This window comes from Buttiauxella sp. JUb87, from assembly GCF_004361975.1.
Taxonomy (GTDB): domain Bacteria; phylum Pseudomonadota; class Gammaproteobacteria; order Enterobacterales; family Enterobacteriaceae; genus Buttiauxella; species Buttiauxella ferragutiae.
The window spans coordinates 1-195,470 of the sequence record NZ_SNVY01000006.1; the positions used below are offsets into that span (position 1 = coordinate 1).

Sequence of the window (195,470 nt, forward strand, 5' to 3'; positions counted from 1 at the left end):
GCGAACGACACAACCGTTAACAGCGGTGGGCTTCTGGATATTGCCGCAGGCGCAACAGCTGCCGGTGTCATTCAAAGCAGTGGTGCTGCACTTGTCACGAATACCGATGCGACCGTCAGTGGCACGAATGCACTGGGCGCGTTCTCCATCGATGCGACAATGGGCACCGCCAGTAATGTCCTGCTTGATAACGGTGGTATTTTCACCGTCAACACCGGTGACACAGCGAACAGCACAACAGTGAACACAGGGGGAACAGTAAACGTTAATGGCACAACCAGTGGTACTAATGTTAACGGTGGCCGGGAACAGGTACTTGCCGGCGGCATAACCAATGGCACCATCGTGAATAATACTGGTCTGCAGTCTGTTGAAAGTGGTGGTGTGGCTAATGACACTATCGTTAACAGTGGAGGAAAAGTTGACGTTAATACTGGTGGTATAACCAGCGGTACTGATGTTAGCGGTGGCTGGGAGCAGGTGTTTGCCGGCGGCATAACCAATGGCACTATAGTTAATAACACAGGCCTGCAAACTATTGAAAGCGGCGGTGTGGCTAATGGCACAACAGTTAACAATACTGGCCTGCAAACTATTGAAAGTGACGGTGTGGCTAATGGCACCATAGCTAACAGCGGGGGCAGGGTTGACGTTAACACCGGCGGCACAGCCACAGACCTGACGGTGAATGGTGGAGCTGGCTACATTTATACTGGTGCCACCCTGGGTGGCGATGTGTCCGTCACGTCTGGTGGTCAGTTAACGGTGACTGCGGGCGCAGTGACTGACAGTGCAAATATGACCCTGTCGGATTCCGGTGCACTGTATCTGGACAACACCTCAGCAGTCAGTGGCAGCAATACGCAGTACAGCATGGGTGCCATGACCATGGATGGCGGCAGTGTTTACTATGAACAAAGTGGCTATGCCGACCTGACCATGACGAGTCTGGAGGGGACGGGAACATTTTATATGAACACCGAAGTCGCGACGCTGCAGAGCGACACCCTGACAGTGACCGGTGAAGCAAACGGCGACTTTGATGTGTTTATCGCCGATACCGGGGTGAGTCCGACGTCAGGTGACGGTATGGAGGTGATACAGACCGGTGGTGGGAATGCAGAGTTTACGCTGGCGAATAATGGTGGGGTCGTGGATGTGGGAACCTACCAGTATTATCTGGTTGACCAGGGCAATAATACCTGGTCACTCAATTCGACACCGGATGCACCAGTCCACCCCATTGAACCCAATGTCCCTACGCACCCGATTGTCCCATTAGAGCCTACGCACCCAATTGAGATCGTGCCGCCGACAGAGCCTGTGGACCCGACGACACCGATAGACCCGACGACACCGATAGATCCGACGACACCGATAGATCCGACGACACCGATAGATCCGACGACACCGATAGATCCGACGACACCGATAGATCCGACGACACCGGTAGATCCGACAGAGCCTGTAGCACCGGTAGAACCTGCGCCGCCGTCAGAAATGACGATATCGCCAAGTACGGCAGCGGTGCTTTCCATGGCCACAGCTGACCCTCTGATATTCAAGGCTGAACTGGACACAGTACGTGGACGTCTGGACCAGGTGCGCTCCTTTGAGCACGAAACCAGTGTCTGGGCACAGTACAACTTCAATAACTTTGGCGTGAGCTCTTCAGCCGGTGCCGGTTATGACATGGGTATCAACGGTCTCACCCTCGGGGTGGACAAGTCCGTTGAAGCCGGTGATGGTGTGTTCACCTTCGGTGGTTTTACCTCCTACAGTAATTCTGACATGGAATTTGACCGTGGCGGGGATGGTGAGGTGGATTCTTACTCTGTCGGGGGTTACGGCAGCTACATGCATAACTCCGGTTTCTATGTGGACGGTGTGCTGAAAGCCAACCGCTTTGCTCATGATGTGAATGCGCAGATGAACAGCGGCAGCCGGGCTTATGGTAACTATGATGCCAACGGTATTGGTGCACACCTGCAGACCGGGAAGTATTTCTGGTTTGATGAGACCTATGTGGCACCTTATGTGGGCATGAGTGCCTTTGTCAGTGACAGCAGCAATTACACGCTGTCGAACGGCATGAAAGCGCAGGTGGATAATCAGCGTTCCATGGTGGGCGAAGTGGGTGTGCAGGTGGGGCATAACTTCGAGGTGAATGGTTCGAAAATCCAGCCTTACTTCCGTGCGGCGCTGGCCCAGGAATTCATTGACAGCAATGATGTGAAAGTCAATGAAGACCACTTCACCAACGACCTGAGTGGCTCACGCGGTATTTATCAGGTGGGTGTGAATGCGAAGGTGACAGACACCATCAATGTGAATGTGAACGCCAGTTACTCACATGGTAAGCAGGTTGACGAGCCACTGACGGCGCACCTGGGGGTCTCCTGGTCATTCTGATGTCCTGAATGCTGACAGGCTGAAGGAAAACACAGGGCTGGATGCCCTGTGTTTTCCACTCCCTATGTAACTGAAGTCAAGATCAGAAAACAGGTCATATCTCTCTGTTTAATATAAATATCGTGTTGACAAAAATACACAGTATTTTAGACAACAAAACGTTTTAGAAATATTTAGAACAGCAGTTAAATTAAAAAAAAGGAAGATTAATTACATGATCAGCATTGAAATTTTTCATATGAACAATTTCTGGAAGCAGGGGATGGATTTTTTACTTCGTGATATAAATGATATCTATATCAAAAAAGTAAGCGGGATAAATAAATTGCCATCTGTAAATGTTATTCTTGCCGATCAACATATACCTACAGATTTTAGCCGTGATGACAGGCTTGTTATTCCTGTATACAGTTCATTGCAAAAATCAATGGAAGTTTCAACGTCAAGATACCCTGTAATTTATTCCAGTGATACCCCTGATGATTTCATAAAAAAATTTATCTTAATCATAAGATGCAGTGTTCGTAGCTGTGGTAGTTATCATTACCCCCAGGTTAAGAGAAGTGTGATGTTAAATGAAATTGAATTGTTAGTTCTCAACAATCTGCTGGATGGTTTAAGTCATGAAACTGTTGCACTGAATAATGATATCAATATTAAAAGTGTCAGTTATTATAAGCGAAGCGCGATGAGGAAATTAAATGTCAGTACGACAAAGTCACTTCTGGATATGCTTTACCAGACAGGACATCGCACGCGGAGCATTTAAAATGATATTGAATCATTAAGTATAGCGTGATGTTATTCATAATAGCTATCACGAAACTATTTCTGTGAATTTAAATATTCATATCGCTGCCTGAGTTGACTTGCTGTAATTATCACCTCAGCACAGGCCGCAGATATGAGTGGTAGAATTGCTATGATATGATTCCAATTCTGGCATTTCCCTGGTTATATACACCTCAAATGCAATTAAATATGCAGGGTGCGGAAAAATTCTTTTTCTGTTAAAACCACACCGTCAATAGATCTCTCACCTTCACTGCATATAATCCATCCTTCATGCTCCCGCTGTGGAACCTCCATAAAAATCGTGAAACATTTCGGATGTGCCCCCCCACATAGAAAACTGATAGCGCCTTTCGCCCCGCCGGCTAGAAAAATATATTTTGGTAATAGCGTTATCTCTCTCCCGGCATATTCAAAATTAATAGTGGATAAGGGATATTTATGTACAAATGGCAGGTTAATTTTGATGTAAACATCAGAAGCAGTAATACAGACGCCAGTATCGTGTAACCAACACTCCACCAACCGGGTCAACTCATGCATTTTTTGCTGAAATTCTGCCAGTGTGGACTCCATCATGACTTCAAACTCCCTTCGTCTTGCTTTGCTCTGGTCAATTGTGCTCAACGTACTGGATGCTTCTGACATAGTGAATTTCTCCATAACTTCAGTCAGGGTGATAACGGATAAATAGCTTTTAACCCTATCAATAGATTAAAGGATATTGTTGCTCCAAAGTTATTCGTCATACTCTTTTTATATTTATAAATGAATTTTATATTTATTGACTGGTACGTGTCGCATGCAGCTTACAGCATCCCGACAGATCCTAAAAAAAGGGGAGCAGATTAAATGCGGAAAAACCATGTTTACCCGATACCGGGACAGCAATAAAATGACATTGCGTCAATACAGAGTGTACTTCGCTCCACTTTCCGGTAATGCACAGTTCCGGAGGTTTAATCCGTTCTCCCTTAATGTTGAAGGCGGTGTGTAATTCATCCCAGGGTGTATATATGGCTCTTTTTTCGCCACTCGGCCTTATCCACTCATACCAGTCCTTCGCGACAATAAGATAATCCTGCCAGCTTATCATTCTGAGTGACTCAATGAAGTAAGTAAAACCGGAAAAGCATCTTCTGTTTTTCCAGTTCCGCCATGTTTGAGCGATAGATATATTTCACATTTTTGTAAAATCCAGTTCTGACACACAACCGGATTCCCTCGTCTGTCAGCCGTAAACGGCCTGAGCGACTGATTTGGGGAATACATGAAAATGGTCAAAAAAAAGAAACTAATGACTAAGAAAAACAACGTTTATTTTTAAACAAATAAACTGACCTTAAATGCGTCCTCTAAGATTTTATCTGTTTAAATCAATCGTTAATCGATGCTAATTTATCTGAAATTTATTCCCTGCTTTAACGTTTGGGTCACTGAGCGCAATTTTTTTTGCCTGAGATCCGTCACGCACGTCATAAAAGGAGTTAGTTGTGTCCAGTTCTTTTCAGAATGAAATACCCAAAGCCCGTGTCAATATTAAATTAGCCCTGCATACCGGTGGCACACAGAAGAAAATGGAATTGCCGCTGAAGTTAGTGGTCATGGGTGACTACAGTAATGGGAAGGAAGCGAGCCCGTTATCCGAACGTGAAAAAGTGAATATCAATAAAAATAACTTCGACAGTGTACTGGCGGGCTTTAATCCCACTCTCAGCCTGACGGTGGAAAATACCCTTGCCAGTGATGGCTCGGAAGAAAATGTCAGCCTCGCGTTCAGTGAAATGAAAGATTTCGAACCTGAGCAGGTTGCTCGTCAAATTCCACAACTGCGCGCGATGTTGTCGATGCGCAATCTGCTGCGTGACCTCAAATCTAACCTGCTGGATAACGTCACCTTCCGTAAAGAGCTCGAAAGCATTCTCAGGGATCCGGCGCTCAGTGATGAGTTGCGTGACGAACTGAATGCCCTGGCGCCTAAGGCGTAGACCCTCCACTTAACGGATTAATGCGAGATAATGCTCATGTCAGTACAAAATACCCCGTTGTCCACCGGCGAAACGCTTGTCCGGGAACGTGACAGTGAGGGAAGCGTATACGCTTCCCTGTTTGAAAAAATTAACCTGAGCCCGGTTTCCGGTCTGTCTGATATTAACGTCTGGCAGGACAGCCAGGCACTGGCCGATGCCACCGCCGATGAGCGCGTCACGGCTGCCGTTCAGGTACTGTTGCAGCGTCTGAAAAACTCCGGTCAGCGTGTTGAGAAGCTGGATAAAACCCTGCTGGACCATCACATTGCCGAACTCGACTATCAAATTAGCCGCCAGCTGGACGTCGTGATGCACCACGCGGAATTCCAGAAAGTGGAATCCGCATGGCGGGGCCTGAAATCCCTGGTGGATGGCACCGATTTTCGCCAGAACGTGAAAATTGAAGTGCTCGACGTGTCCAAAGATGATCTGCGTCAGGACTTTGAAGATGCACCGGAAGTCATCCAGTGCGGCTTATACGCACACACCTACATTGCTGAGTATGATACTCCGGGTGGCGAGCCTATTGGCTCCGTGATTTCCAACTACGAATTCGATGCCAGCCCGCAGGACGTGGCGTTGCTGCGTAATATCTCCAAAGTGTCTGCAGCGGCGCATATGCCATTTATCGGCTCGGTCGGCCCGGCATTCTTCCTTAAAAATTCAATGGAAGAAGTGGCGGCGATCAAAGACATCGGCAACTATTTTGACCGCGCGGAATACATTAAGTGGAAGTCTTTCCGGGATTCCGACGATTCCCGCTATATCGGTCTGACGATGCCACGCGTGTTGGGTCGTCTGCCCTATGGACCGGACACCGTGCCGGTACGCAGCTTCAACTATGTCGAAGAAGTGAAAGGACCCGACCACGAAAAATATCTGTGGACCAACGCTTCTTTCGCGTTTGCGACCAACATGGTGAAAAGCTTCATCAAAAACGGCTGGTGTGTGCAAATTCGTGGGCCACAAGCGGGTGGTGCCGTCACTGATTTGCCAATCCACCTGTATGATCTCGGTACCGGCAACCAGGTGAAAATCCCGAGTGAGGTGATGATCCCGGAAACCCGTGAATTTGAATTCGCAAACCTCGGCTTTATCCCGCTGTCGTACTACAAAAACCGCGATTACTCCTGCTTCTTCTCCGCAAACTCAGCGCAGAAACCGGCATTGTATGACACGGCTGATGCGACGGCTAACAGCCGAATCAACTCCCGCCTGCCGTATATCTTCCTGCTGTCGCGTATCGCGCACTATCTGAAGCTGATTCAGCGCGAAAACATCGGTACCACCAAAGACCGTCGTCTGCTGGAGCTGGAGCTGAATACCTGGATCCGCGGTCTGGTGACGGAAATGACCGATCCGGGCGACGATCTGCAGGCTTCCCACCCGCTGCGTGATGCCAAAGTCGTGGTTGAGGATATTGAGGATAACCCGGGCTTCTTCCGCGTGAAGCTGTTCGCGGTACCGCATTTCCAGGTGGAAGGCATGGACGTCAATTTGTCTCTTGTCTCGCAGATGCCAAAAGCCAAAGCCTAAGGTGGTTGCAGGGATGAAAATCTATCGTCCACTGTGGAATGAGGGGGCATTGCTGTCCCCTCAGCAATTCCAGCAGCAGGCAGCATGGGGATCTTTTCGCAGTGCCGGTGTTTCGGCACTGGCTTCTCCCTTTCCGTGGGGGGTGGAAAAGGTTGAATTTGATGACAACTTGCTCTCATCCGGGCTGGTCCAGATCTCACAACTGCGTCTGTGGCTGGAAGAGGGTTCACTTATTGACACCCAAAACAGTGACCTTCCACCGCTGCCTCGTGAGCTTGCATCTTCGCAGCTTGCTGGCCTCGATGTGGTCACGGTAGTCATCGCACTGCCGCTGATGCAGCCTGGGATGAGCAATGTTCAGCAGGAAAACGTCGTTTCTGACAGACCGCTGCGCTATCGCGAAGAATGGGTGACCGTGCAGGATGCCTTCGGTGCTGGAGAAGAGTCGATGGCCGTTGCCCGTTTCAATTTTACTGTGCGGTTTGCGCATGAAAGTAACGAGTCATGGAAAACCTGCCCGGTGGCACGTCTTATCCGGGACGGGCAGGGCGGATGGCGTCAGGACGCGACTTTTATTCCTCCACTGGCGTTATTTTCCGCCAGCCCGTCGCTGCATGAGCGCCTGGTCTTGCTGAATCGCCAGCTTCGCTCACGTCGCCAGCGCCTGATGTCGATGCGCCGTGAGAGTAACGAACGCCTGGCTGATTTTGCGGTTGCTGATGTTTCGCTGTTCTGGCTGCTGAATGCCCTCAATTCCCATGCGCGAGTACTGACGGAATATGAGCGCTTCCCGGCTCGTCACCCTGAACAGGTATGGGCTGAACTGGCTCGCCTGGCGGGCAGTATGCTGACTTTCTCCCTGGATCATGATCTGGATGCCATTCCCGGTTATGACCATGCGGAGCCAGCCAGTGCCTTCCCGCCTTTGTTTGAGCTGCTCACCGGTTTGCTGGAAGCCAGTCTGCCATCCAGGGTCATCGTGCTTGAAATGTCCCGTCCGGATGAGCAAACCTGGAAAGCCAGCCTGCACGATATCCGTCTGCGCGAAGAAGCCGACCTGTATCTCTCTGTGCGTTCTGACATTCCGGCGTGGCAGATAGCCGACCGCTTCCCGGCACTGTGCCAGGCCGGTTCACCGGATGATGTGAATGAAATCTACAGCGCGGCACTGAAAGGCATTCCACTTATTCCTGTCAGCCGCGTACCGGCGGCGTTACCGGTGCGGATGGAAAACCAGTATTTTGCGCTCGACATGGAAAGCGCGGCTGCCCGTGAGATGCAGGAACAGGGTGTGTGCATGTTCTATGTGCCTGCCTTACTGGGCCAGCTTGAGCTTGAACTCTTTGCGGTGCTGCGCTCATGAAAAATGACATGGATATCGATGCGTTGATGGCCGAAACCTGGCTGATTGTCACCATGCTGAAGAAAGGGGCGACGACACCCGATGGCTCAGCACTTTACGACAAATGCGTTAAGCAGGTCGAAAGCGTGCGAGAAGCGCTCGAACGCGCCGGATATGACGCCGCCAGCATCGACCATATTTCCTATGCCCAGTGCGCTCTGCTGGATGAAGCGGTGATGAGTCGTAAGCCGGAGAAACCAGAAGAGGGTGACGCGCCACGGATTGATGAAGGCCAACTCGCCTGGCGTAAAGCCCCCCTTCAGGCACGTTTTTTCGGCTCCCTGCATGCCGGTGAAGCGTTGTGGGACCGCATTGCTGAAGTGCTGCGCCAGTCGGCACCCGATAAGGCGGTTTTGACCTGCTATCACCGCGTGATTGCCCTTGGCTTCCAGGGACTGTACAGCAAAGCGGTGAGTCAGACACAGCGAGAGGACGTAATTAAAGCGCTGTCAGAACGCGTTTCCCAACCCGATGCCGGTCTGTCTCTGGTTGTTCACCGGACGGGTAAACATCGCTGGAGCCTGATGCGTTCGGTCTGGTTCTGGGTCGTGCTGGCGGTGGTGCTGACGGGCGTGGTCTGGTGGGGAGGGCATCTGTGGCTCCAGGCGCTGCTATCGGCGCAAATACCGGAGTTGCCACGTTAATGCGTAAATCAGTCATCCTCTCGGTTGTTTTACATACCCTGGCCGGGTTTGCGGCGTTGCTGTGGCTGCTGTGGTATTTCATGCCGGTCAGTAATGCATTCAAAAGCCTGGCCACGTTGATGCTCGCCATGCTTGCCGGCTGGCTGGTGTGGAAAAACTGCCGCTACCGCACACAGCAAGCCAAAGGTTCGGATGCTTTTATCGACCTGCCGTTACTGGATACCCAGGGGCCGGTTGTGCTGGTCTGTGGCGACGGCCTTGATGCAATCTTTCAGGGGCAACCGCTGCGCAAAACCGCTCAGGGTTGGTGGTTGCACGCCGGAGATGTGGACCAGTTAACGGGCATGGTACGCAGTATTCAGGAACAACAACCCCGCCAGGTGGGGCAGCTTTCCGTGATGTACGTGTGTCTGCCCGACCAGCATCAGGATGAGGCCGTACTGCGCTCAGCACTGAAAACACTCCGCCAGCAAATCAAACAGTTGAGTGCCTTGACCGGTTTTACGCCACCGGTGGTGGTGAGTTGTGAATTTTCTGGTCCGCAAACGCCCTGGATGATGGTACGTGGCAATAAACCCGTGGTGTGCCCGGCCAATGAATCGCCGCAGGCGCTGATTGACTGGCAGCAGTCGGAAGACAATCTTGCCATGCTTGCGGTACTCAGCCAGGCATTTGGCTTTATTCGCGAAACGCTGCTCGATGAACTGGATAAAGCGGACAGATTAACCCCGCCGGTGCGTACTTTTGCCGTGGTGTTGCGGCTCGGAGCCACAAATGCCGACCCTGCGGCCCAGTCTGTCTGGTCAGACTGGCTGTTTCGACGTACCTGTTTACAACTCCCTTGTGTGACGGCGGTCAGTGACCCCGGCAACCGTTTTCCTGACGCCGTTCTACCATTACTGGCGCCGTTCGCCGCCCCGGTCCAGGGTGGGCAACGTACCCGTTACGTCGTGTTTCTGATGTGGTTGTGTGCACTGGTGGCTCTGGGGTTTTCTGCGCTCAACAACCGGGATCTGATCCGCGAGATCGGTGCTGACCTCCAGCGCTGGTCCGCTATTCCAATGGATCATTACACGCCTAAAGCGCAGTCACTTGAGGCGCTGAAGCGGCATGTACTCAAGGTTGAACGCTGGCATCGCCAGGGAGAGCCGATGCGTTACAGCCTGGGTTATTACCCGGGGTATAGGCTGTGGCTGACGCTGCAACAGGCCATTGATACCTATATTCCTCCCCCAGCTCTGCCACAGGCCATCAATACCTATGTCCCACCTTCACCTCCGGAGCATAAGCCAGTATCGCAAATCGTGCGTCTGGACAGCCTCTCACTGTTTGACACCGGTCGCTGGCAGCTCAAAGCGAGCTCCATCGGTGTGCTGGTGAAGGCGCTGGCCGGGATTAACGCGAAGCCGGGCTGGCTGATTGTGGTGGCCGGGCATACCGATGATGTGGGGGATGACAAATCCAATCAGAGACTTTCCCGGCAACGAGCGGAGTCGGTACGCGACTGGATGCGCGACACCGGCGAGGTGCAGGAAAGCTGCTTTGCGGTTCAGGGGTATGGTGAAAGCAGGCCACTGAAACTGAATGATTCAGATGCACATCGCGCGGCAAACCGCCGCGTTGAAATCAGTCTTGTGCCTCAGGCCGACGCCTGCCAGGTACCGGGCAAAACAACATCACCGGCAAAGGGTGATGTCATAACAAGTGAAATGGAGAAGTAAACATGGCAATTCCAGTCTATCTGTGGCTCAAAGACGACGGCGGTGCGGACATCAAAGGTTCCGTTGACGTAAAGGATCGTGAAGGCAGCATCGAAATCGTGTCACAGGACCACAAGCTGTATATCCCGACCGACAACAACACCGGCAAACTGACGGGGACCCGTATTCACACCCCGTTCCTGTTTACCAAGGAAATCGACTCTTCAAGCCCTTATCTGTACAAAGCCGTCACCACCGGTCAGACCCTGAAGTCTGCCGAATTCAAATGGTACAAAATCAACGACGCAGGCCAGGAAGTTGAATATTTCAACACCAAACTGGAAAACGTCAAACTGGTGAAAGTTGCGCCAAAAATGCACGACATCAAAGATCCGGGCTACGAGAAGCACAACCACCTGGAAATGATTGAACTGCGCTACGAAAAAATCACCTGGACTTACAAAGACGGCAACATCATTCATTCCGATTCCTGGAACGAACGTACCACCGCGTAAGACAGACTTCACAGCAGACGGGAAACCGTCTGCTGTTTTTGTTTCCTGAGCCGCCATCCGGCGGTTGAGTAAACAAAAACAGCATAAAGCAACCGACCTGATGGGCCTGGGTTTCCTGCAAAGGAGAAGGCTAAGGGCGGTAGCGTACTTCAAAAAGGAACACATCATGGAACCGCAGTCAGCCGTATTACTTCGTCGTTTAAACCCGTACTGTGCACGGGCTCTGGAAGCGGCCGCCACGCTGTGTCAGACCCGGGCGCATGCCGAAATCACCATTGAGCACTGGCTGCTTAAACTGCTGGAACTGGGGGAAGGGGACATCACCGTGCTGGCGCGCCGCTACGAGTGGGATATGGATGGCCTGTGGCAGAGCCTGCTGGCGTGCCTGGATGCACAGCCTCGTTCCGTGCAGACGCGCCCGCAACTCTCGGCAGACCTGCAGGCGCTGATGAAGTTCGCCTGGCTCAGTGCTTCCCTGCAGGACGACAATCCGGTCATCCGCAGTGTCCATCTGCTTGAGGCCCTGATTTCAAAGCCGACGCTTCTGCGCTGTGAAGGTCTGTGGCCATTGTTCAGCCTGAGCGAAACGCAGATTAATCGCCTGAGGCCACTGCTGGATGTGCAGTCCGATGAACGTCCGGATGTGCAGCAGCAGGAGAGACTCGCGCAGTCGCCATCCACGCTGGGTGACGTGCCGCGCGAGGCCAGTGCCACCGGCAAGACCTTATGTGAAGCGCTGCAGGCTGCACTGGATAAATTCACTCTCGATGTCACCGCGAAAGCCAGAGAAGGGAAAATCGACCCGGTGTTTGGCCGCGACAATGAAATCCGTCAGATGGTGGATATTCTCTCGCGCCGCCGCAAGAACAACCCGATTCTGGTGGGTGAACCGGGCGTGGGGAAAACCGCGCTGGTCGAGGGACTGGCTTTACGCATTGCCGAAGGTAATGTGCCGGAAAGTCTGAAGACCGTCAGCTTGCGAACCCTGGATTTAGGACTACTGCAGGCAGGGGCGGGTGTGAAAGGCGAGTTTGAACAGCGCCTGAAAAACGTCATCGATGCGGTACAGAACTCCCCGACGCCGGTTCTGCTGTTTATCGACGAAGCGCACACCATTATTGGTGCCGGTAACCAGGCGGGTGGCGCGGATGCGGCTAACCTGCTGAAACCGGCGCTGGCGCGTGGCGAACTGCGCACCATCGCCGCCACCACCTGGAGCGAATACAAACAATATTTTGAACGCGATGCTGCCCTTGAACGCCGCTTCCAGATGGTCAAAGTAGACGAGCCGGATGACGAGATGGCCTGCCTGATGCTCAGGGGGCTGAAGTCCCGCTACGCCCAGCACCACGGTGTGCATATCACTGATGATGCGGTCAAAGCCGCGGTCAGCCTGTCGCGCCGTTACATTACCGGCCGCCAGTTACCGGACAAGGCGGTCGACCTGCTGGACACTGCATCGGCCCGTGTGCGCATGAGTCTCGATACCCTGCCGGAGGCACTGACCCGCCTGAATGCGCAAATCAGCGCACTGGATATGGAAGCACAGGCTCTGCTGGAAGATATCGCGCTGGGGAATACCACCCACGGCGAGCGTCTGGCGCAGATTGAAATCCGCACCTCAGAGCTGACTGTACAACTGGCCCGGCTTGATAAACAGTACGACCTTGAAAAAACGCTGACTCAGGAATTGCTCAACTGTCGCGCTGACATCAGCCGTCAGGCCGAAGCCACTGACCTGCAGGCGCGGCTGGCACTTGTTCAGCAGGATACCCCGCTGCTGAACCTGGACGTGGATGTGCGCACGGTCGCCACCGTGATTGCTGACTGGACCGGCGTGCCGCTTTCCAGCCTGCTGAAAGATGAGCAGACTGACCTGTTGATGCTGGAGCACTATCTGGCTAACCGCGTGGTCGGCCAGGACGCCGCCCTGGTGGATATGGCGCAGCGACTGCGGGCCGCAAAAACCGGGCTGACACCGGAAAACGGTCCGCTGGGCGTGTTCCTGCTGGTTGGCCCGAGTGGCACAGGAAAAACTGAAACCGCGATGGCGCTGGCCGACAGCCTGTTCGGCGGTGAAAAATCGCTGATTACCATCAATCTCAGCGAATATCAGGAAGCACACACCGTTTCCCAGCTCAAAGGTTCCCCTCCGGGCTACGTCGGTTACGGCCAGGGCGGCATTCTGACCGAAGCGGTGCGCAAGCGCCCGTACAGCGTGGTGTTGCTCGATGAGGTGGAAAAAGCGCACCGTGATGTCATTAACCTGTTCTATCAGGTGTTTGACCGCGGTGTGATGCGTGACGGCGAAGGGCGGGAAATTGACTTCCGTAATACCGTTATTCTGATGACCGCCAACCTCGGCAGTGACCACATAATGCAGTTGCTGGAGGAGCAACCGCAAGCCTCCGACCGCGACTTACAGGAGCTGTTGCGCCCGATATTACGTGACCACTTCCAGCCTGCGCTGCTGGCGCGCTTCCAGACGCTGATTTACCGCCCGCTAAATGCAACCGCTTTGCGCACCATCGTGGAAATGAAACTCGCCCAGGTGGCTAAACGCCTGAAAAACCATTACGGCCTGCAAACCACTATCGACGACAGCCTGTACGACACGCTGGTTGCCGCCTGCCTGCTGCCGGACACCGGTGCGCGCAACATCGACAGCCTGCTGAATCAGCAAATTCTGCCGGTACTCAGCCAACAATTACTGCAACGTAAAGCCGCGCAGCAACGTACCATCTCACTGGTTTTAGGCTGGGATGAGGAAGAGGGGATTGTGCTGGAGTTTGACGGGCAAGAGTAATAAGCATTTTTTACTAAATAAAAATAGGGAGTAGTAAATATGTATAAGAGTTTAGTGGCGGTTTCAATTATTTCGATGTTTTCTTTTAGCGCCAATGCGGGCTTGTTTGATTCGAATGATTTTAAATGTGGCAGGGATGATGCAAATAATGCCATCAAAAAATATATAAAGGATGAAGCATCTGGTGTTTTGCAGAGTAACTATCTGGCAGCTGGGCAGGATAAATTTAGCAAACCATTAAGTGCTTATCAGAAGGAGTTGGATTTAATCAGCGTCAGTACTTCGAATGTTTCCACCATGCGTAACGATGATGACGGCCTGGGATGCAGTGCCACTATTTCAGTTAAGGTTTCACCAGAAACACTGGCGGTCATTGGTGATGATCCATCAAGGCTTTACCGTATTACCCAAGGAAGCGGGAAGTTTAATAGTGGAAGCGTGATCTGGAAGAGTGTGGGCTACAATCTGAAATTAGCGGATAATGGCAAGGATATTCAGGTAGATAACTTTAGTAATTATAATGATATTACTGTTTCCCTTTACCAGTCATCCTTGATGGGCGTTGATAAAGAAACCATTATTCAGGGGAATGGTGAAAGCAGGCTGCAAAGCGCTAAAAGAAGTTATGATGAAACCGATGCCACATTAAACCAGGTGTGGAAATACCTTCCTGAATCCGCCAAAAATTCAATGCGTAAAGCTCAGAATACATGGGTGAATGATAAAGTGGTTAAATGTGGGAAATTATCTGATGCAGAGCTTTCAACCACGGCGATTGAAAAGAGAATTAAAATATATCAGTGTCAAACTAAACTGACGCAAGAACGCATTGCTTATTTGGGGGGGGGTGATCAGGGCTAATTATCACGTTATACAATATTGACTCTGATCTTGTGTGCTGTCGGTTATTTATGACTTTCTGATTGAACGTGAGTTAATAAATAACCGATCTCATTACTAATAAATGCTGGAGTGGTTCATCCGCTCCAATGGATATGAATATCTAAAGGAGTTTCAGGGTGAACAGCTCTCTGACAAGTAATGGAGCCAGCCTGGTCCAGCAACTGCTGGGCCAGTCACGTTACCGGATGGATGTCCATGGCAGTACTGATTTTCTGGATGTGCTGAGTTTCAGCTCGGTGGAATCATTCAGCCAGCCCTGGCGTTACGATGTGTCTCTCACCTGCATCACTCCGGATATTGCCTGCGATACCTTACTGCTGAAGCCCGCGTGTTTTACCTGGCAGACGCCGATGTTTACAGGGGTGCCTGCGGTGCCGGTGCGTAGCGTTTTTGGTGTGGTTGAATCATTCCGTCGTGTATCGACCTCGAAAGATGAAACACGCTATGCACTGACGCTGGTGCCGCGTATTGCGTTGTTAGCCCACACCAAAGGTAGCGAGGTTTTCCTCAATCAGTCGGTTATCGAAGTCGTCGAGCAAGTGCTGCGTAAGCACGGCATGGAAGGGCCGGACTTTGAGTTTCGCCTGTCGCGCGAATATCCTGCTCGTGAACTTATTACCCAGTGGCGCGAAACGGATTTGCAGTTCGTGCAGCGTCTTCTGGCCGAAGTGGGGGTTTTCTGGCGCTTTGAGATGGACAGCCGTCTGGAACAGGATGTGGTTATTTTCCAGGACACTCAGCAACAATATCAGTTTGACGTCAACCTGCCGCTGCGTAACCCGGCGGGAATGAGCGACAACGGCCAGGAAAGTATCTGGGATATTCACACCGCATACCACGTTGTCAGCGGCAGTGTGGCGACCCGTGATTACAACTACCGGGATGCACTGACACCGCAGGACAGCTCTGAAAGCATCAGTGGCAAAGAAGGGATTACTTCCGGGGAAACGTACCACTACGCGGAGCCATTCCTGTCAGAAGGCGATACCGAAAGCACTGAAACCGGCGCGTATTTTGCCCGCCTGCGCCATGAACGCATGATGAACGCGCAGTACACCGTCAGTGGGCATTCCTCCAGCCCGTTGCTGGCACCAGGCCAGGTACTGGAAACAGACGGAACGCTGCCCGAAACCGTGAAAGACGGGATTGTTATCACCACGGTGCGCAGCAGTGGTTCGCGTAAAAGCAGCTTCACGCTTGAATTCGACGGTATCCCCTACAGTGAATCTGTCTGCTACCGTCCGGCACTGCTTAATCGCCCGGTCATATCCGGCTCCCTGCCAGCTCGCGTGGAAAGCACCCAGAAGGGCGACACCTATGCCTGGCTGGATGAGCAGGGGCGCTATCGCGTGAAGCTGGACTTCGACCGCAACAGCAGCGAACCGGGTTATGCCTACTTGTGGTTGCGTATGGCGAAACCGTATGCCGGTGACACCTATGGCTGGCACGCGCCGTTACTCGATGGCACGGAAGTCTCGGTGGTGTTTGACAGTGGTGACCCCGACAGACCGTACATCGCTTATGCCCAGCATGACTCTGAACACCCGGACCACGTCACCAGTGACAACCATACGCGCAACATCTGGCGAACGCCGGCGAACAACAAGCTGCGGATGGAAGACCAGCGCGGCGAGGAGCACATCAAACTCGCCACGGAATACGGCAAAACGCAGCTGAATATGGGGCACCTGGTCGATGTCCAGCGCAAACAGCGCGGCAGCGGATTCGAGCTGCGCACTGATGAATTTGGCGCGGTCCGTGCGGCGAAAGGTATTTTCCTGACGGCGAATGAACAGTCCAAAGCGCAGGGCCCGGTGCTGGAAATGACGCCTGCGGTTAACCAGATTAACCAGGCCAACAGCCAGATGCAGTCGCTGAACAGTGCCGCTGAAGCGGCTGGCGCATTAGTCTGCGATATCAGTACCCAGATAAACCTGGTGAACGACCGACTCAAAAACCTTCAGTCTGCCGTCCTGCTGGCGAGTGCCCCGCAAGGTGTTGCCCTGACTTCCGGTGAACACTTTCAGCTCACCAGCACCCGCAACACCATGATTAACGCAGGCCAGCACCTCGATATGGGCGCAATGAAAAACCTGTCAGTGACGGTCGAAAAGGCGCTGGGGCTGTTTGTGCATAAGGCCGGTGCGAAGCTTGTCGCCAACCAGGGGGATATCGAAATCCATGCCCAGCACAACACCATGGCGCTGTTCTCGCAAAAGCAGCTCACGGTGACCTGTAGCGACGACGAAATCATTATCACCACCCCGAAAACGCTGACGCTTAACGGCGGTGGCTCGTACCTGAAACTGAGTGCGAACGGGATAGAGCATGGGTCGGATGGTGATTTTATTATGAAGACGGCGAACTATCTGGTACCGGGTACGGGGGCGAATATGCCTATGGATACACCCGATTTTAAAAAGACGGATATCACTCTCACCACCAAAAACTCTGCCAAATGGGCCTGTGATTAACAGGGAGGACAATCTATGCCAGCAAAACTATTAAAGATCAGCTACCCCGTACCGTCGAACAAAAAGGGTGATACGTTTACTTCCGTTGAAAGTCTTCTTTCCTTACTGGGGGATGAAACATCCGGGCAATTCCTGGTGGGAAGCCAGGGAATGTGGCACGGGGGCATTCATATCAGTGACGCAAAAGTACCTTGGTGTGCCCTGAGCGCTAACACAGCTGCAGAGACGCAATATCGTCCCGAGGCCTATAAAGGTGAACAGTTTATTCGCTGCATGGCTGATGGCGAGATAGTGGCTTACAGGGTATGCAAGGACTACGAAAGTACAGCTATCGATTGGCGGGATGACAAAGTCAACTTTTCCACCTCGTTTGTGCTTGTGAAGCACTATACCCAGCCTGGTGATAACCCTGATAGTGGTCTGACTTTCCACACCCTCTATATGAACATGGCCCCGTTTAGTGCCTATGGACAGCAGGGGGACGCACGTGAAAGAACAACTACGGATGGTTTGTCGTATTACACCAGCGCTGAAGAAGTCCGGGCAGGTCATCGAAGTGGTTCATTACCTGTGGGTACTCGAGTGAAGCTGGGCGATAAAACGATAAGTCATAAAGTCAACAGCGTTAACCGACAGTTTAGTGAGGTCAATGTCATTGATGCAACGGCGGGGCTGAGTGCCGGGACTGTTATCTGGATATTGTCGGACAAGGGTAATCTTAAGTCTGGGCCATCAGTATTAACTCCGTCGTGGTGGGGGAGATGTGCTCCGGCTTACGGTACCCAGCATGCTGGCATGGTGAGCTGCACGGCCACTAAGAACTGGGGATATTACCTGAGCAGTGAAGATGTATTGCTGTGGAAAAGAGCGGGTGCATTGACCCCTGGATTCCCGTTGTCTTATGAACAGGGGAATACTGCTCAACAGGTTATTCGCCCAGGAAAAGAGCCGACTGATTCGCCAAACACCTTTAGCCTTGTGACGCTGGGGCAGGATCTTGGAGGTAACAGCAAGCTGAATAAAGGTGACCGTGTCTGGGTGGTGTCAGACGGAGACAGCCTGACAGCAGTAACCACTACGGGTGGTGAGCCGAAATTTGGCGAGGTGGTTCAGGCTTCGATACAGATTAATGCCGGAGACGGTATTGGGCACATGGGTTTTTATGAACTGCCGAATGAAAACGGAAAACGCTCTCGCTATCAGGTGCATATCGAGTGCCTAGCTATGGGTAACGTAGAAAAGTTCATCACTAATCCAGGCAGGGTGGACATAGAGGACAAAGCGGCGTTCCTGATGTATCCGGGAGGTGTACCTCTGTTCACCAAAAATGCGCAGGGACAACTGGCTGAAAGCAGTCTTAAAACGAAGAACCAGGGGATAGCCACACGGTCAAAAGTGGCGATGCTGGGTGCTGAAGGGCAGGCAGTGGCTGCGGGTGCAGAGCCTGCGTATTACCAGATAAATCAGGAGCAGGGGTGGCTGGCAGCCGCAAATGTCGAGAAAGTGTCGCGATATGACTTAGGGAAACTGGGATTTGTGACGCTGAATAAGGTCCCGGAAAGTTTTGATTTGCTGGACGGCGTAAAGCATCCGGATAATGTGGTGAAAGGTATTCTTGAGCAGATGTATAAAGCTGCGCAGGTTGAAACGCGGACCAGTCATGCCTTGAATGAATATAATTACAAGCGATTACTGGAGCAGATAGACAGCAACCACGATGGGTATTACTCGGAACAGGAATATTTGCAGGCCGTCCATAACGGCTCCTATCGTGATCACCTGTATCGAATTATCGCGAAACATGGCAGTGAATGGTATTACGGCATAGATGACCCTTTATGGAAGACATATCTGGATAAGCTGGCCACGGATGCTCCGTCGTGGAAGACCTACACAGAAGAGTTTATTAAGAAGATAGCGTGGATGAAACAGGTCCCCGGTATGGGGCCAGATCCGTGGCATTTACATCCTGTGGTATTTATGGATGCCTTGAGCAACAATAATGCAGTGATTATTTTCCCACTTCAGGTCAAACCAGAAAATGATCCGGGAAAAAAATGGGGAAATACTCATAGCTGGCGTGCGGAGAGAATGGTAAATGCAGCAACTATGGATTATCCCCGTGAACGAGGGCGCAAACATGCTGCAAGGGATCTTTATACTAACCCTTATACACCTGTTGTTGCTATTTGCCCTGGAACCGTTTTAGAAGTCAGGAATTTTTATAATCGCACACACCAGATAACGGTACATCATAAAGCTACTGATGGACGAGAGTTTATTGCGCGTTATGGAGAAGTTAATCCCACAACCATAAAAGTTAATAGTGGCGATGAGGTTGTTCAGGGACAACAATTGGGTGAAACAGGTGCGTTAATTAGCACAGATGATAATGGTTTAACACGTCCAACATTCAAGTTGAATGGCACTATTGTTTTTATGCTGCATTTTGAACTCTTTTCGGGTGCGGAAGGCTTTACTCTGGCTAAATCCTTAACAGATGTAAATGAATCACACTATAAACGTAGAGGGGATCTTCTGGATCCGGTTCAATTATTAGTTGAGGGATATAATAATACATTTAGTAATCAAACGAGCCAGAACCAAGAACCTAGACAGGATGTTAATACTTTAGTTACTTCCGAAAAAGGTCGGTTGTTTATTAAAGATTGGGAACAACTGGAATTGACTGCTTATAATGATGCGCATAATTATTGCACAATTGGTTATGGTCATTTAATTGATAAATTGAAATGTGAAGACATTATATTACCTGATGAATTTAAAAGCAGCATAACGATTGAGAAAGCCAATGAAGTTTTTAATATTGATATTTTGAAATTCGAAAATGCTGTAAAGAATGCGGTTGCAGTAAAATTGTATCAGTATGAGTTTGATGCGTTGGTTAGTTTGCTTTTTAATTGTGGTGAGAATTTCTTTTTTCTTAGAAAAGCACCAAATCTAATTGATAATGTTAATCGTGAAAAATATGATATGGCTGCTAATGAGCTTCTAGATATTACTAACAATGGAGATAATGGTTTGGTTAAGAGAAGAAGTGCAGAAAACAATATGTTTTTGAACAATGTTTATAACTCAGTTCACTAATGATAAGGAAATGAATATGTATAGGAGTCGATTTTTCATTGCAGTAATTTTATTTTTTAGTCCATTCTTTAATCATGGTTGGGCTGCTAACGATCAATCTTGGAAATTTGCGATGGTTTCTGAGGATATTACAAAAAAATCAGCTGACAAGGATTCTATAGATAATGTAAAGAAATATTTCGCTGAGAAGGAGATCATTTTAAAAGAGAATATGCTGTATGTTAAAGGACTTTTTTCCTGCAGGGTTGTGGACGAAAAAGAGACACCAGTAAGTTATTGGCAAAGTGTCAAAACAGTTTCCTTTTATCGTGATTTTTTGAAGCAATATGGCATTCAACTAGATGAAAATATTGATGTGATTACACCTGTAGATCCTAATTCTCAATGCCAGTTACCTTTTTCAGAGTTTATTATAACTGATAATACGTTAATGCTGATCTATAAAAATCGAGCAGTATGGTATTACCCTGATGGGGATGTGCGATTAAAGCAGGTAAAAAATCAGGAAAAGGTTCAAGAATCAATAAGTACTACTGATAGTGTCTCCTGTATAGAAGGTAGTAATGAAATGGATGTAGTTTATACCGAAGGAAACATTGTAACTTGTGTTTATCCTAATACTGATTTGCTCTCTGCTTATCTTAAGTTTAGGGAGAAACATAAAACTGATGAAGTACTTAATCAATTAAAAAAATCAATAACACCAGGGAAGAATGAGATAATTACAATATTATCTGATTTGATTTTCAAATATAACTGGAAATCAAACAATGAGTTGGATGTAGACATATTGCAATCAGGTGGTGAAACTAGATTGAACTTCCGACAGACAAACGAAGGTACTACAGTGAAAAACATCTCATTACCAGATTAAAAATAATATTGAAAAATTATGTTAAGTAATTAAACTATATTTATGGCTTGCGACCATATACTGATACTAAAAATGCTGAAATCTATAATGAAGAAGTTAATAGTCGTAAGTTTATTTGTGTGGGTATTGCATTTGACTGTAATGTAGTATGTGTGCATAAGCAGGTCGGTTATTTAAATATTAAAAATAAATATCGGTAATTCGATTTAAAATTAAAGACTATTGGATTTGAACTGCGCATTAGTCTGCGATATCAGTACCCAGATAAACCTGGTGACCGACCGACCGACTCAAAAACCTTCAGTCTGCCGTCCTGCTGGCGAGTGCCCCGCAAGGTGTTGCCCTGACTTCCGGTGAACACTTTCAGCTCACCAGCACCCGCAACACCATGATTAACGCAGGCCAGCACCTAGATACACCTATTTGAAAATGATCGAATTGATATTGAGAATGGGGTGAAACGAGCTATTGAAGTAGATTTGTATCAGTATGAGTTTGATGCTCTTGTGAGTTTGCTATTCAACTGTGGAGCATTTTTCCTTTCTTCAGGTCAAGCTCCGAATCTACTGGCATTACTTAATTCTAACGAATATGAGAATGCTGCTCATGAGTTTCTGGATATAACGAATGGTGGGGACTCAGGCCTTATATTAAGACGCAGAGCAGAATACAATATGTTTTTAAATAATGTTTATGATTCCACTCATTAAAAGAGGTCTTTATATGTATGTTCTCGTTGTATTTTATTTATTACTGATTTCATCTTTTATGGCTAATGCCGGAGTTGAAAAGACGATTGGAACATCAGTTGAAGAAAAGTCACTGACGTGGAATCATTATGTGGTTTCTGATTTGATAACTCCTAAAGGAGAATTTGTAGCAAAAGAAAATGTCAGTAATGTATTTAATGGGAAGGTGATAAACATTGATAATAAAAATATAAGTATACCTGGGTTATGTAAGTTTGAATACAAAATGAAAGCCACAACTCCATTAAATTACTGGCATAGCCAGAAAACAGTTGATTTATATTCTCAGCTGCTATCAGAATATAACATAATGCTGGAAGATAATGTCAGTTTGTTTACGCCAGTAAAACAATCTAATAACTGTGATTATCCTTTTAATTATTTTATTAAAGTAAATGGATCTTTAATTTTTGTTTTAAATAATCGTATGATTATTTATTCTCAAGATGGGAATGAGGAACGTATTGACAACGCGTCTTCTTATACTAACGTTACTTCCACTCTGAACAATGAGTATGGGAGTGTTGATGAGGTGTTTTATCGTGGGGGCAGCCTTTTAGATGCTTATCATAAGTATAGAGACGGTTTGACTGAAAATAATAAAAAACATCTCATGAAAAATATATCACCCACAAAAGATTTTACTATGAAGTGCAATGAAGGATGTATTGAGGTTAATTATAAGTGGAATGGTCCGGATAATCTGAAAGTTAAACAAGGGTTTAATGGTGGTGAAACAGAAATCTTCTTCAGCAAAGAGACTCAAGGTACGAAGGTTATTACTAAATCATCACCAGATTGATAAGCAAAGCAAGATCAGATTTCCCACTCACGTCGCTTTATCTGAATCTACCTAGTGAAGTAAAGCAAACGACTGCATTTTGTTCAAATAAGAACGATAATACAATTAAATTCTTATTTCAGAAGGCCGATAGCACTGAGCTTGAAGTTGATTTTAATCCAATGAATAGATTGAAAAGATGGTTGAATTCAGGAACCAATACAACCTATTTAGGGTTTAATAAAGGTGCCTACTCTTATGTACTCCTTATTCCAGAAGAAAAGCAAGGCGCTGTAGCACTTCTTGATATAAAGAAGAATGGAGAGGTTATCAGTTCAAAAAGATGTAATTCTAATTCATTTGGTGAGAAAGGTATTCAAAGTAGAAGTATTGAAGATATAGTCGATGACACAGTCAGAAATAATGAATTTAAATTTCCTTGAATAATGGTGCATTTCTCTCTTCATCGTGAAGCATGGGGGTGAATAGTATTACGGGAAGACGACCTGTTGTGGGAGTCGTATCTTGGTGCACTAACTAACGATGCGTCAATCTGAGAGGTTTATTTGAAAAATTATATCTCCATTAAACTCTTCAGTTTTTTATGGATACTTCACCGGAATGAATGTTGTAAATTTAATATCCTGAAGGAGAGAGGTTAATGCTTATGAAATGATCTCCCGTAAAGTCTATGTGTATATATCAATATGGAAGGGGAATATCACAGGCTGACTATGTAAGTAATGATGGAAATTTATCATGGTGTGGTGGAAGTGGTAAAGGTTCAGCTATACAAATACGGCAGTGATAAAATCACATCTCAATAAAACGTATGGTATCAACCATTAATGTTGAAATGAAAATCGCGGAATTCCTACGGCAGGTTCAACTATTCCGATATGAGGCCAAATTTGGTCGGGAAAAATCGTAATAAATGATCGATTTGGCTACGAATGAGAATCGTGTTTTATTTTCCACAAAAAATTCTTGGAGGCACAAATGTTGCAGATTATTCGCAAAGGCGATAAAACAACCCACGGTGGTTCTGTATTAACCGGATCAGAAAAAATGAAATTCGGTGGTATTGGTGTTGCCCGTAAAGGCGATAAAGTATCTTGCCCAATTCAGGGGCATGGACCCACTTCCATTATTGAAGGTAATCCTGATTACCTGGATAACGGTATCCCTGTGGCATTTCATGGCCATAAATGTGCCTGCGGTTGTACGTTAATTAGCTCCTTTACAAAGGCGAAGGTAGCGTAGCGATGGCGGTTTACCTGGATGCTATCCCTGAATCTGCTCCCAGAATACCCCGGCCGAATACACGTCGCTGGTTATATTTTCTGGGTATTATCTTAGCCTCTGGAATTGCCCTGACATTCTGGTTGTGGACAGAAGAACGGACGGGGTATGTATTCTGGTGCATGGCACTGGGTTTGCCCGTTTGTTTGTGGGGGTTGTTTTTTAGTCTTCGCCGGTTTGGTTACAAATGCGATCAGGTATGGGCGTCCTCGTGGAATAGAGAGCGAGAACAATTGCTTGAGCGGGAAATCACTCGGGGGCAACGGGCTGTCAGTGTACTGAAGGTTGGCGTGGTCATCCAGCTCGGTAGTGGCCCGGAAAAATTACTCAACGCCGTTCTGGCTTCAACTTCTCAGTTAACTATGCAGCCACCTCGAGTCGGAGGCGCACCTGTTCGTCATACCCGTTTAGCAGATTTTCAGAATAAGCAGCAGGTGGATGATCTGGATATCGCGGTGAAAACTCTTGCCAGTCAAATTAGACCGGTGCTGGATAAAATCCCTGCCGATGTTCTCTGCTGGTTAATGGTCGATTGCGAGATAGCTGGAGTTCCGGATGCGGAGGCGAAAATCTCACATCTGCTGGCTTTGCAGACTGGCCGTAAGTTTCAGTTATTTCATGTTAAGGGGTTAGCCGCTCTAGACAACTGGCTGGATGAAATGTGGAAGACACCTGCTGCTCTTATTACCGTCAGCGCGGCCATTCGGGAAACCCCGCTTGAAGGTCAAGGGGAAGCGATAGCCTGGCTTGTGTTACTGAACCGCAGGCATGCTGATTTTCCGAATGCCGTCAGGCTACATCGCCCTGAAAAAGGTTGTTCTCGTTCACTTTCAAAAACACTCAGCAGAGCATTGTTATGGTGCCAGTTGCCACCGGAAGGGGTGAGGAGGGCATGGATGACAGGGAGTTCGGTGTCACAGGGTGGGGACTGGAATACGGCCTGTGAAAATAATGAACTGACTTTAAGTATGACTGAGGACAATAAGGATATTGATCAGACCACAGGCTATACCGGCAAGGCCGCACCTTGGCTTGCTGTCGCGATTGCTACGACTGCCGCCCAACAGGGTGACCCACAGATTGTGGTCGCAGAAACAGATGTAAATGATATCTGGATTGTCGGTATTACACCCGGCGATATCACAGGGATAAATCAGGACTTATCGTGAAAATAAAAACACTCATTGGGGCCATTGTCGCTGTTGCCATTTTTTGTACAGTAATTTTCGCTTTTTTATTTTTATCCCTGCCAGAAAAAATGGCTGACTTGACGGGGATTGGCCCCCTTGATAATGCCAGGCTGATGACATCCTGCTTGTCCTTTATCGTGGTGATTGTCCTTCTGGGATGGCTTATCGAAAAAGGATTTGAGAGGGCGGGTAAGTCTGGTGTGCAGCTGTCGTTCAAAAAAAACCAGCAGGATCTCACCCGTGACGATTCTTCTCTGACGATTCATTCAGAAGGAGCGGTTGAAAAATTTACTGCAACTTCAGTTATTGAGCATCTTAGCCTGCGCTATGGCCGCCACTGGAAAACCAAAGTTCGGATTTTACTGCTTCAGGGTGAAGATGCAGACATCGAAAAAGCCGTTCCTGGCCTTAGCCGCGATATGTGGCAGGAAGGTGACGGGAGCGTACTTATTCACGCAGGTAGTGCCTCGTTGCAACCCGATGAAGCGTTTCTGTCAGAGCTGAAGCAAGTTCGCCTACGCCACCCCATCGATGGCATCGTGCAGGTAATAAATACCTCCGCGTTACCGACAGACATCGAACGTGACGCCTTTTTACGCAGCCGACAGAAAGCCGATAAACTGCTGGGCTGGCAGGCACCTGTCTGGGTGTGGCTGACCGATAAAGAGATAGGCTCTCAGGGTGAGAGCCAGCCAGCGGCTGTCGGCGCGATGTTTGGCCCGGTCGCCATACCGGATGACGCCAGTTCAACGCTGGATACGCTGATACCCCGCCTGCGCCAGGTGGGGATGTCTCAGATCCTGCACAACCCGCAACATGACGGGCTGCTGCAACTCTCTTCCCGTTTGCAGGGCGAACTGAAAGCGAGCCTGAATGTTTTGTTTACCGGCATGATGCAGGGTTCCGTGGCTTATCGCCTGCGGGGTGCGATGTTTAACCCTGAGCTGGCGGTTGCCGGTTCGCTACCCAATACTCGTCTCGACACCCCGGCATGGAAAGCCATCATTGACGACAGCGATGCTGTCCGTCCAAAGAAAATCACCTTCGACTGGCTGCAAGGGCTGCGTTTGCTCATTCTTGCGCTGGTGGTTCTGTGGGGCGCGGGTACGCTGCTGTCTCTCACCGTAAACCGTGCGCAAATTTACCAGGCACAAAACACCGCCCGTATCGCAGCTGACAGCAAACTGCCACTGGCTGAACGCTTGCGGAATCAGCTCGTTCTACAACAGGCCATTGCCCGTCTGCAAAACCGTGAAGCGAAGGGCGCGCCATGGTACACCCGCTTTGGGCTGAATCAGGACCGCGACACGCTGGCTGCACTCTGGCCGTTGTATGCGCGCAACAATACCTTGCTGATGCGTGATGCCACAGCAGCCCACCTGAAGCAGCAACAGAACGCATTTGTGCAACTGCCCCCTGCCAGCGATGCCCGTACCCAGAGCACTCAGCGGGCATACGATGTGCTCAAAGGCTATCTGATGCTGGCCCGTCCGGATAAAGCAGACGCGCAGTGGCTGGCGAAAAATGTACTGGCTTCCTGGCCGAAACGTCAGGGGGTACCAGACGGCACCTGGCAGGAGCTGGCCCCAAAACTGCTGGGCTTTTATGCACAAAACCTCCCGGCACATCCGGAATGGGCAATTAAGCCCGACGCTGAACTCATCAGCACGGTGCGCCAGATTTTGCTCAAGCAGATCGGGCAGCGTAATGCTGAATCAGGGTTGTATCAGGACATGCTTAAACGCATTGCCAGCAACTGGCCTGATCTTACGCTGGCAGACATGACCGGTGACACTGACTCCTCAACGGTATTCAACACCGAAGAAGTGGTGCCGGGGATGTTCACCCGCCAGGCGTGGGAAGAGCAGGTGCAGGAGGCGATTGACGAAGTGGTCAAAACTCGCCGCGATGAAATTGACTGGGTGCTGACGGATAAAACCCGTCAGCCGGGCGGTGATATTGCCCCCGAAGCCCTGAAAGAGCGTCTGACAGAACGCTACTTCACCGATTTTGGTAACGCCTGGCTCAATATGGTCAACAGCATTCACTGGGAGGAAGCGGCTTCGCTTTCTGAGGCCATTGCCCAGCTCAACTTGATTGGCGATGTCCGCCAGTCTCCGCTGGTGGCGCTGATGAACACGCTCGCCTGGCAGGGGAAAACCGGGCAGAAGGGTGAAGCATTGGCGGATTCGATTGTGGACTCTGCGAAACAGCTGATCGGCAAGAAGAAAAATGCCAAGCAGTTTATCGAGCAGGCGCAGGGGCCGAAAGGCCCGCTTGATGGGGTATTTGGTCCGCTGATGGGGCTGATGGATGGCAAAGAGGGCACCGGCAATGACGGTAATCTCAGCTTCCAGTCCTGGCTTGCCCGTGTCACGCAGGTGCGACTCAAACTCCAGCAGGTCACCAGTGCACCCGATCCCCAGGCGATGTCCCAGATGCTGGCGCAAACCGTGTTCCAGGGGAAAGCCATTGATCTGACCGACACTCGTGATTACGGCAGCCTGGTCGCTGCCAGCCTGGGGCAGGAGTGGAGTGGCTTCGGCCAGTCTGTGTTTGTGCTCCCGCTGGATTTGGCCTGGCGACAGGTGCTGGCCCCGGCGGCGGGAAGCCTTAACACCCGCTGGCAGACCACCATTGTTGACCAATGGAACAAAGCCTTTGCCGGTCGCTATCCGTTTAATGCGACCGGTAGCGATGCCTCATTACCGCTGCTGGCCCAGTTCCTGCGCAGTGACTCGGGGCGAATCACCACATTCCTCAAAACTAACCTCGGTGGCATCCTCCATCAGGAAGGTAACCGATGGGTGGTTGATCCTGCGGCAAGCCAGGGGATGGTGGTGAGTGCCGATTTCCTCAGAGCGATTAACCAACTGGCCGAGCTGTCGGACATTGTTTTTGCCCAGGGTGACGCTGGCGTGAATTTTGAACTGATGGCGCGCCCAACGCGGGATGTTGCCCGTATCCAGCTGACAATAGATGAGCAGAACCTTGACTACTTCAACCAGATGGAAAGCTGGCAAAGCTTTACCTGGCCGGGGAAAACGTACTATCCCGGCGTCAGTCTCAGCTGGCGTAGCGTGAATAGCGGTATGCAGCTGTATACCCACAACCAGGGCAACTGGGGATTCATCCGCTTACTGGATAAAGCGCAGGTCACCCCCCTTGATGGAAGCCGCACTCAACTGGTATGGAAAGCTGCGGACGGCAATCCGCTGACGTTCGTGATGCGCAGTGAACTGGGTGACGGCCCGCTGGCGCTGCTGAAACTCCAGGGGTTCAGGTTGCCGGAGTCTATCTTCAGCGTTGATGCGGGTAGGGAGGAATAAAAATGAGTTCACCAGAAGCGCTGTTATCCGTATGCAGCACTAATAATGAGGAGCAGCAACGCCTGCTCTCGCGGGCGACGGACGCCCTGCCACTCTGGGATAACTGGCTACGCCCAATCACTCCCGCACAGGAAACCGGCGACGATCCGGCGTATGACGATAATTTTCTGCTGATGCGTGAGGAGATCAATAAGCTCTCCGGGACCGATGCAGAATTATTGTGTGGGCTGGCGGAAAAGTGTCTTTGCGAGAGTGCCAAAGATATTCGGGTCGCGACCTGGTACAGCCAGGCCCGTCTAAGCCGCGACGGCGAAAAAGGGCTGGCGGAAGGCTTATTGCTGTTATCGGCGATGCTCTCCCGCTACGGTCAGCTTTGCCATCCACAGCGCCCCAATGCCCGCAAGGCCGCGCTGGAATGGCTGAACAGCGCCAAAGTGCTCGACACACTCTCGCAGTGGCCGGAGGTCGACCGCGATGACGCGAGTCTGACCGTTGGGGCTGTGAACTTGCTGGCGGCAACGGTTGCTGACTGGCCTGACAATGAAAAACCCTCTTTTGCCGGCCTTTGTACGGCGCTTGAAAATCGCCTGGCACGCTCTGGCGGGATGGATGCGTTAGTCCCCCAGAACAGCAGTATGCAGGATGCCGGGCGCGAATCCGTTCTTACTGATTCCCCGAAGCTGTCAGTGGTGAAATCTGGACGCGATTTACTCGACCAGACAAAGTTACTTTCCCGCTGGCTGGGTGAACAGCCGCAGGGCTGGCTGGCCTCTCACCGCATGATGAAAACCGTGCGCTGGGATACAGTCGAGCAGATCCCGCCGCTGGACAGCAGCGGACGTTCGCGCCTGGTCCCGCCGAAACCGGAATACCGGGCGCAATTAAAGCGCCTGTATCTGCAAAAAAACTGGGCTGAGCTGGTCGAACAGGCCAGCCAGATGTACTGCGAAGGGGTGAACCATTTCTGGCTCGATCTCCAGTGGTACCTCTGGCAGGGGCTTAGCCATGCCGGTCAGCCGTGGGAAGCCTGGTCCGACTCCATTCTTTTTGATCTGCGCTTTTTCCTCAAACGTTTACCCGGTCTGGAAGGGCTGGCCTGGAACGACGGCACCCCGTTTGCTGATGAAGTCACCACCGCGTGGATTGCCGAAAAGGTCAACGAGGAAGCGCTTATCTTCCGCGACGAACCGGCAACGGTGACCAACGGCCAGCCGGACGATGTGTTGTTACTGGAATCGGAAGCGATGGCAAAGGGCGATATTGAAGGTCCGGAAGCTGCGCTTGCCTGGCTCCAGTCCCGCCCTGGAATGGACTCTCCGCGTCATCGCTGGCTGGTGCGTCTGCTGATGGCACGCGTTGCCGAGCAGTACGGGCGTAACGATATGGCGCTGCATCTGCTGGGAGAACTGACGTCCAGCGCCCCGCAACTCACCCTTGGCGACTGGGAACCCGCCCTGTTATTTGAAGTGCAGGCCCGCCGCCTGAAACTGCTGCGCATGAAAGCCGGTCGCAATGAGAGCGATAAAGCCCGACTGATGCCCGAAATGGATGCTCTGCTGGCCGGATTGATTGCCATCGATCCTGCTCGTGCCATGGTGCTCTGTGGCTAAATTTTTGTTTGATAACCTTCAGGAATTCCGTGCATGGATGACTTAACCCTGCGCTATTACGAAGCCGAAATGCGCTATCTGCGCGAAGCCGGTAAAGAATTTGCCCGCGCCCATCCGGACAGAGCTGCGATGCTCAACCTGGATAAACCCGGTGCGCGCGACCCCTACGTAGAACGCCTGTTTGAAGGCTTTGCTTTCCTGATGGGGCGCCTGCGTGAAAAACTCGATGACGACCTGCCGGAACTGACCGAAGGGCTGGTGAGCCTGCTGTGGCCGCACTACATGCGCACTATCCCGTCACTGGCGATCGTGGAATTTTCGCCGGACTGGCGTAGTCTGCGTCAGTCTGAACGGCTGCAGGAAGGTTTCTCTGTATTATCGCGACCGGTCGGGCCGAACAGAACACCCTGCCAGTACCGCACCACGCGTGATGTACCGCTCCAGCCGCTGAGCCTTACCGATGCCCGGATGCACACCGAAACGGACGGGCGCTCTGCTATTCGCCTGCGTTTTGAATGCCCGGAAAAAATCGACTGGAGCAAGGCTGGCATCGACAAAGTCGCCATCTTTCTCAACGCCGAAAGCCCGGTCAGCTCGGCACTGCATCTGGCGATGACCCGCCGGGTACACGCGATGTATGCGCGTCATGCCGGTACCCGCACCGAGCGCCATAAGTTTGCTGGCTGGTGCAAACCGATGGGCTTTGATGACAATGACGGTCTGTGGAAGAAGGCCGATTCCGCTTTCAGTGGTTATCAGCTGCTGCTGGAATATTTCAGCTTCCGTCCGAAGTTCATGTTTATCGAACTGCGTGGACTTGAAACTATTGGTCTTAACCCTGCCAGCAACTGGTTTGAAATTGACATTGTGCTCAGCGAAGCCTGGTCGTCTGACTTACCGTTTGAGACTGAAAACTTCCGCCTGCACTGTGCGCCGGTCATCAACCTCTTCACCCTCGAAGCTGACCCACTAACGCTTGACCCGCTGGACAATGAATACCTGCTGCGCCCGCTGCGTCTTCAGGACGGCCACACTGAGATCTACAGTGTTGACAACATCCATGGCGCGGTGAAACACGGCAAGCACCCGTATGTGCCGTTCACCAGCTTCCGCCATCGCGGTGGCATGATGCGCCACGATGCACCGGAGCGTTATTTCCACACTCGGGTGAAACGCGGGGCCTCTGGCCTGTATGACACCTGGCTGATCCTCGGTGGACGTTCTTTCGAGCTGGATCAACTGTCTGAGAAACCCGAATCGCTCTCGATGCGCATCACCGGCACCAACGGCCAGCTCCCGCGCAAAGCACTGGAAAGCACCCTGCTGGACCGGGTGGTCAAGGCGGGCAAAGTCCCGGTCAGGGTACTGAATGTCTCCGCGCCGACCATGCCGCTATATCCGCCCGCCAGCGACCGTTTCCACTGGCGAGTGATGAGCCATCTGGGTTCGAACTTCCTCAGCATGATGGACAATCCTGAAGTGTTGCGCGGAACGCTGGCGCTGTATGACTGGACGGACGATGAGATGAATCGCCGTCGCCTTGAGGCGATTGTTGCAGTGAAACACACGCTGATCCGCCGTTTTGAGAAAGGATTTATGCTGCGCGGCGTGGACATCGAGGTCACGCTGAATATGGACAATTTTGCCGGCGAAGGCGATGTAAATCTCTTCGGCGAGATGCTGCACCGCTTCTTCGCACTGTATGCGGATATTCACCTCTTTAACCAGCTCACACTGGTACTGCAACCGACAGGGAAAAGACTGAGATGGCAAGAGAGTCACAGCCAGCACGTACCGGGCTGACGCTAGCCCTCAACAAGGACATCTGGCGGGCCAACTTTTATCGCTTCTGCCAGTTGCTGGAGCAGGAAAGTCCGGACGCACCAAAGCTCGGGGCGACCAGCCATCCGGCAAACGATCCGGTGCGCTTCCGCCCCTGGCCGGGGATGGGATTTCCGGTCAGCACACTGAAAGCCGTCGAGACTGACGAAGATCACCCGGAGCGGCCCCCGACCGTGCGCACCACCTTTCTGGGCATGTACGGCGTGGATTCACCGCTCCCAGGCATGTATCTGGATGACATTGCGCAGCGGCGGGAAGGGCATGAGGCGCTCACTTCGTTTCTGGACATCTTCAGCCACCGCATCACCACACAGTATTACCGGATCTGGCGTAAATACGCTTATCCGGCCACCTTCGAGGCGGGTGGGCGTGATGCTACGTCACAATGCCTGCTGGGGCTGGTGGGCCTGGGCATTCCGGGTACCGCTGAACAGGTAGCGACACCGGTTTCGCGCTTTCTGGCACTGCTGGGAACCATGCGCTTGCCGACCAGAAATGCGGAAGGTATTCGCGCCCTGGTCAGCCTGCTTGCCCCGCATACGCGGGCCATGATCACTGAACCTGATCCCGTTAAAGTGCATATCGACAACCGCAGCGGCCTGGGAGGCGCTAACCGCATACAGCTTTCACAACGGGCGACGCTGGGTAAAACCGCCAAAGAAGCCTGCAGCCGGGTGCTGGTGACGCTCATCACCGAAGACCCTGATGAAGCCGAAGGCTGGTTACCTGGCGGACATATCCATACCGACTTGCTGGTACTGATGCGTGTTTATCTGGGCTACCGCAGCGATGCACGGTTGCGCCTGACCGTTCCGGTTCGTCTGCTGCCAGAACCGCGCCTGGGCAAAAGTCGCCGTATTCAACTCGGGCGCACTGGCCTGCTTGGTCTGAAAAACGGCAAGCTCTGCGATAACCGGGAAACCCTGACGGTCAGCCTGGGGTGTTATGAAGGGCTGCACTGCCAGATGTTACCGTTGGCTGAAAACGGCCACTACCGCTTCGACTAACCACGCTTTCTCCCTCTCTTAAAAGGAACTTATGTATGGCAACAGTTACCCGCTGGCGGGCGCTGACGCTTATCGGCTGCTGCCTGCTTGCAGGCTGCGGTCTGACCCAGACCGTTACGGACGGCACGGTCAATATGACGAAATCCATCTTTTATAAAAAGATCAAAACACTTCATCTGGATTTTGCCCCGCGTACCGCAATTAACGCCGATGGCGCTCAGACACCGCTGGCAACCATGGTGCGGGTCTATCAGCTCAAAGACCGCAGAGCGGTGGAAGCCGCCGATTACCAGACGCTGTTGCGTAACGCCGATACTGTGCTCAAAGAGGATGTGCTGGCTTCAAAAGAGTTGCTGGTGATGCCCAACGGCAACGTCACACTCGACACGCCGATGGATGAAAACGCCCAGTTTGTGGCGATAGTTGCCCTGTTTAACCGCCCGGATTTAAAAGACAACCAATGGCGTCTGGTGCTGAGCCGCGACGATCTTGACCCGGATGAGCCGCGCACCATTGAACCGGGCGATGGCTGGCTCAGCCTGGTACCGGTAAAGGAGTGAAGTGATGGATAACTGGTTAGCGCTATTTGACGGGCAGACCCGCTATTTGCTGGCGATTAATGACAGCACCGTCCAGCCTGAAGTGCTGAAGTTTCGCGGGCGGGAAGCATTAAGCGAGCCGTTCACATGGGACATTGAATTCACCACCCCGCAGGCAAATATTGCCCCGGAACAGGTGCTGATGAAGTACGCCACCTTCCGGATGCGCAGTGGCAAAACGGTGCATGGCATCATGACCCGTCTGGAATGGCTGTCGACCTCCGCTGACCAGTCGCACTATAAAGCTACGCTCAGCTCGCGCCTGGCGCTGTTGTCCTGCAGTCGCCAGTGTGCGGTTTTCCAGAACCAGTCGGTACCGGAAGTGGTGGAGCAGGTGTTGCGTAAACACGGGCTGGAAGGGGCTGATTTCGAATTTCGTCTGGAACGCACCTATCCGCCGCGTGAAGTCATCACCCAGTGGCGGGAAACGGACCTGGCGTTTGTTCAGCGCATTCTGTCTGAAGTGGGGATTTACTGGCGCACGGAGATGGACAACACCCGTGAACTGGACGTGTTTATCTTTGCCGACAGCCAGCTGAATTATCAGTTTGATGTGCGCCTGCCGTACAGCGAACCTTCCGGCCTGTTCGACGGGGCGGAGGGAGCGGTGTGGGGTGTACGCACCTGGCATAATGTGGTTACCGGCAGCGTCGCCACCCGCGACTACAACTACCGTACAGCCAGCACACCGCTGGACAGCGCGGTCAGCGTGCGTCATGAGGCGGTGACCACGGGCGAACATTACCGCTACGCCGCACCGTACCGCGAAGCCGGTGATGATACCGACCCGGAGCCGGCCACCGAAAGCGGGGCGTTTTACGCCTGTCTGCACCATGAACGTGAACTGAACCGGTCTGCGCGTATTCACCTGTTCAGCAATGCGTCAAACCTGACGCCGGGACAGGTGCTGGAGCCGCAGGGCAGTGTGATTGCTGCGTTGCAGGAAGGTGTCATTCTCACGCTGGTCACTTTTGCTGCTTCACGGGATTCGCGTCTGCATGTCTCCGTGTGGGGCATGCCTTACAGCGAACGCTACAGCTTTCGCCCGGTTGAAATCCCGCGCCCGGAAATCCACGGCACGTTGCCTGCGCGAATTGAAAGCCGCGAGAAGAACGATATTTACGCCCACCTGGATGAACTGGGCCGCTACCGCGTAAAGCTGGACTTTGACCGGGAAGGAACAGAGCAGGGTTACGGTTACCTGTGGCTGCGCCAGGCAAAACCGTATTCCGGTGACACCCTCGGCTGGCATACGCCGCTCACCGACGGTACGGAAGTGGCGATAGCCTACAGCAACGGCGACATCGACCTGCCGTACATCGCCCATGCACTGCACGACTCAGAACACCCGGACCACGTTAACCGCGACAACCACACCCGCAATATTCTGCGCACGCCGGCGAACAACAAGCTGCGGATGGAAGACCAGCGCGGCGAAGAACATATCAAGCTCGCCACGGAATACGGCAAAACCCAGCTCAGCAGTGGCTATCTGGTGGATGCGCAGGGAAAACCCCGAGGTAAAGGCACCGAGCTGCGCACCGATGAACGCGGCACTATCCGCGCCGGAAAAGGGCTGTTTGTCAGTGCGGACAAGCAGGCCAAAGCCCGGGGTGAGGTGCTGGATATGGGCGCGGCACTTAAGGAAATCGACCAGTTAAACCAGCACCTGCAACAGCTTGAAATGGCGGCAGAGCAGGCCGAAGCCCTGAAAGCTGATATTGACAGCCAGATACGGATGTTTGAGCAACGGCTGAAACCGCTCAACGAAATCATTCACTTCTCCGCCCCTGCCGGGATGGCATTCACCAGCGGTGAACACCTGCAAATGACCGCCACGAAAAACGTGGCGATTAATGCCGGTGGCGACATCAGTACTGGCGTGATGGGCAATATGACAGCGCTGGCCGGAGAGAAACTGGGACTGTTTGCCCGCACCGGACAGTTAAGCCTGAAAGCCAGTGAAGGCCCGGTGGATGTGCAGGCACAAAACGCCAGCCTGAGGCTGTTTGCGGAAAAGAAACTCACCCTGACCTCAGAAAGTGACATCGCGTTTGCCGGGAAAAAACGTATCACGCTGAATGGTGGTGGCAGTTACCTGAAGCTGGAGGCAGGGAAGGTGGAGTACGGCACCACCGCGAGCTATATGCGTAAGGTGAAAAAGACCATGGCGGCGGGAAGCTGCTCTCTGGAGGAAAACCTGACACAACTGGCCGCACCATTACCGGAGCTGTTATGTGTCCCGGTCGCAACTTGTGTCCATGTGACAGGCTCCGGTGCAGGGAGTGATGAGGATATTCCACTCGCTGTAGATGTAGATGTAGATGTAGATGTAGATGTAGATGTAGATGTAGATGTAGATGTAGATGTAGATGTAGATGTAGATGTAGATGTAGATGCAGATGCAGAGGTAATCAGACCGGACTCCCCTGAATTATCACAAAAGAGATATATCTATTCACCTTTTGTTAATAATCCTGATGTGTTGCTTTACGATTCACTGGCTAAATTTATTGATGGTAAACATCATCCAGAGATAGTTTTTGTTAACAAGAGCCAAAGAGATAAATTTTTTCACCAGCTTGCTGATGAGAAAATGATTATTATTGAGATAATTAAGCTACGTAATAAACATTCTGATGATGATATTAGTGAAGCCGTGTACGGAAAGTTTATTGATTTTCATCGTTCAACAGAAAAATACCATTTTGGTGAAGAGCCGAAGCCGGTTATTTATGTTGTCGGGCATGGTTCCCCCGGTGATGATATGTTGTCCCCGACACCGGTTGAAAATCTTTCAAAAGGGAAGTACAGCTTTGAAATAGTTGAACAACTGATTAAAATGGGCTTACCTGCAGATGCCATTATCAAGCTGGATTTTTGCTGGAGTGGGGCTGGTCAGTCCCCTGAAAATATCACCAGGGAAGAATTAATAAAAGCATTCCATGCAGGGAAAATGAAAGATGTCACTGATAGTGAAGAGGATAGTTTTTGTGCTTCATTTACGGAAGAGTTAAAAAAGGTGATGTCGAATTTTGTTGGGGAGATACATTCTTACCTTGGGGTTGTCCATTCCACTCGAAGTCGCGATATCATTGAAAAAACACCCTCTTCTAAGGCGCATTATATCGTGTCACTTCCAGTGGGCGATGACGGTGAGGAGGTTATGTTCCGGAAATCGGATATGCGTATTAAAAATAAGATGCAGGAATGAATTTCCTCTGTAAAACACCATGCCACATGGAACCGAACAATAAATCTGTATTTTGACATTTGGAGGTCTAATGGGTAGCCATTCCCCTTCGCTATATGAAATCCTTACGGGCTGCTTTATCGGTGATTTACCCCTTGAGGTGATTAAAGAAGAAGATCAAGTCATATTATCCGTACTGGATAATATTCAACGTATATTAAATTCGCGTGCTGGTACTCTGTCCCATATTCCTGATTATGGTCTGCCCGATATGACCAAAATACTTCAGGGTATGCCAGGAACTGCGCATGAGTTGATAGAAACTCTATCCGGCATATTACTGCAATATGAACCACGACTGCAGTCACTCAACGTCATATTACTTGAACAGGAAGTACCTGGCGAGTTGCGATACGCGATTGATGCCGAATTAAAAGAGATTGGACTAGTTCGGTTCGGCACAGAGTTTGTGCCTGATGGAAAGGTGATGCTCAGACATCTGAAGCAACAGCACTATCTGGAAAAGAATCAGTGTATTTAATACTCGTTTCATCCATACACACTCGACATGGATTTCATAATGCCCCCAGTATACGAACGACACCTGAAGACGGGGAGTGACCCCCGCACGATGCCTGAACATTCAGCATTACGTGCAGAGCTCGCAAAGCTGTCTCATCCTGCCCGGCCAGACGTGAACTGGCAGTATATTGAAACGCTGTGCCTGAATCTGTTTGAGCGCAACGGTGTTGAGATGCAGACTGCCGCCTGGTACACCGAGGCACGTACCCGCCTCGCCGGGGTGCACGGTCTGAATGAAGGGCTGGCGATTATCACTGCGCTGATGACCTATCAATGGGGAGCGCTGTGGCCTCAGGCTACCCATGCGCGGATGGATATTCTCTGCGGGTTGAGTCACCGACTACAGCAACTGTTGCGGACCTTAACATTAGATTATGCAGACCTGAATGCACTCTATCAGGTAGAAAAACATCTTTCAGAATTGGGCGAACTACTGCAACGGCTCGAGCTTAAATATGTCAGCCAGATAGACGCGCTACGTAATCAGTTACATGCCGCAGCAGTACGGCTGGAAAACAGCAACGCGACAACAGGCAATAACGATATGACCACATCAGGTATCGGTCTGCCAACTACCGTATCCATACAGGCTAATCCGCGCACCACCTGGGTCTATGTAGCACAGGAGGAGCCAGTGGTGAGAGTGGAAACCATCACGGTCCCTGTCCAGACAAAACCGTGGAAACCCTTTATTGCCGGAATTACCACGATGCTGGTAGTGGGTAGTATCTCACTGTACAGCTGGAATTATTTACATCGATCCGATCCGGTACAGGTGCAATTACGTGCATCTGTAGCGCCGTTACCGATGGTGCTCTCAGCAGAGCAAATACAAAGCCTGCAACGACAAACACCAGAATGGCTTAAAGAAGATGCATACCCTCTGGAAGTTCAGCAGCGATTGACACAGCTTGCAGCATTACCACCTGGTTGGGCGCTGGAATATGGTAATCAGCTTGTTGGGCAGGTGCAGGCTCTGTGGCCGCAAACTCCTCTGGGGGGGCAAATGGCTACGCGTTGGCAACAGCACCTCAAAGACACTGCCATGTCGCCTGAAAATCTGAAGGGCTGGCACCAGGGGATGGGACAGCTGCAGCAACTCATTGACCGTCTGAATGGGCTGGATGAGAAACGCGGTAAATATATGACAGTGAGCGAACTGAAGACCGTGGTGTTTGGCATCCAGCAGTCATTTAACAAAACCGTGCCTGCGGAAGAGCAACTGCGGCGGCTGGATAACAGTCCTTCACCTGCGCAGGCGTACCAGGCAGAGGCGCATCTGAAACAGTTAATCAGTCGTTATGCACTGTTAAAGCAAGGCGATCCTGACTATAACCCAGACCTTAACACTGAAGAAAGCCTTGAGTCGAATGGAAAAAGTGGCTGACATGAGAACTGGTTGACCGACAGGATGGTGTGGTAGTCAGTACACTGTATAAATGGGGAACACCGTACCCGTGCTACTTATTTCAGGGGTAGCACAGGTACCGGTGTATGATCCGTGTGGAGAACACATACTGCTGCAGAGACCTCCTCTGTGCGTGGAACATTGACCTCACCGTTATATATCCGTTAATACGGCGAGATAAATCGAGTGCGATATACAATATGGCATTAACATCATTGTTTCGGCCATTAGGTGAATATATCCACTACTGAGGTCTCGAAGTATACCTGTCATGTTTAATTCTTCTGGTAATGTTTTCTCATTACTTGCTTTCTCTATTCAGTTCAGTAATGCAATGGTCATTATTCTGGCTGGAATAAAATTCATCTTTGCCTGTGCGTATGAAAGCAACCTCTTGTTCGAGAAATGGCGCACTTCATCTTGATTTATAAAGTCGGTGATGAGTTCTTATGAAAGTACTGTAAATAATATTTTATTAATCAGTCTTGTTTTCTTGCCAAATAACTCGCCATTGTGGTTGACTCGATTGCAGATTTATGTCGGCGTTAATAAGTCAGATATATTGTTAAAGTCGCAACAATATACGTATGTCTAGCTGATGCTGACGCCATTGATCCCGATAGCTGCCATTGCAGTATCATGCGAAAAAATGCAAGGGTTGCCAATATTATGAATAACTGATCAAGTCATTTTTTACTATTAAACAGATGATAAATATAAATCGGTTCGTTACCAGAAGAAACAACACAGTTATCCTCCTTTGTGATGGGAGGAACAACAGCCGGACCAAACATAATACAGCCAGGCTGATTCCATCGTTGAATCCACAACCCCTGCGAGGCTGTCACATCTGCAATGCCAGAGTTGATCTCCAGCGAACTGCAGGCAACTGAATTGAGCAGAATTAAATGCTCATTTCAGTACCGACATTCATTTAACGATACGATTTTCACTCGTTCTGATTATTTTAATATCCGTTCAAGTACAGAAATTCATGATACCGTCTGAATTGTTGTTATTTCGCTTTTTCAGGGGGGGTGTCCGCATCACTGGTAGTTGTTTTTAAAGTTATCAGCGGCAGTTCATTGAATGCCACTTTCTTGTCTTTTAACTGTGCAACGAGCTCAGCAGTGACATCGTCTTCAAGGGCCACTGCCAGTGCGGCCTGCACAGGCATAATGGCAGTCACGCCTTTGTCCTTCATCCAGTTTTTTGCGCCTTCTTTTACCACCATCAGGACTTGCTGGTTCGCAGTCTGCTGTTCAATCTGCCACTGCATGTTCAGCGTCTGCTCATCGGCGGCAGTTGCCTGTTGAAGCTTCTCTTCTGAAAGCGTGCTGTAACTGCCTCTGGCTTTTTCAGCACCCGACAGCAGGTTTTCATGTACCGCTTTCAGATGGCTGGCTTTCTGATCGGCAAGACCGGACTCTTTCAGCACACGCTCCATATCCACAAAGCGTATTTCGGATTTAGCAGCAGAGAAATCATTGCAGCCACCAATAAGCAGGGTGCTGCACAGGAAAGCCATCAATGGTAGTGCTCTATGTTTGTTCATTTTTTCACTCATCAAAACTGGAGGAAGGCTAGCCGCCCGCAAGGGAGCAGTAAGCCGCTTGTTACCTGACGATTATAGTCTTCAATCCAGAGTTCGGTAATCGCAGGTATTACAGAGAATGTTATACCGCCACGGTAATCATCCAGCTCACCCCGAACTTATCGGTCAGCATACCAAAGGCAGGGCTAAAGAAACTTGGAGCTAATGGAACAATGGTAACTCCTTCAGTGACCAGATTATTAAAGCAGTTTTTTGCTTCTTCAACAGTTTGGACACCCAGTGACACCGAAAAACCTGAGTGAAGTGCGTCTTCCACTCCGTCAGACATCTGCAAGATAATTTTTCCGTCAATACTGACATCGGTATGCTGAACGGCATCAGGATTTTTAGCCGCGGTGACACATGCGCCAAAATGATGGATAACACCGACTTCCCCACCAAGTGCGTCAGCATAAAAATGTGCTGCTTCTTTGCAGCGACCATTATAAAACACGTATGGTTTTACGTTCATTTATCAGTTTCTATATTAATAGTACAGGCGCTGAATAGTACAGGTAGGAAATTATGCACCTTAGCCAAATTGTGCGGAGTTAAGGTAGTTATAGGCTGAACACGTATTGTGATATGACGGACGTTGATTCCTGAACTACCAGTGCCATATTTGTAGCCATGGCACTTCTTGGTTATTCAAAGCGTTGCAGAGGGCAATACCCAGATTTTCTCATATCGCAATTCATCGAGGCTGGAAGTCTGGCGTCAATCACCTAGCCCAGGAATTTAGTGATAAATTCAAACTGTGATGGTGTCAGAACCACCACATCTCCCGAGGGGCGTTTAAGTATCAACCCGGTTCGGGAATTTATGGTTTCGGTCTGCAGGGTTTTAATGTATTCCCCAAGTTTAAGCAATGACCGTATAGCCACTTTTAGTTCTTCATCATTATTGTTTGTCGGGTACTGTATTGTCAGATGCCCTTTTGTGTTTCCCCTGTCAATGGCTTCCACTAAACTGACAGGATCTGCTTTGGTCAGTTTTTCCTGTAAAAAACGAAGTTCCTGGTACCGACTTTCGACCATCTCAAGGCGTGTTCTTAAATGCGAGATGTACATTTTCACTCGCGAAGACAAATTCTCTTCTGGCCAGGAAGCAGGTTCATTTGATTTCGACAACGATTGTTGGCGGGGGCTGTCTTTACCCCTGTAATACTCGGTGATCCTCGCCGCTATATAGCGTTTAAGGTTTGCATTATTTTGAATACTTTGCTTTTTGGGGCCGCCGAACTGACTTTCAGTCACATCCCCTACCCTGGAGTAATTCATCATTCCCCTCGCAGAAGCAATAAAGTCACATGCCATCCTTACATTATTTAACCCGCGCATTCCCTTAGCATTAATCGTTGACTTCAGTTCTTCAAAAATAGCAGCAGACGATTCAGCTGAGTACATTTTTACCTCCATCCTGAGCCGTGAGAGCCAGGAATTCAGGAAGAAGGGTTTCTATGGAAAATGAAGCCCCCTGGTTTATGGCTTTGTTGAATACTTCGTTCAGGAAATCTTCCAGGCGAACATAATCTGACTCATTTAACATCCCGGCTCTTAACCCCGTCCGGTTATCAATCGCATTCTGAATACTCTCTGTACCGACGCATGAAACCATGGCCTCTGCCATCAGAAGTGCAACTTTGTCCCGGGCAGCATCATCGGGAATGGTAAACAGTAACTGTTGAGGATTATCGTGCGCCATAATGTTATTCAGGAAGTCTCTCATTTGATAACGGGTCAGTTCACTGCATTGGTAAACTCCCCCTGAAAAATGTGCTCCCAGCATTGACTGACGAACGAGCTCAAATTCACCAGCCTTCTGAAAATGAAACTCAATTCTGGATTCAAGATCATCTTTTGTCCCCGGAGAAATGAGCAGCATCGATTTACCGGCTGATGCCTGTGGGTGTTTCTTCAGATACTCCACAAAAGGTTCAAGCATTTCAGCTGATCTCGTTGCCATTTCTCTACGATTCATCCATTCCCTGACCAGAGGTTCAGTTTCACTTTCCAGTGACTCAAGTTGAGCCATCAATTCCTGCAACCGGGACTGGTTTTCAAATGAGGCATCTTGTGAAAAGTGAAGTGCTTTGATCTCATTGGCTATGAACGACTGTTTTTTCCCCAGACTACGAATTTGTATAAATAAATCATTGATAACTTGTTGATGTTGAAACAGATGTGCAGGTGTGGTGCAGAAAAAACGACAGTTTCCACATCGTCCCTCTGTACTGGTGTACTGAATGCTGTCGTTAATAATGGAAACTTGTCCTTGCTGGCATTCGAGACCGCCAACTGGGCATATGCCCCCGGGGCGGGAAACAAATCCTCTGTACTCTTCTTCCTGGTCAGAGCCAGAAACAGAATTTGATTGTTTGTTGCGGGTGATAAATTGCGTATTGTTTTTGAGTATATCTTCAGCAATTTCGTTGAAATTACTGAAGTAATCACTTTTCCGCACCTGTGAGGACATAATTTTATGGACAAAATCTGATGTCATTTTATTGTAGTACAATGTCATGACGGGAGTTGTGTGGCCTACAATCATCTGAACGATAGGCCAGGGAACACCGATCTCCATCAGATAAGAAACGCCGTAGACACGGAAACTATGGATATCGTAAAGACAGACTCTGTTGTGAAAGGATGAACCCGCATGTTCGCCGATATGACTGCGCGTAAGACTGACATCCATGCCATATTCTTCTTTTAGTTGCTTTTCAGTATGGACCGCAATGGCGTTAAGCAGATAACTAAGTTTCATTTTCGTGGGAGGCACAAAATAGGGCGTTCCATTTTCTCTATAGTAGGGGGTGGAAAGGTCTCTGAATATAGGTGTAAAAAATGGCAGCTCCTTGTCATTTTCCATTCTTTTATTCAACCGTTCACTTGACCAGTCAATGAACGTTATTGGTTCAGGGTTTGGGTCGTATTGTTGTATCCATTTTATTTGCGCCTCAATAATTTCATACGGTCTGTTCAAATATTGCTTCTGTTGAGTTAGATCAGCAATATCAATATCTGGGTTTAGTAAATCTCCAGTTGGCCACCATAATTCATAGCCTCTTTTATTATCCGGATCCCACATCTGAGTCTTATTTGTATTAACATAAATGCAATATGTGTTATCTGAGAACCAGTCATTGACAATGGGTTGAAGAACACCGGTTGGTCTGCCATTAAAAGAAAGGTGAGTTGTCCCTGAAGGATATTTTCGATCTTTTAGCTTATGAGAGTTACTGACGTATTTTTTTTCGTCAATATCCCAGATGTAAGGATCGAGCAATCCTTGATCCAACCATGATGCCTGTTTTTTCCGAAGAGGAAGAATGAGCAATAAGGCGAGCAGGTTGGTTCGTGAAGGAGAGAATATCCATTCATTCATTTTTGTCTCTGGATTGAATTGCACAATCCAGTCATTTTTCAAAATTTCTTTTGCCAGGGAATAGGTGGGTATACCATTTTCATCCGGAGAAAGTAGAGTATGGAGCATTGCTGCATGAATATTATTAGGAATACGAGTGCGCGTTGTTGTATAGCCTGATCTCTTCTTGCTGTTTTTGAAAGGATTATTTATCGTCCGGAAGGGATCTTCTTGTATTATACCGGATTCGGGGCTACAGAGGGTCACTACCCTGAATGATGATTCCACCTGATTCCAGAGACCCCAGTGTGAGGATGTTTTACTTCTGATAAATGCATACAAGGTATCCGTGCGGCCGGGATTTCCAGAGTCACGTAAATCGGTGGCAATAATGTCAGAAGGTGAAGGGAAACGTCTTTCCATCCAGGCCCATTCGAGTGTCGTGCGTAAAAGGTTTATCTCACCATCAACGGTGTGAGTACGATTATCTTTGAGTGTTTTAGCGAAGATAAGCCAGGCTTCTGGCAGATCTGATTCCTGTTTACACCATTCATAACTCCATTTTACCGGCTTTTTATTTCTTCGGGCTTTCAATCCATTCAGTAAAGTCAGTGGAAATGACGGTAATTCTTCTTCTGTCTGGAATTCCTTCAGTCTTTTCGTTAAAAGCGGATCCGTGTATTTGTAGTATGGACCATAAGCGGCAGTAATTAATTCCCGAATATTTTGTGGTATATCATGCAGCGTTCTGAGTGTGGATGCACTTATAAGCCGGTAAGCCAACGTCTCATGGTCGGTTCTGCCCCATTTCCAGTTCTCAGGCCACATCTGGTATACTCTGGAGCGAATGATGTCGTTGGCATGCCAGCATTCTTTACTGACATAAACAGGTGGAAACATCAAATAACCCCGGGCAAAAAGAATGCCAAGCAGCATTTGCATGCTCAGGCGGAATTTATACCAAACCCTGGCATGTTTATTATCCGGAGTATACGTTTCAGGGATAGCGATCCTGCCTTCAGTCAGTTGTTCGACTTTTTTAAAGAAATCAGGTGAACAGGGGCCTTCTCTTCGCGATATTTGCAATTCCTGATTAAGATCAAGATTTGCAATAAGACAGATAATATCGTCAATTGTTAATTTTTGTTCCACCCAACGCGCGATATTAAATTTCAGCCATGGGTGAAGTAACAACCGTAACCCTGTAACATACGCAAAATCGGAGGATTCACAGTTGGTGTAGGTCTCAATAATGAGCTCGCAAAAATAATTTTTCTGCTCTACTGGTGTTTTTTTTTGTTTTTTAAGCCATAAGTAAAAATCATCCCATGAGGTTCTTAAAGAGGGAGGATGTGGTAGCACTTCCTTTATACTCCTGCGAATATGCTGGAAAGAGTAATGAGCTCGGACGGTATGATTGACTGAAAAAATAGATGGGAATGGATATCTATCGCTGTCGATGATGCTAAGTATTTCCTTTTCGAATCGTGTAATGCCATTATTTTCATCTTTTTCATGAAGATAATTGATAATCATGTCATTTATGTTTTCCGGGGAAATATCACAATTAGTTATAACAAACTGATGAGTTTCAATATTGAAATATATTGAATCACCCGACCAAAACCCGGTTGCTTCAAAGAGTCCAGATGTATCCCGGGTTACAGAAAAGCTCTTTTTTTCCATAAACCAGCCCTCTTATTTTTGGTTAAAGTTGATTCCAGCTTTCAGGAACGTTTAATCGTGGTGCTGAGGGCATAATCAGATATTTAAATTCTTCTGTTTGTAATCGGTTTAAAATTGCTTCAGTGATGGCATTTCGCACATCTGCAGAGCGTAAATGGTAATAGACCTGTGTAGAGCTCACGGATGCGTGGTGCATCAGTGTTCTTGTCATCTCCAGAGGAAGTTGGAGTACTGATGCGCAATAGGCACCATACATGTGTCTAAGCGCATGGGGTGAAAGGCCACTATTGCCGAGGCCGATACGCGTAAGGGCTGTCTTCCAGGCACTTCTGATGGCTTGCAGCGTAAGTGGAGTGCCATACAATGTTTTTACCTGAGTGATAAACAACCACGGATGCCACGGCCACCCGCCCGGTTTATTAAAAAAATTGTCAGACACGTATTCCTGATAAGCTTTCTGGAATCGGTATCCAAATGCGGGTTCAATCCAGAACAATTCGTTCCAAGTTGTATAACGGCCGTCAATGATGCAGGATTCCCCGCTGTCGGAAAATGTCATACCTTTAAACCCTGCATGGTCCCGTCCACGTTTCCCCATCGTTCGTGGCATAATCTGAAAAAGATCCGGACGTGTTTTTTTAAAGATCTCATTGCGAAAACAGTCTTCCATATACTGGAGCCGATTTCCGGTTACCTGACGTCCATCTTTATACCAACTGATAATACCTGTTTCGGGATCTGCAAGCCTGATCCGAGGGACACCATCCTTATTTATACCAAGAACATCTTCATAGAATAAATGCAATGTTTCGCTTTGTCTTAATGATCCTCCTGCCATTAATAGCCATAGCATCTGATCTCTTGGATTTCTGGTCGCTTCAATTAATGGGACAAACATTTCGACAGGAAATGCTTTTGGTATAATATGGCTATCAACACAAAATCGTTGATGATCAATTTTCACATTATACTTATACACCTTTTGTTTGTGAATTTTTGCCGGGTGTAGATGAATGAGTAGGTCGAATTTTTTGCGTTGTCTGAACTTAAGATTTACCTGATATCTCGTCATGAAACATTCTTCATTGGGATTAAGATGCAGCGCCTTGTTGAATGTTGTATTCCATTTATCAAAGAGGTTGATGGAGTGGAGATATTTTTTCAGTGTGGATGAACGTCTGTTTGGCTTCCATCCTAAAAGTTGCGAGCCTTTTCGTTTCGCTTCCAGAAAATCAGAAATAAGATTGAGAGATTGTGTTTCATTCAGAGATTCATTGCCATATTTACGATAGCAAAATTCATAAAGCTGCATAACTGAACGGATGTGTTGTTCCAGTGTGGAAGGTGTTACTCCTTCTTCCAGTAGCCAGTATACCCATTGATTGATGACATATCCGGGTTTCCCGTCCTGAAGAATGACCAGCGGTACAGGTCGCCCTGGAAACTCAATGGTGTAAATCCACTCAATCTGCCATGCAGTGTTCTCAATATGCATCATAAAACCCCTCAAGAGAGTATAAAGAGTATAGCTACATATCTTGTATAGAAAACCTGGGAGCACAAAAAATGAAATGGCAGAAAGCATCAAAATAAACGATGTTTTGCCCTCTTATGAGTGCAATCAGTATAGTTCAACATCTACACATAAGGTTTTTATGCAGATATTGCTGGTGGTCGTCCTCGGCATAGTAGAACGGACCGGCGTTGGCAATTTCAGTTGTGACGCGGCGCTCATCACCAGCCAATGCCATAGCGTCCTGGAAACGCTCAAAACTGGCGCGGGCGGCAGCATCTTGCTCAGGTGTGAGGGGGTAAATCGCCGAGCGATATTGGGTGCCGACATCACCGCCCTGGCGCATGCCCTGAGCCGGATCGTGATTTTCCCAGAACAGTTGCAGCAATTGCTCATAGCTGATGACTTGTGGGTCGTACACCACGCGCACCGCTTCGGTGTGGCCCGTCATCCCGCTACATACTTCACGGTAAGTTGGATTGGGCGTAAAGCCGCCAGCGTAACCTGCGGCGGTGCTATAAACCCCCGGCAGTTGCCAGAACAAACGTTCAACGCCCCAGAAACAACCCATCGCAAAATAAGCTATTTCCATCCCATCTGGTACATTTGTCATGGAATGCTCGTTAACTGCATGTAAAGCGGCGATCGGCATCGGGGTGTTGCGGCCTGGCAACGCTTCAGACTGGGTCACGGGATGGTTTTTCTCAAATAATTTCATCAGTCATGCTCTCCCGATATCGGTAAAATTTAGTAACAACCGTCAAGCGGTTGTAACGCGGCGAGTTATTTCAGACAATAACCCAGCATTATGAGACTACAGTACATATAAGAATTATTTGGGTTATTGTGCAGTTTTCAACCCTAATTGTTGTAATTTTGTTAAGCCTAAGGCGGCGATAACGTTTCCTTCCAGGGGTGGGAACAAGGATATTCAGGAGAAAACGTGCCACAAATCCGTATATTTTGCTCGGCCTGTTTGTGCCTGGTAAGCACGTGGGCGGGAGCTGCCAACGTACGTTTACAGGTTGATGGGTTAAGCGGCGAGCTACAAAAAAACGTTCGTGCGCAACTTTCTACCATCCAAAGTGATGAAGTGACGCCGGACCGGCGTTTTCGCGCGCGTGTGGATGACGCCATCCGTAATGGTTTGAAAGCGCTCGGATATTACGAACCAACCATTGAATTTGACCTGCGGCCACCACCGGCTAAAGGGCGACAGGTATTGATTGCCAAAGTCGATCCCGGCCCGCCAGTGTTGATTGGCGGCACTGACGTGATTCTGCGCGGCGGTGCGCGTACCGATAAAGATTACATTGCATTATTGGCCGACCGCCCGAAAATTGGCACCGTTCTCAATCACCACGATTACGACAGCTTCAAAAAAGATCTTTCCAATATTGCGGTACGGAAAGGCTACTTCGACAGTGAATTCCTCAAAAGCCAACTCGGGGTTTCCCTTGAGCGCCGCCGGGCGTACTGGGACATCGATTACAACAGCGGTGAGCGCTACCGTTTTGGTGACGTGACTTTCCAGGGCTCACAAATTCGCGAAGATTACCTGCAAAATCTGGTGCCTTTTAAAGAGGGCGATTACTACACCTCAAGTGATTTGGCAGAGCTAAACCGCCGCTTATCGGCGACAGGCTGGTTTAATTCGGTGGTGGTGGCGCCGGAATTCGACAAAGCTCGCAAAACCAAAGTATTGCCATTGCAGGGCGTCGTTTCCCCAAGAACTGAAAACACCATTGAAACCGGTGTGGGTTATTCCACTGACGTTGGGCCGCGCGTCAAAGCGTCGTGGAAAAAACCGTGGATGAACTCTTACGGCCACAGCCTGACCAGCAGCATCAGCCTTTCTGCGCCTGAGCAAATCATTGATTTCAGCTACAAAATGCCATTGCTCAAAAACCCGCTGGAACAATATTATCTGGTGCAGGGTGGCTTTAAAGCGACAGATTTAAACGATACCAAGTCCGATTCCAGCACCCTTGCGGTTTCACGATTCTGGGATTTATCCAGCGGGTGGCAGCACGCCATCAACCTGCGCTGGAGCCTCGACCACTTTACTCAGGCAGACGTGACTAACACCACGATGCTGCTTTATCCGGGTTTAAGCCTCAGCCGTACTCGCTCGCGTGGTGGCCTGATGCCCACCTGGGGTGATTCACAGCGTTATTCGCTAGACGTTTCCGACACCATGTGGGGTTCGGATGTCGACTTCGCGGTGATTCAGGCACAACAAGTCTGGATTCGAACCTTGCAGGAAAAACACCGCTTTGTGGTGCGTGGCAACGTCGGTTGGATTGAAACCAATGACTTCGACAAAGTCCCACCTGACTTGCGCTTCTTTGCCGGTGGTGACCGCAGTATTCGCGGTTATTCCTACAAATCCATCTCCCCTGAGAACGACAAAGGTGAACTGACGGGTGCCTCAAAATTAGTCACCGGTTCACTGGAATATCAATACAACGTGACCGGGAAATGGTGGGGTGCGGTGTTTGTCGACTCCGGCGAAGCGGTCGATGACATTAAAAAGAGCAACTTTAAAACTGGCGCAGGGTTCGGTGTGCGCTGGCAGTCACCGGTTGGGCCAATCAAGCTCGATTTAGCCGTTCCGGTGGGCGATAAAGATGAACACGGTTTACAGTTTTACATCGGTTTGGGGCCTGAACTATGAGTCGTTGGAAGAAGATAAGCCTCGCGGTGTTATTTTTTGTGGTGCTGCTGATTGGGGCGGTGGGCTTCCTGGTGGGAACTACCACTGGGCTACACGTCTTATTTAACGCCGCCAACCGTTGGGTACCTGGGCTGGATATTGCCAGCGTCACAGGCGGCTGGCGCAATCTGACTATCAAAGGCCTGCGCTACCAACAGCCGGGCGTCAACGTCACGGCGGGTGAAATTAACCTGGCGGTTAAACTTGGCTGCCTGCGCGACAGCAGTTTGTGCGTGAATAATCTCTCACTCAAAGATATCGACGTGGTGGTCGATAGCAAAAAAATGCCGCCGTCAGCACCTGTTCAGGAAGAGGACACTGGCCCACTCAATCTCACCACGCCGTATCCCATCACCCTGAGTCGTTTTGCGCTTAATAACGTCAATCTCAAAATTGATAACACCACCGTTTCGGTGATGGAGTTTACCTCTGGCCTGAACTGGCAGGAACGTAATGTCACGCTGACGCCGACCAACCTTGAAGGCTTGCTGATTGCGCTGCCGAAAGTCGCCAAAGTGGCGCAAGAAGAGGTAGTTGAGCCGAAGATCCAGAACCCGCAGCCGGAAGAATTACCGCTGGGTGAAACGCTCAGGCAGCTGTTTGAAAAGCCTGTTTTACCTGAAATGACCGATGTGCATTTGCCGCTGAATCTGAATATTCAGGAGTTTCGTGGCTCGCAGCTGCGCCTGACTGGCGACACCGATTTGTTGGTCAGCAGCCTGTTGTTAAAAGTCAGCAGTATCGACGGTTCTTTGAAGCTCGATGCGCTGGATGTCGACTCTTCGCAAGGCCAGGTCAATGCCACCGGTAGCGCGGAATTGCGCGATAAATGGCCGGTAGATTTAACCCTGAACACCACGCTGAACATCGATCCGATAAAAGGCGAAAAGGTGAAAATGAAGATCGGCGGCGAGCTGCGGGATGTGCTGAAAGTTGGCGTCAATCTTTCAGGACCGGTCGATATGGAACTTACCGCGCATACCCAGCTTGCCGTGGCCGGTTTGCCACTCAATCTGGAAGTGGTCAGCAAGCAGCTTTACTGGCCGTTTACCGGTAAAAAAGAGTACCAGGCAGACAATCTCAAACTGAAATTCAGCGGCAAAATGACCGATTACGCGCTGTCATTCCGTAGCGATGTGAAAGGCGAACAAATCCCGCCCGCCACTATCACGCTCGACAGCAAAGGCAACGAACAACAGCTTAAGCTCGACAAATTGCGCATTGCGGCGCTGCAAGGCAATACCGACCTGAAAGCGGTGCTTGACTGGAGCAAAGCGATTAGCTGGCGCGGTGAGCTAAAACTCGATGGTATCAATACCGCGAAGCAATTCCCTGACTGGCCCGCAAAGCTTGACGGCCTGGTGAAAACCAGCGGCAGTTTGTATGGCGGCAGCTGGCAGGTGGATGTGTCAGAACTGAAGCTCGCCGGTAACGTCAAAAATAACAAAGTGAATGTGGCCGGGAAGCTTAAAGGCAACAGCTACATGCAGTGGAAAATCCCTGGCTTGCATGTTGAGCTTGGGCGAAACAGTGCTGATGTTAAAGGGGAATTAGGGCCGAAAGAGCTGGCGCTGGATGCCAATATTGATGCGCCGAATCTCGACAATGCTTTGCCAGGCCTGGGCGGCACCGCGAAAGGGACGATTAAAGTCCGTGGTGATGTCAAAGCCCCGCAATTGCTGGCGGATGTAACAGCGAATAATCTGCGCTGGCAGGAGCTGTCCATTGCGCGGGTTCTATTGAAAGGTGACGTCAAATCCACCGATCAAATCGCCGGTAACCTGGATCTGCGTGTCGAGCGTGTTTCCCAGCCAGGCGTCGACATCAACCTCGCCACGCTGGTAGCAAAAGGTTCTGAAAAACAGCATCAGTTGCAATTGCGGATTCAGGGCGAGCCGGTTTCCGGACAACTCGACTTAAGCGGCAGTTTCTCTCGTGCAGAAGAACGCTGGCGCGGCAACCTGACCAACACGCGCTTTGAAACGCCGGTTGGCCCGTGGTCGCTCAACCGCGCTCTGGCACTCGATTACCGCAATAAAGAACAGAAGATCAATATTGGTGCGCATTGCTGGACTAACCCGAATGCCGAGCTTTGCGTGCCGCAACCGATTGATGCGGGCGCGAAAGGGCGAGCTGTCGTCAACCTGAATCGCTTTGATCTGGCGATGCTCAAACCGTTTATGCCGGAAGATACCCAGGCCGTGGGCACCTTTAGTGGCCGCGCGGATGTGAGCTGGGACAGTGAATCTAAGGGGTTGCCGCAAGGCAACGTCACGCTGCAAGGCAACGGCGTGAAAGTCACACAAGTGGTCAACGACAGCCCACTGTTGGTGGCGTTTGATACGCTGAATCTGAATGCGGAACTGAAAAATAACCAGGCGCAGCTTGGCTGGATGATCCGCGTCGCGCAAAACGGCCAGTTTGATGGCCAGGTGCAAATTACCGATCCACAAGGCCGCCGTAATCTGGGCGGTAACGTGAATATGCGTAACTTTGATTTGGCGATCGCCAACTCGATTTTCTCACGCGGGGAAAAAGCTGCCGGGAAGCTGAATGCGAATTTACGCCTGGCGGGTAACGTCGAGCGTCCGCAACTGTTCGGGCAATTGCAGCTGAACGGCATCGATGTCGACGGTAACTTTATGCCGTTTGATATGCAGCCAAGCCAGGTGGCGATGAACTTTAACGGCACCAATTCCACGCTGGTGGGGACGGTGCGCACCAAAAAGGGTGATATCGCGCTTAATGGTGACGCGGACTGGACGCAAATCGACAACTGGCGGGCGCGTGTGGCGGCGAAAGGCAATAAGGTGCGCATTACGGTGCCACCGATGGTGCGCCTCGATGTCTCGCCTGATGTTGAGTTTGTGGCGACGCCAAGCCTGTTCACACTCGATGGTCGCGTCGATATTCCCTGGGCGCGTATCGTGGTGCATGACGTGCCTGAAAGCTCGGTCGGCGTTTCCAGTGACGAGGTGATGCTGGATCAAAACCTCAAGCCAATTAAACCGCAAACCGCGGGTATTCCGATCAACAGTAATCTGGTTATCCACGTTGGTGATAACGTGCGCCTGGATGCGTTTGGTTTGAAAGCGCGTTTGAACGGCGATTTGAAAATGGTTCAGGATAAGCAAGGGCTCGGTCTTAACGGGCAGATCAATATTCCCGAAGGGCGCTTCCACGCTTACGGACAGGATCTGATCGTGCGCAAAGGCATCCTGCTGTTCTCGGGGCCACCGGATCAACCATTGCTGAATATCGAGGCGATTCGTAACCCTGAATCTACCGAAAACGACGTTATTGCCGGTGTTCGTGTCACAGGAACGGCTGATGAACCGAAAGCTGAAATATTTTCGGACCCAGCCATGTCACAGCAAGAAGCCTTGTCCTACCTGCTTCGCGGCCAGGGTTTAGACAATTCTGGTGACGATGGCAACGCCATGACATCCATGCTTGTCGGTTTGGGGGTTGCACAAAGTGGTCAGGTTGTGGGTAAAATCGGCGAGACGTTTGGCGTAAGCAATCTGGCGCTGGACACCGCAGGGGTGGGGGATTCCTCACAAGTGGTGGTCAGTGGCTACGTACTGCCAGGTCTCCAGGTAAAATATGGCGTGGGTATTTTTGACTCGTTGGCGACACTAACACTGCGCTATCGCCTGATGCCTAAGTTGTATCTGGAAGCTGTGTCTGGTATCGATCAGGCACTTGATCTGCTTTATCAGTTTGAGTTTTAGCAATGCGAATATTTGTTTACGGCAGTTTACGACGCAAGCAAGGTAACAGCCACTGGATGACCAACGCCCAGTGGCTTGGGGATCATCATGTCGAAAATTACGCCTTATACAATCTTGGCCATTATCCGGGAGTTGTGCCGGGTGAAGGTTCAGTTGTGGGCGAAGTGTATCGCATAGATGCTTCAACACTTTCCGAGCTCGATGCCTTGCGCACCAAGGGTGGTGAGTATAAACGTCAGCTAATTCAGACACCTTACGGGAGTGCATGGATGTATGTTTACCAACGGCAGGTGGATGGATTAACCCGCATTGAAAGCGGAGACTGGGTAGACCGGTAACCGTCCTGCGATCGCTCTCACCCTCTGTCAGCGGGCATGATTTCTGCTGACAAGAGGGTGAACTTTCACCTTAGCGCATGATGCGTTTTAATATTCTGTTCACCTGCTGTTCAAATTCCGTCGCGGCTTGATCGACGGTTTTCTTACCGTAATCAATCGCTTCTCTGGCGTTGTCGAACAGGGTGACAAACTGCCCATCTTCCAGTTGTGGCAATGTAGCCGAAGCATTAGGGAGTTTTGCCGATTGTGCGAGCCCCTGAATAACAGGATCGTTATCCTGCCAGATCCCGGCGTCACGCAGTGCTTTTTCCCCGGTTTGACTCAATGGTGCCCCACGTTCAAGGCCAACAGGCACCACGCCTTCCTTTTCATTGAGCAGGAAATTGAGCAGCAATGCGGCTTCTTTTGGATGCTTTGTGTGACGACTTATCGAATACATCAGCGCGGTTTTACGAAACTGTCCGGCATCTTTCGCGCCAGGGAGCATCGGGTAGGGGCCCATGACCAATTTGTCAGGAAGAATCAGGTTCCCGGCTTCAGCGGTATACAACGCATTCCAGTTATAAACACCACCCCATTCGCCATTGATCCAGGGCTTCATTTCATAGTTGATACCTTTGCCGAAAGAAGCAATTTGCTTCATGTTCGGGGCGACATGCGCGTCCATCAGGCTTTTGTAAAAGGTTAACCCTTCAACCAGCTCCTCATGACTCCAGGCAAATGTTTTACTCTCAACGTCTATCATCTCTTTCTGGTACTTCTGGTACATGTAAGAACGCACCAGCATCAGCGCATCTTGTTCTGATAAGACGAGGGGGAAATAGTTATCGCCGAGTTTCTCTTTAAACTGTTGACCCGCAGCACGTAATTCATCCCAGGTAGTAGGGAACGGAACGCCTGCTTTTTCCCAGGTATGTGCGTTGTAATAGAACAACATGACATTGCTGGAAATGGGCATCGCATTCACTTTGCCGTTAACCGTGGTGGTGGTGAGTGACTCAGGGGAATAGTGCTCTAACCCGACCTCTTTACTGACTTTGTTGAGATCGTAGAAACCATCTCCGGTGCGGGAAAGCAGCGTCAGCCAGTTCCAGTTAGTCTGGATAACATCTGCTTCCGTGCCGCTGTTGAGCTGCGTGGTGACACGAGAGGAATAGCCGTCCCAACCGGTATATTCTGCTTTAACTTTGATGCTGGGGTAGCGTACTTCGAATGCCTTCAGGGCTTCCAGGGTGGCGACGTTACGGGATTTTCCGCCCCACCAGGAGAAGCGCAGTTCCACTTGCTCGCTGCTGAAAGCCAGCGATGCATTGCCAAGCGTGCAACAGACCAGTAAAAAAAGAAGTGCTGTCTTCATGGTTCCATCCTCAATGTGATTAACCGCGAGCTCTCTTATGTCGGCAAGCCGTTAAGAGGCTAACCAGGCGCATTTCTTCTTCGTTCCACGGATTTCCCCGATCGTTTAGAACATCGTGAAACCATAACGATTGCGGATCGGGATGTGTTTTGTTGACACCGGTCCAGGGGATCCAGGTTTGGGTTTTACCCTGTACCAATCCCCACTGGTAGCAACCCGCGTCATAAGCGGCGAACAACGGCAGTTGCTCGCTGAAGGTGCAGTCCATATGCCGCGCCAGCCACTCGGTACAAAGCACAGGACGATTGAGTTGTGACAGGTGGTGCAATGCCGTGAGCTGATAGTTTGCGGGAACATAGGCGTGATAGCTGATGATGTCTGAAAGCTGAAGCGCTGCGGTATCGATCGGATGCCCAAACAACGTGTTGCTTTCAATGTCGAGATGCCACGCGGCAACCGTCAGCGGTTGAGAAGGGCCGACCTCACGGGCCCAGCGAAAGGCGTTAATCATCAGTTGTAGCGCGAACTCCTCAATCCTGATGTCGGCCTCCCCGGATTCGGTGGCGCTCACGTTGATGCCACGATTGCCCGGTTCGTTGTACAGATCCCAGATGGCGACCCGTTCATCGTGTTTAAAGCGTTCAATGACGTCACGGATATAGGCTTCCACCGCTGGCCAGCGACTGGGATCCATCACAATTCCACGCCCAGGGCTTGCCGCAGCCTGACTGTTATGCACGCCTGGGCGAGGGGGTTTTTGCGGGCCGAGGAACGGCTCATCGCCGGAAAAGGCGCAATCGTCCATCAGCGTCAGCATCACCTGAATCTGGTGTTTCGCCGCCAGTTCGAGGAAAGTGTCGATGCGATTTAGTAGCCCGTCTCGATCGTGTTCCCAGACGATAAACGGCAGGTTGGTGCGCAGGGCGTTATAGCCATGACGCCGCGCCCAGCCCAGTTCCTGATCGATAGTTTGCGGATCGAAGGTGTCGGCTTGCCACATTTCCGTCCAGTTCACGCTGGTTCGCGGCAGATAGTTGAATCCACACGTCCAGCCGTGCTGCTCCTGCCAGGCCTGCGCCTGTGATGGTGTCCATTGAAAATGCATACGATGCTCCTGTTAGTCAGAATACTGCGTACGGCTCTATCCCCGAAAAAATGCGATATTGCCCTGTATTACAAAGAGATATTCTTTTCACTTTCGGCGTCAAAGAGATGGCATTCTTCCATGTTGAAGCGGAACCAAACCGGACAGTTTAACCCGCCCTCGATGATCGTCTTTGCCTCTTCGGCGGTGACGCGGGCGGTGAGTTCGACGTCTGCGACGGCGAGGTAGAGAAAGAATTCGTGCCCCATATTTTCAGTACGGATAAGCGTTCCCTCCGCGCCTTCGCTGGCAAACGGCTGCGCTGACACCATCACCGCTTCAGGGCGAATACCGAAAAAAACGTTTTTATCGACAAAGGGGGCGACTTTCTTCTGCTGGCTGGCATTCAGCGCCAGCGTGTTTTGGCCAACCGTGATGTGAAGCAAACCCTCTTTACGAATGATTTTGGTGGGTTTGATGTTCATTTCCGGCGAGCCGATAAAGCCCGCCACAAAGATATTCAGCGGGGCGTGATAGAGGTTATCCGGGGTATCAACCTGCATGATATGGCCTTGTTTCATCACGCAGATCCTGTCGCCCATGGTCATCGCTTCCGTCTGATCGTGAGTCACATAAACGGTGGTGGCCGGGCTGCCAGACAGCTTCAGTTGCTTGTGGAGATCGGAAATTCGGATGCGCATGGAGGCGCGCAACTTCGCATCAAGATTGGAAAGCGGTTCATCGAACAGAAACACATCCGGCTTTTTGACGATGGCGCGCCCTACGGCGACACGCTGGGCCTGACCACCGGAGAGCTGGCGCGGCAGGCTATCGAGCAGCTCTTCCAGTTCGAGTATTTTCGCCGCTTCATTCACCTGCTGAGCGATTCTTTCTTTGGGCAGCTTTGCGAGCTTAAGGCCGAAGGCCAGATTCTCGCGCACCGTCATATGCGGGTAGAGCGCATAGTTCTGGAATACCATCGCGATACCCCGCGCTTTAGGTGCAAGGTTATTGACGATTTTTTCACCAATATAAATTTCACCTCCGCTGACGGTTTCTAACCCGGCCAGCATTCGCAGAGTCGTGGATTTAGCGCAGCCGGATGGCCCGACAATCACCATAAATTCGCCGTCGGCGATATGCAGGTCGATGCCGTTGACGGCTCTGAACCCGTTGGAATAGATTTTTTCCACGTTCTTGAAAGTGACTGAAGCCACAATATTTTCCCCTTAACCTTTAATACCGCTACTGGACACGCCCTGGATGAAGTAACGCTGTGCCAGGAAGAAGACGATGATGGAGGGTATAAGCGCGATACACGACATCGCGAGTATTTCGTTCCACGGAGCCCCTTCGCTGACGTCTATCGACATTTTCAGCGCCAGGGAGATGGGGTATTTGTCAACGCTATAGACGTAGATCAATGGCCCCAGGAAGTCGTTCATCGACCACATAAACTGAAATAGCGCGACGGAGATAATGGCGGGTTTAAGAATGGGAACGACCACATACCACAGCACCTGTGCTGAGTTGCAGCCATCGATTTGCGCCGCCTCTTCCATATCACGCGGCACGCCACGCAAAAACTGGATGAGCAGGAACACAAAAAAGCCTTGTGTGGCGAAGGCGGTAGGCAGATACAGCGGCAAATAGCTGTTAAGCATCCCCATTTCACGAAACATCAGGTACTGCGGGATGAGCAACACCGTGCCTGGCAGTAACATGGTGGCGATAAGGGCAGAGAACCAGAATGTCTTCCACGGGATCTCGAATCGGGCGAAGCCGTAGGCCACCACCGTGGAAGAGATAATGGTGAGGATCACTTTTGGGATCACGAACTTAAAGGTGTTAAGCATGTAATGACCAAAGTTATATTCGGTGCCGGTTTTCCAGCCGTTGATAAAACCGTCCCAGGTCAGGTTTGAGGGCCACAGGCTCAGGTTGGTGAATATTTCATTGTTGGGTTTGAGCGAGGCAGAAAACATCCACGCCAGCGGGTAGAGCATCAGCAGCCCGATAAACAGCAAGATAAAATAGCGAACGCTACGGTTAACCATTTTTGCCTCCCTTATCGGCGGAATAAAACACCCAGTATTTCGACGACTTGAATAAACAGCAGGCAAAGAGCGCGACCAATATAAACAGCGCCCAGGCCAGCGCCGCAGCGTAACCAATATCAAAGTATTTAAATGCGGTGTCGTAGATATAGAGCGAGAACAGATAGGTGTAATACGTTGGCCCGCCGTCTGTAATGACGTATGGCGCGGTAAACTCCTGGAAGGTATTAGTGGTCTGCATAATAAAGTTAAAGAAAATCACCGGGGTAATTAGAGGGATCGTTACTTTGGTGAACATCTGCCAGCGGGTTGCGCCGTCAATCATGGCCGCTTCATATTGCGATTGTGGAACGTTCTGAAGCGCTGCGAGGAAGATAACCATTGAAGAGCCGAACTGCCACACCTGTAATAGTGTCACAGAGAGTAAGGCCAGAGGCGGCTCGCCAAACCAGTTGATCGGTGTTGTGCCAAACAGGCTGAGAAAACTGTTCAACAGGCCATCGATGGAAAAAAGCGCCCGCCACAGCACCGCGATGGCAATGGAGCTGCCAAGAATCGAAGGGATGTAAAAAGCCGTGCGGAAAAAGCCAATACCGCGAAGTTTAAAATTCAGGACAAACGCGACGCCTAGTGCAAATGCTAGCTTTAAGGGAACGGTTAAAAATACATAGGTGATGGTGACCGCGACAGATTTCCAGAACAGCGTATCGTCGGTCAGCATATAACGGTAATTTTCTATCCCGTTAAATGTGGGGGGAGTCATTAAGTCATATTCGGTGAAGCTAAGCAGGAATGAAGAGACAAACGGGAAAAGGGTGAAGACAAACAATCCGATTATATAAGGTGATATCCAGGCAAGACCTAATAATTTATTTTCATTCATAAGAATCTCAAATTAATAATTATTTTATATGGTTCATTTTCCGGGTCGCTGTGATGAATGCGTCATCAAATGACAGGGTGGTAGGCATAGATAACGGTATTGAAGCTTTTGAGCTGTGAATCTCGCAGCGGGTGAATAAGGCATGTCGCGAGCTAATATCGATTAGCTCACATTGCTATTTCAGAGTAAACAATATCAGTGTCTATTTTGTGAACGGGCACGCACTGTGGATTAATAAAATGGAGAAATATAAATTATTTGTATTGTTATATATTACCAATAACGTGAAGGTATAATAGATAAAAATAATTAATTAATCTTGTCGGTTATTTATTACATCAATTATTCGCAAAAAAAACAGCACCCGGTTTGGGTGCTGTTGAGTTGCTGGCGGAAATTCCGCTACAAGAATGATTACTTCTTAGCGCGCTCGAAGGAAGCAATGATTTCTGCTTTAGCCGCTGCTGCGTTGTCCCAGCCTTCAACTTTAACCCATTTGCCTTTCTCGAGAGCTTTGTACTGCTCGAAGAAATGGGAGATCTGCGCTTTCAGCAGTTCTGGCAGGTCGTTCACATCTTTAATGTGATCGTATTCTTTGCTCAGTTTGGTGTGCGGAACCGCAACCAGCTTGGCATCTTCGCCCGCTTCGTCGGTCATTTTCAACACGCCAACTGGACGGCAGCGAATCACAGAACCTGGTTGCAGTGGGTACGGAGTTGGAACCAGAACGTCAACCGGGTCACCATCTAAAGACAGAGTGTGGTTGATGTAGCCGTAGTTGCACGGATAGAACATTGCAGTGGACATGAAACGGTCAACAAACAGCGCGCCGGTGTCTTTATCAATTTCATATTTGATAGGGTCAGCGTTCGCTGGGATTTCGATAACAACGTAGATGTCTTCCGGCATATCTTTGCCCGCAGGGACGTTGAGTAAGCTCATGTCTTTTTCCTTTAAACTGATGTCATTCAAGTGCCGCGTATTATAGCTAACTCGATTTAAATGTCTTCGCCTCTTTTTGCCTTCACTTCTCACCCGCACCCGTTTCCAGAACCTTCCGACACCGGAAAAATCCATAAACATAGCCGTATTATTAATAAAATTGTGTAAGCGGTTACAAGCTTGCAGGTGACTTGTTTGAATTGTGATGTAACTCATTCTGTTACGCCGCACGTCGACTATAGTTTTTTTCGAAGTCCACAATTTAACCAACAATAACCCTACGAGGATGTACCTATGTGGAAGCGCTTACTTTTGGTCTCAGCTGTCTCCGCAGCCATGTCGTCTATGGCGATAGCGGCTCCGTTAACGGTCGGATTTTCGCAGGTAGGTTCTGAATCCGGCTGGCGCGCAGCAGAAACGTCCGTTGCAAAGAGCGAAGCTCAAAAACGTGGAATCACGCTGAAAATCGCCGATGGCCAACAAAAACAAGAAAACCAGATTAAAGCTGTACGTTCATTTATCGCCCAGGGCGTAGACGCCATCTTCATTGCGCCAATCGTCGCCACGGGTTGGGAGCCGGTATTACAAGAAGCAAAAGAGGCAAAAATCCCGGTATTCCTGCTCGACCGTAATATCGATGTTAAAGATAAATCGCTGTATATGACCGTCGTCACTGCCAACAACGTGCTGGAAGGCCAGCTCATTGGCGAATGGTTGCTCAAAGAGTTGAACGGCAAAGCGTGTAACGTGGTTGAGCTGCAAGGCACCGTGGGTGCGAGCGTAGCAATCGACCGTAAAAAAGGTTTTGCGGACGCCATTTCGAAAGCATCTAACGTGAAAATCATCCGTTCTCAGTCTGGTGACTTTACCCGCAGCAAAGGTAAAGAAGTTATGGAGAGCTTCATCAAAGCTGAGGACAACGGCAAAAACATCTGCATGGTTTACGCGCATAACGATGACATGGTGATCGGGGCGATTCAGGCGATTAAAGAAGCGGGTCTGAAACCAGGCAAAGATATTCTGACTGGTTCAATCGATGGCGTGCCGGACATCTACAAAGCGATGATGGATGGCGAAGCTAACGCCAGTGTTGAGCTGACGCCAAACATGGCAGGCCCGGCGTTTGACGCACTCGAGAAATTCAAGAAAGACGGCACCATGCCGGAAAAAGTGACCATCACTAAATCAACGCTGTACCTCCCGGATACCGCGAAAGAAGAGCTAGAGAAGAAAAAATCGATGGGCTACTAAGCTGCTTTACCCCTCACCCTAGCCCTCTCTCCTAAGGGGAGAGGGGATTGGATCGAGTGTGGTTTGATTTTTCCCCCTCTCTCTTTTAGGGAGAGGGTTGGGGTGAGGGTCTAATAATGAACACAAACAATCAGGAAATTCTGCGCACGGAAGGCTTATCGAAACATTTCCCAGGGGTTAAGGCGCTCGACAAAGTGGACTTTAGCCTTAATCGTGGCGAAATCATGGCGCTACTGGGTGAAAACGGAGCAGGGAAATCAACGCTTATCAAAGCCCTTACCGGCGTTTATCAGCGCGATAGCGGCAATATTTACCTCGAAGGTGAGCTTATCTCGCCAAAAAACACCGCCCACGCCCAGCAACTCGGTATCGGCACGGTGTACCAGGAAGTTAACCTGCTGCCGAACATGTCGGTGGCAGACAATCTGTTTATTGGCCGCGAGCCGCGTCGCTTTGGTTTTTTACAGCGCAAAGAGATGGAAAAGCGCGCCACCCGCTTGATGGAATCCTACGGATTTTCGCTGGATGTTTCCGAGCCGCTGAACCGCTATTCCGTGGCGATGCAGCAGATCGTCGCGATCTGCCGCGCCATTGATCTGTCAGCCAAAGTGTTGATCCTTGATGAACCGACCGCCAGCCTCGATACCAAAGAGGTCGAAATGCTGTTCACTCTGATGCGTCAGCTGCGCGATCAGGGCGTCAGCCTGATCTTTGTCACTCACTTTCTCGATCAGGTTTATGAAGTTACCGACAGGATCACCGTTCTGCGCAACGGCGCGTTTGTCGGCACGCGCAAAACCGCCGAGTTACCGCAGATCGAGCTGGTCAAAATGATGTTAGGTCGTGAGCTGGAAACCAACGCATTGAACCGCGCAGGCCGCACCTTACTAAGCGATAAGCCCGTTGCAGCGTTCAAAGATTTCGGCAAGAAAGGGGTGATCAACCCGTTCAATCTTGAAGTCCGCCCCGGTGAGATCGTCGGCCTGGCGGGCTTATTAGGATCGGGTCGCACCGAAACCGCCGAAGTGATATTTGGGATCAAGCCCGCAGACAGCGGTAATGCGTGGATCAAAGGCAAGCAACAATCGCTGCGATCGCCGCATAAAGCCTCGTCGCTCGGGATTGGTTTTTGCCCGGAAGACAGGAAAACCGACGGCATTATTGCCGCCGCCTCGGTACGCGAAAACATCATTCTGGCATTGCAGGCCCAGCGCGGCTGGCTGCGCCCTATCCCTAAGCGTGAGCAGTATCAGATAGCCGAACGGTTTATCCGCCAGTTGGGTATTCGCACGCCGGGCCCGGATCAGCCAATCGAATTTCTCTCCGGCGGCAACCAGCAGAAAGTTCTGCTGTCGCGCTGGTTGCTGACCAAACCGCAATTCCTGATCCTCGACGAACCGACGCGTGGGATCGACGTTGGCGCACATGCTGAAATTATCCGTCTGATCGAAACGCTGTGTGCCGATGGACTGGCGCTGTTGGTTATCTCTTCCGAACTCGAAGAGCTGGTGGGGTATGCGGATCGCGTGATCATCATGCGTGACCGGCAGCAAGTGGCGGAGATCCCGCTCGCTGAGCTTTCCGTATCGGCAATTATGAATGCCATTGCGGCATAAGGAGTTAAACGTGATGCCTCGTTCATTGCCGCAGGCCGAAGTTGAAAAGCCGAAGCGCAGTTTTCGCTGGCCACCAGGCATTCCGCAACTGGTCGCATTGGTGCTGGTGTTGCTGGTTGATAGCCTGGTCGCCAACCATTTCTTCGATATTGTGGTGCAAAACGGGCGGTTATTTGGCAGCCCGATAGACATTCTTAACCGTGCGGCACCGGTCGCATTATTAGCCATTGGCATGACGCTGGTGATCGCCACCGGCGGTATCGATCTTTCCGTTGGCGCAGTGATGGCGATTGCAGGTGCCACGGCGGCAACGTTAACCGTCGATGGGCACAGCCTGACGGTGGTGATCCTCTCTGCACTTGGTGTCGGTATTCTGGCGGGTTTGTGGAACGGAATTTTGGTAGCGATCCTCAAGATTCAGCCGTTTGTCGCGACACTTATCCTGATGGTTGCCGGGCGCGGTGTGGCGCAACTGATTACTGCCGGGCAAATCGTCACCTTCAACTCGCCCAACCTTTCATACCTTGGCAGCGGCGCGCTGTTCTTCTTCCCAACGCCGGTGATTATCGTGCTGGCAACGCTGCTGGTTTTCTGGCTATTCACCCGTAAAACGGCGCTGGGCCTGTTTATTGAATCGGTTGGGATTAACATCCGCGCGGCGAAAAACGCCGGGGTGAATACGCGCCTCGTCGTGATGCTGACCTACGTGCTCAGCGGCCTGTGCGCTGCAATTGCCGGGATCATCGTCACCGCAGATATTCGCGGTGCCGATGCCAACAACGCCGGATTGTGGCTGGAGCTGGACGCCATTTTGGCGGTGGTGATCGGTGGCGGTTCGTTAATGGGTGGGCGCTTTAACATCGCGCTCTCCGTGATTGGCGCGCTGATTATCCAGGGGATGAACACTGGCATTCTGCTTTCTGGTTTCCCGCCTGAGCTTAACCAGGTGGTGAAAGCAGTGGTGGTGATGTGCGTGCTGATTGTTCAGTCACCGCGTTTTATTGCTTTGCTCAAAGGACTCCGTCGCCATGATCAAACGTAACTTGCCGTTGATGATTACCCTGGCGGTGTTTGTGCTGGGGTATCTGTACTGCCTGACGCAATTCCCCGGTTTTGCCTCAACGCGGGTAATTTGCAATATTCTGACTGATAACGCGTTTCTGGGAATTATCGCCGTCGGCATGACCTTTGTGATCCTCTCTGGCGGCATCGATCTTTCGGTCGGTTCGGTGATCGCCTTTACCGGGGTATTCCTCGCCAAAGCGATCGGCTTCTGGGGGTTATCGCCGCTGGTGGCTTTCCCGCTGGTGCTGGCAATGGGTTGTGCCTTTGGCGCGTTTATGGGGCTGCTGATTGATGGGCTGAAAATCCCCGCTTTTATCATTACGCTCGCTGGAATGTTCTTCCTGCGCGGGGTTAGCTATCTGGTGTCCGAAGAGTCCATTCCCATTGATCACCCGATTTACGACACGCTTTCCAACCTCGCCTGGCGCATTCCTGGTGGCGGCCGTTTAAGTGCCATGGGGCTGCTGATGTTAGCCGTAGTAGTGATCGGCATTTTCCTTGCGCACCGTACCCGCTTTGGTAACCAGGTTTATGCGATTGGCGGCAACGCCACTTCAGCAAACCTGATGGGGATTTCCACACGCAGCACCACCATCCGCATTTATATGCTTTCAACCGGGCTTGCCACGCTCGCCGGAATTGTGTTTTCGCTCTATACCTCAGCGGGTTATGCGCTGGCTGGGATGGGCGTTGAACTAGATGCGATTGCTTCGGTGGTTATCGGCGGCACACTGTTAAGTGGTGGAGTCGGAACGGTGCTGGGCACGCTGTTTGGCGTGGCGATTCAGGGGCTGATTCAGACCTACATCAACTTCGACGGCACGCTCAGTTCGTGGTGGACGAAAATCGCCATCGGCATTTTGCTGTTTATTTTCATCGCCCTACAGCGCGGCCTGACAGTGCTGTGGGAAAACCGCCAGAGCTCGCCAGTGAAGCGTGTTGATGTGAAGCCGAACAAAGCTCAATCGCTTTGATTAAACTTTCCCCGGTGATGGCCGATAACACACCCATCGTTCTGTCACCGGGAAAAGAGCATGTTGAGAAATTTGTCTATTCGCACGGGGCTGCTGACGTTACTGGCAGTCATGACCTTCCTGTTGTTATTTGTCAGCGGCATGGGCATTTACGCGCTGCAACAAAGCTCGACTTCACTTCAGAAAATCAATCGCTTACAGGGCGAACAGATGGTGCGTTTGTCTGATGGCTATGTTTCTTTGCTACGGGCGCGTAATGGTGCAGGGCAGGCGGTCAGGCAGATGGAGATTGGTTTGCTGGAGGATGCGGCCAAATCTACAGATTACGTGGCCAGTGATGTCACTCAGGCGCAACAGCAGCTCAAAGAGTTTATCGACAGCGGCGTGAATGACGACGAGGGCAACCGTCTGGTGCAGAATTTATCGCAAAGTTATGCGGAATACCTCGCAAAAGGCATTAACCCAATGCTTGCCGCCCTTAGCAAACAAAGCCCTGATGATTACTACGACCTGCTGGAAAAGACGCTGATTCCGCTATCGCAAAAGTTTGATACTGACGTCGATATTTTCAAGCAGTGGGGCGAGGCGCGCGGCAACAGCGAAGTTGAAGCGGTGCAGTTGCACAAAAAAATTGTTCTGACGTTGATTATTATCGCGGCATTGCTCACCGCCGGGATTATCGTGCTGGTGTGGCTGGCGCTACGTCACTTACTGCTTAAACCGCTGAATCAGTCGATTGAGCAACTGGAGTTTGTCGCCAAAGGCGATTTGACCCAGCCGTTGCCGCCTGCGGGTAATAACGAATTTGGCCGTCTGGCCGCGGCAATTACCATCATGCGTGATTCGCTGATGGAATCGGTAAGCCGCGTGCGTGACGCCAGTTCGCAAATTGATACCGGCAGCCGCGAACTGGCGGCAGGCAACCAGAACCTGGCTCAGCGTACTGAATCGACCGCCACTTCTCTTGAGCAAACCGCTGCCAGCATGGAACAGATCACCGCGACGGTGAAACAGAACGCCGATAACGCCGGGCAAGCGCATAAACTCGCCAAAGACGTGTCCGATACCGCCGACCGTGGCAGCGAAATGGTGTGCTACGTGATTGAAAAAATGCGTGATATCTCCAGCAGTTCCGATCGTATTGCCGACATCCTTAGCGTTATCGACGGTATCGCCTTCCAGACCAATATCCTGGCGTTGAATGCCTCGGTTGAAGCGGCGCGAGCCGGTGAACAAGGGCGTGGCTTTGCGGTGGTGGCAGGCGAAGTTCGCACTCTGGCAAGCCGCAGCGCCGATGCAGCAAAAGAGATCCGCTCGTTGATTTCTGAGTCGCAAAATCATGTTGGCGAAGGCCGGGAACTGGCTCAACAAGCCGGTGAAACGATGGATGAAATTGCCGAAGAAGTGATGCGCATGACTCGCCTGGTAAGTGAAATCGCTAATGCGTCAAATGAGCAAAGTTATGGTATCGAACAGGTGAATATTGCGGTGAGTCAGATGGATGAAGCGGCACAGCAGAATGCGGCATTGGTTCAGGAGTCGACCGCGGCTACACGTTCACTGGAGGAGCAGTCGCAGCATTTGGTGGCGGCAATGGCGACGTTCAGGTGTTGATTCACGCGCCCTCACCCTAACCCTCTCCCCCGGGAGAGGGGATTGATCGGTGTTCTCCCTCTCCTGGGGGGAGAGGGCCGGGGTGAGGGGGTAAATTAAAACGAATTAAGCATCCGGATACTCACGAATAAAACGCTCAACATCATCAACCATATGCTCGTTACCGACAAAGAACGGGCGGCGTTGATGCAGGGTTTCAGGGATGATATCCAGAATTCGCTCTTTACCGTCGCTGGCTTTACCGCCGGCTTGTTCCGCAAGGAACGCCATCGGGTTACCTTCATACAGTAAACGCAATTTCCCTTGTGGGTGGCTTGCGGTACTTGGATACAAATAAATCCCGCCTTTCAGCAGGTTACGGTGGAAATCTGCCACCAGAGAACCAATGTAGCGTGAGGTATATGGGCGCTGCGTGTTGGCGTCTTCTTCCTGACAGAACTTAATGTATTTCTTCACGCCAGTTGGGAAGCGGATGTAGTTCCCTTCGTTGATGGAATAGGTGCTGCCAATTTCCGGGAAGCGCATACGTTCCTGGCACAGGCAGAACACGCCCAGTGAAGGATCGTAAGTGAAGGCGTGTACACCACAACCGGTGGTGTAAACCAACATGGTTGAGGAGCCGTAAACGACATAACCTGCCGCGACCTGGCGATTGCCTGGCTGAAGGAAATCAGCTTCGGTAACAGGTGTGCCGACTGGCGTGATACGGCGATAGATAGAGAAAATAGTCCCGACTGACACGTTGACGTCGATGTTAGATGAGCCGTCGAGTGGGTCCATCAGCACCACATATTTGGCATGTTCCGCGCCTTCGAAAACAACAATGTCATCTTCTTCTTCGGAAGCAACACCGGCCACAATCCCTCGGGCTTTCAATGCTGCTTTCAGTTTTTCGTTCGCGAACAGATCGAGTTTTTGCTGTACCTCGCCCTGGATATTTTCAGCTCCGCTGGCACCCAGAATATCCACCAGACCCGCTTTGTTGATATCGCGGTGGATAATTTTTGCGCCGAGCTTTATCGCCGACAGCAAGGCAGTCAGTTCACCGGTTGCGTGCGAGAACTCGTGCTGCTTTTCGACAATAAATTCACCTAACGTTTTCATAACCCTTTCCCTGCATCTGTCAGTTGAGTAAAACGATTGCAACAATCCTAACAAATATTCAAATAGTAGCGTACAGGTGAATCGCGCCAGCTAAATGCGGAATAACCTGAAATGCGATTTGCCACCATTCAACATGCGGTTAGAATGTGTGCCTAAGAATAAAAGGACAGTTTTATGCGCATTCATATTTTGGGTATTTGCGGCACGTTCATGGGTGGTCTGGCAATGCTGGCTCGCTCGCTCGGCCATGAAGTTACTGGCTCGGACGCTAATGTGTATCCGCCAATGAGCACTCTGCTACAAGAGCAGGGTATTGATTTAATCCAGGGTTACGACCCAAGCCAGCTCGACTCACAACCGGATTTGGTGATCATCGGCAACGCTATGACTCGCGGTAACCCGTGTGTTGAAGCGGTGCTGGAGAAAAGTATTCCTTACATGTCAGGCCCACAGTGGTTGCACGACTTTGTGCTGCGCGACCGTTGGGTGATTGCGGTGGCGGGGACGCACGGCAAAACGACGACGGCAGGCATGGCGACCTGGATTCTGGAGGCCTGCGGTTACAAGCCTGGTTTCGTCATCGGCGGCGTGCCGGGTAATTTTGATGTTTCTGCACGTTTGGGCGAAAGCTCATTCTTCGTGATTGAAGCAGATGAATACGACTGTGCGTTCTTCGATAAACGTTCCAAATTCGTGCATTACTGCCCGCGCACGTTGATCCTCAATAATCTTGAGTTCGATCACGCGGATATTTTTGACGATCTGAAAGCGATTCAGAAACAGTTCCACCACCTGGTGCGCATCGTTCCGGGGCAGGGGAAAATCATCTGGCCGGAAAACGACGCCAATATTAAGCAGACGCTGGCGATGGGTTGCTGGAGCGAGCAAGAGCTGGTGGGTGAGCAAGGCCACTGGCAGGCTAAGAAACTCAACCCTGATGCTTCCCATTGGGAAGTGTATCTGGATGGCGAGCGTGTCGGCGAAGTGCACTGGCAGTTGGTTGGCGAACACAATATGCATAATGGGCTGATGGCGATTGCCGCTGCGCGTCATGTTGGTGTTACACCTGCGGATGCCGCGAAAGCACTGGATAGTTTTGTGAACGCCCGTCGTCGCCTGGAATTGCGCGGTGAAGAAAACGGCGTAACGGTATACGACGATTTTGCTCACCATCCAACGGCGATTCTGGCAACGCTTGCGGCACTGCGCGGCAAAGTAGGCGGAACCGCACGTATTCTGGCGGTGCTTGAGCCACGTTCTAACACCATGAAAATGGGGCTGAGCAAAGACGATCTCGCGCCATCTTTAGGTCGTGCAGATGAAGTGTTCTTGCTTCAGCCTCCGCATATTCCATGGCAAGTGGTAGAAGTCGCGGAAGCCTGCATTCAACCCGCGCACTGGAGTGCGGATGTCGACACGCTGGTGGATATGGTGGTGAAAACCGCCCTGCCTGGCGATCATATTCTGGTGATGAGCAACGGCGGTTTTGGTGGTATCCACCAGAAATTGCTGGATGCGTTGGCGAAGAAAGCTGAAAACCAGTAATGGAAAAACCCGCAAATGCGGGTTTTTTTAAAGGCGGTAAAATTCATTCGTAGGTCGGATAAGCAACGCGCCATCCGACATTATTTGGTGGATGACGCTGCGCTTATCCACCCTACAAATTCTGATGTCCTAACCCTGGGCTTCAGCCAGTTCACGCAGATAAGAGAAAATCTGACGATAAGATTTTGGCGGTTTGTTAGTGGCCTTCTCTTTCTGGGCGTTGCGGATCAATACGCGCAGTTGCTGACGGTCAGCTTCCGGGTAAAGTCTTAACACTTCGGTCATCGCGTCATCACCTTCTTCAACCAGGCGGTCACGCAAAGCTTCCAGTTTGTGGAACAGGGCAACTTGCTGGTTGTGGCGGTTTTTCAGTTTATCGAGCGCTACGCGGATTGGGTCCATGTCGCGCGAACGCATCATTTTGCCAATTAACTGAACCTGACGGCGACGGCCTTCTTTTTTGATTTTCTGAGCCAAATCAATCGCGGCACGCAAATCTTCATCAAGAGGGATTTTGTCGAGCGCGTTCTTGCCCAACTCCATCAGTTCCATACCCAGGCGTTTTAATTCCTCGGCATCACGCTTAATTTCGCTTTTACTGACCCAGATAATCTCATCATCTTCGTCTTCATTTTCGTCATCTGGGACGTCGTCGAGCCAGTCATCGGGCTGCTTAGTCATATTAGGCTCCTTAAAAAAAGTGGCTAATTCTACCAGTAAAGCCTGTTCACTGCGAAATTGTTCTGTTCTGGGTTAGACTTAATTCACTCACCTTACATTATGGCAGTAGCGATGAAAGTAAACACGCAAGTAGCACAACAACGTCAGGTTCTGGAACAAGCGGTATCTCAGGCGCTGGAACTGGCTTCCGCTCAGTCCGATGGCGCAGAAGTTGCCGTCAGTAAAACCACTGGTATCAGCGTAAGCACCCGATACGGTGAGGTGGAAAACGTCGAATTTAATAGCGATGGTGCGTTAGGCATCACCGTTTATCATCAAAACCGTAAGGGCAGCGCCTCCACGACTGACTTAAGCCCGGATGCCGTTGCGCGTACCGTGCAGGCGGCTTTGGATATCGCCAGATACACCTCCCCGGACCCATTCGCCGGTGTGGCAGAAAAAGAATTACTGGCCTTTGAAGCGCCAGATTTAGACCTTTTCCACCCGACAGAAATGGACGCTGACCGCGCTATTGAGTTAGCCGCACGTGCTGAAAATGCTTCGCTGAACGTCGATAAGCGCATCAACAATACCGAAGGCGGGAGCTTTAACAGCCACTACGGCATCAAAGTTTTCGGCAACAGCCACGGTATGCTGCAAAGCTATTGCTCCACGCGCCACTCACTTTCCAGCTGCGTGATTGCTGAAGTGAACGGTGAGATGGAGCGTGATTACGCCTACACCATTGGCCGCGCGATGGAAGACCTGGATAGCCCTGAATCCGTGGGCATTGAATGTGCGCGCCGCACTTTAGCGCGCTTGTCTCCGCGTAAACTGTCTACTATGAAAGCTCCGGTGATGTTTGCAGCAGAAGCGGCGACAGGTTTGTTCGGTCACCTGGTAGGCGCGATTGCGGGTGGTTCGGTGTACCGCAAATCTACTTTCCTGCTGGATTCTTTGGGTAAACTAATCCTGCCGGAATGGTTGACCATTGAAGAGCATCCGCATCTGCTCAAAGGTCTGGCGTCTACGCCGTTCGATAGCGAAGGCGTACGTACCGAGCGCCGTGACATCATCAAGGACGGCATCCTGCAACAGTGGCTGCTGACCAACTATTCCGCACGCAAACTGGGCCTGAAAAGCACCGGCCATGCGGGTGGCATTCACAACTGGCGCATCGAAGGGCGCGGCCTGGACTTCGCAGGCATGCTCAAAGAAATGGGCACCGGTTTAGTGGTGACTGAATTGATGGGGCAAGGCGTGAGCGGTATCACTGGCGACTATTCACGCGGTGCGTCTGGTTTCTGGGTTGAGAATGGCGAAATTCAATATCCGGTGAGCGAAATCACTATCGCCGGAAACTTGAAAGATATGTGGCGTGAAATTGTCACAGTAGGTAGCGATATTGAGAAGCGCAGTAATATTCAATGTGGTTCAGTGCTGTTGCCGGAGATGAAAATCGCCGGTCAGTAAATTGGCAAAGGGTGCGACCTGCCGCACCCTTCTTATAATAAAGAGGTGATTGATTCATGCGAAAGCAACTGATTGCAATGTTGGCTGTATCGACCGTGTTATTTTCCGCAACGAGCATGGCGAAAGATGTGGGTGATGATATGGATATCATCGCGGAGAACTACAAAACCGTGTTGAAGACCGATAACGCGGCTGAGCTAAAAACCTCGCTCAACAATATGCGTACCGCAGCACTGGATGCGCAAAAAGGCACTCCCCCTAAACTTGAAAGCAAAGCCGCGGATAGCGCGGAGATGAAAGACTACCGCCACGGCCTGGATTTACTGGTCGGTCAAATCGATGGTGCGCTGAAACTGGCCAACGAAGGCAAAGTGAAAGAAGCACAAGCGGCGGCGGAAGAGTTTAAAACCACTCGTAATGCCTACCATAAAAAATACCGCTAAGCTGATACTGGTCCTTCCATTGAGGGCCTGAACATATCTGCATATCTTTATAAGGACATCTGATTTATGAAACCGATTCAAACGATTATTAAAAGTGCCGCTACCGTTTCGTTACTCGCGTTTAGCGTTTTTTCCGCCAATGCCCAAATTTTGCCAGTCGCGGGAGATTTCCAGGCCGATCATTTTTCTGCGAAAGTCGTTTCCGTTGATCAAAAAAACCATGTCGTGGTTTTAGAGGGAGAGAAGGGCAATAAAGTCTCATTCAACGTGCCAGAAGAAACCGGTACGCTGGCTAATCTGAAAGCGGGTGATGTTGTCGACACCACCGTGACACGCTCTGTTGCCGTCGCTTTTGATACCAATGTTGATAAAGCCGCGCCAACCGCTTCATCCACCAAAGGGATGGAGAAAGCCACCGAAGCAAGCCCAGAGCACGAAGCTTTCCGTCAGGTTAACGTTCAGCTTAAAATCAAACATATCGATCTGAAAAACAACACCGTGACCTTCGTCGGCCCTAAAGGGCAGGAGAAAGTGATTACTGTTGAAGACCCAGAAGTTCAGGCGCGTTTGAAAGAGATGAAAGTGAACCAAAGTGTCCGTGTGACCTACACCGACTCGATTAAAATCACTGCTCAGCAGGCTAAATAACCCGCCATGCGTTGAACCCCTCTTTCTGATTTTGGGGAGAGGGGAAATAACAGCAGCTTGCTAATCACTCATTCAAACAGTTCGGCATGGGTGCCTAAATCAGAAAAGGCAACAGTTCTGCTGGCTTCATCAACGTAATACACCAGTAAATAATCACCCCCAATATGCAGTTCTCTGTACCCGCTATATTCCCCCGTTAGAGCATGGTCGAAGTAATAAGCCGGTAAAGGATTACGTGAAGCAATAAGCCACATTGCCGCTGAAACAGCGTTCATGTCATGGCGGCCAGCTTTGTTGTAACGCTCCCAGGCTTTGCTAAATGATTTTGTGTGTTTTGTCTGATACGGCAGCTTCACCCGTTTGTTGTTGGCCATTATTCAGTGCGTCCATTTGCTCGTTTACATCGGAAAATCCACTTTTGCCGTTTTGAAGGATCTCTTGCGTTTCGCGCATGGCCTGAATCAGGCGAGGACTGGGTTTACGATTAATGTCGAATGGCAGGCCTTCATTAATCACCACTTGTTCGACAAAAAGCCGCAGTGCGGTGCTCATTGTCAGACCACAACTTTCGAGGATTTCGGTGGCTTTTTGTTTTGTCTGGCTGTCGATGCGAGTACGAATGACTGAGTCCATTATTGCCTCCTTTGTTTGAGTAGCTTCATTGTAGCTACAATTCGGACTTATTCAACTACGGCAAAGTCATCACCTGAAACCGTTCGCCTCAAACAGTCGTAACCATTTTACAAACTTTCCTCCCTCCGCCCACCGTCATAACTTCACTCTGCCGCATGTCTCGCAATCACCATTTTTCATTGATTGCCTGAATGCCTCCCCCTTAAAAGTTTCCGATAAAGGGTCCTGAAACCACATTTTCTTCACTGGTTCATAACCCATTTGTTGTTTTTTGACACAAAGACTGTGTGTTTTTTGATCTTCAGGCGGCGTGGTTTTGAGATCTTAATTACAAAATGAATCGAAATTTCTTTTTGAGTGAAATAATGTTTCATTTTATCGGCTTTCAGTGAGTAAATACTTCCGAATCGAATTAGTTCCACATCGAAACTATGGATATTAGGGAGTCTTAGGGATGCTGCATTTGAAACATGTTTTGCCAAAAATTTCGCTAGTTGCTACCGCTGTCGCGGCCACGATTTTGCTGAGCGGATGTGGCGATGACGCTGCCCCAACAGGCACCGTAACGCTGAAAACTGCGTTCAACCAATCCGAAAATAACCCACAATACAAAGCATTAGTCTCTTTCAGCGAAAAGCTGGAATCTGAAACTAAAGGCCGTTACAAACTCGAAATCCACCCGAATGAACTGTTAGGCGACCAGCGTGCATCACTGGAACTGGTGCAGTCCGGTGCAATTCAGTTGGCCGTAGTGGCGAACCCACTGGTCGAAAACTTCAATAAAAACTTCTCTGTTCTGGCGATGCCATACGTCTACGACAACCCTGAACACCAGCGCAAAGTGTTTACTTCTGGTGTGCTCGACAGCCTGTTTGCTTCCACCAAAGGAACCGGCTTTGAAGTGGTCACCGCGTATACCGCGGGCGCACGTAGCGTTTATACCAAAGGTGCCGCAGTCACCAGCCCGGCCGATATGAAGGGCAAGAAAATCCGTGTGATGCAGTCTGACACGATGATCAAAATGCTGAGCTGCATGGGCGGCACAGGCGTACCAATGGGGCAGGGTGAAGTGTACTCCGCCATCCAACAGGGCGTGCTGGACGGTGCTGAGAACAACGAAATTACTTACGCTGACCTCAAACAATACGAAGTGGCACCTTACTTCTCAAACACGCGTCACGTGATGGTGGCTGACTTGTTAGTGGCTAACGAAAGCTTCCTCGCCAAAATGGATGAAGCCGACCGCGAACTGTTCCGCAAATTAGCCAAAGAGAGCACCGTGACTCAATTTGAGCTGTGGGATAAAGCCCTTGATGGCGCGCGTCAAACTGCAAAAGATAAGGGTGCAACCTTTACCGAAGTGGATATCAAGCCTTTCCAGGAAAGCTGCAAGCCACTGCAATCTGCGATGTTAACCACGCCTGAACAAAAAGCGTTGTACGAAAAAATTCGTGAGCTGGCCAAGTAATTACCCATCCTGAAGTCGCTTGAGTAGAGAAGTTTAGGGGGATGTTTTCATCCCCCTTGGAGATTAAAATGAAAGTTGCTCAACCCGCCCCCGTGTCCACATCTGGTTTTTATTCGCAGCTGACGCGAGTAAAACAGGCCGTTGATAAAGTTGCGTCCTCACTGTGTATTCTGATTGTCGGTTTAATGACCTTGCTGGTGACCTGGCAGGTGGCCTCCCGTTATTTATTTAATAGCCCGAGTGCGGTTAGCGAAGTGCTGGCGCGTTATTTGTTTATCTGGCTGGTACTGATTGGTGGGGCTTATGTTTTTGGCCTGCGCGAGCATATGGCGATTACTTTTATGCGCGACAAAATGCCGCGTAAATTCCGCCTTTCGCTGGAAATATTGGGTGAGCTTGCCACTTCTGTATTTGCATTGCTGGTGCTGACTATTGGTGGGTATATCGGTATGAACCGCCAGATGGCACAGCTTGATTCCGCCTTACAAATTCCTATCGGCATTATCTACATTGCGATCCCGCTAAGCGGCGCATTGACGCTGTTCTATTGCCTGTATAACCAATATGGGCTGTTCAGAAAGTTCTCTTCGAAACAAGATTGATTAGGTGTCGACATGGATATTGCGATTGTTGTTGCGCTAGTAATGTTTAGCGGTGTGTTAATTTTGCTGATGGCGGGTGCGCCAATTAGTATCAGTATCGGCATTTCTTCTTTTGCAGCGATGTTACTTATTCTGCCGTTCGATGGTGCGATATTAACTTCTGCTCAGCGTGTTTTTGTTGGTCTCGACTCCTTTGCCTTATTAGCCATTCCTTTCTTTATATTGGCGGGGAATTTAATGAACAATGGCGGGATAGCCATTCGTTTAATTAACTGCGCAAAAATGGTCAGTAATTTCCTGCCTGGCCCTCTGGCACAAACCAACGTGGTCGCCAACATGCTGTTTGGTTCCATCAGCGGTTCTGGCGTGGCCTCGGCGGCGGCAGTGGGCGGCATCATGTCGCCGATTCAGAAAAAAGAGAACTACGATCCCGCGTTTAGTGCCGCGGTGAATATCGCTTCTGCACCAACCGGTATGCTGATCCCGCCAAGCAACTCACTGATTGTTTACGCAACGGTTGCGGGTAGCGTATCAATTTCTGCGCTGTTTATGGCCGGTTACGTGCCGGGTATTCTCTGGGGCTTAGGCGTGATGATTGTCGCCGGGATAATCGCTAAACGTCGCGGTTATGTGGCTGACCGTTCAGCTGACAAAGGCCAGACGCTGCGTATTCTGTTTGATGCGATTCCAAGCCTGATGATGATTGTTGTGGTGATCGGCGGCATTCTGGGCGGCGTATTTACCGCGACTGAAGCGTCGGCAATTGCGGTGGTTTATTCGCTGGTGCTCGGCATTATTTATCGCAACATCAAACTGGACGATTTGCCGCAGATATTCCTCGCGACCGCGAAAATGACCGCGATTGTTATTTTCATGCTGGCGGCGTCTTCTATCATGTCGTGGGTGATGGCGTTTACCAAAATCCCTGCGCTGATTGCTTCCGGCCTGCTTTCTGCGACTGACAGCTTTGTTGTTATTCTGCTGATTATGAATGTGGTATTGCTGCTGGTGGGTACCTTTATGGACCCAACGCCTGCGGTATTAATCTTCACCCCAATCTTCCTGCCAATCTGCATGCAGTTTGGGATGGACCCGGTGCAGTTCGGTATCATGATGGTGTTTAACTTGTCGCTCGGCACGATTACACCACCGGTAGGGCCAATCTTATTTACCGGCTGTAAAGTCGGGGATATTAAGATTGAGCGCGTGATTAAACCGTTGCTGCCGTTCTTCGCGGTGATTGCGATTGTTCTGATGATGGTGACGTATTTACCGGCTATCTCTATGGCGCTGCCACAGAGTATGGGTCTGGTAAAATAATAAAAAAATGAGCGGGGGAAACCCCGCTCAAAATTTAATTTAGAAGCTGTACTTCACCCCAACCATAGCGGCGGCGTCGTTATAGCCTTTATCGCCGACCTGAACGCCGACATTACCCCACAGATTCAGATTGTTATTCAGCTGGCCCTCAACACCGGTTTTAATTTCCCCGATATCGCGTGCGCCACTCTGATAAACGCTCTCGCCATCCATGCGGGTGCCGAAGTCCTGAGTGTTATGGATCCAGTTAACTTCCACAAACGGCTGGAAGGTGCGGTTTTTACCGTCATCCACTTTGCTGTGGCCTTTCAGGTAAGTGCGCACACCCAGACGAGTCTGGATATTGTCGTCACCTTCACCGTTGATGCGTGTGCCGTTACTTTCACGGTGGTCGTCTGCCTTAACACCCATCCAGATAGCCTGTGCCTGAGGCTGGATATACCACTCATTCAGCGAACCCTGGCTGCCGGTGTACTCGCCCAGTTTGTGGGTGTAACCCAGCTCAATGGAAGCGGTGATACCGCTTGATTTGTAGGACTCGCCCTGAATATCCTGGCCTTTCACATCGTTGTTGAACCAGCCGTACTGCGCCCAGCTATCCACATAAGTACCCTGATGTGTTTCGTCATTTTCATACCAGGTGGCGTAAAGCCCGGCGCTGTAACCATCCACAGAACCTTTGGAATGATAACCGGTAACACTGGAGTGGCTGTTGCTGCTGTTGTTGCCGTAACCGCCCATCGCCCCAAGGTGCAGACGTTGCAGGCCGTCGTTGCTCCACTGCGCCAGATCGCCGCCCAGTTGCACGACATAACGGTTGCTTTGGGTTTTGAGCTGACCGCTGCTGTCTCTCCAGTTGTTATGCCCGCCAACCTGACGTAACCACAGGCTGGTGACTTTCTGCTCGCCGGTCAGCGCATCGGTATATTGAGTTTCCCCTAAACGGTCATGCAGTCGGGTCACAAACATGGTGTTAGCTGCCGCCAGGTTAGCGGTATAGCTGGCTGATTCCGGGCGAACAGTCGGTGTGCCTTGCTGACCTGATTCTGACGGCGTTGGTGTTGGCGTTGGTGCTGACCGGTCAGGTGAAGTCAGTGGCGGTTGTGCTGGTGGCACACCCGGCGCAGGCTCGGTTGGCGGTGTGGTATCCAGACTTGTCAGATACCAGTTAGCGCCTTTTTTCACCAGGCTGTAATCATACGCGCCGGCAACAATACGCCCTGATTTGGTGAAGGTACCGTCAGACTGGCCTTTGACATCAACAACTTCGATGCCTTCAACCGTCTTCGCTCCGTGCCCACCGACATTGTTGATCTGCATAAAGGTGTTGCCGCTGGTATTACCGTTGACCAGCAGTTTGTCGGTTACGGAAGCGTCATCACCCAGTACGGTGTTCATCACCAGAGTACCGTCCTGGCCATTCCAGTTATTGGCGGTCAGGGTGTGCCCGCTGGTCATTGGCGAGGTCGTTGGCGCGGCATAACGGATAGTCCCAGCGAGGTTAACGTCGTCGACTACCGAATCCGCTGTCATATCCCAGCTACTGGATTTATCGATGTTGACGTCGGTTGGGTCAATCCAGCCGGTCAGATTTGCACCGTTACGCAGAGAAAGCGCAGTGTTGTCTTTGGCGATGATATTACTGACTAGCTGTGCGCCGCCGTTGCTGCCATCAAGCACCAACTCGCCGCCATCGATATGGGTGTCACCTGTCCAGCCTGTTTTACCGGTCAGCGTCAGGGAACCGTCACCGGTTTTGGTCAGGCTGCCTTTTGAGGTGCCATCGACAATGTCACCGGCGTAGGTGGAATTGTCCGCGGTCGTCGCGTTATGGGTTGTCAGCGTTGCGCCGTTAAGCTGAACCTGGCCACCGGTTCCGCCAAGGCGATTCACCAGTTGGTTATTGCCGTTCAGATCAAGCACACCGCCATTGACGTTGACTTCATTGCTGGTAGCAATGCTATTAACTACATCAGTACGCAGAGAGCCTGCATTGACGATAGTTTTGCCGGTGTAGGTATTTTGGGCGGTTAAAATGGTGGTGCCAGCACCTTGTTGAGTCATCGATCCGGTGCCGGAAATCACACCAGACAGTGTGGTTTCCGCTGGGTTATTGATGACAAATTCGCTGTTGTTGAGGACATCACCAACCAGTGACCCCACCGTAGTGCCATTACCCAGTTGCAGAGTGCCGCCGCTGATGGTGGTGCCACCGGTGTAGGTATTCGCGCCAGTCAGCACGGTTGTGCCGTTTAAGTTGGTCACTGAGCCATTGCCTGACACGACCGGTGAGAACAGGTAATTTCCTGAAGTGTCAGAATGATTAAACACCAGCGCATTGTTGGCATTGCGCAAATCAATTGTTGGTGTTTCCAGTGTGCCTGGCGCAGTCGCTGTTGAACCTTCCTTCGCACCGACGTAGATCTTACTTCCGTCGCCAGCCACGTTGATGCCGCCTTCGGCAACCATTTTACCTTGGTTTTCAACAATCAACGTGCCCGTGCTTTGTGTCACACTGGCATCGGTAGATGTAAAACCAATCGAGAGTGTGTTGTTTGTTCCGACGTTCCATGTTGAGCCAGGGCCGCTTATGGAAGCGGTACCGAAAGATCCGCTCCCTGAGGCAATTTCCCCGCCATCGCTGTTCAATGAACCATCAGCCGAGATATTTAACGTACCCACACCGCTGGCTCCCACGCGCATTGGGCCATCGGTAACCGTCCAGTTTGAACCGCTGCCGCTGATGTTCACTGTACCGTTAGAGTCAGCGTTGTAACCAATAGAAGTCCCGGAGGTGGAAGTGATTTTACCTCCGTTAGTAATGTTTACTGTCCCTGTGCCACTGGTTCCGACGGTGATCCCGGAACCTGAGTCGGCAGTCGCAAATATATGGGAATTGGCACCATCGACATTAACGACACCTGTACCCCCTCTGTTTTGCCCGACATTAATAAACATGGTGTACATTTTGCCACCATTATTAATATTCAGTGTACCTACGCCTCCGCCACCTACTGCGGTGGTTCCGCGGCCTGACGGGGCATTGGCGGAAGTCACACTATCGTACCAGGTGCCACCATTGACCGTTACTGTTCCGCTATCACCTCTGCTATAGCCGAGGACGGAACCAGTATCACCGCCCGTGTCTTGCCCTGCGACAACTGTCTCGCCTTGTTTAATCAGCAGAGAACCTGTACCGCTTTCGCCTACATATAATGCATCCGGATTTGCCGGAAGGTCGGCAACAGTTTTCGTGCCATTGACGGTGACTGCGTGTGCTGCGGTGCTACACAGCGAAGCAACAATAATTAAACCCAGCCCTTCGCGGGATACTGCTTTATAAATATATTTCATACGTATGTTGTCTCAGGAATTATGGTTCTTACGATCGTGATATAAAGGTTGTTATTGTCTGTTATTTATTGGCTGCAATAAACTCTCTGCATGGTTGTGATGAAATGGGTTTTATTGATTTGCTTAGATGTGATTTATCTACTTTAGATACGGTTGTTATTCTGTAATGTATCATTTTTAAAAATGTGGCGGAATATAAATCGCCTTACTAATAATAAGTGTGAAGGTTAATATTTTTATATTGGCATAAGAAAATAGGTTAAGTTTTGATCGCTTTCAATGATCTTATGTGAATAGGTTTACATCAGAATTTAGTTTTGTTTTTTGATGGGGGTTTTTGTTTAACATGTTGAAATTAATGTATTTTTATTTTGATAAGTTAAGTGAGGGGATAACTATGCAACTTAATAAATCTTAAGTTTAAAAGGTGTGTCTGATAATAATTAATTTGATAAATATTACGCTCCCATTATGGCCAAATGGTTGACGTAATAGGTAGCAGGATTTAACTGTGCGTGAGTAATGAGCAGCATAATAAAAAATATGATGAGAAATGCATTTTCTATAAACATTTTGTGGTGGGCAGCATTCTATATACATCGTGAACGCTCATGATCTTCCTATGTTGTTTTCTCTATTAATAACCATGTGTTTGTAGTGGTTTTGATTTGGCGAAATAAAACCTATTAGTGAGATAGTTAAAATCTATTAATGTCATTTTTTATTTTGTCGAATAAATGGGGGGTATTTTAATAAGGTGGATGTCGCTTACGCTAATCCACCTGAGGAATGATGGTTTTGTAGGTCGGGGCAGGCATAGCCGACACCCGACCAAACAAGCCCCAATTTAGAAGCTGTACTTCACCCCAACCATTGCGGCGGCGTCGTTATAGCCTTTATCGCCAACCTGAACGCCGACATTACCCCACAGATTCAGATTGTTATTCAGCTGCCCCTCAACACCGGTTTTAATTTCCCCGATATCGCGTGCGCCACTCTGATAAACGCTCTCGCCATCCATGCGGGTGCCGAAGTCCTGAGTGTTATGGATCCAGTTAACTTCCACAAACGGCTGGAAGGTGCGGTTTTTACCGTCATCCACTTTGCTGTGGCCTTTCAGGTAAGTGCGCACACCCAGACGAGTCTGGATATTGTCGTCACCTTCACCGTTGACGCGCGTACCGTTACTTTCACGGTGGTCGTCTGCCTTAACACCCATCCAGATAGCCTGTGCCTGAGGCTGGATATACCACTCATTCAGCGAACCCTGGCTGCCAGTGTATTCACCCAGCTTATGGGTATAACCCAACTCGATGGAAGCGGTGATGCCGCTTGATTTGTAGGACTCGCCCTGAATATCCTGGCCTTTCACATCGTTGTTGAACCAGCCGTACTGCGCCCAGCTATCCACATAAGTACCCTGATGTGTTTCGTCATTTTCATACCAGGTGGCGTAAAGCCCGGCGCTGTAACCATTCACAGAACCTTTGGAATGATAGCCGGTGACTTTGGAGTGAGTATTACTGCTGTTGTTGCCGTAACCCGCCATTGCCCCAAGGTGCAGACGTTGCAGGCCGTCGTTGCTCCACTGCGCCAGATCGCCGCCCAGTTGCACGACGTAACGGTTGCTCTGGGTGTTGAGCTGACCGCTGCTGTCTTTCCAGTTGTTATGCCCGCCAACCTGACGTAACCACAGGCTGGTGACTTTCTGCTCGCCGGTCAGCGCATCGGTATATTGAGTTTCCCCTAAACGGTCATGCAGTCGGGTCACAAACATGGTGTTAGCTGCCGCCAGGTTAGCGGTATAGCTGGCTGATTCCGGGCGAACAGTCGGTGTGCCTTGCTGCCCTGATTCTGGCGTCGTAGGTTTTGACGGCTCAAGTGGGAGGATTGGCAGTTTTGCTGGTGGCTCAATTGGCACAACAGGTTCTTCCGGGTCGACGGGATCGACCGGAGGCAGGGTAGGTTCAATTGGCTCAATCGGTACGATTGGCTGTTTTTCCCCCTTGCTGGTCAGATACCAGTTAGCGCCTTTCTGCACCAGGTCGTAGTCATACGCTCCGGCGACAATACGCCCTGATTTGGTGAAGGTACCGTCAGACAGGCCTTTGACATCAACAACCTCAATGCCTTCGACCGTTTTCGCACCGTGACCACCGACGTTGTTGATCTGCATAAAGGTGTTGCCGCTGGTATCGCCGTTGACCAGCAGTTTGTCGGTCACGGAAGCGTCGTCACCCAAAACGGTGTTCATCACCAGAGTACCGTCCTGGCCGTGCCAGTTATTGGCCGTCAGGGTGTGTCCGCTGGTCATTGGTGAGGTCGTTGGCGCGGCATAACGGATAGTCCCGGCGAGGTTAACATCGTCGACTACGGAATCCGCAGTCATATCCCAGCTACTGGATTTATCGATGTTGACGTCGGTTGGGTCAATCCAGCCAGTCAGATTTGCACCGTTACGCAAAGACAGCGCAGTGTTGTCTTTGGCGATGATATTACTGACTAGCTGTGCGCCGCCGTTGCTGCCATCAAGCACCAACTCGCCGCCATCGATATGGGTGTCGCCTGTCCAGCCTGTTTTACCGGTCAGCGTCAGAGAACCGTCACCGGTTTTAGTCAGGCTGCCTTCGGAAGTGCCATCGACAATATTGCCCGCGTAGCGGGAATCATCTGCGCTTGTCGCATTGTTGACGGTCAGTGTCGCGCCATTCAACTGAACTTCACCGCCGGTGCCACCAAGGCGATTCACCAGTTGGTTGTTACCGTTCAGATCAAACACGCCGCCATTGATATTCACTTCATTGCTGGTGGCAATACTGTCAACTTCATCTGTACGCAGCGCGCCTGCATTGACGATGGTTTTGCCGGTGTAGCTATTTTGGGCGGTTAAAATGGTGGTGCCATCGCCCTGTTGAGTCATCGAACCTGTGCCTGAAATCACACCAGACAGTGTGGTTTCCGCTGGGTTATTGATGACAAATTCGCTGTTGTTGACGACATTACCGACGATGGAGCCAGCCGTGCTGCCATCGCCTAATTGCAGAGTGCCACCGCTGATGGTGGTGCCGCCGGTGTAGGTATTCGCGCCAGTCAGTACGGTTGTGCCGTTTAAGTTGGTGACCGTCCCCTTGCCTGAAACTTTCGGCGAGAACAGGTAGTTTCCTGAGGTATCTGAGTGGTTAAACACCAGCGCATTACTTGCATTGAGTAAATCAATTTTTGGTGTTTCCAGTGTGCCTGGAGCAGTCGCAGCAGACCCTTCTTCAGCACCGATGTAAATAGTGCTGCCATCACCCGCCACGTTGATGCCATTTCCAGCCACCACGCGGCCTTGATTTGCAACAACCAACGTTCCGGTACTTTCGGCTTCAGTGCCATCTTTGGAGCTAAAACCAATGGAAAGTGTGCGATTCGCGCCGAGATCCCAGCTTGAACCTGCGCCACTGATGGTTGCAATGCCCGTCGATCCGGATGCTGCGGCAATGGCCCCACCATTACTGTTGATGGTGCCACCATCGGTAACGTTTAAGGTGCCGGTTCCGCTGCCACCCACACTTAATCCGCCGCTGGTAATCGTGAGGTTTGAACCTTTTCCGCTGACGTTCACGGTACCGTTAGCCTTCTTACCATGGCCAACGGAGGATGATGAGTTGGAGGTCACTTTCCCACCGTTGGTGATGTTTAACGTCCCGGTGCCGTTGGTTCCGACGGTGATCCCCGAGCTTGAATCCGCAGTGACAAATAAATGGGAATCGGCACCATCGACATTAACGACACCGTTACCACTGCCGTTTTGCCCGATATTAATAAACATGGCGTACATATTGCCGCCGTTTTTAATATTCAGCGTGCCATCTCCGCTGCCGCCAACAGTGGTTGTTCCTTTGCCCGATGGGTCATTAGAGGAGGTGACACTGTCGTACCAGGTGCCGCCATCGACATCCACCGTCCCGCTGTCGCCATTATCGTAGCCCAGTACTGAACCAGTGATTCCACCAGACGTCTGCCCGGCGACAACAGTCTCACCTTGTTTGATAATCAGCGAGCCTGTTCCGTTCCTACCGACATATAAGGCGTCCGGATTTTCAGGAAGGTCAGCAAAGGTATCGTCTTTATTGATCATTAAAGCGTGAGCAGTAGTCGTACACAGCGAGGCTGCGATAAATAAGCCCAGCCCTTCGCGGGATACCGCTTTATAAATATATTTCATGCGTTTATTATCTCGGAATCTATTATTAATACTCTAATAGATTGGGATTCATTCCCATGTTTCTGGTTGCAATAAATACAATTTCTGGCTATATAAAAACGAGCGAAAGCCAGCATGTGAAGACGCTGTTTGCTTGGTTTTTATACAACTCGTTACCCGTTAATGTATCATTACAGGTAGAGCGGTGGGAATTGAGCACCATTATTATTAATTTGAGTTAAGTGTAATTATTCAAGTTTCCCGAGAAGCCAAGAGAAATCATTAGCTATTACGGTCTGAATTTTTTGGCCATTTCATATAAAGTAACGACATTATTTTTTAATGGTTATTATTGTTTAAATTATTGATTTTAAATGTATTTTATTTGTTTTTGAATGATGGGTTATTGAAGGGTAATCATTAAGTGGTGCTGTTAATACTCAAGCGGTTATCCTGATGTAAAATCTAGCGTCTGTTGATTTGACTTAAGTATTCTGTGGAAATGTTTATTTACATGAGGGGGGGGTATTTCTCTGGAATTGTTGAATGAGAATCTTCTCACTATCTGTATTGAATGTTTATTCTTGTTTTTACTTTATATATCAGACTTGGAAAGCAATAGTTTTATTGTGGGATAATGCTTTGGTGAAAACAAATTTGATCATGAAATAGACAAAAACGATTAATATCGTTGTTTTTTTGATCAGGTAAACCATAATCGATTATTTAATATTGAAGAATAGATTCTTATTTACCCTCTCGCTGTAACATCGCTGCGTTGTGATTGTTCTGATGATGGTGTCCCAATCGTGATTCAGAGAACCCATTTTACAGCTTCTGAATAAACGTCTGAACGTTCTCTTTTCCCAACTGAAACGACAAAGACAACGACCTTTTCATCAATGACCAGGTAGACGAGGCGATTCGTCTGCTGACCTGAGTCTAATTATTAACATAATTTAATGTAATGTAAGCAAGGTACGATTCTGCCACTAACCCAACACTCAATCTCAATCACTCCCCAAAACAAAACCCACCCATAAGCCTTTCCAATAATTAACCGAAAACATCCCACACATCACAAATTTGCTCAAAAACTATCACTGCCACCAATAGATTCACCCTCACTAATCCGTGACTGAAATCACAATAACCCAGCGAATTATCGCGAATCGGGCACTTTTTGTGGCGCGTATCACTAATGCGGCTGCGATTTCCGTTTCGAAGTGGAAAACAACTCGCTACAAACCTTTAACCTCTGCCGATACCTTAAAAGCCTAACAGCGAAGAGGTACGCAGTGTGAAGAACGGAGCGGTAATGGTTAATGAAGCCGGGAGTACCGAGCAAACGCAGCTTACGGAACGGGTGCTGGCGTTTATCGATACGCTGCTAAAGAACAGAAACATCACACCGAACGCGGTGCAAGTTCAGATGTTGACGTCCCACGTTCGTGCCATGGCACATCGGTCACTGACCGGTGAGCCGCTACCAGAAGTCGAAGAGAGCCTGTTTGATGAAATCTCTGAAGATTCTCTGGTGATGGCAAAAGAGGTAGTGGAACAGTTTGGCAATCTGCCGGTTGAAGAGGCGTGGTTGCTGTCAGTGCATTTCGAAGTCGCGAAAGACAATCTTTGAATAATCAGGAGATAACGATGGAACAAATTACCGTAGTAATTGGCGACCGCCTGGGTAAAGGCCAAAAAGTGGCAGCAGGCATCGAAAAAGCGGGTGGCCGCGCCGTGGTTATTGCAGGCGTTGCCGCTGATATGAAACTGGGTGACGTGATGAAAGCGGAGAACGCCACATTCGGCATCTCCTTCTGCGGCAGTGGCGGTGCAGGTGCCATCACGGCACAAACCAAACACGGCTACAAAGCCAAGTACGGTATGCGCTCAGTGGAAGAGGGCGTCACCGCCATCAACGAAGGTAACAACGTGCTGGGCTTCGGCTTTATGGATAAAGAAGAGCTGGGCGAGCGCCTGGTTCAGGCCTGGGCCAAGAAGTACGGTAAGTGAGTATGAAAGAACACTTCTCCGAAAAGGTGAGAGTGAAAGGGCGCGGCGACACTAAAGCCAAAGCCTTTGCTGACGCCCTGAATCATGTTCAGGGCTCGGTGATGAAATCTTCTCCCCATATTTTGCTGCGCATTGAGCCACAAGATGTGCAGGTTGTTCAGGCGCGAGTCCAGGTGAAGAAAGAGGCCTTTTTGTTCTTCTTTCTCAAGCGCGAGAAACAATTGTTCAGCGTGGAGTTGGATGTTTCGGTCAATGTGACAGCCATTAATATGGACAAAGTAGACTTCATCCCCCAATAAAATCACACAGAAAGGACAGACTGATGTTCTTAATTATATTAATAAAATCGCTGATCATCGGCGGCCTGGTTGGCGTAGGTGTTGGCGCTGGGGCGGCACGTATGTTCCATGCGCCGACCACTCAAGGGATGGGCGCATTTCGTACGCTCGGTGAACTAAACTCTTGTGAGGGTGATCCGGCTTCACACTTCTCTTTTGGTCTGGGCTTCTTCTTTAACGCCTGGGCATCTTCCGTTGCTGCGGGTGCTTTCACGCAGGATGTTGACCACCGCATTATCCCTAACTGGGGTGCGGCCGCGTTAATGCTGAAAAACCGTAACGTTGCCCAAACCCTGCACGACCCGAAAAAGATGGCTTTCGCTTGCGGCATCATCGGCATGATTGTGGTCGCTTTCCTTAACTCCACAGCCTCTGCGGTTCCTGCGGCATTGCAGGTGACGGCGGTAAAAGTGCTGGTTCCGGCGGCTAACTTGCTGGTTAACACCGTGATGCCGGTCATTTTCTGGCTGGCAGCGATTGATGCCGGTAAGAAATCGGGCTTCTGGGCGACGATTTTCGGCGGCTGTGCGCAACTGATTATGGGCAACGCCGTACCAGGCCTGGTGCTGGGCATCTTGATTGGTAAAGGTGTTGAAGAGAGCGGCTGGAACCACGTCACCAAAGTGATGATGGTGGCGATTGTTGCGCTGTTTGTGCTGAGCGGTTTCTTCCGTGGCTTCGATATGAAAATGATCGAATCCTTCCATCTGACCGTGCCGAACTGGCTCGATCTGATTCACAACTCGCTGAGCGGAAAATAAGGAAGCTGTGATGGAAGAAAATAAAGGTTTTTGGTACGCCGACTGGTCTTTCCCGATTTTTGTTGGCCTGCTTTCTTCCGGCGTGTTCGCCGGGACACACATGTACTACCTGTACGGTATCGGCGCATTTAACGAAGTGGCGTTTGTTTCCATGCTGCGCGCCGGGATTGATACCGGCGTATATGGCGCGGTGGCGGCGTTCGGTGCCAGCTTCCTGTTTGCGCGCATTATTGAAGGTTCGCTGGTCGGTATTCTGGATATCGGCGGCGCGATTCAAACCGGTGTCGGGCTGGGTGTGCCAGCTCTGTTGCTGGGCGCGGGGATTGTCTTCCCGGTAGCCAACTTTGCCGCATCACTGGTGACGGGGCTGGCGATTGGCGTGGCGATTGGTTATGTGATTATTCTGGCGCGTAAATTCACCATCAACCAAAGCAATTCCACCTACGGCGCAGACGTGATGATGGGCGCGGGTAATGCCTCCGGTCGCTTCCTGGGGCCGTTGATTATCCTCAGTGCGATGACCGCATCTATTCCAATCGGTATCGGTTCGCTGGTGGGTTCTCTGCTGTTTTACCTGTGGAACAAGCCGATCACCGGTGGTGCAATTTTGGGTGCGATGCTTCTGGGGGCGTTCTTCCCGATTGCTTTGTAGCCCAGTGGTGGATGACGCTGCGCTTATCCACCCTACAACATCATTCGTAGGGCGGATAAGCAACGCGCCATCCGCCAGTAAGGAGAAAACCATGTTCGATTTAATCCTGCGCAATGCGTGTCTGGTGGACGATACGGTTATCGACATCGCGTTGAAGGATGGAAAAATTGCCGCGCTGGGTGAGTTCAGCGGCGAGGCAAAGGAAGAACGCCAGCTCAACGGCGAGTATTACGTCAGCGCAGGCTGGATTGATTCTCACGTTCACTGCTACCAAAAATCCCCGATTTATCACGACGAACCCGACAGCATCGGCATCAACACTGGCGTGACAACCGTGGTGGATGCCGGAAGTACTGGCGCTGACGATGTTGACGAGTTTTACGCGTTAACGCGCAAGGCGGTGACAGAGGTTTACGCGATACTGAACATCTCCCGCGTTGGGTTGATTGCGCAAAACGAACTGTCAGACATGGCGAATATCGACAAAGCTGCGGTGCGTGATGCGCTACAGCGCCATGAGGGTTTTATCGTCGGCATTAAAGCGCGTATGAGCAGCAGCGTGGTGGGGGCCAACGGCATTAAACCACTGCAACGTGCCAAAGAAATCCAGCGTGAAAACGGTGATCTGCCGCTGATGGTGCACATTGGCAACAACCCGCCGGATCTCGATGAAATCACCGATTTACTGACCACGGGCGATATCATCACCCATTGCTACAATGGTAAACCTAACCGCATTCTGACGCCAGCAGGCGAATTACGCGCCTCGATTGCCAGTGCGATTGCGCGCGGCGTGCGTCTGGATGTCGGCCACGGCACCGCGAGTTTCAGCTTTGAAGTGGCGAAAATCGCCATCAGCAAAGGGATTTTGCCACATACCATCAGCTCCGATATTTACTGCCGCAACCGCATCAATGGCCCGGTACATAGCCTGGCGGTAGTGATGTCTAAATTCCTCTCGATAGGCATGTCGCTGCCACAAGTGATTGATTGTGTTACCTCTCATGCCGCCGATGGCCTGCGCCTGGCAAATAAAGGGCGTTTGACGGTTGGCCTCGATGGTGATCTGACTATCTTTGCCAAACGCCGCCAGCCGACAGTATTTACCGATTCCGAAGATCAGACGCTCGCAGGTGAGCAGTTGCTGGTCGCATTGGCCGTCGTTCGCGCCGGTCAGTGGTTTACAACCGAACAAGGGGAAGAAGAACATGTCTTCGATTTATGAAAAATACAATCTAAAACAAGTGATTAACGCATCTGGCCGTATGACGGCGCTCGGTGTTTCTACCCCGCGTGCGGAAGTGGTCGATGCGGTCACTAATGGTATGAATCATTATTTTGAGATGAAAGACCTGGTGAACAAAACCGGGGACTACATCGCAAATCTGCTGGAGGTGGAAGGGGCGACGGTTGTCTCTTGTGCCTCGGCGGGAATCGCACTGTCCGTAGCGGCGGTACTGGTGAAAGACAACGCCTGGCTGATTGAAAACCTGCACGCTGCACCACTAGAGAACAACGAGATCGTGCTGCCAAAGGGCCACAATGTGAACTTCGGCGCACCGGTTGGCACCATGGTCAATCTCGGTGGTGGCAAAGTTGTGGAAGCGGGTTACGCCAACGAATGTTCGGCCGATCAACTCGCTGCGGCGATTTCCCCGCGCACCGCTGCCATTCTGTATATCAAATCGCACCACTCAGTGCAGAAAAGCATGCTCAGTGTGGAGCAAGCCGCTGTGGTAGCCCGCAAACATAACTTACCACTGATTGTTGATGCGGCTGCCGAAGAAGATTTGCAGTGCTACTACCGTGCGGGTGCGGATCTGGTGATTTATAGCGGTGCCAAAGCCATTGAAGGGCCAACCAGCGGGCTGGTGATTGGCAAGGCGCAATATGTTGAGTGGGTGAAACTGCAAACCGGCGGCATTGGTCGTGCCATGAAAGTGGGCAAAGAAGGCATCCTCGGTTTGACCTGCGCCATTGAACACTATTTAACGGCGGCTAAAGAGAGCGGGGCGCAAATGGTGGAAAAAATGTCGCCATTTATCGACAACCTCAACACCCTTGATGGCATCAGCGCGCGCGTGGTGTGGGACGCCGCTGGCCGTGATATTGCGCGTACGGAAATCAAGTTCGACGAAGCGGTGATTGGTACCAGCACCAGTGAACTGGTGAGTGCGCTTAAGCAAGGCGAGTATGCGATTTTCTTCCGTGGCTACAAAGCCAACGAAGGCATTATTGAAGCTGATGTACGCAGCGTTAGCCCGCAGCAGTTAGAAATTGTTTATCACTGCATTAAAGCGTTGGTCAGCAAGGAGAAACAGGCATGAAATTAGCCCCGAATTTTTACCGTGATCGTGTTTGCCTGAATGTGCTGGCGGGTTCGAAAGAGAACGCTAAAGAGATTTATGACGCGGCAGAAGGCCACGTCTTAGTCGGGGTACTTTCCAAAAACTATCCCGATATTGCTAGTGCCGTTGCGGACATGCGTGAGTATGCGGCATTGATTGAAAATGCACTGTCTGTTGGCCTTGGCGCGGGCGATCCGAACCAGTCGGCGATGGTCAGTGAAATCTCCCGTCAGGTACAACCGCAGCACGTAAACCAGGTGTTTACCGGGGTTGGCACTTCTCGTGCGCTGCTTGGGCAAAGCGAAAGCGTGGTCAATGGCCTGGTTTCGCCAACCGGCACGGTTGGCATGGTGAAAATCTCCACCGGCCCGCTGAGTTCGGGCGCACCGGACGGCATTGTGCCTGTCGAAACCGCGATTAAATTGCTGAAAGATATGGGCGGCAGCTCAATCAAATATTTCCCAATGGGTGGTCTGGAATGCCGCGAGGAGTTTGTAGCGGTTGCTGCTGCTTGTGCGAAGCATGATTTCTGGCTCGAACCAACCGGCGGTATTGATCTCGAAAACTACGAGGAGATCCTCAAGATCGCGCTGGACGCGGGTGTCCGCAAAATCATTCCGCATATTTACAGCTCGATTATTGATAAAGCGAGCGGCAATACGCGTCCGCAAGATGTGCGTACCTTGCTGGAGATGACGAAGAAGTTGGTTGGCTAACACCACCCTCACCCCGGTATTCTCCCTGAGGGAGAGGGAGAATACCGGACAGTCCCCTCTCCTGGGGGAGAGGGTTAGGGCGCCACATTCGTTAACTCTCAGCCATAATGGAAAGTATCTTTTAACGAAAGGAAACGGCAGTGAGATTCCCGAACCAACGTCTGGCCCAATTGTTTGAGATGCTACAAAACGAAACGCTGCCCCAGGATGAACTGGCGCGGCGCTTATCTGTTTCTACTCGCACGGTGCGCACTGACATTACCGCCTTAAATGCGCTGATGGCCGGGCATGGTGCGCAATTTGTTCTGAATCGCGGCGCAGGCTACCAACTCAATATTGCCGATACAGCCCTCTATCAGGCGCTGGTGCAGCAGCCTTCGCGCCAGTTGCGTATTCCGCGTAACTCGCCTGAGCGGGTGCATTATCTGGTGGCGCGCTTCCTGACCTCTGCATTCTCTTTAAAACTCGAAGACCTGGCCGACGAGTGGTTTGTGAGCCGCGCGACGTTGCAAAGTGATATGGCAGAAGTGCGTGAATGGCTGGCGCGCTACAACCTGGTAATTGAAACTCGTCCGCGCCACGGTATGAAGTTGTTTGGTAGTGAAATGTCGGTGCGCGCCTGCCTTACTGAACTGCTCTGGCAATTGAGCCAGGAAGACAGCGACAACCCGCTGTTAACCGAAGAAGCATTGAATGCTGGGGTGCCAGAACAACTGGCAGCGGAACTACACAACTGTTTTACGCGCTGTCGAATCCGGCTGACGGATGAAGGCGAGCAGTTTATTCGTTTGTACTGTGCTGTTGCAGTGCGTCGTATTAGCGAAGGCTACCCATTGCCGGAGTTTAGCGCCGACGATGTCGACGAAGCTGTACGTGAAGCCGCGCGGCAAATCACCGCGTTGTTACAGACGCTGGCCGGTAAACCGCTCTCTGAAGCTGAAGAACAGTGGCTGCAAGTGCATATCGCTTCACGTCAGGTACAAGAAGTAGCTCCGAGCGCCATTAGTGCCGACGATGACGAAGCGCTGGTGAACTATATTCTGAGTTTTATCAACAACAACTATAACTACAACCTACTGAGTGATAAGCAGTTACACGCGGATTTGCTCACGCATATCAAAACTATGATCACCCGCGTGCGTTATCAGATAAACATCCCTAACCCGCTGCTTGGCAACATCAAACAGCACTATCCCATGGCGTATGACATGACGCTGGCGGCGGTGTCGAGCTGGGGGAAGTACACGCCTTTTGTGATCAGCGAAAACGAAATTGGTTTCCTGGTGCTGCATATCGGTGTCGGGCTGGAGCGCCACTACAACATTGGCTATCAGCGTAACCCGCGAGTGCTGCTGGTTTGCGATACCGGTAATTCCACGGTGCGCATGATTCAGGCAATGTTGCTGCGCAAATATCCGCAAATCGAGGTCAGACGTATCATTTCGCTACGCGACTACGAACAGCTCGAAAGCGTTGAGGAAGATTTTGTTATCTCTACCGCCAGAGTTACCGATAAAGCAAAGCCTACCGTGGTCGTCGCCCCGTTCCCGACGGAGTACCAGCTAGAACAGTTGGGTAAGCTGGTGCTGGTGGACAGAACGCGCCCGTACATGCTGGATAAATTCTTCGATGCCAGCCATTTCCGGGTGATTGACGAGCCAATGACACAGCAGGAGTTGTTCCGCACGCTCTGCCAGCAGCTTGAGCAAGAAGGCGTTGTCGGAGCAGAGTTTTATCCGTCAGTGGTCGAACGCGAAGCGATTGTTAGTACCGTGTTGGGCGAGGGCATCGCGCTTCCGCACTCATTGGGGCTGATGGCGAATAAAACCGTGGTCTATACCGTGCTTGCGCCGCAGGGCATCAGTTGGGGCGATGAAACAGCACACGTCATTTTCTTACTGGCAATCAGTAAAAGCGAGTACGAGGAGGCGATGGCGATTTACGATCTGTTTGTCACTTTCCTGCGTGAAAGGGCGATGCCGAGGCTGCGTGATAGCAAGAATTTTGAGGAGTTTAAAGCGGTGGCGATGGATTGTTTGAGCCGGTTTTAGCAGGGAAATTCCCTCTCCTGGGGGAGAGGGTTAGGGTGAGGGCAGAAATTACTTCAGAATCGTAAACGCAGTCGTCACATGCTTAACGTCACTAACCCGGCTGGCAATATCTGCCGCAGCCTTGGCTTCCCGCTCGGTCACCAGACCTAACAAGAACACTTCGCTATTCTCTGTCGTGACTTTCACACTGGTTGATTTCACCTGGTCGCTTGCCAGCAATTGCGAACGCACTTTAGTGGTAATCCAGGTATCTGATGAAGCGGTACCCAGGCCGATTGGCGCCATTTGGCGGATTTCGTTGTACACCTCGGTGGTGCCATCAACGCCCAGCGCAATTTGTTTGGCTCGGGCTGCGAGTTCAGTATTTGGTGCCTGGCCGACTAACAGGACTTTGCCCTGATAGGTAGAGACATTAATTCGTGCTTCTTTCTTGATTTGTGCGTCTTTGTTCAGAGCGCTACTGACGTTCAGCTCCAGCGTGCCATCGTCAACCTGAGTACCGACTGTGCGCGGATCTGTCGCAGTTTTCGTGGCGACAGCTGCGGTACCCACTACTGCAGCAGCAACACAACCTTGTAGAAGTAACGCAGTAATAAGGACTGCAAGTGGCTTATAGGCCTTCATCTGTACTCCTTAATCGTCCTGGTGAGGGAATAACGTATTATCAATCAGATCGCACAAGCAGTTTACCGTCAACATGTGCATTTCCTGAATGCGCGCGCTGCGATGAGAAGGGATGCGAATTTCAACATCCTGTGGCCCTAATAAACCAGCCAACTCCCCGCCGTCATAGCCAGTCAATGCCACGATAGTCATATCACGCGTCACGGCGGCTTCTACCGCTTTGACGATATCACGACTGTTGCCGCGGGTTGAAATCGCGAGCAGGATGTCGCCGGTATGACCAAGCGCACGTACTTGTTTCGCATACACTTCATCGTGTAAACGATCATTTGTGATAGCGGTTAAGACCACATTATCGGCGTTAAGTGCAATGGCAGGTAAACTCGGGCGCTCGGTTTCAAAGCGGTTGATCATACTGGCGGCAAAGTGCTGGGCGTTAGCCGCAGAGGTGCCGTTACCACAGCACAGAATTTTATTGCCATTGAGCAGTGACTGAACCAGTGTCATTGCTGCACGGGAGATAGCATCTGGCAGAGCTTCAGCTGCGGCAATCTGGGTTTGAATACTTTCCGTGAAGCAGGCTTTGATTCTTTCGAGCACGTTTATTTACCTGGTTACTTTAAAAATCTGCGGTGAACGCGTTGGTTAACCACTCTATTTCATTGCCGGTGAAGGCTAACACATCGAAACGGCAATCCACAGTATCAAAACTTCCTGATGTGCGGGCCAGCCAATACCGGGCAGCCTGTAATAACTTTTGTTGCTTACGTGGTGTGACGCTGGCGGCGGCATCCCCAAAGTGGTTAGAGCGCCGGTAGCGTACTTCCACAAAGACGATAACGGTGCCGTGTCGCATGATGAGGTCGATTTCGCCACCGCGAGAATGCACGTTGGCGGCCATGAAACGCAGTCCTTTGCGTTCAAGAAAATGGCGCGCCGCTAATTCGTAGCGCGCGCCAGTTTGTTGACGTGTCAGGACGCTGGAACGATTTGACCCTGACTGAATTGCAGCCAATTTAACTTCCTGTTAATGACACAATCTGGATTTGAAGACAGCGTACCTGTGTTGCCATTGACCTGATAACCCGGTACCTGGCGGATTTGCGAGAAGTGATTTGCCAGAGACCAGGCATCGACACCCATCGCGTACAGACGCGCCAGCGAGTAATCGTTATGCACGCTGCTCAGCGCCTGCTGCATCATCGACGGGTTGTTACCGGCAAGCATTGGGATTTCACTGAACTGCAAACCATCCATTTCCAGACGGAAATCCGGGCCGTTCACGCCCTGTGAGCTGCGTGAGCTGGCATACAGTTGCGCTGGACTGCGGCTTCCGGTACGCATGGCAATCATCGGTTTGATCAACGCGACTTCATCTGGCGTTGCCACGATATAAGCTGCATCAACGCCGCCGGAGGTGCCTGCGGTAATTTGTGCGTCAGTCGGTGGTGGTGGGATAGTCAGCCCGCCGATGGTCACACCTTCCGGTTGAGCGGATGCTGGGGTGACTGGAGAACCTGTTAATGCGATGCCAGAACCGCTATTAATGCCTTGTTTGAGTTCGGCAACGGAGCCAAATTTCTGTTGCAGAACAGTACCGCCACCTAACTTCATCCATTCTTCAGCGAAGGCCTTAGTGACGCGATCACCCAGCGCATTGCGCGGGACCAATAACAGCGGTGCACGATGGCCTTGTTGCCAGATATGGCCAGCTGCATCACGGGCTTCATCTTCTGGCGACAGTGCGAAGTAACAGATATTGGCACGATTCTGCACTTTCTCTGGCTGGTTGAGCGCCAAAATGTTCAGTGGCGAAGTGCTGTTTGCTAACTCATCGACATTGTTTTTCAGCAACGGGCCGACAACGATAGTCGCACCATCTTGCTGGGCTTGCGCCAGTATCTGTGCCAGTGGCTGCGTGGTGGTGTCGTAGACTTTGATTTCAGCGGATGGATTCGCTGGAGCCGCTGCTGCTGACTGTACTTGTGGTGCAGATTGCGGCACTGGCGTTGGTTGTTCAGCATCTGCCGCTGGCTGTTGCGTTAAGTCATCAACCGATGCGGCTGACGGGCTCGCCACCATGTTGGCATCAGTTGGCTGCGGTAAGGCAGCCTGGGTGGTATCGACAGGTTGTGCGTTGGTATCTGGAGTTGTGGCTGGTGCCGTAGATTGCGCCACCGGAGCCGAACCCATGTTTTTCGCCGCTTCAAAACCTTGTTGAATCGTGCGACCAAAAACCGCCGCCTGGCCGCTTAATGGCAGCAGAAGGGCAATTTTGTTCGTCGAAGCCGCTTTGTAGTTCTGCATATTGCTTAACTGAGTCGGCAGCGTTTTTGCACCCGGATTCTGCGGGTAACGCGTTTGCCAGTCTTTAATACCGGCTTTCAGCATTTCAGGATCGTTACGGTTGTCATTCCAGACGCGTTGCAGATCCAGCCAACCTTGCAGCGTGTTTTCGTCAGCATTGATGACCAGTGAATTCATCTGCTCTGGCGTCATCTGAGATAATGCCTGCCAGGTACCGTCGATATTTTTCTGATGCGCAGGGCCGGTCAAGATAGGCTCCTGGGCAATATAAGCACGCAGCAGCTCCAGCGACGCACGATTCTGGCTGGCGTCGATAACAGACTGGTAATAGCGGGCCTGCTGGTTTTTGCTCAATTCTGCCGGATTGATTTTGGCGAGCGCGGCGTTCGCGGCGGCGTAATCTTTCTGCGCGACTCTGATTTCAGGTACCAGCAGCTGTTGTTCACGACGCTGTTCGTCATTCATCTCTTTGGGTAGCTGGTTGTAGAGATCAACGGCTTGCTGAGTTTTGCCTTCTTTTACCAGCGCATGAATGGCGAGTAATTGCCAGGTGGTCTTGCTATCATCAGCGCTCTGCTGCATTTGCTGCAGGTAATACGCTGAATCGGCAGTCGCTTCGCCCTGCATATGCGCGGTCGACTGGTCTGGTGCTTTAGTAGTAGTACAGCCGGCAAAGAACAGCGCGGCCAGCACAACCGGCAGACAGCGCCCGGCTTTAGAACTAATAAATTTAGACGGTACCATTCTGTATCCAGTGTAATTTTTATCTCAGTGTTCAATATTAAATCGGCAATACGGATGAAACAATGAAACAACTCGAATCGGCGGCTATTTCTGCCAGCACGCTCTACATCGTTCCGACACCCATCGGTAACCTCGGCGATATCACACAGCGGGCGTTAACCGTGTTGCAAAGCGTTGACCTGATTGCCGCTGAAGATACTCGCCATACCGGTTTACTGCTGCAACATTTCGCCATTAATGCGCGATTGTTCGCATTGCACGATCATAACGAGCAACAAAAATCAGAAACTTTGCTGGCTAAGCTAAAAGAAGGGCAAAGCATTGCGTTAGTTTCTGATGCAGGAACGCCATTAATTAACGACCCTGGTTATCATTTGGTACGAACTTGTCGCGAAGCGGGTATTCGCGTGGTTCCGTTGCCAGGCCCATGTGCCGCCATTGCTGCATTAAGCGCGGCGGGTTTACCTTCTGACCGCTTCTGCTATGAAGGTTTTCTGCCTGCCAAATCTAAAGGCCGCCGCGACGCACTCAAAGCGATTGAGCAAGAACCGCGTACGCTTATCTTCTACGAGTCTACACATCGCCTGCTCGATAGTTTAGACGATATCTGCGCTGTGCTCGGTGAATCGCGCTATGTGGTGCTGGCGCGTGAGTTGACCAAGACCTGGGAATCGATTCACGGCGCGCCGATTGGTGAGCTGGCGGCGTGGGTTAAAGAAGATGAAAACCGCCGTAAAGGTGAAATGGTGCTGATCGTCGAAGGCTTTAAAGCGCCAGCCGATGACGCACTGCCAGCCGATGCACTGCGCACGTTGGCACTGTTGCAAACCGAACTGCCACTGAAAAAAGCAGCGGCTCTGGCGGCTGAAATTCACGGCGTGAAGAAAAATGCGCTGTATAAATATGCGTTAGAAAACAGCGAGAAGTAACGTTTTTCGAGAAGCCTCGCACTCTCTTGTTACAGGTATCACTATTGTTAGTATGGTTTTAATAAGCGATGGTAGTTTGCTCATACTTTAGTCTGTTCAGGATGAGCAAATTATGCCGGTGTTGTATCAGGGAGATTCAAACATGATTCTTTACCCTATCAGCTATAGCCCTTCCGCTCTTAAGCGAGCATTTGATGTGTCCGGCACTACCGATATTCTTGGTGTGCCTGCATTGATTGTGCTGCGAAAAGATAAAACGGCTGCGGCAATTGTTTATGCAGAACCCTCACTGGAAGATAATGGTGAATTGCGCCATCTTGTCGCCGCTAAACTGGATTTGATTCCGCGTAAAAGCACGAACCAGAATGAATCTATTCTGGCGGTTAAGCGCTATTGGGAATCTAAAGTAGTTTTGCAGGTTGAGGGTGTTGTGGTTGATAGATCTGTGCAAGATACCCGAGTAGCGACAACGCTTTATGAGCATTTGATCGTTGAAAAGGGACTGATCCTGATGAGCGATCATGATCAATATATTGGCGGTCAGAATATCTGGAAACGCATCGCCAGGGTGTCTAAAAAAATTGATGTATTTATCCTTGATACGGAAAGCGGGCGTTTTTACCCTTATGACGGTGAACGCACTCGTTACGACTGTGAAAGTATTCCCGAGTCAGAAATCTGGAGTCTTGCGCCCGATGAATCCCGCCGGGGTATCGTGCTGGTGGCTGAACGAGCGGCTGAATGAATTTCCCAAGTCGGGTAATACGACGATTATCCGACTTGAGAAGAGGTTTGCTTAAATCTTCAATCTGCTTGGGCAGGGTTGATCCTTAATTTTCAAGGTTTGGTGTGAAGCGTGTACTGTCGTACAGGCAATGAACGTTTTGATGCATCCATAAGAAGGAAGATGGAGTCTGACAACTCACCTTTTTTCCTGCAATTTTGAAAATGCAGACTGTTTCCTTTCGCCTGCGACCAGAAATAAGATTTCGCGAGCCGCCATTATCTCTCGTAATCCTAATGTTATTCCACACTCAACTGGCTGCTCTGAATCTTTAATCATTGCATGTTGGCGGGTATGTTCATCGAGCACGGTAATATGGCAAGCCGGTTCTAATGAATCACCTGGCTCATTGAGCCCCAAATGGCCATTTTTACCCAGCCCCAGTACACACAAATCAATCCCACCATTCTGGGTAATCAATTCGATAACGCGCTGACACTCCTTATCATCGACATTCTGTGAACGAAACGATATGAACCGTTCGGGGGCGATATTTAGCGGCTGGATGATATGGGTTTGTAAGAATGTCTCGCAAGTGCCATCGGCATTGAGCGGGATATTGAGCCATTCATCCAACTTAACAAACGTAATCTGGCTGATATCAATATTGCGTTGCTTCACTTTACTGACAAACATTGAATAAGTGAGCAGCGGTGTACCACCGGTCGCGAGGCAAATTGTCGCCTGCGGATTCTGTGTTATCGCTCTGATTAGGCACTCGCTTGCCTTTTCGCTGAGCGCTTGATAATCAGCGCAACGATGGAAAGCCATTGCGTCCATTTGATGCTCCCTCTGTCATTAGTGCCATTACGAGCGTGCGTCGCACGCTCTGTGGGGTTACAAAATTCCCGCAGCCGAAGCCGCAATAGAAAGAATAAATGTCACTCCAATCAGTAACACTGGGTGCGCTCTTTTCACGCGCAGAAAGTAGTACATCAGCAGGGTATAGCCCATTGGCAAAATATTGGGGAATATTTTGTCGAAGAAATCCTGCTGCAAATGGACGCTATGAGTGGCATCGATAGCGAAAGCGGTCACTACGTTAATATGCACATAAGAGGCAATTAACCCGCCGATAACAGTAATCCCCAAAATGGTGGCGGAGTTGGCTATCATCTGCGAGTTTTCTCGCACTTTATCAATGGCTTTTACCCCCACCGAATAGCCGATGTGCGTCCAGCCGACACGCAGGAAAAAGATAGCCAGATAGACAATGAAAAATAGAATCGGGCCAAGAATGTTGCCCTGGCTGGCGAAAGAAGAGCAAATCCCAGCCATAATAGGGAGTAAGGTAAACCAGAAAACGGCGTCACCAATCCCGGCAATAGGGCCAAAAAGTGCAACCTTCAATCCTTTAATGGTGCTACGGTTTTCCCCCTTTTCCTCCATCGAAATGAGTAACCCCATCAAAAAGCCAACGAAGTTTGGGTGGGTGTTGATAAATTCCAGGTTGTCCTTCATGGCGGCACTGAGGCCTTCTTTGTCATCCCGATAGATTTTTTTCAACAACGGAAGCATGGCCCAGGTAAAACCGCCAGCCTGCATTCTTTCGTAGTTGAAACTCGCTTGTAGCAAAGAAGAGCGAAAACCTAAGCGGGTGATGTCTTTTTTAGTAATTTCAGATTCCATTGCTGTAATCCTCTTCTTCAGGAGTTTTCATTTCTTGTTGTGATTCAGATTGTTTTTTGGCTTTGGCGCTAAAGAATTCATAGATGGCAAAGCCTGCACCCAGTACCGCAACAGGGAGCAAATTGCTTACCTGGATGTAGCAAACAAACAGGAAACCGGCGATCAGGTAAGGGATGTATTTGGCTTTAAACATCACGCGCAACAGGAGACCAAAACCGACAGCTGGTAGTATTCCGCCAGCGACTTCGAAACCGTGGGTCAACCAGACGGGCATTGACTTAACCAGCGATTGCATCGCGCCTTGGGCAAGATAGGTACATAAAAAAGCAATCACGGCGTAAGAGCTTGTGACAATCAATGTTGTCGTCCAGTTTAGACGTGAGAATGCAGCAGTATTGCCGTCTCTGGCATGTTTATCCGCTTTCGACATAAAAAGTGAGAATGCGGAATAGAAAAATAGAATGACATACTGCATCAGTAGGCTGAATGGCAGGCCCAGGCCGATTGCAGTTTTGGCGTCAACACCGGTAGAAAATGCAATTACTGTCGTCATTAACCCCGCCATAATGGGGTTCGGAGGTTGCACGCCGCCTGCAGGCGTGAGGCCCGCAAATGCCAGTTCAGTTAAACCGCCAGTAATTAGGCCGATTTGGGTATCACCAAGAATCGCGCCCGTCAAAGTGCAGACGATGATCGGCCGGAATAAAAAAAGTGCTTCCAGCCAGAAATCTATCCCTAAGAAAAAAACCAAGGCTGCAAGTGATAAACCTTGTATTAATGTGATTTCATGCATTTAAAATTCATCGTCAGATAAATAACCCCGTAAATAACAATGGTTGAACTCGTTTGTTATCCTGGGATATTTTCTTTCTGATCGCCTGGAACATCCTGAATAAAAACATTAACGTTATTTTTCTGAATAAACTGGAGGTCTGCTAGGTCTTGGTCATCAATGTAAACTTTGCTGCTGATCTGTTTCTTACCCTCAGAAAAGTGCATGTTTCCAACATTGACATCTTTGAGTGCAACACCACCTTCAATCAACTTTCGAACGGTGGAGGGGGTTCGGCAGATCAGAAATATTTTTTGATGAGGTGCGGCTTTAGAAATAATATTTACTGTCTTATCAATGGTAAAGAAGCGGATTCCAAATCCGTAGGTTTCCGCGGTCATTCCCATTAGTTTCTGCTGAATATCATCGTTTGCGGTTTCATCATCAACAACGATAAGAAGGTTTGCGCCAATTGTGGATGTCCAGGTGACACCGACCTGACCGTGAACCAGTCGATTATCAATCCGTGTTAATAAGATATTAGGAGCACTCATTTTATTACTTCCTTTAATAAATAATGAATCACACAATGTTAAATACAACGCATTACTTTCCAAAGTAATGCGTTGTATTTCCAGATAGGCCGGTTTTTAGGAGGTGACTTCATTGTCTGCGGTGATTTTATTGGCAGAACCGCAAACAGTGACTTTACTGCGTACAACTTCTTTCATGGCGTCCATTCCGACACGCATGTAATAGCGGGGATCATTGCCTTCCGGATTTTCTGCAAACCATTTTTTAACCGCTGCAGCAAAGGCGATTTTTAATTCGGTTGCCACGTTCACTTTGCACACGCCAAGTTCAATGGCGCGTCTGACGTATTCATCTGGCACATCACTCGCACCGTGCAGCACCAGTGGGATATCCACCACTTCGCGAATTTCGCCCAGGCGCTGGAAGTCAATTTTCGGACGTTTAGTGTAAAGCCCGTGAGCGGTGCCGATGGCAACCGCCAGGCTGTCGATCCCGGTGAGCTCAACAAAGCGGCGTGCTTCTTGTGGATCGGTGAGGAAAGCGCTTTCTTCATCCACATCCATATCGTCTTCCACCCCACCAAGGCGACCTAATTCGGCTTCGACGCTGCAATCGCTACGGTGGCAAAAATCGACCACTGACTTCACCAGTCGTACGTTTTCTGCCAGTGGGAAGTGACTGCCGTCAATCATGGCGCTGCGCACGCCAGCATTCACCTTGCGGCTGATATCGGCCAGCGATTCATGGTGATCCAGATGCAGCGCCAGCGGCATGTCGTAGCTTTCGGAGTAGGCTTCGCACAGCGCGTAGATCTCTTCAAACGCAATATGTTTAAAGGTGCCTGGCGTGCCCGCAAGAATGACCGGAGACTGCATCTCTTTGCAGACTTCCAGAATCGCCTGGATAGTTTCGGCGTTATGAATATTAAACGCAGGTACGGCGTAGCCTCGGGCCTGCGCATCTTGCAGAAGATATTTAGTGGAAATAATACTCATGTTGTAATCCTCTCAGCCTTTCCACGGATGAATAATCACACCTTTCACAACACGGTTAACCGTGCCGGTGGCAGATGGCGTGTCAGGGGTAATGCCTGCTTTGATTGATTCGGTCAGTGCGAAAATCTGGGCATACATCAGGAAGCAGAAAGCCTGCTCGACATCGATAAAATCGCGGGAAGGAGGCAGCCAGATGTGCGGCCCGGCTTCGACTTCTGGACACGGTGAAGCGCAGATAGCCACAACGCGTAGCGCCTGTTGATCACGACGCAGTTCAGCCAGTAAATCGAGATCGTACTGGCGTGTGTACGGGTGGCTTGAGACAAAGACCACGACTAACGTTTCGTTATTGACCAGCGATTTTGGACCGTGGCGGAAACCCGTTGGGGAGTCATAAAACGCGGCTAATTTTCCTGCCGTTAGCTCCAGAACTTTCAGCGCGGATTCACGTGCCACACCTTGTAAACCCCCACTGCCGAGGTACACGATGCGTTTGAAAGGGAGGTCGCCAAATACGCTTTCGCTAAGGTCGCATTGCGAGGCAATAATTTGCTCGCAGCGTTCGGCAACATCCTGGAAAGTGGCGCTGTTGATGACATCGGGCGCAAACACCGCAAGGCAGCTTGCCATCATGGTGGTAATGCTGCTGGTCATCGCGAAACCGCGGTCGTGGGTTTCTGGTGGCATCAACAATGCCAGCGAATTGCCACTGGTCGCCGCGTTTTGATACAGGCTGCCGGCTTCGTTACAGGTGATGACCAGATGGTAACAATCCTTCACGACCTGGTTGACTAAATCGACCGCCGCCACGCTTTCCGGGCTGTTGCCTGAGCGTGCAAACGAAACCAGTAGCGTCGGCTCTTGCTCGGTTAAATAGTCCACCGGATTGGTCACGAGGTCGGTGGTTGGCACGGCAACAAAGTTTTTCCCGGTGTGGCGCGAAAGCCATGGCGTAATAATGTCGCCAATAAATGCGGAGGTTCCTGCACCCGTCAGGATGATTTTTAATGAGGTGTTTTGTAACAAAGGCGCCAGGAACGCGTCGATGTTGCTACGTTGATGGCCAATATTTTTTAGTGACTGGATCCAGCTTGCCGGTTGTTGGCGGATCTCTTTTTCAGTCCAGGTTGATGTGCCGGAAAGACAGGCAGATTGGGTTTCGCTCATAACTCAGTCCTTAGCAGTGCAAGATCATCGGAAGTAGCACAAAGCAGTACAGGACAATCTTTCGTTTTGTTTCATTTACTCAACCTCATGCTTAAATAAAATCTATAGAAAAGAAAACGAAAGGTCAATGTAAGAAAAACAATAAAACGAAAAATGTGATCTCTAAATCGATTATTTTTAATTAATTTATTGATTTAAATAGTTATATATAAAAAACTAATCGTCAGAGTGGATTTGATCGAAAGGAAAAGAAAGGTCCGCTGCGGTGTGGGTAGCAGACCAAAACGGAGCACAATGAAAGAACTACAGGAGGACAGCCTGGCCGTTAATCCAGATGTTTTGCAGTAAAAGCTGCGGGTTAAGCGCATTCAGATTGGCGCGTTTTCCCACCGCCAGAGAGCCAAGTGAGTTCTCCAGACCGAGCATTTTTGCAGGATGCAGTGAAGCCATGTGGATGGCATCTTCAGCGGCAACGCCAGCGCTGTTGACCAGATTGCGCACCGCCGCATCCAGCGAGAGCGTGCTTCCGGCAAGCCCGCCGCTTCCCGTTCTCACAATTCCATTTTGCATGGTCACCGGATGGCCACAAATCGAATAGTCGCCATCTGGCATTCCGGCGGCACTCATGGCATCGGTAATCAGCACGATTTGCGATTTCGCGCAGTGACAACAAATATTCATTACCGCGGAGTGAACATGGTGCCCATCGGCAATCAGTTCCAGCCATGCACGTTTATCGCTTAAGCCCGCACCCACCATGCCAGGATTACGATGGTGCAGGCCCGTCATGCCGTTAAAGCAATGCACCAGCCCGTCGGCTCCGGCATCAAACGCCATTAGTGTTTCTTCATAACTGGCGGCACTGTGACCAAGCATCACGCGTACATCACGACTTTTCAGATGCTTGATGGCTTCCAGCGCTGCGGGTTTTTCCGGTGCCAGCGCAACCACCCGCAAGGTGTTTTGCGACACCTCTATCAACCTGTCCAGCTCGGCAATATCTAACTCGCGGAACAATTCTGGCGGATGAGCGCCTTTGTTCTGCGGTGTAAAATACGGCCCTTCAAGATAGCTGCCCAGTACACTTGCTCCAGGCCCGCCGTGATAATAGCGCTGCGCGATTCGCTGCAATGCCCGCTCGATATCCGCAAGCGGGGCGGTAACGGTGGTGGGCAGCCAGCCACCCACACCTTCACGCGCTTTGTGTATTGCCAGTCGCTCGAGGACGCCGGGGTCGTCATCCATCACATCAACCCCATCACCACCGTGAACATGAATGTCGATATAAGCCGGGCAAAGCAGTTCAGCCTCACGCGCCAGGGTGCCGACAGGAATCGGCTCAATGGCGACAATCGTTTCGTTTTCAATGCGTAACTGGTGATCGTCCCGCCAGCCTTGTTCGGTCAGAACACGTCTGGCGCGCAGCAGCGTGGTCATATTCCTTCCTCAACCGCCTGCGCTTCACGGTAACGCCCCATTTCATCGACCAGGCTGGTTAGCCCACGATGGCCGCATTCCAGCGCCTGAAGACGGAACTCTTTGCTGCTCAGGCCGTCACGCTCCAGCACCATTTCCAGCAGCAGTTGCAGGTTGATGCCGGTAATGACTTCACGCCCTGGCTGCTCTAACGCCATGGTCGAAGCCACGCGGAACGGTGTGCCGCCGAGCAAATCGGTTAAAAATACCAGACCTTCGCTTTCATCTAGTGCACCGATCGCTTCTTCAAACTGCGCCGTCAGGAGAGCTGTTGAAGAGGTTTCAGGGAAATCAATGGCGATAAATTGTTCCTGCTCACCGAGGATCTGCTTCATCGCTTTTTCCAGCCCGGTGGCAAAGCCACCGTGACCGCTGAGAATAATACTTAACATATTGTTTTATCTCGCTTACAGGGACTCATTTACAGGAAGTGGGCAAACTTCCCGACAACACCCAGAACGACCGTGATACCGATAAGGCGCAGTGGGCTCCAGCCGCGGCGCACCAGCGCATACATGCACAGGGTATAAACCAGTGGCAAAAATGCCGGCATCAGTTTGTCGATAACATCGGTTTGCAGTTTCACCACCGCATCGCCCGCGGTGATTTCAAGCGTGGTAGAGAGGCGAACGTAGGTTGCGACCAGTGCGCCAATCACCGTCATCCCCACAATAGACGCGGCATGGCCGACTTTGCGAGTGTTGGCTTTAATCAGTGGGATGGCGGCCACACCCATGCGGTAAGCGTAATGTGCCAGGCCAAAACGCAGGCCGAGATGCACCACGTTAAACAGTACGATGAAGATAACTGCGCCAAGTATCGAACCTTGTAAGGCCAGGCTTGCCCCGATACCGCCGCAAATAGGCAGCAGGGTCAGCCAGAACATGGCGTCGCCAATCCCGCCCAGCGGCGCACCGACGGCAATTTTCGTGCTTTGGATGCTGTTCACATCCTGCTTTGAGCGCTCCATCGCCAGGATAATGCCGATAACAAAGGTCACGAGGAATGGGTGAGTATTGAAGAATCCCATGTGACCTTTCATGGCGCGAGCCAGGTCGTTTTTGTTGGTATGGATTTTTTTCAGCGCGGGCAACAAACCGTAAAGCCAGCCAGATGCCTGCATACGTTCATAGTTAAAGGACGCCTGTAACAGCATGGAACGCCATGCCACACGGTTAATATCCTGCTTAGTCAGTTCTGCACCAATGCGCTGATCTTCATAGACATTGTCATTTTTATCGACCTCGGCGGTGTCAGCGACGTTAACGCCTGGCAGAGTCTGTTCGTTAGATCCCATCTTCAAATTCCTCTTGCTTGACGTGTGTAGGTTGCTGCGGTACCGGGTCTTTGCGTAAGAAATCAATCAGCGCCATAGCTAATGCGGCGGCGGCAATCGCCAGCACGGGTAGTTTCAGCCAGGCGGCAGCCACAAAGCCGAGAATGAAATAAGGAATGTAGACATTCTTCATCATGATTTTCAGCAACACGGCAAAACCGATAGCTGGCATGATGCCGCCCGCCACGCCGAGGCCGTCAATCAGGCGAGCAGGTAGCAAGTCGATGGCGGTTTTGGCGTGTTCCGCGCCGAAATAAATAGGCAGGAAGGCGCACAAGAAATAGAAGATACCGAGCGCGAGCAATGCCAGATAATTCACGCGCTCAATGCCATCGGTGTCGGCGTTGGCCGCCATTCGATCGCAGCGCGCCATCACGCCGGACATAATTGAGAACAGGAAGGTAATCCCCATTTGCACGGCCACGGCGAACGGCACCGCAACACCGACGGCGACTTCAGGTTTTACACCCGTTGTGATGGCAAATGTGGTGCCAACAATAGTGCCGATAATCACGTTGGGTGGCTGTGCGCCTGCCAGTGGTGCAAGACCCATCCACACCAGTTCTAGCGTACCGCCACATAAAATACCGGTATGAAGATCGCCAAGAATCAAGCCAACCAGCGGCCCCAGGACGACCGGACGGTGCATGTGCGTCAGGCCGTTGAACATATCCAGACCCGCAATAAAGGCCAGAATACCCAACGCTAATGCCTGTAATAAGCTAATTTCCATAGAAAATCCCTCAGAGGAGTTTGTAGAGATCCTGCGCGGATTCCGTCGGCACACCCTGAACAAAACATTCCACTCCGGCCTTTTGTAGACCATCAAAAGCAGCAATATCCTGGTCATCTATAGAGACGGTTTTCGCGATTTGTTTTTTGCCTTCTGCGTAGTGCATGTTGCCGACGTTGATCCGCGAAACAGGCACATCACCTTTTACTAACGTCAGAAAATCATTAGGGTTTTTGCAAACCAGAAGGATCTTCTGGCGGTCGGCTGCGCGGTGAATATTGTCGATAACTTTTTGCAGCGACCAGAAACGCACGGCAATTCCTTCCGCCAGAACCATCTCCATCAAATTTTGCTGTACCGTATCTTCGGCAACTTCGTCGTTAGCGACGAGGACGAGGTTTGCTCCGGAAAATCCGACCCATTGAACGCCTACCTGGCCGTGAATCAGTCGCTCATCAATGCGGCTTAATACAATGTTTGGCATGTTTTTATCCTCTTATTATCATTGTGTTAATGGAGATTTTTGTGTGCCCAGACAGGCACAATGGTACTGGTGCAACACGTCCTGGATATGGTCGATAATCAGCTCATGCGGCGTGGCCGCGATTTTTCCTTCACGGACCTTAGCGTATTGAAGTGGCAGATACTGACTGATGAGCGGCAAAGGAATAGATTCACCGGCCAGATTAGTAACGAGGTTTGAATATGCTTCGTCAATGTCACGATCCGGCCAGTAATAGCGGACGCGGTCAGAGAAGCTGTAGCCACGTGCAAGACGGCAGTCGCTGGTATTGCCGTGATAATGGTGTTTCCAGTATTCAGGTTGCTCGAGCATGACGTTTTCCAGCACTTCCCGCAGCCCTGAGCATTTATGTGCCGGGCGTAGCTCATGCTCGATAGCGGCCAGTGAAAATAGCGCTTCACGCAGTGCAAAGGTCAGCGCCGGGCCGACTTTCAGAATCGCAAAGTGGTTCTGAACCAGCTGCTGCAATGCCTGCGGGGTCTGGTAATCGGTGGAATGCGCTTCAAATACCAGGGTGTCGAACGCTTCAATCATCTGGCTCAGGAAAAGTGATTTCTCCGGCTGATAATCGATAACCTGCGTGTGGTCGAACTCAACGCCAGGCTGAACGACCAGCCCAATAATACGTGGCCAGATATCGCTTAAACCTTGTAATTCAAAAGCGTGGCGGTGAGCTTCCAGCGTGGCTTTTGCAGCCTGCGGTGTTGTCACCGCTAATTCCGCCAGCGTTTCGTGTGCGCCGCCAGGCACCGGAACTTCAGTGCCAATAACGTAAACTAAATCGGACTCGCCGAATTTCTCAGCACAGGTTTGTTCGGCAATTTTCGCCAGTCTTGCGGCGCGCATCGCAACAATAGTATCGGTCAACGGCACTGGGTCATCAGCGCAGGACATACTGCAATCGAGATGGATCTTTTTAAAACCTGCGGCGACATAGCAACGAATCAGCTCATCTGCATTGCGCATGGCTTCTTCTGCGTTCAGTCCCTGCCAGCGGTTTGGGCCAAGGTGATCGCCGCCCAGAATCAGGTTTTCGCGTGGGAAGTGATACTGGTCTGCCATTGACTCGACAAACTCGCGGAAGTCTTGCGGCGTCATTCCTGTGTAACCGCCATTCTGATCGACCTGGTTGGAGGTCGCTTCAATCAATAAGAGAGATTTGGCTTCTCTTGCATGGCGCATTGCCGCTTCGAGAACCATTGGGTGAGCGGAACAAACGGCAAAAATGCCACATCGTGAATCCTGTTTATGGTCGGCCACAAACGCGGTTAAATGTTTCACTTTCCTCTCCGTATGAGTTGGGGAACTATTTATCTTTCGATTTGTTTCATTTAATAGTGGTATATCGTGCGATAAAAACAAAACGAAAGATAATAGAATTGCGATCTGTTTCGCAAAAGAAACATAATGAAAGCCTATTTGACACGATGACAGTGAATGCAGCGGGCGATGTAAAGGCTTGCTTTCCGCGAAAAGAAAGGTGTTAATAGGCAAAGTGAAATGAAACGAAAGGTTTTATGAAAGGATCTATTATGAGCAATACCGACGCAGCAACGGACAAGCGTGTAACAGGTACAAGTGAAAGACGCGAACACATTATTCAGCGTCTTCGCCAGCAGGGAAGTGTGCAGGTTAATGATCTCTCTTCATTTTTTGGTGTTTCGACTGTGACGATCCGTAACGATCTGGCTTTCCTTGAAAAGCAGGGCGTGGCGGTGCGTGCTTACGGCGGTGCGCTGGTCTGCGATTCAGGGACGGCGGCGGTAGAACCGACGGTTGAAGATAAAAGTTCTCTGAATACTTCCCTTAAACGCAGCATCGCGCGCGTGGCTGCGGATCTTATTAAGCCTGGCCACCGCGTTATTCTTGACTCCGGCACCACCACTTATGAAATTGCACGCCACCTGCGCAACCATAAAGAAGTCATCGCCATGACTAACGGTTTGAACGTGGCGAATGCATTGCTTGAAGCGGAAGGCGTGGAATTGCTGATGACCGGTGGGCATTTGCGTCGCCAGTCGCTTTCATTCTACGGCGATCAGGCCGATCAATCGCTGCAAAACTATCACTTCGACATGCTATTCCTCGGCGTTGATGCCATCGATCTGGAACGCGGTGTTAGTACACATAACGAAGATGAAGCGCGCCTTAACCGCCGTATGTGCGAAGTGGCTGAACGCGTAATCGTCGTAACGGACTCCACGAAATTTAACCGCTCCAGCCTGCATAAGATCATTGATACCCAACGGATCCATATGGTGATCACCGACGCGGGTATTCCTGAAGAGAGCCTGAAAGGGCTGCGTAAAGGCGGCATTGAAGTGGTGTTGGTTGGCGATGTCTGATTGTAGAAGGGGTGGATGCTTGCGCTTATCTACCCTACAACCAGGGTTCTCCCGCCAATATGGCGGGAGAAATGGCGGGAGAAATTTGTACTGGTTTTTTCTCTTACCCTGCCGCTAATTTATATCCCCGCAACCGGCTCACGCTCAGCGCGATGGCTAAAACCGTGGCGATGAGGGCTACCCACAAGCTGATTTGCACGGCGCTGTTCTGCGCATAAAGCGACATAAACACGCCCACAAATGCCGCTCCGAGGCACTGGCCGAAGGTGCGCATTATTGCCAGCACGCCTGAAGCGTAGCCGCTGTTTTCGCGTGAGGCATTGGAGAGCATTTCTCGGTTGTTCGGGCTTTGGAAGCAGCCAAAACCGATTCCGCATAACAGGCTACGCAGGCAGATATCCCACGCCTGCGCGTGTTCCGGGAGCATCGCCAGCAATGCCAGGCCAACCGCAAAAATGCTCAAGCCAATGGTGGAAATGATCGCTGCTGAATAGCGGTCGGCAAGACGCCCGGCATGGGGTGCGGCCAGAATAATGCCGATGGGCCACGGTGTGAAAAGCAGTGCCGAAACCAGCGCGCTGTAACCGTAAACGCTCTGAAACAGGAAGGGCAGCGCGATAAAAGTTATCCCCTGGCTGACAAAAGACGCTAAAGAAGTGAGCGCTGCCAGCGAGAATCGGGAAGAGGCAAACATCTTGAGCGGGAGCAGCGGTTTTGTGGCGCGGCGTTGAACCCAGATGAACGCCATTCCGGTAAAAATCGCGATGCCACCGTAAATCAATGCGGTTATCAGGTCGCTATTTCCCTGATGTGTAAAGGCATCGGCGGCCATCACCAGGGCGCCTAACGCAACGGCTGAAAGCACGGCTCCAGCGTAATCAAACGGTTCACGCTTTAACGCCGGATTATGGGGAACCGCGCGCAGAGTGAGTATCACAGCCATGATTCCCAACGGAATATTTATCGCAAACAGCCATTGCCAACTCAATGCCGAAAGTAAGGTTCCACCCAGAATAGGCGCGATGGCGGTGCTGGTGCCAATCAGTAATGCGTTCAGGCCGAGGATGCGTCCGAGCAGGCGGTTGGGGAAAACCGAGCGCAGGATTGCCGGGCCAATGCTTAAGGTCGCGGCACCGCCGATACCTTGTAATACGCGCATAATGACCAGCATTTCCAGTGATGACGACAGCGCACAACCGACGGATGCCAGAGTAAAAACGCTGAGTCCGAAGGTGAAGATGGCACGGAACCCAAGGCGGCTGGAAAGTGCCGCAAAGATCGCCAGCGTCATCGCTGCGGATAACAAATAGCCGTTCGCCACCCAGACGGTAGCGCCGACGGAGGCGTTAAGTGAGCGGGCGATTTGCGGCAGCGCAATGTTAATCATCGAGCCGTCGAACACGACCATCGCTGCCATAGTCATCACTGCTACCATTGCTAAGCCGCGCTCGCGACCTGGTAATCCTTCATCGCCGGGTTGATCGGTAAATAACGCCATCGGTTAAAGTTCTCTTTCGCAGGTTGATGGCGCAAATATAGCGGTGCCTAAGATGTGGCGGAAGATGCAGCATTTGCATTAATAACCTGCACCAAACGCCTTCTCTGGTTACTATGACGTTATGAACGAACCCGATCTGAACTTACTGATTGCTTTAGATGTGCTTCTGGCGGAAGGAAGTGTGGCGAGTGCTGCGCGCCGTCTGGGCTTAAGTGCCTCAGCGATGAGCCGCACGTTAAGTCGGCTTCGTGCCACCACCGGCGACCCGCTACTGGTGCGCGCCGGGCGTAACATGGTGCTGACACCTTATGCCGAGGAGATCCGCGAGCGCACGCAAAATGCGGTGTTTGAAGCGCGGGCGATACTGCGCCCGTCTTCAAGCGCGCTCAATCTTGCCACGCTTGAGCGCAGTTTTACTCTGCGGACTAACGCCGGGTTTATCGAGATTTTTGGTGCCGCATTGATTGCCGCGGCTGCTGCTGTCGCGCCTTTAGTGCAACTGCGTTTTATGCCCAAACCGGAGAAAACAGCGAAGTATTTGCGCGAAGGTTTGATTGACCTTGAGGTCGGCGTGCTCGGTGAGATGGGGCCGGAAATACGGCTCACCACGCTGTATCGCGATAAGTTTGTTGGTGTGGTCAGGAAAGGGCATTCGCTGGAACAGTATGGGGAAATAACGGCTGCGAAGTATGCCGCGTTGGGGCATGTGGTGGTTTCCCGCCATGAACGTGGAACCGGCCCGGTGGATGTATTGCTGGCTGAGCTTAATTTAGAACGCAAGATTGTGGCGATGGTGCCGGGCTTCCCTGCGGCGCTGGCGGTGGCTCAAGCGTCTGATTTGGTGGCGTTGGTTCCGGCGACGTTTTTGTTAAATCAGCCAGGATTGAATGGGAACTCAGGGGAAGCGAGATTGTTTGTTTTTGAGCTGCCGGTGAAAACCAATGAGATTACGGTGTCGTTGATGTGGCATCCACGTTCGGAAGCCGACCCCGCGCATCAATGGTTGCGGCAGTTGGTGTTGAAGGTTTGTCGCGAGAAATTGCCGGGATGAGGCTGGTGTTGGATGGCGCTGCGCTTATCCAACCTACAAAATCGGTAGGGCGGATAAGCGTTGGCGTCATCCGCCATTTTTCAAAAAATCAGGTCACCGGCGCTGGGTTAAACACCGCCAAAGCATTGTGCAGCCCCCACTGATCCGAGAAGGTTTTCTTGCGTCCACTCGCGACATCAAGAATAAATTTGAACAATTCCCAGCCGACATCCTCAATGGTCGCTTCACCCGTGGCGATAGTACCGGCGTTGATATCCATTAAGTCGTACCAACGGTTTGCCAGGGCGGTACGGGTGGCCATTTTAATCACCGGAACCGCAAGCAAGCCGTATGGTGTGCCGCGACCGGTGGTGAACACTTGCACCGTAATGCCCGATGCGACCTGTTGCGTGCCGCAGACGAAATCACTGGCCGGTGTTGCCGCGAAAATGAGGCCGCGTTTGGTTGGGCGTTGCCCTGGAGAAAGCACTTCAACAATCGCGCTTTGCCCTGATTTGGCAATGGAACCGAGCGCTTTTTCCACTACGTTTGCCAGGCCACCTTTTTTGTTGCCCGGCGATGGGTTAGCGCTGCGGTCGGTTTTACCCATATCGAGATAGTTGTCGTACCATTCCATCTCTTCAAGCAGGCGTTTGCCGACTTCTTCATTGATGGCGCGTGGGGTTAACAGGTGAATGGCGTCGCGCACTTCGGTGACTTCAGAGAACATCACCGTGCCGCCACAGCGCACTAACAAGTCAGAGGCAAAACCTACTGCCGGGTTAGCCGTCACACCGGAGAACGCATCGCTACCGCCGCACTGCATACCGACCACCAGGTCAGACGCCGGGCAGGTTTCGCGCTGGCGCTGGTTCAGTTTCACTAAGTGGCGCTCAGCGACCGTCAGAATGTCGTCGACCATTGATTTAAAACCGACGTGGTGTTCGTCTTGCAGGCGCACAATGCTGGCATCGCTAACGTTAATCGCTTGCACGTCGTCGGTGCCTTCGAGCAGGCGATCAGGCTGCAATTTTTCGCAACCCAGGCCAATCACCATAATTTCGCCGCCAAAGTTCGGGTTCAGAGAAATATTATGGATGGTGCGAATAGGGATAACCGCTGCAGGGGCGTTGATCGCCACGCCACAGCCATAAAGGTGGTTCAGGCCGACCACGCCATCAACATTCGGGTAGCGCGGTAGCAAATCACGTTCAATAATTTTGATGACATAATCCACCACGCCAGCAACGCAATGGACGCTGGTGGTGATGCCAAGCAGGTTCTTGGTACCGACACTGCCGTCTGCATTGCGATAACCTTCAAAGGTATAACCTTCCAGCGGCGGCAAAGGTTCCGGCACTTTGGTCGCTAATGGCAGCGTGTGGAGTGGTGGCGCTTTTGGTAATTCCACCAGTGATTCGTCAATCCAGCTACCGCGTGGAATATCACGCACCGCGTAACCGATCACTTCACCATAACGGACGATTTCACCGTGTGCGGGAATATCAACCAGTGCAGCTTTATGGCCTTGCGGGATATGTTCGATTAATTCCAGACCATCCGGGAAACGCGTACCGGCTTTCAGGCCGTTATCATTAACAATAATAGCGACATTATCTGTCTCATGAACTTTTATATAAAAGGAGCCAGGGGGTTGTTGTTTAATTTCTATATTTGACATTGTCGCTATTCTCCAGAATTTTTCTAATCGTGACTTCTCACAAGCTAAATAAAGAATGTCAGTCCGTGAGGAATAAAAATGTGAGCGAGATCACTTTATATTGTGACGCCTAATCTGGAGGGGTGGGCAATCAATGAAATTGTGCAATACCCCCCACAAACATGTGCATATGGTTAACTATTTATTGTTTTTAATGTCATTAATTGGGCGGATGCCTAATGTCCATTGAGTTACTGGTGGCTATACTGTGTTGCATATATTAAGCAGTGCCATCCCGAAATATAATTTATTAATATCTTATTAAATAAAAATCCTTGAATAAAGTACCCGCAACAGAGGATGTGAAAAATGATTTTGGATACAGCCATTGAGTCTAAAAAAGGTAAGCATACGCGATACCTAATATTATTAATTATCTTTATTGTGACGACGATTAACTATGCGGATCGCGCCACACTTTCTATTGCAGGTACTGAAGTTGCTAAAGAATTACAACTCAGTGCAATCTCAATGGGTTATATTTTCTCAGCATTTGGCTGGGCTTACCTGCTGATGCAAATCCCTGGTGGCTGGTTGCTTGACCGCTACGGTTCGAAGAAAGTCTACACTTACAGCCTGTTCTTCTGGTCGCTGTTTACCTTTATGCAGGGCTTTGTCGACATGGTACCGCTGGCGTATGCGGGTATCTCCATGTTTATCATGCGCTTTATGCTCGGTTTCTCTGAAGCACCGTCTTTCCCGGCGAACGCCCGTATTGTGGCGGCTTGGTTCCCCACCAAAGAACGCGGCACCGCATCTGCGATTTTTAACTCTGCACAGTATTTCTCGCTGGCGTTGTTCTCTCCATTACTCGGTTGGTTGACCTTTGCCTGGGGCTGGGAACACGTGTTTACCGTAATGGGCGGTATCGGTTTTGTGCTGACTTTCCTGTGGGTGAAGTTTATCCATAACCCGACTGACCACCCGCGTATGTCAAAAGAAGAACTGGATTACATCACTAAAGGCGGCGCAGTGGTCGATATGGACCACAAAAAACCAGGTGCCGTGGTTGAGGGGCCAAAACTTCATTACATCAAACAATTACTGACTAACCGCATGATGCTGGGCGTGTTCTTCGGTCAGTACTTTATCAACACCATTACCTGGTTCTTCCTGACCTGGTTCCCGATTTACCTGGTGCAAGATAAAGGTATGTCGATTCTGAAAGTGGGGATGGTGGCTTCTATTCCGGCTCTGTGTGGCTTCGCTGGCGGGGTGTTGGGCGGCGTATTCTCAGATTCGTTAATCAAACGCGGTTACTCACTGACTGTTGCTCGTAAGATACCGATTGTGCTCGGAATGTTGCTGGCTTCCACCATCATTCTTTGTAACTACACCGACAGTACCGCGCTGGTTATCGCGCTGATGGCATTCGCTTTCTTCGGTAAAGGTTTTGGTGCCCTGGGCTGGCCGGTTATTGCCGACACGGCTCCAAAAGAGATGGTCGGTCTGTGTGGTGCGGTCTTTAACGTGTTCGGTAACGTGGCTTCTATCGTGACACCACTGGTGATTGGTTACCTGGTTTCTGAGCTTCACTCCTTCAATGCGGCGCTGATCTTTGTTGGCTGCTCGGCGCTGATGGCAATGGTTTGTTATCTGTTCGTAGTTGGCGACATTAAACGTATGGAATTGCAGAAGTAATTCTCTCAACAGATAACTGAATAAATAAGGGCAACAGATGAATAACAACGTTTTCCCCAACAAATTCAAAGCGGCACTGGCAGCACATCAGACGCAAATCGGTTGCTGGTCTGCACTGGCAAACCCTATCAGTACTGAAGTGCTGGGGCTGGCAGGGTTCGACTGGATTGTGCTGGATGGCGAACATGCGCCAAACGACATCACCACTTTTATCCCGCAACTGATGGCGTTAAAGGGTAGCGAAAGTGCGGCGGTGGTTCGTGCACCAACTAACGATCCGGTGGTTATCAAGCGCTTGCTGGATATTGGTTTCTACAACTTCTTGATTCCGTTTGTGGAAACCCAGCCGGAAGCGGTGCTGGCGGTGTCTTCAACCCGCTATCCACCGGAAGGGATTCGCGGCGTGTCTGTTTCGCATCGCGCCAATATGTTTGGCACCGTGCCGGACTACTTCGCACAGTCCAACAAGAACATCACGATTCTGGTGCAAATCGAAAGCCAGCAGGGAGTGGATAACGTTGATGCGATTGCCGCGACTGACGGCGTGGACGGCATTTTTGTCGGGCCAAGTGATTTGGCGGCGGCGTTGGGCTATTTGGGTAATGCCTCGCATCCGGAAGTGCAACATTGCATCCAACACATCTTTGCTCGTGCTAAAGCGCACGGTAAACCGGCCGGGATTCTGGCACCCGTTGAAGCGGATGCGCGCCGTTATCTGGAATGGGGCGCCACCTTTGTGGCCGTTGGTAGCGATTTAGGCTGCTTCCGCTCTGCAACGCAGAAACTCGCTGATTCTTTTAAAAAATAACCACCATTTAAAGAGAGAGACTGAATTATGACACTGAAAGTTGGGTTTATTGGCCTGGGTATCATGGGCAAACCAATGAGTAAAAACCTCATCAAAGCTGGTTATTCGCTGGTGGTTGCCGACCGTAATCCAGAGGTTATTGCTGAAATTATTGCGGCGGGTGCCGAAACCGCAGCCACGCCTAAAGATATTGCCGAGCAGTGTGATGTGATCATCACCATGCTGCCTAATTCCCCGCATGTGAAAGAAGTGGCACTGGGTGCGAACGGTATTATTGAAGGGGCAAAACCGGGCACTGTGGTTATCGATATGAGTTCTATCGCGCCACTGGCAAGCCGTGAAATCAGCGAAGCGCTGAAAGCCAAAGGTATCGACATGCTGGATGCACCGGTCAGCGGTGGCGAGCCAAAAGCTATCGAAGGTACGTTGTCTGTGATGGTTGGCGGCGACAAAGCGATTTTCGACAAGTATTACGACCTGCTGAAATCCATGGCCGGTTCCGTGGTGCATACCGGCGATATCGGTGCCGGCAACGTCACCAAACTGGCAAACCAGGTGATTGTAGCGCTGAACATTGCGGCGATGTCTGAAGCGCTGGTACTGGCGACCAAAGCAGGTGTTAACCCGGAGTTAGTCTTCCAGGCGATTCGTGGCGGTCTTGCGGGTAGCACCGTTCTGGAAGCGAAAGCGCCGATGGTGTTGGATCGTAATTTCAAGCCAGGTTTCCGCATCGATCTGCACATTAAAGATCTGGCGAATGCGCTGGATACCTCCCACGGCGTTGGTGCCCAATTGCCACTGACTGCGGCAGTGATGGAGATGATGCAGGCGCTGCGAGCAGATGGGCACGGTAACGATGACCATAGCGCCATCGCGTGTTACTACGAAAAACTGGCAAAAGTAGAAGTCGCCAGGTAATCAATCGTAGGGCGGGCAAGCCATGCGCCCCCGCCAATAATTGGTGGATGACGCTTGCGCTTATCCACCCTACAAAACTCGGCCCTTAAGTTTTTGGCATGGATACATTATGAAAATCGTAATCGCACCCGACTCTTATAAAGAAAGCCTCTCAGCTGTTGATGTGGCGAAGGCCATTGAAAAAGGATTCCGTGAGATATTTCCTGATGCAGAATATATATCGGTCCCGGTTGCAGATGGCGGGGAAGGTACGGTCGATGCCATGATCAGTGCGACACAAGGCAAAAAAATCACCACAACAGTGACCGGGCCGTTGGGCGAACCGGTGAGCGCATTTTGGGGAATGTCCGGCGACGGCAAGACGGCGTTTATCGAAATGGCTGAAGCCAGCGGACTTGCGCTAGTACCGCTCAAAAACCGTAACCCATTGATTACTACATCACATGGTACTGGCGAGCTGATTTTACGCGCTCTGGATAACGGTGCGCGCAACATTATTATCGGCATCGGCGGTAGCGCAACCAACGACGGTGGCGCGGGCATGGTGCAGGCGCTGGGCGCGAAACTGTGTGACGCAACGGGCAAAGAGATTAGCCACGGAGGTGGCAGTTTAATGAGCCTGAACACTATTGATATTTCAGGCCTCGACACCCGTTTGGCAGATTGCGTGATTAACGTGGCCTGCGATGTGACGAATCCTTTAATTGGCGATAACGGCGCTTCACGTGTCTTCGGGCCGCAAAAAGGGGCTGACGAAGCGATGATCGTTGAGCTGGATGCCAACCTTGCCCACTTCGCCGATGTGATTAAAAAAGATTTACATATTGATGTGAAAAATGCGCAAGGCGCGGGTGCCGCGGGTGGCATGGGCGCGGCTTTAATGGCGTTTCTTGGCGCAGAATTACGCAGTGGCGTTGAGATTGTGACCGAAGCTCTGCACCTTGAAGAACACATTCATGACTGCTCGCTGGTGGTGACCGGCGAAGGGCGTATGGATAGCCAGAGTATTCGTGGCAAAGTCCCGGTAGGTGTGGCAGCCGTGGCGAAAAAGTACCGTAAACCGGTGATTGGTATTGCAGGTTCACTGACCAGCGATGTGGCGATAGTCCATCAACATGGCATCGATGCAGTGTTCAGTGTGCTCAACAGTATTGTTACGCTGGAAGAAGCGTTGAAAAACGCATTCGACAATATTTATCGTGCGTCGCGCAATATTGCGGCAACGGTGGCGATAGGTATCAATACCACCCGTTAGCAGGGGTGACAGGGGCGGGTAAAACCTCTATACTTCGCGCCGAAGCTGACCAGACAGTCGCCGCTTCGTCGTCGTCCTTCTTCGGAAGGAGACAGGCGGAGGGGAGGAAAGTCCGGGCTCCATAGGGCAGGGTGCCAGGTAACGCCTGGGGGGGTAACCCACGACCAGTGCAACAGAGAGCAAACCGCCGATGGCCCACGCAAGTGGGATCAGGTAAGGGTGAAAGGGTGCGGTAAGAGCGCACCGCGCGTCTGGTAACAGTTCGCGGCACGGTAAACTCCACCCGGAGCAAGGCCAAATAGGGGTTCATAAGGTACGGCCCGTACTGAACCCGGGTAGGCTGCTTGAGCCAGTGAGCGATTGCTGGCCTAGATGAATGACTGTCCACGACAGAACCCGGCTTATCGGTCAGCTTCAACCATTCAGGAACGCCCCGCACAGTGTAAATTGTGCGGGGCGTTTTGCTATGTGTGTTTTACCACCCTCACCCTGGCCATCTCCCTGAGGGAGAGGGGATGGATCGAGTTTTTCTCCCTTTCCCTGAGGGAGAGGGGATGGATCGAGTTTTTCTCCCTCTCCTGAGGGAGGGGGATGGATCGAGTTTTTCTCCCTCTCCCTGAGGGAGAGGGGATGGATCGAGTTTTTCTCCCTCTCCTGTGGGAGGGGGATGGATCGAGTTTTTCTCCCTCTCCTGAGGGAGGGGGATGGATCGAGTTTTTCTCCCTCTCCTGTGGGAGAGGGTTGGGGTGAGGGCAAACAATTGCCATAATACGAACCTCGCCATCACCGGATTCCACACCGCCATGATCAAATCCCTGTATATCGACAACTACCGTTCCGTGCGCAAGCTTTCCATTGATCTCGAACGGCTGAACGTGGTTTTTGGTCCTAATGGCTGCGGTAAATCCAACATTTATAAAGCAATCCATCTGATTCACGGGGCGGCGATGGGGCAGTTGTCGCATTGGTTATCGGATGAAGGCGGTATTCAGAAAGTGATGTGGGCGGGCGATCGCGCCAAAGGGTATGCCAGTGCGCCGCGCCGCATGACACTGGCGGTAGATACCGACGATTTTGAGTATGAATTGCAGGTCGGTTTCCCTGATAAACTGCCGTATCCAACCATGTTTGATCTCGATCCTATTGTTAAAGAAGAACAAATTTGGCTGAGTGGTTTCCGCCGTCGCCCTTCATCTTCCATTATGCACCGGCGTAACCAGGCGGTTTTTCTCAATGATGTGAACGGTGAGAAGGTGACGCATGCCGCCACACTCTACGAAAACGAATCTTTGTTCGGCCAGTTAGGCGAGCCGCATCTTTATCCTGAAGTTTCCAGCGCACGGGAAATACTGCGCAACTGGCGTTTCTACCACGAATTCGACATTACCAAGGGTGCCGGATTGCGTTTGCCGCAGGTCGGTTATCGCTCGCCTGTTCTGGGCGGTGATGGTTTGAATTTGGCCGCGGCTTTCCAGACCATCGTTGAAATAGGTGATAGCGAATTACTGTTTGCGGTGCTGGATGAAGCGTTCCCTGAATGCACATTTTTCTGTGATAACAGGAACGGGCGTTTCCAGATGATGATGCACCGACAGGGGATTAATCGCCCGTTGGAGTCGGCTGAATTTTCTGACGGAACATTACGATTCTTGTGCCTGACCGTTGCGCTGCTTAGCCCCCGACCACCACGTTTTATTGCCCTCAATGAACCGGAAAACAGCCTGCATCCACAGATGTTGCCCGCACTGGCACGTTTGATCGCACAAGCGAGTCGCTACACGCAGATTTGGTTAACCAGCCACTCGCCAGAACTGGCGACGCTTATCGAGAGACATACTCCGTTTACGCTGTATCAATTGGCGATTGAGAACGGAGAAACGCGCGTTAACCGGCTTTCCTGATAATTTGCTGTAACCGTATGGCGAAATGGTAGATAAAAAATCTAAACCTTAACCATATGGATACAATAAACAGTGATTAATTCTGAATCGCCGTTGCAGTGTGAGGTGAGTCAAAATCTGGTGGCCATATTGTCACACCGCATTAACCTCACGAGTTGCGCCAGCTCACATTCGCGGTGGGTGGGTAATTTCCTTTAAAGCAAAACACTCAAAACAAATACTTTAAAAACAATGAGTTAGTTTTTTAACGATACCTTTCCAATAACTCTTTTCTACCAAATTAGCAAAATACTGCAGGAAATATGCAGATTTACCTCTAAACGGAGAAAAATTTACTCTTTTGTTTGGCTTCCTCTTGAGGAGTAGCAAATTTTTTCTCCGCTACCCGCGCTATCCTTTTCTCATTCTAAATACACGTCCAGAACACCGATCTCGTTTTTCGAGTATCTGGTCATCACTCTGTATTGAATATTCACGATTAAAACCTACAAATATAAGCGAGCACTTTATGGAAACGGGAAGCATTACTGCGGTTAATATTCCAGCATCCGGTCGAGCAGGAATGACAGAAAGTGAATGGCAGGCCGCGACAAAATTCGATAGTAAAGATGTCGGCTGGGTAATTATGAGTATCGGGATGGCGATTGGTGCCGGAATAGTCTTTTTACCAGTACAAGTCGGATTAATGGGGTTGTGGGTATTTCTGCTCTCCTCAATAGTAGGATATCCGGCAATGTATTTGTTCCAGCGTCTCTTTATTAATACCTTAGCGGAATCACCGGAATGTAAAGATTACCCTAGTGTGATTAGTGGTTATTTAGGTAAAAACTGGGGGGTATTATTAGGCGCTCTCTATTTTGTTATGTTGGTTATTTGGTTGTTCGTTTATTCTACTGCCATTACTAATGATAGTGCCTCTTATTTACATACTTTTGGCGTGACCGAAGGGCTGTTATCAGATAATCCTTTTTATGGGTTGGGACTGATTTGTGTTCTGGTCGCCATTTCTTCACGAGGCGAGCAGCTTTTATTTAAAATCTCAAGCTTCATGGTGCTGGCAAAGCTTTTGGTTGTCGCGGCATTGGGTTTCTCAATGATTGGCATGTGGCACTTGCACAACACCGGGATGCTGCCGCCAATGGGGATGCTGATTAAGAATGCGATCATTACCCTGCCATTTACATTGACCTCTATTCTGTTTATTCAAACATTAAGCCCGATGGTGATTTCGTATCGCTCAACAGAAAAGTCCCGGGAAGTGGCTCGTTTTAAAGCGTTGCGTGCCATGAATATTGCCTTCGGTATTCTTTTCGTGACGGTGTTCTTTTATGCAGTTTCTTTCACGCTGGCAATGGGGCACGACGAAGCTGTAAAAGCCTATGAGCAAAATATTTCGGCTCTCGCTATCGCTGCCCAATTCATTGACGGCGCTTCGGGCGCGTGGGTCACTGTCGTTAGCGTAATGCTCAATATCTTTGCAGTCATGACGGCATTCTTTGGTGTTTATCTTGGTTTCCGTGAGGCAACACAAGGTATCGTTATTAATATTTTACGTCGCAGAATGCCAGAAGAAAGAATAAACCAAAAATGGGTGCAGCGCGGAATTATGTTGTTCGCCATTTTATTGGCCTGGAGTGCGATCGTCCTTAACGCACCAGTATTAAGTTTTACCTCAATCTGTAGCCCAATATTTGGCATGGTTGGTTGTTTAATTCCTGCATGGCTGGTTTATAAAGTACCAGCACTGCACAAATATAAAGGTGCATCGCTGGTGATTATCATTATTACCGGGTTGCTGTTATGTGTCTCTCCATTCCTGGCGTTCTCCTGATTCGCAGGTGTTTGTATTGTAGTTCTCAGTATTAAGGTTAAAAAAATGACAAATACAGAAATGAACCCTGCGTGGGCAGAGTTAATCCGTGCGGTAAAACAAAATGTGAAGCCAGCAGTAGGGTGTACGGAACCCGTTTCACTGGCGCTGGCAAGCGCACTGGCTGCCTCGCATTTGGCCGGGAGAGTGATTCGAATTGAGGCCAAGGTTTCACCTAATCTGATGAAAAATGGCATGGGAGTTACCGTTCCTGGAACGGGAATGGTGGGTCTACCTATTGCCGCCGCAGTGGGTGCATTGGGCGGCGATCCGCTGGCGGGGTTAGAAGTTCTCAAAGGTGCGCCAGTAGAGGCGATTGCCGCCGGGAAGTTGCTGTTGGCAAGTGGCAAAGTGACGGTGACAATTCAGGAACTTTGTGAGGAAATCCTCTATACCCGCGTTACGGTCTATACCGCAGAAGAGTCAGCGACGGTGGTGATATCTGGCGAACATACCAGGGTAAGCCGTATCGAAAAGGACGGAGCGGTATTGTTCGATGCGCAAGGGGAGGCTAAGCCCGTTGACAATGAGCAGGCGTACCATCTGGAGCGATTTAACCTCGAGCAGATTGTTGAGTTTGCCCAGAGCGTTCCGTTTGACGATATAGGTTTTATTCTTGATGCCGCGTTGCTCAACGGTGAACTGTCGCGCGAAGGATTGCGGGCGCAATATGGTTTGCATATTGGTTCGACATTAAGCCGCCATCGCGATCGCGGTTTAATGGCTAAGGATCTGTTAAGTGACATAATGATCCGTACTTCGGCGGCATCTGATGCGCGCATGGGGGGGGCTTGTCTGCCTGCAATGAGCAACTCAGGTTCTGGTAACCAGGGGATTACGGCGACGATGCCGGTTGTGGTGGTAGCCGAGCACCTTGGTTGCGATAGCGAGCGGCTGGCGCGTGCGTTGATACTGTCGCATCTGACCGCTATCTACATTCACCATCAGTTACCTACGTTGTCGGCATTGTGCGCAGCAACGACGGCCGCGATGGGTGCTGCGGCTGGGATAGCCTGGTTAATTGACGGAAGTTATCAGAGTATCTCGATGGCAATCAGCAATATGATTGGTGATGTTAGTGGGATGATTTGCGATGGCGCATCAAATAGCTGTGCGATGAAAGTGTCGACCAGTGCTGCTTCGGCATGGAAAGCGGTACTGATGGCGCTGGATAATACTTCGGTCACGGGGAATGAAGGTATCGTTGCTCATGATGTAGAGCAGTCGATAAGCAATCTGTGTGCACTGGCAAGCCAGGCAATGCAACACACAGACCGTCAGATTATTACGATTATGGCTAACAAAGTTGCCTGATATCCCTAAGCTTCTTCTTCAGCCATCTCGGTCAGGCGGACGTCCGCTTCGATAACAATGGCTTCCAGCTCGTTCAACATTTCGTCGTAGCTGAGTTCGGGTTCAGCGGTTGCCGTGATAATGGCAACCGCTGCCACAGGTGACGGCGCTGCTTTTTTTGTACTCTTCCGGGTAGCCAGTTTTTTACTCACAAATAACTCCTGTTGGTCAGACTTTGGCACTGGTCAGACCGGTAAATCTATCAGCAATGCACGCAGTGGAGTATCTGCAACCAACGTTATGTTAGCTTCGTCACGGATAAAAGCGCCATCGCCGCAGGTAAGCCCTTCTTTTTGCTCGGCAGATGTAACTGCATGAACTGCACCGTGAATCGACTGCAAATAAGCTCGCGGGCCATGTAACTGGAAACTCAATTGCTGGCCTTTCTCCAGTTCAATTTGATGGACCCACACTTGCTGGCGCAATTGCAGGCTCTCTTTGCTGCCATCCGGCGACGCCAGCAATTGCTGCGGCTGGTCTGTCAGGCTGATTTTTTGCACCAATGGGTTTTCACGCTCCGGGCAGGCATCCAGCCACAACTGCATACGCGTCAGCGAGTTCTCTTTACTGAGATTATGCTCGCTGTAACTCAGCCCAGGTTGGGTGGAAAGCAGCAACGCTTCACCTGCTTTCGCCTGAACATGGTTACCTTCGCTGTCGCGGTATTCCGCTTCGCCTTCGAGAATCAAATTGAGGATATCGACCTTCGGATAAGTTCGCGGCTGGAATGAAGCGCCAGGTGCCAGGACTTCCTGATTGAGTACGCGCAACGATGCATAGCCCAGCAATTTCGGGTCAAAATAGTGACCGAAAGAAAACGTATAGCGTGCCTGCAGCCATCCGTAGTCCGCTTTTCCGCATTGTTTGGCAGTTCTTGGCGTAATCATAATTTCATGGCCTCTTTTTACACTAGGCCCATGGTAAAACTCTGGACGTTGCATTGTTAGCTAGTTAATCTGCTCGGTATGTTCAAATTTCCTGAATGAGAACGAGATGGCTAAAGAGAGAGCATTGACGCTGGAAGCATTGCGGGTCATGGACGCAATTGACCGGCGCGGGAGTTTCGCCGCGGCTGCTGATGAGCTAGGGCGTGTGCCGTCAGCGCTGAGTTACACCATGCAGAAGCTTGAAGAAGAACTGGATGTGGTGCTGTTTGACCGTTCGGGCCATCGCACAAAATTTACCAATGTCGGGCGCATGTTGCTGGAGCGCGGGCGAGTTTTGCTCGAAGCGGCTGAAAAACTGACGACTGATGCTGAAGCACTAGCTCGCGGCTGGGAAACGCATCTCACCATCGTGACTGAAGCGCTGGTGCCAACGGCGAAGTTGTATCCGTTAGTCGAAAAACTTGCAGGTAAAGCGGACACTCAGTTATCGATCATTACGGAAGTTTTGGCGGGTTCATGGGAGCGTTTAGAGCAGGGGCGAGCGGATATTGTGATTGCGCCGGATATGCATTTCCGTTCTTCATCGGAGATTAACTCGCGCAAGTTGTACAAGGTGATGAGCGTTTATGTCGCCGCACCCGACCACCCGATTCACAAAGAACCGGAGCCACTTTCAGAAGTGACACGCGTGAAGTATCGCGGTATTGCGGTGGCTGATACTGCGCGGGAACGCCCGGTGATCACGGTGCAATTACTGGATAAACAGCCGCGTTTGACGGTGAGTAGCATGGAAGATAAACGGCAGGCGTTGTTGGCCGGTTTGGGTGTGGCGACGATGCCTTATCCGCTGGTCGAACAGGATATTGCCGAAGGGCGTTTGCGCGTGGTGAGCCCTGAATACACCAACGAAATTGACATTATTATGGCGTGGCGACGCGATAGCATGGGCGAGGCGAAAGCCTGGTGCTTGCGTGAAATTCCAAAATTATTGAAGTAGTGGCTACGCCCTCACCCCGGCCCTCTCCCTCAGGAGAGGGGGAAAACCGGACAATTCCCTCTCCCTCAGGGAGAGGGCTAGGGTGAGGGGCAAAGCATTATTCACTGACTAATCTGGCATCCATCGCTTTTGGATCTGAACCGTATTTATTCTCACCCGGTGTGCCATTCTGGCAGTTGAACGCCAGAATAATCAGCCAGCCGACAATCGGAATAAATATCAGCAGTAACCACCAGGCTGAACGATCGGTATCGTGCAAACGACGGAACTGTACAGCCCAGTAAGGCAGGAAAATCAGCAGGCCATAAATGGTAGCCAGCAGACCTTCTTCTTTCGCAATTCGCAGTCCTAACATCTTATCCAGAATGGTTAACACGACGGTCAGTACCAGGTTCACCAGAATGAACATCCAGAATTCTTTACGTCGCGCCCGTCCGCTGAAACCAATGTAATTTCTTAGTACTTTGAAATACCAATCCATTTTTTGCCTACCTTGAGTTCTAACGATCTAATTCAAGAATAGTCGCGAATGATTTTTGCGTAAATTATAGCTTGGGTGAATTTAATCAACCGTGGTTAAACCGTTCATCGCGACCATGTGGCTCATTTAAATCCTGCGCAGGGCCAATGGAAATAATGCCCGTTGGGTTAATCGTTTTATGGCTGCGGTAATAGTGATTGCGGATATGCGCGAAATCGACGGTCTCGGCAATGCCCGGCATTTGGTAGATATCCCGCAAGAATCCGTAGATATTCAGGTAATCACTAATGCGGTGTTTGTCGCATTTAAAGTGGGTGACGTACACAGGATCGAAACGTACCAGTGTAGTCCACAGGCGAATATCGGCTTCAGTCAGTTGGTCACCGGTTAAATAGCGGTGCTGGCCAAGGATTTGCTCGACGCGTGCCAGTGATTCAAACACTTTGCTGACCGCTTCATCATAAGCTTCCTGAGAAGTGGCAAAACCTGCTTTATACACGCCGTTATTAATGGTGTCGTAAATCCAGCTATTCAGTTCATCAATCTGGCTGCGTAACTGTGGCGGATAATAATCTCCGGCACGAGCCCCTTTGGCATCAAACGCGGTATTCAGCATGCGAATGATTTCAGCAGATTCGTTACTGACAATCGTCTGGGTTTTCTTGTCCCATAAAACCGGAACGGTAACGCGGCCGGTGTAGTTTGGGTCAGCTTGCAGATAGAGTTGATAGAGATATTCGTGCTGGTATAGGCCATCACCGGTCGCGTTCGGGAAGTCGTCATCGAACGTCCAGCCATCTTGCAACATCAGCGGGTTAACCACCGAAACCGAGATAAAAGATTCGAGGCCTTTCAAAGCTCGCATGATGAGGGTGCGATGCGCCCACGGACAAGCGAGGGAAACATAGAGATGGTAACGGTCTTTTTCAGCGGCAAAGCCACCTTTACCGTTCGCACCGGGTTCGCCATCAGCCGTCAGCCAATTGCGAAACACTGACTCTGAACGTTTGAAACTGCCACCGGTAGATTTGGTGTCATACCAGACATCGTGCCAGACGCCATCAATTAACTGTCCCATGCTGTTCTCCAGGTGAGCTTTAAAAACAAAAAAGCGAAGGGATGAACCTTCGCTCTTATTGATAATCAGTATAGAACCTTACCAGTTTTTCTTCAGCAGGCGGTCGATGCTGTATGCGCCTGGCCCGAAGATAGCCAGTAACAGATAACCACCGGCAATGGTGAAGTTCTTCATAAACATGATGGAGTTCGGGCCCTGGCTGAAATCAGCGTGGAACAGGAATGCCGTCAGAAGCGTAAATACCGCAGTGATAATCGCCGTGGTACGTGTGAAGAAGCCGAACAGGATGGCCAGACCGCCGCCAAACTCAAGCAGAATGGTCAAAGGCAGCAAGAACCCTGGGACGCCCATCGCTTCCATATATTGTTGAGTACCGGCATAACCGTTAATTTTGCCCCAACCTGCAACGATGAACAGAATTGGCATCAAGATACGAGCTAACAGTACACCAGCATCATCTAATTTTTTCATTTTACTCTCCAGAGAAATTCTATTGGGTGCTATCAGCCCAGGATTTTTTGTCTTTGCAATTTCCGGTGGTTACCGTTAACTGCGGTTGATGTGGAGGATAATAGACGGGGCATTAATGGATTGTTAGCAAGGAATACTGTCGATGTTTTTCAAATTACTTGAGTAAGCCTGCTAATAAAAACGCCGCTTATTTTAAGCGGCGTTAGGGATTACTGCGATTGCTGTTGCACCGTATTGCGAATCAGGCGCCAGGCGCTCCAGGCACCGAAACCGCGTCTGGCCCAGCGCATCAGGAAACTCGGGTGGCGCACAGTCCAGATAGCCATCACGCTGCTGGCGATTAACGCATAACTGCGCAAGCTCAGTAAGGTATTCCAGCCGCGATCATAGGCGCCTGTCGCTTCCAGCCAATCGCGCCTGCTGGCACTTAAATCCAGCCGTTGTTGTTGAATCTGGCTGAGTAAAAAGGCCTTGCGCTTATCAAGCTCACGGTTGCTCATGGTTAGTCATCTTCCAGCAAAGCACGGTCGTTTTCGAGTTCACGACGAGTATGGCGCAGCAGTGTGGACTGGCGAGATTTACGCAGCGTCCAGATAGCTCCGATCACCGCAAGCCCCAGCAGGACTGCGGTCGTCGCAATCATGGCATTCAGACGATACTGCGGTTCGACGGCCCAGAAAATCAGCACCACCAGGCTCATTAATCCGAATGCTGCAAATAGCATGGTTAACCCAAGCATTAACAGCAACTGAACCAGATGGGCTTTCTCTTCTTCCAGTTCAACCACGGCAAGACGCAGGCGCGTTTCCACCATCCCAACGATGATGGTGACGATGCGCTGACCAATGCCGAGGACGCTTTTGCCCGGCCCTTGAGTGTGATGGGATTCAGGCATAATTAACGGCGAGTCAGCAGGACACCGAGCACGACGCCAATCGCCGCCCCAATACCCACGCCGGTCCATGGATTTTCACGAACATAATCGTCAGCTTTTGCCGCCGCTTCTCGCGTTTGTTTGGCAATCACGTCGCCGGTATCACCCAGACGGACACGGCTTTCTTTCAGCGCTTTTTCGGCTTTGCCACGCAGTCTTTCAAGTTCGGATTTTGACTTGTCCGTCGATGCACTCAGCACTTCTTCAAGGGTATCAGCCAGGGATTTCAGCTCTGCGCGCAAGTGTTCTGATGTAGTATCTTTTGACATAGTTCTCTCCAGATTTTCTAAGAATGACGGGTTTATTAAAGAGTCTTAGTAATCACGGGCCTGCAGGACTTTCAGTTCATGTTCTGCTTCAGACAGCTTCTGCTCCCGCTTGGTAATTTTTTCCGCATCGCCTTTTTCGCGAGCTTCTTTGAGGTCAGCTTTTCGTTCGGTAATTTCGGCTTTTTGCTCGTTGATTTTCTTCTGATGGGCCGCGCGTAAACTGCTGTCAGTACAATTGGCGCGGACTTCTTTCAACGCTTTATTAAGCCCATCGACACGACTTTTGTTCTGATGTTTTTCCGCATAGCCAATTTCACGTTGAATATCCTGCTCTTTCTCACTGCACAGCGAGTTGGCATGTGCCGCAGAAGTTAAAGATAACAAGGCAATAGCCAATACGGTACGAGTGTTCATGTTAAACCTTCCATTGTGATGTACGTTTAGCCGTAAGGTTAAACACACAAAGAATCCAGAAATTATTCGAAAATGATGATTTGTAGCGATTTAAGTAAACAAGCATAGTCAGAAACTGAGTATAAACCCAATCCGTGGTAACAATTTAGGATTTTGGAAAGGGTTAGCCGATGCGGATATTTTCGTTGAGCATGCGTGTCAGCCAACTGCTGGCGCTGTCTTCTTCTTCTTGTTGAGCGATGACATAACCATGCGGCAGTGTCCTGTACAACACGACTTTTGCGGCTTCGCTTTGCGCACTTGAATCAAATTTGATCAACAAGGAGTTGTTTTCAGGGGTAATGCTTTTGAAGCGGATACCGTTAGCATCAAGATGATGCCAGACAAAAAAGCCGTCAGGCATGCTGATACCTTGTTGATTAGAGCGAATTTCCAGCGTTGATTCGGTGCGCTGCATTCCAGACCATATCAATATGGACGCTGCCGCAACAACACCGATCAATATCGTGGCCCGCAGGCCACGAAAAACGTGTGTTTTCATCGTCATCCCTCTTAACTGCGGTTACCGTATTTCTTACGCCAAAGCACAATCAACGAACCGATCAGGCCGCATACCAGTAACACCACTGGTAACAGCATCAGGCAGGACATCAACGCATCTTCATATTTCAGGAATACTGGTGTTTTGCCAAGCAGATAACCCAGCGAGGTCAAAATCAGAACCCACAATAACCCGCTCATCCAGTTGAAGAACTGGAAGCGCGCATTATTCAGACCGGATAAACCGGCAATAGTTGGCAGCAGGGTGCGAACAAAAGCGATAAAACGGCCAATCAGCAACGCAGACAAACCATGTTTGTGGAATAAGCTATGCGCGCGTTGATGGTAGTGTGCAGGAAGGTGCGAAAGCCAATTCTGCACAATGCGCGTATTCCCAAGCCAGCGCCCTTGAATATAACTGAGCCAACAGCCGAGACTTGCGGCGGTGGTTAATAAAAGCAAGGTTTCAGGAAAACCCATAGCCCCTTTGGCAATCAATACACCGACCAAAACTAACAAGCTATCACCGGGCAGGAAAGCTGCTGGTAACAGACCATTTTCAAGGAATAAAATCATGAATAACACGAAATAAAGCATGCCAATCATTCCTGGATTGGCGAGCGTTTCAAAATCCTGGTTCCATAAAGCGTTCAACAATTGCGTGAAAAGTTCCATTCAGTGTTCCTGGCACATCGATTAAGACCGCTGATCAAAGTCAGATGGTAGAGCACGGCTTTGTTATGTGTGTTGTGTTGTTGCCGATTGTCATTCACTGCTCTTTGCCGGTTCGTATTACATTTCCCTATGAAAGCGAACAGGTAGTGAAAGCAAAGCTGATTCTTACAGTGAAATTGCATCTAATTGTAACAAAGCTCTGTGTAAGGCGTCACAGTATTTGTGCTTTGTTGAGGGACGATTTTGATTGCTAGTCGAGGGGCTGGCGAGGGTATTTACAAACGCTGACACTATTGTTGGTTTGCTTACCCTCGCGAGAGGAAAATGACTACTTTTGGCCGTTTGCTGCGGTATCGAGATGAATTACCGGATTATCCGCAAACAAATAGCGATCAGCATTGAACTCGAAATCATCACTGGTTGCATCAAACAGCATTTGTTTAGTGTTTTCCAGGTGTTGCCACATCGCCACTTTAGCCGCATGTGGGTCTTTACGAATCAGTGCCTTAAGAATTTGGTCGTGATCGTCGCACCAGTTGTCAGCGGTACGCTTATCAATATGCTCGTGAAGTTTTTTCCAGTATGGGTTGTGGATGCGTTGGCTCCACATTTTTTCCACGATGGCTGCAAGGGCTGTATTTTGTGATGCCAGAGCCACCTGAGTGTGGAAATGAAGATCCCACTCTGAATCCTGGAAATTGTGCTCATTACGCGCCATTTCCTGAATTTCCATGAGCTTGACGATGTCTTGCTTAGTGACCTGCGTCGCCGCAAATTCAGCGATATTGCTCTCAATCAACTGACGAGCTTGCAGCAGCTCAAAGGGACCAAAACTAGCGAATTCAAACTGTTCATCAGGAAGATTGGTGTATTTCGCCTGATTGGCGATGACATGGATGCCGGAGCCTTTGCGTACTTCGACGTATCCTTCCACTTCCAGCATGATTATTGCTTCACGAACCACAGTGCGGCTCACGTTCTTCTCTTCAGCAATAAAGCGCTCCGCCGGGAGTTTTTCCCCAACCAAATAAACACCGTTTTCGATGCGTTGTTTAAGTTCAGCGGCCAGTTGCTGATAAAGACGACGTGGTTCCATAATATCCATCTGTAGCTCCGGGAAAGGTCCTGCGGTTAACCTTATTTGTTATACCACTTTTCAAAGATAGGCTCCATATTCTGGATACACAAAAGCCGCCATTAAGGCGGCTTTAAGTGCAAACTGAGACACCGATTATGCTAACGCTTGTTTCGGTTTTTGCTGGTCATTCAACTCACTGATGGGTTTGTTTTGCAGCACGGTCCAGATAACGATAGCACCGAGGATGTCGAACACCGCCAGAGCTGCAAACAGTGGGCTGAAGCCAAGGGTATCGGCCAACGCACCAACCACCAGAGCAAACATGGTGCTCGCAGTCCATGCCGCCATACCGGTCAGGCCATTCGCGGTTGCCACTTCATTACGACCAAATACGTCAGAAGAGAGCGTAATCAGTGCGCCAGACAGTGACTGGTGAGCAAAACCGCCAACACACAGCAGGGCGATTGCCACATATGGGCTGGTGAACAGACCGATGGTGCCTGGAGCAATCATCAGAATCGCGCCCATGGTCACAACCATTTTACGGGAAACAATCAAGTTCACGCCGAATACGCGCTGGAAAATAGGAGGAAGGTAGCCGCCAACGATACAGCCCAGGTCAGCAAACAGCATTGGCATCCAGGCAAACATCGCAATGTGTTTCAGGTCAAAGCCATACACTTTGAACATGAACAATGGGATCCAGGCGTTGAAAGTCCCCCACGCGGGTTCTGCCAGGAAACGTGGCAGTGCGATACCCCAGAACTGGCGGTTCTGCACGATTTTCCAGGCGCTCATTTTCTTGCTGTTGCCGGTCTGGTGATGAGCTTCCTGACCGCCAATGATGTATTCACGTTCTTCTTCAGAAAGTCGTTTCTGATCGCGTGGGTGTTTGTAGAAAATCAACCAAGCCATTGCCCAGGCAAAGCTCAGCACACCAGAGATGATGAATGCCATCTGCCAGCTGTGCATGACAATCGCCCAAACGACTAATGGTGGAGCAATCATGCCGCCGATAGAAGAACCGACGTTGAAGTAACCTACTGCGATAGAACGCTCTTTAGCCGGGAACCATTCGCTACTGGCTTTCAGGCCAGCAGGGATCATGGCGGCTTCTGCAGCACCCACGGCACCACGAGCAATTGCCAGGCCACCCCAGCTTCCCGCCAGTGCTGTTGCACCACAGAAAATTGCCCATGCGACCGCGAAGAAGGCGTAGCCTACTTTAGTCCCCAGGACATCAAGCACGTAGCCCGCAACGGGCTGCATAATGGTATAGCAAGCTGAGTAGGCGGCTATAATGTAGGAATATTGCTGAGTCGAAATATGCAGCTCTTCCATCAATGTTGGAGCGGCCGCTGCAATAGTATTACGTGTTAGATAACCCAGTATGGTGCCCATAGTTACCAGGGCAATCATGTACCAGCGTAAGCCTTTAATCTTTCCCATTGGAATTTCATCCCGTCTTCATAATCAACCGTGTGTCATGCGGTTGCACGTCCGGCATTGCTGCCAGAACGAGTGTTCGATTAGAGGGGTTCATATCCGGGGGTATCACCCGGTACGACCCGTACCTTGCCTTAAAATAAACAAACTGTGGCAATTCCGGTTTCCGTACCGCAATGCGCTGTTCGTGATACCAGCGTCTGATGTATTTCCATTACTGATGTATTGCAACGGCAGGAAAGATAACTTGTCATACAGCTTCAAAAGTTGAGTGATATCACAAAAGTGTAGATCTGCTCACTCCAGGGGAGAAGGGGCTTGCAGACCAGAACTGGCGCGGGATACGGATTCTTTTTAAACACAATATTAACAATAAAAGTGTGGTTTTTGTGACGAATACCACAAAAATCCACTCGGTCTCTGGAAATTGGTGTGATAACTTTATTTGCATTATGCGCAAGCATCGAACTGCTATGAACAGAGGAACCCTACAATGGCCCAGTTTATGACTGAAGATTTTCTCCTGGATACAGAATTTGCCCGCCGCTTGTACCATGAATTTGCAGCCGATCAGCCTATTTTCGACTATCACTGCCACTTACAACCACAGCAGGTTGCTGAAGATTACCGTTTCAAAAACCTGTATGACATCTGGTTAAAAGGTGATCACTACAAGTGGCGCGGCATGCGTGCTAACGGTGTGGAAGAGCGTCTGTGTACTGGCGATGCGACTGACCGCGAGAAGTTCGATGCCTGGGCCGCTACTGTTCCGCACACTATCGGTAACCCGCTGTACCACTGGACTCACCTTGAACTGCGCCGTCCGTTTGGCATCACTGGCAAGCTGTTGTCCCCAACCACTGCTGATGAAATCTGGAACGAATGTAACGAGTTGCTGGCCCAGGATAGCTTCTCTGCTCGCGGCATCATGAAGCAGATGAACGTGAAAATGGTCGGCACCACTGATGACCCAATTGACGATTTGCGTTTCCACCGCCAAATCGCGCTTGACGCGTTTGAAACCAAAGTGCTGCCAAGCTGGCGCCCGGACAAAGCGTTCAACATTGAACAAGCTACTTTTGTTGAATACATGGGCAAACTTGCCGAAGTGTCTGATACCGACATCCGCCGTTTCAGCGACCTGCAAGCCGCACTGAGCAAGCGTCTGGATCACTTCGCCGAGCATGGCTGTAAAGTGTCTGACCATGCATTAGATGTGGTGCTGTTTGCTGAAGCAGACGAAGCGACACTGGATGGCATTCTGGCGCGTCGCCTTTCTGGCGCAACCCCAAGCGAGCACGAAACCGCCCAGTTCAAAACTGCGGTTCTGGTTTGGCTGGCTGCGGAATATACCCGTCGCGGTTGGGTTCAGCAGTACCACATCGGTGCGCTGCGTAACAACAACTTGCGCCAGTTCAAACTGCTGGGGCCTGATGTGGGCTTTGACTCCATCAACGACCGCCCAATGGCTGAAGAACTTTCTCGCCTGCTCAGCAAGCAAAACGAAAACAATGAACTGCCAAAAACGATTCTGTATTGCCTGAACCCACGCGATAACGAAGTGTTGGGCACCATGATCGGCAACTTCCAGGGCGAAGGTATGCCAGGAAAAATGCAGTTTGGTTCCGGTTGGTGGTTCAACGACCAGAAAGATGGCATGGAGCGTCAAATGACGCAGCTGGCACAACTGGGTCTGTTAAGCCGCTTTGTGGGCATGCTGACTGACAGCCGCAGCTTCCTGTCATACACCCGCCACGAATACTTCCGTCGCATTCTGTGCCAGATGATTGGCCGCTGGGTGGAAGCAGGCGAAGCGCCAGCAGACATCAAACTGCTGGGCAGCATGGTAGAAAACATCTGCTTTAACAACGCCCGAGACTACTTTGGCATTGAACTGAACTAATCAGGCTCTGAGGTTGATATGCAATACATCAAGATCCATACGCAAGATAACGTCGCTGTTGCGTTAGTGGACCTGGCTGAAGGTGAAGTCGTTACCGTCGAAGGGGCAGAGGTGACTCTGCGCCAGCCGGTACTGCGCGGCCACAAATTTGCGCTTGGCACCATCGCGCAAGGTGAGAATGTTGTTAAGTACGGTTTGCCGATTGGCCACGCGTTGGCCACCATTGAAGCCGGTGAGCACATTCACTCACACAATGCGCGTACTAATCTGAGCGACCTGGATGAGTATCGCTATCAACCTGATTTCCAGTCTCTTGCAAGCCAGGCAGCGGACCGTGAAGTCAACGTTTATCGCCGTGAGAACGGTACGGTCGGTGTGCGTAATGAGTTATGGATTTTGCCCACTGTCGGTTGTGTCAACGGCATTGCACGCCAAATCCAGAACCGTTTCCTGAAGCAGAATAACGACGCCGAAGATATCGACGGCGTGTTCCTGTTCAGCCATCCGTTTGGTTGCTCTCAGTTGGGTGAAGACCACATCAACACCCGCACCATGCTGCAAAATATGGTGCATCATCCGAATGCAGGTGCGGTACTGGTGATTGGCCTCGGTTGTGAAAACAACCAGGTGAGTGCCTTCCGCGAAACGCTGGGCGAATACGATGCGTCGCGCGTGAAGTTTATGGTTTGCCAGCAGCAAGACGACGAAGTAGAAGCCGGGCTTGAGCAACTGCAAGAGCTGTATGAAGTGATGCGTCACGACAAGCGCGAACCAGGTAAAATCAGCGAACTAAAATTCGGCCTTGAATGCGGTGGTTCAGATGGTTTGTCCGGTATTACGGCAAACCCAATGCTGGGCCGTTTCTCCGACTATATGGTGGCGAACGGTGGCACGACTGTGCTGACGGAAGTGCCGGAAATGTTTGGCGCTGAACGCATTCTGATGAGCCATTGCCGCGACGAAGCAACGTTTGAAAAAACCGTCACCATGGTGAACGACTTCAAACAATACTTCATCGAACACAACCAGCCGATCTACGAAAACCCATCACCAGGGAACAAAGCTGGCGGTATCACCACGCTCGAAGAAAAATCCCTCGGCTGCACGCAAAAAGCCGGTGAGAGCGAAGTGGTTGATGTGCTGCGTTATGGCGAGCGCCTGAAAACGCCAGGTCTGAACCTGTTAAGCGCACCAGGTAACGATGCGGTTGCAACCAGCGCACTGGCTGGAGCAGGTTGCCACATGGTGTTGTTCAGCACCGGGCGCGGCACGCCATACGGTGGTTTTGTGCCAACTGTTAAAATCGCAACTAACAGTGAACTGGCGACCAAAAAGCCGCACTGGATTGATTTTGACGCAGGCAAACTGCTGCACGGCAGCGATATGAATACCTTGCTGACTGAGTTTATCGACACCATTGTTGATATTGCCAACGGTAAAAAGACCTGTAATGAACGTAATGATTTCCGCGAATTAGCCATCTTTAAAAGCGGCGTTACGTTGTAAAAAACCCCTTAGGTGATAACATGAAACGGCATTTTGATTTTCGAAATGCCGTTTTTTTTCGCCTAATTTTACTCACAAGGATTAGTCATGACCGCGTATTGGGTTGCCCAGGGCGTCGGCGTTCTCGCCTTTTTGGTCGGCATTACCACCTTCATCAATCGCGATGAACGGCGTTTCAAACTGCAACTGGCGGCATACAGCGCCATCATCGGCATTCACTTCTTTTTGATGGGCGCAAGCCCGGCAGGCATGAGTGCCGAACTTAACGCGTTCCGCACGGTTATCTCTTTGCGTACGCGTAGCTTGTGGGTAATGGGGATTTTCATTGCACTAACCCTGGGGTTAGGCCTGGCGAAATTTGATCATGCAATGGAATTGCTGCCGATTGCCGGAACTGTTGCCAGTACCTGGGCGTTGTTCCGCTGCAAAGGGTTGACGATACGCTGTGTGATGTGGTGTTCAACGGCTTGCTGGGTGACGCATAACTTCTGGCTGGGATCGATTGGCGGGACATTAATCGAAGGGAGTTTTTTGGTGATGAATGGCCTGAACATCGTTCGTTTCTGGCGTATGCAAAGGCGAGGAATTGATCCGTTTAAGGTCGAAAAAGAAGTGCAGCAACAAGAGGGATAATCGGACTCTTTTGTAGGTCGGTTAAGCGCAGCGCCACCCGACAAATCTCAGTTATGTTACTCCCTGCCTCGTAAGACAGGGAGCGTTAAACATTAACCGCGTAACGGGTTTTTATCCGCCAGGCGTGCATCTTCTGCCTGGCAAGCCGCCGCTGTAAACAGCACATCTGTTGAGGAGTTGAGTGCGGTTTCGCAAGAATCCTGCAACACGCCGATGATAAAGCCGACAGCGACTACCTGCATGGCAATCTCATTCGGGATACCAAACATGCCGCAGGCCAGTGGGATCAGCAGCAAAGAACCGCCCGCCACACCAGAAGCCCCGCAAGCACACAGCGAAGCGACCACACTCAGCAGCAGCGCAGTAGGTAAATCTACCGGCACGCCCAGAGTATTCACCGCCGCCAGCGTCAGCACGGTAATAGTGATTGCCGCACCCGCCATATTGATGGTTGCACCCAACGGGATAGAGACAGAATAGGTATCGCGGTCAAGATTCAGCTTCTCGCACAGCGCCATGTTCACGGGAATGTTGGCCGCAGAACTACGGGTAAAGAAGGCGGTAACGCCACTTTCACGCAGGCAAGCAAACACCAGCGGGTACGGGTTGCGACGAATCTTGATGAACACCAGCAGTGGGTTGATGACCAGCGCCACACCGAACATGCAGCCAACCAGTACCAACAGCAGTTGCGCATAGCTCCACAGTGTTTCAAAGCCAGTGGTTGCCAGTGTTGATGCGACCAGGCCAAAAATACCGACTGGGGCAAAGCGAATCACCACTCTAACGATGAACGTCACTGCGTCGGAAACATCGTTAATCAGATTTTTGGTGCTTTCATTGCCGTGGCGCAGAGCAAAGCCCAGACCCACAGCCCACACCAGAATCCCGATGTAGTTGGCGTTCAGCAGCGCATGAATTGGGTTTGCAACCATGCTCATCAGCAGACCGCGCATGACTTCTACAATGCCTGATGGCGGGGTGATGTCCGTTGCGCCAGTCACCAGATGTAGCGTTGAAGGGAACGCGAAACTGATCACCACAGCGGTCAATGCAGCGGTGAAGGTACCCAGAAGATAAAGAACCAGAATCGGACGGATACTGGTTTTCTGACCATGTTTGTGGTTAGCAATGGATGCCATAACCAACATCAGAACCAGTACCGGAGCGACGGCTTTCAACGCTCCAACGAATAATGTACCGAGCAACCCAACGGCAATTGCCGCAGGTTTTGAAATAGCTGCCAGCGCGATACCGAGCACCAGTCCAACCAAAATCTGTTTTACCAGACTGCCCTTTGCCAGGCGATTTAGAATACCTGGGGATTGTGTTGCCATGAATAACCTTCCTGTTTAGTGTGTCGTCCCATCCTGGCCTGCACTCTAAGGTGCTTTTCGACCGGATGTATAGATTGGTGTTTGCCTGGTTGAGTATAAGGAAATGTCTCAGGGTAGTAAGTAGTAAACACTGATTATTTCGGTATAAGCTAGTTTTTATAACTAAATTTTAACAAATGTGTGACATTAGCGGCACTTCGCACAGTTGATATCGTAAAAAGAAAAACCCCGCCAAAGACGGGGTCAGAGAAGTTTTTCGAAGGTCGGATAAACGTAGTGCCATCCGACGAAATATTACTTCGCGAGTCTCTTCTGATCGTTACGGTAGTTAACAATAGCGTTAATGATCAATGTTAACGCCAGAATGCCACCCACCACGCCCAGCGAAATCGCGATTGGGATATGGTAGAAATCGACAATCATCATCTTCACCCCGATAAATATCAGGATAATCGCCAATCCATACTTCAGCATGGTGAAGCGCTCAGCTACGCCCGCCAGCAAGAAGTACATTGCACGCAAACCGAGGATGGCAAACAGGTTTGAAGTCAGCACGATGAACGGGTCGGTCGTTACCGCAAAAATAGCCGGAATACTGTCTACCGCGAAAATCACATCGCTCAATTCAACCAGAATCAGCACCAGCAGCAACGGAGTGGCGAACAGCACCCCATTTTGGCGGGTGAAGAACCTTTCGCCCTCGATTTTATCCGTCATGCGCAGGTGGCCGCGAATCCAGCGTACCAGCGGTTTATCGCCAATACCGCCTTCATCTTCTTTCGACAGCGCCATCTTGAAACCGGTGAACAGCAAGAAGGCGCCGAACACATACAGCAGCCACTCAAACTGAGAAATTAGCCAACTGCCGGCGAAAATCATAATGGTACGCAGCACAATTGCGCCCAGCACGCCATAGACCAGCACGCGGCGCTGCAAGGCTGCAGGCACGGCGAAATAGCTAAACAGCATTAGCCAGACAAACACGTTATCCACGGCGAGTGATTTTTCAATCAGATAACCGGTGAGGAAGGCGAGAGCCTGAGCATCCGCTACTTCACGGCCCGATGTGCCGGTGAGATACCACCAGAATGCCGCATTAAACAGCAGCGAAAGCGTAACCCAAACCAGGGACCATACGGCCGCCTGCTTCATGGTCATGGTGTGTGAGCCTTTACGACCCTGAAGCAGCAGATCGATGGCCAACATGATAACGACCACGACAGCAAAACTGCCCCACAGTAATGGAGTGCCGACACTATTCATAAAAGGGTTTCCTTCAAACAAAACAAAAACGGCCAACGTCGGAAGACGCCAGCCGCTAATGCTTGCAACAGGGATCTCGCCTTCCGGCAAGGTCTCACTTACAACATATATACGTTACATATATATGTTGCCCGGTAACCGGGTGTTTTATTTTTAAACACCGTAATGACGATTAACCGACGAAGAAGTTACTCCCCTTTGCGGGCAGGAAAATATTACTTCCCATACATTTCGTCAACATTTCCCTCTTTGTTTTACACAGCTTTACGCCGATGCATCACGCAGGTGAATGTACTGGGAGATCATCTGCCGGGAATTTCACGCCAGTCTGCGCGCGAATCTCTGTGCTCAGCAACGCAGTAGAACGCGACGTCACCAGACCTGGATGATTGACTTCGTTGTCATTGACCAGACGAGCAAAGACTTCGGCTTCATAAAGCATAGTATTGATATGCTGTGGGAGCGTTAGATCCTGCGGTTTGCCACCACGAGGGATAAAGGTGATGCGCTGGCATTCAGAGATTTTCTCAATCACCAGCGAACCGGCTTCGCCCTGAATCTCGCTTGGAATAGTTGAGTCGCTCACTTTTGAGTGCAGCAGATTCACATCAAAATCACCGTAATTCATCTGCACCGAACCGTGCGCATCGACACCGCTTTCCAGCAGGCTTGCGGTCGCGTGAACCGAATACGGCTCGCCCCACAGCGCAACCGCCGAGGCCAGCGTATAAAAACCGATATCCATAATCGAGCCGTTGGAAAACGCCGGATTAAAGGTGTTTGGGTTCTCGCCATTGAGATAACGCTGATAGCGCGAGGAATACTGGCAATAGTTGAGCAGCACTTTGCGGATCTTACCCACTTTCGGCAACGCCTGTTGCAGCGCGATAAAGTTCGGCAAGCTCGCCGTTTTAAACGCTTCAAACAGCACAACCTGGTTTCCACGCGCGCAGGCAATCGCCGCTTCCACTTCACGCAAATTAGACGCCAGCGGCTTCTCGCAAATCACATGTTTTTTATGGCTGAGAAACAGCAGAGTTTGCGGGGAATGCAGAGAGTTCGGGCTGGCGATATAAACTGCATCAATGGCGTCGCTCTTCGCCATCGCATCGAGATCGGTAAAGAGATGTTCCACCGGATAGTCACTGGCGAAGGTTTGCGCCTGTTCCAGCGAGCGGGAGTAGACCGCGGTGAGTTTATATTTGCCACTTTCGTGGGCAGCATCGACGAACTGACGGGTGATCCAGTTAGTTCCAATAACAGCGAGGCGTATCATAAACGGGTGCTATCTCCGAAGGGGATTATCTTTGAAAGACTATCATGATGTGTGGGGAAAACCAGTGGTGGGCTAGCGTTTTCTGAGAAGTGCATTCAGCCACATCTCGTCACGCTCGGGGCGTTTATCTGCCGTCGTCCAAATCGTCTCAATATCTATTTCCGAAAGGGACTCCAGTAATTTATTGAGACTGGTTTCATTCATATCCGTAAACCGACGCCCATCTTTCTCACGCTCACTTTCGCCATACTTAAACGAGACATACCAGGTGCCGCCGGATTTCAGCGCATCAGTTAGTTTGTGCATCACAACCGGTAATTCTTGATTGGGAACGTGGAGCAGAGAAGCACAACACCAGATGCCGTCGTACTTTTTCTTAGCACTGATATCGGCAAACGTCATTTGTTGAACGGACAAACCGCTATGTTGCGTTGCCAACGCCACCATTTCTGAAGAAGCGTCAAACGCATCGACGATATAACCCATTTCATGGAAGGCTTTAGCATCACGCCCGGAACCGCAGCCTGCATCCAGAACCGTCGCACCTGGCTGTAAATGGCGGGTAAAAGATTCGTACAGCGAAGACATATCAACATTCACTGTGCCGTCGAAAAAGGTTTGCGCATGGTTTTGGTAATAATTGAGCGTCATCAGAATGTAGCCTCGCCTTCTGCTTTCGGTTCCCAGGTGTGGAACAGCCTGTTGTTTTTGACTTTATGCCAGTGGCTTTCAAGAAAATCTATCCGCTGCACGGTCTGCTTTCCCGTCTGTTTCACAATGGTTTCATGGAGTGGCAGTTTGCTTTGAATAAAATACTCATTGCGAGCATGAAGCCGCTGCAACAGTTTGCGGCTCGGCAAATGCGAAGATTTACCCTCAACGCCACGGTTGCAGCATTTACACGCCAGCACCAAATTCCACACGCCATTGATATTGTTGACCTCTTCACGCGCAGACCAGGGAATGAAGTGATCAACGTCAGCCAGTTCGGCGTCGCCGGGTATCAGGCTGATGGGTTTAAAACAGTAGAAACAACGGCCTTTCTGGTAACCATTCAAACTGTCCCGGCAACTGGTGATATCGACTCGCCTTTCATTAATACGGCTAAACAGCAGTTGATTATGTTCATCAAACTCAACCGCAACCAGATTCCGTGAAACGCCCATCGCCCAGGCCTGCTCAACCAGATTCCATCGAGCGTTCGTTTCAAAGGCCAGATTCTGATATTGCTGGCGTTCGCTCAGCTGATAAAAATTATCGGTAAGCCGGATTCCTTTATGCGTTTTTCGCTCATCAAGGAAAAAGCGCTTCTCGATCTCGCCTTGATTAACGTTATGGAAGGCATCAATCACATTGTTAAACCCGAGCCGCACCGTGGTTTCCGTCAATTTATCCTGCGATATCTCACCATTGTTGAACTGCACGCAGGCTTCCAGATACTGACTGCGCCGGGATGTGATTTGCTTTGGAGCATGTAAAAGATGCTCACAAAGATGGCGGCTAAACGGAACGGCAAGATCTTCAAGCGTGACCAGGTCGCTACCTGATTTATCCACATCATACAAAGCATGCGCGAGGGCAAATTTGTAAGATGCGACGTTTCTTCCAAAAAGGATTACTCCGCGCCAATAGTTCTCAAGCGTGGGATCAGCCTGATAAAAATCCATTCACGTTTTCCCGGTTACGATTTGGTGATGCAGAAGGGGAGTTGGGTTACTGAAACCCGTAACGTGATCACATAACAAATGAAAGGTGATGTAAACCGAGGAAGGATAGATTTAGTGAATTTGTGAGCTATACAGGCCGGGAAGAGCAGTAGAAAGGATAAGGAGTTGAAGGTGCGCTGATTTTTTCAGCACTTAGCACGTAAACGATAGAATGGGGCTTGCAAGGTTAAGCACGACAGGTATAATCCCCAACGTTTTCCGCATACCTCTTCGTGCCGAAGTGGCGAAATCGGTAGACGCAGTTGATTCAAAATCAACCGTTGAAAGACGTGCCGGTTCGAGTCCGGCCTTCGGCACCATATGTATGTAAATAGACCTCAACTGAGGTCTTTTTTTATGCCTAAAATCCAGCATTTACCTACCTTTCTCGCTATATTAACTCTCTCAAGGTCAACCGACTTCAACGTACATCTACCAACACATGTTGGTACAGATGATGGTATTTCCGGTTCGATAATGCTTGTACCAACAGGGAGGGGATAAGCATGGCTCTAACAGATATCAAAGTCAGAACAGCCAAACCAACGGATAAGCAATATAAGCTGACCGATGGCAACGGTATGCATCTTCTCGTCCACCCAAATGGTTCAAGATACTGGCGTCTGCAGTACCGCTTTGGCGGAAAGCAAAAAATGCTGGCTTTAGGGGTTTACCCTGACGTATCTCTTGCTGATGCCAGAGCTCGTCGCGATGAAGCTCGTAAGCTTTTGGCAAACAGCATCGATCCGGGAGACAAAAAGAAAAATGATAAGGTTGAGCTGGAAGAAGCGCGTACTTTCGAAGAGCTCGCTGTTGAATGGCATGCGACAAATAAAAAGTGGTCGGAAGAACATAGCCGACGTGTGCTGAAAAGCCTGGAAGACAACCTCTTTCCTGCCATTGGCAAACGTAATATTGCCGAACTCAAAACCCGTGATTTATTAGCACCCATTAAAGTTGTAGAGGCATCGGGTCATCTCGAAGTGGCATCACGCCTTCAACAACGCACAACGGCAATTATGCGTTACGCAGTACAAAGTGGCTTGATTGACTACAACCCTGCTCAGGAGATGGCAGGGGCTGTCGCATCCGCTAATCGACAGCATCGTCCGGCACTTGAGTTAAAACGTACTTCTGAGCTACTTCATCGAATTGATAATTATACTGGAAGACCGTTAACTCGTCTGGCAGTAGAGCTTACGTTACTCATTTTCATACGCTCCAGTGAGTTACGTTTTGCTCGTTGGTCAGAGATCGACTTTGAAACGTCTATGTGGACGATCCCTCCAGAGCGAGAACCGATTGAGGGTGTTAAGCATTCTCAGCGGGGTTCAAAAATGCATACACCTCATCTTGTTCCACTTTCCCGACAAGCACTAGAGATCATAAAGCAGATACAAAAATTTAGCGGCGACCACGAGTTGATATTTATTGGTGATCACAATCCACGAAAACCGATGAGTGAAAATACGGTGAACAAAGCGCTGCGTGTTATGGGTTATGACACTAAGGTTGAAGTCTGCGGCCATGGCTTCAGGACGATGGCATGTAGCTCGCTGATTGAATCAGGGTTGTGGTCGAGGGATGCGGTGGAACGGCAGATGAGCCATATGGAGCGTAACTCTGTGCGCGCGGCGTATATTCACAAAGCCGAGCATCTTGATGAACGCAAGCTAATGCTGCAGTGGTGGGCTGATTTTCTTGATGCGAATAGGCAGCACGTTATTTCACCTTTTGATTATGCAAAGACAAATACTTCCTTCAGTTAATACTTTTTCAATAGCAAGAACATGCAGTAATTAATGATAGATACATAACTTGAAAGCCTCTATTCTTATGGATAGGGGCTTTTCGGGGGGATTACCATAGCAGGATTGTAACCTGAGCGTAAGCAAGAAAATTTGTCTGATCTTTCACGATGAATATACCTAAAGTAATTAGAGGATTATATTCAGAACTATCTCAGTTCTCGGGGAGTAGATATTTTCACTTAATTATCACATTAAGATTTTCGATTTTTTTCATAAATATATAAGATATCTATTTTTTTATTTAATATCATATGCGCATATTATTAAACAGGTAGCCACGATGTGGCTACCTGTTACATTTATTCTTCCAAGTGCGTTGCGAAAGTGTTATAAGAATCAGCCTTGACGAATTTCGCCGGATTCTCAAGGGCATTGCCCTCTTCATCTTTCGACAATGCTTCAAAGTGAGCCATACCGCAGTTAATTTTCGCCTGTTCAGAAGCTCTCAAATCATCGGAGAAGATACTGGATTTAGTTTCTACTACAAAGTAGAGCTGATCATCCATACCATCATCTTTGTCAATTAAGACTGCCCAATCGGGGTTATAACTACCTAAAGGGGTATCAATCTTGAACCAAGAAGGAAGTTTTGCATAAAGCTTAACATCGTTCGACACTTCAAGTTTTGAAGCAAATTCACTCTCTGTGTCTGAATCACAAATAATGTAGTCGTAAACCGACTTTTTCGCTTCAACCATATTTTTGAGATAACCCGTCAGCTCTTCTTCCTGGAACAACTCTTGGGCATAATAATCATTATCACCGATACGGTGGTAAGTTATCCCATCGACAATTGCGAGTCGCATTTGTTTTCGGATCACTTCGCTAGCCAATTCGATGAATCGTTGAGGGTTGTTCTTGAATGCTTCAAGTTTATCGCCCAAACCAAGCAAGATTTGAACTACGGTCTTACGGGTTAGGTTTGTATTCGACTCCAGATAAGTCACAACATCAGGCAATTGGAAGTTTCTATTACGGTAGTATTGAATCTTTGACTCTTCATCAAATGTTTCAAGTTCCGCTTCTGTTATAGCGACTTTGACTTTCTTGTATTCAAATTTCGCACTCGCTACGGCTACTGATGCACGAATTTCGTTGATGCATTTTTCAACCAATTCAGCAACGCTAAAATCTACTCTATAAGTCGTTTTATACTTGATACGATCCCAAAGAGCCTTGAAATCATCACCAAGGACAACCTGCTTACCATTATCTTCACGTAGAGTTGCAGTCTTCTTCTCTTCATGTTTCTTAACGCTCAAGCCTTTAGAGACTTTCGTTAAAGTCGCTAAAATTGCATCGGAATATTCCTTTACGCTTTCAGGAAGACTTACCGTGTTATCAGCAAGGTCAGCCTTAAGGGAATCTTGGATCTTACCGTTCTTATCGATGTAACCATAGTCGGTTAGATGCTGGTAGATATCTTCTGATTTTTTTGCACCAAGGAACTCTTTTTTGTCGAATTGCTTAGAAATGACAATATTAGCAAATTGATGCTTCTCAATAGCACCGAACTTAATACCTTCTTCTTTTTCAATCTCTTTTTGAAGTTCCGATACAAACTGCTCGTAAGATTCGTTCGCCATTACTGTAAGAGTATTCACCTCAAAACCGTATGGAACACGTTCACCTGATTGATCCACGGCTAAACGTAAACCTCGACCGATCTCTTGTCGTTTTTTCATGACTGAATTGGTTTCGTTTAGCGTACATATTTGGAATACGTTAGGGTTATCCCAACCTTCCTTCAATGCTGAGTGGCTAAAGATAAAGCGTAATTTCTCATCAATAGAAAGTAACTTTTCTTTATCTTTCATAATCAAGTTGTAAGCTGATTCATCAGCAGCGGTTTTGCCACCTTCACCATTTGCCGCTAACTTAGATTCAGCGAAAAGAGGGTTTCCTGAAGCATCTTTCTTCTTGTCTTGAGCAAAATAGCCATTGTGAACTGAACTTGCCAATTCCTTCAGAGCTTGCTCGTTCAATACTGGCTTACCTGAGCTGTCCTTATCCCACACAGATGGGTATAAGAGATGATACTTTGGTTTTCTTAGTTGCTGTATGAATTCTTCTTCGAACCATTGCGCGAATTTACCTTGAATTGGCACACCATCTTTCGTATAGCCTCGGTAATTCGCCACTTTGTCGATAAAGAACAAACTGAGAACTTTAATTCCCTTCTTGCTCATCGCCTTTGAATGATCCATAGGATCAATGCCAGTCGTGATTTTTTTGAAAAATTTAAGCTCTTTCTCTAGATGTTCTTCAACGGTTTTAGATAGTTGTAAGCGCTTATACGTGTCTTTATCTACTTCACCTATTGCCTGTCCTAGTTCGATAATGTTGCTACGGCTTGTAAAGTCGATGTACTCGCTACCTTCTTCACAGTAGATGTCGTTGATCACATAACCTTCGTAAACAGTTCGACCACCAGAAGCTTCAAATAAATCCGTTCCACTCCTAACCGTGATGGTTTTACGTGGCTGTAATTTGCCAGTTTTAGTTTGAGCGTCAATCTCAACTTTTGCAGTGATTGGTGACTTCTTGTTATCGACACTAATCAATTTGATATAAGCTTGGTTGTGATTGTCTTGAACTTCTAGTGAAGCAACTTCAATCTGTTTGACAAGCTGACGGGAATAAGCATCAATCGAGTCAAGTTTATAAAGTAAGTTAAACTTTTCTGTCAACGTTGCGGAATAACGAAACGTGCATAGTGGGTTTAAACTGGCAATAGCATTTTTACGATTAGATGTAGATGCCACGGATTGAGGTTCATCAACCAAAACAATAGGATTGGTCGCTTGAATGAACTCAATCGGCTTCATACCATTCAATCGATCATCGGTGCGGTGAATCAAGTTTGCAGTAGTCTCTTTCTCTGTATCAGTGAAAGACTTACTGAAAGCGTCAATGTTGATGACCATAATCTGAATATAATCATTCGTTGCGAAGTTTCTTACTTGCTCACGTTTTGAAGAGTCGTATACAAAGTAATCATACTGAACGTTCTTATATTCTTTTCTAAAATGCTCTTCTGTTATTTGCAGGGATTTATAGACACCTTCTTTGATCGCAACGGACGGAACAACGATGATGAACTTGGTTAGTCCATATTTTTGATTCAGCTCGAACACACTACGAAGATATACGTAGGTTTTACCTGTCCCCGTTTCCATCTCGATAGTAAAATCGAGGCTTGGAAGCGCTTGTTTTGACGTTTCTGTTTGAGGTAAGCCATTAATAAGCTGAATATTTCGTGTATTTTCATAAAGCTCTTCTGGTAGCAGCGTAAGAGCATTTGCTACACCAATGTCATTATTTATCGCAAATAAACCCAACTGCTCATTTGTAAGGGCATTTGATGAAACAGAGAAGTTCGTTTGGAACGTTTCCTGCCCTTCAAAAACACCAACAACTGCGTTAATCGCATCTTTCTGATGAGTTAAGTCAGGGTCAAACTTTATCTTCATTTCAGACATAATTTATCCCTTAAATACTCTTAACATCTTCGATGCCGGCTTGTTTCAAGATCTGAATAGCATTGGTCTTAACTCGATCATCAGCAAAGCCTTCATCTTTAAAGACTACTTGTGTTGTTTCAGGATCTAATTCAGCTTTTAGCTTGGCGATACTTTCTACTGTTTCAGTCGTGATTTCATCATCCAAGCAAATAATCAAAGCACCTGCACCGACTACAAAAACGGTTTTACCATTCACTGTTTCAGTTTCTACTGGCGTAGTTAATTCATAGCCATATCTTAGGAATATTTCGTATAAAACATCTTCGCTAGAACGACCATCTTTGATTGACTTAGTAGCTTGTTGAAGTACTTGTTCTAAGCTGTCAAATTCTGCATCCCAAGGGCGAATATTTGTTTCACCAAGCTTAAAGAACTTAAAGCCCTGTTCTTCGCTCATACAGTGTTTAAGCCGAGAAATAGTAGTATCAATAATCGTTTTATCTGCCACCTTTTCAGGTAACTGTACTAAAATAAACTTCCTTTTTTTTTCATTGTCAAATGAAAGGCAAGCATGTCCTGTTGTACCTGAACCTGCAAAAAAATCTAAAACTAAATCATTAGGTTTAGTAAAATACGTAATTAATGATTTGGAAAATTTATATGGTTTAGGGTTGTCAAAACTTATACCCATAGTTTTGAACAAGATATCATCAGAACTAGAAAACTTTAGGACTGAAGGTACATTTTCAAACATATTTTCTGATAAAAGATATTTCCTACGGGGTTGAGTGTTCTCATCATCGCCGAATACAATCAGGTCTTTTTCCAACAAGTCCATCATAGTAGATGGTGGATTTCTCCATCCCTTGGCAGGAACAGGGCATTCTTTTCTTGTTTTTGGATGTATTAAAGGTATGAAATACTCATCTGGTGCTTTTTTATTATTCGGCCATGCCATGGATACTGGTTGATACACTCTACCTTCATCATCAATATACTTATAAGCGGCCTCTCCACCAGAAAATTCTGTTTGAGAATTTATCCAGAAAGCCAATTCTTCATTAGCATCGGATAGAGTGTACATTTTTGAAAATGCATCAATTTGCAGATCAAGGTTATATTTTTTTATTATTTTAACCAACTCATCAGGCGTAGCCATTTTTCCAATCTTTTTATATAACGAGTTGGCTTTTCTAATTATTTTTTCAGCATTTAACTTTTGTCTTTTTAATTCATTATCCTTGAACATCACGTAATTTTTAGCAAAGCAAATTATTGATTCATGCTGATATGCAATCCTAGTTGAATCCCCCTTTGGATTACCTTTATCCCAGCAGATTTCGCCTAAAAAATTGTCCTCCCCAAATATTTCATTGAGTAATATTCTAAGATGGTAGTTCTCGTGTTCGTCAAGATGAACAACAATTACACCATCTTCTCGAAGTAGGTTTCTAGCAAGCTTTAGTCTCGGAAACATCATTGATAGCCAATCGGAGTGATATCGCCCTGATGTGTCAGAATTTGTACTTAATTTATTACCATCATTATCAACTTGTCCCGTCTGAACAAGGTAATTTTGAAGGCTATTACGAAAGTTATCTTTATAAACAAAATCTTTACCAGTGTTGTAAGGCGGATCGATATATATCATCTTCACCTTTCTATGGTAGGACTTTTGAAGTAGTTTTAAGACTTCAAGGTTATCACCTTCGATAAACAAGTTTTCGGTGGTATCCCAATTGACGCTTTCCTCTTTGCAAGGACGTAACGTGCCTGTTGAGGGGCTTTGAGCGATTTGTCGAGCCTTTGTTTTACCCTTCCAAGTAAAGTTGTAACGCTCGGAAGGAGCGTCAATCTCTTTACCTAACACTGCTTTGAATGCTTCAAAATCAATTTTTCCCTCTGAAAAAACTTCAGGGAAAAGTTGCTTAAGTTGCTCGATGTTCTGGGTCGTTATATCCAGGCTTTTGGCTTCAGGGCTACTACCTGTGATCTTTTCCATTTGGCTCATTATGTTGATTACCTATTAACAATCAGTGTTGATGCAAATCTGCTCTATCGTCTTAAGTGAAATTTCTTAAAATTCTGCTTTTCAGCTCTTTTTATACAAACTGAGTAGTGATTGCTGAAATTGCTTGTTTTACTTTGCTGGCTTGTACATTGAGACGCATTTTCTCACTCATTTGCAGCTCTTTCTTTAACTTGTTTCTAATATTGCTCAATTCACCTTCAAGTGATGCTAACTCTTTGAGAAGTCTTGTCTTCTCTTCGTTGCTCATCTCTGTGAATAAAGGTTCATCAAATGTATCGACTTTGTTTGCTTGTGATGAACAGCGTTCACTATCCGTACAGCCATTTTTACGATAAGAATATGAAATATAAGTAGTTTCAAGAGCAATGAGCTTAGCGATGAAGTCTTGATACAGTTCGTAGTAGTTGACGCTTGAGACTTTCTTTAGCGAAAAATCGTTCAAGAATTCGTTCTCATTGTCCTTCAAGCTTCCAACGTTGAACCACTGGCTGTTGTAAAAAAACTCAATAACCAACTTTGAACTATCAGCCTGATTAATTCGCTTATCTGCCAGGCTAATCGCCAGTTCTCCGTTTAGCTCTAACAGCAAGATAACCGGGTAGGGGATCAGTGTATGGAAGAGCTTTGCTGTGCTCTTCAACTTTCCACGGTTTGTTGTGTCGGCTTTGAGATTGACTTTAAGAACAGCAACCTCGATATACTCTACCGTTTCGGTAACATAAGTCGGTATGTTCAACGTCTCAGGCTTAAGAGTGTTCAGCCATTCAACGGATTGAATAACATCATTTACAAGCTTCTTATCGCTACTTGTGAGCTCATTGTTCTCTAGAATCATCTTCTTAGTGATTCGTGTGCCAAGCAATGTTGATTCTGGTAAAGCTAGATGCTCATATACCTTGTCGAACAAATTTCCACTGCGAAAATCTATGACCTTGCTCATTGCCTTGCTCCTACAGAATGACCATATAGCTTGCAACTTCAAAATCATTCACATTTTGAGAGTTTGACGCTGATAAAACTGTTCCACCTCGACTAAACAAACTTGTCGCACCTATTTCTTCACTTTTACCCGCAATATTTTCAACCGCTTTGCTGAGAAGATTCTGGTAATGGTCCATTTTCATTCCCTTTTGAGTTATCTTCTCAAACTCTTTATAAGCGTATGCAGAATCTTCAAAGGATTTGAACTCCGAACCAAGTTTCTTGCATAGATCCAGAATCTGTTTTGATTGGGTAAATGAAAGCAATATTTCTTCTTCATCAGATACATAAACCAGATAGAAAGGGGCGAGTGAATAGCTCTCTTCCACCTGAACTTTTCCTTTAGTGTCTTTCAGACAGAAAATCACTCCTGATTGAATTTCATCTTTTAGACCTGCAAATTTACTAGACGCTGACTCAAACGATTCTTTGCTGATAATGACAGGTGCAAACAGCCCGAATGGAGCTTGCTCTAGGGTCTCTGTATTACCTTTTGATTTATCACTGAGGAAACTTGAGAGATCCATTCTAAAATCGTTCAGTGTTAAGTCGGTTATGGACACACCACCTGAGATTTCTTCTAAATCAACTACAGCGTTTTGGAGTTGTTCAAGTTGCTTTCTGCGATACTCTAAGTCATTCATTCCCTTATTGAGCTTTGGATCTTGTTCGATAACGTTTTCTTCACCCGTTGCTGAAATATCGAGCAATACCATACGACCACTAACCCTAGCCTCTAGGTTGATATACTCGTCCAACTCCATATTTGGCCAGAAGTTCACAAGTTGAATTGTGTCGTTAATCGAACCTAAACGGTCTATACGCCCAAAACGTTGAATAATACGAACTGGGTTCCAGTGAATATCATAGTTAATCAGATAGTCACAGTCCTGTAAGTTTTGACCTTCTGAAATACAGTCAGTAGCAATTAGAATGTCTACCTCTTCTTTAAACTCTGGATAAACCTTCTCACGTTCTTTCGATCTAGGTGAGAAATGCGTCAGCAAACTATTCAGATCAGTTTTGAACTTCTTACCATCAATGCAACGTAAGGTTGTATCTGTGCGTTGACCTGTGATTATCGCAGTATGAAGTCCCAAGTTTTGATAGGCCCAACTGGAAATATTTCTGTATAAATACTCTGCGGTATCAGCAAATGCGGTAAAGATAATGACTTTCTTGTTATTGCCATTGAACGGTTTCTGACATTTTTCAAGATACGCCTGTTTTAGCATATCGAGTTTTGCATCACGTTCAGAGTCGATGCTCTTTGATACACGAACAATCTCTTGCAAAAAGACTCTATCCGCCTTTAAATCTTGTGCAAATCTCACCAAATCAAGATCTTGAATCCTTACCTTGGTTTTGTTCCCTATGATAAAAGGAGCGAGTTCTGGTGAGTCAAACTCAAGATCATCAATTTCTTCAATTGGTGGCGCAACAAAATCTTCGGTCAGCTCGTCAGTAAGTGTCGGCTGGATATTGGCGTTAAAGTTATGGATTTTTGACAATAAGGATTCAACTTGCGCTAATACTTTTTCTGAAGTGCGCGTGAACGAATGAATCGAACTTTCCATTCGTTTCAAGAGATTGATACGGATAAGGTGGATCAAACTTTCTTCACGGTCTACTTGTTTGAATACGCTTTTACCGCCCTTTACCTCTTGGTCATAGCGTCTTGCGTATTCCGCTTTCTTATCCATCCGTACATATTTCATAGGCGAGTAAAACGCCAATGAAAGTCTACGGATTGTCTTATTCACTTCTTCCAACGGTGGGAATTGGTCTTTAAGGTCTATTGTAGGCTTCAAATTGATTGGCAAAAGCCTTGTAGGGAATTTACCAATATCCTCAGTTCCGTAATATTTCTCTATATGCTTACGCGAACGCGCTATTGTATAAATATCCAGTAGTTTGAAATAGTCGAAATTCATCGAGTCTAAAAGGTCTTTCGATGTTCGAACATCAGGATCTTGTTCAGACCAACGTGAGAAGCGTGATTGTGCTTGTCTTAACGTGCTCTCGATGCTGCTTATGCCATGATCGATTAATGCCTGGTCATTTGCTTCTGTGATGAAAGCCACTTGGTTCTTTATATCATTCAATCGGTTATTCACAGGCGTAGCAGAAAGCATCAAAACCTTAGTTTTTACACCAGCCTGGATAATGTCTTCAAGAAGTCGTTGATAACGATTTCGGCCGTCTTTTTTAGGGTTGTTGTTACGGAAGTTGTGAGATTCATCAATAACAACAAGGTCATAATTTCCCCAGTTGATCGTTTCTAGGTTTATATCACCTGAATAGCCAGTATCGCGGCTCATATCAGTATGATTTAGCACATCATAGTTAAAGCGGTCATTGGCTAACAAATTGCGCTTATCGTTCTGTGTGTAGATTAGCCAGTTATCACGCAGTTTCTTAGGACAAAGCACCAAAACTTTATCATTGCGTAATTCGTAGTATTTGATGACGGCAAGAGCTTCGAACGTCTTACCCAAACCGACACTATCAGCGATGATACAGCCGTTAAAATGTTCAAGTTTATCTATAGCACCTAAAACACCATCTCTTTGAAACTTATAGAGCTTATTCCAGACAATCGTATCTTTAAAACCAGTTTTGGTTTTTAAAATGCTCTCTTCCTGGAGATCACCAACAAAGTCTTTAAAAATGTTATACAGGGTAAGGAAGTAGATAAACTGCGGCGTGTTATCTGCTGTCAGTTTAGATAGTTCGACCTTTAATTGTTCCTTTGCTTCAATAACTTGCCCTTTACTACTCCATACCCGATTGAAGAAACCAAGCAACTCTTGTGCTTGTTCGGAACTAGCAAGGCTGATCATATCGAAACCATTAGTTTCAGTGAGACCAATGCCTTGTCCGTTGAATTGAGCACCGCTAACCGCTAATGAGTTTGAAGTTGAGGAAACGTGCGTTATGTGTTGATGAATAACTCCTGCTTGTTTAACCAAACGAACAGAAGCTTTTTCCTCTAACCAACGGGAAAACTCTATTGCTATTGCTTTTTGGTTCAGCTGATTGCGAAACCTATTTTCTTGTTCTGAGCCGTTAAGCGAGCCAAAAGGTGAAGTGATACTAAGAGCATCAAAGCCTTTAGCTTGAGAGAATAGCAAACGAGCTGAATCTAACTTGTTTAAAGAGTCTTTGAGGTGATCAAAAGCATAGATAGAAAAAAGCCCCGCCATGACGGAAAGCTTATCGTTCTGTTGAATCGCATCGGTAAGTGTATCTGAGACTTTGGTCGTTACGTTATCAATGAGCATAGTGATTAGATTTTCTCCGTAACTAGACCAGCAGCTTTGAGTCGAGTCGTAAGATTTCTCATCTTACTAAACTCAGTGCCGTAGCTAGGCTTAAGACCTAACGCCTCACAGAATTCCCTTGCGGTTATGCTGCTTAACTCGTCAGCATACTTGATTGACTGTAAGTGAAGTTCAGCTATAAATCCGTTACGTGGTGCAGAGGCAAGAGCTTGCTTAATCTCTTCTATAATCACTTTGTTCATGGAACACTCAATACGATTCATAGACATGGCCATGAATTCTATCAAAATTAGCTAAAATTGCTAAACCATATGACCAAAATTACTCGATTGCTCCTTCAGAACCCTAACCTACTCCCCATAGCTAAAGACGCCTCGTTGTAAGAATAAATTCTGAACTTCCACTTCACGCCCTGAGACATTCGACAAGCTTTTTATGCCTTCAGTAAGGGCGAGTGTCGCGCTTCGAGATCCAGCAAATATTTCGCTTCGTCGTACTGGGTTCTTGTCTTCCAGCAGCGGTTAATAATCCTTATCCATTTAAACGCCAAAGCCCGGATTGCTGATTGATGCGATTTCCCTTTTTCTCGCAGTCACTGATATTAAAGTTTGACCCAGTATGATGAACTAACCGTCTTGGCAGCCAATTCAACAAAGGTCTGCCTGACGAACTTGGCACATTGCCATCGCCAGTGAACCCATGATTTCTGGCCACTTCGTTCGGTCACCGGTGCAATACCTGCATAGTTTTGAATTTATTCAGCGCTGTTAAACCGGTCACGGTTATCACCAAGTGCAGCAAGCATCCGTGGGCCCATACACAGCCCCATTCCCAGAAGTGATTTGAACAGCCCCGTATCTGCCAATGTGTCAAACAGCGTTTCGATTCGTTCGTCATAGGTTTGATGATTTCACTCACGACTTTAATCTGTGTCGCCAGTGCTGTTGCCATCAAAGCATTAGCCTCTATAACACTCGGGTCTGTAGTCAATGGGAGCGCGTTATCAATACTCGCAACACGTTGCTCGGTAAGGGCCATTGCGCGGCCACCTTTGACATTCAGAAAATTTCGGATCGTGTCGCTCCAGGCTCGTTTCAGTTGTTGCAGACTGGTCCACCGGATAATCAGCTCACACAACAGTACGCTACCCCGATGTGAGAACCACTCCAGTGGCTGAGGATAATACTGTTTAAGCGTGTTGATTATCCGGTTCACAAAGCGTCGTTTATCTTCATCCAACTGACGACGCTGCATAACCAGTTGCTGAAGTAAGCGAATATCCGCATTGTCTGGCTCAATAGCTTTTATCTTTTGGGGGTAACGCAGCATTAACTCTAATACCAGCTCGGCATCCTGCGGATCATCTTTAGCGCCACTGGGCGAGAAGGCTTGTCGGTAACGAGCCAAGGACAAAGCGTGGACGGGGAAAACGGTGATAAAGGGATATTTTTAAAGAGTATATACCACGGGGCTCTTCTTCAGTTCGAGAGCAATTGCGATTCTACCTTTTACTTTCTGGTGTAACTCAGTAAGCCAGGCATCAAGCGCTTCTGCTGTAGGTTCAATCACATGGAATACGCGTTCACCGTTTTTAAACTGAACACAGACATCGTGTTTTTTATCAGCCCAGTCCAGACCAACGTGCGCAGCAAATTGATTAGTCACAGTCATCACCAACTCCTTTTTATCGGGGATTGGTATGCATTCCACGCTCTTCGAAAGAAATATAGCCAGCAGTTTATCTGCATGCCCTGAGTATTCGTTAGCGAACGTGGAGCACCTACTGGCTCGAAAGAAAAGCGGCGATCATCACATGATTCTCGCTCAATATTCGTAACCAGTAAGCGCATACCCTGAATCACTTCAAAGTGTAATTCTCAGGGTGCGAATGACTATACATCGCTCACAGCGGACCTTCAGCTCAGATAGCTTGTCGGCAATGTGCCAGAAGCGGACCAAAGAATATGTGTTAATTGTTGATAACCGAATAAGGTTCTTATCGCTACTTTCTCTCTATCTGCCTTTGAGAGCAGCGGCAGTTTGAATACCTTCACTACCGAACGATCTATAACCACACTTAACATGCGTGGCACCTCTGCCATAAGCAGTGAGGGCTCTCACAAAAATCGCTTCCTATAAGAGTAATACCCCGTTATCAGATCAATGAAAAACGTGAGCATGATCATCTGAGTTGAGCCAGATTAAGTTCGCTGAGGAGCCACGTTTTGAACACCTCCAGCGCAAAATGCATGTGCTGATGCTGCGGAAAAACCAGATAGTGTCCAATGTAATGAATTTCACTGGTGCTACTAACCAGCGGGCAAACCAGCCTGCCGCTTGCTATTTCCCGTTCTGCAAGCAGCTTTGATTCGAGTACCACCCCTAATCCGTCAACTGCTGCGGCAATTGCCATAAAACTGCGGTCAAACTGAAGCCCATATTGACGGGGCGGCTTCATGTCATTCGCCTGAAACCATCCTTTCCACTGATACAACTGCACATCGCACTGAATTAATGTGAGCGCATAAAGATCTTCCGGTTTCCGAAGGCGCTCAGCCAGCTGTGGGGAACATAGTGGCGTCAGTTCTTCAACCGCGAGAGGGATTTTCTCATAAGGTGATGGACGGGGCTCGCCGTAGACGATATCCAGGTCAAAGTCATCCTGTTCAAAACGCGCGTATTCAGTGCTGGCTGAAAGCCGCAGATCGATATGAGGATTCTCGCGTATGAAACTGCCGAGACGTGGTAACAGCCACTGATGGGCAAAACTTGGGGCTGTATGAAGGCGCAGAGGTCTGGATTCATTGGCCGTGACTAATGAAAGGCCCTGCTCCAATTCGTTAAACCCGCGTTGTATATGCTCAAGCAGTATTGACCCTTCTTTCGTTAGCGTGATTTCCCGCGTGCTGCGATGAAAAAGCCGGACCTGCAGCAAATTTTCGAGTTTGCGAATGGCATGACTAATTGCGCTGGGCGACAGTTCCAGCTCAGTGGCTGCCAGCGCAAAACCACCTGTACGTCCCGCCGCTTCAAAAGCCCGCAAAAGGTTAAGAGGCGCTTTTCTTAAGAGTGTCATTCATGAATCCTTTTCAGCAGTTGCTGCATTTATTGCTTTTGTCAGTCTTACTCTGAACAGCATAACCTCATCACATACCGCAACAGGCGGGGATTCATAATGCGTTACCTCTTAAAACAGAGCCGTAACCGCTTATGAAAGATGACTTCATACGTGAATAAGCTAGCACACTGTATGGGCGTCACCTATCCGCGATCCCTGACTGTTTTGTAATCACCCTTATAAGGAGCAGCAAATGAGCATGATTGCAGATCCCGCCATCGCATCAGCTGATTCACTTAACAAACTTGCCCGGCATGCCTGGCATATACGCCGCTTTGCCCTGAGGATGGGGGAAGTGCAGGGTCAGGGATACATTGGTCAGGCGCTGGGTCTTGCCGACGTGCTGGCTGTGGCCTGGTGCCACGCCATGCGCTTTGATCCTGAAAATCCGGAATGGGAGGGACGGGACCGCTTTCTGCTCTCCCATGGCCACTATGCCATCGCCCTTTACGCAGCGCTGATTGAAGCTGGTGTCATCCCTGAAGAAGAGCTGGAAACCTACGGCTCGGATGACAGTCGGCTGCCGATGTCAGGAATGGCAACCTATACGCCAGGTATGGAAATGTCCGGTGGCTCGCTAGGTCAGGGACTTGCCATTGCCACAGGTATGGCGTTGGCGCTACGTCATAAAGGCAACTCAGCTTTTGTATACAACTCCATGTCGGACGGTGAACTTGATGAAGGTGCAACATGGGAAGCCGTCATGTCAGCGGCGCATCACCAGCTCGATAACCTGATAGCCCTGGTTGATATTAATCAGCAGCAGGCTGACGGTCCCTCACAAAAAATAATGGGTTTTGAACCTCTGGCCGATAAGTGGCTGGCGTTTGGCTGGGATGTACAGCGCGTTGATGGTAATGATATTGCAGCAGTCAAAGCGGCATTTGACCGCGCGCGTCAGCTGAAAGAGCCCAAACCGCGCGTCATTCTCCTGGATACCCTAATGGGTAAAGGCGTTCCCTTTCTGGAAGCGCGTGAAAAAAACCATTTTATCCGCGTTGATGCAGATGAGTGGCAAAAAGCAATCGCCATTCTTGATAAAGTAGAGGAGGAGCGCGCATGAGCAGCGTCGCAGAGAAGAAACCCCGTTTAACCACCTCGGCCATGATTGCTTCCATCGCAGCAGAAGGTCAGAAAACCGTGTCGGCACCCTTTGGTCATGCACTCGTCAAAGCGGCACAGGGCCGGCCTAATATCGTTGGCCTTACCGCCGATCTCTCTAAATATACTGATCTGCACATCTTCGCCCAGGCCTTTCCTGAACGCCATTTCCAGATGGGGATGGCGGAACAGCTGCTCATGGGTGCGGCGGGCGGCATGGCCAAAGAGGGCATGATCCCTTTCGCCACCACTTATGCCGTTTTCGCTACTCGTCGCGCTTACGACTTTATTCATCAGGTGATAGCAGAAGAGAACCTCAATGTGAAAATCTGCGCGGCATTGCCGGGTCTCACCACGGGTTATGGCCCCAGTCATCAGGCAACCGAAGATATCGCATTAATGCGCGGAATTCCTAATCTGACCATCCTTGATCCCTGTGATGCTCTGGATACCGAACAGGCCGTCGCCGCTGCGGCCGATCATAACGGCCCTGTGTACATGCGCCTGTTGCGTGGAAAGGTGCCGTTGGTACTGGACGAGTACGATTATCAGTTTGAACTGGGGAAAGCCAAACTCCTGCAGGACGGGCGTGACGTATTGCTTATCTCCAGCGGCATCATGACCATGCGGGCGCTGGAAACAGCAAAAGCGCTGGTGCAGGACAAGGTGGATGTCGCCGTGCTGCACGTGCCGACCATTAAGCCTCTCGATACGGCCACCATTCTTGAACAGTGCCGCCGCAGCGGACGTCTGGTAGTGGTTATTGAGAACCACAGTGTAGTTGGCGGACTGGGTGAAGCAGTAGCGACGACATTAATGCGTGCACAGGTCATGCCTGCGTTCCGTCATATCGGGCTGCCGGATGAATTCCTGGCCGCAGGTGCGCTGCCGACGCTGCACGATCGCTATGGCATTTCTACCTCATCCCTGATCAACGCCGTTAAAGGCTGGCTTGCATAAGGAGCACGACATGAAAGTTGTATTCGTCGGCATGGGCGCTATTGGAATGCCTATGGCATTAAGAATAAAGGCAGCCGGACATGACGTACAGGGCGTGGATGTGGCTGAAACGTCCCGGCAGCGCGCGCGTACTCAGGGCATAGAAGCCGTAGAGCGATATGCCCTGACAGGAAAAGCTGACGTGGTTGTGGTCATGGTTGCCACTCCTCAGCAGCTTGCGGCACTTGTGGAGGAGGCATTACCGAATGTGGCTGGTCAGCACTGGGTGATTATGTCGACCGTCGGCCCCGAAGCCATCATTGCCGCCGCCGCACAGCTGCAGCAAGCAGGCGCCAGCGTGGTTGATGCGCCGGTAACCGGCGGCACTGCGCGGGCCAGCACCGGGGATCTGGTGATTTTTGCGGCGGGTGAGGAAGTTTCGCTTAACCATGTCGCACCGGTTCTGACAGCGATGGGCAGGATGAAAACGGTAGGAAACCGGCCTGGCGACGGACAGGGAATTAAGGTGATTAACCAGCATCTTTGCGCCGTCCACATCGTAGCCGCCGCCGAAGCGCTGAACCTTGCTCATTCGCTTGGATTAGATCCAGCACAGGTTTTACCGCTTGTCGAGGGCGGCGCGGCAGGCTCCTGGATGTTGTCAGACCGAGGCCCGCGCATGCTACAGGGCACAGATGTGGAGGTTTCCAGTGCCGTAAATATCTTTGTTAAAGACAGCGGTCTGGTAGCAGACGCAGCAGCGGCATGCGAGGCAGAAGTTCCACTTTTAAACGTGGCACATGCCCGCTATGTGGCCGCAGCAAAAGCTGGCCTAGGGCAACATGATGATAGCCGGGTGATTGAAACCTGGTAGGGGCCATAAGTGTTTGCCGGGATCTTCCGGGTAAACTATCGAAACGGGGTCAACAATGAAATCTAACTCTGTACCTGATAATCATAAAAACAACCCGGTAAAAGTATCCATCGCCTCAATGATAGGCTCAGCGGTTGAAAGCTACGATTTCTTTATTTACGGTACCGCAGCCGCTGCGTGGTTTGGAAAAATCTTCTTCCATACCGAGGAACCTATTGTCGGTATCATGGCGGCCTTTGCTACCCTTGCCGTAGGCTTTCTGATGCGGCCGGTTGGCGGTTATCTTGCCGGGCATTTTGGCGATCGCTATGGCCGTAAAGCTGTACTGTTCTGGTCACTGCTGGCGATGGGGCTTGCAACGGTCCTGATCGGTGCTTTGCCGACCTATGAGCAGGTGGGTATTTTGGCACCCATTCTGCTGATTCTGCTGCGCATGATCCAGGGTATCGGATTTGGTGCTGAATGGGGCGGTGCAGTGCTGATGGCATTTGAACACGCCCCGGAGAGGAAACGGGGTTTTTATGGTGCCGTTCCGCAACTCGGTATTCCGCTTGGCCTGCTGCTGGCTAACGGCGCTTTTCTTCTCTCTGGCGCCTTGTTTGAAGGTGACTGGGTATGGCGGGTGCCGTTCCTGATTTCATTCATCATGGTGGCAATCGGCATCTTCATTCGCATGAGCGTAGCGGAATCGCCAGAGTTTGAAAAAGCAAAAGCGGAGAAGCGTATTGTTAAGCAACCGGCTCTGGAAGTCATCCGTCGTGACTGGCGAACGATTTTGAATATTGTGGGGTTACGACTGGCTGAAACCGGCGGCTACTATATTACGACAAGCTTTATGCTTTCCTATGTTGTTCTTGCAGAGATAACGGACACTCGTCACGTGTTGTGGGGAACGCTCATCGGCTCTGTGCTTGGTCTGGGCAGTCATCTCTTTTACGGCGCATTAAGTGACAAAATAGGCCGCCGCCGGGTATTTCTGATTGGCGCCCTGTTCACCATAGCATTTGGTATCCCGATGTTTATGTTGATTAATACCGGTGCTGTTGTGCTGGTGATTACGGCGATCGCATTATCACTGGTGCTGAGTCATGATCCAATTTTTGCGGTGGAATCAAGCTGGTTTGCCGAGCAGTTTCCGGCCCATATACGCTCGTCAGGTATTTCACTGGGTTATAACGGGGCATCTGTCGTTGCAGGATTACTTCCATTTATTTCTACCGGTGTATATAGCATGGTTGGCTGGATCGGGCCGGCAGTTATATTCTCTCTTCTGGGCGTGCTTTCTACCTGGTGCGCGTTACGTACGCCAGAGACGGCACCAGCCAGAATAAATAAAAAAAATAAAATAGTTTCCAGTGTTGTAAAAACACATATGGATAAAAGTTACTAAGCTTCTTCCTTGGAGAAATAGTCACATCCCTGAATGCAATATTAAGGCTTTCAGGGACGTGATGCAGTAATGGCGGTGTGCGTCCCGAAGGCAATAAAGTCAAGCGCCGAAATGCTGCGTCCCGGTCAGGATATAGTTTTTACTTCACAGGCTAAACGTCCGCTCTTCGCTGTGAGTTCAACTAATGGATGCAACACACAGCTCATAGCTGACAGAGATCAACCTGTGGCTGATAAGTACCGAAGCGGACGTTGCTAACGCCACGGTGTTTTAATTGATTAAAAGCAGGTGTAACTAATACAAAAATAGTTGCAGACGCCGTTAGGTAGGATCGGGATATAAAGAAAGTTGTTTCTATCAATCCGTCATTTTTACTTCTGATGGGCGCAATTAGACGCGCCCCTTTTTTAAGCGATTATCATTGATAATTACTTAGATGCATCCCGCAGAGCTTGCTTGATAAAGGCGACGGAGCTCTCAAGAGCCTGCACCGCTTCTGGCTGCAGCGTGGAGAAGAAATGCCAGGCGTGGAACATACCCGGCCAGACTTCCAGATTTACGCGAACCCGGTTATCACCCAGATGAGTTGCGAGCCGCATCGCGTCGCTCAGCATCAGTTCATTCTCTCCAATCTGAACCAGCACCGGCGGCAGACCTGTCACATCGGCAAACACCGGTGATGCCATTGGGTGATTAGGTAACGCATCGCCCAGGAAGGTACGTGCCAGGAAATCCAGACCGGCCTTGGTGTTCAGAGGATCAAGACCTTCCCGGTTGGTCATGGAGACGCCCGTGTGCTCAAGGTTGGCCCATGGGGAAATGGAAACACCGCCGGCTGGAAGTGGCAGGCCTTTATTACGTGCAGCTACCATAACGGTAACCACCATTGCTCCGCCCGCAGACTCGCCTGCCAGTACGATTTTGCTGGCGTCAAATCCCTGTTCAATTAACCACTCATACGCACGAACGGTATCGGTAACGGGCGTAGGGAAAGGATACTCCGGCGCCAGACTGTAATCCGGCATGTATACCCGTGCGCCCAGCATGCTGGCGTAGTTGCCACCAATACCGTGATAGCCCGACGATTCGCCGACAATGTAAGCCCCGCCGTGGATGTACATCACGATGGCATCTGTTTCAAGGTTGTCAGGAGTCACCAGCGTTCCCGGCACGCCCCCCATATCAACCTCAGTAAAGCTGACACCGGCAGGTGCGGGATTTTTAGCCAGCATCCGAGCGTAGGCGTCACGCACCTCACTCATAGGCGTTACGGTATCCTCACCCGTAAGGATTGGACCCAGACCGGCCAGACTTTCAGACCATTCTTTTACGGCTTGCTTAGTTTGTTGATTCAGCATTGTCATTCCTGTTTGCATTTGCGTTATAAGTGAACAGGAATCTATAATATATAAACATTTGGGGAATGTGCTTCCCATATTAGGGTACTTTATCGCCCGTATTGGATGAGATAAATAAAGCATGGAGATCAACAGCATTGGTGACATCGCCGCGTTCGTCGCGGCTGTAAAAGCCGGGAGTTACACCCACGCCGCGGGTTCTCTTGGGCTCACACGTTCTGCCATTGGCAAGAGTATTGTCAGGCTCGAAACGCGTATGGGGGTTCGTCTCCTTAACCGTACCACCCGGAGTCTGAGTCTCACCGATGAAGGGAGGGTCATGTTCGATCGTTGCCGACAGATACTGGATGACCTAGAAGAGGTCGATGCCGCCATGGCCATGCGCAGGGGTAAGCCAACGGGGACTCTCCGGCTGAGTGCGCCGCTTTCTTTTGGGCAGCGCCATATCCTTCCCATTCTGGATGTTTATCTGAAAAAGTGGCCGGAACTTCGTGCGGAGGTGTCCTTTAGCGACAGGTTTGTTGATCTTATTGAAGAAGGCTTTGATATTGCCATTCGCATTGGTGAACCTCGCGATGACTCACGTATTCTTACCCGTACAATTGCTTCGCAGCACATTGTCACTTGTGCATCACCCGAGTATTTATCCTCACGGGGCGTTCCAGAAACACCCGCAGACTTAACCGGGCATGACACTATCTTTCTTCTGAGTGCAGAAAAGAGACGCAGCTGGCGGTTTGCGACCCCGGAAGGCACTTTTGTTTATGAAGGGCCTGGCAGGCTTAACCTCGACAGTTCGGAAGCCATGCGGGCATCGGCTATTTCTGGATTTGGTATCGTTCACTTACCAACCTATTTGCTAGGGGAGGATTTACGTAGCGGTAAGTTAATACCGGTGCTTGAGGAGTATCCTTTCCCTCCGGAACCTATTAGGCTCATTTATCCCAGTAAACGACATTTATCACCGCGAATTCGGGCTTTTATTGACCTGCTTGTGGAAAGCTGGGAGCAAGGTTTACCTTGGGAATGAAGTATATCCAAACGCAGTTGTCCGCTGCATTTTCAGGCACAATGTCCGCTTCGCTCAATGCAGACCTGTTGTCTCTTCAATCTGCTGCGTGAAGCGGGCTGACACAATGGCTCCAACATACGAATCAGTCCACAATAAAGAGTTTTGCGCCTTTCGTAGTTCTGGACTGATGTGGCTCCGCGTTATCACCAACCTGATAGCTCATCCCCGCAGTTAAAATGAATTTACGACCATCTTCGAGCATTGTTTCTAGTTCTCCCTCCATGCAGAAAAGAACATGCCCTTTTTGGCACCAATGGTCTGCAAGATAGCCTGGGGTATATTCAACCATTCGCACACGGATTTGATTCGGTTTCTGACCAAAGTGTTGCGTGCGCCAGTAAGCCATACCTGTTTCCCCTGGGTGCTCTGTTCTTTCGACTTCACTCCAGTTGGTCGTGCCAAAAGCAAATGCCTCAAGATTCATTTTGTCGCCCTTCTTTATTAAGTAAAATCTCTCATGCTCAGACTAGAGCGATTTAACGATATGAAAAACTAATTTTTAAATCAAAACCTTAAATGTCAAATGTGGTAAGAAAGTGGAAAGTGGAAAGTGGAAAGTGGTGCAGGTTATTTATCTATTCAGGGATCTACACAAGTAAACGGCAGCGGTTACAGATAATGTCTGCTTCACGCTCATGAGGGACAATCATACTTAAATCTCTTACATTGCAGGAGGTTTGAGCATGAACACGTCACCGTGGAACAAAAATCGTATCATCGGACAAAAAAGACCGCTTCAGATATCTCATATCTGGGGGATTCGAATCAGACTTGAACTGGAAGGCAAAACGCGCGATCTAGCCCTGTTCAACATGGCTTTAGACAGTAAACTTCGGGGCTGTGATTTGGTAAAACTCAAAGTATCAGATGTTGCATATGGCAGTTCTGTTTCGAGCAGAGCAACGGTGTTACAACAGAAAACCGGTAGCCCCGTCCAATTTGAGATAACCAAAGGGACAAGAGAAGCAGTTGCAGCGCTAATAAAGCGGGGCAATCTGCACAGTAAAGACTACTTGTTCCAATCTCGGGTCGGTTCTTGCCAGCACATTTCAACCCGGCAATACAACCGTATTTTTCATGGATGGGTAGAAAAGCTTGGTCTCGATGATTCACTGTACAGCACACATTCCATGAGAAGAACAAAACCGTTCCTAATTTACAAGAAGACCAAGAATCTCCGGGTGATCCAACTTCTGTTGGGTCATAAGAAACTAGAAAGCACAGTGCGTTATCTGGGTATTGAAGTAGATGATGCGTTAGAGATATCTGAGTCGATTGAAGTCTAAGATTGTCAGGGCTGCAACAGCAGCCCTGTGCCAGGAGCAGACCTTTTTGAATAGCTCAGAACGATAATACCCGTCCGTCTGGAGACTTCTCACCCTGATTTGTTGTCATTGTCATACCGCACGAATTACTTATTCATCACTCTTTAACTAATGAAAAGTTTGCTATATGCTTTTATCTAGTGCGCTATATAATCATCAACAAGATAATGGGTTGGCATATGAACATGCAGTCACGACAGGAAATAGGGACACAACTTTCTTTTGCGCTCTATGGTGCGGCGAGCCGCATGAACCGGTTACATAAGCCGTTCCTGGACCCGCTGGGCCTTACCTTTCCCCAGTATCTGGTCATGCTGGAGTTGTTTAACGGAACCCCACGCACCGTGGGTGATATTGGGAATAAGCTTGGCATGGACACCGGCACCATTACTCCTATTCTCAAAAGACTTGAGGCTGCCGGACGCATAACCCGCACGCGGGATCGCGCAGATGAAAGGCGGGTTCTCATTACCCTCACCGATGACGGGCTCGCGTTGCAAAGCGAGCTGTGGCGCGTAACCGAAAGAATCAAATCAGCCTGTCAGTTATCGGATACAAAGCTCGAGGAGTTACGAGATACCCTGAATAGCTTTGCCCATCCCGCTGACAACTGATCATCCTCCACTCAGATAAAAGGTTCTGGTATGAAAATAGGCATTATTGGCGCCGGAAACATTGGTGCGACGCTGGCACATAAGCTCTCTGTGCAGGGCCATGAGGTCAAACTGGCCAACTCAAGAGGACCGGAAACCATTGTAGAGTTGGCGCGAAGAGTGGGTGCGCTGGCGGTTGAGCGCCAGGAGGCCGTACGAGATGTGGACGTCATCATCTTCTCTATACCCTTTGATAAGCATGCTGAATTGGCTGAACTCTTGCGTGATGTTCCGGAAAGCGTCGTCGTCATTGATACCTCTAATTACTACCCCTTCCGCGACGGGGACATTGAAGAGCTCCGTGAAGGCAAACCTGAAAGCGTGTACGCCAGTGAAATAGTCAAACGCCCTCTTGTCAAAGCCTGGAACGCTGTTCTGGCCCAGACGCTTCAAGAGAAAGGGCTGGCTGCCGGTTCACCGTCCCGTATCGCTATCCCGGTTGCCGGCGACAGTCCGGTAGCAAAATCTGTTGCGCTTGAACTGGTCAATCAGACCGGTTTCGATGCAGTAGATGCCGGTACGCTTAGCGAATCATGGCGGCAACAGCCCGGCACGCCAGCCTACTGTACTGAGCTAAAAACCGGAGAGCTTGAAGCAGCCCTTAAGGCAGCGGATAAAACTCGCGCTCCACTGAACAGAGATGCGTTGATCAGGGAGTTTATGTCTGCAGGCGAACAACTCACTCATGATGCTATCGTCAAACGTAACCGTGCAGTAACGGCCTGAGCCAAAAAGGGAAAATTATGATTAATAATGAAAAGTACCGGATTGCTGTTCTGGGAACCGGCCACATCGGTAAAACGCTTGCTCGCAGTCTCGCATCTGCCGGTTACTCCGTTAAGGTCGCCAATTCTCGCGGACCTGAAACGATAGCCCCCGACGTGCTTGAAACAGGCGCTGAAGCAGCTGATGCAGTCAATGCCATGCAGGATGCACAGGTTGTCATCCTTTCCATACCTATGGCAAAGCTTGCGGATATCGCTCCTCTGATCCGGAAATTACCCCGGTATGTTATCGTTGCTGATACCTCTAACTATTATCCACATCGCGACGGCAACATTGATGCGTTCTCAGATGGGGAGGTCGAAAGCGCGTGGGTGGCGCATCTCCTGAACCGTCCGCTGGTGAAGGCCTGGAATGCAATAGGTTCAGATTCTCTCGCTACAAAAGGTACAGCAGAGGGCATGGCAGGACGAATTTCAATTCCGGTGGCAGGGAATATCGAAGAGCACAAGAAAATGGTTATGCGTCTTGTCAGTGATACGGGGTTCGACGCCTTCGATGCAGGTACTGTTGAGGAGTCATGGCGTCAACAGCCGGGTGCACCTTGCTACTGTACTGACCTCACATATGATGAAATGAAGTCAGCGATCGCCGCAACGGAAAAAACACGGCTGCCTGCGCGTCGGGATATTGCTGTCCATGCAATTCAGGAGCGAATGGGCGATAAGCAATCCAATCCGACTGCTGATTATATTGTTCGATTACACCGGGCTCTTTTTATGTAATCCGTAAGCCATATTTCATTTATCGATGCATGAGCGAAAATGCAAAAGATCTGCTGATCGCTCATGAGGGACAATCATACTTAAATCTCCAACATTGCAGGAGATTTGAGTATGAATACGTCACCGTGGAACAAAGAGTGTTGTCTCCAGGATTATCGGGGCGGCTCATCTTCATCCCTTAAATTCTTAATGTCTCGATAACCGCTCGCAGAGCGGGCGACACATTGCGGTGAGGATAATAGAGAAATGAGCCTTCCAGGCGCTCGCTGTAGCGTTGTAAAACTCTGATGAGCGACCCCTGTTCTAAATCATCAGACACCAGCTCTTCCGGGATATAAGCCAGTCCCAGGCCCAGCCTGGCTGCTTTGGCTTCCATATAGCTGTCTGCGAAAGCCCACTGCCCCTGCGGCCGATGGGTGATTTTTTTACCATCCTGGTGAAGTTCCCATGCGTACAGGCTTCCGTCACCAAACTGATAAGCGATACAGGGATGCACCGCTAAATCTGCGGGGACTTGCGGAAAGCCATAGCGACGAAAATGCTCAGGGGTACCCACAATGGCCATCTCCATATCGGGCGTAATGCGCACTGCGACCATGCCCTGACCTACTTCGGGCCCAAGACGGACGCCCGCATCGAATCTTTCCTCGATAATATCGACGAAACGACTCTCGTTCATGAGTTCAAGCCGGATATCAGGGTAGCGCAGTTTAAAAACCGCAAGCTTTGGCAGAAGGCATTTATCAATCGCGTGCTGGCTGGCATTAATACGTACCGTGCCAGAGGGCGTCTCGCGATAATGCGCCAGCGTGGCAAGGCCAAGATCTAACGTATCAAATCCGGACTCCGTTTTTTGATAGAGCTGCTCCCCCGCTTGTGTCAGCGACAGCTTACGCGTGGTGCGCACCAGTAGCTGGACCCCAAGTCTTTCTTCAAGCTCACGAACAGAACGGCTTACCCCCGATTGAGCAAGCCCCAGTCTCTGAGCCGCAGCTGTAAAGCTGCCTTCCCGTACCACCTGCATAAACAAATAAAGCTCGTTGTAGTTCTCCCTTTTTGCCATTGATTTACTCCCCCCCCTCGAATGACGCCAGTGTCAGCATTGATTTATAACAATATGGTATTAATTTTAGCAATTTTTACCCTCTAATCAGCACTAGTTCTGCTAACTACAATGAGCCCATCAAAACAAAGCACAGCAGTGTTGTCCGTAGGAAACCTGTATCTCTCTATTTTCATGGGGATTTTTATGAAAGCTTTCACTCGAACGCTAAAAACCGCGATGCCTGCCATGCTGCTATTCGCATCATTAAGTGGAGTCACGACAATGAGTTATGCAGATTCAACCAATCCGAATACCCCTGTTTCGATGTTCGATAAATGGGATAAGACGTTCGCCGAGAGCCAGAAAGTCGATCATCGTAAGGTCTCGTTTCAGAATCGATATGGGATTACCTTAGTGGGCGATCTCTACCTGCCCAAAGATCGCGGCGATCGCAAGCTGGCAGCGATTGCCGTGAGCGGGCCTTTTGGCGCGGTGAAGGAACAATCCAGCGGCCTGTATGCGCAGACGCTGGCGGAACAGGGATTTGTTACCCTGGCGTTTGATCCTTCTTATACAGGTGAGAGCGGTGGCTATCCGCGTAACGTCGCCTCACCGGATATCAATACCGAAGATTTCAGCGCAGCGGTAGATTACTTAGGGTTGCAAAAAGAGGTGGATCGCAACCGTATCGGGTTGCTCGGTATTTGCGGCTGGGGCGGCATGGCGTTAAACGACGCCGCAATGGACACCCGCGTCAAAGCGGTGGCCACCAGTGTGATGTACGACATGAGCCGGGCGATGGGGCATGGCGTGGGTGATGGACAAGATCGTTACTCAGCCGCTGACCGTCGTGCCGTACTGCAGTATCTAAATGAACAGCGCTGGAAAGATGCGGAAAGCGGAACGTTCGCATACGGCGGCCATGATATTAACGTCGACAGCAACGGCAAGGTCAGCGCGGGCGAGCGCATTCTGCCAGAAACGCTCCCGGCGGATCCTCATCCGGTACTGAAAGAGTTCTTTGATTACTACCGCATGCCGCGTGGTTTCCATGCGCGTTCCGTGAACTCTACCGGGGCGTGGACGTCAACGACGCCGCTGTCATTTATGAATATGCCGCTGCTGAGCTACGCCAGCGAAATCACCATCCCTACGCTTATCGTGACCGGTGAAAACGCACATTCACGCTATTTTGCCGAAGATGCTTATAAGGCTCTTGGTAGTAAAGAAAAAGAGCTGGTGATCGTCCCCGGTGCAAATCATGTGGACCTTTACGACAATGCGGCCGGTAAAATACCTTTCGGGAAGTTCGAACAGTTTTTCAAAACCAACCTGAAATAAACCCTCTGCTGAGAAGATTAAAAGCCACCTGTCTACCCGGGTGGCTTTTATCCTGATTTTTGTGAAATATGAATATGTCGATACTAAACCAAACACCATCACAGAATAATCTGCACGCTTACTGGGGCGGCATTTTTGCCATGACACTGTGTGTCTTTGTGCTGATTGCATCGGAATTTATGCCCGTTAGCCTGCTTACGCCGATAGCCCGTGATTTAGGCGTAACGGAAGGGCTGGCAGGACAGGGAATTGCCATATCCGGTGCGCTGGCCGTCCTGACCAGCCTGACTCTTTCGACGCTGGCTGGAAACAGGAATCGCAAGTCCCTACTACTGGGGCTTACGGTCTTAATGGCCATATCGGGAATAGTTATCGCCATAGCGCCCAACTATCCGGTTTATATGCTGGGGAGGGCTCTGATTGGTGTCGTCATCGGTGGATTCTGGTCAATGTCGGCTGCAACCGCCATTCGGCTCGTACCGCAGCAGCAGGTTCCCCGGGCGCTGGCGATATTTAACGGCGGGAACGCGCTGGCTACCGTTGTGGCTGCGCCGCTTGGCAGCTATTTGGGAGCGACAGTCGGTTGGCGTGGGGCCTTTTTATGTCTCGTCCCCCTTGCGATAGCCGCGTTCATCTGGCAATGCATCAGCCTACCTCCGATGGAAAGCGATAAAAAACAAATGCCAAAGGGATCTGTGCTTCGTCTGTTCAGCGTCTCCATCGTACCAACAGGACTGCTGGCCTGCGGACTCTTCTTTATGGGGCAGTTTGCCTTATTTACCTACGTGCGCCCCTTTCTGGAGACCGTAACCAGCTTGGGTACTTCTGGCCTCTCCCTGATTTTACTCGCAATTGGCGTAGCAGGTTTTGTCGGCACAATAATCGTAACGACATTCCTGAACGCAAGGTTTTATCAGACCTTAATCATGATCCCTCTGCTTATGGCAGCGATTGCCGGTATGTTACTGTTGGTCGGACATAGCATCTGGGCTGTTGCCGTTTTGCTAAGCCTGTGGGGGCTGCTTGCGACGGCTGCACCAACGGGATGGTGGACATGGATAGCACGGGCTCTGCCCGAAGATGCAGAGGCGGGTGGTGGTCTCATGGTTGCGGTGATCCAGCTATCGATTGCACTTGGTTCAACTGCAGGAGGTCTGGTATTCGACAGTCTGGGATGGCGAAGTGCTTTTGGCTTGAGTAGTTTGTTACTTCTGGGAGCGGTAGCGATGGCATTTGTCACATCCCGTCAAAAATGTAAGGCGTACTAGCGCAATCCATTTATTTCTGGCGAGCTCTTTGTCATGGCATACGGCAGAGAGCCGAATGTCTGCTGTTCGCTCAAAGCGGACCTGACGACCCTGAACCTTGCCCGTTTTGTGCTAGAAGCGGAAGTTGGTATTTTTGCCAACTTGAAAGATGGCTACTGAAGTGTTTGTTAAATCCGCAGCTATTCAGATTCAGTTTTCGTTTCTGAAATCAGGCTTTCGCACGGTAAATGAGTCGAATAACGACCCGTTTTTTTGCTCATTCGAAAACCGGATCGCCGTCGCCGGGGAAAAAACCATCCGCAGGCTTTACCGTGAGATCAATCACAGACGGATCGTATTTTATTGCTAGGAAGCGCTCGCGATAAAGGTGGTAGGCCGCATCGCAGACGTTACTGGTGAAATAGGCGTTATAACCGCCGCCAACGGCCGCGCCTGCGATAGGAATCGTTTGGGCTAGTTTTGCTTTTGTGAGACGAATCCCCAGGCTGTTGGCAATCTGCTTAATAATCTTCACAAACACTTGTTTTTCCAACTCTTCCCAGACTACTTTCTTGGCAACCTGCTGCGATATTTTTACCAGTTGCGCCATGGCGACGTTTTTCGCCATAGTCGATGAAGCAGAAGAGAACCCTAATATGTTAAAGGCAAAAAGCCGTTCTTCCTGACGGGTTATATCAAAACCGTAATACGTCGCATATTCTCCGATGGCTCGCAGATTCAATGTAATGAGAGTAGGTATATCGATGGCCATCCCTGCAATCCCCATCACGCCCGTGCCTGCACCTTCCGCCAGTGCGATGCCCTTGTATTTGGCTGCTAGCCAGCCGACGGTTTTATCGATGTCCTCAAGACGTAACGTTTCAATATCTTCGTAGTGATTGATGTGGATGTGCCCGTCGTTACGGAACTCTTCGAAAATCGCCTCTGGTCGCACTGACCACAGCGCGGCATCGTTACAGACTCCCACCAGACCTTGCACCGAAGATTGAATGGCTTCGCCGACGACAGGTGTTGAAAGAACCAACTCACCGGCGCTGTTTAGAGGTTTACTGATTAATTCAAATGATTTAGCCAGAAAACTGCGCGGTGGGTTTTTCCAGTCGTGGATTTGCTGAAGTGCATTTTTATCGTAATCAATCAGTTCCATGTTATCCCTTGCCTGCAGGTCATCAGTATTTTGTATGACGTGAATTTGATACTAAAGTTATCGGCAATAAAAACGTGTAGATGAGTGCTTTAAAGTTCTTTTGAAAATAGACCGCAAAAAGGAAAGGGAGAGTTTAGAAGTATACTGGATTGTGAGGTTCGTCGATGGAAAAGATCACTTTGACATGTCAAAGCTGTATAACTTCCATTCACGATTGTCTAACTTCCACTTCTCGCTGTGAGTTCAACTGATCGATGCAACGCTATCCTTAAACAAGTCGGGTCGTTCCCGTCAGCGTACGCAGGGGCTCTTTAGCGCCGGCCTGCGTCTGATGACATAATTATCTCACTTATCCTCATTGCCGTTCAATATAAGGATAAGGCGATTCGCCATTATCGGTGAAGCTGCATTTATCAATCTGATAGTTGGTTCGTCCGTTCATGCTGGATGCGTAGCTTGTTAAACGCCACGCCCAGTTGGTGGCTTTACCAGTGGTCAGTGACAAGCGAAAGTCAGTTTGCGATGGCGGAACGGAGGTTCTGTCTGGCTGAATGAGGGAAGGCAAAAATGGCAAAGAATCAGCGTGATTAAGGTTTAAAGATTAGGCTATAGGGAAGCTCCGCCCAAAAGCGACGGGGGAGGCCATCCGCAAAGCAGCTTCGCGCAGGGCTGAATAGTGTTTGCCAAAAGCCACTGGTTTCGTCCTCTCAGCCCGGTATTCCGTCATCTCCACCAGCTTCCCACCGGGCTCCACATCCCTCCATGCTGACATCAGCAACGATATCATTGCCTGCATCTCCTCGTCCGGTGAAACATCATACTGGGGGGAATAGCACACCCCCAGATTGAACAGCATCATCATCCTGCATGCAGACACATGTTTCTCCTCCCAAAGCCAGCGCAGAAGCGTGGGCTGAGACAGCTTTCCTGAATTGGTCCGCACCTTTGCATATTCTCCGATACGACAATATGTTTCAGCATGGAAGCGAAGTAGTTGAGCACGGTTTTGTTGTATATCTCCGCCTGGATGAGAATTTGTATGCTGAAGCGTAAAATCTAGAGCGGCCAGACGTGGATAATGATCCGTTGCCTGCTGCAGAGTTGTCCGGATAAGTACGACATCGGTATTGTCAGTACGTGTTCGGGGTGTGTTTTTTTCACCGTAATGAATCATCGGTTTCTCTTTCTTCTGAAAATGGGGAATTAGGGCAATGGGAAAGATGATACGAATGGTTTAACAGAGAGCATTCCCGCTGCCTGTGTAAATTGATTACGGAGTCTGCAGTGCTTCCAAATTGGGGCAGGCAATATAATCACCTGGAGTCAACAAGGCGATGTCATGCAAGAAATACGCTGCCCTGTCACCTTGAGGAAGCACGAGGGTCATCGGGCGGCTGCAGTGAAAGCAGTAGAGTTTCCACGCTGATGGAAACCGGAAATCTTCAGCACTGACCAGGTTACCGAATTCATCGATGGCGCTTTTGGCTGCTTTTTGTTTCATACCTATACCTCAAAAATATTACGGGGCAGCGGATTCAGGCGGTGTGAGCGCAAAGCTGGCCTTCCGGTGAGAAGTTGTTGATGCATAGCTGAAGACGCTGGCATACCGATTCAAACAGCCGGATATCGGCAGGTTTCGTAAGATGCCAACGGATCGATGTGGCTTTGTTCAACTGGTCAATTGCCCTTGCACGCCAGTCACAACCTTCAGCGTCTTACAACACCCGTGAAAAGCGCCTAGGTACACTCTAAGCAGGGTTGTAAAAGAATCGTATTTAGCCTCGTTTACATAGTACGTATTCTCAGCGAGTTTTCATTTTCGACAGGCATGGGAAATACCCGACAGGGGCAACGCTGTCAGGTATGGATGAAATTGAAGAACATATAATTAAAATGTCAGCCTATACCGCAGAGTGGTAAAGAATGCCACTGAAGTGTATAAGGCCCGCTACAGGTTGCCCGGAAGATTAAAAATATGATGACTTTTCATAAATCCGCCATCGTGCAGGTGAAACACCTCTTCACTCGAAAAATGCGGCAATCAATACATGATAACCGCTTAATATTCGTAGCCAATAAGCACATACCCTGAATCACTGAAAATACCCCCAGATAGTATTATTTTCTTACCAGCTATGTTCTGGATGTGAGTATGACTAGCGTTATTTGTGTACCAGTCTTTTTATCAGGGTTTTAAAGTCAGGATTCTTTGCATCATACCAATTTTTAATTGAAGTGGAAAAATCTTCACGCCCGGACATAATTTCATTGTTGAGTTTAAGCAATTCTTCATTTAATCTACTTTGAACCTCGGTATCTGATTTGAATATTCCACTGCCAGAATTAATATACCATTCTTCAAGTAATGACGTTGCTTTCAATTTGAATATTCCTAAGTCTTTATCCTTTTTTTCAAATTTTTCATAAAGCTCATTTTTATATAGCATTGCCGCAGCCCAGCCCCGAAACTCACCCTGATGCTCAAGTGCTTCAGATAAGGCATTCTGGTATTCCATACGGGTGCTTTCATCTTTCAGGTAGTGATAAGCGATAAGGAAAAAATAGCAGGATGCCTCAAAGGCGTCAGCTGGCTGGTATTTTTCAAAATTCTTAATACGATCCAGTCCTTCCGATATTTGCTCAAACGTCGTCAATTCCTCAAGCAGGTAAGAAAAAAAATCATTCGCATCCCAGTGATTTTCAAATGCCGCCTGTTGCAACGGAGTAATACAGGTCGATTTATTATCTCGCTTTCTGATGTTTAACAAAAAATATCGCCAGACATAATACTGTTCATACAGGTGAGCAATAAATCGCTTTTCTGGCTGAGTAAAATCGCCCCACACTTCCTGCAAAAAGTCACCATTGAGAATGAACGTGGATAAACCGGGAAGATGGCCGAACTCCCGAATATAATAGTGGGTGGGGGATGCATTCCCTTGCTTATTCAGTTCATCCATGTATTTTCGAGCCGATTTCAGACCTTTTTTGTCAAACATATTCACATCCTCCCTGTCTTCTTTGGTGTTACCGCAATTCTATCCGGGGGAACAAAAAAAAGACATGCCATGTTAAACGACGGTTCCGGGCCGCAGCTCACCAGAAGGGAATACAGCCCAATTTAAATGCCCTGAATCAATCTCGGGATATCTCTCAAACATCAACCGGGCTGAGTCATGCCAGTCATTGCAGCAATAGCCGATGCCGGAAGGTACCTGAAGCTTCACAGGCTGGAGAAGAGCTCAAATTGATGGATGCTTACCAATCAGCCTGTACGTCATCGGGGTGCATGTTAAATTATTGTGTCAGTTCATTACATGTCACAACAACCAGAAATGCGGTAGGCGGTAAAAACGATAAAATAAACTGAATTCTGGCCAGTAGACCGCAACCGGTCGAATTTTGTAGATTTCCTCTCATCCGGAGCAGAGTGCTCCTGATAGTAACCAGGAGGAAGAAAATGCATAAACATCACAGTAGCAAAACTCGGATGAGTGAACTGGCCTGCTCAATTTCCCGCCATCTGCATTCTGTTGACTCAGTCTCTCAGCATAAGGAATGTCAGACTGAGGAGAAAAGCGTTTTAATAGACCAGGAAGTGAAAAAATGCTCTGCTCATAAAGCAAAAGGCCCGAATACTGAGAGTGATAAACCATGCCAAAATCGTGTTATCTCGCCAGAAGAAGATCAGCTTATTGACATGAAATACATCACAGCACATAGCGGGCTTAGTGATAAGTATTTTTATTCCATTATCAGGCGTGGCATGTTTCCCCGTCCAATAAAACTGGGGCGTTCATCACGATGGAAGAAAAGTGAGTTTGAAAAATGGATCGAAGAGCGTGTCGCTGCCAGATAATAACCTGGTAGGTATATATATTAAAAATTAAATACAAACAAAGTATAGCCAGTGTTATTTGGCTGGCCTGATTACGCCTTTTACAAAGGAGCCATAAATGAATAACCAGAGCAACTATTCTCGTGTAAAAAACCAGCCGGGCACGCAGGGAAATCATGCCACTAAAGAACACGAGGGGTCTTTCCCTGTTCATTGTCTACCTGAACTATTAAAAAACACGGCTGAGCGTGTAAACCTGTTCACAGGCATGCCAATAGAGTTGATTGTAAGTGTGCTCATGACAACCCTGTCCATTATCAGCCAATACCTTGTTCGCATTATATCGCCTTACACAGGTGCATCAGGACCTTGCTCTTTATATCTTCTGACGCTGGCTGAGTCAGGTGAAGGCAAAACATTTTTGTCCAGGTTGTTTATGAAACCAGTTCACCAGCAGCTTGAAAAAATGAAACATGAGTACAACAGGCAGCTTGCCAGATACAAAAATGAGCACCTTATCTGGAAAACTGGATTGCAGGGACTCAATGCAAATCTCAGGCAGGCTATAAAAAAAGGGTATGGCGTTGAAGATGTTCAAATCCAACTGGAAAAACACTATAAAAGCGAACCTGAAAGACCGGTAGAACCAAAATTTATTTATCAGGATGTCACATTCAAAGCGCTTATTCAGGGCCTGAGTCAGCATGCTGAAGCCGGCATTATCATGGATGAAGCGATACCTTTTTTCAGAAGTGGCTTAAAAAATCATTTGGGGCTACTGAACACGGGATGGGATGGCGGAACCTACTCTTTCAACAGAGCGGATGGTGAGAGCTATGAGCTCCCGTTAAGTCTGATGTTTTCATTGTTGATACAGAATGATGTTTTTATGGCTTATTTAGAAAAACATGGCGAGGTTGCTAAGGGCAGTGGATTTCTCCCCCGCTTCCTTGTTACGCGGGTAAAGAGCTCAATAGGCCAGCGTAGTCATCGTATTGATGAAGAAGGGCTGAATGCCATATTAACGCCTTTTTATGACAGATTGTGGGAATTGCTGGAACTACTGGAGTCGCGTTTTTATGATAATACGATCCCTAAAGATCAGCTAAAACTATCAGATAGCGCGAAAAAGCTCCTTCAGGAAAGACAATGTGAAATCGAACGAGCGATAGCACCTGGCGGGCGATATGCACATATCCGTGATTTTGCGTCGAAAGCAACAGAGCAGGCAATAAGGCTTGCAGCAATAATGGAAGTGGTTTCTGTCAAACCGGCAAAGAACGATTTAACTACTGATTTGGTCTATACAAATATTATCCACGCATCACGAATAAGGAATTCACTGCTGATAGTAGAATGGCATCTGCAACAGACAAGTTCGCTGTTTTATCCAATGTCAGAGGAATCCAGGTTTAAATCCGATGTCAGGGCACTATGGTGCTTTATTAACAAAAAGCTTATTCAGGGAAATGGTGTTCCATTTCCTAAACATGAACTACTCCAGTTTGGCCCGGGACGCCTCAGATATATCGATAAATTAACGCCTGTGCTCAATCAGCTTATTAATCAGGGATTGTGCTGCATTATAAATATCAACCATTCCAGTGCGCAGTATATTGCCGGCATGCTTCGTAATGGTTTCGTATGTCTGGGCGGGTATACTTGCCCTTATTCGATAGTGCAGACACGCGATTATTCTTGTGACAACGTCAGGTGGGTTGACTTATCCGATTTGCCGGGAGGTGCCTGAGGCGATTAAGTGGTGTTAACGTTCAAATAGACATGCAAAGGGTCACATTCGGAAGCCATGCTGTCACAGGAGTCATGTTTGACCGCTGGTTAGTAAACAATCAAAGATAATCGTATCTATTTTTTTAGTGCTGCTGAAATTGCTATTTTAGCAGCTATAGCAGCCATTTTTGATTGGGTGATGTCTCCTTTTCTCTTTCGGTTATCCATCCCGGCAGGTCTGATGATCATACTGGTGATGGATTTCCTCCTTCTATCCCTGCCCAATCTTGCCAATATAACGTTGAGTTTAGGATGAGAAACTTGTCAATGGACTGGCCCACGTTCACCAAGATAATACAACTGGCCATTGCTCATAACATAATGCAGGGGAAACGTTAATGACCTGTAGCGGAATATGTTTAAACGGTGAGATTTCATATTATCACCAGAAAATAAGCTCAATACTGACTGCAGCCAAAATTACGTAAACCATCATCGTTGTTTTTACTGTGCTCTTTCGCCAGATAATCGACCCTGGCTATCGCCTCACCACATTGCCGGTTAACATCAGGGTGATGTGTATCCAGATGGTAATAACTGTTTTCCGGGAACTCGACCAATGGATAGAACGGACGATAATCGCCTCCGGCATGAAGATTCAATACTCTTCCCCAGGCTTCCATTATCATCACCGCGAGGCAGTGAGTATATTCGCCATTGATGGGCTTGTAGCGCCCCGGATAAGCATAAGCGTCCTTGTTGAGCAACAGGGCCACATGGTAATGCGGTTGACGCTGTTGTCTGTCAAACTCCCTGCACCAGATATAACGGACGTTGGTGGGGTGGACCCGTTTCCCCGTGCGTGATTTGCTCCGCAGGTCGGCCACTATCTGCGCCTGTAAAGACCCCATGAAGCGTTTAATCAAGCCGGGATCATCCCTGTAAACTAGATTGTCTTTGGTGGGCAAACGAAGATCGAAGCGAAGAAGCAATGTTCTTGGATGTTGATTAAGGGCTTTGTCCAGCGTTTCCCGAATACGACGCAGATACCGGGGATTAGAGGGGCCATAGCTGGCAATGTTGACACTCACTGAACTTGTAACTGACATGGATATCTTCCTGTTAAGGGTTGCAAAGACGAGTATATTACATGACGATGCAAATAAGTCGTATAAGGCCTGAATGAAGTTTACAGTAATTAAATTTAACCAGGTTATTATTATGAGTGACGGTAATGCGTTAAGAGTAATCAGAGAGAATACAAATTACTTACTCAAAGTTAATTATCATTGATGTGTATGGTTAATCATCAATAACTAACAATACCATTAACTACGATAATAACCATATAGTTATATTACCAATCCGACATGAATGTCAGATAAATAACTTAACAAATAAATTAAAGAAGAAAATGAACAAAATAAGATAGAATTTGTAAGTTAGTTGATTTATTTTACTCGGAAGTTAGTCATTTTATGGCATAACATAATTATCTGAATTTTTTCTGAAAACAGATTTAACACTTATCTGGAAATCATTAATTCCAAATCTTTTTACGCCCACATTACTCATGTGAATAGCCGGTTAATCATCTTCCGGTGTGACTTTTCACAGGAGTAAACCATGCCTCAAATTACCGAACCACAGGATACTAACGATATTATACGGACCAGCCTTAATCTCTTACCCCAACAGGCTACTGATCGTATTCTCTCCCGTTTGCAGCAATCCATTAACTACGAGCCCGTGATTGGCATTATGGGCAAAAGCGGTGCAAGCAAGAGCTCACTGTGCAACGCGCTTTACCAGCTGCCTGTCTCACCAGTGATTTAACTGCCTGGACACACGAACCACAGCGATGGGTACAGATAATAACCAGACAACAGAAAATGACGCCTTTGTTTGGTAACGCTCTGTTTACCGGAACCAGTACTCTCACTGCATTCAAAAACTGGCGCCGTCCTGATGGAGCGGAAGTGCGCTCATTGCGTGAGGGTTACAGGTAGATTTTGCCTGCCAGTTTCAGAAGAAAAAAGATATCGCTCAGGCTGCGGGCTCCTGCAAGCAACTGACTCAGCGCTATTCGCTTTCTGAAAGAGGAACGGACTGACTGCCGGTCGGTGATTTTACGTCTGTAGAGCCCGAGAAAATGTCGGCATTCAACCAGTGCATGTCGGGTCAGTGCGCGTTTTATCTCATGGTGCTGCGGCTTTGATGAAAGCGTGATGATATCGCTGATGACGTCAATATAGCTGTGCGCCCGGATATCGTAATAATCCTGACGATGTGTAATCGAAGCATGATTGTTCACGTAGATATAATCTTTCTTGTCGGCAAAACAGAACAGACCATTTGCGGCGGCAAGATGAAGGGTCCAGAGGATGTCTTTGTGACTTTTCCCTTCCTGGAAGCGCAGGTTATTTTCCCGGATATACGAGGAGTGTACTATCTGCAGCCACAGGTAATGCGGCCATTCCTTCTGTGAAACACAATGGCGTATCCATGCATACCCGGTGAGTCTCTGCCTGTAGGGTTGCTTGCGATGGACCGGATGCCGATGTGAGCCGGTGATGTCGGCATGCCAGGCATTGAAAATGGCAACGTCAGCATTTTCCTGTCGGGCGATGAGTAGTCGCTCCTGCAAAAATGCGTCAGTAATCTGGTCATCGGCATCCAGAAATACCACCCATTCTCCACAATGGATGGCCAGTGCGGCATTTCGCGCAGCATACACCCCCTGATTTTTCTGGCTGATAACGACCAGTCGCTCATCAGTGATTGCGCACAATATCGCTGCTGTCCCGTCGGTGGAGCCGTCATCCACAACAATCACTTCAATGCTGATGGCCTTTTCCCGGAGGAGTTCCTCCACCAGATGACCAATATAGTCCTGCGCATTGAAAGCAGGAATGATGATGCTGATATCTGTAAGTTTTTTCATCTGTGGGTTCAGAAATGGCCGGTTCGGCAGGGTTGTCACAGGCGGACGGTATCCGCGGGGAAAAATGCTATCGGGAAGGGCTACGCTGACGACGGTCATCAGAGGCTGGGCGTGTTCTTTTCTCTCTTATTTCCTGGTTTATTAGCATCAGGCAGTTATCGCAATAATCGCTATCCAGCCCCAGAAGGCGGCTGATGATGCCTCTTTTTCGGTTACATCTTCCGCATCTCTTCATGCTATCTCCCGTCATCTGAGTTCACCCAGTCGGCTAATCCTTAAAAACATCAACAAAACAAGTCATTACGTCAGTGCGATGCTTGTTTCTGAATGTCATGTGTAATCAATATTAATTGATTATACAGATCAATATTTATAAATCGATCGATTTTATCGATCATAAATTTACATACGAAAGCTGATAGCCCTTCGTTAAATACCCGTCATCCGACGGACCCACAACACAATGAGGACACAATGAAAATAAATACGCTAACCGGCACCCGTCGCATCCTGATGGCACTGTGCCTGGCTCCGTTATCCGCGCATGCACTTAACGCCGGTCAATGGGAAATATCAGGCAAATCCTGCCGGACACTTTCCGATGATGGCCGCACGCTGGTTGCCACCGGCACGGACCGCAGTTTCATCCTGTTTTCGCTGAATGAAGATTGTCGTCAGTACCGCTTGCAGGATAAGAACCGGGTTATTTCTTTGCTGCTTAATGGCCAGGCGATGACGGCAAAAGCGGTCTGCCACGATGCGTCAGGCCGCTGGATGATGGTGCCTGACAGCAAAGCAGGGATGGAAAGTGCCATCAGCCAGTTGCAGCAGAATACGGAAATCAGGTTGTCCACCAGCGATGGTGAAGTGAATACCACCGTGAAACGCGGCAACTATGCGCAAGTCTGCCCGGTGGTGAATGGTAGTGCTGCCCCTGATAACAGACTCACTGAGCAGGATGTGCAGCGTACAGAGCCCGGAGAAGCCATCACCGGAAAAAATCGCCTGTCCCTGGGCGAATTAATGAACATGAACAAATAGTCCAGAAAGGAGTACAAGATGAAATATTTATTACAGGTCATGATGTTAAGTGCGGGCTTACTGGGTTCAACCCTGGCGTCTGCCGCCATCAGCAAAGATGACCAGCAGGCTGCCGTGAAAACCGCAGCCAGTGTTTATGACGCCATGCTGGGTGAAGGTTCAGCGCAGGAAGCTGACTGGACTGCACCAAAACAGCTAAAAGACATTAAAGACCCGGTTATTCCCGGTAATACGCTGCATGTGCTGGAATTCTCAGTCATGGAGCCCGCCAACGGCGCTTATCAGCGTATTCGTATCCTTATTAATGCCGACGGGGGTGTTGCCGGTGCCGAAATCCTCTATGCCGGGCGCTGACCACGACAAACACCCGCCCTCATTAATGTACCGACAGGCCATGCTTTCTTTGAAAAGTATGGCCTTTCTGCTTTTTATGCCCGCTGATGCCGTCGGGCTGTATTTTTATCTGTAACAGAGGCGTTCACATGCAATTTGAAGAAAACGATGAGTCGGAGAATGATATCGGTCCCAAAGAGCTGGAGGAGGTTATTGCTGTTCCGCCTCCTCAGGGACTTGCCGCCTTGATGGGCTGGCTCTACGACCGGGCCGTCAGTGGTATTGCCGGAATAGAATCGGCTGAAACGCTGGCAGAGCGCTACCTGGATGATGCGAAAGGTGACGCGCTGATGGCTGTTCGTCACATGATCCACTGGGAGAGTATTAAGGCAGGCAGCAGCGGTTTTCTGTCGGGTGTGGGGGGCGTGGTGGCAATGCCGGTTACGCTCCCGCTCAACCTCACCAGCGTGTTGTTTCTGCAGACCCGTCTGGTTGCTGCGGTGGCCTGCCTTGGCGGACATCGCCTGTCTGATGAACGCATCCGGGCTCTGGCGGGGCTTTGCCTGTGCGGCAACGTGGCAAAAGCGTTATTGCAGGACCTGACCATACAGATGACCGAACGCTGGACACCGCCCCTCACGCAGCAGATTGTAGAGAAAACGCTGGTCCTGATGGCCGCGCGTGCCGGAATGAACAGTGCCGGGAAGTTTATCCGCCTGGTCCCCCTGGCAGGAGGAATAGTCAGTGGTGCAGTAGATGTTGCCTCCACCCGGACGATAGGGCGTATCGCCCGTACCACCTTTCTGAAAAATCAGCCCCCGGAGCCGCAGTCTCGCTCAACCGCCTGATTGCCTGTAATGGCATTTGCAGCGGTTTTACCCTCTCAGTATCAACATATCAGCAGGCCATGCCTCCTTCGGGACGCATGGCCTTTCTGGTTTTTATCCCCCTAATTTCAGGAAATAAACGATGGCCCGATTAGCCTCCCGCTTCGGTGCGGTGAACCTCATACGCCGCGACCGTCCGTTAACCCGTGATGAACTGGCGCATTATGTACCGAGTGTCTTCAGCGAAGAAAAGCATGAATCCCGCAGTGAACGCTATACGTGGATACCGACCATTACCGTACTCGAAAACCTGCAGCGTGAAGGCTTCCAGCCATTCTTTGCCTGCCAGACCCGAGTGCGCGACCCGAGCAAGCGAGAGCACACCAAACATATGCTTCGCCTGCGCCGTGAAGGGCAAATCACCGGCAAACAGGTGCCAGAAATTATCCTGCTTAACAGCCATGATGGCTCCAGTTCTTACCAGATGTTGCCGGGTCTATTCAGATCGGTTTGCCAGAATGGGCTGATTTGCGGTGAGAGTTTGGGTGAGGTGCGCGTGCCGCATAAAGGCAACGTAGTGGAGAAAGTCATTGAAGGGGCTTACGAAGTGCTGGGGATATTTGACCGGGTGGAAGAGAAACGCGATGCCATGCAGTCGCTGATGTTGCCGCCGCCCGCCCAGCAGGCAATGGCGAAAGCGGCATTAACGTATCGCTTTGGTGAAGAACATCAGCCGGTGACGGAATCGCAAATCCTTTCCTCGCGCCGCTGGCAGGACGAGAGTAATGACCTCTGGACCACTTACCAGCGTATTCAGGAAAACCTGATTAAAGGTGGGCTATCGGGGCGAACGACCAAAGGTAAGCGTGCCCATACTCGTGCAGTTAAAGGTATCGACGGTGATGTGAAGCTCAATCGCGCCCTGTGGGTGATGGCGGAAAACATGCTGGAATTTCTCGAGCATCCACATACGCACTGAAAAAGGGAGAACTTAATCTGTGAGCATCGAAGAAATCGCGCTGCTTCCTTCCGGCCCGTTCACACGCGAACAGGCCGAAGCAATCGCCAGACAGTATCAGAATGTCGCGATTGAAGAAGACCAGTGCACCCATTTTCGCCTGGTCGTACGTCACAACGGCGAAATGCTCTGGCGGGCATGGAATTTTGAGCCTGATGCAGGAGCCATGATGAACCGCTATATCGCCTGCCATGGTATTCGCAATCTGTGATTCTTTATCAGTGCACTTAACCACTCACCATTCCCGTCAGCCCTTACCGGCTGGCTTTTTTATATCCGGAGCTGTTTACCATGAAGACCTCAACAACGCCTACGACTGATACGTCCACCTTATCCCGGACGGTTAACCCGGCAACTATTTCGGCCATTCTCGTGCCAGATGAATACCGCGCCAGTTTCTGGCCGCAGCACTTCGGCACCATTCCACAATGGATCTTGCTGGAGCCACGCATCTTTGCCTGGCTTGACCGGATGTGCGCTGACTACTGCGGCGGTATCTGGAATTTCTACACGCTCAGTAATGGCGGAGCGTTTATAGCCCCCGACAGTGATGAAACCTGGCCTTTGTTTAACGCATTCAATGGCAACGATGCTGAACTCAGTAGTGAAGCGACAGGGATTACCATCTGCCTGTTGGTATTCAGTCACCATGCCTGCCGCACAGAGTGTGATGCGATGACGGAGCACTATTACCGTCTGCGGGATTACGCGCTGCATCATCCGGAATGTGCTGCCATTATGCAGATTATTGATTAAGGATTGAGCATGTCTGAACTGATGTTATCCCCGGTCTTTCTGGCTAATGAGCAGCGCATTATTCGTCGTGCGCTACGCCTGCTTGAAAAGTATCAGCGTCAACCGAGTGAGACATTTACCGCCACCAGCTTCACCAAAACCTGGCTGCAACTACAGATGGCTCATCAGGAGCGGGAAGTCTTTATCGTGATGTATCTCGACAACCAGCATTGTCTGCTGGAGAGAGAAACGCTGTTTACCGGCACACTCAGCCATACCGAGGTGCATCCCCGTGAAGTGGTTAAATCTGCCCTGAAGCATAACGCCGCTGCGGTCATTCTGGCGCACAACCATCCGTCCGGTACGACAGAAATCAGCCAGCAGGACAAACATATCACTCAGCGGATCGTAAAAGCCCTGGCACTGGTAGAAGTGCGAGTGTTGGATCATCTCGTTGTTGGGAACGAAGTGGTGTCTTTTGCGGAACGTGGCTGGTTGTGAGGTGAAGAATGAAAATCATCAGCAAGCGCCAGGCGATGCATATTTATCGCCAGCATCCTGAATCGAGGTTATCGGCTTTCTGTACAGGCCATTACCAGTGGCATGGCAGTGTCTGCCATTACTACGGACGGGAAGTTCAGGATATCAGCGGTGTACTCGCTGTTTTTGTTGAGCGTCGTCAGGACCGGACTGGCCCATATGCCATTCTTCGCAGCGTGACTCTGAATTAATCACATCTCTCAGTCATTAAGGAACACTTAAATGAAATCTGTCGCCTCATCCGGTACATCACCGGAGAACACCCCATGCCTGCAATGGGGATTAAATCGCGAAGTAACCCCCAGTTTTGGTGCGCGTCTGGTGCAGGAAGGCAACCGTCTACATTTTCTGGCTGATCGTGCTGGCTTTAACGGTGCCTTCAGTGAGGATGAGGCACTGCGGCTTGACCAGGTGTTTCCATTGATGCTCAAAGAGCTTGAACTCAGGCTGCACTCAGGTGAGGTCAATCCCCGCAGTCAGCATTGCGTTACATTGCACTGCAATGGCCTGACCTGCGAAGCCGATACCCTGGGCAGCCATGGTTATCTCTATCTCACTATTTACCCGACAAGCCCGAAATAACCCGCACGACCTTCTTAGCAATACCCATTACGTAACATCGTTAATCTGAAGAGAACCCAACCCATGCAAGCTTTACCTTTAGCAACCCCGCAACGGGCGGCACAGACCTGCCCGTCGCCTGTCGAAATATGGCAACAGCTGCTGACGCATCTGCTCGAGCAGCACTATGGACTCACACTCAGTGATACCCCGTTCAGCAATGAAACCACCATCCACGAGCATATTGACACCGGAATATCCCTCAGCGATGCGGTAAACTTCCTGGTGGAAAAATATGAGCTGGTGCGCACTGACCGGCCTGGTTTTAACATAATGGAGCAGTCACCGTTTATCACCCCAATCGATATCCTCCGCGCCAGACAAGCCACCGGTCTGATGAAGCGCAGTGGTTATAAAGCTGTGAGTGATATTACACGTAGCAAAGTGAGTCGGCTGGAGCAACACCATTGAAAATATCAATGAATGTTGAAGCCGATAGCATTAATGTCCTGGCGCTTAATATGGGCAAAATTGCCGTAGATGTGGATGGCATTGAAATCAATGAGCTTATTGATGTCATTAGCGACAACGGTTACACGCTCCGCATTGCCAGTACGCCAAGTGAAATTATTGTTGAAGATCCTCTGCCAACGACCGCCAGAGTCAGCGGCATTCAGTGCAGTACGGCCCATATCACCGATGAAGATAACACCTTGCTGCACGAGCTTTCTCAGCAATATCAGGATTATGGTGATGCGGAGTGGGTCCACTACACGGGCTCCGGCTATCTGATACGGCTGGATGCGTGGGCATTCCCACTACTGCGTCTGAAACGTCGCGGGTTGTCGAAAACCTGCCGCCGCCTGATTGTGACGCTGATGCGCCACTATGGTATCAGCACCATTCACTTTGATGTCTTTGGCGATATTCTCCCCGGTTTTACCACCTTCGACGGGTAGCGTGTATCACCTCGTTATCAATCAACCGGAACAAAAAACCTCTACTGACCACAGGCAACATCCCCCAACCAGACAACACAATACGCATAAGCGCCAGCCCTCATCCGGCTGGCGCTTTGTATTTGTATATAAAGGAAAGAAAATCATGTCAGAACAACACTGCGTAGAAGCGGATGTTTTAACAGACCATACCGACATCATCAGTTCAACCAGCATTGAACGCACCGTAACGAGCCGCAATGCCGCACTGAAACAGATTGAGGAACTGATCCAGCAACTTGATGCGATCTCTACGCTGACCAGCAGTATTGGAGGTAAAACAGCCCGTGACTGGGCGATGCGTCAGGAGTTTCGTTGTGGCTGTTGGCTCATGGAAAATGTGAAAACCGCAATGAGTACGATAACCCGCAATCTAGATCGCAGCATCTGGCGTGACCTGATGCAAAAATCTGGGATGCTGGCACTGATGGACGCTCAGGCGCGTAAGCAGTGGGATAATAATCTTGAAGGTGACGATATTCCTGAGATCAGCGAAGCCAATATTCTCAGTACCTTTGAGCAACTGCATAGTAGCAAAGCAGATGTGTTTGAACGTGGCATCATCAACGTGTTCAAAGGATTGAGCTGGGACTACAAATCCAACAACCCGTGTCAGTTCGGCAAAAAGATCATCGTCAATAGCTTGGTGGATCACAACCGCTGGGGTTTTCGGCTCAACTGGGGATGGCGGCGGGATCAACTGGCTGACCTTGAACGTATGTTGTTTCTGTTAGATGGAAAACCCATTCCGGAAAACCGCCACGATGTGACGGTCAGACTGAGTGAACACATTAACCAGCAAAGTACCCCGAAAATTTTCGACGATGCGTATTTTTCTATCCGCTATTTTCAGAAGGGAAGTGCGCATATCACGTTTAAGCGCCCAGAGTTGATTGACCGAATGAATGACATTATTGCGAAACACTATCCGGGAATACTCGCTACAAGATAAGTTAAGTGTCGGATGTTTGCCATGATGAAGAAATGACCAACGGAGGATAACATGACTACAAAGCTCGTAATCAGTCACGACTGAAACGCTCAAAGTGTTATGTTTTCACTCGTGACGATTTCAAAGATCTTGCTGGCTACGACCAAATTGGCAGAGCACTGCATGAACTGGTGAAGGAAGGGCTATTGCTGAAAGTAGGCTATGGCGACTACACCAAAGCGCGGCAAAATGCGATTACCGGTAAATTGATGCCTGCTGCTCCCGGAGGTTCCGCTGCGGTAGTGATTGAAGCGTTGGATCGTCTGAAAGTAGATTACCGCCTGGTAGGAGCAACAAGCGCCTACAATAGCGGTAAATCCACTCAGATCCCTGCGTCACAGGAAATCAAAACCTCACCACGTTTTAAGAGAGCATTGTCGGTAGGGAACAGCAAATTAAATGGATGATTTAACAAAGCTATTCCCGGACGTTGCCAGATGCTCTGGGCATTGATTCTGTTGAAATTGTAGCGAAAGATTATTACATCGTTGAGTTATTGCGATTGCTCCAGCCTCCAGCCTTTGATACCCATCAACTGGTTTTTTTCGGTGGAACGGCATTGTCAAAAGCGGGGATATCTTTGAACAGGATGTCGGAGGTCGTGGACATTAAGCTTGTACCTCTCGCCGGTTTTTCCCAGCAATATTCCAGAGGTCAGCGTAAAAGCATCCGTAAGGGTATTATTCAGACCATTATCGAAACGATTTGGGTATTCGCATTCACTTGATCACCCATTCGCATTTTACTTGGTCGTTTCCAACAGAAAGCCGGGACAGAGCAACCCAAATTGACGGGCAGCTATGAGCGAACAGTGGACATGGGTATCGGTATTGCCCTGACGATACCGCTTGAAATTTAAGGCAATAAACTATTTGCTAAAAGTTTATGTTATTGTTATAAAACCATTTTACATTTTTTTGGTGTTGAGAATGAGCGAATATACAAAAATTCAGGCTTCAACCTCTAATGAAAAGAAATACAAATGTAACCCGAAACATAGGAATACAAAACCAGAATCAGACAAAACTATATGGTTAGTAAATGAAGCTCAAGAAGAAATTTACTTTTGGGAATCAGTTGATGAAAATTATGTATGCGATAAAAATTGTTATTGGTGGGTGAATGTTACACCAGCGACGAGTGAAAAAAACATAATCGGAAGAACCGATGTGAATTATGCATACATCGCAAAATTTAAATCAGATCATAATAATGAATGGCATGGCTATCCAGTGACAGCGGAAAGGACGCCACATGATGTTCCGCATACAACTATTTTGGATGAATGGAAGAGGCTTAAGTTTTTTTCAAAAAAAGAGGTTTCAGACCTCAGAAAGGGGAGAGGTTATGTCAAATCTTGCGCTTGATCTTAAAATAGAAGGGGACTTCATAGATTCTTTTATTTACTCTGGGGTTTTATACCTCCTTGATTCTGAATTTAGGTTCACATCATATTCTTGGAACTCTTTATGTGATTTTATCTTAAAAAGAAATGGATTCAAATTTAGCGATGCTAGCTTTATCTTAAAATACTCAAAAGATAATAGGAATGAGAATGGTTCAGCGCATACAATAGACACCAATATTAGTGGAAGTGAGCTTCTTTCGCTGAAAAAAGATTCTATCGATATTAATACTTGGCCATCCGATATAAACTTATTCTCAAATAAATTATATTTCTCTGGTGATGATGGTGTTTATTTTATAAATACAAACCATATTACTGCTGAATTTGACAAGAGAAAAATGCAAAAAGTTTTCGGCATGAAAAGTTTCTCTATATCTCCTAATACAAATAATAGACTTGCTTTAGCAGTTGGCCGTGAAGGTGTTTTTACTTCAACTTTAAAATATGGAATTAAACTACCTGCAGAATCTAAAGTATCCGGTAGCAGTTGTATCGATATAGATTGGATGAATGATAACCTTTTCATTAACTCAGATACTCTCGTTGTTGAACAGTTTTGTAAGATTGAGAATAGAAATAATGTTGAGTCTAATGATTTATTCGCAGCAATAAAAAGTGAAATATCAAAAGAATATGAAGAAGAACATGTTATTTCTGGAGAGTTGTCTAAGAAAGCCTACAGGAAATATGTTGAAGCAATTTTAAATAAGCCTCCTGAAACTATGCAGTTAAAGGAAAGTTATAAATATGGCTGGTCTAGTGGTGATTGCGATTTTATTTTAAATAAAGACGATAGAATATTAGCTCAAAATAATATATCTGGTGAGAAAAGGGATATTTCATTGGAGGGTCGTTCCTCAGGGTTAATTAAAGTGAGAACCTCAGGCTGCGGAACCATTATAGAATCCAAAGATGGTAGGCTATTCATGTTTTCGGAGCATGAAGTTAAAGATATATCGAGTGAATTCGTTTCTTGGCGAGTTTACCCTAGGGCAAAAAACCATGCCAATCACTTGCACATAATAAACGATGAAAACATAAATATTAAGATTTATAACAAAACACATTCCATCCTCAATACTTTTCTTTCTAAGGGAAATGATGATGAGTATAATTACAAAATATCCAACCTGATCAGCTAGAGCATTATCACCAAAGTGGTGGTATTTAATAGATGTCGCCACTTTGATTGAAAAAAACAAGGTGAACATCATTCTAAAATATTCACCACAACCTCACTTTAACTTTTCCGTTGTAAAACATTCAAATAATAAAAATTAATTTTAAAAAAACAGCCAGAGTTATGTGGGTAAATTCTGCACCAGTAGTTACAGTAATCACTATGGATTTAAATCGTTCGTTAAAGAGTGTCTGTGGCAGTGCTATTCCAGACTCTTGAATGTCCATTCTTGGCTGTGAGTTCAACTAATGGATGCAACACACTGGTTAAATCGCTCTGCGGGTGACTCAAAGTCTAGTGTTTTTCTCGGCCTCTCGTTAAGTTGCCTGGCAACACTATTTAATCTTTGCTGGCTGTGAACTGAAAGGTCTGTCCCTTTTGGAAAATACTCTCTGAGCAATCTGTTCGTATTTTCATTTGAACCACGCTGCCAGGGGGATTGAGGATCACAAAAATAGACCTGTATATCAGTGGCTACGGTAAACATGATGTGGTTGGTCATTTCAGCACCCCGGTCCCAGGTTAATGTTTTATACAGTTCTGCAGGTAAACTTTGGGCTTGTCTGATAAGTGCTGATATTACTGTGGAGGTCTTCTTATCACTGATTTTTGCCAGCATAACAAAGCGGGAATGGCGTTCTACCAGTGTGACGATATAAGAGTTTTTCGAGCCCTGGATCAGGTCACCTTCCCAGTGACCCGGTATGGCTCTGTCTGCGGCTTCAGGTGGCCTTTCGCTTATGGGTATCGCGCTAGGGATTGACCCTAATCCTTTCCCTTTAAGCGATGTTGTTCTGGATTTACGCACTGTTCTTCCGCTTCTGAGGCACTGTTGTAGTTCTTTTTTTAATGCTCCCCGGGTTTGTATAAAAAGCGTTTTATAAATCGTTTCATGTGACACATGCATTTCCTGATTATCGGGATAAAAGCGTTTCAACCAACCGGCGATTTGTTCTGGTGCCCAGCCCTGATGCATTTTTTCCGCAATGATTTTACACAATGCGGGGCATTCAATTAGCTTACAAGGTTTAGGTCTGAGGGTACTGTTCCACGCTTCCTTATCAGCTTTTGCTGCACGGTATTGATTTGCGCCTCCATGCCTCTGTATCTCGCGGCTAATAGTCGAGGGGCTCTTGATAATTTATCAGCTATTTCCCTGATACTGTGTTTTGCTACCAGCCCTCTGGATATATCCTCTCTTTCATCAAGCGAAAGAGATAACCGGTTCCGTTTTCGAGTTGGAGGACGGTACCTACCCGTTTGGTAAATCGTGGGCATAATAGAAGAGTGATATCTGTCGAACATTCTGGCGATTTCATGCAAAGAATCACCTTGCTTATGCCTGTCCCAGATAATCGCTTTCTGTTCTGGCGTGTAGTAAATGCGGGATCTTTGTTTCATGGTAACGCCCTCCTTGTTTAAGGATAGCGTTGCATCGACCAATTGAACTCACAGCACATAGAGGACTTCGAAGCGAACAATGGTCCAAAAATGCCAGGAAAGGCCATGGCGTTTTCATACCGACAGCCTCACATTAAAGTACTTTTTCGGTATGGATGAAATCATGAATTGAACATGTTGGCCCTACGTCACCTGAACAGCCCTGTCACTATGTTAACCATAACACCTGAGTGACGAAGTCTATCTATCGTTCAAAACCAACGAGTGCCAGCTGCAGATGATGCTCTATAAAGCCCGCCTTTAATTCACTGTAGCGTTGAGCATCGTTCTTACTTGCTAACGCAGCAGCACGCTTTATATCGGCATATAGCTCTGCTTCTTCCCTGTTTTTTATTAGATAATCACGGAAAGCCAGATGCTTAACGACTTGCATATCACCCACTGCAAATGCGTGCACCTGATGGCTACGCTTATCACCACCCTTAATAAAATATCGGCGCCCGCTAATTCCGTTCTCACCACGCGCAATGTATCCAGCTTGAGTCATTACGGAATTACATTTGTCTAACTCGTTTACCCCAAGAACCTCCAACAGTATGTCGATAACTGGCTTTGCTGCCAAACCAGGCACGGACGTACTACCAATATGGTGAACACCTTTAACTACCACACCAAGCAATGCCTGTATCAGCGAACTTTCAGACTCGAACATCAGCGGCCATTGCTTATCGTATGGCAGCACTATAACTGTCCGCATAGATACCTCCTCCTTTCCACTGTGATATTAACCATAATATCGGGGTAGCAAACTACCTCAGCCGTAACCCCAAATACTGACGGGTCTGTTACATGGCTAAAACGAGGGATTTTATCTTTTCAGCCTTTTCAAAATGATCCAGTTTCATATCCATAATCCACCATTGCGCCACCCCCATCAGCAGCTCTGGGTCATCATTTTTATTGGCAAAAAAAGCATAGAACGACAGTCCTACATTACTGCCATTGGCCGCAATTTTTGCCTCACACGTTCGGATGATTTTTTCCTTCATTCCTGCCCGCATGTTCTCTCCTTTTTCGTTCTCAGGGTCCTGAGTTTACCTTAGAAATTTGAGCCTTGTGAGAGGCTATGCAAGTATACTGGCTGTAGGGATTACTTCATTTAATAAGCGGTGAAATCGGTAAAATAAGCGAAACGGTATTGGATGTGGTTGATGCATAGCAACAGAGACATGCTCGATTGTTAGTATCTTTTTAAGTAGGGCCTGCCCCGATTCGAGTCCCAAAATCAACGATTTAATGTGTTGGTATCGATGTTGGTACATTATCTAAATGTTATTTTTTATTTCTTTTAAATCAAAGGATTAATTGTTATGTGCGAGTCCGGCCTTCGCACCATTAGTATGTAAATAGACCTCAACTGAGGTCTTTTTTTGTCTAAAATCCAGTCCCCGCAAGGCTCCTCTCGCTTTTTCAGACAACATAAGTCAACCGGATTATATTTATCACAGCAGTTAAAAACGGTGAGAGCAGCAAATACGCTACAAACCAGTATGAGCGCTGCAATACAAGTGATAAAAATACGGAAATTGTATGCAAAGCCATGCACATACAACACATGGCCTTCTTCGTGGGGCTCAAGGAGAATTGAGCCCTTTCAACTATGATCTCACCTTTCTAATTAAACTCGCTCGATCAAACGGCTCCCCATCCTCACCAAAATACCTCTCCGGCCAAATATCACTTGGATGTATCCCTAGCGCCTCGGCTATCAAAAATTCCCCTTTCGGCCAGGGGCGCGTTAAAGCGTTCGCTAGGGTAGATGAGCTCAATCCAGCAGCCCGAGATAGCGCTGCCAGCGACGTACCTTTCTTTCGTAAACCCGCGATAATGTCTGCGTTGTGCCAACCGTTTGTCATGATTCCCTCCTGAGTCTTTCCTGTAAATGGAACAGCTACAAATCAATGCTACGTTATTCGTAGTATCGTGTCTAAAGAATAACTACGAATATCGTAGTTATGAGAACTACACCAAATTACCGTGAAATCTTCTGCAAAAGGCTCAAAGCTTCACGGCTTGCGCGTGGGTTATCACAACGTAATCTGGGGGTTTTGGCGGGTATTGATGAGTTTGCTGCGAGTGCTCGAATCAATCGTTATGAGCTTGGAATTCATGAGGTGGATATACAAACGGCACAGCATTTGGCTTGTGTATTAAATGTTCCTGTTGCCTATTTCTATACGGAAGATGAGCAACTGGCAGAGATGATTTTGTTATTTAGCCGTTCATCTTCGCAATTACAGGAAGACGTTTTGGCACTGCTCCGCTAAACATCAGCGTCTGATGGCAATCTATTACCAGACTACGTTACTCGTAGTATCTGCTACGCTGTAAAGCTACGACTATCGTAGCCATGAAAACTTCTATCAATTACCCCGATATCTTCTGCCAGCGCCTAAAAGCTGCACGTATTTCTAAAGGTCTCTCACAAAAGAGTCTTGGCATTCTTGCCGGGATAGATGAGTTTGTGGCGAGCACGCGCATCAATCGTTATGAAAAGGGTGTTCACCAAGCCAACATCGAGATTGCGCAGCAGCTTGCTACGGCTTTAGATGTCCCACTGGCTTATTTCTATATGGTCGATGATCAATTAGCAGAGCTGACATTAAGTTGGGGAAAGCTATCTGACCTAGATAAAACGGAACTCCTTGCTCAAGCAAAAGCAAAGTCATCCTTGTGGTTGGGCTAATCTACATCCCGCAACACCCAAGCCGGGTTCCCCGCGAAAATCACCGGCTTAACGATTTCCTTCTTTATTACGCGCCAGGCACCCATCACGCAGTTCACGAACAGGTCGACAAAGACATCATCGTGCAGCGTACATTTATATAGGTAAACCGGTTCGCATGCGTTTTACATTTTTGCGGTGTTTAAGTTGATAACACAGCTGCGAATCGACGCAGGCCGAAAGCAGGTAGTACCGAAAGCCCGAAGTGTACTTATAAAGGAACGATGCGTGTGGGGTTCATCGTGGCTCGGCTGTAACAACTGTTCACTTGAGAAAGACCGGATGCATTCACGCACGATGTTGCCGCCATCAAAAGCCAATCTCTCCATGTCGCCAAACTTCTTACGCCTTCTATATATAGAAGGAAGAACAGGAGGTGGAATGTTTAAGGCAGATCTCTCGGTTAGGAACGCCAACCTCGGCTTCGCGAAGGATATAAATGAGCGGTGAGGCAGAAAAATGCGTCTTCATGGGGCGTTTCTGGTGTTGCTGATTACGTTAGTACTGACTTTGAGATGAGTTTATCAAGGAGAGTCGATCAGTTTTGTGGATAACTTTGTGCACAACTGCGTATAAGGCGGGGTTTTGCTGGGGATTGCAGCAGTCAGTCAAATTACTGCATATTTAGGCTTGCAGCCTCAGGATAACTCCCTATAATGCGCCTCCATCGACACGGAACATGTGAACAACATCACAGAGTAACGGCGGCGATGAGAGTCAAATATCCTGAAATTAAGGGTTGA

The 195,470-nt window shown here is 49.2% G+C and carries 171 protein-coding genes, 1 tRNA gene, 1 other RNA gene and 6 pseudogenes; 102 read left to right on the plus strand and 77 right to left on the minus strand.

What is annotated here, in order from left to right:
• A partial coding sequence (locus EC843_RS18110; protein WP_133522769.1) for an autotransporter outer membrane beta-barrel domain-containing protein occupies nucleotides 1–2,412 on the plus strand: 2,412 nt, incomplete at its 5' end.
• A gap of 214 nt (nucleotides 2,413–2,626) precedes the next feature.
• Nucleotides 2,627–3,181 carry a LuxR C-terminal-related transcriptional regulator gene (locus tag EC843_RS18115; protein ID WP_133522770.1) on the plus strand — a complete coding sequence of 185 codons (555 nt, stop codon included), beginning with the start codon at nucleotides 2,627–2,629 and terminating at the stop codon, nucleotides 3,179–3,181.
• A 206-nt stretch (nucleotides 3,182–3,387) separates the two neighbouring features.
• Here EC843_RS18115 and EC843_RS18120 read toward each other — a convergent pair whose 3' ends face one another.
• A complete protein-coding gene (locus tag EC843_RS18120) occupies nucleotides 3,388–3,852 on the minus strand; it encodes a hypothetical protein (protein ID WP_133522771.1) in 465 nt (154 codons plus the stop codon).
• A gap of 845 nt (nucleotides 3,853–4,697) precedes the next feature.
• Here EC843_RS18120 and tssB point away from each other — a divergent pair.
• The 25 genes and pseudogenes from tssB to EC843_RS18245 all read left to right on the plus strand — a co-directional run bounded on the left by tssB (nucleotide 4,698) and on the right by EC843_RS18245 (nucleotide 38,767).
• The gene (tssB, locus tag EC843_RS18125; protein ID WP_133522772.1) at nucleotides 4,698–5,192 is read left to right on the plus strand and encodes a type VI secretion system contractile sheath small subunit; all 495 of its coding nucleotides are present in this window, start codon (nucleotides 4,698–4,700) and stop codon (nucleotides 5,190–5,192) included.
• A 30-nt stretch (nucleotides 5,193–5,222) separates the two neighbouring features.
• The gene (gene tssC / locus EC843_RS18130) at nucleotides 5,223–6,770 is read left to right on the plus strand and encodes a type VI secretion system contractile sheath large subunit (RefSeq protein WP_133522773.1); all 1,548 of its coding nucleotides are present in this window, start codon (nucleotides 5,223–5,225) and stop codon (nucleotides 6,768–6,770) included.
• A 13-nt stretch (nucleotides 6,771–6,783) separates the two neighbouring features.
• Nucleotides 6,784–8,133 carry a type VI secretion system baseplate subunit TssK gene (tssK, locus tag EC843_RS18135; RefSeq protein WP_133522774.1) on the plus strand — a complete coding sequence of 450 codons (1,350 nt, stop codon included), beginning with the start codon at nucleotides 6,784–6,786 and terminating at the stop codon, nucleotides 8,131–8,133.
• A complete protein-coding gene (tssL, locus tag EC843_RS18140; RefSeq protein WP_133522775.1) occupies nucleotides 8,130–8,816 on the plus strand; it encodes a type VI secretion system protein TssL, short form in 687 nt (228 codons plus the stop codon). The genes tssK and tssL overlap by 4 nt, the downstream gene beginning before the upstream one ends.
• Complete coding sequence (locus tag EC843_RS18145) at nucleotides 8,816–10,537, plus strand: OmpA family protein (protein WP_133522874.1); 1,722 nt, start codon at nucleotides 8,816–8,818, stop codon at nucleotides 10,535–10,537. Before tssL ends, EC843_RS18145 begins: the two co-directional genes overlap by 1 nt.
• Before the next feature lie 2 nt (nucleotides 10,538–10,539).
• Nucleotides 10,540–11,031: an Hcp family type VI secretion system effector gene (locus tag EC843_RS18150; protein ID WP_133522776.1), complete on the plus strand. Its 492-nt coding sequence runs from the start codon at nucleotides 10,540–10,542 to the stop codon at nucleotides 11,029–11,031.
• A gap of 166 nt (nucleotides 11,032–11,197) precedes the next feature.
• Nucleotides 11,198–13,837, plus strand: coding sequence for a type VI secretion system ATPase TssH (tssH, locus tag EC843_RS18155; RefSeq protein WP_133522777.1), 2,640 nt, complete (start codon nucleotides 11,198–11,200; stop codon nucleotides 13,835–13,837).
• A gap of 39 nt (nucleotides 13,838–13,876) precedes the next feature.
• Nucleotides 13,877–14,698 (plus strand): lysozyme inhibitor LprI family protein, encoded by an 822-nt coding sequence (locus EC843_RS18160; RefSeq protein ID WP_133522778.1) that lies wholly within the window; start codon nucleotides 13,877–13,879, stop codon nucleotides 14,696–14,698.
• A 158-nt stretch (nucleotides 14,699–14,856) separates the two neighbouring features.
• Nucleotides 14,857–17,214, plus strand: a complete 2,358-nt coding sequence (gene vgrG / locus EC843_RS18165; protein ID WP_133522779.1) for a type VI secretion system Vgr family protein — start codon at nucleotides 14,857–14,859, stop codon at nucleotides 17,212–17,214.
• A 15-nt stretch (nucleotides 17,215–17,229) separates the two neighbouring features.
• On the plus strand, nucleotides 17,230–20,322 hold the full coding sequence (locus EC843_RS18170) for a glycoside hydrolase family protein (RefSeq protein WP_133522780.1): 3,093 nt from the start codon (nucleotides 17,230–17,232) through the stop codon (nucleotides 20,320–20,322).
• Between the two features lie 16 nt (nucleotides 20,323–20,338).
• Nucleotides 20,339–21,196 carry a hypothetical protein gene (locus EC843_RS18175; protein ID WP_133522781.1) on the plus strand — a complete coding sequence of 286 codons (858 nt, stop codon included), beginning with the start codon at nucleotides 20,339–20,341 and terminating at the stop codon, nucleotides 21,194–21,196.
• A gap of 343 nt (nucleotides 21,197–21,539) precedes the next feature.
• Entirely contained in the window at nucleotides 21,540–21,623 is an 84-nt protein-coding gene (locus tag EC843_RS24875) for a hypothetical protein (RefSeq protein WP_243739165.1), read from the plus strand.
• On the plus strand, nucleotides 21,610–21,906 hold the full coding sequence (locus EC843_RS18185) for a lysozyme (RefSeq protein ID WP_133522782.1): 297 nt from the start codon (nucleotides 21,610–21,612) through the stop codon (nucleotides 21,904–21,906). Before EC843_RS24875 ends, EC843_RS18185 begins: the two co-directional genes overlap by 14 nt.
• 13 nt (nucleotides 21,907–21,919) lie before the next feature.
• On the plus strand, nucleotides 21,920–22,747 hold the full coding sequence (locus tag EC843_RS18190) for a hypothetical protein (RefSeq protein ID WP_133522783.1): 828 nt from the start codon (nucleotides 21,920–21,922) through the stop codon (nucleotides 22,745–22,747).
• 161 nt (nucleotides 22,748–22,908) lie between these two features.
• Nucleotides 22,909–23,169: a hypothetical protein gene (locus EC843_RS18195; protein ID WP_133522784.1), complete on the plus strand. Its 261-nt coding sequence runs from the start codon at nucleotides 22,909–22,911 to the stop codon at nucleotides 23,167–23,169.
• A gap of 556 nt (nucleotides 23,170–23,725) precedes the next feature.
• Nucleotides 23,726–23,989, plus strand: a complete 264-nt coding sequence (locus EC843_RS18200) for a PAAR domain-containing protein (RefSeq protein ID WP_133522785.1) — start codon at nucleotides 23,726–23,728, stop codon at nucleotides 23,987–23,989.
• Between the two features lie 2 nt (nucleotides 23,990–23,991).
• Nucleotides 23,992–25,197 (plus strand): hypothetical protein, encoded by a 1,206-nt coding sequence (locus EC843_RS18205; RefSeq protein ID WP_133522786.1) that lies wholly within the window; start codon nucleotides 23,992–23,994, stop codon nucleotides 25,195–25,197.
• 89 nt (nucleotides 25,198–25,286) lie between these two features.
• Nucleotides 25,287–28,547: an ImcF-related family protein gene (locus EC843_RS18210; protein WP_243739161.1), complete on the plus strand. Its 3,261-nt coding sequence runs from the start codon at nucleotides 25,287–25,289 to the stop codon at nucleotides 28,545–28,547.
• A 2-nt stretch (nucleotides 28,548–28,549) separates the two neighbouring features.
• Nucleotides 28,550–30,157, plus strand: a complete 1,608-nt coding sequence (gene tssA / locus EC843_RS18215) for a type VI secretion system protein TssA (RefSeq protein WP_133522788.1) — start codon at nucleotides 28,550–28,552, stop codon at nucleotides 30,155–30,157.
• A 33-nt stretch (nucleotides 30,158–30,190) separates the two neighbouring features.
• Nucleotides 30,191–31,960 (plus strand): type VI secretion system baseplate subunit TssF, encoded by a 1,770-nt coding sequence (gene tssF, locus EC843_RS18220; protein ID WP_133522789.1) that lies wholly within the window; start codon nucleotides 30,191–30,193, stop codon nucleotides 31,958–31,960.
• A complete protein-coding gene (gene tssG, locus EC843_RS18225; RefSeq protein ID WP_133522790.1) occupies nucleotides 31,924–33,006 on the plus strand; it encodes a type VI secretion system baseplate subunit TssG in 1,083 nt (360 codons plus the stop codon). Before tssF ends, tssG begins: the two co-directional genes overlap by 37 nt.
• A gap of 35 nt (nucleotides 33,007–33,041) precedes the next feature.
• Complete coding sequence (tssJ, locus tag EC843_RS18230; RefSeq protein WP_133522791.1) at nucleotides 33,042–33,566, plus strand: type VI secretion system lipoprotein TssJ; 525 nt, start codon at nucleotides 33,042–33,044, stop codon at nucleotides 33,564–33,566.
• Nucleotides 33,567–33,570: 4 nt separating this feature from the next.
• A pseudogene (vgrG, locus tag EC843_RS18235) lies at nucleotides 33,571–35,796 on the plus strand (type VI secretion system tip protein VgrG); the annotation flags it as partial.
• A gap of 1,093 nt (nucleotides 35,797–36,889) precedes the next feature.
• Nucleotides 36,890–37,339 (plus strand): type VI secretion system baseplate subunit TssE, encoded by a 450-nt coding sequence (gene tssE, locus EC843_RS18240; RefSeq protein WP_133522792.1) that lies wholly within the window; start codon nucleotides 36,890–36,892, stop codon nucleotides 37,337–37,339.
• A 39-nt stretch (nucleotides 37,340–37,378) separates the two neighbouring features.
• Nucleotides 37,379–38,767 (plus strand): VasL domain-containing protein, encoded by a 1,389-nt coding sequence (locus tag EC843_RS18245; RefSeq protein WP_133522793.1) that lies wholly within the window; start codon nucleotides 37,379–37,381, stop codon nucleotides 38,765–38,767.
• A gap of 1,036 nt (nucleotides 38,768–39,803) precedes the next feature.
• Here the strand turns inward: EC843_RS18245 and EC843_RS18250 are convergent.
• The 6 genes from EC843_RS18250 to msrA form a co-directional block, all read right to left on the minus strand.
• Nucleotides 39,804–40,343, minus strand: a complete 540-nt coding sequence (locus EC843_RS18250) for a hypothetical protein (RefSeq protein ID WP_133522794.1) — start codon at nucleotides 40,341–40,343, stop codon at nucleotides 39,804–39,806.
• 121 nt (nucleotides 40,344–40,464) lie between these two features.
• Nucleotides 40,465–40,854, minus strand: coding sequence for a VOC family protein (locus tag EC843_RS18255; RefSeq protein ID WP_133522795.1), 390 nt, complete (start codon nucleotides 40,852–40,854; stop codon nucleotides 40,465–40,467).
• A gap of 253 nt (nucleotides 40,855–41,107) precedes the next feature.
• Entirely contained in the window at nucleotides 41,108–41,788 is a 681-nt protein-coding gene (locus EC843_RS18260) for a hypothetical protein (RefSeq protein ID WP_133522796.1), read from the minus strand.
• Nucleotides 41,775–45,434 (minus strand): VPA1269 family protein, encoded by a 3,660-nt coding sequence (locus EC843_RS18265; protein ID WP_133522797.1) that lies wholly within the window; start codon nucleotides 45,432–45,434, stop codon nucleotides 41,775–41,777. The genes EC843_RS18260 and EC843_RS18265 overlap by 14 nt, the downstream gene beginning before the upstream one ends.
• A gap of 22 nt (nucleotides 45,435–45,456) precedes the next feature.
• Entirely contained in the window at nucleotides 45,457–46,932 is a 1,476-nt protein-coding gene (locus EC843_RS18270; protein ID WP_166642078.1) for a tyrosine-type recombinase/integrase, read from the minus strand.
• Between the two features lie 133 nt (nucleotides 46,933–47,065).
• Nucleotides 47,066–47,665, minus strand: coding sequence for a peptide-methionine (S)-S-oxide reductase MsrA (msrA, locus tag EC843_RS18275; protein ID WP_133522799.1), 600 nt, complete (start codon nucleotides 47,663–47,665; stop codon nucleotides 47,066–47,068).
• Between the two features lie 225 nt (nucleotides 47,666–47,890).
• Here msrA and tamA point away from each other — a divergent pair, with 225 nt between their 5' ends.
• The 3 genes from tamA to EC843_RS18290 are packed head-to-tail and all read left to right on the plus strand — an operon-like array spanning nucleotide 47,891 to nucleotide 53,735.
• A complete protein-coding gene (tamA, locus tag EC843_RS18280) occupies nucleotides 47,891–49,624 on the plus strand; it encodes an autotransporter assembly complex protein TamA (RefSeq protein WP_064540607.1) in 1,734 nt (577 codons plus the stop codon).
• The gene (locus EC843_RS18285; protein WP_133522800.1) at nucleotides 49,621–53,397 is read left to right on the plus strand and encodes a translocation/assembly module TamB domain-containing protein; all 3,777 of its coding nucleotides are present in this window, start codon (nucleotides 49,621–49,623) and stop codon (nucleotides 53,395–53,397) included. The genes tamA and EC843_RS18285 overlap by 4 nt, the downstream gene beginning before the upstream one ends.
• A gap of 2 nt (nucleotides 53,398–53,399) precedes the next feature.
• On the plus strand, nucleotides 53,400–53,735 hold the full coding sequence (locus EC843_RS18290) for a gamma-glutamylcyclotransferase (RefSeq protein WP_064540601.1): 336 nt from the start codon (nucleotides 53,400–53,402) through the stop codon (nucleotides 53,733–53,735).
• A 70-nt stretch (nucleotides 53,736–53,805) separates the two neighbouring features.
• On the opposite strand, the gene EC843_RS18295 is transcribed toward EC843_RS18290, so the two are convergent.
• The 6 genes from EC843_RS18295 to ppa all read right to left on the minus strand — a co-directional run bounded on the left by EC843_RS18295 (nucleotide 53,806) and on the right by ppa (nucleotide 60,058).
• A complete protein-coding gene (locus EC843_RS18295; protein ID WP_133522801.1) occupies nucleotides 53,806–55,092 on the minus strand; it encodes an ABC transporter substrate-binding protein in 1,287 nt (428 codons plus the stop codon).
• 19 nt (nucleotides 55,093–55,111) lie between these two features.
• Nucleotides 55,112–56,197: a cellulase family glycosylhydrolase gene (locus EC843_RS18300; protein WP_133522802.1), complete on the minus strand. Its 1,086-nt coding sequence runs from the start codon at nucleotides 56,195–56,197 to the stop codon at nucleotides 55,112–55,114.
• A 68-nt stretch (nucleotides 56,198–56,265) separates the two neighbouring features.
• Entirely contained in the window at nucleotides 56,266–57,393 is a 1,128-nt protein-coding gene (locus EC843_RS18305; protein WP_133522803.1) for an ABC transporter ATP-binding protein, read from the minus strand.
• A 12-nt stretch (nucleotides 57,394–57,405) separates the two neighbouring features.
• On the minus strand, nucleotides 57,406–58,233 hold the full coding sequence (locus EC843_RS18310) for a carbohydrate ABC transporter permease (RefSeq protein WP_133522804.1): 828 nt from the start codon (nucleotides 58,231–58,233) through the stop codon (nucleotides 57,406–57,408).
• Complete coding sequence (locus EC843_RS18315; RefSeq protein WP_064540591.1) at nucleotides 58,226–59,116, minus strand: sugar ABC transporter permease; 891 nt, start codon at nucleotides 59,114–59,116, stop codon at nucleotides 58,226–58,228. Before EC843_RS18315 ends, EC843_RS18310 begins: the two co-directional genes overlap by 8 nt.
• A 414-nt stretch (nucleotides 59,117–59,530) precedes the next feature.
• Nucleotides 59,531–60,058 (minus strand): inorganic diphosphatase, encoded by a 528-nt coding sequence (gene ppa / locus EC843_RS18320; protein WP_064540588.1) that lies wholly within the window; start codon nucleotides 60,056–60,058, stop codon nucleotides 59,531–59,533.
• Between the two features lie 294 nt (nucleotides 60,059–60,352).
• Here ppa and ytfQ point away from each other — a divergent pair, with 294 nt between their 5' ends.
• The 5 genes from ytfQ (at nucleotide 60,353) to EC843_RS18345 (ending at nucleotide 66,578) form a co-directional block, all read left to right on the plus strand.
• A complete protein-coding gene (ytfQ, locus tag EC843_RS18325; protein WP_133522805.1) occupies nucleotides 60,353–61,309 on the plus strand; it encodes a galactofuranose ABC transporter, galactofuranose-binding protein YtfQ in 957 nt (318 codons plus the stop codon).
• Between the two features lie 116 nt (nucleotides 61,310–61,425).
• Nucleotides 61,426–62,925 (plus strand): galactofuranose ABC transporter, ATP-binding protein YtfR, encoded by a 1,500-nt coding sequence (ytfR, locus tag EC843_RS18330; protein ID WP_133522806.1) that lies wholly within the window; start codon nucleotides 61,426–61,428, stop codon nucleotides 62,923–62,925.
• Nucleotides 62,926–62,935: 10 nt separating this feature from the next.
• The gene (ytfT, locus tag EC843_RS18335) at nucleotides 62,936–63,967 is read left to right on the plus strand and encodes a galactofuranose ABC transporter, ATP-binding protein YtfT (RefSeq protein ID WP_121814442.1); all 1,032 of its coding nucleotides are present in this window, start codon (nucleotides 62,936–62,938) and stop codon (nucleotides 63,965–63,967) included.
• Nucleotides 63,954–64,964 (plus strand): galactofuranose ABC transporter, permease protein YjfF, encoded by a 1,011-nt coding sequence (gene yjfF / locus EC843_RS18340; protein ID WP_121814441.1) that lies wholly within the window; start codon nucleotides 63,954–63,956, stop codon nucleotides 64,962–64,964. Before ytfT ends, yjfF begins: the two co-directional genes overlap by 14 nt.
• Nucleotides 64,965–65,024: 60 nt before the next feature.
• The gene (locus EC843_RS18345; RefSeq protein ID WP_064540573.1) at nucleotides 65,025–66,578 is read left to right on the plus strand and encodes a methyl-accepting chemotaxis protein; all 1,554 of its coding nucleotides are present in this window, start codon (nucleotides 65,025–65,027) and stop codon (nucleotides 66,576–66,578) included.
• A gap of 105 nt (nucleotides 66,579–66,683) precedes the next feature.
• Here the strand turns inward: EC843_RS18345 and fbp are convergent, their stop codons facing one another.
• Nucleotides 66,684–67,682, minus strand: a complete 999-nt coding sequence (gene fbp / locus EC843_RS18350; protein WP_064540570.1) for a class 1 fructose-bisphosphatase — start codon at nucleotides 67,680–67,682, stop codon at nucleotides 66,684–66,686.
• A gap of 174 nt (nucleotides 67,683–67,856) precedes the next feature.
• Between fbp and mpl the strand changes: the two genes are divergently transcribed.
• Nucleotides 67,857–69,227 carry a UDP-N-acetylmuramate:L-alanyl-gamma-D-glutamyl-meso-diaminopimelate ligase gene (gene mpl / locus EC843_RS18355; RefSeq protein ID WP_064540567.1) on the plus strand — a complete coding sequence of 457 codons (1,371 nt, stop codon included), beginning with the start codon at nucleotides 67,857–67,859 and terminating at the stop codon, nucleotides 69,225–69,227.
• Nucleotides 69,228–69,356: 129 nt separating this feature from the next.
• Here mpl and yjgA read toward each other — a convergent pair whose 3' ends face one another.
• Entirely contained in the window at nucleotides 69,357–69,908 is a 552-nt protein-coding gene (yjgA, locus tag EC843_RS18360; protein WP_064540565.1) for a ribosome biogenesis factor YjgA, read from the minus strand.
• A gap of 99 nt (nucleotides 69,909–70,007) precedes the next feature.
• Here yjgA and pmbA point away from each other — a divergent pair, with 99 nt between their 5' ends.
• The 3 genes from pmbA (at nucleotide 70,008) to EC843_RS18375 (ending at nucleotide 72,451) form a co-directional block, all read left to right on the plus strand.
• The gene (gene pmbA, locus EC843_RS18365; RefSeq protein WP_133522807.1) at nucleotides 70,008–71,360 is read left to right on the plus strand and encodes a metalloprotease PmbA; all 1,353 of its coding nucleotides are present in this window, start codon (nucleotides 70,008–70,010) and stop codon (nucleotides 71,358–71,360) included.
• 56 nt (nucleotides 71,361–71,416) lie between these two features.
• On the plus strand, nucleotides 71,417–71,803 hold the full coding sequence (gene cybC, locus EC843_RS18370) for a cytochrome b562 (RefSeq protein ID WP_064540559.1): 387 nt from the start codon (nucleotides 71,417–71,419) through the stop codon (nucleotides 71,801–71,803).
• Nucleotides 71,804–71,869: 66 nt separating this feature from the next.
• Nucleotides 71,870–72,451, plus strand: a complete 582-nt coding sequence (locus EC843_RS18375) for a hypothetical protein (protein ID WP_064540558.1) — start codon at nucleotides 71,870–71,872, stop codon at nucleotides 72,449–72,451.
• A gap of 68 nt (nucleotides 72,452–72,519) precedes the next feature.
• On the opposite strand, the gene EC843_RS18380 is transcribed toward EC843_RS18375, so the two are convergent.
• Complete coding sequence (locus EC843_RS18380; RefSeq protein WP_121814440.1) at nucleotides 72,520–72,825, minus strand: type II toxin-antitoxin system YafQ family toxin; 306 nt, start codon at nucleotides 72,823–72,825, stop codon at nucleotides 72,520–72,522.
• The gene (locus tag EC843_RS18385) at nucleotides 72,767–73,084 is read right to left on the minus strand and encodes a type II toxin-antitoxin system RelB/DinJ family antitoxin (protein WP_121814439.1); all 318 of its coding nucleotides are present in this window, start codon (nucleotides 73,082–73,084) and stop codon (nucleotides 72,767–72,769) included. The genes EC843_RS18380 and EC843_RS18385 overlap by 59 nt, the downstream gene beginning before the upstream one ends.
• Before the next feature lie 454 nt (nucleotides 73,085–73,538).
• Here EC843_RS18385 and EC843_RS18390 point away from each other — a divergent pair, with 454 nt between their 5' ends.
• The 3 genes from EC843_RS18390 (at nucleotide 73,539) to EC843_RS18400 (ending at nucleotide 76,474) form a co-directional block, all read left to right on the plus strand.
• A complete protein-coding gene (locus EC843_RS18390) occupies nucleotides 73,539–74,552 on the plus strand; it encodes a TRAP transporter substrate-binding protein (protein ID WP_064540549.1) in 1,014 nt (337 codons plus the stop codon).
• A gap of 68 nt (nucleotides 74,553–74,620) precedes the next feature.
• On the plus strand, nucleotides 74,621–75,154 hold the full coding sequence (locus tag EC843_RS18395) for a TRAP transporter small permease (RefSeq protein ID WP_121814438.1): 534 nt from the start codon (nucleotides 74,621–74,623) through the stop codon (nucleotides 75,152–75,154).
• A 12-nt stretch (nucleotides 75,155–75,166) separates the two neighbouring features.
• On the plus strand, nucleotides 75,167–76,474 hold the full coding sequence (locus EC843_RS18400) for a TRAP transporter large permease (RefSeq protein ID WP_064540546.1): 1,308 nt from the start codon (nucleotides 75,167–75,169) through the stop codon (nucleotides 76,472–76,474).
• A 39-nt stretch (nucleotides 76,475–76,513) separates the two neighbouring features.
• Here the strand turns inward: EC843_RS18400 and EC843_RS18405 are convergent, their stop codons facing one another.
• The 3 genes and pseudogenes from EC843_RS18405 to EC843_RS18415 form a co-directional block, all read right to left on the minus strand.
• Nucleotides 76,514–79,828: an autotransporter outer membrane beta-barrel domain-containing protein gene (locus EC843_RS18405; protein WP_133522808.1), complete on the minus strand. Its 3,315-nt coding sequence runs from the start codon at nucleotides 79,826–79,828 to the stop codon at nucleotides 76,514–76,516.
• Between the two features lie 847 nt (nucleotides 79,829–80,675).
• Nucleotides 80,676–84,038: an autotransporter outer membrane beta-barrel domain-containing protein gene (locus EC843_RS18410; protein ID WP_133522809.1), complete on the minus strand. Its 3,363-nt coding sequence runs from the start codon at nucleotides 84,036–84,038 to the stop codon at nucleotides 80,676–80,678.
• Between the two features lie 793 nt (nucleotides 84,039–84,831).
• Nucleotides 84,832–84,939, minus strand: a pseudogene (locus EC843_RS18415) (type II toxin-antitoxin system mRNA interferase toxin, RelE/StbE family); the annotation flags it as partial.
• 396 nt (nucleotides 84,940–85,335) lie between these two features.
• On the opposite strand from EC843_RS18415, the gene EC843_RS18420 reads away from it, so the two are divergent.
• From EC843_RS18420 to EC843_RS18460, 9 genes are all read left to right on the plus strand, one after another.
• Nucleotides 85,336–85,653: a glycine dehydrogenase gene (locus EC843_RS18420; protein WP_064540536.1), complete on the plus strand. Its 318-nt coding sequence runs from the start codon at nucleotides 85,336–85,338 to the stop codon at nucleotides 85,651–85,653.
• Nucleotides 85,654–85,670: 17 nt separating this feature from the next.
• Nucleotides 85,671–86,033, plus strand: a complete 363-nt coding sequence (locus tag EC843_RS18425) for an SFCGS family glycine-rich protein (protein WP_064540533.1) — start codon at nucleotides 85,671–85,673, stop codon at nucleotides 86,031–86,033.
• Nucleotides 86,034–86,035: 2 nt separating this feature from the next.
• Nucleotides 86,036–86,332 (plus strand): DUF4312 family protein, encoded by a 297-nt coding sequence (locus EC843_RS18430; protein ID WP_064540530.1) that lies wholly within the window; start codon nucleotides 86,036–86,038, stop codon nucleotides 86,330–86,332.
• 23 nt (nucleotides 86,333–86,355) lie between these two features.
• Nucleotides 86,356–87,132: a DUF4311 domain-containing protein gene (locus EC843_RS18435; RefSeq protein ID WP_064540527.1), complete on the plus strand. Its 777-nt coding sequence runs from the start codon at nucleotides 86,356–86,358 to the stop codon at nucleotides 87,130–87,132.
• Between the two features lie 10 nt (nucleotides 87,133–87,142).
• Entirely contained in the window at nucleotides 87,143–87,784 is a 642-nt protein-coding gene (locus EC843_RS18440) for a DUF4310 family protein (RefSeq protein ID WP_064540524.1), read from the plus strand.
• Between the two features lie 91 nt (nucleotides 87,785–87,875).
• Entirely contained in the window at nucleotides 87,876–89,009 is a 1,134-nt protein-coding gene (locus EC843_RS18445) for an amidohydrolase/deacetylase family metallohydrolase (RefSeq protein ID WP_133522810.1), read from the plus strand.
• Complete coding sequence (locus EC843_RS18450) at nucleotides 88,993–90,111, plus strand: DgaE family pyridoxal phosphate-dependent ammonia lyase (protein ID WP_064540518.1); 1,119 nt, start codon at nucleotides 88,993–88,995, stop codon at nucleotides 90,109–90,111. The genes EC843_RS18445 and EC843_RS18450 overlap by 17 nt, the downstream gene beginning before the upstream one ends.
• The gene (locus tag EC843_RS18455) at nucleotides 90,108–90,848 is read left to right on the plus strand and encodes a KDGP aldolase family protein (protein WP_064540515.1); all 741 of its coding nucleotides are present in this window, start codon (nucleotides 90,108–90,110) and stop codon (nucleotides 90,846–90,848) included. The genes EC843_RS18450 and EC843_RS18455 overlap by 4 nt, the downstream gene beginning before the upstream one ends.
• Nucleotides 90,849–90,988: 140 nt before the next feature.
• Nucleotides 90,989–92,899 carry a PRD domain-containing protein gene (locus EC843_RS18460; RefSeq protein ID WP_121814435.1) on the plus strand — a complete coding sequence of 637 codons (1,911 nt, stop codon included), beginning with the start codon at nucleotides 90,989–90,991 and terminating at the stop codon, nucleotides 92,897–92,899.
• 48 nt (nucleotides 92,900–92,947) lie between these two features.
• On the opposite strand, the gene dolP is transcribed toward EC843_RS18460, so the two are convergent.
• From dolP to EC843_RS18480, 4 genes are read right to left on the minus strand one after another with little or no spacing between them, the layout of a single operon-like run.
• Nucleotides 92,948–93,523, minus strand: coding sequence for a division/outer membrane stress-associated lipid-binding lipoprotein (gene dolP / locus EC843_RS18465; RefSeq protein ID WP_064540510.1), 576 nt, complete (start codon nucleotides 93,521–93,523; stop codon nucleotides 92,948–92,950).
• Between the two features lie 9 nt (nucleotides 93,524–93,532).
• Entirely contained in the window at nucleotides 93,533–94,123 is a 591-nt protein-coding gene (gene diaA / locus EC843_RS18470; protein ID WP_064540507.1) for a DnaA initiator-associating protein DiaA, read from the minus strand.
• A 19-nt stretch (nucleotides 94,124–94,142) separates the two neighbouring features.
• Nucleotides 94,143–94,538: a YraN family protein gene (locus tag EC843_RS18475; RefSeq protein WP_133522811.1), complete on the minus strand. Its 396-nt coding sequence runs from the start codon at nucleotides 94,536–94,538 to the stop codon at nucleotides 94,143–94,145.
• A complete protein-coding gene (locus tag EC843_RS18480; protein WP_133522812.1) occupies nucleotides 94,496–96,574 on the minus strand; it encodes a penicillin-binding protein activator in 2,079 nt (692 codons plus the stop codon). Before EC843_RS18480 ends, EC843_RS18475 begins: the two co-directional genes overlap by 43 nt.
• A gap of 62 nt (nucleotides 96,575–96,636) precedes the next feature.
• Between EC843_RS18480 and rsmI the strand changes: the two genes are divergently transcribed.
• Together rsmI and EC843_RS18490 are read left to right on the plus strand one after the other, a co-directional pair.
• Nucleotides 96,637–97,503, plus strand: a complete 867-nt coding sequence (gene rsmI / locus EC843_RS18485) for a 16S rRNA (cytidine(1402)-2'-O)-methyltransferase (protein WP_064540497.1) — start codon at nucleotides 96,637–96,639, stop codon at nucleotides 97,501–97,503.
• 142 nt (nucleotides 97,504–97,645) lie between these two features.
• Entirely contained in the window at nucleotides 97,646–98,248 is a 603-nt protein-coding gene (locus EC843_RS18490; protein WP_133522813.1) for a hypothetical protein, read from the plus strand.
• A gap of 85 nt (nucleotides 98,249–98,333) precedes the next feature.
• On the opposite strand, the pseudogene EC843_RS18495 reads toward EC843_RS18490, so the two are convergent.
• The 12 genes and pseudogenes from EC843_RS18495 to kbaZ all read right to left on the minus strand — a co-directional run bounded on the left by EC843_RS18495 (nucleotide 98,334) and on the right by kbaZ (nucleotide 108,733).
• Nucleotides 98,334–99,058 (minus strand): annotated as a pseudogene (locus EC843_RS18495) (galactosamine-6-phosphate isomerase).
• 66 nt (nucleotides 99,059–99,124) lie between these two features.
• Entirely contained in the window at nucleotides 99,125–99,916 is a 792-nt protein-coding gene (gene agaD, locus EC843_RS18500) for a PTS galactosamine transporter subunit IID (protein ID WP_064540490.1), read from the minus strand.
• Nucleotides 99,906–100,709, minus strand: a complete 804-nt coding sequence (gene agaC / locus EC843_RS18505; RefSeq protein ID WP_133522814.1) for a PTS galactosamine transporter subunit IIC — start codon at nucleotides 100,707–100,709, stop codon at nucleotides 99,906–99,908. The genes agaD and agaC overlap by 11 nt, the downstream gene beginning before the upstream one ends.
• A 56-nt stretch (nucleotides 100,710–100,765) precedes the next feature.
• On the minus strand, nucleotides 100,766–101,242 hold the full coding sequence (gene agaB / locus EC843_RS18510; protein ID WP_133522815.1) for a PTS galactosamine transporter subunit IIB: 477 nt from the start codon (nucleotides 101,240–101,242) through the stop codon (nucleotides 100,766–100,768).
• Nucleotides 101,243–101,338: 96 nt separating this feature from the next.
• Nucleotides 101,339–102,217 carry a tagatose-bisphosphate aldolase subunit KbaY gene (kbaY, locus tag EC843_RS18515; protein ID WP_133522816.1) on the minus strand — a complete coding sequence of 293 codons (879 nt, stop codon included), beginning with the start codon at nucleotides 102,215–102,217 and terminating at the stop codon, nucleotides 101,339–101,341.
• Nucleotides 102,218–102,229: 12 nt separating this feature from the next.
• Nucleotides 102,230–103,384, minus strand: coding sequence for an SIS domain-containing protein (locus EC843_RS18520; RefSeq protein ID WP_133522817.1), 1,155 nt, complete (start codon nucleotides 103,382–103,384; stop codon nucleotides 102,230–102,232).
• Between the two features lie 303 nt (nucleotides 103,385–103,687).
• Nucleotides 103,688–104,821 (minus strand): N-acetylglucosamine-6-phosphate deacetylase, encoded by a 1,134-nt coding sequence (nagA, locus tag EC843_RS18525; RefSeq protein ID WP_133522818.1) that lies wholly within the window; start codon nucleotides 104,819–104,821, stop codon nucleotides 103,688–103,690.
• Nucleotides 104,818–105,252 (minus strand): PTS galactosamine/N-acetylgalactosamine transporter subunit IIA, encoded by a 435-nt coding sequence (agaF, locus tag EC843_RS18530; protein WP_064540471.1) that lies wholly within the window; start codon nucleotides 105,250–105,252, stop codon nucleotides 104,818–104,820. The genes nagA and agaF overlap by 4 nt, the downstream gene beginning before the upstream one ends.
• A 29-nt stretch (nucleotides 105,253–105,281) precedes the next feature.
• On the minus strand, nucleotides 105,282–106,157 hold the full coding sequence (gene agaE / locus EC843_RS18535; RefSeq protein WP_064540468.1) for a PTS N-acetylgalactosamine transporter subunit IID: 876 nt from the start codon (nucleotides 106,155–106,157) through the stop codon (nucleotides 105,282–105,284).
• A complete protein-coding gene (gene agaW / locus EC843_RS18540) occupies nucleotides 106,147–106,929 on the minus strand; it encodes a PTS N-acetylgalactosamine transporter subunit IIC (RefSeq protein ID WP_133522819.1) in 783 nt (260 codons plus the stop codon). The genes agaE and agaW overlap by 11 nt, the downstream gene beginning before the upstream one ends.
• Nucleotides 106,930–106,939: 10 nt before the next feature.
• Entirely contained in the window at nucleotides 106,940–107,413 is a 474-nt protein-coding gene (gene agaV / locus EC843_RS18545) for a PTS N-acetylgalactosamine transporter subunit IIB (RefSeq protein WP_034492996.1), read from the minus strand.
• 18 nt (nucleotides 107,414–107,431) lie between these two features.
• Nucleotides 107,432–108,733 carry a tagatose-bisphosphate aldolase subunit KbaZ gene (gene kbaZ, locus EC843_RS18550; protein WP_133522820.1) on the minus strand — a complete coding sequence of 434 codons (1,302 nt, stop codon included), beginning with the start codon at nucleotides 108,731–108,733 and terminating at the stop codon, nucleotides 107,432–107,434.
• 251 nt (nucleotides 108,734–108,984) lie between these two features.
• Here kbaZ and EC843_RS18555 point away from each other — a divergent pair, with 251 nt between their 5' ends.
• Nucleotides 108,985–109,797: a DeoR family transcriptional regulator gene (locus EC843_RS18555; protein ID WP_064540462.1), complete on the plus strand. Its 813-nt coding sequence runs from the start codon at nucleotides 108,985–108,987 to the stop codon at nucleotides 109,795–109,797.
• A 103-nt stretch (nucleotides 109,798–109,900) separates the two neighbouring features.
• On the opposite strand, the gene EC843_RS18560 is transcribed toward EC843_RS18555, so the two are convergent.
• A complete protein-coding gene (locus EC843_RS18560; RefSeq protein WP_133522821.1) occupies nucleotides 109,901–111,295 on the minus strand; it encodes an MFS transporter in 1,395 nt (464 codons plus the stop codon).
• Between the two features lie 121 nt (nucleotides 111,296–111,416).
• On the opposite strand from EC843_RS18560, the gene EC843_RS18565 reads away from it, so the two are divergent.
• The gene (locus EC843_RS18565) at nucleotides 111,417–112,346 is read left to right on the plus strand and encodes a LysR family transcriptional regulator (protein WP_133522822.1); all 930 of its coding nucleotides are present in this window, start codon (nucleotides 111,417–111,419) and stop codon (nucleotides 112,344–112,346) included.
• An 88-nt stretch (nucleotides 112,347–112,434) separates the two neighbouring features.
• Here EC843_RS18565 and garD read toward each other — a convergent pair whose 3' ends face one another.
• Nucleotides 112,435–114,006 (minus strand): galactarate dehydratase, encoded by a 1,572-nt coding sequence (gene garD, locus EC843_RS18570; RefSeq protein WP_133522823.1) that lies wholly within the window; start codon nucleotides 114,004–114,006, stop codon nucleotides 112,435–112,437.
• 348 nt (nucleotides 114,007–114,354) lie between these two features.
• On the opposite strand from garD, the gene EC843_RS18575 reads away from it, so the two are divergent.
• The 8 genes from EC843_RS18575 (at nucleotide 114,355) to EC843_RS18610 (ending at nucleotide 123,752) form a co-directional block, all read left to right on the plus strand.
• Complete coding sequence (locus EC843_RS18575; RefSeq protein ID WP_064540452.1) at nucleotides 114,355–115,686, plus strand: MFS transporter; 1,332 nt, start codon at nucleotides 114,355–114,357, stop codon at nucleotides 115,684–115,686.
• A 37-nt stretch (nucleotides 115,687–115,723) separates the two neighbouring features.
• Nucleotides 115,724–116,494: a 2-dehydro-3-deoxyglucarate aldolase gene (gene garL / locus EC843_RS18580; RefSeq protein WP_133522824.1), complete on the plus strand. Its 771-nt coding sequence runs from the start codon at nucleotides 115,724–115,726 to the stop codon at nucleotides 116,492–116,494.
• Between the two features lie 27 nt (nucleotides 116,495–116,521).
• Complete coding sequence (gene garR, locus EC843_RS18585; protein WP_064540445.1) at nucleotides 116,522–117,412, plus strand: 2-hydroxy-3-oxopropionate reductase; 891 nt, start codon at nucleotides 116,522–116,524, stop codon at nucleotides 117,410–117,412.
• A 109-nt stretch (nucleotides 117,413–117,521) separates the two neighbouring features.
• The gene (garK, locus tag EC843_RS18590) at nucleotides 117,522–118,667 is read left to right on the plus strand and encodes a glycerate 2-kinase (RefSeq protein ID WP_064540442.1); all 1,146 of its coding nucleotides are present in this window, start codon (nucleotides 117,522–117,524) and stop codon (nucleotides 118,665–118,667) included.
• A 41-nt stretch (nucleotides 118,668–118,708) separates the two neighbouring features.
• Nucleotides 118,709–119,087, plus strand: an RNA gene (gene rnpB / locus EC843_RS18595) — RNase P RNA component class A.
• A 383-nt stretch (nucleotides 119,088–119,470) separates the two neighbouring features.
• The gene (locus EC843_RS18600) at nucleotides 119,471–120,568 is read left to right on the plus strand and encodes an AAA family ATPase (protein ID WP_064540439.1); all 1,098 of its coding nucleotides are present in this window, start codon (nucleotides 119,471–119,473) and stop codon (nucleotides 120,566–120,568) included.
• A gap of 508 nt (nucleotides 120,569–121,076) precedes the next feature.
• The gene (locus EC843_RS18605; protein ID WP_133522875.1) at nucleotides 121,077–122,399 is read left to right on the plus strand and encodes an amino acid permease; all 1,323 of its coding nucleotides are present in this window, start codon (nucleotides 121,077–121,079) and stop codon (nucleotides 122,397–122,399) included.
• Between the two features lie 45 nt (nucleotides 122,400–122,444).
• Complete coding sequence (locus EC843_RS18610; RefSeq protein WP_133522825.1) at nucleotides 122,445–123,752, plus strand: L-serine ammonia-lyase, iron-sulfur-dependent, subunit alpha; 1,308 nt, start codon at nucleotides 122,445–122,447, stop codon at nucleotides 123,750–123,752.
• A 5-nt stretch (nucleotides 123,753–123,757) separates the two neighbouring features.
• On the opposite strand, the gene EC843_RS18615 is transcribed toward EC843_RS18610, so the two are convergent.
• On the minus strand, nucleotides 123,758–123,889 hold the full coding sequence (locus EC843_RS18615) for a hypothetical protein (protein WP_232887239.1): 132 nt from the start codon (nucleotides 123,887–123,889) through the stop codon (nucleotides 123,758–123,760).
• An 87-nt stretch (nucleotides 123,890–123,976) separates the two neighbouring features.
• Nucleotides 123,977–124,678 (minus strand): pirin family protein, encoded by a 702-nt coding sequence (locus EC843_RS18620; protein WP_064540644.1) that lies wholly within the window; start codon nucleotides 124,676–124,678, stop codon nucleotides 123,977–123,979.
• Nucleotides 124,679–124,784: 106 nt separating this feature from the next.
• Between EC843_RS18620 and EC843_RS18625 the strand changes: the two genes are divergently transcribed.
• Complete coding sequence (locus tag EC843_RS18625) at nucleotides 124,785–125,675, plus strand: LysR family transcriptional regulator (RefSeq protein ID WP_133522826.1); 891 nt, start codon at nucleotides 124,785–124,787, stop codon at nucleotides 125,673–125,675.
• 97 nt (nucleotides 125,676–125,772) lie between these two features.
• On the opposite strand, the gene EC843_RS18630 is transcribed toward EC843_RS18625, so the two are convergent.
• The 11 genes from EC843_RS18630 to EC843_RS18680 all read right to left on the minus strand — a co-directional run bounded on the left by EC843_RS18630 (nucleotide 125,773) and on the right by EC843_RS18680 (nucleotide 133,064).
• Nucleotides 125,773–126,156, minus strand: coding sequence for a DUF805 domain-containing protein (locus EC843_RS18630; protein ID WP_064540426.1), 384 nt, complete (start codon nucleotides 126,154–126,156; stop codon nucleotides 125,773–125,775).
• 85 nt (nucleotides 126,157–126,241) lie between these two features.
• Nucleotides 126,242–127,234: a glutathione S-transferase family protein gene (locus tag EC843_RS18635; protein WP_064540423.1), complete on the minus strand. Its 993-nt coding sequence runs from the start codon at nucleotides 127,232–127,234 to the stop codon at nucleotides 126,242–126,244.
• Nucleotides 127,235–127,312: 78 nt separating this feature from the next.
• Nucleotides 127,313–127,705 (minus strand): DoxX family protein, encoded by a 393-nt coding sequence (locus EC843_RS18640; protein WP_064540420.1) that lies wholly within the window; start codon nucleotides 127,703–127,705, stop codon nucleotides 127,313–127,315.
• Nucleotides 127,706–127,914: 209 nt separating this feature from the next.
• Nucleotides 127,915–128,205 (minus strand): YqjK-like family protein, encoded by a 291-nt coding sequence (locus tag EC843_RS18645; RefSeq protein WP_064540417.1) that lies wholly within the window; start codon nucleotides 128,203–128,205, stop codon nucleotides 127,915–127,917.
• A 2-nt stretch (nucleotides 128,206–128,207) separates the two neighbouring features.
• Entirely contained in the window at nucleotides 128,208–128,600 is a 393-nt protein-coding gene (locus EC843_RS18650) for a phage holin family protein (RefSeq protein ID WP_064540414.1), read from the minus strand.
• Between the two features lie 2 nt (nucleotides 128,601–128,602).
• On the minus strand, nucleotides 128,603–128,908 hold the full coding sequence (locus tag EC843_RS18655; RefSeq protein ID WP_064540411.1) for a YqjD family protein: 306 nt from the start codon (nucleotides 128,906–128,908) through the stop codon (nucleotides 128,603–128,605).
• A 45-nt stretch (nucleotides 128,909–128,953) separates the two neighbouring features.
• Entirely contained in the window at nucleotides 128,954–129,322 is a 369-nt protein-coding gene (locus tag EC843_RS18660; protein ID WP_064540408.1) for a DUF1090 domain-containing protein, read from the minus strand.
• A gap of 163 nt (nucleotides 129,323–129,485) precedes the next feature.
• The gene (gene mzrA / locus EC843_RS18665; protein WP_064540405.1) at nucleotides 129,486–129,863 is read right to left on the minus strand and encodes an EnvZ/OmpR regulon moderator MzrA; all 378 of its coding nucleotides are present in this window, start codon (nucleotides 129,861–129,863) and stop codon (nucleotides 129,486–129,488) included.
• Between the two features lie 11 nt (nucleotides 129,864–129,874).
• Nucleotides 129,875–130,537 carry a DedA family general envelope maintenance protein YqjA gene (gene yqjA / locus EC843_RS18670; RefSeq protein WP_064540402.1) on the minus strand — a complete coding sequence of 221 codons (663 nt, stop codon included), beginning with the start codon at nucleotides 130,535–130,537 and terminating at the stop codon, nucleotides 129,875–129,877.
• A gap of 328 nt (nucleotides 130,538–130,865) precedes the next feature.
• Nucleotides 130,866–131,642: a transcriptional regulator ExuR gene (exuR, locus tag EC843_RS18675; RefSeq protein WP_064540399.1), complete on the minus strand. Its 777-nt coding sequence runs from the start codon at nucleotides 131,640–131,642 to the stop codon at nucleotides 130,866–130,868.
• A 126-nt stretch (nucleotides 131,643–131,768) separates the two neighbouring features.
• Nucleotides 131,769–133,064 (minus strand): MFS transporter, encoded by a 1,296-nt coding sequence (locus EC843_RS18680; RefSeq protein WP_064540396.1) that lies wholly within the window; start codon nucleotides 133,062–133,064, stop codon nucleotides 131,769–131,771.
• Nucleotides 133,065–133,554: 490 nt separating this feature from the next.
• On the opposite strand from EC843_RS18680, the gene uxaC reads away from it, so the two are divergent.
• The 3 genes from uxaC to EC843_RS18695 all read left to right on the plus strand — a co-directional run bounded on the left by uxaC (nucleotide 133,555) and on the right by EC843_RS18695 (nucleotide 137,103).
• On the plus strand, nucleotides 133,555–134,964 hold the full coding sequence (uxaC, locus tag EC843_RS18685) for a glucuronate isomerase (RefSeq protein ID WP_133522827.1): 1,410 nt from the start codon (nucleotides 133,555–133,557) through the stop codon (nucleotides 134,962–134,964).
• Nucleotides 134,965–134,982: 18 nt separating this feature from the next.
• Nucleotides 134,983–136,470: an altronate dehydratase family protein gene (locus EC843_RS18690; protein WP_133522828.1), complete on the plus strand. Its 1,488-nt coding sequence runs from the start codon at nucleotides 134,983–134,985 to the stop codon at nucleotides 136,468–136,470.
• 87 nt (nucleotides 136,471–136,557) lie between these two features.
• Entirely contained in the window at nucleotides 136,558–137,103 is a 546-nt protein-coding gene (locus EC843_RS18695; protein ID WP_064540386.1) for a YgjV family protein, read from the plus strand.
• Between the two features lie 92 nt (nucleotides 137,104–137,195).
• On the opposite strand, the gene sstT is transcribed toward EC843_RS18695, so the two are convergent.
• From sstT to EC843_RS18720, 5 genes are all read right to left on the minus strand, one after another.
• Complete coding sequence (gene sstT / locus EC843_RS18700) at nucleotides 137,196–138,440, minus strand: serine/threonine transporter SstT (RefSeq protein ID WP_064540384.1); 1,245 nt, start codon at nucleotides 138,438–138,440, stop codon at nucleotides 137,196–137,198.
• Nucleotides 138,441–138,734: 294 nt separating this feature from the next.
• Entirely contained in the window at nucleotides 138,735–139,703 is a 969-nt protein-coding gene (locus tag EC843_RS18705) for a TerC family protein (protein WP_064540382.1), read from the minus strand.
• A gap of 277 nt (nucleotides 139,704–139,980) precedes the next feature.
• Nucleotides 139,981–140,979 (minus strand): Gfo/Idh/MocA family oxidoreductase, encoded by a 999-nt coding sequence (locus tag EC843_RS18710; RefSeq protein ID WP_133522829.1) that lies wholly within the window; start codon nucleotides 140,977–140,979, stop codon nucleotides 139,981–139,983.
• A gap of 72 nt (nucleotides 140,980–141,051) precedes the next feature.
• A complete protein-coding gene (locus EC843_RS18715; RefSeq protein WP_133522830.1) occupies nucleotides 141,052–141,630 on the minus strand; it encodes a class I SAM-dependent methyltransferase in 579 nt (192 codons plus the stop codon).
• The gene (locus EC843_RS18720) at nucleotides 141,630–142,646 is read right to left on the minus strand and encodes an HNH endonuclease (RefSeq protein ID WP_133522831.1); all 1,017 of its coding nucleotides are present in this window, start codon (nucleotides 142,644–142,646) and stop codon (nucleotides 141,630–141,632) included. Before EC843_RS18720 ends, EC843_RS18715 begins: the two co-directional genes overlap by 1 nt.
• A 274-nt stretch (nucleotides 142,647–142,920) precedes the next feature.
• Here EC843_RS18720 and EC843_RS18725 point away from each other — a divergent pair.
• Both EC843_RS18725 and EC843_RS18730 read left to right on the plus strand, forming a co-directional pair.
• Nucleotides 142,921–143,005, plus strand: a tRNA-Leu gene (locus EC843_RS18725).
• Nucleotides 143,006–143,191: 186 nt separating this feature from the next.
• Nucleotides 143,192–144,454, plus strand: a complete 1,263-nt coding sequence (locus EC843_RS18730) for an integrase arm-type DNA-binding domain-containing protein (protein ID WP_133522832.1) — start codon at nucleotides 143,192–143,194, stop codon at nucleotides 144,452–144,454.
• Between the two features lie 341 nt (nucleotides 144,455–144,795).
• Here EC843_RS18730 and EC843_RS18735 read toward each other — a convergent pair whose 3' ends face one another.
• The 7 genes and pseudogenes from EC843_RS18735 to EC843_RS18765 all read right to left on the minus strand — a co-directional run bounded on the left by EC843_RS18735 (nucleotide 144,796) and on the right by EC843_RS18765 (nucleotide 157,333).
• Nucleotides 144,796–147,978: a DEAD/DEAH box helicase family protein gene (locus tag EC843_RS18735; protein ID WP_133522833.1), complete on the minus strand. Its 3,183-nt coding sequence runs from the start codon at nucleotides 147,976–147,978 to the stop codon at nucleotides 144,796–144,798.
• 10 nt (nucleotides 147,979–147,988) lie between these two features.
• Complete coding sequence (locus EC843_RS18740) at nucleotides 147,989–149,962, minus strand: site-specific DNA-methyltransferase (RefSeq protein ID WP_133522834.1); 1,974 nt, start codon at nucleotides 149,960–149,962, stop codon at nucleotides 147,989–147,991.
• A gap of 100 nt (nucleotides 149,963–150,062) precedes the next feature.
• Nucleotides 150,063–150,932 (minus strand): DUF4391 domain-containing protein, encoded by an 870-nt coding sequence (locus tag EC843_RS18745; protein ID WP_133522835.1) that lies wholly within the window; start codon nucleotides 150,930–150,932, stop codon nucleotides 150,063–150,065.
• Nucleotides 150,933–150,942: 10 nt separating this feature from the next.
• Nucleotides 150,943–154,257 (minus strand): helicase-related protein, encoded by a 3,315-nt coding sequence (locus tag EC843_RS18750; protein WP_133522836.1) that lies wholly within the window; start codon nucleotides 154,255–154,257, stop codon nucleotides 150,943–150,945.
• 5 nt (nucleotides 154,258–154,262) lie between these two features.
• Complete coding sequence (locus tag EC843_RS18755; RefSeq protein WP_133522837.1) at nucleotides 154,263–154,499, minus strand: transcription factor; 237 nt, start codon at nucleotides 154,497–154,499, stop codon at nucleotides 154,263–154,265.
• A gap of 191 nt (nucleotides 154,500–154,690) precedes the next feature.
• Nucleotides 154,691–155,928, minus strand: a pseudogene (locus EC843_RS18760) (IS110 family transposase).
• Between the two features lie 511 nt (nucleotides 155,929–156,439).
• Complete coding sequence (locus tag EC843_RS18765) at nucleotides 156,440–157,333, minus strand: LysR substrate-binding domain-containing protein (RefSeq protein ID WP_133522838.1); 894 nt, start codon at nucleotides 157,331–157,333, stop codon at nucleotides 156,440–156,442.
• Between the two features lie 241 nt (nucleotides 157,334–157,574).
• Here EC843_RS18765 and EC843_RS18770 point away from each other — a divergent pair, with 241 nt between their 5' ends.
• The 4 genes from EC843_RS18770 to EC843_RS18785 are packed head-to-tail and all read left to right on the plus strand — an operon-like array spanning nucleotide 157,575 to nucleotide 161,679.
• Nucleotides 157,575–158,438 (plus strand): transketolase, encoded by an 864-nt coding sequence (locus EC843_RS18770; protein WP_133522876.1) that lies wholly within the window; start codon nucleotides 157,575–157,577, stop codon nucleotides 158,436–158,438.
• Entirely contained in the window at nucleotides 158,435–159,436 is a 1,002-nt protein-coding gene (locus EC843_RS18775) for a transketolase family protein (RefSeq protein WP_133522839.1), read from the plus strand. Before EC843_RS18770 ends, EC843_RS18775 begins: the two co-directional genes overlap by 4 nt.
• Before the next feature lie 10 nt (nucleotides 159,437–159,446).
• Entirely contained in the window at nucleotides 159,447–160,289 is an 843-nt protein-coding gene (locus EC843_RS18780) for an NAD(P)-dependent oxidoreductase (protein WP_133522840.1), read from the plus strand.
• 55 nt (nucleotides 160,290–160,344) lie between these two features.
• On the plus strand, nucleotides 160,345–161,679 hold the full coding sequence (locus EC843_RS18785) for an MFS transporter (protein ID WP_133522841.1): 1,335 nt from the start codon (nucleotides 160,345–160,347) through the stop codon (nucleotides 161,677–161,679).
• 428 nt (nucleotides 161,680–162,107) lie between these two features.
• Here EC843_RS18785 and EC843_RS18790 read toward each other — a convergent pair whose 3' ends face one another.
• Nucleotides 162,108–163,037: an alpha/beta hydrolase gene (locus EC843_RS18790; protein WP_133522842.1), complete on the minus strand. Its 930-nt coding sequence runs from the start codon at nucleotides 163,035–163,037 to the stop codon at nucleotides 162,108–162,110.
• A 121-nt stretch (nucleotides 163,038–163,158) separates the two neighbouring features.
• Here EC843_RS18790 and EC843_RS18795 point away from each other — a divergent pair, with 121 nt between their 5' ends.
• Nucleotides 163,159–164,067 (plus strand): LysR family transcriptional regulator, encoded by a 909-nt coding sequence (locus tag EC843_RS18795; protein WP_015697052.1) that lies wholly within the window; start codon nucleotides 163,159–163,161, stop codon nucleotides 164,065–164,067.
• Between the two features lie 124 nt (nucleotides 164,068–164,191).
• Here EC843_RS18795 and EC843_RS18800 read toward each other — a convergent pair whose 3' ends face one another.
• A complete protein-coding gene (locus tag EC843_RS18800; protein ID WP_133522843.1) occupies nucleotides 164,192–164,533 on the minus strand; it encodes a DHCW motif cupin fold protein in 342 nt (113 codons plus the stop codon).
• Nucleotides 164,534–164,792: 259 nt separating this feature from the next.
• Between EC843_RS18800 and EC843_RS18805 the strand changes: the two genes are divergently transcribed.
• The 4 genes from EC843_RS18805 to EC843_RS18820 all read left to right on the plus strand — a co-directional run bounded on the left by EC843_RS18805 (nucleotide 164,793) and on the right by EC843_RS18820 (nucleotide 167,595).
• Complete coding sequence (locus EC843_RS18805) at nucleotides 164,793–165,395, plus strand: site-specific integrase (protein WP_133522844.1); 603 nt, start codon at nucleotides 164,793–164,795, stop codon at nucleotides 165,393–165,395.
• 218 nt (nucleotides 165,396–165,613) lie between these two features.
• The gene (locus tag EC843_RS18810; RefSeq protein ID WP_181540659.1) at nucleotides 165,614–166,048 is read left to right on the plus strand and encodes a MarR family transcriptional regulator; all 435 of its coding nucleotides are present in this window, start codon (nucleotides 165,614–165,616) and stop codon (nucleotides 166,046–166,048) included.
• 30 nt (nucleotides 166,049–166,078) lie between these two features.
• Nucleotides 166,079–166,813 (plus strand): NAD(P)-binding domain-containing protein, encoded by a 735-nt coding sequence (locus EC843_RS18815; RefSeq protein ID WP_133522845.1) that lies wholly within the window; start codon nucleotides 166,079–166,081, stop codon nucleotides 166,811–166,813.
• Between the two features lie 17 nt (nucleotides 166,814–166,830).
• Nucleotides 166,831–167,595: an NAD(P)-binding domain-containing protein gene (locus EC843_RS18820; RefSeq protein WP_133522846.1), complete on the plus strand. Its 765-nt coding sequence runs from the start codon at nucleotides 166,831–166,833 to the stop codon at nucleotides 167,593–167,595.
• 178 nt (nucleotides 167,596–167,773) lie between these two features.
• Here the strand turns inward: EC843_RS18820 and EC843_RS18830 are convergent, their stop codons facing one another.
• Nucleotides 167,774–168,658 (minus strand): LysR family transcriptional regulator, encoded by an 885-nt coding sequence (locus EC843_RS18830; RefSeq protein ID WP_133522847.1) that lies wholly within the window; start codon nucleotides 168,656–168,658, stop codon nucleotides 167,774–167,776.
• Nucleotides 168,659–168,922: 264 nt separating this feature from the next.
• On the opposite strand from EC843_RS18830, the gene EC843_RS18835 reads away from it, so the two are divergent.
• The 3 genes from EC843_RS18835 (at nucleotide 168,923) to EC843_RS24980 (ending at nucleotide 171,408) form a co-directional block, all read left to right on the plus strand.
• Nucleotides 168,923–169,981, plus strand: a complete 1,059-nt coding sequence (locus tag EC843_RS18835) for an alpha/beta hydrolase (protein ID WP_133522878.1) — start codon at nucleotides 168,923–168,925, stop codon at nucleotides 169,979–169,981.
• A gap of 74 nt (nucleotides 169,982–170,055) precedes the next feature.
• Nucleotides 170,056–171,249 carry an MFS transporter gene (locus tag EC843_RS18840; protein ID WP_133522848.1) on the plus strand — a complete coding sequence of 398 codons (1,194 nt, stop codon included), beginning with the start codon at nucleotides 170,056–170,058 and terminating at the stop codon, nucleotides 171,247–171,249.
• A gap of 33 nt (nucleotides 171,250–171,282) precedes the next feature.
• Nucleotides 171,283–171,408 carry a hypothetical protein gene (locus EC843_RS24980; RefSeq protein ID WP_279535817.1) on the plus strand — a complete coding sequence of 42 codons (126 nt, stop codon included), beginning with the start codon at nucleotides 171,283–171,285 and terminating at the stop codon, nucleotides 171,406–171,408.
• Nucleotides 171,409–171,505: 97 nt separating this feature from the next.
• Here EC843_RS24980 and EC843_RS18845 read toward each other — a convergent pair whose 3' ends face one another.
• The 5 genes from EC843_RS18845 to EC843_RS18860 form a co-directional block, all read right to left on the minus strand.
• Entirely contained in the window at nucleotides 171,506–172,396 is an 891-nt protein-coding gene (locus EC843_RS18845; protein ID WP_133522849.1) for an EcsC family protein, read from the minus strand.
• Between the two features lie 355 nt (nucleotides 172,397–172,751).
• A complete protein-coding gene (locus EC843_RS24595; protein ID WP_166642079.1) occupies nucleotides 172,752–172,901 on the minus strand; it encodes a hypothetical protein in 150 nt (49 codons plus the stop codon).
• A 96-nt stretch (nucleotides 172,902–172,997) separates the two neighbouring features.
• On the minus strand, nucleotides 172,998–173,570 hold the full coding sequence (locus tag EC843_RS18850) for a hypothetical protein (RefSeq protein ID WP_133522850.1): 573 nt from the start codon (nucleotides 173,568–173,570) through the stop codon (nucleotides 172,998–173,000).
• A 96-nt stretch (nucleotides 173,571–173,666) separates the two neighbouring features.
• Nucleotides 173,667–173,897 carry a hypothetical protein gene (locus EC843_RS18855; RefSeq protein WP_133522851.1) on the minus strand — a complete coding sequence of 77 codons (231 nt, stop codon included), beginning with the start codon at nucleotides 173,895–173,897 and terminating at the stop codon, nucleotides 173,667–173,669.
• A gap of 661 nt (nucleotides 173,898–174,558) precedes the next feature.
• Nucleotides 174,559–175,395: a hypothetical protein gene (locus tag EC843_RS18860; protein ID WP_133522852.1), complete on the minus strand. Its 837-nt coding sequence runs from the start codon at nucleotides 175,393–175,395 to the stop codon at nucleotides 174,559–174,561.
• A 461-nt stretch (nucleotides 175,396–175,856) separates the two neighbouring features.
• Here EC843_RS18860 and EC843_RS25015 point away from each other — a divergent pair, with 461 nt between their 5' ends.
• Together EC843_RS25015 and EC843_RS18870 are read left to right on the plus strand one after the other, a co-directional pair.
• Nucleotides 175,857–176,255 (plus strand): AlpA family phage regulatory protein, encoded by a 399-nt coding sequence (locus EC843_RS25015; RefSeq protein WP_347813654.1) that lies wholly within the window; start codon nucleotides 175,857–175,859, stop codon nucleotides 176,253–176,255.
• A 97-nt stretch (nucleotides 176,256–176,352) separates the two neighbouring features.
• Nucleotides 176,353–177,984 carry a YfjI family protein gene (locus EC843_RS18870; protein ID WP_133522853.1) on the plus strand — a complete coding sequence of 544 codons (1,632 nt, stop codon included), beginning with the start codon at nucleotides 176,353–176,355 and terminating at the stop codon, nucleotides 177,982–177,984.
• A 439-nt stretch (nucleotides 177,985–178,423) separates the two neighbouring features.
• Here EC843_RS18870 and EC843_RS18875 read toward each other — a convergent pair whose 3' ends face one another.
• Nucleotides 178,424–179,074, minus strand: coding sequence for an inovirus Gp2 family protein (locus EC843_RS18875; protein ID WP_243739163.1), 651 nt, complete (start codon nucleotides 179,072–179,074; stop codon nucleotides 178,424–178,426).
• A gap of 517 nt (nucleotides 179,075–179,591) precedes the next feature.
• On the opposite strand from EC843_RS18875, the gene EC843_RS18880 reads away from it, so the two are divergent.
• The gene (locus EC843_RS18880; protein ID WP_243739164.1) at nucleotides 179,592–179,801 is read left to right on the plus strand and encodes a hypothetical protein; all 210 of its coding nucleotides are present in this window, start codon (nucleotides 179,592–179,594) and stop codon (nucleotides 179,799–179,801) included.
• A gap of 163 nt (nucleotides 179,802–179,964) precedes the next feature.
• On the opposite strand, the gene EC843_RS18885 is transcribed toward EC843_RS18880, so the two are convergent.
• Nucleotides 179,965–180,909, minus strand: coding sequence for a glycosyltransferase (locus tag EC843_RS18885; protein ID WP_133522854.1), 945 nt, complete (start codon nucleotides 180,907–180,909; stop codon nucleotides 179,965–179,967).
• Nucleotides 180,910–181,383: 474 nt separating this feature from the next.
• Here EC843_RS18885 and EC843_RS18890 point away from each other — a divergent pair, with 474 nt between their 5' ends.
• The 16 genes and pseudogenes from EC843_RS18890 (at nucleotide 181,384) to EC843_RS18965 (ending at nucleotide 190,503) form a co-directional block, all read left to right on the plus strand.
• The gene (locus EC843_RS18890; protein ID WP_133522855.1) at nucleotides 181,384–181,950 is read left to right on the plus strand and encodes a hypothetical protein; all 567 of its coding nucleotides are present in this window, start codon (nucleotides 181,384–181,386) and stop codon (nucleotides 181,948–181,950) included.
• A gap of 18 nt (nucleotides 181,951–181,968) precedes the next feature.
• Nucleotides 181,969–182,304 (plus strand): hypothetical protein, encoded by a 336-nt coding sequence (locus EC843_RS18895; protein WP_133522856.1) that lies wholly within the window; start codon nucleotides 181,969–181,971, stop codon nucleotides 182,302–182,304.
• Between the two features lie 128 nt (nucleotides 182,305–182,432).
• Complete coding sequence (locus tag EC843_RS18900; RefSeq protein WP_133522857.1) at nucleotides 182,433–183,131, plus strand: EcsC family protein; 699 nt, start codon at nucleotides 182,433–182,435, stop codon at nucleotides 183,129–183,131.
• Between the two features lie 121 nt (nucleotides 183,132–183,252).
• Nucleotides 183,253–184,089: a DUF932 domain-containing protein gene (locus EC843_RS18905; protein WP_133522858.1), complete on the plus strand. Its 837-nt coding sequence runs from the start codon at nucleotides 183,253–183,255 to the stop codon at nucleotides 184,087–184,089.
• Between the two features lie 25 nt (nucleotides 184,090–184,114).
• Nucleotides 184,115–184,339 (plus strand): DUF905 domain-containing protein, encoded by a 225-nt coding sequence (locus EC843_RS18910; protein WP_133522881.1) that lies wholly within the window; start codon nucleotides 184,115–184,117, stop codon nucleotides 184,337–184,339.
• Between the two features lie 80 nt (nucleotides 184,340–184,419).
• Complete coding sequence (locus EC843_RS18915) at nucleotides 184,420–184,884, plus strand: antirestriction protein (protein WP_133522859.1); 465 nt, start codon at nucleotides 184,420–184,422, stop codon at nucleotides 184,882–184,884.
• A gap of 9 nt (nucleotides 184,885–184,893) precedes the next feature.
• Nucleotides 184,894–185,364: a DNA repair protein RadC gene (gene radC, locus EC843_RS18920; RefSeq protein WP_133522860.1), complete on the plus strand. Its 471-nt coding sequence runs from the start codon at nucleotides 184,894–184,896 to the stop codon at nucleotides 185,362–185,364.
• A gap of 8 nt (nucleotides 185,365–185,372) precedes the next feature.
• Nucleotides 185,373–185,594 (plus strand): DUF987 domain-containing protein, encoded by a 222-nt coding sequence (locus EC843_RS18925; protein ID WP_133522861.1) that lies wholly within the window; start codon nucleotides 185,373–185,375, stop codon nucleotides 185,592–185,594.
• Nucleotides 185,595–185,625: 31 nt separating this feature from the next.
• Complete coding sequence (locus EC843_RS18930) at nucleotides 185,626–185,985, plus strand: type IV toxin-antitoxin system YeeU family antitoxin (protein ID WP_133522862.1); 360 nt, start codon at nucleotides 185,626–185,628, stop codon at nucleotides 185,983–185,985.
• 63 nt (nucleotides 185,986–186,048) lie between these two features.
• Nucleotides 186,049–186,435: a TA system toxin CbtA family protein gene (locus tag EC843_RS18935; RefSeq protein ID WP_133522863.1), complete on the plus strand. Its 387-nt coding sequence runs from the start codon at nucleotides 186,049–186,051 to the stop codon at nucleotides 186,433–186,435.
• The gene (locus tag EC843_RS18940; RefSeq protein WP_133522864.1) at nucleotides 186,432–186,923 is read left to right on the plus strand and encodes a DUF5983 family protein; all 492 of its coding nucleotides are present in this window, start codon (nucleotides 186,432–186,434) and stop codon (nucleotides 186,921–186,923) included. The genes EC843_RS18935 and EC843_RS18940 overlap by 4 nt, the downstream gene beginning before the upstream one ends.
• 145 nt (nucleotides 186,924–187,068) lie before the next feature.
• On the plus strand, nucleotides 187,069–187,914 hold the full coding sequence (locus tag EC843_RS18945; RefSeq protein WP_133522865.1) for a DUF4942 domain-containing protein: 846 nt from the start codon (nucleotides 187,069–187,071) through the stop codon (nucleotides 187,912–187,914).
• Between the two features lie 80 nt (nucleotides 187,915–187,994).
• Nucleotides 187,995–188,360: a DUF6088 family protein gene (locus EC843_RS18950; RefSeq protein ID WP_133522866.1), complete on the plus strand. Its 366-nt coding sequence runs from the start codon at nucleotides 187,995–187,997 to the stop codon at nucleotides 188,358–188,360.
• A pseudogene (locus tag EC843_RS18955) lies at nucleotides 188,353–188,659 on the plus strand (nucleotidyl transferase AbiEii/AbiGii toxin family protein); the annotation flags it as partial. The gene EC843_RS18950 and the pseudogene EC843_RS18955, both read left to right, overlap by 8 nt.
• A gap of 223 nt (nucleotides 188,660–188,882) precedes the next feature.
• Complete coding sequence (locus EC843_RS18960; RefSeq protein ID WP_133522868.1) at nucleotides 188,883–189,320, plus strand: hypothetical protein; 438 nt, start codon at nucleotides 188,883–188,885, stop codon at nucleotides 189,318–189,320.
• Nucleotides 189,301–190,503 (plus strand): hypothetical protein, encoded by a 1,203-nt coding sequence (locus EC843_RS18965; RefSeq protein WP_133522869.1) that lies wholly within the window; start codon nucleotides 189,301–189,303, stop codon nucleotides 190,501–190,503. Before EC843_RS18960 ends, EC843_RS18965 begins: the two co-directional genes overlap by 20 nt.
• 279 nt (nucleotides 190,504–190,782) lie before the next feature.
• On the opposite strand, the pseudogene EC843_RS18970 reads toward EC843_RS18965, so the two are convergent.
• From EC843_RS18970 to EC843_RS18985, 4 genes and pseudogenes are all read right to left on the minus strand, one after another.
• Nucleotides 190,783–191,942 (minus strand): annotated as a pseudogene (locus tag EC843_RS18970) (IS30 family transposase).
• 244 nt (nucleotides 191,943–192,186) lie between these two features.
• Complete coding sequence (locus EC843_RS18975; protein ID WP_133522870.1) at nucleotides 192,187–192,699, minus strand: GrpB family protein; 513 nt, start codon at nucleotides 192,697–192,699, stop codon at nucleotides 192,187–192,189.
• An 88-nt stretch (nucleotides 192,700–192,787) separates the two neighbouring features.
• On the minus strand, nucleotides 192,788–193,003 hold the full coding sequence (locus EC843_RS18980; protein WP_133522871.1) for a DUF6500 family protein: 216 nt from the start codon (nucleotides 193,001–193,003) through the stop codon (nucleotides 192,788–192,790).
• Nucleotides 193,004–193,600: 597 nt separating this feature from the next.
• Entirely contained in the window at nucleotides 193,601–193,858 is a 258-nt protein-coding gene (locus tag EC843_RS18985; RefSeq protein ID WP_133522872.1) for a helix-turn-helix transcriptional regulator, read from the minus strand.
• 99 nt (nucleotides 193,859–193,957) lie between these two features.
• Here EC843_RS18985 and EC843_RS18990 point away from each other — a divergent pair, with 99 nt between their 5' ends.
• Together EC843_RS18990 and EC843_RS18995 are read left to right on the plus strand one after the other, a co-directional pair.
• Complete coding sequence (locus EC843_RS18990) at nucleotides 193,958–194,269, plus strand: helix-turn-helix transcriptional regulator (protein WP_064540312.1); 312 nt, start codon at nucleotides 193,958–193,960, stop codon at nucleotides 194,267–194,269.
• A gap of 83 nt (nucleotides 194,270–194,352) precedes the next feature.
• Nucleotides 194,353–194,688 carry a helix-turn-helix transcriptional regulator gene (locus EC843_RS18995; RefSeq protein ID WP_133522873.1) on the plus strand — a complete coding sequence of 112 codons (336 nt, stop codon included), beginning with the start codon at nucleotides 194,353–194,355 and terminating at the stop codon, nucleotides 194,686–194,688.
• Nucleotides 194,689–195,470: the final 782 nt, after the last annotated feature.

Bases quoted from the DNA above. Each gene is read 5' to 3' on its own strand.
- EC843_RS18115 (WP_133522770.1), top strand. From the start codon at position 2,627: ATGATCAGCATTGAAATTTTTCATATGAACAATTTCTGGAAGCAGGGG.
- EC843_RS18120 (WP_133522771.1), bottom strand. From the start codon at position 3,852: ATGTCAGAAGCATCCAGTACGTTGAGCACAATTGACCAGAGCAAAGCA.
- tssC (WP_133522773.1), top strand. From the start codon at position 5,223: ATGCTCATGTCAGTACAAAATACCCCGTTGTCCACCGGCGAAACGCTT.
- tssK (WP_133522774.1), top strand. From the start codon at position 6,784: ATGAAAATCTATCGTCCACTGTGGAATGAGGGGGCATTGCTGTCCCCT.
- tssL (WP_133522775.1), top strand. From the start codon at position 8,130: ATGAAAAATGACATGGATATCGATGCGTTGATGGCCGAAACCTGGCTG.
- EC843_RS18145 (WP_133522874.1), top strand. From the start codon at position 8,816: ATGCGTAAATCAGTCATCCTCTCGGTTGTTTTACATACCCTGGCCGGG.
- EC843_RS18150 (WP_133522776.1), top strand. From the start codon at position 10,540: ATGGCAATTCCAGTCTATCTGTGGCTCAAAGACGACGGCGGTGCGGAC.
- tssH (WP_133522777.1), top strand. From the start codon at position 11,198: ATGGAACCGCAGTCAGCCGTATTACTTCGTCGTTTAAACCCGTACTGT.
- EC843_RS18160 (WP_133522778.1), top strand. From the start codon at position 13,877: ATGTATAAGAGTTTAGTGGCGGTTTCAATTATTTCGATGTTTTCTTTT.
- EC843_RS18170 (WP_133522780.1), top strand. From the start codon at position 17,230: ATGCCAGCAAAACTATTAAAGATCAGCTACCCCGTACCGTCGAACAAA.
- EC843_RS18175 (WP_133522781.1), top strand. From the start codon at position 20,339: ATGTATAGGAGTCGATTTTTCATTGCAGTAATTTTATTTTTTAGTCCA.
- EC843_RS18190 (WP_133522783.1), top strand. From the start codon at position 21,920: ATGTATGTTCTCGTTGTATTTTATTTATTACTGATTTCATCTTTTATG.
- EC843_RS18195 (WP_133522784.1), top strand. From the start codon at position 22,909: ATGAATAGATTGAAAAGATGGTTGAATTCAGGAACCAATACAACCTAT.
- EC843_RS18200 (WP_133522785.1), top strand. From the start codon at position 23,726: ATGTTGCAGATTATTCGCAAAGGCGATAAAACAACCCACGGTGGTTCT.
- EC843_RS18205 (WP_133522786.1), top strand. From the start codon at position 23,992: ATGGCGGTTTACCTGGATGCTATCCCTGAATCTGCTCCCAGAATACCC.
- EC843_RS18210 (WP_243739161.1), top strand. From the start codon at position 25,287: ATGGCTGACTTGACGGGGATTGGCCCCCTTGATAATGCCAGGCTGATG.
- tssA (WP_133522788.1), top strand. From the start codon at position 28,550: ATGAGTTCACCAGAAGCGCTGTTATCCGTATGCAGCACTAATAATGAG.
- tssF (WP_133522789.1), top strand. From the start codon at position 30,191: ATGGATGACTTAACCCTGCGCTATTACGAAGCCGAAATGCGCTATCTG.
- tssG (WP_133522790.1), top strand. From the start codon at position 31,924: ATGGCAAGAGAGTCACAGCCAGCACGTACCGGGCTGACGCTAGCCCTC.
- tssJ (WP_133522791.1), top strand. From the start codon at position 33,042: ATGGCAACAGTTACCCGCTGGCGGGCGCTGACGCTTATCGGCTGCTGC.
- tssE (WP_133522792.1), top strand. From the start codon at position 36,890: ATGGGTAGCCATTCCCCTTCGCTATATGAAATCCTTACGGGCTGCTTT.
- EC843_RS18245 (WP_133522793.1), top strand. From the start codon at position 37,379: ATGCCCCCAGTATACGAACGACACCTGAAGACGGGGAGTGACCCCCGC.
- EC843_RS18250 (WP_133522794.1), bottom strand. From the start codon at position 40,343: ATGAACAAACATAGAGCACTACCATTGATGGCTTTCCTGTGCAGCACC.
- EC843_RS18255 (WP_133522795.1), bottom strand. From the start codon at position 40,854: ATGAACGTAAAACCATACGTGTTTTATAATGGTCGCTGCAAAGAAGCA.
- EC843_RS18260 (WP_133522796.1), bottom strand. From the start codon at position 41,788: ATGTACTCAGCTGAATCGTCTGCTGCTATTTTTGAAGAACTGAAGTCA.
- EC843_RS18265 (WP_133522797.1), bottom strand. From the start codon at position 45,434: ATGGAAAAAAAGAGCTTTTCTGTAACCCGGGATACATCTGGACTCTTT.
- EC843_RS18270 (WP_166642078.1), bottom strand. From the start codon at position 46,932: ATGATGCATATTGAGAACACTGCATGGCAGATTGAGTGGATTTACACC.
- msrA (WP_133522799.1), bottom strand. From the start codon at position 47,665: ATGAAATTATTTGAGAAAAACCATCCCGTGACCCAGTCTGAAGCGTTG.
- EC843_RS18285 (WP_133522800.1), top strand. From the start codon at position 49,621: ATGAGTCGTTGGAAGAAGATAAGCCTCGCGGTGTTATTTTTTGTGGTG.
- EC843_RS18290 (WP_064540601.1), top strand. From the start codon at position 53,400: ATGCGAATATTTGTTTACGGCAGTTTACGACGCAAGCAAGGTAACAGC.
- EC843_RS18295 (WP_133522801.1), bottom strand. From the start codon at position 55,092: ATGAAGACAGCACTTCTTTTTTTACTGGTCTGTTGCACGCTTGGCAAT.
- EC843_RS18300 (WP_133522802.1), bottom strand. From the start codon at position 56,197: ATGCATTTTCAATGGACACCATCACAGGCGCAGGCCTGGCAGGAGCAG.
- EC843_RS18310 (WP_133522804.1), bottom strand. From the start codon at position 58,233: ATGGTTAACCGTAGCGTTCGCTATTTTATCTTGCTGTTTATCGGGCTG.
- EC843_RS18315 (WP_064540591.1), bottom strand. From the start codon at position 59,116: ATGAATGAAAATAAATTATTAGGTCTTGCCTGGATATCACCTTATATA.
- ppa (WP_064540588.1), bottom strand. From the start codon at position 60,058: ATGAGCTTACTCAACGTCCCTGCGGGCAAAGATATGCCGGAAGACATC.
- ytfQ (WP_133522805.1), top strand. From the start codon at position 60,353: ATGTGGAAGCGCTTACTTTTGGTCTCAGCTGTCTCCGCAGCCATGTCG.
- ytfR (WP_133522806.1), top strand. From the start codon at position 61,426: ATGAACACAAACAATCAGGAAATTCTGCGCACGGAAGGCTTATCGAAA.
- yjfF (WP_121814441.1), top strand. From the start codon at position 63,954: ATGATCAAACGTAACTTGCCGTTGATGATTACCCTGGCGGTGTTTGTG.
- EC843_RS18345 (WP_064540573.1), top strand. From the start codon at position 65,025: ATGTTGAGAAATTTGTCTATTCGCACGGGGCTGCTGACGTTACTGGCA.
- fbp (WP_064540570.1), bottom strand. From the start codon at position 67,682: ATGAAAACGTTAGGTGAATTTATTGTCGAAAAGCAGCACGAGTTCTCG.
- mpl (WP_064540567.1), top strand. From the start codon at position 67,857: ATGCGCATTCATATTTTGGGTATTTGCGGCACGTTCATGGGTGGTCTG.
- yjgA (WP_064540565.1), bottom strand. From the start codon at position 69,908: ATGACTAAGCAGCCCGATGACTGGCTCGACGACGTCCCAGATGACGAA.
- pmbA (WP_133522807.1), top strand. From the start codon at position 70,008: ATGGCAGTAGCGATGAAAGTAAACACGCAAGTAGCACAACAACGTCAG.
- cybC (WP_064540559.1), top strand. From the start codon at position 71,417: ATGCGAAAGCAACTGATTGCAATGTTGGCTGTATCGACCGTGTTATTT.
- EC843_RS18375 (WP_064540558.1), top strand. From the start codon at position 71,870: ATGAAACCGATTCAAACGATTATTAAAAGTGCCGCTACCGTTTCGTTA.
- EC843_RS18380 (WP_121814440.1), bottom strand. From the start codon at position 72,825: ATGGCCAACAACAAACGGGTGAAGCTGCCGTATCAGACAAAACACACA.
- EC843_RS18385 (WP_121814439.1), bottom strand. From the start codon at position 73,084: ATGGACTCAGTCATTCGTACTCGCATCGACAGCCAGACAAAACAAAAA.
- EC843_RS18390 (WP_064540549.1), top strand. From the start codon at position 73,539: ATGCTGCATTTGAAACATGTTTTGCCAAAAATTTCGCTAGTTGCTACC.
- EC843_RS18395 (WP_121814438.1), top strand. From the start codon at position 74,621: ATGAAAGTTGCTCAACCCGCCCCCGTGTCCACATCTGGTTTTTATTCG.
- EC843_RS18400 (WP_064540546.1), top strand. From the start codon at position 75,167: ATGGATATTGCGATTGTTGTTGCGCTAGTAATGTTTAGCGGTGTGTTA.
- EC843_RS18405 (WP_133522808.1), bottom strand. From the start codon at position 79,828: ATGAAATATATTTATAAAGCAGTATCCCGCGAAGGGCTGGGTTTAATT.
- EC843_RS18410 (WP_133522809.1), bottom strand. From the start codon at position 84,038: ATGAAATATATTTATAAAGCGGTATCCCGCGAAGGGCTGGGCTTATTT.
- EC843_RS18420 (WP_064540536.1), top strand. From the start codon at position 85,336: ATGGTTAATGAAGCCGGGAGTACCGAGCAAACGCAGCTTACGGAACGG.
- EC843_RS18425 (WP_064540533.1), top strand. From the start codon at position 85,671: ATGGAACAAATTACCGTAGTAATTGGCGACCGCCTGGGTAAAGGCCAA.
- EC843_RS18430 (WP_064540530.1), top strand. From the start codon at position 86,036: ATGAAAGAACACTTCTCCGAAAAGGTGAGAGTGAAAGGGCGCGGCGAC.
- EC843_RS18435 (WP_064540527.1), top strand. From the start codon at position 86,356: ATGTTCTTAATTATATTAATAAAATCGCTGATCATCGGCGGCCTGGTT.
- EC843_RS18440 (WP_064540524.1), top strand. From the start codon at position 87,143: ATGGAAGAAAATAAAGGTTTTTGGTACGCCGACTGGTCTTTCCCGATT.
- EC843_RS18445 (WP_133522810.1), top strand. From the start codon at position 87,876: ATGTTCGATTTAATCCTGCGCAATGCGTGTCTGGTGGACGATACGGTT.
- EC843_RS18450 (WP_064540518.1), top strand. From the start codon at position 88,993: ATGTCTTCGATTTATGAAAAATACAATCTAAAACAAGTGATTAACGCA.
- EC843_RS18455 (WP_064540515.1), top strand. From the start codon at position 90,108: ATGAAATTAGCCCCGAATTTTTACCGTGATCGTGTTTGCCTGAATGTG.
- dolP (WP_064540510.1), bottom strand. From the start codon at position 93,523: ATGAAGGCCTATAAGCCACTTGCAGTCCTTATTACTGCGTTACTTCTA.
- EC843_RS18480 (WP_133522812.1), bottom strand. From the start codon at position 96,574: ATGGTACCGTCTAAATTTATTAGTTCTAAAGCCGGGCGCTGTCTGCCG.
- rsmI (WP_064540497.1), top strand. From the start codon at position 96,637: ATGAAACAACTCGAATCGGCGGCTATTTCTGCCAGCACGCTCTACATC.
- EC843_RS18490 (WP_133522813.1), top strand. From the start codon at position 97,646: ATGATTCTTTACCCTATCAGCTATAGCCCTTCCGCTCTTAAGCGAGCA.
- agaD (WP_064540490.1), bottom strand. From the start codon at position 99,916: ATGGAATCTGAAATTACTAAAAAAGACATCACCCGCTTAGGTTTTCGC.
- agaC (WP_133522814.1), bottom strand. From the start codon at position 100,709: ATGCATGAAATCACATTAATACAAGGTTTATCACTTGCAGCCTTGGTT.
- agaB (WP_133522815.1), bottom strand. From the start codon at position 101,242: ATGAGTGCTCCTAATATCTTATTAACACGGATTGATAATCGACTGGTT.
- kbaY (WP_133522816.1), bottom strand. From the start codon at position 102,217: ATGAGTATTATTTCCACTAAATATCTTCTGCAAGATGCGCAGGCCCGA.
- EC843_RS18520 (WP_133522817.1), bottom strand. From the start codon at position 103,384: ATGAGCGAAACCCAATCTGCCTGTCTTTCCGGCACATCAACCTGGACT.
- nagA (WP_133522818.1), bottom strand. From the start codon at position 104,821: ATGACCACGCTGCTGCGCGCCAGACGTGTTCTGACCGAACAAGGCTGG.
- agaF (WP_064540471.1), bottom strand. From the start codon at position 105,252: ATGTTAAGTATTATTCTCAGCGGTCACGGTGGCTTTGCCACCGGGCTG.
- agaE (WP_064540468.1), bottom strand. From the start codon at position 106,157: ATGGGATCTAACGAACAGACTCTGCCAGGCGTTAACGTCGCTGACACC.
- agaW (WP_133522819.1), bottom strand. From the start codon at position 106,929: ATGGAAATTAGCTTATTACAGGCATTAGCGTTGGGTATTCTGGCCTTT.
- agaV (WP_034492996.1), bottom strand. From the start codon at position 107,413: ATGCCAAACATTGTATTAAGCCGCATTGATGAGCGACTGATTCACGGC.
- EC843_RS18555 (WP_064540462.1), top strand. From the start codon at position 108,985: ATGAGCAATACCGACGCAGCAACGGACAAGCGTGTAACAGGTACAAGT.
- EC843_RS18560 (WP_133522821.1), bottom strand. From the start codon at position 111,295: ATGGCGTTATTTACCGATCAACCCGGCGATGAAGGATTACCAGGTCGC.
- EC843_RS18565 (WP_133522822.1), top strand. From the start codon at position 111,417: ATGAACGAACCCGATCTGAACTTACTGATTGCTTTAGATGTGCTTCTG.
- garD (WP_133522823.1), bottom strand. From the start codon at position 114,006: ATGTCAAATATAGAAATTAAACAACAACCCCCTGGCTCCTTTTATATA.
- EC843_RS18575 (WP_064540452.1), top strand. From the start codon at position 114,355: ATGATTTTGGATACAGCCATTGAGTCTAAAAAAGGTAAGCATACGCGA.
- garL (WP_133522824.1), top strand. From the start codon at position 115,724: ATGAATAACAACGTTTTCCCCAACAAATTCAAAGCGGCACTGGCAGCA.
- garR (WP_064540445.1), top strand. From the start codon at position 116,522: ATGACACTGAAAGTTGGGTTTATTGGCCTGGGTATCATGGGCAAACCA.
- garK (WP_064540442.1), top strand. From the start codon at position 117,522: ATGAAAATCGTAATCGCACCCGACTCTTATAAAGAAAGCCTCTCAGCT.
- EC843_RS18600 (WP_064540439.1), top strand. From the start codon at position 119,471: ATGATCAAATCCCTGTATATCGACAACTACCGTTCCGTGCGCAAGCTT.
- EC843_RS18605 (WP_133522875.1), top strand. From the start codon at position 121,077: ATGGAAACGGGAAGCATTACTGCGGTTAATATTCCAGCATCCGGTCGA.
- EC843_RS18610 (WP_133522825.1), top strand. From the start codon at position 122,445: ATGACAAATACAGAAATGAACCCTGCGTGGGCAGAGTTAATCCGTGCG.
- EC843_RS18620 (WP_064540644.1), bottom strand. From the start codon at position 124,678: ATGATTACGCCAAGAACTGCCAAACAATGCGGAAAAGCGGACTACGGA.
- EC843_RS18625 (WP_133522826.1), top strand. From the start codon at position 124,785: ATGGCTAAAGAGAGAGCATTGACGCTGGAAGCATTGCGGGTCATGGAC.
- EC843_RS18630 (WP_064540426.1), bottom strand. From the start codon at position 126,156: ATGGATTGGTATTTCAAAGTACTAAGAAATTACATTGGTTTCAGCGGA.
- EC843_RS18635 (WP_064540423.1), bottom strand. From the start codon at position 127,234: ATGGGACAGTTAATTGATGGCGTCTGGCACGATGTCTGGTATGACACC.
- EC843_RS18640 (WP_064540420.1), bottom strand. From the start codon at position 127,705: ATGAAAAAATTAGATGATGCTGGTGTACTGTTAGCTCGTATCTTGATG.
- EC843_RS18645 (WP_064540417.1), bottom strand. From the start codon at position 128,205: ATGAGCAACCGTGAGCTTGATAAGCGCAAGGCCTTTTTACTCAGCCAG.
- EC843_RS18650 (WP_064540414.1), bottom strand. From the start codon at position 128,600: ATGCCTGAATCCCATCACACTCAAGGGCCGGGCAAAAGCGTCCTCGGC.
- EC843_RS18655 (WP_064540411.1), bottom strand. From the start codon at position 128,908: ATGTCAAAAGATACTACATCAGAACACTTGCGCGCAGAGCTGAAATCC.
- EC843_RS18660 (WP_064540408.1), bottom strand. From the start codon at position 129,322: ATGAACACTCGTACCGTATTGGCTATTGCCTTGTTATCTTTAACTTCT.
- mzrA (WP_064540405.1), bottom strand. From the start codon at position 129,863: ATGAAAACACACGTTTTTCGTGGCCTGCGGGCCACGATATTGATCGGT.
- yqjA (WP_064540402.1), bottom strand. From the start codon at position 130,537: ATGGAACTTTTCACGCAATTGTTGAACGCTTTATGGAACCAGGATTTT.
- exuR (WP_064540399.1), bottom strand. From the start codon at position 131,642: ATGGATATTATGGAACCACGTCGTCTTTATCAGCAACTGGCCGCTGAA.
- EC843_RS18680 (WP_064540396.1), bottom strand. From the start codon at position 133,064: ATGGGAAAGATTAAAGGCTTACGCTGGTACATGATTGCCCTGGTAACT.
- uxaC (WP_133522827.1), top strand. From the start codon at position 133,555: ATGGCCCAGTTTATGACTGAAGATTTTCTCCTGGATACAGAATTTGCC.
- EC843_RS18690 (WP_133522828.1), top strand. From the start codon at position 134,983: ATGCAATACATCAAGATCCATACGCAAGATAACGTCGCTGTTGCGTTA.
- EC843_RS18695 (WP_064540386.1), top strand. From the start codon at position 136,558: ATGACCGCGTATTGGGTTGCCCAGGGCGTCGGCGTTCTCGCCTTTTTG.
- sstT (WP_064540384.1), bottom strand. From the start codon at position 138,440: ATGGCAACACAATCCCCAGGTATTCTAAATCGCCTGGCAAAGGGCAGT.
- EC843_RS18705 (WP_064540382.1), bottom strand. From the start codon at position 139,703: ATGAATAGTGTCGGCACTCCATTACTGTGGGGCAGTTTTGCTGTCGTG.
- EC843_RS18710 (WP_133522829.1), bottom strand. From the start codon at position 140,979: ATGATACGCCTCGCTGTTATTGGAACTAACTGGATCACCCGTCAGTTC.
- EC843_RS18715 (WP_133522830.1), bottom strand. From the start codon at position 141,630: ATGACGCTCAATTATTACCAAAACCATGCGCAAACCTTTTTCGACGGC.
- EC843_RS18720 (WP_133522831.1), bottom strand. From the start codon at position 142,646: ATGGATTTTTATCAGGCTGATCCCACGCTTGAGAACTATTGGCGCGGA.
- EC843_RS18730 (WP_133522832.1), top strand. From the start codon at position 143,192: ATGGCTCTAACAGATATCAAAGTCAGAACAGCCAAACCAACGGATAAG.
- EC843_RS18735 (WP_133522833.1), bottom strand. From the start codon at position 147,978: ATGTCTGAAATGAAGATAAAGTTTGACCCTGACTTAACTCATCAGAAA.
- EC843_RS18740 (WP_133522834.1), bottom strand. From the start codon at position 149,962: ATGGAAAAGATCACAGGTAGTAGCCCTGAAGCCAAAAGCCTGGATATA.
- EC843_RS18745 (WP_133522835.1), bottom strand. From the start codon at position 150,932: ATGAGCAAGGTCATAGATTTTCGCAGTGGAAATTTGTTCGACAAGGTA.
- EC843_RS18750 (WP_133522836.1), bottom strand. From the start codon at position 154,257: ATGCTCATTGATAACGTAACGACCAAAGTCTCAGATACACTTACCGAT.
- EC843_RS18755 (WP_133522837.1), bottom strand. From the start codon at position 154,499: ATGAACAAAGTGATTATAGAAGAGATTAAGCAAGCTCTTGCCTCTGCA.
- EC843_RS18765 (WP_133522838.1), bottom strand. From the start codon at position 157,333: ATGACACTCTTAAGAAAAGCGCCTCTTAACCTTTTGCGGGCTTTTGAA.
- EC843_RS18770 (WP_133522876.1), top strand. From the start codon at position 157,575: ATGATTGCAGATCCCGCCATCGCATCAGCTGATTCACTTAACAAACTT.
- EC843_RS18775 (WP_133522839.1), top strand. From the start codon at position 158,435: ATGAGCAGCGTCGCAGAGAAGAAACCCCGTTTAACCACCTCGGCCATG.
- EC843_RS18780 (WP_133522840.1), top strand. From the start codon at position 159,447: ATGAAAGTTGTATTCGTCGGCATGGGCGCTATTGGAATGCCTATGGCA.
- EC843_RS18785 (WP_133522841.1), top strand. From the start codon at position 160,345: ATGAAATCTAACTCTGTACCTGATAATCATAAAAACAACCCGGTAAAA.
- EC843_RS18790 (WP_133522842.1), bottom strand. From the start codon at position 163,037: ATGCTGAATCAACAAACTAAGCAAGCCGTAAAAGAATGGTCTGAAAGT.
- EC843_RS18795 (WP_015697052.1), top strand. From the start codon at position 163,159: ATGGAGATCAACAGCATTGGTGACATCGCCGCGTTCGTCGCGGCTGTA.
- EC843_RS18800 (WP_133522843.1), bottom strand. From the start codon at position 164,533: ATGAATCTTGAGGCATTTGCTTTTGGCACGACCAACTGGAGTGAAGTC.
- EC843_RS18805 (WP_133522844.1), top strand. From the start codon at position 164,793: ATGAACACGTCACCGTGGAACAAAAATCGTATCATCGGACAAAAAAGA.
- EC843_RS18810 (WP_181540659.1), top strand. From the start codon at position 165,614: ATGAACATGCAGTCACGACAGGAAATAGGGACACAACTTTCTTTTGCG.
- EC843_RS18815 (WP_133522845.1), top strand. From the start codon at position 166,079: ATGAAAATAGGCATTATTGGCGCCGGAAACATTGGTGCGACGCTGGCA.
- EC843_RS18820 (WP_133522846.1), top strand. From the start codon at position 166,831: ATGATTAATAATGAAAAGTACCGGATTGCTGTTCTGGGAACCGGCCAC.
- EC843_RS18830 (WP_133522847.1), bottom strand. From the start codon at position 168,658: ATGGCAAAAAGGGAGAACTACAACGAGCTTTATTTGTTTATGCAGGTG.
- EC843_RS18835 (WP_133522878.1), top strand. From the start codon at position 168,923: ATGAGTTATGCAGATTCAACCAATCCGAATACCCCTGTTTCGATGTTC.
- EC843_RS18840 (WP_133522848.1), top strand. From the start codon at position 170,056: ATGTCGATACTAAACCAAACACCATCACAGAATAATCTGCACGCTTAC.
- EC843_RS24980 (WP_279535817.1), top strand. From the start codon at position 171,283: ATGGCATACGGCAGAGAGCCGAATGTCTGCTGTTCGCTCAAAGCGGAC.
- EC843_RS18845 (WP_133522849.1), bottom strand. From the start codon at position 172,396: ATGGAACTGATTGATTACGATAAAAATGCACTTCAGCAAATCCACGAC.
- EC843_RS18850 (WP_133522850.1), bottom strand. From the start codon at position 173,570: ATGATTCATTACGGTGAAAAAAACACACCCCGAACACGTACTGACAAT.
- EC843_RS18855 (WP_133522851.1), bottom strand. From the start codon at position 173,897: ATGAAACAAAAAGCAGCCAAAAGCGCCATCGATGAATTCGGTAACCTG.
- EC843_RS18860 (WP_133522852.1), bottom strand. From the start codon at position 175,395: ATGTTTGACAAAAAAGGTCTGAAATCGGCTCGAAAATACATGGATGAA.
- EC843_RS25015 (WP_347813654.1), top strand. From the start codon at position 175,857: ATGCATAAACATCACAGTAGCAAAACTCGGATGAGTGAACTGGCCTGC.
- EC843_RS18870 (WP_133522853.1), top strand. From the start codon at position 176,353: ATGAATAACCAGAGCAACTATTCTCGTGTAAAAAACCAGCCGGGCACG.
- EC843_RS18875 (WP_243739163.1), bottom strand. From the start codon at position 179,074: ATGTCAGTTACAAGTTCAGTGAGTGTCAACATTGCCAGCTATGGCCCC.
- EC843_RS18880 (WP_243739164.1), top strand. From the start codon at position 179,592: ATGCCTCAAATTACCGAACCACAGGATACTAACGATATTATACGGACC.
- EC843_RS18885 (WP_133522854.1), bottom strand. From the start codon at position 180,909: ATGAAAAAACTTACAGATATCAGCATCATCATTCCTGCTTTCAATGCG.
- EC843_RS18890 (WP_133522855.1), top strand. From the start codon at position 181,384: ATGAAAATAAATACGCTAACCGGCACCCGTCGCATCCTGATGGCACTG.
- EC843_RS18895 (WP_133522856.1), top strand. From the start codon at position 181,969: ATGAAATATTTATTACAGGTCATGATGTTAAGTGCGGGCTTACTGGGT.
- EC843_RS18900 (WP_133522857.1), top strand. From the start codon at position 182,433: ATGCAATTTGAAGAAAACGATGAGTCGGAGAATGATATCGGTCCCAAA.
- EC843_RS18905 (WP_133522858.1), top strand. From the start codon at position 183,253: ATGGCCCGATTAGCCTCCCGCTTCGGTGCGGTGAACCTCATACGCCGC.
- EC843_RS18915 (WP_133522859.1), top strand. From the start codon at position 184,420: ATGAAGACCTCAACAACGCCTACGACTGATACGTCCACCTTATCCCGG.
- radC (WP_133522860.1), top strand. From the start codon at position 184,894: ATGTCTGAACTGATGTTATCCCCGGTCTTTCTGGCTAATGAGCAGCGC.
- EC843_RS18925 (WP_133522861.1), top strand. From the start codon at position 185,373: ATGAAAATCATCAGCAAGCGCCAGGCGATGCATATTTATCGCCAGCAT.
- EC843_RS18930 (WP_133522862.1), top strand. From the start codon at position 185,626: ATGAAATCTGTCGCCTCATCCGGTACATCACCGGAGAACACCCCATGC.
- EC843_RS18935 (WP_133522863.1), top strand. From the start codon at position 186,049: ATGCAAGCTTTACCTTTAGCAACCCCGCAACGGGCGGCACAGACCTGC.
- EC843_RS18945 (WP_133522865.1), top strand. From the start codon at position 187,069: ATGTCAGAACAACACTGCGTAGAAGCGGATGTTTTAACAGACCATACC.
- EC843_RS18960 (WP_133522868.1), top strand. From the start codon at position 188,883: ATGAGCGAATATACAAAAATTCAGGCTTCAACCTCTAATGAAAAGAAA.
- EC843_RS18965 (WP_133522869.1), top strand. From the start codon at position 189,301: ATGTCAAATCTTGCGCTTGATCTTAAAATAGAAGGGGACTTCATAGAT.
- EC843_RS18975 (WP_133522870.1), bottom strand. From the start codon at position 192,699: ATGCGGACAGTTATAGTGCTGCCATACGATAAGCAATGGCCGCTGATG.
- EC843_RS18980 (WP_133522871.1), bottom strand. From the start codon at position 193,003: ATGCGGGCAGGAATGAAGGAAAAAATCATCCGAACGTGTGAGGCAAAA.
- EC843_RS18985 (WP_133522872.1), bottom strand. From the start codon at position 193,858: ATGACAAACGGTTGGCACAACGCAGACATTATCGCGGGTTTACGAAAG.
- EC843_RS18990 (WP_064540312.1), top strand. From the start codon at position 193,958: ATGAGAACTACACCAAATTACCGTGAAATCTTCTGCAAAAGGCTCAAA.
- EC843_RS18995 (WP_133522873.1), top strand. From the start codon at position 194,353: ATGAAAACTTCTATCAATTACCCCGATATCTTCTGCCAGCGCCTAAAA.